Annotated in this window: 231 protein-coding genes, 1 pseudogene and 1 riboswitch (2 of these 233 only partly in view); of the genes and pseudogenes, 126 read left to right on the top strand and 106 right to left on the bottom strand. The window is 62.0% G+C overall.

Annotation, left to right across the window (positions count from 1 at the left end):
* The 3 genes from ASE36_RS04845 to ASE36_RS04835 all read right to left on the bottom strand — a co-directional run.
* A protein-coding gene (locus tag ASE36_RS04845; RefSeq protein ID WP_062276075.1) for an outer membrane protein crosses the window boundary here: on the bottom strand, nt 1-209 show its start. It extends 451 nt beyond the left edge of the window; only the first 209 of its 660 coding nucleotides appear in the window; the start codon lies at nt 207-209; its stop codon lies beyond the left edge, outside the window.
* 147 nt (nt 210-356) lie between these two features.
* Nucleotides 357-1,040, bottom strand: a complete 684-nt coding sequence (locus ASE36_RS04840) for a L,D-transpeptidase (protein ID WP_062276073.1) — start codon at nt 1,038-1,040, stop codon at nt 357-359.
* A gap of 91 nt (nt 1,041-1,131) precedes the next feature.
* On the bottom strand, nt 1,132-1,926 hold the full coding sequence (locus ASE36_RS04835) for a L,D-transpeptidase (RefSeq protein ID WP_062276071.1): 795 nt from the start codon (nt 1,924-1,926) through the stop codon (nt 1,132-1,134).
* Between the two features lie 208 nt (nt 1,927-2,134).
* On the opposite strand from ASE36_RS04835, the gene ASE36_RS04830 reads away from it, so the two are divergent.
* A complete protein-coding gene (locus ASE36_RS04830; RefSeq protein ID WP_156378563.1) occupies nt 2,135-2,770 on the top strand; it encodes a DNA-3-methyladenine glycosylase I in 636 nt (211 codons plus the stop codon).
* Between the two features lie 6 nt (nt 2,771-2,776).
* Here the strand turns inward: ASE36_RS04830 and ASE36_RS04825 are convergent, their stop codons facing one another.
* The 7 genes from ASE36_RS04825 to ASE36_RS04795 all read right to left on the bottom strand — a co-directional run bounded on the left by ASE36_RS04825 (nt 2,777) and on the right by ASE36_RS04795 (nt 6,568).
* Nucleotides 2,777-3,442 carry a DNA-3-methyladenine glycosylase I gene (locus ASE36_RS04825; protein WP_062276069.1) on the bottom strand — a complete coding sequence of 222 codons (666 nt, stop codon included), beginning with the start codon at nt 3,440-3,442 and terminating at the stop codon, nt 2,777-2,779.
* Nucleotides 3,443-3,449: 7 nt separating this feature from the next.
* Nucleotides 3,450-4,157, bottom strand: a complete 708-nt coding sequence (locus ASE36_RS04820) for an HAD family hydrolase (RefSeq protein ID WP_062276066.1) — start codon at nt 4,155-4,157, stop codon at nt 3,450-3,452.
* A 279-nt stretch (nt 4,158-4,436) separates the two neighbouring features.
* Complete coding sequence (locus tag ASE36_RS04815) at nt 4,437-4,826, bottom strand: DUF305 domain-containing protein (RefSeq protein WP_274533376.1); 390 nt, start codon at nt 4,824-4,826, stop codon at nt 4,437-4,439.
* A gap of 57 nt (nt 4,827-4,883) precedes the next feature.
* Nucleotides 4,884-5,276, bottom strand: coding sequence for a hypothetical protein (locus ASE36_RS04810; RefSeq protein WP_062276062.1), 393 nt, complete (start codon nt 5,274-5,276; stop codon nt 4,884-4,886).
* Between the two features lie 52 nt (nt 5,277-5,328).
* Complete coding sequence (locus ASE36_RS04805) at nt 5,329-6,084, bottom strand: hypothetical protein (protein WP_062276060.1); 756 nt, start codon at nt 6,082-6,084, stop codon at nt 5,329-5,331.
* Nucleotides 6,085-6,087: 3 nt separating this feature from the next.
* Entirely contained in the window at nt 6,088-6,357 is a 270-nt protein-coding gene (locus ASE36_RS04800) for a type II toxin-antitoxin system RelE family toxin (protein ID WP_062276058.1), read from the bottom strand.
* Nucleotides 6,341-6,568 carry a DUF6290 family protein gene (locus tag ASE36_RS04795; protein WP_062276056.1) on the bottom strand — a complete coding sequence of 76 codons (228 nt, stop codon included), beginning with the start codon at nt 6,566-6,568 and terminating at the stop codon, nt 6,341-6,343. The genes ASE36_RS04800 and ASE36_RS04795 overlap by 17 nt, the downstream gene beginning before the upstream one ends.
* A 153-nt stretch (nt 6,569-6,721) precedes the next feature.
* On the opposite strand from ASE36_RS04795, the gene hisS reads away from it, so the two are divergent.
* From hisS to hisG, 4 genes are all read left to right on the top strand, one after another.
* Nucleotides 6,722-8,239 (top strand): histidine--tRNA ligase, encoded by a 1,518-nt coding sequence (hisS, locus tag ASE36_RS04790; protein WP_062276055.1) that lies wholly within the window; start codon nt 6,722-6,724, stop codon nt 8,237-8,239.
* A 4-nt stretch (nt 8,240-8,243) separates the two neighbouring features.
* Nucleotides 8,244-8,609 (top strand): VOC family protein, encoded by a 366-nt coding sequence (locus ASE36_RS04785; RefSeq protein ID WP_062276053.1) that lies wholly within the window; start codon nt 8,244-8,246, stop codon nt 8,607-8,609.
* A 176-nt stretch (nt 8,610-8,785) separates the two neighbouring features.
* Nucleotides 8,786-9,907 (top strand): ATP phosphoribosyltransferase regulatory subunit, encoded by a 1,122-nt coding sequence (locus tag ASE36_RS04780; protein WP_062276051.1) that lies wholly within the window; start codon nt 8,786-8,788, stop codon nt 9,905-9,907.
* Nucleotides 9,904-10,599: an ATP phosphoribosyltransferase gene (gene hisG, locus ASE36_RS04775; RefSeq protein ID WP_062276049.1), complete on the top strand. Its 696-nt coding sequence runs from the start codon at nt 9,904-9,906 to the stop codon at nt 10,597-10,599. Before ASE36_RS04780 ends, hisG begins: the two co-directional genes overlap by 4 nt.
* 199 nt (nt 10,600-10,798) lie before the next feature.
* Here the strand turns inward: hisG and ASE36_RS04770 are convergent, their stop codons facing one another.
* The 4 genes from ASE36_RS04770 to groES all read right to left on the bottom strand — a co-directional run bounded on the left by ASE36_RS04770 (nt 10,799) and on the right by groES (nt 14,851).
* Nucleotides 10,799-11,248, bottom strand: coding sequence for a DoxX family protein (locus ASE36_RS04770; RefSeq protein WP_062276047.1), 450 nt, complete (start codon nt 11,246-11,248; stop codon nt 10,799-10,801).
* Nucleotides 11,249-11,490: 242 nt separating this feature from the next.
* Entirely contained in the window at nt 11,491-11,931 is a 441-nt protein-coding gene (locus ASE36_RS04765; RefSeq protein ID WP_082510938.1) for a hypothetical protein, read from the bottom strand.
* Nucleotides 11,932-12,845: 914 nt separating this feature from the next.
* The gene (gene groL / locus ASE36_RS04760; protein ID WP_062276045.1) at nt 12,846-14,486 is read right to left on the bottom strand and encodes a chaperonin GroEL; all 1,641 of its coding nucleotides are present in this window, start codon (nt 14,484-14,486) and stop codon (nt 12,846-12,848) included.
* Nucleotides 14,487-14,554: 68 nt separating this feature from the next.
* On the bottom strand, nt 14,555-14,851 hold the full coding sequence (groES, locus tag ASE36_RS04755) for a co-chaperone GroES (protein ID WP_062276043.1): 297 nt from the start codon (nt 14,849-14,851) through the stop codon (nt 14,555-14,557).
* 151 nt (nt 14,852-15,002) lie between these two features.
* Between groES and chrA the strand changes: the two genes are divergently transcribed.
* The 10 genes from chrA (at nt 15,003) to ASE36_RS04705 (ending at nt 25,513) form a co-directional block, all read left to right on the top strand.
* Nucleotides 15,003-16,358: a chromate efflux transporter gene (gene chrA, locus ASE36_RS04750; RefSeq protein ID WP_062276041.1), complete on the top strand. Its 1,356-nt coding sequence runs from the start codon at nt 15,003-15,005 to the stop codon at nt 16,356-16,358.
* Nucleotides 16,359-16,455: 97 nt separating this feature from the next.
* On the top strand, nt 16,456-17,304 hold the full coding sequence (locus tag ASE36_RS04745; RefSeq protein WP_062276039.1) for a TIGR01459 family HAD-type hydrolase: 849 nt from the start codon (nt 16,456-16,458) through the stop codon (nt 17,302-17,304).
* A 13-nt stretch (nt 17,305-17,317) separates the two neighbouring features.
* A complete protein-coding gene (locus ASE36_RS04740; protein ID WP_062278073.1) occupies nt 17,318-18,298 on the top strand; it encodes a bifunctional riboflavin kinase/FAD synthetase in 981 nt (326 codons plus the stop codon).
* Between the two features lie 117 nt (nt 18,299-18,415).
* Nucleotides 18,416-18,844: a YeeE/YedE family protein gene (locus ASE36_RS04735; RefSeq protein ID WP_062276037.1), complete on the top strand. Its 429-nt coding sequence runs from the start codon at nt 18,416-18,418 to the stop codon at nt 18,842-18,844.
* Nucleotides 18,844-19,287 (top strand): YeeE/YedE family protein, encoded by a 444-nt coding sequence (locus ASE36_RS04730; RefSeq protein WP_062276035.1) that lies wholly within the window; start codon nt 18,844-18,846, stop codon nt 19,285-19,287. The genes ASE36_RS04735 and ASE36_RS04730 overlap by 1 nt, the downstream gene beginning before the upstream one ends.
* A gap of 152 nt (nt 19,288-19,439) precedes the next feature.
* Nucleotides 19,440-20,666, top strand: coding sequence for a GGDEF domain-containing protein (locus ASE36_RS04725; protein WP_062276034.1), 1,227 nt, complete (start codon nt 19,440-19,442; stop codon nt 20,664-20,666).
* A 118-nt stretch (nt 20,667-20,784) separates the two neighbouring features.
* Nucleotides 20,785-21,018, top strand: coding sequence for a BrnA antitoxin family protein (locus ASE36_RS04720; RefSeq protein ID WP_062276032.1), 234 nt, complete (start codon nt 20,785-20,787; stop codon nt 21,016-21,018).
* Nucleotides 21,019-21,271: 253 nt separating this feature from the next.
* Nucleotides 21,272-24,193, top strand: a complete 2,922-nt coding sequence (gene ileS / locus ASE36_RS04715) for an isoleucine--tRNA ligase (RefSeq protein ID WP_062276030.1) — start codon at nt 21,272-21,274, stop codon at nt 24,191-24,193.
* A 136-nt stretch (nt 24,194-24,329) separates the two neighbouring features.
* Nucleotides 24,330-24,962 carry a hypothetical protein gene (locus ASE36_RS04710; protein WP_062276028.1) on the top strand — a complete coding sequence of 211 codons (633 nt, stop codon included), beginning with the start codon at nt 24,330-24,332 and terminating at the stop codon, nt 24,960-24,962.
* Between the two features lie 68 nt (nt 24,963-25,030).
* Nucleotides 25,031-25,513, top strand: a complete 483-nt coding sequence (locus ASE36_RS04705; RefSeq protein ID WP_062276026.1) for a GNAT family N-acetyltransferase — start codon at nt 25,031-25,033, stop codon at nt 25,511-25,513.
* Nucleotides 25,514-25,530: 17 nt separating this feature from the next.
* Here ASE36_RS04705 and ASE36_RS04700 read toward each other — a convergent pair whose 3' ends face one another.
* Nucleotides 25,531-25,851: a hypothetical protein gene (locus ASE36_RS04700; protein WP_062276023.1), complete on the bottom strand. Its 321-nt coding sequence runs from the start codon at nt 25,849-25,851 to the stop codon at nt 25,531-25,533.
* Complete coding sequence (locus ASE36_RS04695) at nt 25,848-26,303, bottom strand: nucleoside deaminase (protein ID WP_062276021.1); 456 nt, start codon at nt 26,301-26,303, stop codon at nt 25,848-25,850. Before ASE36_RS04695 ends, ASE36_RS04700 begins: the two co-directional genes overlap by 4 nt.
* A 69-nt stretch (nt 26,304-26,372) precedes the next feature.
* Between ASE36_RS04695 and ASE36_RS04690 the strand changes: the two genes are divergently transcribed.
* The 3 genes from ASE36_RS04690 to ASE36_RS04680 are packed head-to-tail and all read left to right on the top strand — an operon-like array spanning nt 26,373 to nt 29,878.
* A complete protein-coding gene (locus ASE36_RS04690; RefSeq protein WP_062276019.1) occupies nt 26,373-28,409 on the top strand; it encodes a pseudouridine synthase in 2,037 nt (678 codons plus the stop codon).
* A gap of 6 nt (nt 28,410-28,415) precedes the next feature.
* Entirely contained in the window at nt 28,416-28,976 is a 561-nt protein-coding gene (rsmD, locus tag ASE36_RS04685; RefSeq protein WP_062276018.1) for a 16S rRNA (guanine(966)-N(2))-methyltransferase RsmD, read from the top strand.
* 26 nt (nt 28,977-29,002) lie between these two features.
* Nucleotides 29,003-29,878 (top strand): patatin-like phospholipase family protein, encoded by an 876-nt coding sequence (locus ASE36_RS04680; protein WP_062276016.1) that lies wholly within the window; start codon nt 29,003-29,005, stop codon nt 29,876-29,878.
* Nucleotides 29,879-29,882: 4 nt separating this feature from the next.
* Here ASE36_RS04680 and ASE36_RS04675 read toward each other — a convergent pair whose 3' ends face one another.
* Nucleotides 29,883-31,706, bottom strand: coding sequence for a monovalent cation:proton antiporter-2 (CPA2) family protein (locus ASE36_RS04675; RefSeq protein ID WP_062276014.1), 1,824 nt, complete (start codon nt 31,704-31,706; stop codon nt 29,883-29,885).
* A gap of 122 nt (nt 31,707-31,828) precedes the next feature.
* On the opposite strand from ASE36_RS04675, the gene ASE36_RS04670 reads away from it, so the two are divergent.
* The 6 genes from ASE36_RS04670 to lpxK all read left to right on the top strand — a co-directional run bounded on the left by ASE36_RS04670 (nt 31,829) and on the right by lpxK (nt 37,627).
* Nucleotides 31,829-33,175 carry a TldD/PmbA family protein gene (locus tag ASE36_RS04670; protein WP_062276012.1) on the top strand — a complete coding sequence of 449 codons (1,347 nt, stop codon included), beginning with the start codon at nt 31,829-31,831 and terminating at the stop codon, nt 33,173-33,175.
* Between the two features lie 16 nt (nt 33,176-33,191).
* On the top strand, nt 33,192-33,983 hold the full coding sequence (locus tag ASE36_RS04665) for a 3'(2'),5'-bisphosphate nucleotidase CysQ (RefSeq protein ID WP_062276010.1): 792 nt from the start codon (nt 33,192-33,194) through the stop codon (nt 33,981-33,983).
* Between the two features lie 61 nt (nt 33,984-34,044).
* Entirely contained in the window at nt 34,045-34,281 is a 237-nt protein-coding gene (locus tag ASE36_RS04660; RefSeq protein WP_062276008.1) for a DUF4170 domain-containing protein, read from the top strand.
* A 148-nt stretch (nt 34,282-34,429) separates the two neighbouring features.
* Nucleotides 34,430-35,749, top strand: a complete 1,320-nt coding sequence (waaA, locus tag ASE36_RS04655) for a lipid IV(A) 3-deoxy-D-manno-octulosonic acid transferase (protein ID WP_062278070.1) — start codon at nt 34,430-34,432, stop codon at nt 35,747-35,749.
* A gap of 19 nt (nt 35,750-35,768) precedes the next feature.
* A complete protein-coding gene (locus tag ASE36_RS04650; RefSeq protein WP_062278068.1) occupies nt 35,769-36,476 on the top strand; it encodes an HAD family hydrolase in 708 nt (235 codons plus the stop codon).
* 110 nt (nt 36,477-36,586) lie between these two features.
* Nucleotides 36,587-37,627: a tetraacyldisaccharide 4'-kinase gene (gene lpxK, locus ASE36_RS04645; RefSeq protein WP_062276006.1), complete on the top strand. Its 1,041-nt coding sequence runs from the start codon at nt 36,587-36,589 to the stop codon at nt 37,625-37,627.
* On the opposite strand, the gene ASE36_RS04640 is transcribed toward lpxK, so the two are convergent.
* A complete protein-coding gene (locus tag ASE36_RS04640; protein WP_062276004.1) occupies nt 37,624-37,854 on the bottom strand; it encodes a DUF2093 domain-containing protein in 231 nt (76 codons plus the stop codon). The two genes, lpxK and ASE36_RS04640, sit on opposite strands and share 4 nt — an antisense overlap.
* 87 nt (nt 37,855-37,941) lie before the next feature.
* Complete coding sequence (gene mutL, locus ASE36_RS04635) at nt 37,942-39,810, bottom strand: DNA mismatch repair endonuclease MutL (protein ID WP_062276003.1); 1,869 nt, start codon at nt 39,808-39,810, stop codon at nt 37,942-37,944.
* Nucleotides 39,811-40,089: 279 nt separating this feature from the next.
* Between mutL and ASE36_RS04630 the strand changes: the two genes are divergently transcribed.
* Together ASE36_RS04630 and ASE36_RS04625 are read left to right on the top strand one after the other, a co-directional pair.
* Nucleotides 40,090-41,793: a response regulator gene (locus tag ASE36_RS04630; protein ID WP_062276001.1), complete on the top strand. Its 1,704-nt coding sequence runs from the start codon at nt 40,090-40,092 to the stop codon at nt 41,791-41,793.
* Nucleotides 41,794-41,933: 140 nt separating this feature from the next.
* Nucleotides 41,934-43,295, top strand: a complete 1,362-nt coding sequence (locus ASE36_RS04625) for a putative bifunctional diguanylate cyclase/phosphodiesterase (protein ID WP_062275999.1) — start codon at nt 41,934-41,936, stop codon at nt 43,293-43,295.
* Nucleotides 43,296-43,310: 15 nt separating this feature from the next.
* On the opposite strand, the gene ASE36_RS04620 is transcribed toward ASE36_RS04625, so the two are convergent.
* Complete coding sequence (locus ASE36_RS04620; RefSeq protein WP_062275997.1) at nt 43,311-44,213, bottom strand: LysR substrate-binding domain-containing protein; 903 nt, start codon at nt 44,211-44,213, stop codon at nt 43,311-43,313.
* Nucleotides 44,214-44,301: 88 nt separating this feature from the next.
* Here ASE36_RS04620 and ASE36_RS04615 point away from each other — a divergent pair, with 88 nt between their 5' ends.
* Both ASE36_RS04615 and ASE36_RS04610 read left to right on the top strand, forming a co-directional pair.
* On the top strand, nt 44,302-45,843 hold the full coding sequence (locus ASE36_RS04615; RefSeq protein ID WP_062275995.1) for a trimethylamine methyltransferase family protein: 1,542 nt from the start codon (nt 44,302-44,304) through the stop codon (nt 45,841-45,843).
* A 17-nt stretch (nt 45,844-45,860) separates the two neighbouring features.
* On the top strand, nt 45,861-47,903 hold the full coding sequence (locus ASE36_RS04610) for an NADH:flavin oxidoreductase (protein ID WP_062275993.1): 2,043 nt from the start codon (nt 45,861-45,863) through the stop codon (nt 47,901-47,903).
* A 63-nt stretch (nt 47,904-47,966) separates the two neighbouring features.
* Here the strand turns inward: ASE36_RS04610 and ASE36_RS04605 are convergent, their stop codons facing one another.
* Complete coding sequence (locus ASE36_RS04605) at nt 47,967-48,662, bottom strand: PRC-barrel domain-containing protein (protein ID WP_062275992.1); 696 nt, start codon at nt 48,660-48,662, stop codon at nt 47,967-47,969.
* 260 nt (nt 48,663-48,922) lie between these two features.
* The gene (locus ASE36_RS04600) at nt 48,923-49,810 is read right to left on the bottom strand and encodes an SMP-30/gluconolactonase/LRE family protein (protein WP_062275990.1); all 888 of its coding nucleotides are present in this window, start codon (nt 49,808-49,810) and stop codon (nt 48,923-48,925) included.
* Between the two features lie 342 nt (nt 49,811-50,152).
* On the opposite strand from ASE36_RS04600, the gene ASE36_RS04595 reads away from it, so the two are divergent.
* From ASE36_RS04595 to ASE36_RS04575, 5 genes are all read left to right on the top strand, one after another.
* Entirely contained in the window at nt 50,153-50,890 is a 738-nt protein-coding gene (locus tag ASE36_RS04595) for a LuxR family transcriptional regulator (RefSeq protein WP_062275987.1), read from the top strand.
* Nucleotides 50,891-51,249: 359 nt separating this feature from the next.
* Entirely contained in the window at nt 51,250-52,416 is a 1,167-nt protein-coding gene (gene apbC / locus ASE36_RS04590) for an iron-sulfur cluster carrier protein ApbC (RefSeq protein WP_062278065.1), read from the top strand.
* Nucleotides 52,417-52,566: 150 nt separating this feature from the next.
* Entirely contained in the window at nt 52,567-53,544 is a 978-nt protein-coding gene (locus ASE36_RS04585) for a magnesium transporter CorA family protein (RefSeq protein WP_062275985.1), read from the top strand.
* A gap of 15 nt (nt 53,545-53,559) precedes the next feature.
* Entirely contained in the window at nt 53,560-55,461 is a 1,902-nt protein-coding gene (locus ASE36_RS04580; RefSeq protein ID WP_062275983.1) for a potassium transporter Kup, read from the top strand.
* A 216-nt stretch (nt 55,462-55,677) separates the two neighbouring features.
* Complete coding sequence (locus ASE36_RS04575; RefSeq protein WP_062275981.1) at nt 55,678-56,808, top strand: cell wall hydrolase; 1,131 nt, start codon at nt 55,678-55,680, stop codon at nt 56,806-56,808.
* A 2-nt stretch (nt 56,809-56,810) separates the two neighbouring features.
* Here the strand turns inward: ASE36_RS04575 and ASE36_RS04570 are convergent, their stop codons facing one another.
* Nucleotides 56,811-57,005 carry a hypothetical protein gene (locus ASE36_RS04570; protein WP_062275979.1) on the bottom strand — a complete coding sequence of 65 codons (195 nt, stop codon included), beginning with the start codon at nt 57,003-57,005 and terminating at the stop codon, nt 56,811-56,813.
* Between the two features lie 377 nt (nt 57,006-57,382).
* Between ASE36_RS04570 and ASE36_RS04565 the strand changes: the two genes are divergently transcribed.
* From ASE36_RS04565 to ASE36_RS04540, 6 genes are all read left to right on the top strand, one after another.
* A complete protein-coding gene (locus ASE36_RS04565; RefSeq protein WP_062275971.1) occupies nt 57,383-57,745 on the top strand; it encodes an AtpZ/AtpI family protein in 363 nt (120 codons plus the stop codon).
* Nucleotides 57,746-57,801: 56 nt separating this feature from the next.
* Nucleotides 57,802-58,554 carry a F0F1 ATP synthase subunit A gene (locus ASE36_RS04560; RefSeq protein WP_062275969.1) on the top strand — a complete coding sequence of 251 codons (753 nt, stop codon included), beginning with the start codon at nt 57,802-57,804 and terminating at the stop codon, nt 58,552-58,554.
* A gap of 68 nt (nt 58,555-58,622) precedes the next feature.
* Nucleotides 58,623-58,850, top strand: coding sequence for a F0F1 ATP synthase subunit C (locus ASE36_RS04555; RefSeq protein ID WP_006466154.1), 228 nt, complete (start codon nt 58,623-58,625; stop codon nt 58,848-58,850).
* Between the two features lie 79 nt (nt 58,851-58,929).
* Complete coding sequence (locus ASE36_RS04550) at nt 58,930-59,517, top strand: F0F1 ATP synthase subunit B (RefSeq protein ID WP_062275967.1); 588 nt, start codon at nt 58,930-58,932, stop codon at nt 59,515-59,517.
* 5 nt (nt 59,518-59,522) lie between these two features.
* Nucleotides 59,523-60,008 carry a F0F1 ATP synthase subunit B gene (locus ASE36_RS04545; RefSeq protein WP_062275965.1) on the top strand — a complete coding sequence of 162 codons (486 nt, stop codon included), beginning with the start codon at nt 59,523-59,525 and terminating at the stop codon, nt 60,006-60,008.
* An 83-nt stretch (nt 60,009-60,091) separates the two neighbouring features.
* On the top strand, nt 60,092-60,574 hold the full coding sequence (locus tag ASE36_RS04540; RefSeq protein ID WP_062275963.1) for a hypothetical protein: 483 nt from the start codon (nt 60,092-60,094) through the stop codon (nt 60,572-60,574).
* A gap of 22 nt (nt 60,575-60,596) precedes the next feature.
* Here ASE36_RS04540 and ASE36_RS04535 read toward each other — a convergent pair whose 3' ends face one another.
* Both ASE36_RS04535 and ASE36_RS04530 read right to left on the bottom strand, forming a co-directional pair.
* Entirely contained in the window at nt 60,597-61,271 is a 675-nt protein-coding gene (locus tag ASE36_RS04535) for a ribonuclease HII (RefSeq protein ID WP_062275961.1), read from the bottom strand.
* 143 nt (nt 61,272-61,414) lie between these two features.
* Entirely contained in the window at nt 61,415-62,572 is a 1,158-nt protein-coding gene (locus ASE36_RS04530) for a PA0069 family radical SAM protein (protein ID WP_062275959.1), read from the bottom strand.
* Between the two features lie 130 nt (nt 62,573-62,702).
* Here ASE36_RS04530 and ASE36_RS04525 point away from each other — a divergent pair, with 130 nt between their 5' ends.
* The gene (locus tag ASE36_RS04525; RefSeq protein ID WP_062275957.1) at nt 62,703-63,224 is read left to right on the top strand and encodes a hypothetical protein; all 522 of its coding nucleotides are present in this window, start codon (nt 62,703-62,705) and stop codon (nt 63,222-63,224) included.
* A 10-nt stretch (nt 63,225-63,234) separates the two neighbouring features.
* Here ASE36_RS04525 and moaB read toward each other — a convergent pair whose 3' ends face one another.
* The 4 genes from moaB to ASE36_RS04505 all read right to left on the bottom strand — a co-directional run bounded on the left by moaB (nt 63,235) and on the right by ASE36_RS04505 (nt 67,643).
* A complete protein-coding gene (moaB, locus tag ASE36_RS04520) occupies nt 63,235-63,780 on the bottom strand; it encodes a molybdenum cofactor biosynthesis protein B (RefSeq protein ID WP_062275955.1) in 546 nt (181 codons plus the stop codon).
* Nucleotides 63,777-64,691 (bottom strand): 4-(cytidine 5'-diphospho)-2-C-methyl-D-erythritol kinase, encoded by a 915-nt coding sequence (locus ASE36_RS04515; protein ID WP_062278062.1) that lies wholly within the window; start codon nt 64,689-64,691, stop codon nt 63,777-63,779. The genes moaB and ASE36_RS04515 overlap by 4 nt, the downstream gene beginning before the upstream one ends.
* Nucleotides 64,692-64,696: 5 nt before the next feature.
* A complete protein-coding gene (locus ASE36_RS04510; protein WP_062275953.1) occupies nt 64,697-66,508 on the bottom strand; it encodes a tetratricopeptide repeat protein in 1,812 nt (603 codons plus the stop codon).
* Between the two features lie 118 nt (nt 66,509-66,626).
* A complete protein-coding gene (locus tag ASE36_RS04505; protein ID WP_062275951.1) occupies nt 66,627-67,643 on the bottom strand; it encodes a polyprenyl synthetase family protein in 1,017 nt (338 codons plus the stop codon).
* A gap of 107 nt (nt 67,644-67,750) precedes the next feature.
* On the opposite strand from ASE36_RS04505, the gene ASE36_RS04500 reads away from it, so the two are divergent.
* The 8 genes from ASE36_RS04500 to ASE36_RS04465 all read left to right on the top strand — a co-directional run bounded on the left by ASE36_RS04500 (nt 67,751) and on the right by ASE36_RS04465 (nt 73,884).
* Nucleotides 67,751-67,981 carry a DUF2007 domain-containing protein gene (locus ASE36_RS04500; RefSeq protein ID WP_062275949.1) on the top strand — a complete coding sequence of 77 codons (231 nt, stop codon included), beginning with the start codon at nt 67,751-67,753 and terminating at the stop codon, nt 67,979-67,981.
* A gap of 29 nt (nt 67,982-68,010) precedes the next feature.
* A complete protein-coding gene (locus tag ASE36_RS04495; protein WP_062278059.1) occupies nt 68,011-68,784 on the top strand; it encodes a tRNA1(Val) (adenine(37)-N6)-methyltransferase in 774 nt (257 codons plus the stop codon).
* A gap of 91 nt (nt 68,785-68,875) precedes the next feature.
* Complete coding sequence (locus tag ASE36_RS04490) at nt 68,876-69,739, top strand: S49 family peptidase (RefSeq protein WP_062275947.1); 864 nt, start codon at nt 68,876-68,878, stop codon at nt 69,737-69,739.
* 36 nt (nt 69,740-69,775) lie between these two features.
* Complete coding sequence (locus ASE36_RS04485) at nt 69,776-69,970, top strand: hypothetical protein (RefSeq protein ID WP_062275945.1); 195 nt, start codon at nt 69,776-69,778, stop codon at nt 69,968-69,970.
* Between the two features lie 241 nt (nt 69,971-70,211).
* The gene (locus ASE36_RS04480; RefSeq protein WP_274533375.1) at nt 70,212-71,216 is read left to right on the top strand and encodes a PAS domain-containing sensor histidine kinase; all 1,005 of its coding nucleotides are present in this window, start codon (nt 70,212-70,214) and stop codon (nt 71,214-71,216) included.
* A gap of 164 nt (nt 71,217-71,380) precedes the next feature.
* Nucleotides 71,381-72,313 (top strand): glycine--tRNA ligase subunit alpha, encoded by a 933-nt coding sequence (locus tag ASE36_RS04475; RefSeq protein WP_062278053.1) that lies wholly within the window; start codon nt 71,381-71,383, stop codon nt 72,311-72,313.
* Nucleotides 72,314-72,408: 95 nt separating this feature from the next.
* Nucleotides 72,409-72,795 (top strand): hypothetical protein, encoded by a 387-nt coding sequence (locus tag ASE36_RS04470; protein WP_082510830.1) that lies wholly within the window; start codon nt 72,409-72,411, stop codon nt 72,793-72,795.
* Between the two features lie 12 nt (nt 72,796-72,807).
* Entirely contained in the window at nt 72,808-73,884 is a 1,077-nt protein-coding gene (locus ASE36_RS04465; protein ID WP_156378559.1) for a hypothetical protein, read from the top strand.
* 70 nt (nt 73,885-73,954) lie between these two features.
* On the opposite strand, the gene ASE36_RS04460 is transcribed toward ASE36_RS04465, so the two are convergent.
* Both ASE36_RS04460 and ASE36_RS04455 read right to left on the bottom strand, forming a co-directional pair.
* A complete protein-coding gene (locus ASE36_RS04460; RefSeq protein ID WP_062275939.1) occupies nt 73,955-74,356 on the bottom strand; it encodes a response regulator in 402 nt (133 codons plus the stop codon).
* 28 nt (nt 74,357-74,384) lie between these two features.
* The gene (locus ASE36_RS04455; RefSeq protein WP_062275937.1) at nt 74,385-76,397 is read right to left on the bottom strand and encodes a sensor histidine kinase; all 2,013 of its coding nucleotides are present in this window, start codon (nt 76,395-76,397) and stop codon (nt 74,385-74,387) included.
* 204 nt (nt 76,398-76,601) lie between these two features.
* Here ASE36_RS04455 and ASE36_RS04450 point away from each other — a divergent pair, with 204 nt between their 5' ends.
* From ASE36_RS04450 to ASE36_RS04410, 9 genes are all read left to right on the top strand, one after another.
* The gene (locus ASE36_RS04450) at nt 76,602-77,153 is read left to right on the top strand and encodes a LemA family protein (RefSeq protein WP_062275935.1); all 552 of its coding nucleotides are present in this window, start codon (nt 76,602-76,604) and stop codon (nt 77,151-77,153) included.
* Nucleotides 77,154-77,189: 36 nt separating this feature from the next.
* Nucleotides 77,190-78,455, top strand: a complete 1,266-nt coding sequence (locus ASE36_RS04445; protein WP_062275933.1) for a 3-phosphoshikimate 1-carboxyvinyltransferase — start codon at nt 77,190-77,192, stop codon at nt 78,453-78,455.
* Nucleotides 78,452-80,392, top strand: coding sequence for a DUF2207 domain-containing protein (locus tag ASE36_RS04440; RefSeq protein WP_062275931.1), 1,941 nt, complete (start codon nt 78,452-78,454; stop codon nt 80,390-80,392). The genes ASE36_RS04445 and ASE36_RS04440 overlap by 4 nt, the downstream gene beginning before the upstream one ends.
* A gap of 151 nt (nt 80,393-80,543) precedes the next feature.
* Complete coding sequence (locus ASE36_RS04435) at nt 80,544-81,065, top strand: endonuclease domain-containing protein (protein ID WP_200945152.1); 522 nt, start codon at nt 80,544-80,546, stop codon at nt 81,063-81,065.
* Nucleotides 81,066-81,209: 144 nt separating this feature from the next.
* Nucleotides 81,210-81,548: a HigA family addiction module antitoxin gene (locus ASE36_RS04430; RefSeq protein ID WP_062275929.1), complete on the top strand. Its 339-nt coding sequence runs from the start codon at nt 81,210-81,212 to the stop codon at nt 81,546-81,548.
* 64 nt (nt 81,549-81,612) lie between these two features.
* Entirely contained in the window at nt 81,613-83,766 is a 2,154-nt protein-coding gene (gene glyS / locus ASE36_RS04425; RefSeq protein WP_062275927.1) for a glycine--tRNA ligase subunit beta, read from the top strand.
* A gap of 105 nt (nt 83,767-83,871) precedes the next feature.
* Nucleotides 83,872-84,123 (top strand): type II toxin-antitoxin system ParD family antitoxin, encoded by a 252-nt coding sequence (locus tag ASE36_RS04420; protein WP_062275925.1) that lies wholly within the window; start codon nt 83,872-83,874, stop codon nt 84,121-84,123.
* A complete protein-coding gene (locus tag ASE36_RS04415) occupies nt 84,116-84,409 on the top strand; it encodes a type II toxin-antitoxin system RelE/ParE family toxin (protein WP_062275923.1) in 294 nt (97 codons plus the stop codon). The genes ASE36_RS04420 and ASE36_RS04415 overlap by 8 nt, the downstream gene beginning before the upstream one ends.
* 4 nt (nt 84,410-84,413) lie before the next feature.
* Nucleotides 84,414-84,950: a DUF523 domain-containing protein gene (locus ASE36_RS04410; protein WP_156378558.1), complete on the top strand. Its 537-nt coding sequence runs from the start codon at nt 84,414-84,416 to the stop codon at nt 84,948-84,950.
* Nucleotides 84,951-85,006: 56 nt separating this feature from the next.
* Here ASE36_RS04410 and ASE36_RS04405 read toward each other — a convergent pair whose 3' ends face one another.
* From ASE36_RS04405 to purD, 4 genes are all read right to left on the bottom strand, one after another.
* Complete coding sequence (locus ASE36_RS04405) at nt 85,007-86,824, bottom strand: methyl-accepting chemotaxis protein (protein WP_062275919.1); 1,818 nt, start codon at nt 86,822-86,824, stop codon at nt 85,007-85,009.
* 313 nt (nt 86,825-87,137) lie between these two features.
* Complete coding sequence (locus ASE36_RS04400; RefSeq protein WP_062275917.1) at nt 87,138-88,967, bottom strand: methyl-accepting chemotaxis protein; 1,830 nt, start codon at nt 88,965-88,967, stop codon at nt 87,138-87,140.
* Nucleotides 88,968-89,237: 270 nt separating this feature from the next.
* Nucleotides 89,238-89,690: a plant virulence effector HPE1-like domain-containing protein gene (locus ASE36_RS04395; RefSeq protein ID WP_062275915.1), complete on the bottom strand. Its 453-nt coding sequence runs from the start codon at nt 89,688-89,690 to the stop codon at nt 89,238-89,240.
* 113 nt (nt 89,691-89,803) lie between these two features.
* Complete coding sequence (gene purD, locus ASE36_RS04390; RefSeq protein ID WP_062275912.1) at nt 89,804-91,075, bottom strand: phosphoribosylamine--glycine ligase; 1,272 nt, start codon at nt 91,073-91,075, stop codon at nt 89,804-89,806.
* A 171-nt stretch (nt 91,076-91,246) separates the two neighbouring features.
* Between purD and ASE36_RS04385 the strand changes: the two genes are divergently transcribed.
* A complete protein-coding gene (locus tag ASE36_RS04385) occupies nt 91,247-93,565 on the top strand; it encodes a Tex family protein (protein ID WP_062275910.1) in 2,319 nt (772 codons plus the stop codon).
* An 84-nt stretch (nt 93,566-93,649) separates the two neighbouring features.
* Here the strand turns inward: ASE36_RS04385 and ASE36_RS04380 are convergent, their stop codons facing one another.
* Together ASE36_RS04380 and ASE36_RS04375 are read right to left on the bottom strand one after the other, a co-directional pair.
* Complete coding sequence (locus tag ASE36_RS04380) at nt 93,650-93,970, bottom strand: TraR/DksA family transcriptional regulator (RefSeq protein ID WP_062278047.1); 321 nt, start codon at nt 93,968-93,970, stop codon at nt 93,650-93,652.
* A 31-nt stretch (nt 93,971-94,001) separates the two neighbouring features.
* Nucleotides 94,002-94,412: a universal stress protein gene (locus ASE36_RS04375; protein WP_062278044.1), complete on the bottom strand. Its 411-nt coding sequence runs from the start codon at nt 94,410-94,412 to the stop codon at nt 94,002-94,004.
* Between the two features lie 216 nt (nt 94,413-94,628).
* Between ASE36_RS04375 and ASE36_RS04370 the strand changes: the two genes are divergently transcribed.
* The 6 genes from ASE36_RS04370 (at nt 94,629) to ASE36_RS04345 (ending at nt 99,600) form a co-directional block, all read left to right on the top strand.
* Nucleotides 94,629-95,513, top strand: coding sequence for a VOC family protein (locus ASE36_RS04370; RefSeq protein WP_062275908.1), 885 nt, complete (start codon nt 94,629-94,631; stop codon nt 95,511-95,513).
* A 135-nt stretch (nt 95,514-95,648) separates the two neighbouring features.
* Nucleotides 95,649-96,725, top strand: coding sequence for an AI-2E family transporter (locus ASE36_RS04365; protein ID WP_062275906.1), 1,077 nt, complete (start codon nt 95,649-95,651; stop codon nt 96,723-96,725).
* Nucleotides 96,726-96,824: 99 nt separating this feature from the next.
* Nucleotides 96,825-97,682, top strand: coding sequence for a metallophosphoesterase (locus ASE36_RS04360; protein ID WP_062275904.1), 858 nt, complete (start codon nt 96,825-96,827; stop codon nt 97,680-97,682).
* 171 nt (nt 97,683-97,853) lie between these two features.
* Nucleotides 97,854-98,300 (top strand): c-type cytochrome, encoded by a 447-nt coding sequence (locus tag ASE36_RS04355; RefSeq protein ID WP_062275902.1) that lies wholly within the window; start codon nt 97,854-97,856, stop codon nt 98,298-98,300.
* A 79-nt stretch (nt 98,301-98,379) separates the two neighbouring features.
* Entirely contained in the window at nt 98,380-99,297 is a 918-nt protein-coding gene (locus tag ASE36_RS04350) for a cytochrome c (protein ID WP_062275900.1), read from the top strand.
* 78 nt (nt 99,298-99,375) lie between these two features.
* Entirely contained in the window at nt 99,376-99,600 is a 225-nt protein-coding gene (locus tag ASE36_RS04345; protein WP_062275898.1) for a hypothetical protein, read from the top strand.
* Between the two features lie 25 nt (nt 99,601-99,625).
* Here the strand turns inward: ASE36_RS04345 and ASE36_RS04340 are convergent, their stop codons facing one another.
* Complete coding sequence (locus ASE36_RS04340; protein WP_062275896.1) at nt 99,626-100,195, bottom strand: DJ-1/PfpI family protein; 570 nt, start codon at nt 100,193-100,195, stop codon at nt 99,626-99,628.
* A 32-nt stretch (nt 100,196-100,227) separates the two neighbouring features.
* Nucleotides 100,228-100,716 (bottom strand): GNAT family N-acetyltransferase, encoded by a 489-nt coding sequence (locus tag ASE36_RS04335; protein WP_062275895.1) that lies wholly within the window; start codon nt 100,714-100,716, stop codon nt 100,228-100,230.
* 258 nt (nt 100,717-100,974) lie between these two features.
* Here ASE36_RS04335 and ASE36_RS22760 point away from each other — a divergent pair, with 258 nt between their 5' ends.
* Together ASE36_RS22760 and ASE36_RS04330 are read left to right on the top strand one after the other, a co-directional pair.
* The gene (locus ASE36_RS22760) at nt 100,975-101,313 is read left to right on the top strand and encodes a DUF6516 family protein (protein WP_082510825.1); all 339 of its coding nucleotides are present in this window, start codon (nt 100,975-100,977) and stop codon (nt 101,311-101,313) included.
* On the top strand, nt 101,255-101,617 hold the full coding sequence (locus ASE36_RS04330; RefSeq protein WP_062275893.1) for a hypothetical protein: 363 nt from the start codon (nt 101,255-101,257) through the stop codon (nt 101,615-101,617). Before ASE36_RS22760 ends, ASE36_RS04330 begins: the two co-directional genes overlap by 59 nt.
* Nucleotides 101,618-101,626: 9 nt before the next feature.
* Here the strand turns inward: ASE36_RS04330 and ASE36_RS04325 are convergent, their stop codons facing one another.
* Complete coding sequence (locus ASE36_RS04325) at nt 101,627-102,085, bottom strand: cupin domain-containing protein (protein WP_062275891.1); 459 nt, start codon at nt 102,083-102,085, stop codon at nt 101,627-101,629.
* Between the two features lie 12 nt (nt 102,086-102,097).
* Entirely contained in the window at nt 102,098-102,511 is a 414-nt protein-coding gene (locus tag ASE36_RS04320) for a MerR family transcriptional regulator (RefSeq protein ID WP_062275889.1), read from the bottom strand.
* An 84-nt stretch (nt 102,512-102,595) separates the two neighbouring features.
* Between ASE36_RS04320 and ASE36_RS04315 the strand changes: the two genes are divergently transcribed.
* A complete protein-coding gene (locus tag ASE36_RS04315; protein ID WP_062275887.1) occupies nt 102,596-103,315 on the top strand; it encodes a cation transporter in 720 nt (239 codons plus the stop codon).
* Between the two features lie 73 nt (nt 103,316-103,388).
* On the opposite strand, the gene ASE36_RS04310 is transcribed toward ASE36_RS04315, so the two are convergent.
* Together ASE36_RS04310 and ASE36_RS04305 are read right to left on the bottom strand one after the other, a co-directional pair.
* Nucleotides 103,389-103,703 carry a hypothetical protein gene (locus ASE36_RS04310; protein WP_062275885.1) on the bottom strand — a complete coding sequence of 105 codons (315 nt, stop codon included), beginning with the start codon at nt 103,701-103,703 and terminating at the stop codon, nt 103,389-103,391.
* Nucleotides 103,704-103,915: 212 nt separating this feature from the next.
* On the bottom strand, nt 103,916-106,024 hold the full coding sequence (locus ASE36_RS04305; protein ID WP_062275883.1) for a S9 family peptidase: 2,109 nt from the start codon (nt 106,022-106,024) through the stop codon (nt 103,916-103,918).
* Between the two features lie 147 nt (nt 106,025-106,171).
* Between ASE36_RS04305 and ASE36_RS04300 the strand changes: the two genes are divergently transcribed.
* Nucleotides 106,172-106,939 carry a polysaccharide deacetylase family protein gene (locus tag ASE36_RS04300; protein ID WP_062278041.1) on the top strand — a complete coding sequence of 256 codons (768 nt, stop codon included), beginning with the start codon at nt 106,172-106,174 and terminating at the stop codon, nt 106,937-106,939.
* 5 nt (nt 106,940-106,944) lie between these two features.
* Here ASE36_RS04300 and ASE36_RS04295 read toward each other — a convergent pair whose 3' ends face one another.
* Nucleotides 106,945-107,832 (bottom strand): branched-chain amino acid aminotransferase, encoded by an 888-nt coding sequence (locus ASE36_RS04295; protein ID WP_062275881.1) that lies wholly within the window; start codon nt 107,830-107,832, stop codon nt 106,945-106,947.
* 297 nt (nt 107,833-108,129) lie between these two features.
* Between ASE36_RS04295 and ASE36_RS04290 the strand changes: the two genes are divergently transcribed.
* The 4 genes from ASE36_RS04290 to dmeF all read left to right on the top strand — a co-directional run bounded on the left by ASE36_RS04290 (nt 108,130) and on the right by dmeF (nt 111,357).
* Nucleotides 108,130-108,927, top strand: coding sequence for a MipA/OmpV family protein (locus ASE36_RS04290; protein WP_082510823.1), 798 nt, complete (start codon nt 108,130-108,132; stop codon nt 108,925-108,927).
* Nucleotides 108,928-109,007: 80 nt separating this feature from the next.
* Nucleotides 109,008-109,961 carry a 4-hydroxybenzoate octaprenyltransferase gene (gene ubiA, locus ASE36_RS04285; protein ID WP_062275877.1) on the top strand — a complete coding sequence of 318 codons (954 nt, stop codon included), beginning with the start codon at nt 109,008-109,010 and terminating at the stop codon, nt 109,959-109,961.
* Between the two features lie 65 nt (nt 109,962-110,026).
* Nucleotides 110,027-110,305, top strand: coding sequence for a metal/formaldehyde-sensitive transcriptional repressor (locus ASE36_RS04280; RefSeq protein WP_062275874.1), 279 nt, complete (start codon nt 110,027-110,029; stop codon nt 110,303-110,305).
* The gene (dmeF, locus tag ASE36_RS04275) at nt 110,302-111,357 is read left to right on the top strand and encodes a CDF family Co(II)/Ni(II) efflux transporter DmeF (protein ID WP_082510821.1); all 1,056 of its coding nucleotides are present in this window, start codon (nt 110,302-110,304) and stop codon (nt 111,355-111,357) included. The genes ASE36_RS04280 and dmeF overlap by 4 nt, the downstream gene beginning before the upstream one ends.
* A gap of 68 nt (nt 111,358-111,425) precedes the next feature.
* Here dmeF and ASE36_RS04270 read toward each other — a convergent pair whose 3' ends face one another.
* Nucleotides 111,426-111,992: a DUF6101 family protein gene (locus ASE36_RS04270; protein WP_062278037.1), complete on the bottom strand. Its 567-nt coding sequence runs from the start codon at nt 111,990-111,992 to the stop codon at nt 111,426-111,428.
* Nucleotides 111,993-112,356: 364 nt separating this feature from the next.
* On the opposite strand from ASE36_RS04270, the gene ASE36_RS04260 reads away from it, so the two are divergent.
* From ASE36_RS04260 to modC, 4 genes are all read left to right on the top strand, one after another.
* Entirely contained in the window at nt 112,357-114,540 is a 2,184-nt protein-coding gene (locus ASE36_RS04260; protein ID WP_062275872.1) for a DUF1217 domain-containing protein, read from the top strand.
* Between the two features lie 86 nt (nt 114,541-114,626).
* Complete coding sequence (gene modA, locus ASE36_RS04255; RefSeq protein ID WP_062275871.1) at nt 114,627-115,427, top strand: molybdate ABC transporter substrate-binding protein; 801 nt, start codon at nt 114,627-114,629, stop codon at nt 115,425-115,427.
* Between the two features lie 65 nt (nt 115,428-115,492).
* Nucleotides 115,493-116,155: a molybdate ABC transporter permease subunit gene (gene modB, locus ASE36_RS04250; protein ID WP_062278033.1), complete on the top strand. Its 663-nt coding sequence runs from the start codon at nt 115,493-115,495 to the stop codon at nt 116,153-116,155.
* Complete coding sequence (gene modC / locus ASE36_RS04245; protein WP_062275869.1) at nt 116,155-117,240, top strand: molybdenum ABC transporter ATP-binding protein; 1,086 nt, start codon at nt 116,155-116,157, stop codon at nt 117,238-117,240. Before modB ends, modC begins: the two co-directional genes overlap by 1 nt.
* A gap of 17 nt (nt 117,241-117,257) precedes the next feature.
* Here the strand turns inward: modC and ASE36_RS04240 are convergent, their stop codons facing one another.
* From ASE36_RS04240 to ASE36_RS04230, 3 genes are read right to left on the bottom strand one after another with little or no spacing between them, the layout of a single operon-like run.
* On the bottom strand, nt 117,258-117,650 hold the full coding sequence (locus tag ASE36_RS04240) for a winged helix-turn-helix domain-containing protein (RefSeq protein ID WP_062275867.1): 393 nt from the start codon (nt 117,648-117,650) through the stop codon (nt 117,258-117,260).
* Nucleotides 117,651-117,654: 4 nt separating this feature from the next.
* Nucleotides 117,655-119,097 (bottom strand): FAD-binding oxidoreductase, encoded by a 1,443-nt coding sequence (locus tag ASE36_RS04235; RefSeq protein WP_062275865.1) that lies wholly within the window; start codon nt 119,095-119,097, stop codon nt 117,655-117,657.
* Nucleotides 119,094-120,095 carry an L-threonylcarbamoyladenylate synthase gene (locus ASE36_RS04230; RefSeq protein ID WP_062275864.1) on the bottom strand — a complete coding sequence of 334 codons (1,002 nt, stop codon included), beginning with the start codon at nt 120,093-120,095 and terminating at the stop codon, nt 119,094-119,096. Before ASE36_RS04230 ends, ASE36_RS04235 begins: the two co-directional genes overlap by 4 nt.
* Nucleotides 120,096-120,315: 220 nt before the next feature.
* On the opposite strand from ASE36_RS04230, the gene ASE36_RS04225 reads away from it, so the two are divergent.
* A complete protein-coding gene (locus ASE36_RS04225; RefSeq protein WP_062275862.1) occupies nt 120,316-121,395 on the top strand; it encodes a GGDEF domain-containing protein in 1,080 nt (359 codons plus the stop codon).
* A gap of 15 nt (nt 121,396-121,410) precedes the next feature.
* Here ASE36_RS04225 and ASE36_RS04220 read toward each other — a convergent pair whose 3' ends face one another.
* Nucleotides 121,411-122,013 (bottom strand): DUF6656 family protein, encoded by a 603-nt coding sequence (locus tag ASE36_RS04220; protein ID WP_062275860.1) that lies wholly within the window; start codon nt 122,011-122,013, stop codon nt 121,411-121,413.
* A 303-nt stretch (nt 122,014-122,316) separates the two neighbouring features.
* A riboswitch (cobalamin riboswitch) is annotated at nt 122,317-122,519 on the top strand.
* A gap of 99 nt (nt 122,520-122,618) precedes the next feature.
* On the opposite strand from ASE36_RS04220, the gene ASE36_RS04215 reads away from it, so the two are divergent.
* From ASE36_RS04215 to minE, 7 genes are all read left to right on the top strand, one after another.
* Entirely contained in the window at nt 122,619-123,863 is a 1,245-nt protein-coding gene (locus ASE36_RS04215; RefSeq protein WP_062275858.1) for an aromatic ring-hydroxylating oxygenase subunit alpha, read from the top strand.
* Nucleotides 123,864-123,865: 2 nt separating this feature from the next.
* Nucleotides 123,866-124,951, top strand: a complete 1,086-nt coding sequence (locus ASE36_RS04210; protein ID WP_062275856.1) for a hybrid-cluster NAD(P)-dependent oxidoreductase — start codon at nt 123,866-123,868, stop codon at nt 124,949-124,951.
* Nucleotides 124,952-125,153: 202 nt separating this feature from the next.
* A complete protein-coding gene (locus tag ASE36_RS04205) occupies nt 125,154-125,543 on the top strand; it encodes a BA14K family protein (RefSeq protein WP_062275855.1) in 390 nt (129 codons plus the stop codon).
* 244 nt (nt 125,544-125,787) lie between these two features.
* Complete coding sequence (locus ASE36_RS04200) at nt 125,788-126,231, top strand: BA14K family protein (RefSeq protein WP_062275853.1); 444 nt, start codon at nt 125,788-125,790, stop codon at nt 126,229-126,231.
* A gap of 165 nt (nt 126,232-126,396) precedes the next feature.
* A complete protein-coding gene (gene minC, locus ASE36_RS04195) occupies nt 126,397-127,167 on the top strand; it encodes a septum site-determining protein MinC (RefSeq protein ID WP_062275852.1) in 771 nt (256 codons plus the stop codon).
* A gap of 29 nt (nt 127,168-127,196) precedes the next feature.
* A complete protein-coding gene (gene minD, locus ASE36_RS04190) occupies nt 127,197-128,012 on the top strand; it encodes a septum site-determining protein MinD (RefSeq protein ID WP_062275850.1) in 816 nt (271 codons plus the stop codon).
* Complete coding sequence (gene minE, locus ASE36_RS04185; RefSeq protein ID WP_062275848.1) at nt 128,009-128,269, top strand: cell division topological specificity factor MinE; 261 nt, start codon at nt 128,009-128,011, stop codon at nt 128,267-128,269. The genes minD and minE overlap by 4 nt, the downstream gene beginning before the upstream one ends.
* 128 nt (nt 128,270-128,397) lie before the next feature.
* Here the strand turns inward: minE and ASE36_RS04180 are convergent, their stop codons facing one another.
* Entirely contained in the window at nt 128,398-130,311 is a 1,914-nt protein-coding gene (locus tag ASE36_RS04180; RefSeq protein WP_062275846.1) for a PhoX family protein, read from the bottom strand.
* A 401-nt stretch (nt 130,312-130,712) separates the two neighbouring features.
* On the opposite strand from ASE36_RS04180, the gene ASE36_RS04175 reads away from it, so the two are divergent.
* Nucleotides 130,713-132,491: an acyl-CoA dehydrogenase gene (locus ASE36_RS04175; protein WP_062275844.1), complete on the top strand. Its 1,779-nt coding sequence runs from the start codon at nt 130,713-130,715 to the stop codon at nt 132,489-132,491.
* 155 nt (nt 132,492-132,646) lie between these two features.
* Complete coding sequence (locus ASE36_RS04170; protein WP_062275843.1) at nt 132,647-133,405, top strand: crotonase/enoyl-CoA hydratase family protein; 759 nt, start codon at nt 132,647-132,649, stop codon at nt 133,403-133,405.
* Nucleotides 133,406-133,440: 35 nt separating this feature from the next.
* On the opposite strand, the gene ASE36_RS04165 is transcribed toward ASE36_RS04170, so the two are convergent.
* Nucleotides 133,441-134,358 carry an aminoglycoside phosphotransferase family protein gene (locus tag ASE36_RS04165; protein WP_062275842.1) on the bottom strand — a complete coding sequence of 306 codons (918 nt, stop codon included), beginning with the start codon at nt 134,356-134,358 and terminating at the stop codon, nt 133,441-133,443.
* Between the two features lie 291 nt (nt 134,359-134,649).
* Here ASE36_RS04165 and ASE36_RS04160 point away from each other — a divergent pair, with 291 nt between their 5' ends.
* Together ASE36_RS04160 and ASE36_RS04155 are read left to right on the top strand one after the other, a co-directional pair.
* Nucleotides 134,650-136,713 carry a methyl-accepting chemotaxis protein gene (locus ASE36_RS04160; protein WP_413813645.1) on the top strand — a complete coding sequence of 688 codons (2,064 nt, stop codon included), beginning with the start codon at nt 134,650-134,652 and terminating at the stop codon, nt 136,711-136,713.
* Between the two features lie 163 nt (nt 136,714-136,876).
* On the top strand, nt 136,877-137,200 hold the full coding sequence (locus tag ASE36_RS04155; RefSeq protein WP_062275840.1) for a hypothetical protein: 324 nt from the start codon (nt 136,877-136,879) through the stop codon (nt 137,198-137,200).
* A 21-nt stretch (nt 137,201-137,221) separates the two neighbouring features.
* On the opposite strand, the gene ASE36_RS04150 is transcribed toward ASE36_RS04155, so the two are convergent.
* Nucleotides 137,222-138,472, bottom strand: a complete 1,251-nt coding sequence (locus ASE36_RS04150; RefSeq protein WP_062275839.1) for a class I SAM-dependent RNA methyltransferase — start codon at nt 138,470-138,472, stop codon at nt 137,222-137,224.
* Nucleotides 138,469-139,317 carry a TlyA family RNA methyltransferase gene (locus ASE36_RS04145; protein WP_062275837.1) on the bottom strand — a complete coding sequence of 283 codons (849 nt, stop codon included), beginning with the start codon at nt 139,315-139,317 and terminating at the stop codon, nt 138,469-138,471. The genes ASE36_RS04150 and ASE36_RS04145 overlap by 4 nt, the downstream gene beginning before the upstream one ends.
* A 622-nt stretch (nt 139,318-139,939) precedes the next feature.
* Here ASE36_RS04145 and ASE36_RS04140 point away from each other — a divergent pair.
* The 4 genes from ASE36_RS04140 to ASE36_RS04125 all read left to right on the top strand — a co-directional run bounded on the left by ASE36_RS04140 (nt 139,940) and on the right by ASE36_RS04125 (nt 147,366).
* A complete protein-coding gene (locus ASE36_RS04140; protein WP_082510817.1) occupies nt 139,940-141,859 on the top strand; it encodes a methyl-accepting chemotaxis protein in 1,920 nt (639 codons plus the stop codon).
* Between the two features lie 230 nt (nt 141,860-142,089).
* The gene (locus ASE36_RS04135) at nt 142,090-143,100 is read left to right on the top strand and encodes a DUF4424 domain-containing protein (protein ID WP_244474659.1); all 1,011 of its coding nucleotides are present in this window, start codon (nt 142,090-142,092) and stop codon (nt 143,098-143,100) included.
* Nucleotides 143,101-143,306: 206 nt separating this feature from the next.
* On the top strand, nt 143,307-145,331 hold the full coding sequence (locus ASE36_RS04130) for a methyl-accepting chemotaxis protein (RefSeq protein ID WP_062275831.1): 2,025 nt from the start codon (nt 143,307-143,309) through the stop codon (nt 145,329-145,331).
* Between the two features lie 190 nt (nt 145,332-145,521).
* Nucleotides 145,522-147,366, top strand: a complete 1,845-nt coding sequence (locus tag ASE36_RS04125; RefSeq protein WP_062611258.1) for a methyl-accepting chemotaxis protein — start codon at nt 145,522-145,524, stop codon at nt 147,364-147,366.
* Nucleotides 147,367-147,442: 76 nt separating this feature from the next.
* On the opposite strand, the gene ASE36_RS04120 is transcribed toward ASE36_RS04125, so the two are convergent.
* The 3 genes from ASE36_RS04120 to ASE36_RS04110 form a co-directional block, all read right to left on the bottom strand.
* On the bottom strand, nt 147,443-147,700 hold the full coding sequence (locus ASE36_RS04120; RefSeq protein ID WP_062275827.1) for a DUF2188 domain-containing protein: 258 nt from the start codon (nt 147,698-147,700) through the stop codon (nt 147,443-147,445).
* An 8-nt stretch (nt 147,701-147,708) separates the two neighbouring features.
* Nucleotides 147,709-148,035 carry a hypothetical protein gene (locus ASE36_RS04115; RefSeq protein ID WP_062275825.1) on the bottom strand — a complete coding sequence of 109 codons (327 nt, stop codon included), beginning with the start codon at nt 148,033-148,035 and terminating at the stop codon, nt 147,709-147,711.
* Nucleotides 148,036-148,193: 158 nt separating this feature from the next.
* Entirely contained in the window at nt 148,194-148,796 is a 603-nt protein-coding gene (locus ASE36_RS04110; protein WP_062275824.1) for a superoxide dismutase, read from the bottom strand.
* A 194-nt stretch (nt 148,797-148,990) separates the two neighbouring features.
* Between ASE36_RS04110 and ASE36_RS04105 the strand changes: the two genes are divergently transcribed.
* On the top strand, nt 148,991-149,320 hold the full coding sequence (locus ASE36_RS04105; RefSeq protein WP_062275822.1) for a hypothetical protein: 330 nt from the start codon (nt 148,991-148,993) through the stop codon (nt 149,318-149,320).
* A 3-nt stretch (nt 149,321-149,323) separates the two neighbouring features.
* Here ASE36_RS04105 and ASE36_RS04100 read toward each other — a convergent pair whose 3' ends face one another.
* The 10 genes from ASE36_RS04100 to ASE36_RS04055 form a co-directional block, all read right to left on the bottom strand.
* Nucleotides 149,324-149,665 (bottom strand): YkgJ family cysteine cluster protein, encoded by a 342-nt coding sequence (locus tag ASE36_RS04100; protein WP_062278027.1) that lies wholly within the window; start codon nt 149,663-149,665, stop codon nt 149,324-149,326.
* Nucleotides 149,666-149,670: 5 nt separating this feature from the next.
* Complete coding sequence (locus ASE36_RS04095) at nt 149,671-150,855, bottom strand: MFS transporter (protein WP_062278029.1); 1,185 nt, start codon at nt 150,853-150,855, stop codon at nt 149,671-149,673.
* Between the two features lie 84 nt (nt 150,856-150,939).
* Nucleotides 150,940-151,485 carry a GNAT family N-acetyltransferase gene (locus tag ASE36_RS04090; protein WP_062275820.1) on the bottom strand — a complete coding sequence of 182 codons (546 nt, stop codon included), beginning with the start codon at nt 151,483-151,485 and terminating at the stop codon, nt 150,940-150,942.
* A complete protein-coding gene (locus ASE36_RS04085; RefSeq protein WP_062275818.1) occupies nt 151,482-151,790 on the bottom strand; it encodes a DUF1778 domain-containing protein in 309 nt (102 codons plus the stop codon). The genes ASE36_RS04090 and ASE36_RS04085 overlap by 4 nt, the downstream gene beginning before the upstream one ends.
* Nucleotides 151,791-151,865: 75 nt before the next feature.
* Nucleotides 151,866-153,785: a 1-deoxy-D-xylulose-5-phosphate synthase gene (dxs, locus tag ASE36_RS04080; protein ID WP_062275816.1), complete on the bottom strand. Its 1,920-nt coding sequence runs from the start codon at nt 153,783-153,785 to the stop codon at nt 151,866-151,868.
* A 92-nt stretch (nt 153,786-153,877) separates the two neighbouring features.
* On the bottom strand, nt 153,878-154,804 hold the full coding sequence (locus ASE36_RS04075; protein ID WP_062275814.1) for a pirin family protein: 927 nt from the start codon (nt 154,802-154,804) through the stop codon (nt 153,878-153,880).
* 174 nt (nt 154,805-154,978) lie between these two features.
* Nucleotides 154,979-155,302, bottom strand: a complete 324-nt coding sequence (locus ASE36_RS04070; protein WP_244474658.1) for a DUF86 domain-containing protein — start codon at nt 155,300-155,302, stop codon at nt 154,979-154,981.
* Between the two features lie 28 nt (nt 155,303-155,330).
* Complete coding sequence (locus ASE36_RS04065) at nt 155,331-155,642, bottom strand: nucleotidyltransferase family protein (RefSeq protein WP_062275809.1); 312 nt, start codon at nt 155,640-155,642, stop codon at nt 155,331-155,333.
* Between the two features lie 46 nt (nt 155,643-155,688).
* A complete protein-coding gene (locus tag ASE36_RS04060; RefSeq protein WP_062275807.1) occupies nt 155,689-155,943 on the bottom strand; it encodes an exodeoxyribonuclease VII small subunit in 255 nt (84 codons plus the stop codon).
* A gap of 2 nt (nt 155,944-155,945) precedes the next feature.
* A complete protein-coding gene (locus tag ASE36_RS04055) occupies nt 155,946-156,881 on the bottom strand; it encodes a histone deacetylase family protein (protein WP_062275805.1) in 936 nt (311 codons plus the stop codon).
* A gap of 188 nt (nt 156,882-157,069) precedes the next feature.
* Between ASE36_RS04055 and ASE36_RS04050 the strand changes: the two genes are divergently transcribed.
* Nucleotides 157,070-157,471 (top strand): acyl-CoA thioesterase, encoded by a 402-nt coding sequence (locus ASE36_RS04050; RefSeq protein ID WP_062275803.1) that lies wholly within the window; start codon nt 157,070-157,072, stop codon nt 157,469-157,471.
* Between the two features lie 30 nt (nt 157,472-157,501).
* Here ASE36_RS04050 and ASE36_RS04045 read toward each other — a convergent pair whose 3' ends face one another.
* From ASE36_RS04045 to ASE36_RS04035, 3 genes are read right to left on the bottom strand one after another with little or no spacing between them, the layout of a single operon-like run.
* The gene (locus ASE36_RS04045; RefSeq protein ID WP_062275801.1) at nt 157,502-158,065 is read right to left on the bottom strand and encodes a biotin transporter BioY; all 564 of its coding nucleotides are present in this window, start codon (nt 158,063-158,065) and stop codon (nt 157,502-157,504) included.
* Between the two features lie 29 nt (nt 158,066-158,094).
* Nucleotides 158,095-158,700 (bottom strand): energy-coupling factor transporter transmembrane component T family protein, encoded by a 606-nt coding sequence (locus tag ASE36_RS04040; RefSeq protein ID WP_082510815.1) that lies wholly within the window; start codon nt 158,698-158,700, stop codon nt 158,095-158,097.
* Nucleotides 158,694-159,374, bottom strand: coding sequence for an energy-coupling factor ABC transporter ATP-binding protein (locus tag ASE36_RS04035; protein ID WP_062275799.1), 681 nt, complete (start codon nt 159,372-159,374; stop codon nt 158,694-158,696). The genes ASE36_RS04040 and ASE36_RS04035 overlap by 7 nt, the downstream gene beginning before the upstream one ends.
* Before the next feature lie 148 nt (nt 159,375-159,522).
* Here ASE36_RS04035 and ASE36_RS04030 point away from each other — a divergent pair, with 148 nt between their 5' ends.
* The gene (locus ASE36_RS04030; protein WP_062275798.1) at nt 159,523-160,710 is read left to right on the top strand and encodes a winged helix-turn-helix domain-containing protein; all 1,188 of its coding nucleotides are present in this window, start codon (nt 159,523-159,525) and stop codon (nt 160,708-160,710) included.
* A gap of 87 nt (nt 160,711-160,797) precedes the next feature.
* Nucleotides 160,798-161,157, top strand: a complete 360-nt coding sequence (locus ASE36_RS04025) for a GNAT family N-acetyltransferase (protein WP_082510934.1) — start codon at nt 160,798-160,800, stop codon at nt 161,155-161,157.
* 25 nt (nt 161,158-161,182) lie between these two features.
* Here the strand turns inward: ASE36_RS04025 and ASE36_RS04020 are convergent, their stop codons facing one another.
* Nucleotides 161,183-162,130 carry a hypothetical protein gene (locus tag ASE36_RS04020; RefSeq protein WP_062275794.1) on the bottom strand — a complete coding sequence of 316 codons (948 nt, stop codon included), beginning with the start codon at nt 162,128-162,130 and terminating at the stop codon, nt 161,183-161,185.
* Between the two features lie 327 nt (nt 162,131-162,457).
* Here ASE36_RS04020 and ASE36_RS04015 point away from each other — a divergent pair, with 327 nt between their 5' ends.
* Nucleotides 162,458-164,443 (top strand): autotransporter domain-containing protein, encoded by a 1,986-nt coding sequence (locus tag ASE36_RS04015; RefSeq protein WP_062275793.1) that lies wholly within the window; start codon nt 162,458-162,460, stop codon nt 164,441-164,443.
* A 321-nt stretch (nt 164,444-164,764) separates the two neighbouring features.
* Here ASE36_RS04015 and ribB read toward each other — a convergent pair whose 3' ends face one another.
* The 3 genes from ribB to ASE36_RS04000 form a co-directional block, all read right to left on the bottom strand.
* Nucleotides 164,765-165,865: a 3,4-dihydroxy-2-butanone-4-phosphate synthase gene (ribB, locus tag ASE36_RS04010; RefSeq protein ID WP_062275791.1), complete on the bottom strand. Its 1,101-nt coding sequence runs from the start codon at nt 165,863-165,865 to the stop codon at nt 164,765-164,767.
* Between the two features lie 9 nt (nt 165,866-165,874).
* Nucleotides 165,875-166,969, bottom strand: coding sequence for a chorismate synthase (aroC, locus tag ASE36_RS04005; RefSeq protein WP_062275789.1), 1,095 nt, complete (start codon nt 166,967-166,969; stop codon nt 165,875-165,877).
* 175 nt (nt 166,970-167,144) lie between these two features.
* Nucleotides 167,145-170,207, bottom strand: coding sequence for a putative bifunctional diguanylate cyclase/phosphodiesterase (locus ASE36_RS04000; RefSeq protein ID WP_244474657.1), 3,063 nt, complete (start codon nt 170,205-170,207; stop codon nt 167,145-167,147).
* A gap of 300 nt (nt 170,208-170,507) precedes the next feature.
* Between ASE36_RS04000 and ASE36_RS03995 the strand changes: the two genes are divergently transcribed.
* Complete coding sequence (locus ASE36_RS03995; protein ID WP_062275785.1) at nt 170,508-170,768, top strand: DUF1344 domain-containing protein; 261 nt, start codon at nt 170,508-170,510, stop codon at nt 170,766-170,768.
* 23 nt (nt 170,769-170,791) lie between these two features.
* Here ASE36_RS03995 and ASE36_RS03990 read toward each other — a convergent pair whose 3' ends face one another.
* The 4 genes from ASE36_RS03990 to ASE36_RS03975 form a co-directional block, all read right to left on the bottom strand.
* Entirely contained in the window at nt 170,792-171,394 is a 603-nt protein-coding gene (locus tag ASE36_RS03990) for a histidine phosphatase family protein (RefSeq protein WP_062275783.1), read from the bottom strand.
* Nucleotides 171,395-171,411: 17 nt separating this feature from the next.
* Nucleotides 171,412-172,230 carry an enoyl-ACP reductase FabI gene (gene fabI, locus ASE36_RS03985; RefSeq protein WP_062275781.1) on the bottom strand — a complete coding sequence of 273 codons (819 nt, stop codon included), beginning with the start codon at nt 172,228-172,230 and terminating at the stop codon, nt 171,412-171,414.
* A gap of 176 nt (nt 172,231-172,406) precedes the next feature.
* Entirely contained in the window at nt 172,407-173,678 is a 1,272-nt protein-coding gene (locus tag ASE36_RS03980; protein ID WP_062275780.1) for a DnaJ domain-containing protein, read from the bottom strand.
* Between the two features lie 222 nt (nt 173,679-173,900).
* Nucleotides 173,901-174,311, bottom strand: a complete 411-nt coding sequence (locus ASE36_RS03975) for an RT0821/Lpp0805 family surface protein (RefSeq protein ID WP_156378557.1) — start codon at nt 174,309-174,311, stop codon at nt 173,901-173,903.
* 109 nt (nt 174,312-174,420) lie between these two features.
* Between ASE36_RS03975 and pdxH the strand changes: the two genes are divergently transcribed.
* A complete protein-coding gene (gene pdxH, locus ASE36_RS03970; RefSeq protein ID WP_062275777.1) occupies nt 174,421-175,035 on the top strand; it encodes a pyridoxamine 5'-phosphate oxidase in 615 nt (204 codons plus the stop codon).
* Between the two features lie 23 nt (nt 175,036-175,058).
* Here the strand turns inward: pdxH and ASE36_RS03965 are convergent, their stop codons facing one another.
* Together ASE36_RS03965 and ASE36_RS03960 are read right to left on the bottom strand one after the other, a co-directional pair.
* The gene (locus ASE36_RS03965; RefSeq protein ID WP_062278009.1) at nt 175,059-176,105 is read right to left on the bottom strand and encodes a polysaccharide deacetylase family protein; all 1,047 of its coding nucleotides are present in this window, start codon (nt 176,103-176,105) and stop codon (nt 175,059-175,061) included.
* A 76-nt stretch (nt 176,106-176,181) separates the two neighbouring features.
* Complete coding sequence (locus tag ASE36_RS03960) at nt 176,182-177,678, bottom strand: MFS transporter (RefSeq protein ID WP_062275775.1); 1,497 nt, start codon at nt 177,676-177,678, stop codon at nt 176,182-176,184.
* 78 nt (nt 177,679-177,756) lie between these two features.
* On the opposite strand from ASE36_RS03960, the gene soxR reads away from it, so the two are divergent.
* The gene (gene soxR / locus ASE36_RS03955; RefSeq protein WP_062275773.1) at nt 177,757-178,200 is read left to right on the top strand and encodes a redox-sensitive transcriptional activator SoxR; all 444 of its coding nucleotides are present in this window, start codon (nt 177,757-177,759) and stop codon (nt 178,198-178,200) included.
* A 241-nt stretch (nt 178,201-178,441) separates the two neighbouring features.
* Entirely contained in the window at nt 178,442-179,791 is a 1,350-nt protein-coding gene (locus ASE36_RS03950) for a D-alanyl-D-alanine carboxypeptidase (RefSeq protein WP_062275771.1), read from the top strand.
* On the opposite strand, the gene ASE36_RS03945 is transcribed toward ASE36_RS03950, so the two are convergent.
* The 5 genes from ASE36_RS03945 to ASE36_RS03925 all read right to left on the bottom strand — a co-directional run bounded on the left by ASE36_RS03945 (nt 179,792) and on the right by ASE36_RS03925 (nt 182,960).
* Nucleotides 179,792-180,016, bottom strand: coding sequence for a hypothetical protein (locus ASE36_RS03945; RefSeq protein WP_156378556.1), 225 nt, complete (start codon nt 180,014-180,016; stop codon nt 179,792-179,794).
* A 129-nt stretch (nt 180,017-180,145) separates the two neighbouring features.
* Nucleotides 180,146-180,397, bottom strand: coding sequence for a hypothetical protein (locus tag ASE36_RS03940; RefSeq protein WP_062275767.1), 252 nt, complete (start codon nt 180,395-180,397; stop codon nt 180,146-180,148).
* Between the two features lie 78 nt (nt 180,398-180,475).
* On the bottom strand, nt 180,476-180,907 hold the full coding sequence (locus ASE36_RS03935) for a bleomycin resistance protein (RefSeq protein ID WP_062278005.1): 432 nt from the start codon (nt 180,905-180,907) through the stop codon (nt 180,476-180,478).
* Nucleotides 180,907-182,322 carry a metalloprotease TldD gene (gene tldD, locus ASE36_RS03930; RefSeq protein WP_062275765.1) on the bottom strand — a complete coding sequence of 472 codons (1,416 nt, stop codon included), beginning with the start codon at nt 182,320-182,322 and terminating at the stop codon, nt 180,907-180,909. Before tldD ends, ASE36_RS03935 begins: the two co-directional genes overlap by 1 nt.
* A gap of 104 nt (nt 182,323-182,426) precedes the next feature.
* A complete protein-coding gene (locus ASE36_RS03925) occupies nt 182,427-182,960 on the bottom strand; it encodes an invasion associated locus B family protein (protein ID WP_062275763.1) in 534 nt (177 codons plus the stop codon).
* Between the two features lie 327 nt (nt 182,961-183,287).
* On the opposite strand from ASE36_RS03925, the gene coxB reads away from it, so the two are divergent.
* The 11 genes from coxB (at nt 183,288) to ASE36_RS03870 (ending at nt 191,669) form a co-directional block, all read left to right on the top strand.
* Complete coding sequence (gene coxB, locus ASE36_RS03920; RefSeq protein WP_062275761.1) at nt 183,288-184,172, top strand: cytochrome c oxidase subunit II; 885 nt, start codon at nt 183,288-183,290, stop codon at nt 184,170-184,172.
* Nucleotides 184,173-184,186: 14 nt separating this feature from the next.
* Nucleotides 184,187-185,854, top strand: coding sequence for a cytochrome c oxidase subunit I (gene ctaD / locus ASE36_RS03915; protein ID WP_062275759.1), 1,668 nt, complete (start codon nt 184,187-184,189; stop codon nt 185,852-185,854).
* Between the two features lie 90 nt (nt 185,855-185,944).
* Entirely contained in the window at nt 185,945-186,901 is a 957-nt protein-coding gene (locus ASE36_RS03910) for a heme o synthase (RefSeq protein WP_062275758.1), read from the top strand.
* Nucleotides 186,901-187,044 (top strand): hypothetical protein, encoded by a 144-nt coding sequence (locus tag ASE36_RS22840; protein ID WP_062275756.1) that lies wholly within the window; start codon nt 186,901-186,903, stop codon nt 187,042-187,044. The genes ASE36_RS03910 and ASE36_RS22840 overlap by 1 nt, the downstream gene beginning before the upstream one ends.
* 5 nt (nt 187,045-187,049) lie before the next feature.
* A complete protein-coding gene (locus ASE36_RS03900; RefSeq protein ID WP_082510813.1) occupies nt 187,050-187,676 on the top strand; it encodes a cytochrome c oxidase assembly protein in 627 nt (208 codons plus the stop codon).
* 55 nt (nt 187,677-187,731) lie between these two features.
* Nucleotides 187,732-188,610 (top strand): cytochrome c oxidase subunit 3, encoded by an 879-nt coding sequence (locus ASE36_RS03895; RefSeq protein WP_062275755.1) that lies wholly within the window; start codon nt 187,732-187,734, stop codon nt 188,608-188,610.
* 157 nt (nt 188,611-188,767) lie between these two features.
* Nucleotides 188,768-189,151 carry a DUF983 domain-containing protein gene (locus ASE36_RS03890; protein WP_062275752.1) on the top strand — a complete coding sequence of 128 codons (384 nt, stop codon included), beginning with the start codon at nt 188,768-188,770 and terminating at the stop codon, nt 189,149-189,151.
* Nucleotides 189,144-189,896, top strand: a complete 753-nt coding sequence (locus tag ASE36_RS03885; RefSeq protein WP_244474656.1) for an SURF1 family protein — start codon at nt 189,144-189,146, stop codon at nt 189,894-189,896. Before ASE36_RS03890 ends, ASE36_RS03885 begins: the two co-directional genes overlap by 8 nt.
* Before the next feature lie 72 nt (nt 189,897-189,968).
* Complete coding sequence (locus ASE36_RS03880; RefSeq protein WP_062275748.1) at nt 189,969-190,334, top strand: DUF1304 domain-containing protein; 366 nt, start codon at nt 189,969-189,971, stop codon at nt 190,332-190,334.
* 11 nt (nt 190,335-190,345) lie between these two features.
* Nucleotides 190,346-191,344: a 4-hydroxy-3-methylbut-2-enyl diphosphate reductase gene (gene ispH, locus ASE36_RS03875; RefSeq protein WP_413813644.1), complete on the top strand. Its 999-nt coding sequence runs from the start codon at nt 190,346-190,348 to the stop codon at nt 191,342-191,344.
* 37 nt (nt 191,345-191,381) lie between these two features.
* Nucleotides 191,382-191,669, top strand: a complete 288-nt coding sequence (locus ASE36_RS03870) for a hypothetical protein (RefSeq protein WP_062275744.1) — start codon at nt 191,382-191,384, stop codon at nt 191,667-191,669.
* A 75-nt stretch (nt 191,670-191,744) separates the two neighbouring features.
* Here ASE36_RS03870 and ASE36_RS03865 read toward each other — a convergent pair whose 3' ends face one another.
* The gene (locus ASE36_RS03865; RefSeq protein ID WP_244474655.1) at nt 191,745-193,478 is read right to left on the bottom strand and encodes a putative bifunctional diguanylate cyclase/phosphodiesterase; all 1,734 of its coding nucleotides are present in this window, start codon (nt 193,476-193,478) and stop codon (nt 191,745-191,747) included.
* A 123-nt stretch (nt 193,479-193,601) separates the two neighbouring features.
* Between ASE36_RS03865 and ASE36_RS03860 the strand changes: the two genes are divergently transcribed.
* The 4 genes from ASE36_RS03860 (at nt 193,602) to rnhA (ending at nt 195,775) form a co-directional block, all read left to right on the top strand.
* A complete protein-coding gene (locus tag ASE36_RS03860; RefSeq protein ID WP_062275742.1) occupies nt 193,602-193,790 on the top strand; it encodes a type II toxin-antitoxin system HicA family toxin in 189 nt (62 codons plus the stop codon).
* Nucleotides 193,791-193,794: 4 nt separating this feature from the next.
* The gene (locus ASE36_RS03855; RefSeq protein WP_062275739.1) at nt 193,795-194,229 is read left to right on the top strand and encodes a type II toxin-antitoxin system HicB family antitoxin; all 435 of its coding nucleotides are present in this window, start codon (nt 193,795-193,797) and stop codon (nt 194,227-194,229) included.
* Nucleotides 194,230-194,345: 116 nt separating this feature from the next.
* Nucleotides 194,346-195,311, top strand: coding sequence for a homoserine kinase (locus ASE36_RS03850; protein ID WP_062275737.1), 966 nt, complete (start codon nt 194,346-194,348; stop codon nt 195,309-195,311).
* Nucleotides 195,308-195,775 carry a ribonuclease HI gene (gene rnhA, locus ASE36_RS03845; protein ID WP_062275735.1) on the top strand — a complete coding sequence of 156 codons (468 nt, stop codon included), beginning with the start codon at nt 195,308-195,310 and terminating at the stop codon, nt 195,773-195,775. Before ASE36_RS03850 ends, rnhA begins: the two co-directional genes overlap by 4 nt.
* 8 nt (nt 195,776-195,783) lie before the next feature.
* On the opposite strand, the gene ASE36_RS03840 is transcribed toward rnhA, so the two are convergent.
* Nucleotides 195,784-196,287, bottom strand: a complete 504-nt coding sequence (locus tag ASE36_RS03840) for a hypothetical protein (RefSeq protein WP_062275733.1) — start codon at nt 196,285-196,287, stop codon at nt 195,784-195,786.
* Between the two features lie 11 nt (nt 196,288-196,298).
* Entirely contained in the window at nt 196,299-196,601 is a 303-nt protein-coding gene (locus tag ASE36_RS03835; protein ID WP_244474654.1) for a hypothetical protein, read from the bottom strand.
* Between the two features lie 140 nt (nt 196,602-196,741).
* Between ASE36_RS03835 and ASE36_RS03830 the strand changes: the two genes are divergently transcribed.
* The gene (locus tag ASE36_RS03830; RefSeq protein ID WP_062275731.1) at nt 196,742-197,050 is read left to right on the top strand and encodes a Dabb family protein; all 309 of its coding nucleotides are present in this window, start codon (nt 196,742-196,744) and stop codon (nt 197,048-197,050) included.
* A 58-nt stretch (nt 197,051-197,108) separates the two neighbouring features.
* Here the strand turns inward: ASE36_RS03830 and ASE36_RS03825 are convergent, their stop codons facing one another.
* From ASE36_RS03825 to ASE36_RS03805, 6 genes are all read right to left on the bottom strand, one after another.
* Nucleotides 197,109-198,008: a metal ABC transporter substrate-binding protein gene (locus ASE36_RS03825; RefSeq protein ID WP_062275729.1), complete on the bottom strand. Its 900-nt coding sequence runs from the start codon at nt 198,006-198,008 to the stop codon at nt 197,109-197,111.
* A 40-nt stretch (nt 198,009-198,048) separates the two neighbouring features.
* A complete protein-coding gene (locus ASE36_RS03820) occupies nt 198,049-198,921 on the bottom strand; it encodes a metal ABC transporter permease (RefSeq protein ID WP_062275727.1) in 873 nt (290 codons plus the stop codon).
* Nucleotides 198,918-199,673, bottom strand: coding sequence for a metal ABC transporter ATP-binding protein (locus ASE36_RS03815; RefSeq protein WP_062275725.1), 756 nt, complete (start codon nt 199,671-199,673; stop codon nt 198,918-198,920). Before ASE36_RS03815 ends, ASE36_RS03820 begins: the two co-directional genes overlap by 4 nt.
* The gene (locus ASE36_RS23145; RefSeq protein WP_274533374.1) at nt 199,670-199,792 is read right to left on the bottom strand and encodes a hypothetical protein; all 123 of its coding nucleotides are present in this window, start codon (nt 199,790-199,792) and stop codon (nt 199,670-199,672) included. The genes ASE36_RS03815 and ASE36_RS23145 overlap by 4 nt, the downstream gene beginning before the upstream one ends.
* Before the next feature lie 438 nt (nt 199,793-200,230).
* Nucleotides 200,231-200,716, bottom strand: a complete 486-nt coding sequence (locus tag ASE36_RS03810; RefSeq protein WP_062277997.1) for a peroxiredoxin — start codon at nt 200,714-200,716, stop codon at nt 200,231-200,233.
* Between the two features lie 70 nt (nt 200,717-200,786).
* Complete coding sequence (locus ASE36_RS03805; protein ID WP_062277994.1) at nt 200,787-201,662, bottom strand: protein-disulfide reductase DsbD domain-containing protein; 876 nt, start codon at nt 201,660-201,662, stop codon at nt 200,787-200,789.
* 161 nt (nt 201,663-201,823) lie between these two features.
* Between ASE36_RS03805 and ASE36_RS03800 the strand changes: the two genes are divergently transcribed.
* A complete protein-coding gene (locus ASE36_RS03800; protein WP_062275721.1) occupies nt 201,824-202,429 on the top strand; it encodes a YqgE/AlgH family protein in 606 nt (201 codons plus the stop codon).
* A gap of 36 nt (nt 202,430-202,465) precedes the next feature.
* Here the strand turns inward: ASE36_RS03800 and ASE36_RS03795 are convergent, their stop codons facing one another.
* Both ASE36_RS03795 and ASE36_RS03790 read right to left on the bottom strand, forming a co-directional pair.
* Nucleotides 202,466-202,849, bottom strand: a complete 384-nt coding sequence (locus ASE36_RS03795; protein ID WP_062275719.1) for a type II toxin-antitoxin system PemK/MazF family toxin — start codon at nt 202,847-202,849, stop codon at nt 202,466-202,468.
* Complete coding sequence (locus ASE36_RS03790) at nt 202,843-203,187, bottom strand: AbrB/MazE/SpoVT family DNA-binding domain-containing protein (RefSeq protein WP_062275717.1); 345 nt, start codon at nt 203,185-203,187, stop codon at nt 202,843-202,845. Before ASE36_RS03790 ends, ASE36_RS03795 begins: the two co-directional genes overlap by 7 nt.
* 184 nt (nt 203,188-203,371) lie before the next feature.
* On the opposite strand from ASE36_RS03790, the pseudogene ASE36_RS03785 reads away from it, so the two are divergent.
* Nucleotides 203,372-204,006 (top strand): annotated as a pseudogene (locus ASE36_RS03785) (LysE family translocator).
* A 27-nt stretch (nt 204,007-204,033) separates the two neighbouring features.
* Here ASE36_RS03785 and ASE36_RS03780 read toward each other — a convergent pair.
* The 4 genes from ASE36_RS03780 to thrC form a co-directional block, all read right to left on the bottom strand.
* A complete protein-coding gene (locus ASE36_RS03780) occupies nt 204,034-206,943 on the bottom strand; it encodes an EAL domain-containing protein (RefSeq protein WP_062275715.1) in 2,910 nt (969 codons plus the stop codon).
* The gene (locus ASE36_RS03775; protein WP_062275713.1) at nt 206,940-207,551 is read right to left on the bottom strand and encodes a GNAT family N-acetyltransferase; all 612 of its coding nucleotides are present in this window, start codon (nt 207,549-207,551) and stop codon (nt 206,940-206,942) included. The genes ASE36_RS03780 and ASE36_RS03775 overlap by 4 nt, the downstream gene beginning before the upstream one ends.
* Nucleotides 207,552-207,612: 61 nt before the next feature.
* A complete protein-coding gene (locus ASE36_RS03770) occupies nt 207,613-208,911 on the bottom strand; it encodes a M16 family metallopeptidase (protein WP_062275711.1) in 1,299 nt (432 codons plus the stop codon).
* Between the two features lie 20 nt (nt 208,912-208,931).
* Entirely contained in the window at nt 208,932-210,338 is a 1,407-nt protein-coding gene (thrC, locus tag ASE36_RS03765) for a threonine synthase (protein ID WP_156378600.1), read from the bottom strand.
* A 302-nt stretch (nt 210,339-210,640) separates the two neighbouring features.
* Between thrC and ASE36_RS03760 the strand changes: the two genes are divergently transcribed.
* Together ASE36_RS03760 and ASE36_RS03755 are read left to right on the top strand one after the other, a co-directional pair.
* Nucleotides 210,641-211,225: a hypothetical protein gene (locus ASE36_RS03760; RefSeq protein WP_062277991.1), complete on the top strand. Its 585-nt coding sequence runs from the start codon at nt 210,641-210,643 to the stop codon at nt 211,223-211,225.
* Between the two features lie 98 nt (nt 211,226-211,323).
* Nucleotides 211,324-212,244 carry a diacylglycerol/lipid kinase family protein gene (locus tag ASE36_RS03755; protein ID WP_062275707.1) on the top strand — a complete coding sequence of 307 codons (921 nt, stop codon included), beginning with the start codon at nt 211,324-211,326 and terminating at the stop codon, nt 212,242-212,244.
* 15 nt (nt 212,245-212,259) lie between these two features.
* Here the strand turns inward: ASE36_RS03755 and ASE36_RS03750 are convergent, their stop codons facing one another.
* The 4 genes from ASE36_RS03750 to ASE36_RS03735 all read right to left on the bottom strand — a co-directional run bounded on the left by ASE36_RS03750 (nt 212,260) and on the right by ASE36_RS03735 (nt 214,795).
* The gene (locus ASE36_RS03750) at nt 212,260-212,949 is read right to left on the bottom strand and encodes an HAD family hydrolase (protein ID WP_062275705.1); all 690 of its coding nucleotides are present in this window, start codon (nt 212,947-212,949) and stop codon (nt 212,260-212,262) included.
* A 142-nt stretch (nt 212,950-213,091) separates the two neighbouring features.
* Nucleotides 213,092-213,682, bottom strand: a complete 591-nt coding sequence (locus tag ASE36_RS03745; protein ID WP_062275703.1) for a TetR/AcrR family transcriptional regulator — start codon at nt 213,680-213,682, stop codon at nt 213,092-213,094.
* Complete coding sequence (locus ASE36_RS03740; protein ID WP_062275701.1) at nt 213,682-214,026, bottom strand: DMT family transporter; 345 nt, start codon at nt 214,024-214,026, stop codon at nt 213,682-213,684. The genes ASE36_RS03745 and ASE36_RS03740 overlap by 1 nt, the downstream gene beginning before the upstream one ends.
* An 82-nt stretch (nt 214,027-214,108) precedes the next feature.
* A complete protein-coding gene (locus ASE36_RS03735) occupies nt 214,109-214,795 on the bottom strand; it encodes an ArsR family transcriptional regulator (protein WP_062275699.1) in 687 nt (228 codons plus the stop codon).
* A gap of 168 nt (nt 214,796-214,963) precedes the next feature.
* On the opposite strand from ASE36_RS03735, the gene ASE36_RS03730 reads away from it, so the two are divergent.
* From ASE36_RS03730 to ASE36_RS03715, 4 genes are all read left to right on the top strand, one after another.
* Complete coding sequence (locus ASE36_RS03730; RefSeq protein ID WP_062275698.1) at nt 214,964-215,293, top strand: NIPSNAP family protein; 330 nt, start codon at nt 214,964-214,966, stop codon at nt 215,291-215,293.
* Nucleotides 215,290-215,634: an antibiotic biosynthesis monooxygenase family protein gene (locus ASE36_RS03725; RefSeq protein WP_062275696.1), complete on the top strand. Its 345-nt coding sequence runs from the start codon at nt 215,290-215,292 to the stop codon at nt 215,632-215,634. Before ASE36_RS03730 ends, ASE36_RS03725 begins: the two co-directional genes overlap by 4 nt.
* Before the next feature lie 185 nt (nt 215,635-215,819).
* Nucleotides 215,820-216,242: a DUF1284 domain-containing protein gene (locus tag ASE36_RS03720; RefSeq protein ID WP_062275695.1), complete on the top strand. Its 423-nt coding sequence runs from the start codon at nt 215,820-215,822 to the stop codon at nt 216,240-216,242.
* A 151-nt stretch (nt 216,243-216,393) separates the two neighbouring features.
* A complete protein-coding gene (locus ASE36_RS03715) occupies nt 216,394-216,735 on the top strand; it encodes an MmcQ/YjbR family DNA-binding protein (protein WP_062275692.1) in 342 nt (113 codons plus the stop codon).
* Between the two features lie 158 nt (nt 216,736-216,893).
* Here the strand turns inward: ASE36_RS03715 and ASE36_RS22130 are convergent, their stop codons facing one another.
* On the bottom strand, nt 216,894-217,112 hold the full coding sequence (locus ASE36_RS22130) for a type II toxin-antitoxin system ParD family antitoxin (RefSeq protein ID WP_082510811.1): 219 nt from the start codon (nt 217,110-217,112) through the stop codon (nt 216,894-216,896).
* 551 nt (nt 217,113-217,663) lie between these two features.
* Here ASE36_RS22130 and ASE36_RS03700 point away from each other — a divergent pair.
* On the top strand, nt 217,664-218,794 hold the full coding sequence (locus ASE36_RS03700) for a site-specific DNA-methyltransferase (protein ID WP_062275688.1): 1,131 nt from the start codon (nt 217,664-217,666) through the stop codon (nt 218,792-218,794).
* 181 nt (nt 218,795-218,975) lie between these two features.
* Here the strand turns inward: ASE36_RS03700 and ASE36_RS03695 are convergent, their stop codons facing one another.
* Nucleotides 218,976-219,338, bottom strand: coding sequence for a nuclear transport factor 2 family protein (locus ASE36_RS03695; protein ID WP_062275686.1), 363 nt, complete (start codon nt 219,336-219,338; stop codon nt 218,976-218,978).
* Nucleotides 219,339-219,611: 273 nt separating this feature from the next.
* Nucleotides 219,612-219,984, bottom strand: the 3' portion of a protein-coding gene (locus ASE36_RS03690) for an HAD family hydrolase (protein ID WP_062275684.1). Its footprint extends 239 nt past the window's final position; 373 of the gene's 612 nt are visible here — the last part of the coding sequence; its start codon lies off the right edge, out of view; the stop codon is at nt 219,612-219,614.

Genomic DNA, 219,984 nt, shown 5'->3' with positions numbered 1-219,984 from the left:
GTGCCACGCAGGCCGTAATAGGGTGGGCTCTCGAAGGATTTTCCTTCCCAGCCGGCTCGAAAATCCGTTCCGTCGGAAAGGTCGATGTCACTGTGCGGCGCCGTCTGAAAGCCGCTATAGACGGAGATCGCCATCTCCGCATGGGCAGGGGAAGTCAAGGCAGAGATCAGGACGCCGGCCAGAGCCAGCGGAAATGCGCGTGATGTCATCAAGAAGCCCCCGGACAGTCTGGCAGACGGGCTGATCCGCCTGCCGTTTACTGAAGACTGCCCCGGCGAGGCAACAGGAAGATGACAGCAAAACGGCCGCGCTGGGTGGCGCGGCCGCGAATGTGGTCTCGGCAAATGGCTCTTGGTTCAGCCGCCGAAGATCGTGCGCAGGATGTCGATGCCCTTGTCGTCGAAGGAAACGTCACCCTGCTTGTTGCCGGGGCCCACGACGATGACCTTGGCGCCGACCTCGGCGCGATCATAGAGATGCTCGACATCCTTGTTCATCATGCGGATGCAGCCGGACGACATGTTGAGGCCGATCGTCCAGGGCTGGTTGGTGCCGTGAATGCGGAAAATCGTGTCGCGGCCACCCTTGTAGAGATACATGGCGCGCGCGCCGAGCGGATTGTCCGGGCCGCCTTCCTGCACGACCGGCAGCATATGGCCTTTGGCGGCTTCGCGCCGGCGCATTTCTTCCGGCGGGCGCCATTCCGGCCATTCCGACTTGCGACCGATTTTCACCACGCCCGACCAGCCGAAGCCGTCACGACCGACGCCGACGCCGTAACGGGTCGCGCGGTTGTTGCCTTCGACGAAGTAGAGGAACTTGTTGTTGGTATCGATGATGATCGTGCCGGGCTTCTCGTCGGTAGTCAGACGGACGACCTTGCGCTTGAACTTCTCGGCAACCTGCTTCTGCTGCACGACAAGCGTGACATCGCTCGACGTCTGGACGCGGTTGAGGGTGAGGGCGCTTGCCGGCATGGGAAGCAGGAAAGTCGCCGCGATCATGGTCGCGGCAACCCGGGTCGTGATGGAATCGAGCATGGTTGGTCCCCTGAATTTACTGGGGTGAGAGCCTAGCCGCTTCCTTTGCTAATGCAAGAGCCGAGCCGGCGATTGTGACATGGAGAGTGCTTCAGATCACAATTACCTTGGTCCCGACCTTCACCCGATCATAAAGATCGGTCACGTCCTCGTTGCGCATGCGAATGCAACCGGAGGAGACGCCGCTGCCGATCGACCAGGGCGCGTTGGTGCCGTGGATGCGGTAGAGGGTGGAGCCAAGATACATGGCGCGCGCCCCGAGCGGATTTTCCGGTCCGCCTTCCATGCTGGCCGGCAGATAGTGACCCTTGGCCGCTTCCCGGGCGATCATTTCCTGCGGCGGGTTCCACGACGGCCATTCGCGCTTGGCTGTCACCTTATGCGTTCCGGCCCATTCGAAGCCAGGCTTGCCGACCCCGACGCCATAGCGCTTGGCCATGCCGTTCTCCATCACGAGATAGAGGAAACGTTCGCGCGTATCGATGACGATCGTGCCCGGCTTCTCCGTCGTTTGGTATTCCACCATCTGCGGCAGGAATTGCGGCTCGATCTGCGTGCGCACCGGCTTGTTCGGGCGCATGGCGACCTGCTGCACGGCAGGCTGCTGTCCAAACAGAACGCGGCGCTGCTGCACGACTTGCGGCTGCGGCTGGCGAACGATCTGCTGGCGATAGACGGGCACCATCTGGCGACCGGCATTGGCGACCGGCCGCGTCGCGTAACCCGGTCTCTGCGGCGGCAGACCGCCGAGTTGCAGCAGCCAGGCCGCCTGCAGGTCCGGGCTCACCATGACAGGGGGGCGGCTCTGGTAACGGTCGTTTGCAGTGGCGGAAAAGGCAAATGGCAGGCTGGCAATGAGGGCCAGCAGGATTGATTTCTTCAACATCGGACAACTCGCAACATGGGACCGAAGGCGGCGGCAGGCAAAAAGCCGACCGGGTTCACGGTGATCGTGCCAGAGCGAGGGCCGCCATTTGGTAAAGAGCCATTCATAAAAATGCGATCGATGCCGTAAACCTTTCAGAAGGGTTAGCAGTCGGTTTGGAAAACTCGTGAACAAATGGTAAACGCCGGAAAACGACTGGGAGAATCGCATGGACGGCGTGGCCGAAGGTTTGATTGGGGGAGAGGACGGCCTCGACCGCTGTTTCTGGCACGGCGGTCTGGAAGACTATCGCCGCTATCACGACGCGGAATGGGGCACGCCCGTTACCGATGATGTGAGGCTCTTCGAAAAGATCTGCCTCGAAGGTTTTCAGTCCGGCCTCTCCTGGTTGACCATCCTGAGAAAGCGCGAGAACTTCCGCGCCGCCTTTGCCGGCTTCGACTTCCATCAGGTCGCCCGCTTCGGCGATGATGACATCGCCCGTTGCCTGGCCGATGCCGGCATCATCCGCCATCGCGGCAAGATCGTTTCGACGATCAACAATGCCCGCCGCGCCGTGGACCTGAAAACCGAATTCGGCTCGCTCGCTCGCTATTTCTGGAGCTTCGAGCCTGACGCGGCAGAACGCCCCGCCCGCATGGACTATGCGACGCTCAGGGCCAATCCGACCTCGCCCACATCAATCCGGCTTTCCAAGGACCTGAAGAAGCGCGGCTGGACCTTTGTCGGCCCGACCACCGTCTATGCCTTCATGCAGGCCATGGGCCTGGTCAACGACCACATCGAGGGATGCTGCTGCCGCGCGCGCATCGAGGACTTGAGGGCGAGGTTCGTCAGGCCCTAGCCCTTTTCAGTCGATGCTGAGCGCCAGCACCCGGCTGATCTCGGTCAGAGACCGTCCGGACTGATCCCGCCAGGTGTTGAAGGCAGCCTGAACCGCGGCCTTGTCGCGCGCCGAGCTGGGCGCCTTCGTCACGATACCCTCTGCGATGAGCCGATTGACCACACTTCTCGACAGGATGAAGCTGTCGATCCCGGCAAAGCGCAGGAAATACTGTCCCGTATTGCCGCCGAGCCGCGACCCCTTCTTCTGCAACAGATCGAGCAGGCCTACATAATCCTCGGTCGGCCAACCAGCAAAAAAGGCACCAGCCGACCCATGCGCGCGCGCGATGTCCGACAGGAAGACAGCATTTTCCTGCACGGCCCGGATCTTCGGCCCATGGCGCACGATCCTGACATCCGACACCAGTCGCCCGAAATCCTCGTCATGCAGCATGGCACATCGGCCAATGTCGAAGCCGTCGAAAGCCGCTTCGAAACCCGGCCACATCGCCTCCACGACCTTCCAATTGAAGCCGGACTGGAAAATGCATCTCGTCATCAGGGCCAGGAAGCGATCATCAGGTGTTGTCCGGATGGTGTCGGACGGCTTCGGATATTGAAGGTTTTCGAGCACTGCCGGCTCCCCCTTTCGGGAGATCGCCAGTTCGTAAATGTCGTCGAAGTGGAGCATGCGGCGTTCAATCCTGCAGGCGGGCGACGAGATCCGGAACATGACCGAGGTCCGAAACCTCGCGGAACCGGGGGGCCTCCACCGGTTTTTCCACATGCTCCAGCACCCAGGTCAGTTCATGCGGCACGAACACGCCCCAGGCGCCGGCCGCAATCGCCGGCACGACGTCCGATTTCAGAGAATTGCCGATCATCATCGCCCGCTCTGGCCCATTGCCATGTTTGCCGAAAATCCGCCGATAGGTGGTGGCGGTCTTGTCGGAGACAATCTCGACCGCATCGAAGAAATCACCCAGCCCCGATTGGGCCAGCTTGCGCTCCTGATCGAACAGATCCCCCTTGGTAATCAGCACCAGGAAATACTGCCCGGTCAGCGCCTCCAGCGTCTCACGCGCATGCGGCAGGCATTCGACGGGATGGCCGAGCAGATTGCGCCCGATCGACAGGATCTCGGAGATCACACTGGTCGGCACGCGCCCCTCGGTGATCTCAAGCGCCGTCTCGATCATCGACAGTGTGAAGCCTTTGATGCCGAAGCCGTAATGCGCCAGATTGCGCTTCTCGGCATCGAGCAGCCGCTCGGAAATATGATCTCCCTCGGCAAAGTCCTTGAGCAGGCCGCGGAAATGCGCCTCCGTCAGCTTGTAATACTGCTCGTTCTGCCAAAGCGTGTCGTCGGCATCGAAGCCGATGACGGTGACGGGTCTCATCGAAATGCCGCCTCCTTTCCGAACTCAGAGGACGCAAGACTAGAGCCGTTCATTTATCCCGGCGGAAAGATGCCCGGCCCTTCGGGTTGGCTGAAACGGGCCGCCTGATCGACCGGCCGGCTTGGCCGTAGGCTGTGGCTACGACACGCGCCGCCCGGTCGACCATCCTACTCCGTTTGAGCCAACAGAACTAATTCCATTTAAAAATGAACGGCTCTAGCGTCCTCATCGGACAAAGCAATGGCGCCAAGCAGCGCCATTGCCGGTTTCAGGCCTGGTTGCGAATTACTGGCCGTTCTTGGCCAGCCATGCCTTCATCATGGCAATTTCGCCCTCCTGGGCCTTGATCACATCCTCCGCCAGCTTGCGGATCTCCGGATCCTTGCCGTGTTCGAGCACGATCTTCGCCATGTCGATCGCGCCTTGATGGTGCGGGATCATGCCCTGGACGAAGTCGACATCGGCATTGCCGGCGAGCGGCACGGCCATGTCCTTATGCATCTTTTCATTCGCGGCGGCAAAGGCCTTGGAGGACGGACTGTCATCCATCATGCCATGGTCCATCGAGGACATGTCGTGGCCCTGATGCATGGTGTCATCCTGTGCAAGGACGGCGGAGGTGGAAAGGGCGGTCGCAAGCGACGCCGAAAGAAGAATGGTTTTCAGCATTGTTATCTCCTGTGCTGATCGATGATGGAAGGGGCGCAGCGAAACGCCACGCCGGTCATCGTCTCAGGCGCGGGGAGGGGGGGTGACCGGTGCTGCCATCTGCGATACGAGTTGCGGCATCGGCAAGCCGGCTTCCGCTGCCCGCGCGGCTTGCCCGCCATCGGCGAAGGCGGGGTTGGCGGGCAGGGTCAGGCAGGCGGCGCAATGTCCGTTGATCTTCATCGGCTTGGAACTGTCGCCGGCACCCTCGCCAGCATCGGCCACTGTCTTGCTGACGCCCGAATGTGGACAGTCGACATCCACCATGGCTTTCGCCACAGAGGCCGGGCGATCCAGGCCGCCGCTATGATCCGTCATCTGGACCACAGGCATCGCCATGGCCGACATGCCAGTTACGGGCATGGCACCATAGGCAAGCGCTGCGACGAACAGCAGGAGGCGGGCGAGCGAGATCATGGCGTGAAGATGATGCGCGATCTCGACGAAAGCAAGGCGGGTGACATCGAAGTCACCGTACGACGACGCGGTGGACGATCTGGTAATCGCGACTTTCCTCGCCGAACGGGATCACAGGCCAATCCCACTGGGAGGAAGGGCTGCCGAGATCGACGCCATGCATGAGGTCTTCAGTCTCATGTGCAGCCCCCGACCCGTCCAGAACCGTATAGGAAATGTCGGTCACAAGAACCGTCTGCGCCGCTACCTGCGCCATTCCCTCGAGATGCGCTCTGACAAGTGCGGTGAGCAGATCGTTCGGCACAGCCTGGCGCTCCATCCCCGAAATCCGCCTGCTGGCCCCGATGCTGATCTGCGACAGCAGATTGGCCGAGGTCACGAAATCGAGATAGGGTACCTGTCTCAGGAACGCGAGCGGCTCCAACGGCTCGCCGGCCAACATCGCGTCGAGCCCGGAGACATCGCGCTCGATAAGCCGAACATTCTTCAGCCCCCTCAGAGCGATCCAGCCGCGCACGCTGGCGAGATGCACGAGATCGACCAGGACGACGGTATCGAACAGCCGCGACAGCTCGATCACCGGCACGTCCCGCAGCAGCCCCGACCCCAGCACCACGGCCGTCCGCCGCTGCCGACAACCCTCAGCGGCCTTCAGAATGGCCGCCTTCGTCTGCCGCTCATGTTCGGCCCAGGCGGCACGACAGCGATTGGCCCGCGCCCACAGATTGACGGAGGAACGTATGAACCGACGATGACCAGCCGAGGTGAGCGGCCATGTCGCGGCATAATTCAGGGCTTCGAGGATCATGTCTTACCGATAGACGGAGCTTCGATGGCCGATCTCGACCACGAGCACGATGAGTTTGCCGTCCTGGATATCGCAGATGATGCGGTAGTCGCCAACTGTGTAGCGCCAATAGGCGCCAAGTTTGCTCCCATGAAGGGGATCGCCAAGGCTTCGGGGATTGTCGTGTTTGGCAAGCCGCTCTTCGAGAAATTGTTTTATACGGCGGCGAATGACGGGATCGAGTTTATCGATCGTTTTCCGAACAGGCTGGCGATATTCAATCGTCCAGGCCACGCCAAAACTCCTCGGAACTGACGACCTTGTCCTCGCCGCTCTTGATACGCTTCATGGCCTCGTCCGCGGCAGCAAGATCCTGCAGGTTCTCAAGTTCGCGCTGGATCATCTGGCGCAGATAATCATCCGGCTCGGCACCCGCCTCCGAGGCGTATTCGACGATCAGCTGATGCATTTCTTCCGGCATATCGAGCGTGACGCGCTTGTTCATCGGTCCAACCTCTGGTTTCGCGTTGGAATATACCACCGCGCCCACCCATTTTCCAGCATCCGACCTCGACCCCACCCGCCTTCGCCCTTGCCGCCAAATCCTTGATCCTCTAAGACACCGGCACCTTTTTAAAACGGAATTCCGGTTGTCATCATGAGCGAAAAGAACAAGAAGCCGCAAAAGCTGAAGGCCCGCCTGCCGCGCGGCTTCGTCGATCGCGAGGCAGCCGATATCCGCGCCGCCAATCAGATGATGGAGACCATCCGCGAGGTCTATGAGCGCTACGGCTTCGACCCGATCGAGACCCCGCTCTTCGAATACACCGATGCGCTCGGAAAATTCCTACCCGACAGCGACCGCCCGAACGAAGGCGTCTTCTCGCTGCAGGACGACGACGACCAGTGGATGTCGCTGCGCTACGACCTGACGGCGCCGATGGCCCGCCATGTCGCGGAGAATTTCCAGGAAATCCAGCTGCCGTTCCGCACCTACCGCGCCGGCTACGTCTTCCGCAACGAGAAGCCGGGTCCTGGCCGTTTCCGCCAGTTCATGCAGTTCGACGCCGATACGGTTGGTGCCCCCGGCGTCCAGGCCGATGCCGAAATGTGCATGATGATGGCCGACACGCTGGAAGCGCTGGGCATCAAGCGCGGCGACTATGTGATCCGGGTCAACAACCGTAAGGTTCTGGATGGTGTTATGGAGGCCATCGGCCTCGGCGGCGAGGAGAATGCAGGTCGTAGGCTCAACGTGCTGCGGGCGATCGACAAGCTCGATAAGTTTGGGCCTGAAGGCGTGAAGCTTCTGCTCGGTGAAGGCCGCAAGGATGAGTCCGGCGACTTCACCAAGGGTGCGGGGCTGAATGAGGAGCAGATTGCTAAGGTCCTTTTCTTCGTCGGCATCAAGTCCTATGCCGAAAGCGCTGCCGAATTGGCCGCACTCGTCGCAGGAACCTCCAAGGGTGAAGAGGGCGTCGAGGAACTGAACATGATCGGCGCGCTTGTTGCAGGCGCCGGCTACGGGCCGGACCGCATCAAGATCGACCCCTCCGTCGTCCGTGGCCTCGAATACTATACCGGCCCTGTCTACGAAGCCGAACTCACCTTCGACGTTACCAATGAAAAGGGCGAAAAGGTCGTCTTCGGCTCGGTCGGCGGCGGCGGGCGATACGATGGCCTCGTCTCCCGCTTCATGGGCCAGCCGGTCCCGGCCACGGGTTTCTCCATCGGCGTCTCGCGTCTGATGACGGCGCTGAAGAACCTCGGCAAGCTCGGCGAGGACCACGCGCTCGGCCCGGTCCTCGTCACCGTCATGGACGGCGATGTCGAGAGCATGGGCCGTTACCAGCGCTTCACGCAGCATCTGCGCGCAGAAGGCATCCGCGCCGAAATGTACCAGGGCAACTGGAAAAAATTCGGCAACCAGCTGAAATATGCCGACCGCCGCGGCGCGCCCATTGCCATCATCCAGGGCGGCGACGAGCGCGCTCAAGGTGTCGTGCAGATCAAGGACCTGATCGAGGGCAAGCGCCTCTCGGGCGAGATCACCGACAATGCCGAATGGCGCGAGGCGCGTGTGGCGCAGGAAGTGGTGCCCGAGGCCGAGCTCGTGGCGAAGGTCAAGGAGATCCTGGCTGCCCAGGCGGAAGATCGCTGCCGGGCGAAAGGTTGAGTAAATGGCCCTTCTGGCGCTTCACCATGTTCAACTGGCCATGCCGTCAGGTGGTGAAGACCGGGCGCGTGCCTTTTATCGTGATGTGCTGGGGCTCATCGAAGTGCAGAAGCCGGAAAATCTGGCCCGGCGCTGTGGGTGCTGGTTTGAGCAGGGTGATCTTCGCATCCATCTCGGTGTCGAAGAAGATTTTCGCCCGGCTCGCAAGGCGCATCCCGCAATTCTCGTCGAAGGTCTGGCAGGGCTCGCGGCAAGGATTGAAGCCGCAGGATACAAAGTCGTTTCGGACGAGCCGTTGCAGGGGTTTGACAGGCTGTATGTCTACGACCCCTTCGGCAATCGGATCGAGCTGATGCAGGCAGTTGGTTGAATACTCATGGTTGATGTAGTGCCGAGCCTTTACCCCTCTCTGCCCTGCCGGGCATCTTCCCCTCAAGCGGGGAGATCGATCACGGTTGAGCACCCCGAACTCCCTCTGATTTCCCCCCTTGAGGGGGAGATGTCACGAAGTGTCAGAGGGGGGTACTCTCTAAGCCGTGGTGTAACATGCCCCTGACCGACATGCCCGATTTCGCCGGCACCATCCTGCAGGAATTCACCTCACGCGGCACGACCCGCGTCGACACGCCCGTGATCCAGCCGGCCGCCCCCTTCCTCGACATGGCGGGCGAGGATCTGCGTCGGCGCATCTTCCTCACCGAGAATGAGCGCGGCGAAAGCCTGTGCCTGCGGCCCGAATTCACCATTCCCGTCTGTCTGCGCCACATCGAGACCGCGACCGGCACGCCGAAGCGTTATGCCTATCTCGGCGAAGTCTTCCGCCAGCGCCGCGAAGGCCCGCAGGAATTTTACCAGGCCGGCATCGAAGATCTCGGTGACATCGCCATCGCCGCCTCGGATGCCCGCGCGATTGCCGACAGCGTGGCGATCCTCACCCGCCTCCTGCCGACGAAGCCGCTCACCGTCACCCTCGGCGACCAGTCCGTGTTCGAAGCCGTCGTCAAGGCGCTCGGCCTGCCGGCCGGCTGGCAGAAGCGCCTGATTCAGGCTTTCGGCAACCCGGCCCAGATTGACCAGCTGCTGCGTACCCTCGCTACCCCGACGCCGGTCCCCGGTCTCGATTCGCAAGTCTCAAGCCTGCTCGCAAGCGGCGACCAGGACGCGTTGATTGCCCATATCGACGCGACCATGCAGGCGACCGGCTATCTGACCAATGCGAGCCGCACGCCCACCGAGATCGCCCGTCGCCTGAAGGAGAAGCTGGAGCTTTCGGAAACCCGGCTGGATGGCGCAGCTCTGCTTCTGCTGCGCGAATTCCTCTCGCTGGAGCTGCCGCTTGCCGATGCGTCGGCAGCGCTCGCCGGTTTTGCCGATGCCGCCGGCCTGAAGCTCGGATCGGCTCTGTCCCGTTTCGACGAACGCGTCGCAGCGCTGGCCAATATTGGTACTGACCTCTCCCGCATCACCTACCGCGCCGCCTTCGGCCGCCCGCTCGATTATTACACCGGCCTCGTTTTCGAAGTGGCCGTCGAGGGCAAGCCAGCCGTGCTCGCCGGTGGTGGACGCTTTGATCGCCTGCTGACCCTGCTCGGCGCCGAGACCCATATCCCGGCCGTCGGCTTCTCGCTCTGGCTGGATCGTATCGAAAACGAACGGAGCGCAAAATGACCATCACCATCAGTCTGCCCTCCAAGGGCCGAATGAAGGACGATGCCTCCGCCATCTTCGAAAAGGCCGGCATGAAGATCGTCGCCGTCGGCAATGACCGCTCCTATCGCGGCCGCGTCGAAGGCTTCGAAGATGTCGAGATCGCCTATCTATCGGCCTCGGAAATCTCGCGCGAGATCGGCAACGGCACCGTCGATTTCGGCGTGACCGGCGAGGATCTGATCCGCGAGGGTCTGGCGGAAGCAGACGCCCGCGTCGAGATCGCCGCCCGCCTCGGCTTCGGCCATGCCGATGTCGTCGTGGCCGTTCCCGAAATCTGGTACGATGTCGACACCATGGCCGACCTCGGCGACGTCGCCGCCGAATTCCGCACACGCCATGGCCGACGGCTCGCGATCGCGACCAAATACTGGCGCCTGACGCAGCAGCATTTTTCGCGCCAGCACGGCATCCAGCTCTACCGCATCGTTGAAAGTCTGGGCGCCACCGAAGGTGCGCCAGCCGCCGGCCAGGCCGATATCATCGTCGACATCACCTCGACCGGCTCGACCTTGAAGGCCAATCATTTGAAGGTCCTGTCGGACGGTGTCATCCTGCGCTCCGAGGCTTGCCTGGTGCGAGCGAGAAAGCCGGAGCATGAGGGCAACTCCATGATCGGCCGCATCGTTGAGGCCGTGCGCGGCGTGCTGTGAGGCTGCTTAAGATTTGCCCCTGACCCTGACCCTCTCCCCGCGAGCGGGGAGAGGGGACTGACACGGCGCTGCTTGCTGCCTTCTCCCCGCCTGCCGGGGGAAGGTGCCGGCAGGCGGATGAGGGGCAGCGCGCAACACAACACAAAAAAACCCGCCGGATCGCTCCAGCGGGTTTGTTTTGAACCTTATAGGGCAGGGATCAGGCGGAGACGGCAGAAGCCGAGCCGCGACGGGCGTCGATCGAGTAGGCGCCGGCACCGACGATGGCGAGAGCGATGTAGCCGCCAGCCAGGGTGATGTTCTTCATCAGCATGATCTGGTTCAGCGTGTTGATCCAGCCAAGCGCGCCTTCCGGCCAGCCTTCGATGGCAACCGTGCCGGAATGGAAGACGAGACCGGTGAACACGCAGAAGATGGCCAGGGCCCAGGCGGTCAGTTTGGTCTGGAAGCCGACGAGGACGAAGAGACCGGCAACGAGTTCGAAGAGGCCGGCGGCGTAGGCGAGCAGGCCAGCGGCGGGCAGACCGGCGCCGGTGATCATGCCAGCGGTGGCCGTCGGGTCAGACAGCTTGCCGAAGCCGGACAAAATGAAAATGAACGAAAGCAGAATGCGGACAAGGACGAGAAGGCCATTATTGGTGCTGGACATCTTAGGCTCCATGAGTTTGTCGCTGAAACCACACCCCTTGTGGGCTTCAGAATGTGGATCCTAGATGCCTGGATTTTTGCTTAAGCGATAGATTAACGACGCTTGACTGTTCGTTCACAAAAACAGAACAGTTGGCAGTTTGATCGGCCTCAGTTGTAAACACTGACGCACACAATCCTGCTGCCTATCTTCAGCCGGTCGTCGGCACGGAGGGGCGTTGGTCAGCTCTTCCGTGGTGACAATCAGACAGGGGTTACGGTTGCTGTCGTGGGCAACTGGAAGCGCGGGAAATTGAACAGTCCCACCATCGTCCCCCGCGTGCCGTCGAAGCCGGTGGATTCGCCGATGCAAAAGACCGGCTGCCTTTGGTTGGCTGCAGAGAGGATGGTTGTCGAATAGCAGAAGCGCGAAGGCTCCGTGGCCGCCTGTTCGAACAGCCTCAGAATATGCCCACGATCGGCCGGTTCGTAGCAGCGCATCATGGTCAATAGACCGCACTCGTGGCTATCAAGCCCATGCAACTGCCGCGCTCGGCTGCCGAGCGTCAGAATGCCGTTCGTCAGGTCGCCCGTCCAATCCTCGGATATTCCGAATCGGCAGGCGTTCTGACCGAGGAAACGGTCGGATTCCGGATCGCCCACCGCAAAACTGGTCGCGAGATCTGCATTTGCAATTTTGAACAAGGTTGTCCCCAAGCCGAGGCCGAAACGGCCCTCACCATGCTGGAGGTCTTGCCCCGCCAGGCAAAACGTCCGAAGTCCCCAACCGGCCCAGACCGGCATTTCGTTGAATGAAAGTGTGCCGGTTACCGCCTGCACGCCTTCGTCTCACCTCCGCAGGAGCCCCCACCTGCGGTACTGGAGCAAGCCAGAATCGCGTTTCAAACCTTTATATATGAATAGTCTAACTCACATCTAAAGGTTTCCATCGGCCAACTCCGCTTCCTCGCGGAAGCTTCCGGCAAAGTTTGACCCAATCCCCGAACCTGGCTCCTGGCGGCTAAACCGATCCCCAAGTATAGGTTGCAAGTCCGAAGCGTCTCGCCCCCTAAAATTAACCCGCTAGATACCATGAAAGTATATAGATGAAAACGCCTCACATTCCAGGATACGACTAACTATCGACGATTTGTCCCCAAGCATCGCAATAAAATATTAGAATGATCTAATCAGCAATGATCTGCTGAAATAGCTTTCGCGCCGGAAGTGTCAGGGCAATTACGAAGCACTTGGTTAACATGTATTCATATTCGAATTCTACGTGTCAACATGCACGACGAATGGTTGTGTGTTGATTTGAGCATCGGGCTTCAAGACGCGTTCCCAAACGCAGAAAGGGCGGCCCGAGAGCCGCCCTTCCAAACTGAACCATATGGCTCGATGCTTGGACCCTAAGGTCTTACATCATGTCCATGCCGCCAGTTCAGCGCGCTTGACGCGCTGAACCACTTTGAGTGATGGGCGGCTTAAATGGACCTGATGGTAAGACCCTAAGGTCTTACATCATGTCCATGCCGCCAGTTCAGCGCGCTTGACGCGCTGAACCACTTTGAATGATGGGCGGCTTGAATGGACCTGATGGTAAGACCCGATGGGTCTTACATCATGTCCATGCCGCCCATGCCGCCCATGCCGCCCGGCATGCCGCCAGCAGCTTCCTTCTTCGGAAGTTCGGCGATCATTGCTTCGGTGGTGATCAGCAGCGAAGCAACCGAAGCTGCGTTCTGCAGGGCGGTGCGAACAACCTTGACCGGGTCGACGATACCCATGGCGATCATGTCGCCGAATTCGCCGGTCTGGGCGTTGTAGCCGTAGTTTTCTTCGTTCTTGTCGAGGATCTTGCCGACGATGATCGACGCTTCGTCACCGGCATTGGTGGCGATCTGGCGAACCAGCGACTGGAGGGCGCGGCGAACGATGTTGATGCCGGCTTCCTGGTCGTCGTTTGCACCCTTGACGGTGATCTTCGTGGAAGAACGCAGGAGAGCGGTACCGCCGCCGGGGACGATGCCTTCCTGGACAGCAGCGCGCGTTGCGTTGAGCGCGTCGTCGATGCGATCCTTGCGTTCCTTGACTTCGATTTCCGTCGAGCCGCCAACGCGGATCACGGCAACGCCGCCAGCGAGCTTGGCAAGACGTTCCTGCAGCTTTTCGCGGTCGTAGTCAGAGGTGGTTTCTTCAATCTGCGCCTTGATCTGGGCAACGCGACCTTCGATGTCCGACTTCTGGCCGGCACCGTCGACGATCGTGGTGTTTTCCTTGGTGATCGAGATCTTCTTGGCGCGGCCGAGCATGTCGAGCGTGACCGACTCGAGCTTGATGCCGAGGTCTTCCGAGATGACAGTGCCGCCCGAGAGGATGGCGATGTCTTCCAGCATGGCCTTGCGGCGATCGCCGAAGCCCGGAGCCTTGACGGCAGCGATCTTCAGACCGCCACGCAGCTTGTTGACGACGAGCGTAGCAAGAGCTTCGCCTTCGACGTCTTCAGCGATGATGACGAGCGGCTTGCCGGTCTGAACGACAGCTTCGAGAACCGGCAGCATGGCCTGGAGGTTCGAGAGCTTCTTTTCGTGCAGGAGGATGTAGGCGTCGTCGAGATCGGCGACCATCTTTTCCGGGTTGGTCACGAAGTAGGGCGAGAGGTAGCCGCGGTCGAACTGCATGCCTTCGACGACTTCGAGTTCGGTTTCAGCGGTCTTGGCTTCTTCAACGGTGATAACACCTTCGTTGCCAACCTTCTGCATGGCTTCGGCAATGTCCTTGCCGACCTGCGTGTCGCCGTTTGCCGAGATCGTGCCGACCTGGGCAACTTCTTCCGAAGTCGAGATCTTCTTGGCCTTGGCCTGCAGGTCCTTGACGACTTCTGCAACGGCCAGATCGATGCCGCGCTTCAGGTCCATCGGGTTCATGCCGGCAGCAACGGCCTTGTTGCCTTCGCGAACGATGGCCTGGGCAAGAACGGTTGCAGTCGTGGTGCCGTCGCCGGCGATGTCGTTGGTCTTCGAAGCAACTTCGCGGACCATCTGGGCGCCCATGTTTTCGAACTTGTCTTCCAGTTCGATTTCCTTGGCAACCGATACACCGTCCTTGGTGATGCGCGGAGCGCCGAAGGACTTGTCGATGATGACGTTACGACCCTTGGGGCCGAGGGTAACCTTCACGGCATCAGCGAGGATGTCGACGCCATGCAGCATCTTTTCGCGTGCGGTGCGGCCAAACTTGATTTCTTTAGCAGCCATGTTCAAACTCCCGGGCGTCTAGCCCATTGTTGACTTGGTTAAAAAGGAAGGTGGGGATCAGGCTGAAATCAGCCGATGATGCCCATGATGTCGGCTTCCTTCATGATCAGCAGGTCGACGCCATCGAGCTTGACCTCGGTGCCGGACCACTTGCCGAACAGAACGCGGTCGCCGACCTTCACGTCGAGGGCAACCTGCTTGCCGCTTTCGTCGCGGGCGCCAGGACCGACAGCGATGACTTCGCCTTCAGCCGGCTTTTCCTTGGCGGTGTCAGGAATGATGATGCCGCCCTTGGTCTTTTCTTCGGACTCGACGCGCTTGACTACAACGCGGTCGTGCAGCGGACGGAAATTGGTGCTTGCCATTGTCTAATCCCTCGATCAAATGACACTCGCGACCCCTTGAGGGTATCGCATCGGAATTTGTTAGCACTCGCCCTGGGGGAGTGCCAGCGAGGCTGAGATAAGAACAGGCTCGCGACGAGTCAAGCGCGCTCGTGAAAAAAGGGAAGGGTGCATGCCGGCGAAACCCACCGACATCCACGGCAGCAAAGTCTCCAGCGTCCCTCCGTCCTCTCTCTCTCTCGCCGAACTCGTTTCAGCCTTCGCCCGCATCGGCCTCATGTCCTTCGGAGGGCCGGCCGCGCAGATCGCGCTGATGCATCGCATCTGCGTCGAGGACAAACGCTGGATCGATGAGGATCGATATCTCCATGCGCTCAACTATTGCATGCTGTTGCCGGGTCCAGAGGCCCAGCAGCTTGCGACCTATATCGGCTGGCTCCTGCATGGCGTACGCGGCGGCATAATTGCCGGTCTGCTTTTCGTGCTGCCAGGCTTGGCCGTCATCCTTGGCCTGTCGGCGACCTATGCCGTTTACCAGGAAGCGACACTGGTGGCGGGCCTGTTCTTCGGCCTCAAGGCGGCAGTGCTGGCCATTGTCGTCGAGGCGGTCATCCGCATCGGCAAAAGGGCCTTGAAGACACCCTTTCACCGAAGCCTTGCCGCCGCAGCCTTTTTCGCGCTGTTCTTCCTGTCTCTGCCGTTCCCGCTGGTCGTGCTGGCGGCGGCTCTTGCAGGCTTGATCCACGCCCGCGGTGCCAAACCGGCGGCGACCGAGATAATGGGCGAGAGGACAGCGCGTCCGCCCTTCCTGCGCCAGATTGCGGCCTTCGTGTTCTGGATCGTCCTGTGGCTGGCGCCGCTCCCCATGCTTTGGCTAATCCTTCCAGAGACCGCTTTGCCGGAGATACAGGTCTTCTTCTCCAAGATGGCGCTGGTCACCTTCGGCGGCGCCTATGCTGTGCTCGCCTATGTCGCCCAGGTCGCGGTTGATCATTATGCCTGGCTGAAGCCCGGCGAGATGCTCGACGGCCTGGCGCTTGCCGAAACGACGCCCGGGCCTTTGGTCCTCGTGCTCTCCTATGTCGGCTTCCTCGCCGGCTTTCGTCAGAGCGGCGCGCTGGATCCGCTCATTGGCGGGTTCCTCGGCGGCCTCATTGCCGCCTGGGCCACCTTCATCCCGAGCTTCATCTGGATTTTTGCAGGCGCCCCCTACATCGAGCGCCTGCGCGGCAATCGCCTCTTGAGTGCAGCTCTGTCAGCGATCACCGCTGCCGTCGTCGGCGTCATCCTCAATCTTGCCGTCTGGTTCGCCCTGCATGTCGTCTTCCACACCGTGGAGCCGGTCAGCCTGCTGAGTCTTGGTTGGCTAAAGCTGTCGTTGCCGCAACCGGCCTTGGCCTCGCTTGATGTCCCGGCCTTGGCCATTGCCGTCCTCTCAGCCGTGATGATCTTTCGCTTCCATATGGGCGTCGGCAAGACGCTGATCGCAGCCGGTCTGCTCGGTCTCGCCGTCCGCTTTCTGCTCTAGCCGGCGCAGCAATTTGCCCCTCGCTCGGCCAAGCCCCTTGCCTTGCCGCCTATCCTTTGCCATGTCACCGGGCACGAACTTCAAGTCAGGAACGCAAATGGCCCGCAGCATTTCCACCCTCGGCGACGTCACGGACAGCTATGACGTCATCCTTTGCGACGTCTGGGGCGTGCTGCACAACGGCATCGATGCCTTTCCGCTCGCCGGTGAAGCGCTGACGGCGGCACGGGCGAAGGGGCTGACGGTCGTCCTCATCACCAATTCGCCACGCCCGGCCATCGGGGTTATCCCGCAGCTGCGTGCGATTGGCGTTCCCGATACCGCCTATGACCGCATCGTAACCTCGGGCGACGTCACCCGCACACTCATCGCCGCCGGTCCGAAAAAGGTTTTCCTCCTCGGCCCCGAGCGCGACCTGCCGCTGTTCGATGGCCTCGATGTTGAGGTCGTATCGGCGGAAGAGGCAAACTGCGTCGTCTGCACCGGCTTCTTCGATGATGAAACCGAGCAGCCGGAAGATTATCGCGAGATGCTCACCGACTTTGTCGCCCGCAAGGTGCCGTTGATCTGCGCCAATCCCGATCTCGTGGTCGAGCGCGGTCATCGCATCATTCCCTGCGCCGGTGCCGTTGCCGCTTTCTATACGGCGCTCGGCGGCGAAACCCGCATTGCCGGAAAGCCGCACACGCCGATCTACGAGGCGACATTGGCTGCGGCCCGCGAGGCGCGTGGCGATTTCGACAAGACCCGTGTTCTCGCGATCGGCGACGGCATGCCGACGGACGTCAAGGGCGCCGTCGATGCCGGCCTCGACCTCCTCTATATCTCCGGCGGCATCCACGCGGCGGATTATGCGGCAAACGGCGTGACGGATGAGGGCGCGCTTCACGTTTTCCTCGATCGGGAAAATGTGGCGCCGCAATACTGGATGCATCGGCTGGCATGAGGCACAGGCAGACATGACGGTTTTCCATCGCAACGAAAAGAGGGAGCCGCTGCCATCAGCTCTGCGCGGCGGCGTGGTCGCCATCGGCAATTTTGATGGCGTTCATCGCGGCCATCAGGCGGTGTTGCGCCGCGCTCTGGAGCGGGCCGAAGCGCTCGGCGTTCCCGCCATGGTGCTGACCTTTGAGCCGCATCCGCGCTCTGTCTTCAACCCTGACAAACCGGTCTTCCGCCTGACGCCACCATCGCTGCGCGCCCGTATCCTGGAAGCCATGGGTTTCCAGTCCGTGATCGAATATCCCTTCGACCGTGAATTTTCGCAGCGCTCGGCCGAGGATTTCGTCCAGTCGATCCTGGTCGATTGGCTCGGCGCCCGTGAGGTCGTCACCGGCTTCGATTTCCACTTCGGCAAAGGCCGCGAGGGTGGTCCCGCCTTTCTGATGGAAGCTGGCGGCCGCCATGGCTTCGGCGTGACACTGGTCGACGCCTTCCGTGATGAAGGCGGCGAGGTCATCTCCTCCAGCCGCATTCGTGGCCTCCTCGCAGAAGGCGACGTCACCCAGGCGGCAGGTCTGCTCGGCTATCGTTTCACCGTCGAGGCAGAGGTGATGAAGGGCAAGCAGCTCGGTCGCACGCTGGGCTTTCCCACCGCCAACATGCATCTGCAGCCGGAAGCAACGCTGCGTCCCGGCATCTATGCCGTCCGCTTCCGCCGCCCCGACAGCATCATCCGCGATGGCGTTGCAAGCTTCGGCTACCGCCCCACGGTCACCGAAAACGGCGATCCCTGGCTTGAAACCTTCGTCTTCGATTTCACCGGCGATCTCTACGGCGAGATCTGCTCTGTCTCCTTCTTCAGTCACCTGCGCGACGAATGGAAATTCGACGGTCTTGACCGGCTGGTCGTCCAGATTCGCAAGGACGAAGAAGAGGCAAGGGCATTGCTCACCGGTGTGAGTGCGATTGGTGAGCTGGATCGCAAGATTGCCTTCTGATCAGGCGGACGATCGTGCGCGCAGGAGCTCTGCCCCTCGCGCAGCTTCCATGATGAAGCAGCTCGCATTGCGCCTGCTGCCACACCGGCACATGGCCTTATCAGACTGGAGTTTGTCTTGACGGAATTCACCCCCTTGATGTCTTTCGCTGGAGGGCTGCTGATCGGTCTGTCGGCCGTGCTTCTGATGCTGACCTGGGGGCGGATTGCCGGTATGACCGCGATCATCGGCGGTATTCTCCCGCCACTCGGGTCCGATTGGTCCTGGAAGGCTGCCTTCCTCGCCGGCGCAATTCTCGCGCCCTTCCTGCTCTCGATGTCGGGATACACGGTCGATTACGCCGTTCCCGTCTCGACGGCTGCGCTGGTCTTCGGCGGCCTGATTGCCGGCATCGGTGTCACCTTCGGCTCCGGCTGCACCTCTGGCCATGGCATTTGCGGCATGGCGCGCCTGTCGCGCCGCTCGATCGCGGCGACAGTCACCTTCATGGCTTTCGCCATTCTCACCTTTTTCATTATCCGCCACGTCGCGGGAGGAATGATCTGATGCGTTTCCTCCTCGTCTTCCTGATCGGCGCCCTGTTCGGAACCGGCATCGTCCTCTCCGGCATGGCAAACCCGGCCAAGGTACTCAATTTCTTCGATCTCGCTGGCAGCTTCGATCCAAGCCTCGCTTTCGTCATGGCCGGGGCGCTTGTGGTTGCCGCTCCGGGCTATGCGCTGCTTTTCCGCGCCCGGCAAAAGCCGCTCTTCGACCAGGCCTTCCACCTGCCCAAGGCGAGCGCCATCGACATCAGGCTGATCGGCGGCTCGGCCGTCTTCGGCATAGGCTGGGGCATCGCCGGTTTCTGCCCCGGCGCCTCGATCCCCGCTCTCGGCCTCGGCCATACCTCGGCGGCGATCTTCGTCATGGCGCTTCTGATCGAAATCCTGATTGCGCGCAAACTGGCCAAGACGGATTTCTTTGCGGATGTTGCGCGGTCGCGGTGACTGCAGCTGCGCATAAGAGCAGCGCGGACCACCGCTTTACCTGCACTTAACCGTATCGCGCATGTTTCTCAGCCCATATCGCGCAATTTAATCTGAATATCGGGATATGGTGGTTCGATGGTCTGATTGCTGACCGAAAGAGTGCCGATCCGATGTTAGATGTGGTGACCGTCCTCACCTACAATGTAGTGATCAACTTCGCCTTGATGATCGTCGCGACGATTGCCTGGGCGCGCAACCCGCGCCAGAAGGAAATCATCTTCTGGGCTCTGGCCGCATGGTCGATGGTGATCGGCACCATCTGCTCAAGCCTGACGGAACACTTACCCTATAACATCCTGGGTTATGTCGGCGGCGTGGTCTATGTCGCGCGCACCGGCCTCATCCGTCTTGGTTTCAAGGAATTCTATGGTCAGCCTTATCGGCTGTGGCAGGCCTTCAACATATCTTTTGTCGTTTGCATGCTCATGGTCCTGGCCGAACTGCTGGAGGATCCGGGACCCGTTCGCATTTCTCTCATTTATCTCGGATCAGCCTTTAACCTCGCACTCGGCACAAGGGATCTGTGGCGCGGCAATCCCGGCGAGCGCCTGCCATCCGGCCGTTTCGCCGCCATTGTTTACGTCGCCTATGCCCTGTCCAGCCTGCTGATCGCCCCGCTGCCGATCCTCTATCCGATCGAGTTTATCGGCCGAACTCCGGTCTCGGAATGGCTGACCTATACCAGCATGCTGCTGCTGGTCTTCAACCTGCTCGCTTTCCTGATGGCCATGGTTCTGAAGCTTGAGCGTGGCGGTGAAATTCAGCGGCGGCTCGCCGAGCGCGACAGCCTGACCGGGCTCACCAATCGCCGCATGTTCCTGCAGCAGGCGGCGCGGCTGAGCGAAGGGCAGGGCACCGCGATCGCCGTGCTCGACCTCGATCATTTCAAGCGCATTAACGACACCTACGGTCACAAGGGGGGTGACGATGCGCTGGTGCAATTTGCCGAACGCGTCTTGCGCCTCCTGCCGGCCGATGCGGTCTTCGGCCGCCTTGGCGGCGAGGAATTCGGTATATGCCTGCCCAACCAGGATCGCGCTTCTGCCTGGAGCACGATCAACGCCATTCGCCTCGCTGTCGCATCGGAAGACATCCGTTCCGGCGATCACCGCTTTCGAATGACCGTCTCCTGCGGTCTCGTGCTGACGCAGATGCCGCAGCGAAGCCTGGATGCCTGGATGGCAGAGGCGGATGTCGGCCTTTATGCCGCCAAGGACCAGGGCCGAAACCGGGTTGTCCTTCATGAACCGGGAGCCTCTCACGCCGACGGTTCTGCGACGCATCTGGAAACACTTGTGCTGAGCGATTGGGACGGGATCACGCGCCTCTCGGCCTGACGGGTCCGGCTGAGGTGAGGCAGAGACCTTTGCGAAACCGGATGACAGCTTGACGCTGCGGTCGCATTGGCGCCTAGTGCAAACCAGCAAATCACCCGCAGATCCGGAAAGATGTCAGATGGCCATGACGCCGCGCAGACCCGTGAACCCCAAGGATGCCGCTGAAGCCCTATTCCGCCCGGCGCCGAAGCCCGTCGCCCCCGCCGTCGAACGCCGCGCGCCGCCTGAGGTCAAGGAAATGGTCTCGATCAAGCTCGACAGCGCGGTTCTCGAACATTTCCAGAAGGATGGCCCCGGCTGGCAGGACCGCATCAACGATGCGTTGCGCAAGGTGGTCGGGGCGGAAGCCTGAGAGTAGAAAGGGGCATATAGGTGCCCATCTTGCCCCTTCCTTTCGGCGCGAAAAACCCCTAAAGAACGCGGCCATGACGTATCTTTCGGCGGCCCGGATCATTCGAATTATTGGCCCGGCCCTCCCGGCGGCTTGAAGAGCTGCGGGAAGGTCCGGGTTTTTGGCGCTGGGTTTCAAGCCCATCGCCCGCTTGCCGCCAATCCAAGACACTATTCCGCGACCACTTGAGGTCGCCCCATCCGATGGCTGATCCATGACCGATACCCCTGAAAAGATCGATTACTCCAAGACCCTCTATCTGCCCGAGACAGAATTCCCGATGCGCGCCGGCCTTCCTCAGAAGGAACCGGAAATGGCGGCGAAGTGGAAACAGATGGGTCTCTACAAGCGCCTGCGCGCCTCGGCCGCCGGCCGCGAAAAATTCGTCCTGCATGACGGCCCTCCTTATGCCAACGGCAACATCCATATCGGCCATGCGCTGAACAAGGTGCTGAAGGACGTCATCACCCGCTCCTTCCAGATGCGCGGTTTCGATTCGAACTACGTGCCCGGCTGGGATTGCCACGGCCTGCCGATCGAGTGGAAGATCGAGGAGAAATATCGCGAGAAGGGCAAGGACAAAAACGAGGTCCCGGTCAACGAATTCCGCCAGGAATGCCGTGAATTCGCCCAGGGCTGGATCGACAAGCAGTCCGACGAATTCCGCCGTCTCGGCATCGAGGGCGATTTCGACAATCCCTACACCACCATGGCCTTCCATTCGGAAGCCCGCATCGCCGGCGAACTCCTGAAGATCGCCATGAGCGGCCAGCTCTATCGCGGATCGAAGCCGATCATGTGGTCGGTCGTCGAGCGCACGGCGCTGGCGGAAGCTGAGGTGGAGTATGCCGAAGTCGAGAGCGACACGATCTGGGTGAAGTTCCCGGTCTTTTTTGTGGCGCGCGATGACGCCAAGATGACCGATCTTCTTGATGCCTCCGTCGTCATCTGGACCACCACCCCCTGGACCATCCCCGGCAACCGCGCGATCTCCTACTCCTCGAAGATCGAATACGGCCTCTACGAGATCACCGAAGCCACCAATGACTTCGGCCCGCAGCCGGGCGAGAAGCTGATCTTCGCCAAGCGCCTTGCCGAAGACGCAGCAAACAAGGCCAAGGTAACCTTGAAGCTGGTCCGCGACGTTACCGGCGCGGAACTCCGCGCGATCACCTGCACCCATCCGCTGAAGGATCTGGGCTACACTTTCGCCGTCCCGATGCTCGACGGCGACCATGTCACTGACGACGCCGGCACCGGTTTCGTCCACACCGCCCCGTCGCATGGTCGCGAAGACTTTGAAGCCTGGATGGCCAATGTCCGCCAGCTCGAAGCCCGTGGCATCGACACCAAGATCCCGTTCCCGGTCGATGATGCCGGCTTCTACACCGAAGACGCCCCCGGTTTCGGCCCCTCCGCCGAAGGTGGTGCCGCCCGCGTACTCGATGACAACGGCAAGAAGGGCGACGCCAACAAGCGCGTCATGGAAGCCCTGATCGCGGCCAACAATCTCTTTGCCCGTGGCCGCATCAAGCACGACTATCCGCATTCCTGGCGCTCCAAGAAGCCGGTCATCTTCCGCAACACGCCGCAGTGGTTCGTCTATATGGACAAGGACCTCGGCGACGACACGACGCTGCGCACCCGAGCCCTCTCCGCTATCGACCAGACCCGCTTTGTGCCGGCAGGCGGCCAGAACCGTCTGCGCGCCATGATCGAGCAGCGCCCGGACTGGGTGCTCTCCCGTCAGCGCGCCTGGGGCGTGCCGATCTGCGTCTTCGCCGATGCCGAAGGCAATGTTCTGAAGGACGAGGCGGTCAACGCCCGCATCCTCGAAGCCTTCGAGAAGGAAGGTGCCGATGCCTGGTTCGCCGAAGGTGCCAAGGAACGGTTCCTCGGTGAGGAGCATGATGGCGACAAGTGGCAGATGGTGTCGGACATCCTGGACGTCTGGTTCGATTCAGGCTCGACACACACCTTCACGCTGGAAGATCGCCCGGACCTGAAATGGCCGGCCGACGTCTATCTCGAAGGCTCCGACCAGCATCGCGGCTGGTTCCATTCGTCGCTGCTCGAAAGCTGTGCGACGCGGGGCCGCGCGCCCTACAACGCCGTCGTCACCCACGGGTTCACGATGGCCGAGGATGGCCGCAAGATGTCGAAGTCGCTCGGCAACACGGTGACGCCGCAGGATGTGATGAAGGAATCCGGCGCAGACATCCTGCGCCTCTGGGTGATGAACACCGACTACTGGGAAGACCAGCGCCTCGGCAAGACGATCATCCAGACGAACATCGACAGTTACCGCAAGATCCGCAACACCATCCGCTGGATGCTCGGCACGCTCGCCCATGACCATGGCGACGAGATCGCCTATGCCGATCTGCCGGAACTTGAAAAGCTGATGCTGCACCGTCTGGCCGAACTCGACCAGATCGTCCGCAAGGGCTACGACGAATTCGACTTCAAGCGCATCGTCCGCGCATTGTCGGACTTCGCCAATGTCGAGCTCTCGGCCTTCTATTTCGACATCCGCAAGGACACGCTCTATTGCGACGCCCCGTCGAGCCTGAAGCGCCGCTCGGCCCTTTTCGTCATCCGCAAGCTCTTCGATTGCCTGGTCCTGTGGTTTGCCCCGATGATGCCGTTCACGACGGAAGAGGCCTGGCTCTCGCGGGATCCGAAGGCTGAGTCGGTCCATCTCGAGCAGTTCCCGACGGTTCCCGCCGACTGGTCGAACGAGGCCGTTGCCGAAAAGTGGAAAAGCGTTCGCGCCGTCCGTCGTGCCGTCACCGGTGCCTTGGAAATCGAGCGCAAGGAAAAGCGCATCGGCTCCTCGCTGGAAGCAGCCCCGGTCGTTCATGTCGCCGACGCCGATCTCCTGAAGGCGCTCGAAGGCCTGGATTTCGCCGAGATCTGCATCACCTCCGACATCTCTGTTGTCGCAGGCGAAGGCCCCTCGGACGCCTTCCGTCTGGATGATGGCACCAAGGTCTCCGTCGAGCCGAAGCTGGCTGAGGGCACGAAGTGCGCCCGCTCCTGGAAGATCACCAAGGACGTCGGCTCCGACCCTGAATATCCCGAGGTCTCGGCCCGCGACGCGCAGGCGCTGCGCGAGCTTGCGGCGCTCAACTGAGGAAATATTACCGGATGATTTGCGCTTTCGTGGGTCATCCGGTAAAACTGCCTGAAATTGGCCGAATTCCACCGGCAGCGGTGGGGAGGAAATATTCGGCGGCACAGATGAACTGCGGCGAGGCTGGTAGGCATTCATGAAATCGGCATATCTGTTCAGAGTTGGCCTTGGCATGGCTGGACTGCTTGGCGTGACTGTTGGCCTCTCCGGCTGCGTCGGTGGCCCGACCTATGGCACCGACAAGACGGCCATGGAGCAGCTGGCGGATGACGTCGGCACCGCCGTATCGATCGCCCCTCGCGAGGCGGCCAACAAGGGCACTAAGTACAATCCGCGTCCGTCGCTCGTCTTGCCGCCCGGCGGAACGCAGACGGCAGCGCTCGTTGCCCCACAGGCCTCCGTCGCCAACCGCGAGAACAATCCGGAATGGGCAGAGTCCCCGGAAGAGGCGCGCGAACGTCTGGTCGCCGAGGCCGACGCCAATGCCGATAACCCGCGCTATCGTTCGCCGCTGCTTGCCGGCTACGGCACCTCGGGCACGATGACCGAGACGCAGAAGTGGCAGGCTTTCCGCGAAGCCCGCAAGCTGCAGAAGGGCGCCTATCTCGACCAGCGCCGCCTTCTGTCGGATCCGCCGACGGAATATCGTCAGGCCGAAGAGGCGACCCTCACCGATCTCGGCGAACCGGAAGCGAAGAAGGAAAAGCGTCGCAAGAAGGCTGCCAAGGCCGCCCAGCAGACCAGCTCGTGGTGGATGCCCTTTCAATAAGCGGCTTTTCCAGTGCAATCGATCAGGGCAGGGCGCAAACGCCCTGCCTTTTTCTTTGAGGTGTCCTGATGCCCTTCACCATTCGCCCCGCAACGCCTGACGATGCCACCATTATTCTTGGCTTCATCACCGAACTTGCCGTTTATGAGAAGGCCGGCCACGAGGTCGAGGCAACCGAAGAGACAATCCGTGCATCCATTTTCGGTGAAGGCTCGGTCACCGAAGCGGTGATCCTCGAAAGCGACGGCAAGCCGGCCGGCTTTGCCGTCTGGTTCTACAATTATTCCACCTGGCAAGCGAAGAACGGGCTTTATCTCGAAGATCTCTATGTCTCGCCCGATTATCGCGGCTCAGGTGCCGGCAAACTCCTGCTCAAGCATCTGGCGAAAGTGGCGGTGGAGAAAGGCTGCGGCCGCTTTGAATGGAGCGTGCTCGACTGGAACGAGCCGGCCATCCGCGTCTATGACGCGATCGGCGCGGAACCGCAGACCGAATGGATCCGCTACCGGCTAAGCGGAGAAAAACTCAAGGCCTTTGCCGGGATCGACTAAGCCGCGACCCTGAGGTGTCATTCTTCCGTGTCGAGCATCCGTGCCAGAAAGGCGAGATAAAAGGCCTCGATCCCCGGGCCGATGATCGAGATCCAGATGAGCGCCATGTTGCGATCGGCCGGATCATGGCGCGAGAGATAGGCGACAAGGATCATGGCGGCGGCGATCGCCACCGGGATGGCTGCCACCGCCACGAGCCTCGGCACCTCGCGGTTTACCGCGCCGCTCACGGACCATTGAATGGGCAGCGACCGCCGCTCCGGCGCGATGTTGCGATGGCCCCATGCAGCGATCAGGCCCATTGCGATCAGCGAGAGCAGGGGTGCAATCAGGATCATGTCTCTCTCTTCGTCTGGAAAAAGCTCTTGAGCATCTCGGCGGCCTCGGTCTCGCGGATGCCGGAATAGACCTCTGGCGCATGATGGCACGTCGGCTGGGCATAAAAGCGCACGCCGCTTTCCACCGCACCACCTTTTGCGTCATGCGCAGCATAATAAAGCCGGCGGATGCGGGCAAAGGAAATGGCGGCCGCACACATCGTGCAGGGCTCAAGCGTCACATAGAGATCGGCATCCACGAGCCGCTCGTCACCCACCGTTTGCGCCGCCCGCCGGATGGCCATGATTTCGGCATGCGCCGTCACGTCACTCAAAGCCCGCGTCTCGTTGCCGGCTCGCCCGATGATCTCGCCCTCGCGCACCACCACCGCGCCGATCGGCACTTCGCCGCGTTCGCCGGCGGCAAGCGCCTCTGCGAAGGCGGCATCCATGAAGCCGTTTGTCTGCGCCATGCCTGAACTTTCCGCTTAACCCGAGCCGCGCGACCTGATACGACAGCCCAAACCACAGGCAAACAACAAATGACATTCAAAGACAAGTCCAAGCGCCCGGCGGGCAAGCCCGCTGAGCGCGGCGGCAAGCCGCTCACCCGCAAGCCGGCCGCAAAAACCGAAACCAAGCCCGCACGTGCCGCCCGCCCTGAGGCGCCGGCCAGCGACGACACGATGAAGCCCGAGCGCATCTCCAAGCTGCTCGCGCGCGCGGGCGTCGCCTCGCGTCGTGACATCGAGCGCATGATCATGGAAGGCCGCGTCGCGGTGAACGGCAAGGTGCTGGAAAGCCCGGTGCTGAACGCAACACTCGCCGACACGATCGAGGTCGATGGCCAGCCGATCCGTGGCATCGAGCGCACGCGGCTCTGGCTCTACCACAAGCCAGCCGGTCTGGTGACGACCAATTCCGATCCGGAAGGCCGTCCGACCGTGTTCGAGAACCTGCCGGAAGATTTGCCGCGCGTCATGTCGATCGGCCGCCTCGACATCAACACCGAAGGCCTGCTGCTCGTCACCAATGACGGCGGCCTTGCCCGCGTGCTCGAACTGCCGACCACGGGTTGGCTGCGCCGCTACCGCGTGCGCGCCTATGGCGATGTCGACCAGCCGGCACTCGATGCGCTGAAGGAAGGCATTGCCGTCGACGGCGTGCTCTACGGTGCCATCGATGCGACGCTGGACCGCAAGCAGGGCCACAATGTCTGGATCACCATGGGCCTGCGCGAAGGCAAGAACCGCGAGATCAAGAACGTGCTTGGCGCGCTTGGTCTCGAGGTCAACCGCCTGATCCGCGTCTCCTACGGCCCGTTCCAGCTCGGCGACCTGCCGGAAGGCCAGGTCCAGGAAGTCCGTGGCCGCATGCTGCGCGACCAGCTCGGGCCCCGCCTGATCGAGGAAGCCAAGGCCAATTTCGATGCGCCTGTCTATAGCCATGGCGGCGTCGAGGTCGAGGACGACGAAGAAGCGTCGAAGAAGCCGGCCCGCCCGGCCAAGGCCGAATGGGCCCGCGACGAGCGCTCCACCGGAGGCAAGCGCCCCGACAAACTCGACAAGAACGACCGCCGTGAACGTGCGCTCGAACGACTCGACACCAGCCGCAGCGACAGCTCGAAAAAGTTTGGTGACAAGAAGTTCGGCGATAAGAAGTTTGGCGACAAGAAATTCGCCGACAACAAGTTCGACGACAAGCCGAAGCGTGCGCCGGCTGCCGCTAAGAACCGTACGGCCAATGTCTGGATGGCGCCTGGCGCGCGTCCGCTCGGCGAAAAGGCAGCCGCTGCCGCTGCCCGCCGCAAGCCTGACAACCGCCCGGAACGCCCCGTGGATCGCTTCGACGACCGCGAAGGACCGCGCGTCATCGTCAGCCGCGCCCATGACGACGAGGGCGAATGGATCCGCGCCGACGGTCCCGACAAGAAGCCCGGTGGCCGCGATGGTGGCCGTGGTGACAAGCGTGGTGGCTTTGGCGACCGTCCCGCCCGCCGTGACGGCGACGACCGTGCGCCGCGTCGCGAAGGTGCTGACCGTGGCCCGCGCCGCGAGGCCGAAAGCCGGGGCCCGCGCAGTGACGCCCCCGCCCGTGGACCGCGTCGCGACAATGCAGATCGTCCGCCGCGTCGCGACGGAGACGAGCGTGGACCGCGTCGTGATTTCTCCGACCGTCCGGCCCGCTCGGGTGACGACCGCCCACGTGACGAACGACCGCGCGGCGAGCGCCCGTTCGGTGACAAGCCTCGCGGTGCAAAGCCCTTTGGTGACAAGCCGCGCGGGCCCAAGACCTACGGCGACAAGCCTGCCGGTCGCGCCTATGGCGACAAGCCTGCCGCGCGGGCCTATGGCGACAAGCCTGCCGCGCGGGCCTATGGCGACAAGCCTGCTGGAAAGTCCTTCGGTGACAAACCGGCCGGCAAGTCGTTCGGCAAACCCGGTGGCAAACCGGCGGGCAAGAGCTTTGGCGGCAAGCCGGGTGGTCGCCCGGCCGGCGGCCCGCGCTCCGGTGGTCCCGGCGGCTTTGGCGGCAAGCCTGGGGGTGCCGGTCGCGGCGCGCCCAAGGGCAAGAGGTAAGGCCCCATGCGCATTGTTGGTGGTGAGTTTCGTGGCCGCAATCTGGCCACGCCCAAATCCAATGACATCCGGCCGACCGTCGACCGGACGCGCGAAAGCCTCTTCAACATCCTGTCGCACGCCCATCCGGGCGTGCTCGATGGCACCCGCATCCTCGATCTCTTTGCTGGCACCGGCGCCGTCGGGATTGAAGCCCTGTCGCGCGGCTGCAAATCGGCGCTCTTCGTTGAAAACAGCGTCGAGGGTCGCGGACTGCTCTGGGAAAACATTGAGGCGCTCGGCCTGCATGGCCGCGCCCGCATCCTGAGACGCGACGCGACCGATCTCGGGCCGTCGAGCAATATCGAGCCCTTCGATATCGTCTTCGCCGATCCACCCTATGGCAAGGGTCTTGGCGAAAAGGCGCTTCTCGCAGCCCATCAGGGCGGCTGGCTCGCGCCGGGCGCGCTTGCCATTCTCGAAGAGCGGGGCGATGTGCAGGTCTCGGTCGATCCGGTCTTCGCATTCATCGAGCAACGGACCTTCGGTGACACGAAAATGTACTTCTTTTCCTATAGGCCGGGCTGACACCGACGATAAGACAGGCCCGCCGCATGGATCAGATCGCCGAAACGCCCATTCCCTCCACAGGCCGCAAGGCGGAACCGACCATCGGTCTTGCGCTTGGCGCCGGCGGTGCCCGTGGTTTCGCCCATATCTCGGTGCTCGAAGTCTTCGATGAACTCGGCATCCGGCCAAGCCTGATTGCCGGCTCTTCGATGGGGGCGATCCTCGGCGCTGGCTATGCGAGCGGTATGAGCGGACGCGATATCCGGGACTACGCCCTCGATCTCGCCGACAACCGCGCCCGTGTCCTCAACATGTTCTGGGGCTTGAGACCCGCCAGCATCCGTGCCCTCGGCGGCTTTCGCATCGGCCAGTTTAATCTGGGGCGTATCCTGCGCACCTTCCTGCCGCCGCAGATCCCCGAGACCTTCGCTGGCCTCAACATGCCCTTGAAGGTGGTGGCGACAGACTATTATGGTCAGTGCGAATTGATCCGCAGCGAGGGCGACCTTTACGAGGCCCTCTCGGCCTCAGCCGCCATCCCCGCTCTGTTCGCCCCGGTCACAATCGATGGCCGCCTCATGATCGACGGCGGCATCTTCAATCCCGTGCCTTACGATCATCTGGTCGGCGAGACGGAACTGCTGGTCGCTATCGACGTCATCGGTGCCCCGGAGGGAGACGGCACCCATGTGCCGAACCGTATCGACAGCCTCTTCGGCGCCTCGCAACTGATGATGCAGTCGCATGTCGCGCTGAAGATGAAGCTCTGCCAGCCGGACATCTATCTCAGGCCAGACGTCAACGGCTTCCGCGTGCTCGATTTCTTCAAGGCCCGCCAGATCCTCGAAGCCGCCGACCGGCTCAAGGAGCCGCTCAAGCGGGATCTCTCCGAGCGGATCGAGGACTTTATCCGCCGCTAACCGGTTATTCGCCGGCCACCGTTTCTTCCTCTCGCACGGACTGCACCGGCCGCTTCGGCTTGACCAGCGGTTCCGGCTTGACCGGCCGGTTGTGCATCAGATCGCGGCCTGCCTGGATGCCCTCCTGTGCCTGCAGCTTCAGCCGTTCCTCGTCGCGGCGGCGAATGTCCTCGCCGATCTCATAGGCCTCGTCCTCCGAAACCCCGAGCCCCTCCAGCGTGCGGCGACCGAACAGCAGACCGGATTCCAGCGTTTCACGCAGCTCGTATTCAACGTCGCGGCTGCGCAGTTCGATGCTGTGAACGCGGTCATAGGAACGCGCGTAAATCCGCATGTCGGGGCATTCCGACTGGATGAGCTCAACGATCTTGTTGGTGATCTCTTTTCTGTGGGTGCAGACCGCCACGATCTTCGCCTTTTCGATGCCCGCCGCCCTCAGCACGTCCAGCCGCGTGCCGTCACCGAAATAGATGCGGAAGCCGAAGGTCGCAGCCTGACGAACACGATCGGCGCTGTCATCGATAATGGTGACGTCCCGACCGCTCGCAAGCAGGATCTGCGCCGCGATCTGGCCGAAGCGCGAGAAGCCGATCATCAAGACGTCCGATCCGGCCCCCTCGAAGTCCTCCTCCAACTCCTCCCGCTCGGTCGTCTCGCGCGCCAGAAGCCGCTGTCCGATCAGGGCGGAGAGCGGCGTCAGCGCCATGGAGAGGGTAACGATCGAGATCAGCAGCGAGGATTGTCCGCTGCTCAGCACACCGGCCGAAGCGGCGGTGGTGAAGAGCACGAAGCCGAATTCGCCGCCCTGCGGCAACAGAAGGCTGATCCGCAAGGCGTCCCTGTGTGGCGATCCGGCCAGGCGGCAGATGGCGTAGAGGGCGGCTGCCTTGACCACCATCAGCACGGGGACCGCGATGGCGATGAGCAGCAGGTTGTCGACGATCACATGCAGTTCCATCGACAGCCCGACCGCGATGAAGAACAGCGCGAGAAGCAGGCCGCGGAACGGCTCGATATCGGCCTCCAGCTCATGACGATACGACGATTCCGCCAGCATGACGCCGGCGAGGAAGGCGCCCATGGCCATTGACAGGCCGGCAAGCTGCATAACGAAGGCCGCGCCGAGTACCACGAAAAGGGCTGCCGCAATCATCACCTCGCGCGCACCCGTCCGGGCGATCACCTGGAACAGCGGCGTCAGCAGATAGCGCCCGGCCATGATCATGGCGAAGACGGCGCCGATGGCGACGGCAACGCCGATCAGAGGCGACGGCTGCGCCTCGCCCCCGGACGTGCCAAGCACGCTGACCATGGCAAGCAGCGGCACGATGGCGAGGTCCTGGAAGAGCAGGATCGAGAATGAGCGCTGGCCGTAGCGGCTGTTGATATCGCCATAGTCTTCGAGAAGCTGAAGCGCAAAGGCGGTCGACGACAGGGCGAGGCCGAAGCCGGCAACCAGCGCACCGCGCCAGTCGAGAATGCCGGACGCCATGACGATCCCGGTCAGCGCGAGGCCGGTCAGCACCACTTGGCTTGCCCCGAGCCCGAAGATGTCCCGCCGCATGTGCCAAAGCCGCGTCGGCTTCAATTCCAGTCCGATGATAAAGAGCAGCAACACGACGCCGAGCTCTGCGACAGCGAGAATTTCACCCGATCCCCCGATCAGGTGCAGCACCGGACCGATGATGACACCGGCTGCGAGATAGCCGAGAACGGTCCCCAGGCCGAGCTTGCGGAAGATGGGTGCTGCAATGACTGCGCCGCCGAGGAGCAGGAGGGGTTGGGCAAACAGTGCTTCGCTGGCGCCGGCCAAGTTGATTCTCCTCATTCTTTCGTTCGGGAGCAGGGTGTGCTGCAAACTATGTCGGGCTCGTGAACGGGAAAAGCCCGAACCGCACTTGATGCCCCTTCACAGGCACAATAAATGGAGCGTGAAGGAAAGGCCAAGCCATGCCCCATGAAATTGATTCCGCCAATCTCCTCGAACGCGCCGAACAACTGGTCCAGCTGGCACTGAAGGCAGGCGCAGAGAAGGCGGACGCGGTGGTCGTTCGTTCACGGTCCAAAGGCGTCAGTGTCCGTCTCGGCAAGGTCGAGTCGACCGAAGCATCTGAAAGCGATGACTTCTCTCTGCGCGTCTTCATCGGCCGGCAGGTGGCAAGTGTTTCGGCCAATCCAGGCTTCGACCTGACCGCACTCGCCGAACGCGCCGTGGCCATGGCCAAGGTCTCGCCGGAGGACCCCTATGCCGGTCTCGCCGACGAAAGCGATCTGGCCCGCGATATTGCCGATCTCGAACTTTACGACCCGAGGGAAGTCTCCAGCGACAGCCTGCGCGAAAGCGCCCTTGCCATGGAAGAGGCGGCCCGCTCGGTCGCCGGCGTCAGCAACTCGCTCGGCGCCGGTGCCTCTGCTGGCATGGGCGGCTTGGTTCTGGTCACCTCGCACGGCTTTTCCGGAAGTTATGCCGGTTCGCGCTTCTCCCGCTCCGTCGGCGTCATCGCCGGCGAGGGCACCAAGATGGAGCGCGACCACGATTTCGACAGCCGCCTCTATTTCGCCGAGCTCGACAGCCCGGAAGAGATCGGCCGTCGCGCCGCCGAGCGCGCCATCCGCAGGCTCAACCCGCGCCAGGTCCCGACCGCATCGAACCTGACCGTCGTCTTCGACCCGCGCGTGGCGCGCGGCTTCGTCGGAACGATCGCGGGCGCGATCAACGGTGCATCGGTTGCCCGCAAGACCTCTTTCCTGCGCGACAAGATGGGCCAGCAGGTGTTGAAGCCAGGCCTCAACATTACCGACGATCCCTTGAAGGTGCGCGGCTCCTCCTCGCGGCCCTTCGATGGCGAGGGCATTGCCGGAAAGCCGCTGACCATGATCGACGACGGTGTGCTCAAGCACTGGTTCCTGTCCTCCTCCGCCGCCCGCGAACTGGGCTTGAAGACCAATGGCCGTGGCGTGCGCGGCGGCACGTCGGTTTCGCCGTCGTCCACCAATCTTGCGCTGGAGCCCGGTGACATCTCGCCGGAGGATCTGATCCGCAGTGTCGGCACGGGCCTCTACATCACCGACATGATCGGCCAGGGCGTCGACATGATTACCGGCGAATACAGCCGCGGTGCGAGCGGCTTCTGGATCGAGAATGGCGAACTGACCTATCCGGTCTCCGAGATCACCGTCGCGTCCAATCTCAAGGACATGTTCATGCGGATCACGGTCGCCAACGACATCGACCGCAAGTTCGGCGTCGCCGCTCCCACCCTTGCCATCGAAGGCATGACCCTTGCCGGGCTCTGACGACAGAGCAGAGTCGATGGACTGGAGCGCCGACCTCACCCTGATCATCGAGGCTGCCCGCGAGGCGGGCAAGGTGGCCTTTGCCCATTTCGGCCAGTCGCCGGAAGTCTGGTGGAAGAATGAGGGCATGTCACCCGTCAGCGCCGCCGACTATGCCGCCAATCGCGTACTGGAAGAGATCCTGCGCAAGGCGCGTCCAGACTACGGCTGGTTGTCGGAAGAAACCGACGATGACCCGGATCGGCTGACCCGCGACACGCTCTTTGTCGTCGATCCGATCGATGGCACCCGAGCCTTCCTTGCGGGCAAGAAGACTTGGTGCGTCAGCGTTGCGGTTGTTCACAAGGGGGCGCCCGTCGCGGGCATTCTCGTCGCCCCGGCGCTCGACGAGGAATTCACGGCGACCGCCGGTGGCAAGGCCCTGCGCAATGGCCGCGAGATCACGGTCTCCGCACCGGAGCCGGAGGGACGCCTCAAGATCGCCTCTGCGCAGGACATGGTGGCCGGTATCGAGAAGGGCCTTCGTCCGCGTATCGATCGTGTGGAGCATATCCCCTCGCTCGCCTACCGGTTGGCCCTGGTGGCCGATGGCCGCATCGACGGCACGCTGGTCAAGCAGAACTCGCACGATTGGGACTTGGCGGCCGCCGATCTGATCCTGTCACGCGCCGGCGGAGCCCTGACGGATCTGGAGGGCAGGGCGCTGGTTTATAACCGTGCCGAGGTGATCCATCCTGTCCTTTGTGCCGCCTCGGCGAGCATCCTTCCGTTGCTGCTGAAGAACGTTACCCGAATTCCCCGGAGTTGACCTTTTGGGCGAAATCGCGCAGATGAAGGACCGACAGCATACCAACGGGAAAAGACGAAAAATGACGGCTTCCAGCGAAAACAAGCAGCTTCTCCATCTGGTTTTTGGCGGTGAACTGTCCAACCTGGAAGAGGTGCAGTTCCGCGATCTTGACGCCCTCGACATCGTCGGCATTTTCCCGGACTACGCCAGCGCGCTGGCCGCCTGGAAAGGTAAGGCTCAGGCGACCGTCGACAACGCCCACATGCGTTACTTCATCGTGCACATGCATCGGCTGCTCAACCCGAACGACAAGTAAGCGCCTTACGAAGGGCGGCATCTTGGTCGATCCGCAAGGGTCACGTTTTGAACTCAGTCTTCTTGCATCTCTCTGATATTGCGTTGCCCGCCTCCGGAAAGGGCCAAATGGTATTGTCGATCAAGATGAGCAGGTTGATCCGATGGCGCTGAGCGAGGCGCTGGCATCGTTCGCGGTGAAATCCTACAGCTGGTTCGGCGCCGCCGTTTACCCGCTGACCGCGCCGCTGCTTGCCTATCGTGCGGCCAAAGGCAAGGAAGATCGCAGCCGTCGCTCCGAACGTCTGGGCCATGCAAGCCTGGAGCGTCCCTTCGGCCCACTGGTCTGGATCCATGCCGCAAGCGTTGGCGAAACCACCGCCGTCATTCCCCTGATGCGCGAGTTGCGCCGCCGCGACATTCACGTACTCTTGACCACCGGCACTGTCACCTCGGCTGCCGTTGCGGAGAGCCGGCTGGGTGACACTGTCATCCACCAATATGTGCCGCTCGACTTCCTGCCCGCCGTCCGCCGCTTCCTCGACTACTGGCAACCGGATGCAGCGATTGGCGTCGAATCCGAGATCTGGCCGACGACGATGTCGGAACTGCGCCGCCGCCACATTCCGCAAATCCTTGTCAATGCCCGCATGTCCGATCGCTCCTTCGATCGCTGGCAGCGTTACAAGTCGGTGGCCGAGGCCCTGTTCGGCAAGCTCGCCCTCGTGATTGCCCAGTCCGATGTCGATGCCGAGCGCTTCCGCGATCTCGGCGCCTGGCCGGTGATCGTCTCGGGCAATATCAAGGTCGACAGCGACGCGCCGCCGTGTGACGAAGGCGTGCTCAACCACTACCGGCACCAGATTGCCGGCCGCAAGACATGGGCGGCCATCTCCACCTTCGAAGGCGAGGAGAAGATCGCCGCCATGGTCCAGCGGGCGCTCAAAGCCCATACCGGCATGCTGACCATTCTCGTGCCGCGCCATCCGGAACGCAGCCACGACATCGAGGCCATGCTGATCGAAAAAGGCCTGACCGTTGCCCGCCGCACCCGGGGTGACGCCATCACGCCCGAGACAGACGTTTTCCTCGGCGATACGATCGGCGAGATGGGCCTCTATCTGCGTCTGACCGAAGTGGCCTTTGTCGGCCGCTCGCTTGCGGCCGAAGGCGGGCAGAACCCGCTGGAGCCGGCCCTGCTCGGCTGCGCCATCCTGTCCGGCCCGCAGGTCAGCAATTTCCGCGAAAGTTATCAGCGCCTCGTGCGCAAAGGCTCCGCCCGTATCGTGCGCGATGCCGAAATGCTGGCCAAGGCCGTGCATTTCCTGCTCAACAACGACGTCGCGCGTCTGAAGATGATCGATGCCGGCCATGAGAGTGTGCAGGAAATGCGTGGCGCTCTGACCGCGACGCTGAAGGGGCTGGAGCCCTATATCAGCCCGCTTTCAGTCAAGGCGAAGCTTGAGCCGCGCGGCGCAGTTCAGAGCTGACACAATGCCGGGGGGCACCATGACCGATAGAGCCGAGATCGCCGGTATCCTGTTCGACAAGGACGGCACACTTCTCGATTTCGACGCCAGCTGGGGACCGGTCAACCGGATGGTGGCCCTGATTGCCGCCGATGGCGATCAGGGGCTCGCCGACCGCCTGCTGACCGCCTGTGGCATGGATCCGGACACCGGATCGATTGTGCCGGACAGCCTGTTCGCCTCGGCCAACACCCAGGAAATCGCCGAGGGCATGATCGCGGCCGGTGCCGTCTTGCCGCTCGAAACGCTCGTGCCGCGCATTGACGACTGCTTTGCTGAAGCCGCGCGCCTCTCCGTGCCGATCACCGAACTTGAGCCGCTCTTTGCTCGCCTGCACAAGCGCGGCCTGCGCCTCGGCATCGCATCGAGCGACAATGAACGCTCGATCCGCATCGCGGCCGAACGCTTCGGCATCCTGCCCTATCTCGATTTCATCGCCGGCTATGACAGCGGCCATGGCAGCAAGCCCCATGCCGGCATGGTGCTCGGTTTCTGTGCTGCTACCGGTCTCACGCCCGCCCAGGTCGCTGTCGTCGGCGACAACAATCACGACCTGCACATGGGCATCAATGCGGGTGCTGGCCTGAAGGTCGGTGTGCTCTCGGGAACCGGTTCGCGTGAGACGTTGACGCAGCATGCCGATGCGGTGCTGGCAGACATCACGGCGCTCGAAGGCGTCCTTGGCTAATCCTCGAATGCGCTTTTGAATTGCAGGCGCTTGACCATTTCCTGCCGCAATGGTTCTTGTTGCGCGCATGAGGTCTTGGAAGAGAGGCCCCGCCCAAGGCAGGGATGAGGATGGTTTCTGAGGCACCGCCCTTCTGGTGGACGTCGATCGGCTGGCAGGCGCGATGCCTCGCCCCGGTCTCCTTCGTCTATGGCCGCATTGCCGCGGCCCTGATGCGTCATCGCCGCCGCCATGCGCTCCCTGTCCCTGTGATATGCGTCGGCAACTTTACCGTCGGCGGGGCGGGCAAGACCCCGACCGCCATCGCCATTGCCCGTGCCGCCAGGGCCAAGGGGCTGAAACCGGGCTTCCTCAGCCGCGGCTACGGTGGTTCGCTGGATGTCACCACCGTTGTCGATCCCCATCATCACCGCTCGACCGCCGTTGGCGATGAGCCGCTGCTGCTTGCACGCGAAGCGCTCACCGTGATATCCCGCCGCCGCATCGCCGGTGCCGATCGGCTCGTCGCCGAGGGTGTCGATCTCGTCATCATGGACGATGGCTTCCAGAGTGCGCGGCTGAAGGTCGATTATGCGCTGATCGTCATCGACAGCACGCGAGGCATCGGCAATGGCCGCGTTGTGCCCTCGGGGCCCGTCCGAGCCCCCATCGGCGTCCAGATGCGCCATCTGGATGCCATCCTCAAGGTCGGGAAAGGCAACGCTGCAGATCGTCTCGTCCGTCAGGCCGCTCGGTCCGGCAAGCCCGTGATGGTTGCCGAAGTTTTGCCCGCAGAGCCGGATGCCTTGAAAGGTAGGTCCGTGCTGGCCTATGCCGGCATTGCTGATCCCAACAAGTTTTACCGGACGCTGGAACAGATGGGGGCCGTTATCGCCGACCGGCAGGGCTTCCCGGATCACCATCATCTGGCCGAAGACGAAATCGCTGACCTCATCGAGCGCGCCGCCCGTCAGAGCCTGCAGCTTGTCACGACCGCCAAGGATCACGTGCGCCTGACCGGCGGCCACGGCCGCAGCGCTGAGTTGGCGGAGCTTTCACATGTCGTGGATGTCGACATGGCCTTCGACGACCCGAAGGCGCCGGATTTGATCATCGAGGCCGCCATCGCCAATTGCCGTCGTCGCAGGCTGGTCGCCGCGATCGAGAATTAACGTTTCTGGTTGGGCAGTGCGCCGGCGCGCTTCTCGGCCTCGAGCGAGGCAGCCGCATCGGCATAGGCCTCCTGGCGCGCGACGCTCCAGTAGCGCAGCTCGTCGACCAGCACCGGGCGCCCGCTGATCGCACAGGTGACGAACGAGCCCGGCGTCAGGATCTGGAAATCCGCATCGAGATAACGGATCTTGGCTTCGCGGTTGCCGCTGCCTTCGAAACGGTTCATCATTCTTCTCCTGCGCCGCCTGTCACGGAACTGCAATACAGCGGCCTCCCCGCCTTTTAAAGGGTCCGTTCGTCGCTTTCCAGTGGGTCAGCTGCGCCCGAACAGCCGCTCGATATCAGACAACTTCAGCTCGACATAGGTCGGCCGGCCGTGATTGCACTGGCCCGACCCCGGCGTCTGCTCCATCTGCCTGAGCAGCGCATTCATTTCCTCGACCCGCAACTGCCGCCCCGAACGCACCGAGCCATGGCAGGCCATGGTCGCCGCCACATGCTCCAGCTTGGCGTTCAGCCGGTCGGCCGTGTCCCATTCGGCAATCTCGTCGGCAAGGTCGCGCACCAGGCCGGCAGTATCCATCTCGCCCAGCATCGCCGGCGTCTCGCGCACGGCAATTGCGCCCGGGCCGAAGCGTTCGATGGCAAGCCCCAATTGCTCCAGCCCCTCCGCATGGCTCATCAGCCGGTCGCAATCCTCTTCCGGCAGGTCGACAATCTCGGGGATCAGCAGCCCCTGCGAGGGAAGCCGCCGACCGGTCAGCGCCTTGCGCATCTGTTCGAACACCAGGCGCTCATGCGCGGCATGCTGGTCGACGATGACGAGACCATCCGAGGTCTGGGCAACGATATAATTGGCATGCACCTGCGCGCGGGCAGCACCCAGGGGATAAGTGGCGATCGCCTCGACCTGACCGGCTGGTTGCGCGGCGACAGGCTCGCTGCGGGCCGTCGGCACCGACAGACTGTCGAAAGCAGCCTGGGCCACTTCACCGAAGCCAGTCCGTCCGGGTGCGTAAGCCGCAGCGGACGCGGCAGAACCGTAGCCACCGCCAAACCCGCCACTAAAGCCCGAAGCCCCGCCGTTAAGAGGGCGGCTGGGTGAGGCGTCTGCCGACCAGGCCTGGGCAGGTTGCGGACTGAACCCCGGCCGAAACGCTCTGAGCATTCCTCCAGCGCCGGTTGTCGATGCCCGGTCGCCCTCCCGCTGCAAGGATTGTCGAATGGCGCCGACGATCAGCCCGCGGACCAGGCCCGGATCGCGGAACCGCACGTCCGACTTTGCCGGATGCACATTGACATCGACCAGCGCCGGATCAAGCGCAAGCGATAGGACGGCCACGGGATAACGCCCCTGCGGGATGGTCTCGGCATAGGCGCCGCGAATGGCAGACAGGATCTGCTTGTCCTGCACCGGGCGTCCGTTGACGAAAGCATATTGATGGGCCGAATTGCCCCGATTGAAGGTCGGCACGCCGGCAAAGCCGGTCAACCGAACATCCTCGCGCTCGGCGTCGAGCTCGATCGCATTGTCTCGGAAATCGGCGCCCAGCACCTGGGCAATGCGCGCTAAGTGATCGTCACCCGTTGCCGGGAATTCCACGAGCGACCGGTCTGTGCCCGAAAGCACGAAGCGGATCGCCGGAAAGGCGATTGCCATGCGCTTGACGATTTCGGTAATCGCGCCGGCTTCTGCCTTTTCCGTCTTCATGAATTTCAGCCGCGCCGGCGTGGCGAAGAACAGGTCGCGCACTTCGACCGTCGTGCCGGGATTGGCTGCCGCAGGCCTGACAGCACCGACCTTGCCGCCGGTGACGGTGATTTCGGCCCCGCTGCCGGCCCCCTGCGGCCGGCTTGTGATGGTGAGTTTCGCCACCGATCCGATCGACGGCAGCGCCTCTCCGCGAAAGCCGAGCGAGCGAATGTCAAACAGCGTGTCGCTGAGTTTGGACGTGCAGTGTCGGCGGATCGCGAGCGACAGGTCGTCCGGCCCCATGCCGCAACCATTGTCGATCACGCGCAGCAGCGTCTTGCCGCCACCGGCGGTCGCGACCTCGATGCGGGTTGCACCGGCGTCGATGGCGTTTTCGATCAATTCCTTCGCAGCACTTGCGGGTCGTTCGATGACCTCGCCGGCGGCGATCTGGTTGATCAGGGTCTCTGACAGCTGCTTGATGATCATCGCGTCATTTTCCGGGATTCGAGGCCTGCAGGAAAGGCCTAATCGCAACCGTCCCCACCACGCTCACCATTAATCCGGCCTTAACGGAATGATTCTAGTTTGACCAATGACTTGAGATGTCTCTCGGCAGGTCTTTCAGACCAGAGGAAGAAGGGCACCGCCGGTGTGCCTTTTGCCAACTTCCCTCGCCACTTCAAGCGCGACCGGCATGTTCACCGCCTATCATCAGCAGGAATCCAGGCTTGTCGCGTCAGCGGCAATGGTCTCAGAGGCAGCAGTGTGAGCGAGTTTCCACCGGCCCCCGGCGACAGAAAGGGACACCAGGGTCCGGATGCGCCGTCGCCCGAGGCGTCGCTCGACCTTGCCCTGATGGATGCGGTGTCCGATGCCTTCCAGGCCGCCTTCCTGATCTATGATCGCAATGACGAGCTGATTTTCGCCAGCCGCTCCGTCAGCAATTTCCTGCCGCTACCGCCAGAACAATTCCAGCGCGGCAATCGCCTGCGCCGCCTGTTGGGGGCAGCCTACGATCTCGGTCTGCGCGCCGGTGAACCCGAATCCGCAGCTCTCAGCCGGGACGAATGGCTGACCCGGCAGATCGCGGCGCACTGGAAGGAGCGCTACGAGATCCAGGCCAGCGAGGACGGCAAGCGGTGGACCCGCTATTCCAAACGGCGCCTGCCATCGGGGCACGGCTTCTGCATCATGACCGACATCAGCGAGCAGAAGCGTCGCGAGGAGCAGTGGCGTGCCGATGTCGAGCGGGTGCAGCTGACCGAGGAAATCCTCGACAATCTGGCGCATCCTGTCTTCGTCCAGGACCGCAATCTGCAGCTCGTTGCCGTCAACAAGGTCTTCTGCTCAGCGCTGTCGATTGGCGCCGACAACGCCCTAGGTGCCGATCTGCGCCGCCTCTTCGATGCCGATCTCGCAGAGAGCCTGCAATCCGTGTCGCGGCATGTGCTCGACAGCGGGATGACCGCCTCCATCACCCAGTCCATGCGGCTTTACGGCGACCCGCCGCGTCCGATCCTTGTCCATGTCCAGCGCGTCGGCAAACCGGGCCGATACTTTGTCGTGGCAAGCCTCGGGGAAGTGGGGGCCACCGGCCTGGTTCCGGTCGAAACACGGTCCTCAGCCGCAGCACCGGCGCCCGTTTCATCCGAGCTCTCCATTCGTGCCGATCAAAGCCTTGCCGGCCGCAAGGCCCTCATCGTCTCGGCGGACCCGAAGTTCGAAGCGACGGCTCTCGATATTCTCGAACTTCTCGGACTCGATAGCTGCTGCGTGCGGGGCGAAGAGGAACTCGATGCCTTTCTCGATGCCGCCCGCTCCGTCGGCGTTGTCATTGATCTGGCCGTCTTCGACGTAAATGCCGATCCGCGATGCCTCGAAATTCTGCAGGCGGCAGAGGTTGATTATACCAGCCTGGCGCAGGATGACGTTGCGTCCGACCTTGCCTTCATCGTGCTGGAACGTCTCTCCGCGCTGCGAGCAAGGCCCGCGCCCGCCGATGACTGGGAAATCAACACGGAACATCAGGCGGCACCCGAAACGCCGCCACCGGCCTCGCCCGCGCCGCCTCTAATATCCTCTCTGGTCCTGGTGGCCGAGGACAACGAGATCAACCAGATCGTCTTTTCTCAGATCCTGGAGGGGTTGGGATACTCCTATCAGATCTGCGCTGATGGCGAGGAAGTCGTCAGGCTCTGGGCCGAACTCAATCCGGCGATCATCCTGATGGATGTGACGCTGCCGGGGCTGAATGGTTTCGAAGCCGCCCGGCGGATTCGCGAGACCGGGCGCACCCGTGCGGATGCCACACCGATCATCGGTGTTCTCGCTCAGGCCTTCGACCGTGACCGCGAAGCCTGCTACGCCTGCGGCATGGACGACGTCATCCTGAAGCCGCTGAGCCCGGATGTCGTGGAGCAGGCACTCATGCGCCTCGTGCCGCAGGTGGCGCGCGCGACGAACGGTTGATGCGGATCGGTCTCTCCGTCGCCCTCTGATTTCGTGTATTAGAAGCTCCAACAGCACCCGCAAATGCTTGTCGCTATTATTATATTAATGCTTTAGATCCATTATGCCAGCTGTGGAAGGAACCGTAGCAGGAAGAATGAATGGGTCCCGCTGGCACTGCCGTTGAGCAGCACAACCAGAAAGAACTGCAGCGCATGGCCTACACCGATCATCTGACCGGATTGGGCAACCGCAACCGCCTCGCAGACAAGATCCGCCAGCTGGCCGCCGATCGCGCCTCCGATCCTGCACCCTTCACCGTCGGCATCGTCAATCTCGACGGCTTCAAACCCATCAACGATCTCTTCGGCCAGGCCTCCGGCGACGAGATCCTGTGCCAGGTCGCCCATCGCCTGAAAGCTTGTGTGCCGGATGGCGCGACCGTCACCCGCCACGACGGAGACGAATTCGCCATCGTCCTGCCGCTCGTCTTCGAGCGCACCGGGGCTGAACGTGCCGGCCAGCTGATCAAGGACGTGCTGTCCGCCCCTTACGATCTTGGCGACCGCAATGTCCGCCTCTCGGCGTCGTTAGGCTTTGCCGTCTATCCCTTTGCCGGCGAAGAATTCGAAGAGCTGATGAAGAGCGCCGAAACCGCGCTTTACCGCTCCAAGCGGCGCGGCCGTGGCCAGATCACTGTCTACTCGCGCGAAATCGCCCAGGAAATGAAGCGCGCAACGCAGCTTGAGCAGGCGCTGCGCAATGCCATCATAAACGACACCGTCGATGTGCATTTCCAGCCGATCGTGCGCCTGCGTGACAACCGCGTCGTCGGTTTCGAGGCGCTCGCCCGCTGGATCGATCCCGATCTCGGCTTCGTATCCCCCGCCGTCTTCGTTCCGCTTGCCGAAGAGCGCGGCTTCATTGACACGCTGTCTGAAACCCTGCTGCGCAAGGCCGCCGAAGCGACACTTGCCTGGCCGCGCGATCTCTTCCTCTCGTTTAACCTGTCCTCCGTCCAGCTGATGGATCTGCGCACCTCCTACAACACGCTGTCGATCCTCAACAGCGTCGGCTTCGATCCGCGCCGACTGGAGATGGAGATCACCGAAACGGCCGTGATGACCTCGGCCGACACCGCGCGTCGCATCATCAAGGACCTGAAGGACGCCGGCATCCGCATCTCGCTCGACGATTTCGGCACCGGTCAGTCGAGCCTTGGGCGCCTGCGCGATTTCACCTTCGACAAAGTCAAGATCGACCGGGCCTTTGTCTCCGCCATCACGACAGACCGCACCTCCGAGCACATCATCAAAGCGATCATCACCATGTGTGAGGGCCTCGATCTCGAAGTGGTTGCCGAAGGCATCGAGACGGAAGCGGAAGCCCAGAAGCTGCGTGAACTCGGCTGCGGCATGGGGCAGGGCTATCATTTTGGCCGCCCCGCCGATGCCGCCGCCACTTTGCGTTACCTGGCCGAGAACCACCACGAATTCGCTCTGGTCGACCGCGTGTCGGCCTGACCGCGAAGTCCCAGCTCACGCCTGCTCCAGCAACCAGTTGCGCACCCGCGTCGCCGCCCCGCTGAGCTCGCGCGAGCGGGGCCAGACCACGTGAAAGGCAAGCTCCGTGCGCAGCGCATGGCCGCCCACCTCAATGAGCTGCCCCTGTGCCACGAGCTGCCGCACGAGATGACTCCAGCCTAGCGCAATACCCTGGCCGGCAAGCACCGCCTGGATCACCAGAACATAGTCGTTGATCGCAAGCCTGCGGCTTGCCGGCTTGTAGTCGATGCCGGCGGACGCGAACCAGTCCGGCCAGCTACAGGCTTGGCGCACCGGCTCTTCCAGCCAGATCAGCGGATGTCGGGTGAGGGCTTCAGGTGTTTCGGGCATGCCATGCGCCTCGACAAAGGCGGGGCTTGCGACCGCCGTAATTACCTCGGGTGCCAAGAGCGCCGAGTGATAATGCGGCCAGTCTTCCGCCCTGCCGCCGCGCACGCCAAGCGGGATTGCTTCTTCCTCGAGGTCGAGATCCCGCACGCTGGTCTGGATGCGCAAGTCGATATCCGGCAGGTCTTCCCGCAGCGCCGTGAGCCGCGGCAGCATCCACATCGAGGCGAAAGCCGTGGAGGCGGCGAGTGTCACATTCACCTCGCGACCTTTGCTGCGAATATCCTCTGCCGCCCGCCCGATGCGGGATAATCCCGCCGACACATCGGCATGAAACCGCTCGCCCACCTCCGTCAGCCGCGCCGCCCGGTGCTGGCGCTCGAAGAGCGCGACGCCGAGCTGCTGCTCCAGCCCGCGAATGGCATAGGAGACCGCAACCTGCGACATGCCGAGTTCGGCCGCAGCCCGGGTGAAATTCTCATGCCGCCCCGCCGCCTCGAAAACGATGAGTGCATTAGCCGACGGGATCAGGTTACGATAGGGTGTCATAAGGTGAGCTTATTGCATCGCGAGGAATTTTCCAGCGTCACAGGCCACTTGTGCTGCACTAGCCTCAAATAAACGCGAGGGCAGGGTGATGGACAGTGTGACTGTAGAAGCAACAGGCGGCAGAAAAAACAGACCGGTGCGGCGCAGCGCCGGCTCGCAGTCGGGGCTGAAGGTCCCCTTCATTCGCCGCAACATCCCGACCTATGATATTCTCTCGGAAGAGAACCTCCAGCGTATCGAGGCCGTGGCCGACAAGATCCTCGCCGAGATCGGCATCGAATTCCGCGACGATCCTGCGGCCCTCGAACTCTGGCGCAAGGCCGGAGCCGAAATCGACGGCCTGCGTGTCCGTTTTCCCAAGGGCATGCTGCGCGAGATCCTGGCGTCAGCCCCACCGGTCTTCACCCAGCACGCCCGCAATCCGGCCAACAATGTCGAGATCGGCGGCAGTGCCGTGGTCTTTTCGCCCGCCTATGGTTCGCCCTTTGTCATGGATCTCGACAAGGGTCGCCGCTACGGCACGATCGAGGACTTCCGCAACCTCATCAAGCTCGGCCAGTCCTCGCCCTATCTGCATCATTCCGGCGGCACGATCTGCGAGCCGGTGGATGTGCCGGTCAACAAGCGCCACCTCGATATGGTCTACAGCCATATCAAATATTCCGACCGCGCCTTCATGGGTTCGGTCACGGCGGAAGAGCGCGCCGAAGAATCGATCGAGATGGCGCGCATCCTGTTCGGGGCCGATTTCGTCGACCGGAACTGCGTCATCCTCGGCAATGTCAACGTCAATTCGCCGCTGGTCTGGGATGGCACCATGACCAAGGCGCTCCGCGCCTATGCCCGCGCCAACCAGGCCGCCGTCATCGTGCCTTTCATTCTGGGCGGCGCCATGGGGCCGGTCACGTCTGCGGGTGCTATCGCCCAGTCGCTGGCCGAAACCATGGCCGGCTGTGCGCTGACCCAGCTGGAGCGCAAGGGCGCGCCCGTCATCTTCGGTAACTTCCTCTCGTCGATGTCGCTCCGCTCCGGCTCCCCGACCTTTGGCACACCGGAACCCGCGATCGGCTCCATGGTCATCGGCCAGCTTGCGCGGCGCCTGAAGCTGCCGCTCCGCTGCGCTGGCAATTTCTCCAATTCCAAGCTGCCGGACGCCCAGGCCATGCAGGAAGGCGTCATGTCGATGCTGTCTGCCGTCCATTGCGGCGCCAATTTCATTCTCCACTCCGCCGGCTTCGTCGATGGCCTGCTCGCCATGTCCTACGAAAAGTTCGTAATGGACACGGATTTCTGCGGCGCGCTCCACTCCTACCTCGCCGGTGTTGTCGTCGACGACAATACGCTGGCTATGGATGCCTTCGAGGAAGTCGGCCCCGGCAGCCATTTCCTCGGCTGTGCCCACACCATGCGCAACTACCAGACCGCCTTCTGGGACTCGGCCCTTTCCGACAACGAACCCTTCGAGAAATGGTCGGAAGCCGGCTCGACCGACATGGCCATGCGCGCCAATGCCCGGTGGAAAAAGACGCTCGCCGAATACGAAGCGCCGCCTTTGGACATCGCTACCGACGAAGCGCTCCTTGATTATGTGGAACGAACGAAGCGCGCCAAGCCGGACGCCTGGTACTGAATAGGACGCAAAGACGCATGACTGAGAGCCGGGATCCGCTCCTCCAGCCCTTCCAGCTGAAACACCTCACCTTAAAGAACCGCATCATGTCGACGGCGCATGAACCGGCCTACTCGGAAGCCGGCATGCCAACGGAGCGCTACCGGCTCTACCATGTCGAGAAGGCGAAGGGCGGCATGGCGCTGACCATGACGGCAGGCTCCGCCAGCGTCAGCCGCGACAGCCCGCCCGCCTTCGGCAATCTGCTCGCCTGGAAGGACGAGATCGTCCCGCATCTGAAGCGCCTGACCGACGACTGTCACGAGCATGGCTGCGCCGTGATGATCCAGCTCACCCATCTCGGCCGCCGCACCAATTGGAACAAGGGCGATTGGCTGCCGGTGCTCAGCCCCTCACCGATCCGCGAGCCGGCGCACCGCCATTTCCCGAAGGAAATCGAGGATTGGGACATCGAGCGCATCGTCGCCGATTATGCGACTGCCGCCGCCCGCATGCAGGAGGCCGGGCTCGACGGCATCGAGTTCGAGGCTTACGGCCACCTGATGGACAGCTTCTGGTCGCCGGCCACCAATCGCCGCGAGGACGAGTTCGGCGGCTCGCTCGACAACCGCATGCGTTTTTCAAATCTAGTGATCGATGCCGTCCGCAAGGCCGTCGGCCCCGACTTCATCGTCGGTATCCGTATGGTCGCCGATGAGGACTGGGACAAGGGCCTCTCCCGCGACGAGGGCGTCGAGATCGCCCGCCGCTTTGCGAGCGGCGGCAAGATCGATTTCCTCAACATTATCAGGGGCCATATCGAGCACGATGCGTCGCTCAACGACGTCATCCCGATCCAGGGCATGGCGGCCTCGCCGCATCTCGATTTCGCCGGCGACGTGCGCGCGGCGACGAAGTTTCCGGTCTTCCATGCCGCCCGCATCGCCGATGTGGCGACCGCCCGTCATGCCATCGCCGAAGGCAAGCTCGACATGGTGGGTATGACCCGCGCCCACATCGCCGATCCTCATATCGTCAGAAAAATCATCGAGGGCCGCGAGGATCAGATTCGCCCGTGCGTTGGCGCAACCTACTGTCTTGACCGCATTTATGAAGGTGGCGAGGCGCTCTGCATCCACAATGCCGCGACCAGTCGCGAAGCACTGATCCCGCATAATCTTCCCAAGGCAGCAACGTCCCGCAAGGCCGTGGTCGTGGGGGCAGGCCCCGCCGGCCTCGAGGCCGCTCGGGTGCTCGCCGAGCGCGGCCATAGGGTCGAGGTGCTGGAAGCCTCGGCTAAGGCCGGTGGCCAGGTCAATCTGATGACCCGCAACCCGCGCCGAAAGGAAATGGTTGGTATTATTGATTGGCGCCTGGCAGAACTTGAGCGTCTCGGCGTCACCATCCACTACGACACCTATGCCGGTGCCGACGACGTGCTGGCCTTCGAACCCGATCTGGTGGTGATTGCAACCGGCGGCATTGCCCAATCGCCGGAACTGGAAGCGGGCGAAGATCTGGTCGTGTCGAGTTGGGATATCCTGGCCGGTGCCGTGAAACCGGAAGGTCCCGTGCTGCTCTTCGACGACAATGGCGGCCATCAGGGCATGAGTGCTGCCGAAGTCATCGCCAATGCAGGTGTCGAGCTGGAAGTCGTCTCGCCAGAACGCTTCTTTGCGCCTGAGATGGGCGGCATGAACCATGTGCCTTACGCCAAGACCTTCGCGGAAAAGAATGTCCGTGTCACGATCAACACGAGGCTGACCGGCGTCCGCCGCGACGGCAATGCCTTGCTCGCAACACTCGGCTCGGATTTCTCGGATGTCCGGGTTGAAAGGCGCGTGGCGCAGGTGGTCGTCGAACATGGCACCCTGGCCAATGCCGATCTTTATCTGGAGCTGAAGCCCCTGTCGCGCAATCGCGGATCGGTGGATTATGCGGCACTGATTGCCCGTCGCGCGCCGCTGCCGGTGAAAGATGAGAACGCCAGCTTCGACCTTCTGCGCATCGGAGATGCCATCGAAAGCCGCAACATCCACGCCGCGATCTACGACGCGCTGCGGTATGGCAGCCTGCTCTGAGCACAAACGCGAACAGGCGGCGCCGAAGCGCCGCCTGTCACGATTTTGAGCTGGTGGCTCAAATTAGTTGTTGGTCGACGACGTGGTCGTGCCGTCTGCAGGCATGCCCGTGCCGGTCGTGCCGGTGGTCGTTGCCGCGCTGTCGGCATCATCGGCCTGATCGTCCAGAGTGCGGAACTCGGGAGCATTCTTCAGGCTCTCGGCCGTCTCTGTGGTCGTCAGGCGGATTTCCGCTTCGGCAACGACTTCAGCCTTGGTGTCGCCATCAGCTGCGGCGTCGGCTGCATCGCCAGAGGCGGTTTCGCGTGTAATCGTGATCTTGTCGAACGGAATGGCGACATTCTTTTCGCCGATACCGAGGAAGCCACCGACGCCGACGATTGCGGCGACGACACCGCCGTCGTTCTGGACCAGCAGGTCGTTGATATCACCGATCGACTGGTTGTCGGCCGTGTAGATGGCCTGGCCCATGAAGTCGTTGACGCTGATCTGGTTTTCAGCCTGTTCGGTCAGATATGTGCCAGAGCCGGCCGCAGCATCAGCAGTGGTGTTCGGAGCAACGGTGCTGTTCGAACCCATGGTGCCGGTTGCGCCGGTCGCATCCGTGGTGCCGCCCGAAGCGTCAGGCGAGACAGGAGCGGTGGTAGCCGGAGGCGTCGTGGTGGTCGTGCCCGTGGCGTCCTGGGCGAAAGCGACCGGTGCCATGGCGGTGGAACCAAGCAGCATGGCTGCGGCGATCGTCGTAAGGGTCTTTTTCATGGTGGACCTACCTTTCCTCTGAGATGGTCTTGCGACTGACACGGCCCTGGGCGGCTGCCCTGGGCTGCGTCGGTTCGAGAGGAAAATGCCTGGCCGTCGTCTTCGTTCCCTGGATTATTTTGCCGATTTCGTGGAACAATTCAGACGCTTGGCGGTTTGGCGGCCCCTGTGGCGCCAGCCGGAAACATGCGGAGTCACCACCATTCCCAGCCACAGAGATGGGCCGGTTCGCCTGTCAGGCGCACCGGCCTCTGAGGTCGTTAGAGTTTGAAGAAGGGTTCCGGCTTGCCCTTCACCGGAATGCCGAGTTCGAAGATCTTGCCCGCATCGACGTCCTCTGCCCGTTCGCTGTCACTCATGCCTTCCCAGCATGAGGTGACGGCAAGACGGTCGAAGCCCGGACCGAAAAAGGCGGGGCAGGTGGGCCGGCGCGTGGGCATCTCGTAGCGACCGATATGGCGACCATCCGGGCCGTAGCGGTCGACAGCACCACCGTCCCAGTTCGAATTCCAGATCGTGCCGTCGAGATCAACCACGGATCCGTCGATCACGCCATTGCGTCCCGACTGGTCGATGAAGACGGAGGGGGCACCTCGTGGCAGGCCGGTTTCCGGGTTCAGGTCGACACGCATCATGTGATTGACCTTGGAATCGTTGAAATAGCCGACGGCCCCATCCGGGGAAAAACAGATGCCGTTAGGAATGCTGACCGCTTCGAACAGCTTGGTCACCTGGGTTCCCGCAACGTGATAGATCGCACCGGCGCCGGTATCGGCTGTCTTGCTCATGGTCCCGATCCACAGGGCGCCGCTCGGATGCATGCGACCGTCGTTCGACCGGTTCTGCGGCTTGTCGGCCTCAAGGCTGGCATAAGGCTTGAGCACGCCCGATGCGCGCTCGCGCAGGAAAAGTCCCTGATCTGACGCAATCAACTGCCGGTCCTTGTCGATCACGGCAAGGACGCTGCCGAGAAAGGGGAGCGCGTGTTTGGTGAAGGCGCCTGTCTCCACGGCCAGCTCGCACAGTGTCTTGCCGAGGATGTCGAACCAGAACAGCGAACCGGACAGCGGATCGAATGTCGGCCCTTCGCCCAGCTCCTGACTCTCGTCCACCAGCACCTTACCCTTGAAGCTTTCTGTCGAAATCACGTGCGTCTCCTCGTCGATCTATTGGACCCTGTCGGCAATAACTGTCTTGTGACAGGGGTTTACGGTAAAATACAGGGGGTCTCTGGACCCTCCGGCGTCTAAAAGTCTATGCTTTGAAACCTTAAGGGGTAGAGATTCGCGTGTATGCTCTCTTTTTTCTCCCGGGGGTTCACTCCTGTCGCGCGCTGCTACCCAGGAATGGGCAGGGCATGTGGATCAAATCGTGGATGATGCGTTCCACAAGCTCTCGAACAACCGAAGGTTTGGAAAACTGTTGACCTGTTCTTCGTGCTATTTGGGATTCCTCGTGACGGCAGGCTTGGCCGTGAAGAAAACGCACTCATGATCGATCTGGATCCGTCCGTGACTGAACGCATCGGAGACCTCGTGGTCGAGGTCAAAAGCTTTAAAACCCAGTTCGACGTCTTCCGCTTCATGAAGCGTGCGACGGAACTGTTTGGCGCGCGTTGCTTCATGGTCCTCAACATGCCGGGTCCGACGGCGCGGGATCTCGGCAGCAGTTCGATCATCACCAACTGGCCCTCCGACCTTCTGACGGAATTCGACCAGGTCTCGCTTCTGTCCGACAGCCCGGTCCTGGCCCATCTGCGCCGCGCCTCCATCCCGTTCCGCTATGATGTCGATGACAATGCGCTGCTGCGCGATCCACGCTCGGCGGAAGTGTCGAAGTCGCTCTTCAAGCGCTTCCGCATGAACCGGGGCGCCTATTTTCCCGTGCATGATGCAAGTGGTGCCCGTGGGGCGGTCTCTTTCAATGGCGATCGCGAGCCATTCACCAACAACGAGATGATGGAACTGACCTATCTCTCGATCCACGTCTTCAACCGGCTGGCGGAGATCCGCGAGCTCGATAGCCGCAACAGCGACATGCTGACGGAGCGTGAACTGGATTGCCTGAACTGGACGGCTGCCGGCAAGACCAGCGTCGAGATCGCCGAAATCCTGACCCTGTCGGAGCACACCATCAACCACTACCTCAATCGGGCGACCAAAAAGCTCGATGCCGTCAACCGCACGCAGGCCGTGGCAAAGGCGTTGAGGCTCGGCCTGATCAAGTAATCTGTCCATCTGTCGCTTTTTTAAGCGCGATCTGGGTCGTCGCCTAGATTACCGGCAGTTTCGCCCACCGTTGATACCTTCTTTTCTGTCTTTGCCCCGCCAGACGCCGCATATGCGCCATTCGACGAGTTGGCACGCTTCCTGCTTCATCCTGTTCAGTCCAGAGGGGACGCTGCATGGCGCCCATATAAGGGTGCTGCAAGGACAAGCCGCCGCGGGGAACTCATACCCGACGGCGGCTTTCCTGATTTATCAATCTCAGAAAACGTGTCGCAGAGCGCCATCCGCATTTGCGGTTGGCGAAGGCGCAGCACTCCATTATCTAGTCCGCAGCAGAATGCAGCGGAAAGAGGAAGATGATGGCCGAGTTGACGCGCGACGTGGTTCTGGAAGCGCTGGGGCGTGTTCGGGGGCCAGACCTCGACCGCAGCATCGTCGAACTGAAGATGGTCTCCGACATCTTCATTTCCGATGGCAAGGTCTACTTCTCCATCAATGTGCCGGCAGAACGCGCCCAGGAACTGGAGCCGCTGCGCCAGGCGGCCGAGCGCACCGTGAAGGCGCTTCCCGGCGTCAAGGGTGCCGTCGTCAGCCTCACCGCCGAGCGTAAGCAGGGCTCCGCACCGCCCCCGCCGCGCCCGCAGGTCGGCGCGCCCGCCCATTCGCATTCCCCTGCGCAGGGCCACAGCCATGCACCGGCCCCCTCCGGCACCCAGCGCTCGAAGGCAGGTGTGCCCGGCATCGGCGCGATCATCGCCGTCGCGTCGGGCAAGGGCGGCGTCGGCAAGTCGACGACGGCGGTCAATCTGGCACTGGCGCTCAAGGCGAATGGCCTGCGCGTCGGCATCCTCGACGCCGATGTCTATGGTCCATCGATGCCGCGCCTGCTCGGCATCACCGGACGCCCGCAGCAGATCGAAAACCGCATCATCGTTCCGATGGAGAACTTCGGCATCAAGGTAATGTCGATGGGCTTTCTGGTCGACGAGGGCACCGCCATGATCTGGCGCGGCCCCATGGTCCAGTCCGCCCTCATGCAGATGCTGCGGGAAGTCGCCTGGGGTGATCTCGATGTCCTCGTTGTCGACATGCCGCCCGGCACAGGCGACGCTCAGCTGACCATGGCCCAGCAGGTACCGCTGTCCGGTGCCGTAATCGTCTCCACCCCGCAGGATCTTGCTCTCATCGATGCCCGCAAGGGCCTCAACATGTTCAACAAGGTCGAAGTGCCCGTGCTCGGCATCATCGAGAACATGAGCTATTTCATCGCCCCGGATACCGGCAATCGCTACGATATCTTCGGCCATGGGGGTGCCCGCGCCGAAGCCGAGGCGATCGGCGTGCCTTTCCTCGGCGAGGTGCCGCTCACCATCTCCATCCGCGAGCATTCCGATGCCGGCACCCCCGTCGTGGTCGCCGAGCCGGACAGCCCGCAAACGGCGGTCTACCTGTCGATTGCCGAGAAGGTTTGGGCCGAGGTTAAGGCACGTTCGGGTCGCGCAGCGCCCGCCATCGTCTTCGAATGAGGCCAGAAAACAGGTTTTGATGCGTCGTTTTTGCGGAGCAGCTGTGCAAACGACGCATCTCCCGCCGCGTGATTCGTCTTGGCTTTATCAACGGACTGTGATTGTGTCCCCGCCCACAGTCACCGAGGCGACCATGAGAGCGACCTGTCCTTGATCAGGGCCTATAGAACAGACGGCAGCGCCGAGATTCTCGGCCCCCAGTCCGCCAAAGACCACATTTCTCCGGACATCATCTGGATCGACCTCATCAGCCCGAGTGTCGAGGAAGAGGAATATGTCGAGCGCTCGATCGGCATTCCGTTGCCGACCCGGGAGGAGTTGAAGGACATCGAGCCTTCCAGCCGCCTTTATGTAGAGAATGACGCGGTCTACATGACGGCCTCGCTGATCTACAAGGCCGATACACCTCTGCCGCAGCTGACCGATATCGCCTTCATCCTGCATGACAACCGGCTGATCACCATCCGCTATGCGGAGCCAAAATCCTTCGCCCTGTTCGCCGCCAGCCTCCTCAGGCTGAACGGACAGTGCAAGTCGGGCGCCGCGCTGCTCGGCAGCCTGCTTGAAACGGTTGCCGACCGCACGGCGGAAATTCTCGAAACGCTGGCGGCCCGGCTCGATGCGCTGTCGGTTGCCGTCTTTGTCGATCGCAAGGCTGCCAAGCGGCGCCCACCGCGCTTTCTCGAAGACAAGCTGCTCGACATTGCCGCGCACCATCAGCTGGTCAGCAAGGTGCGTGACAGTCTCGTCTCCCTTTCCCGTCTGGTCACCTTCCTCAGCTCCCAGTCGGTCATTCGGTCTGATACGCTGGCAACTGAACTCTGCACCATTGTTGCCCGCGACATCCAGTCGCTGGCGGAGCATGCTGCATTCGTCGGCAATAATATTACATTCATGCTCGACGCCTCGCTCGGCCTGATCAGTGTCGAGCAAAATGCCATCATCAAGATCTTCTCGATTGCGTCCGTGGTGTTCCTGCCGCCCACGCTCGTCGCGTCGATCTACGGCATGAACTTCCGACTGATGCCGGAGCTCGACTGGAGCTTCGGATACCCGTTGGCGCTGGTCGCCATGCTGGTCTCGGCAGTAATACCCTTCTTGTTTTTCCGTTGGAAAGGCTGGCTCTGACGAGCCTGTAGTCCCATGCAACACAGCGAAACCCAGTCGGTGACTGGTCCCAAGGACTTGCGCAGCCTGTTTGTGCTGGCGCTCGGCTCCGTCGGCGTCGTCTATGGCGATATCGGCACGAGCCCGCTTTATGCGTTCCGCGAGGCACTGAAGCCGATCGGCGCCGACGGCATCACCCGCGTCGAGATCATCGGCCTTATCTCGCTGATGATCTGGGCGCTCACCATCATCGTGACGCTCAAATACGTCCTCTTCCTGCTGCGCGCCGACAATGACGGCGAAGGCGGCACGCTCTCGCTGTTGGCGCTTCTGTCGAAAACCGCCAACGGACACGGCAAGATCTTGATGGTGCTTGGCCTGATCGGTGCCGCTCTGTTTCTCGGCGATTCCATGATCACGCCGGCGTTGTCGGTCCTGTCGGCGGTCGAGGGCCTGAAGCTTGTCGCCCCCAGCATGTCGGAGTTCATTCTGCCGATCTCGATCGTCATCCTGATCGGTCTATTTACCGTTCAATCGCGTGGCACCGGCGCCGTGGCGCGTTATTTCGGGCCGATTACCGCCGTCTGGTTCATCGTGATGGCCGCGGGCGGCATTGCCCATATCTCGGACGATCCGGGCATCTTTGCCGCCTTCAATCCGTGGTATGCGATAAGCTTCATGCTGCGAGAGGGTTTTCTCGGTATCGTCGTGTTGGGTGCCGTCTTCCTGACTGTGACCGGCGCCGAAGCGCTCTATGCCGACCTTGGCCATTTCGGCCGCCGTCCCATCCAGTGGGCCTGGTTCCTGCTGGTCTTCCCGGCGCTCGTGCTGAATTATCTCGGTCAGGGCGCTCTCGTCCTGCACAACCCGGCCGCCGCCTCTGATCCGTTCTTCCTGATGTTCCCGTCTTGGGCGCTGTTGCCGATCGTTATCCTCGCCACCTTTGCGACGATCATTGCCAGCCAGGCCGTCATCACTGGCGCCTTCTCGTTGGTGCGTCAGGCAATCCATCTCGGCTTCCTGCCGCGCATGCAGATCCTGTTCACCTCCGAGACACAGACCGGCCAGATCTACCTGCCATCGGTCAATACGCTGCTGCTCTTCGGTGTGATCGCGTTGGTCCTTCTCTTCAAGAGTTCGGAAGGCCTTGCCACCGCCTACGGTATCTCCGTCACCGGCGCCATGGTGGTCACGACCATCATGGCCTTCGAATTCGTGCGCAAGAAGTGGCAATGGAGTTTGGCGCTGGCCGTCACCGTGCTGACGCCGCTTCTCGTGCTTGAACTCGTCTTCCTCGGGGCAAACCTCCTGAAGATCCATGACGGCGGCTATGTGCCGGTGCTTTTCGCGGCAGCCTTCACCATCGTCATGTGGACCTGGCGGCGTGGCACCGCAATCATCTTCCAGAAGACCCGCCGCGACGATATTCCGCTCGAATCCTTCATCGGCATGATCGAGAAGAAGGGTGACCATGGCCCCGCCTGTGTGACGGGTACCGCCATCTTCCTGACCAGCGACCCCACCCGGGCGCCGGCGGCGCTGATGCACAATCTCAAGCACAACCACGTCATCCACGAGCGCAACATCATCCTGACGATCCGCACTCTTGGCCGTCCGCGCGTCACGGATGAACAGCGATTCGAGGTCGAGGAACTGTCGGAACGGTTCTCACGTGTCGAAATCCGCTTCGGCTTCATGGAGACCCAGAACGTGTCGAAGACCCTGGCCAGCCTGCGCCGCGGCGGACTGAAGTTCGACATCATGTCGACCTCCTTCTACCTCGGACGCCGCAAGCTTGTGCCCGGCAAATCTATGGGCATGCCCCATTGGCAGGACCGCCTCTACATTGCCCTTGCCGACCTCGCCGCCGACCCGTCCGACTATTTCCGCCTCCCGGCCAACCGTGTGGTGGAACTGGGCTCGCACGTGATCATCTGATCGGTCTTCGTTCAGCAAAAGATAGTAAGCCGTCGGGGCGACCCGCCGGCTTTTTGCGTCTGGAGGATGCTCTTCCGCCCCGCCCGCGCCCCGCGTTAACCATCCATCAAGGTTAACGAGAGATAGTTTGCTAATGTAGTCCCCGTCGCTTCCGCGTAGTGTTGGAGTTTGGCCTTGCGTCTCTCGTTGCGTCCTTCGAAGAAGGCCCTGTCTCGCATGGAGACCTGGGCCTCTCCCCTGGTGTTCGGCCTCGCATCCTGGCTGATCTTCCCAACCGTTGCCGCTCAGGCCGATATGGCCGGTATGCTGGCCGGTCTCGACCGTGGTGCCAGCAACTGGCGCATGGTCCTGACGGCGTCGCCCGCCGGTTCGATCCACGCCGCGAGCCTGTCCTTCCCCGGCGAACAGTCCGAAAGCCTGCAGGCGGGAACCGGCCTGGTGCTTCCCGACGGTCGCCGCATTGCCTTCGATGGCGGCAAGGCCGATCCCGATGCTCTGCCGGACGAGATGCGCGTGACGCGTGATCTGAAGAAGGGCAGGGTGGTCGCGGTCGAGCCCATGTTGCCGCCGCGTGCCTTCTCGGCCGGATCGATCCTTCAGCGGACAAGCTTTCTTCTCGATCCCAGGGTTAACGGACCTGCCGCCTTTTCGCGTGAGGATCGCAAGGCAAAGCCGGTGGAGCTTGCAAGCTTCTATTTCAAGCGCGAAGCCCGGCCCGCCGATGCGGCCATGCCCGCCATGATCGCAGATCTCGTCACGAACACGACACCGGATGTGCTGGCGACCGCCTACGCGCCGCCGGCCCCCGACTATGCCAGCGTCTCACCCTTCGATTCGATCCTCGCCGACAAGGATGAGGGTGCCGGCCGCTTCATTCCCGATATCGGTCCGCAGGACCATGCCTGGGCGGCGACCCCGCTCCCGGCGACCGTCTTCTCCACCAAGGAACAGAAGTGCCTGGCCGAAGGGATCTATTTCGAGGCGCGCGGAGAATCGGTGAAAGGCCAGGCAGCGGTCGCCCAGGTCATTCTCAACCGGGTCCGCAATCCCTACTACCCCAATTCGATCTGCGGCGTCGTGTACCAGAATGAAGACCTCCGCAATCGCTGCCAGTTCTCCTTCGCCTGCGACCGCATCCCGGATCTGGTGACGTCGCCGCGCCACTGGAAGATCGCCAAGGAGATCGCCATGGCCGTGACCGCCGGCAAGATTTGGTTCAAGGACGTCGGCTCGGCCACCCACTATCACGCCACCTATGTCCGGCCGAACTGGGCGCCCACGATGAAGCGGGTGGAAAAAATCGGCAAGCACATCTTCTATCGCACCTATGGCGGCGGCTGGAGCTGAGGCTATCGCAGTCGGGATAGCCAGCCGGTGAACACCGGCACGATCAGGAATGATAGGAGATAGGTGACAGGAACGGCGAATAGGATCGGGATCAAGGGGCCGAGATTGCTCTCCGGCCAGAAAGTCAAGCCGATCTCCACGCCGATCCACCAGCCCAGCACAAGGCTGATCACGATACGCATGAAGAACCGTGCCATGCTTCACCTCGCCACCGCTGAGAGCCTCAGCTTCCTTGTTCCTCACAGGAAATGCAAGCGACGTTGAGCCGGCCTTAGGGGCCGCTCGCTAAGCGACTCCGTCTCTTGCCTCTCCACGGATTCCCGCCAGCTGCCGCGACCAAGTGGCTCGATTTGTCTCTTGTCATCCGGCAGGAAACGCGACCTTACACTTAAGTCTATGATTTTTTTCGGTTAATTTGTGGTGTAACTTGCCCCTTCTATGCCTTGACTATGCGGGGTCTCAAAATTATGGTGCGCCCGACTTCAAAGCGGGCCACAAGGGTTTGTCTCCGGCCGTTTCTGCATTCAATTCGGGCGCAAACGGCCCATCGAAGACGGAGCGGGCGTAGAGGATCATGACGGATAACCGGGAAGAAAGTCTGGACGAACGTCGTCGACGATTGGCTGCGGAACTCGCACAGCGGGGTGTCGCGGACAAGACCGAAGAACGCGACGAGATCCGCGCCGAGGAAACCCGCAAGGGCTACGGTATGGCGATGAAGATCTCGAGTGAATTCATCTCGGCCGTCATCGTTGGTGCGATCCTGGGCTATCTTTTTGACCACTTTGTGGGCACGGGTCCCTGGGGCATGATCGTGATGCTGCTCCTCGGTTTCTGTGCCGGCGTGTTGAACGTCATGCGGACTGTCGGAATGGTGGCCTCGCCACATCCCGCCGACCGCAGAATGGATTTGAAAGATAAGGGCGAAGACCTTTAACGGTCATTGCAGGACGGAAGTGCCCGCCTCTGGCGGCAAAAGCGAAAGAGCAGAACGTGTCGAACGATCCTACTCATCAGTTCCTGGTTCAGAAGATTGTGCCGATCGAAATTGGCGGAATTGATTTTTCGTTCACCAACGCATCGCTCTTCATGGTCGCAACGGTCGCCGTTGCCGCCGGTTTCCTCTATTTCTCCACGGCCAATCGCGGCCTGATCCCGACGCGCATGCAGTCGGTCGCCGAGATGTCCTACGAGTTCATCGCCTCGATGCTCCGAGAAGGGGCAGGAAGTCACGGGATGAAGTTCTTCCCCATGGTCTTCTCGCTGTTCATGTTCATCCTGACGGCGAACCTGCTCGGCATGATGCCCTACTTCTTCACGATCACCAGTCAGATCGTCGTGACTTTTGCGCTTGCGCTCTTCGTCATTGGCACCGTGGTGGTCTACGGCTTCTATAAGCATGGCTTCCACTTCCTGCAGATCTTCGTGCCGAGCGGTGTTCCCGGGGCGCTTCTGCCGCTGGTCATCATGATCGAAGTCATTTCGTTCCTGTCGCGTCCGATCTCGCTCTCCGTGCGTCTCTTCGCCAACATGCTGGCCGGACACATCACGCTCAAGGTTTTCGCAGGCTTCGTCACCTCGCTCAGCGCACTTGGCGCTCTCGGCATCGGTGGTGCGATCCTGCCCCTTCTCATGACCGTCGCCCTGACGGGTCTCGAGTTCCTCGTCGCCTTCCTCCAGGCTTACGTTTTTGCGGTGCTGACTTGCATGTACCTCAACGACGCAATACACCCCGGCGGGCACTAAGGATCACCGACATCGGCGCTGTCGCGCCAGTCAACAGCCGCAAACAACCATCTCGAAGGAGTTCATTCATGGAAGCGGAAGCAGCAAAGTACATCGGCGCAGGTCTGGCTTGCTTTGGCATGGCCGGCACGGCTCTCGGCCTCGGCAACATCTTCGGCAACTACCTGTCGGGCGCTCTGCGCAACCCGTCTGCCGCTGACAGCCAGTTCGGCCGTCTGGTATTCGGCTTCGCCGTCACGGAAGCTCTGGGCATCTTCTCGCTGCTCATCGCTCTCCTGCTCCTCTTCGCCGTCTAATACCGGCTTTGAGTCTGGGATCACGGCGCGCCGCAGGGCAGCCGTGATCCTGTGCATTTGAATACACCTGGAGGTGAGCATGTTCGTGACCCCCGCCTATGCCGAAGAAGCGCCGGCAGAGGGCCAGATTAACACCGAGACCGGCGTTGCCCATGAGGAGCATGCCACCGGTGTGTTCCCGCCGTTCGATACCACCACCTTTGCCTCGCAGCTGCTGTGGCTGGTCATCACCTTCGGCCTCTTCTACATGCTCATGCAGAAGGTCATCGTACCGCGTGTCGGCAGCATTCTCGAGAATCGCCACGACCGCATCGCGCAGGACCTCGACGAGGCAGCTCGCCTTAAGTCTGAGGCCGATGCCGCCATTGAAACATACGAGCGCGAACTGAGCGCAGCCAAGGCGAAAGCCGGCCAGATCGCTTCCGTCGCCCGCGACGAAGCCAAGGCAAAGGCTGACGCCGAACGCGCCAAGGTCGAAGCCGACCTGAACGCCAAGATCGCCGCTGCCGAAACGCGCATCGCCGAAATCAAGGCAAAGGCATTCGCTGAAGTCGACACGATCGCCATCGACACCGTTGGTTCGATCGTCGAGGAACTGATCGGTTCCAAGGCGACCGCTGCTGACATCAAGGCCGCCGTGTCCGGCGTCGCCAAGCAGGGAGCGTAAGCAACATGCATTTCGACGCAACATTCTACGCCTTTGTCGGCCTCGTTCTTTTCCTGGCCCTGATCGTCTACCTCAAGGTGCCTGGCATCATCGCCAAGTCGCTGGACGAACGCGCCGACAAGATAACCGCTGAACTGGCCGAGGCCAAGCGGCTGCGCGAAGAGGCCCAGCACCTGCTGGCCGAATATCAGCGCAAGCGCAAGGAAGCCGAGGCCGAAGCAGCAGGCATTGTCGCAGCAGCCGAGCGCGAAGCGACCGCACTGGCTGCTGAAGCCAAGCAGAAGACCGAAGAGTTCATCGCGCGCCGCAACGCGCTCTCCGAGCAGAAGATCAAGCAGGCCGAGACGGAAGCCGTCAACGCCGTGCGTTCTGCAGCCGTTGATCTCGCCATCGCTGCTGCCGAGAAGGTTCTGGCAAAGAAGGCCGACGAAAGCGTCCAGCAGGCGCTGTTCAAGGCTTCTGTCGGTGAGGTAAAGTCGCGCCTGAACTGAGTTCGGGCGGCGTCGATTGCGCCGTAGCTTTCAAACGCCCCGATCCTCAGCGATTGGGGCGTTTTTCGTTTGGAGTGATCGGCATGACATTACGCACACTCTTTCTGTCCTTTTCCGTAGCAGCACTCGGGAGCCTGATATCGACCTGGCCGGCCTCGGGTGAGGAGAAACTGGCCTGGCATGGTTGGAGTGGCGATGGCGCAGCACAGCTCGTCTATGGCGTCGCTGAAAGCGACCACGTCCTTTTGTCTTTCGCCTGCGAGCAGAGTGGCAGCCCCATCCACCTCGTCTACCCCTATGAGCCGAAGCAGCCGAAAGATGGCGCACTTTATGACGTGACGCTGAAAGCCGGAAAACAGACCATATCTGTCAAATCGACCGGTACGCGGCTGGAGATGGACGACCTTTTCATTCTCGAGGCAGACCTTCCCGCAGGGGCAAACCTCCTTGGCTTGCTGACGGCGAGTAAGAGGCTGACTGTCGCTGTGGGCAAGGATGTGACTGAACTACCCCTGGAGGGGGCAGCGATCGCCGGCTCGGCCCTTTTCGAAATCTGCGGGCGCTAGGCGGACCGAGGGCACGTTTCCATCACAGCGCGAGATTTGACTCCAGCGCCGGCCTGAGCGGGCGGAAACTCATCCGGTGCAGTGGGCAGGGACCATGCGCCACGATCGCGCTGCGATGCCGATCGGTGCCATAGCCTGCATGCAGATCGAAACCGTAGTCGGGATAAACAAGGCCGGCCCGCACCATCATTCTGTCGCGCATGACCTTTGCAAGGATAGAGGCAGCGGCAATGGAAACCGAGCGGGCATCACCCTTAACCACGGCTTCGCCCGAGCAGTCGAGTCCCGGCGGCACGTCGCGACCGTCTGTCAGCACGTGTCTTGCCTCGAGACAGAGCCCAGCGACCGCGCGGCGCATGGCGTCAAGGCTCGCCTTGCGGATGTCGATCACATCGATCCGGCGCGGCGAAGATGAAGCAATCGAGACTGTCGCCGTCGCGATGATTTCCTCGTAAAGTGCCTCGCGCTGCCGGGCGGACAGTTTCTTGGAATCGTTGAGGCCATCAGGGATGCGCTTGGGATCGAGAATGACGGCGGCGGCAACGACAGGGCCTGCGAGAGGGCCACGGCCCGCCTCGTCGGTGCCGGCAACCGGCCAGCTCCCCCGCCGCTTCGCACGGCTCTCCAACGAGAAATCCGGGACGAGCGGCAGGTCAGGAAAAAGGCCAGGAGAATCGGGTGGCGTGCGCGTTTTCATGCGGCAGAAATCGCACGCGCACCCGACCTCCTGCAAGTCCCCGGTCCCCTCGGCGTTTGACGACCTTGGGGGCGGCTTACCAGGGACTACATCCGGTGCGAGGCGGCGGACAACAGCACCGGAATTCAAAAACACATCCGCTGTCAGAGCAGCGAAAGCTGGACCCCATCGCTGTTGGGCGACAGGAAAAGATCCTCGCGAAGATGGAGGCTGCGGCGCATCAGACCAAGCCGCTTCGTTGCCATTTCGAAGCGCCGGCTGATCTGCCAGGCATAGGGACCGGCCCCCTTCATCCGCTTGCCGAACTCCGCGTCATAATCCTTGCCGTCGCGCATGGAGCGCACCAGCGACATCACGTGGCGATAGCGGTCCGGATAATGCTGCAGCAGCCAGTCGCGAAACAGCGGGCTCACCTCGAGCGGCAGCCGCAAAAGCACATAGCTCGCCTCTGAGGCACCAGCAGCCTTGCCGCTGTCGAGGATGCGTTCGATCTCATGATCGTTCAGCGCCGGAATGACAGGGGCCATCATGATCGCCACGGGAATACCGGCTTCCGACAGCGTCTTGATCGCTTCCAGCCGCTTGGGCGGCGTCGATGCGCGCGGCTCCATGGTCCGGGCAAGCTTCCGGTCGAGCGTGGTCACGGAAATCCCGACCTTCACCAGGCCCCGTTCGGCCATCGACTTCAGGATATCGATGTCGCGCAGGATGAGCGCCGACTTGGTGACGATCACCACCGGGTGGTTGGCCTTGTCGAGGATCTCGAGGATCTGGCGCATGATCCGCCATTCCCGCTCGATCGGCTGGTAGGGGTCGGTATTGGTGCCGATCGCGATCGGTTTCACCTTGTAGCCTGGCTTCGACAGTTCGCGCTCCAGGAGACGCGGCGCATCTGGCTTGGCAAACAGCTTCGCCTCGAAATCGAGGCCGGCAGACAGGCCCATATAGCTGTGGGTGGGCCTGGCAAAACAATAGATGCAGCCATGCTCGCAGCCGCGATAGGGATTAATCGAGCGGTCGAAGGGAATATCAGGCGAATCGTTGCGGGTGATGACAGTGCGCGGCTTTTCGACCTGCACTTCCGTCTTGAACGGCGGCATCTCCTCCAGCATCTGCCAGCCGTCATCGAAGGCCACCCGTTCGAGCTTTTCGAACCTGCCGGACGGGTTCATACCCGCTGCCCGTCCGCGCCGGCGGTCGATCTCGATCCGCAGGCCGGAGGCGCCCATGACTGCATCGGCAATATCTGCCGTATTGCCGGGCTGAAAGGCAGCCTGGCTCACAAGAGACAGCTCGTTCATGTTTGCTCCTCGCAGGCTTCGGTGGCCCGCTCAATGACTTTATTCCTAAGCCACAAATGAGAACAATGCAAGAACAAACTTCATGAATCTCTCAGTGGCAAAACTTTGTGCAATGCGATAGATGTAGGCAATGCTGACAGTCGTCATGGAATGCCACGATCAGGAACCGGAACTCGCACAGACGCTGTCCGTGCTGGTGGCTGGTGCGGTCGAGGGTCTGGTGAGCGATGTGATCGTCCTCGACCATGGTTCGCAGGACGGCTCTTCGACCGTCGCAGATGCCGCCGGCTGCCGCTTTTATCAGCAATGGGACATGAAGGACGTGCTGGCGAAGGCTCGCGGCGAATGGCTGCTTCTGGTCGAGCCGGGTGCCCGCCTGGGCGCCGGCTGGATCGACGAGGTGGCTGAGTATATGGCCCTCCACGGCGTCCCGGCGCGCTTTTCCGAAGCCCGGCTCTATCGCCTGCCGTTCTACCGCCGCATTACGCGTCGCAGCGCGCCACTCGAAACGGGGCTGCTGATCCCCAAGCGCCAGGCATTGGCTATCGTCGATTCGCAGACGGATCTGTTGCAGCTCGCGCGGGGTCACAAGGCGCGGCGTCTGGCGAGCGAAATCATCCCATCCCGGGTCGCGCGCGAAGCCCGCCGCTAATAGCCAGGCCTCAGCCTCCCCGCTTCAGATGCTCGTCGAGCCGCGGCATGATCTCTACGAAATTGCAGGGTAGGTGACGATAGTCGAGCTGCAGCTTGATGATCCCGTCCCAGGCATCCTTGCAGGCGCCGGGTGAGCCGGGCAACACGAAGATGAAGGTGGCATTCGCCACCCCGCCGGTCGCGCGCGACTGGATCGTCGACGTGCCGATCTTGTCATAGGAGATGCGGTGGAAGACTTCCGAAAAACCGTCCATCTTCTTCTCGAACAGCGGCTCCAGCGCCTCTGGCGTTACGTCGCGGCCGGTAAATCCCGTGCCCCCGGTGGTGATGACAACATCGATCTCGGGGTCTGTCGTCCAACCCTGCACCTGTTCGAAGATCGCTGCCTTGTCGTCTTTCACGATTGCCCGTGCCGCGAGCCGGTGACCGGCCTCCGCGATCCGCGCCACGAGCGTATCGCCGGAGCGGTCATCAGCGGTTGTGCGCGTGTCGGACACGGTCAGCACGGCGATGCCGACCGGGATGAAGGGGCGGCTTTCGTCGATCCGGCTCATGACGGTTCTCCGGCGATCGTGTGGGTGAGCAAGACATACCAGTCCGGCCGATAGTTGGACAGGGCAAGGGCTGCCCTCAGCGCAAAGGCCTCGCTTTCATAAAGACCGAAACAGGTGGCGCCGGAACCTGACATGCGCACGAAGCCGGCAAGGCTCTGGCGAAGATAGTCACAGGCCTCGGCAATCTCCGGCACCAGCGCCTCCGCCGGTGGCTGCAGATCGTTTCGCAGGCCGGCAAGGCCCACCAGCCAGCCGGTAGCGTCGCCCTCGCGCGGCAGCATGCCAATCGCAGCATTGTCACGACGCGCCAGCCGCCGAAAAATCTCCGGCGTGGAGACGGCTTTCATCGGATTGACCAGCACGATCGGAAAGGAGGGAAGGGTGATCGGCTCCAGCTCTTCACCGATGCCTCGGGCCCGAAGCGGCCTCGACATCAGGCACATCGGCAAATCCGCACCGAGTTTGAGCGCGATGGCCTGAAGTCTGTCCTCGGAAAGCTTGGCCTGCCACAGCCGCATCAAGCCGCGCAGCGTGGCCGCCGCATCCGCCGAGCCGCCGCCGATCCCCGAGGCGATCGGCAGGTTCTTGTCGAGAGTGATCGCAACGGGTCCATGGGGCTGCCCGGTCTCGTCGAGGGCTGCCCTGAGCAGGTCGCGGGCGCGCAGCACCAAATTGCCGTCCTGTCCGGCCGGATCGAAGGCCAGCACCGAGCCGAAGCGCCCGGCAAGCGTCAGGCTGTCGGTCTCGGCCGACACGAAGCTCAGCTCGTCCCCATCCTCGGCGAAGGTCACAAGACTGTCGATCAAGTGATAGCCATCGGCACGCTGACCGGTCACATGCAGAGCGAGATTAATCTTGGCCGGAGCCGTCTCCTCGACGCGCCCCGGCGCTATGACCTCGGCAGCCGTCATCGGCATCAGGTCTTCTTGTCGTCTTTCTTCGGCTCGGCGGCCGGTTCGGCATTCACCTTCGCCGCATCCGATTCGATCGGCGGCAGACCCTTTTCGATCTTCGCCTGGATCTTCGGGATTTCAGCTTCTTCCGGCTCTGAAGCCAGCGCCCGCTTCCACTGGAAAGTGGCTTCGAGCTTGCGGCCCACGCGCCAGTAGGCGTCGCCAAGATGATCGTTGATCGTCGCGTCACCGGCCTTCAGCTCGATCGCCCGTTCCAGCTCAGTCACAGCCTCGTCGAAGCGGCCGAGGCGGTAATAGGCCCAGCCAAGAGAATCGACGATGTAGCCGTCGTCGGGGCGCAGCTCTACGGCCTTCTTGATCATGTCCAGACCCTTGTCCAGGTTCCGGTTCATGTCGACCCACGAATAGCCGAGATAGTTCAACACCTGCGGCTGGTCCGGATTGAGCTCTAATGCCTTGTTGAAGTCCGGCTCCGCCTTGTCCCACTTCTTCAGCCGCTCATAGGCGATGCCGCGTTGGAAGAAGACCGACCAGTGATTGCGGTTCGGGGCGGGCCCGATCATCTCCACGGCCTTGTCGTAATTCTCCGCCATCGCCGCATAATCCTTGGCGTCGGAGAGCACGCTGCCATAGGCGAGGTAGCTGCGGATGTCCTTCGGATCCGAGGCAATCAGCGTCTGCAGATGTTTGCGCGCCTCTTCAACCTTGCCCGTCTCAGCCAGCGTCAGGCCGAGCTGCAGCTCGGAGACCCGCCGCATCGGCGAGGTTTCCGGCACCTGGCGGTAGAATTCGATGGCCTTGTCGGCCTGTTCTGCCTTTTCGGCAATGCCGCCGAGCAGGATCAGCGTATCCGCAGCCTTCGCGTCCAGAGCGCGGGAGAACTGCAGATAAAGCATCACGGTATCTTCCGCACCGTCGCGGTTGAGCGCGCCACCGATGGAGAAGAGAACACCGGCCGCACCTTGCGCCGCCGTCTCAACAGTCGGCTTCGGCTTGCGGCCGGCCTCGATTTCATCACGAAGTGCCTTGAACGGGGCGAAATTGGTGATCAGCTCGTCGCCGGCCGACAGCGCATCAAGCGCCTTCTGCTTGTTGCCGGCATTGGCCTCGAGCGTGGCAAGTGCCATGACCGCGCGGGCGAACGTGTCAGGCGCTGTCGCCCCGCCATTGCGGTCCGTGACCGTTTCGCTCAGCGCCTTGCGCGCCGTGTCCACGTCGCCGGTGACACTGGCGATTGCGCCGATATTGTAGCTCTTGAAGATGCCGTACCAGCTCGGACCTTTCAGATCCTGCAACTGCTTCAGGGCTTCCTTGCCCTTGCCCTGACCCACCTTGGTCCAGGCGATCAGCAATTCGTTCATCAACCGGTCGAGGTCGTTCGGCCCCTCGTATTTCAGTGTCTTCAGCGCTCTTTCGTAATGGCCGTCGCGGATGGCCTGGAAGCTCAAGGCAACCGACGTCACCCGTTCGACTGCCGGATCCTTTTCCAGGAGCTTGGCGAGCTTGGCGCCTTCATCGAAATCACCGTCCATGAACAGCGCAATCATCAGGCGCTGCTGCAGCTCGAGCTCGTTCGGCGAAAAATCCAGAGCCTTCTTGTAGAACTGGATGGCGTTCTTGTAGTCGCGATCGGCCTCGGCGGTGCGCGCGGCAAGGAAGGCGCCGGCAAAGGAGTCCACGGTACCGTAGTCGAAGCTTTCGGTCGCATCCGGCGCAGCGGGCTTGGAAGATGAGGCCGATTGCGCGAAGGAGACGCCGAGGAGCAGCGCCAGCGCAGTGCCGGCGAGGATGCGAAGGGCGGGACTTTGCCGCATGAACGAGCCTTTCAGGAACCGATGACAAGCATTCTCGCCCACACGGACGACACGCGATGATTCACGCACAGAATGGCTTTTTTGAAGCAGCCTCGCAAGGCGATCCACAGCTCTCGCGTCAATTGACGCGCGAGATGCAGAAATCGATCACGTCGTTCAGCGCGTCTTTCCACGGCGAGTTCGGCAGCGGCGCCAGCGCATCGCGCGCAATGGTGCCGTAATGCTGAGCCCGCTGGATTGTGTCGGTGAGGGCTCCGTATTTCCCGATGAGGCCGAGCGCCTTCTCCAGCCTGGTATCGTCGTTTTCGCCCCCTTCGATGGAGGCTTTCCAAAAGTCGCGTTCGGCAGCGGTCCCCCGGCGATAGGAGAGGATGACCGGCAGCGTGATCTTGCCCTCGCGGAAATCGTCGCCGACATTCTTGCCGGTTTCGGCAGCCTTGCCACCGTAATCCAGCACGTCGTCGACCAGCTGGAAGGCAAGGCCGAGATTCATGCCATAGGACTTGAGCGCACTGCGGGTCGCCCGGTCGGTCCCAGCGACGATCGGGCCGACTTCGGCAGCGGCCGCAAAGAGCGCAGCAGTCTTGGCGCGAATGACCGCAAGATAATCGTCTTCCGTCGTCTCCATGTTCTTGGCGACGGAGAGCTGCAGGACTTCACCCTCGGCAATCACGCAGGCCGCCGTGGAGAGAACGTCGAGTGCTTCCAGCGACCCGACTTCCACCATCATGCGAAAGGCCTGGCCGAGCAGGAAGTCACCGACAAGCACGCTCGCCTGATTGCCCCAGATGGTACGGGCCGTCGATTTCCCGCGACGAAGATCGCTTTCGTCCACCACGTCGTCGTGCAGAAGCGTCGCCGTGTGCATGAACTCGACGGAGGTCGCGAGCTTGATGTGATGGTCGCCCTCATAGCCGAACATGGCGGCCGTCGCGAGCGTCAGCATGGGGCGCAAACGCTTTCCGCCGGATGAAATCAGGTGGTTCGCCACCTCCGGAATCATCTGCACATCGGAGCCGGCCTTCGACAGGATCAGCTGGTTGACGCGCTCCATTCCACTTTTGGTCAGGTCCACCAGAGGCTTGACGGATGCCTGTTTGTTTTTGTTTTCCTCAAGCGGTATGACTACGCCCAACGCACCGGACTCCTGTTCATTTTGGTGCCCGACCATAAAAAGCCGAGGCCTGCACGGCAAGGGGCGAATTGTCCCGCCGGGCCAAACCCAGGAGTTTTCGCAATAAAATGCATGAAATCATCCGAAGCAACGACGTCGTTCTCCTGTCCTTTGCCGAAAGCCTGATGCGCGATGCCGGCATTGGCGTGATGATCGCCGACCAGTCGATGAGCATCCTCGAAGGTTCGCTCGGCATGCTGCAGCGGCGTCTGCTCGTCGATGGCGACTATGTCGATCAGGCCCGACGCATCCTCACCGATGCCGGTCTCGGGGCCGAGCTGCGTGACCGCGACGCCTGAGGCCCGCCATGGAGCCGGTGCATTCTTCGATGACTGACGAAACGATCGACGCCTTTCACCGCGGCGCCTTTCATCTGGTGCAGCCTGTGGGACGCGGCCACCGGGCCGGCATGGATGCCATGTTGCTCGCAGCCCTTGTGGTCGATGACAGGCCCGTCCGCATCGCCGACCTTGGCGCCGGTGCAGGCGCAGCTGGCCTCGCGGTCGCCGCCCGGCTGCCGAAGGCGTCCGTCGTTCTGGTGGAACGCTCACCCGACATGGCTGCCTTCGCGCGAAAGAGCCTGGCCTTGCCGCAGAACGCGGAGATTGCAGAAAGGGCCGAGGTCATAGAAGCCGATGTCACGCTGACTGGCCGCCCCCGTGTCGCCACAGGCCTCGCCGACGACAGCTTCCACCACGTCATCATGAACCCGCCCTTCAACGACCCCGGCGATCGAAAGACCCCGGATGTCCTGAAAGCGGAGGCCCATGCCATGACGAACGACCTCTTCGAAAGCTGGATACGCACGGCCGGTGCCATCACGATCCCCGGCGGCCAGCTGTCCCTGATCGCACGCCCGCAATCGATCGCCGACATCATCGCCGCCTGTGGCCGGCGGTTTGGCGGGATTGAGATCACCGCAATCCATCCCCGGGCCGGCGAAAATGCAACCCGCATCCTCGTAACCGCCATCAAGGGCTCGCGCGCCCGCCTGCAGCTGAGGGCGCCGCTTCTGATGCACGACCGACCGGACGCGCATGCGTTCGCGCCCTTCGTCGACGACCTCAACAACGGACGCATCGGCTATCGCCGCTTGCGTTGAAAACACTGATTTTTAGCCAAACCATTGTGTTCGGCCTGCGGCTCCTTACATCTCCGGTCAGAGTAAGATCGTGAGGAGTTAAGACGCGACCATGGCAGACTTTCTGAAACGGCTGGTTCCCAAGCGCTTCCGCAAGAAGGGTATCGTCATTCCGGTCGTCAGGCTGCACGGGCCGATCATGAGCGGTGGCTCGCGCTTTCGCCCGGCGCTGAACCTCGCGTCGATCGCCGGCCAGCTGGAAAAAGCCTTCGCCATGAAGGACAGCCCGGCCGTGGCGCTTTCCATTAACTCGCCGGGTGGCTCGCCCGTTCAGTCGCGCATGATCTATGACCGCGTCCGCGCGCTGGCCGAAGAGAAGAACAAGCGCGTGCTTGTCTTTGTCGAGGATGTTGCAGCCTCCGGTGGCTACATGATCGCCATTGCCGGTGACGAGATCATCGCGGATGCCACCTCCATCGTCGGCTCGATTGGTGTTGTCTCTGGCGGTTTTGGCTTCCCGGAACTCCTGAAGAAGATCGGCGTCGAACGCCGCGTCTATACGGCCGGCGAAAACAAGGTGATCCTCGATCCCTTCCAGCCGGAAAAGCAGAGCGACATCGAATATCTGAAGACCCTGCAGCTGGAGATCCACGACATCTTCATCGGCATGGTCAAGGCGCGTCGCGGCACTTTGCTTGCCGATGACCCGACCGTGTTCTCCGGCCTGTTCTGGACGGGCCGCAAGGGGCTCGAACTCGGCCTCGTCGACCGGCTCGGCGGCCTGCGCGAAGAGATCAAGTCGCGTTACGGCAAGGATGCAAGGCTCGAACTCGTCGGCGCCCCGAAGGGTCTCTTCGGTCGTCGGGCCCCGGGGATCGGCACCTTTGGTTCGGTCGATCAAATCGCTGCACAGGCCGTCGCCGGTCTTGCCGAGACGCTCGAAGAAAAGGCACTATGGGGCCGCTACGGTCTTTGATCGTGCTAACGTGCAGGGGCTGACGGGCGAGGGGACATGGCGCAGCTGATATTTCTTGTGATCCTGGTGGGCGGCAGCTGGCTGCTCTACCGGAAGTTCGTCAGCGACGCGGAAAAGCTTGCGGCCCGCTCTCGCGCTCGGGAAAAGGAGCGCGAAACCGATGCCATCGGCACTCTGGTGCAGGACCCGGAAACCGGGGAATACCGTCCACGCCGCGAAGAGGATGACTGACTTCGTTCTGCCGCAAATTGAGCTTCCGGTTTTTTGGTGGAGCGACGGAACAATTTTCGGACAGGCGCTTTCTTGTCGTTGTCATACAGCGTGACGCGGGAGTTTGATGAAAAACCAAGATGAATTCCTGGGCATTCGGTGCGACGTCGCGCGGCAGTTGAACACCACTGATTGGGCTGCCACGTCCCTTGGTCCCGTCGAGGGGTGGACCTTCTCGCTGAAATCCATTGTGCGAACCGTGATGTCCACTCGGCAGCCCATGTCGTTCTGGTGGGGCCCTGACCTCCTGCAGTTTCATAACGATGCCTACCTTCCCATGTTGGGCAAACGCGTAGAGCGCGCGATGGGTACTCCCTTCCGCGAGCTGTGGGCCGACGTCTGGAACGACGTCCTGCCCTTCGTCGAGAGCGCTTTGTCGGGCAAGGGTACGTGGCAGGAAAACCTGCCGCTCGTGCTGACCCGCAATGGCTACGAAGAGCAGACCTATTTCACCTTTTCCTACAGCCCGCTTTATGATGACGATGGAACGATCGCCGGCCTGCTGAACACGGTTACCGAGACCACGCAGGCTGTGACCGATCGCAACGCGCTCGAAGCTGCCTATCGGGAAGCGCAGAAGCACCTCGCCGAGCGCGGGCAGTATGAAGACGAGCTGAAGCTGCTCAACCGCGAACTCGCGCATCGTATGAAGAACACGCTGGCCATGGTCCAGGCCATCATCAGCCAGAGCCTGCGCGGTGCCTCCTCTCTCGCAGAAGCCAGCACCACCATCAGCGCGCGCATCCAGACACTCGCCAAGGCTCAGGATCTGCTGACAGGCATGAGCGTGACAGCCGCTGAGATCACCGCCATCACGGATGCAGCACTTGCCCCGCACAGGGACGGCCGCGATCGTATCCAGATGCGCGGCCCGCGGGTTTATCTTTCGGCCCAACAGGCGCTCGGGCTGTCACTCGCCGTCCATGAGCTGGCAACCAACGCCACCAAATACGGTGCCCTGTCCGTGCCGCATGGTCGCGTCGAAATATCCTGGTCGCATCAACTCGGCGACGACTTCACCTTCGACTGGCGCGAAAGCCATGGCCCGGCCGTGTCGGAACCCAGCCGGCGAGGTTTTGGGTCTCGGCTGACCGAACGCATCGTCTCCGATCTGTTCAAGGGCCAGGCTAAGATCGACTTTGCTGTTGACGGCGTTGCCTTCTCGCTGGTCGGCAAGCTGCATCAGGTGTCGGATCTCGACCACTGAGCCGTGAGCCTGCGGCGAAAGCTTTGCCTGTGTCACCCAGGCCCGGCGAAGGACAGACGGGATCGCGGGTGCTTGACCCTTCCCTCGGCTCGTGGCACCAGACGGGCAACAAATGTCAGCCCCTGCCGATGGATAGCCCGATGAACACGCCCCTTGCCCCGCACATGGACCCCAAGCGCTCCTTTCAGGCGCTGATCCTGACGCTGCATGCCTATTGGGCGGACAAGGGCTGTGCGGTGTTGCAGCCCTACGATATGGAAGTCGGCGCCGGCACCTTCCATCCGGCGACGACGCTCCGCGCGCTCGGCCCCAAGCCCTGGCGCGCTGCTTACGTCCAGCCCTCACGCCGTCCCTCCGACGGCCGCTACGGCGAAAACCCGAACCGCCTGCAGCACTACTACCAGTATCAGGTCATCCTGAAGCCCAACCCGTCCAACCTGCAGGAACTCTATCTCGGCTCGCTGAAGGCGATCGGGCTGGACCCGCTGTTGCATGATATCCGCTTCGTAGAAGACGACTGGGAAAGCCCAACGCTCGGCGCCTGGGGCCTCGGCTGGGAATGCTGGTGCGACGGCATGGAAGTCTCGCAGTTCACCTACTTTCAGGCCGTCTGCGGCATCGACTGCTCGCCGGTTGCGGGCGAACTGACCTACGGCCTTGAGCGTCTCGCCATGTATGTCCAGGGCGTCGACAACGTCTACGACCTGAACTTCAACGGCCGCGAAGGCGAAGAGAAGATTTCTTACGGCGACGTCTTCCTGCAGGCCGAGCAGGAATATTCCCGCCACAACTTCGAATTCGCCAACACCGAGATGCTGCATCGCCATTTCATCGATGCCGAAAAGGAATGCCAGGCGCTTCTCGCCGCCGGCGCCCCCTCAGATAGTGAAAACCAGCGCCTGCACAAATGCGTCTTCCCGGCCTATGACCAGTGCATCAAGTCCTCTCACATCTTCAACCTGCTCGACGCCCGCGGCGTCATCTCGGTCACCGAACGCCAGGCCTATATCGGTCGCGTCCGCGCGCTGGCCAAGAGCTGCGGCGAGGCGTTTCTGCTGACCGATGCGGGTGGCGCGAACTTCGGTCGGGCGGCTTAAGTCGCCTCGAAAACTTTCAGAGATATGGTGGTTCAACCTTGAATTGAGTTTAGGTTTCGGTAACATTCCCTCAGCTTATTGAATTGGGGGAATTCATGAATATCGCTCGGTCCGTTGCTTCTTGCGTCATGGTTACACTCTTGCTGGGGGCAGCGGGCGCCGCGCAAGCGGAGACGTCTGACTGGATGTCGGGCAGCGTCGTGTTCAAATACGCAGACAAGCTTGGTAGCAGCGGCATGATTGTCACCAAGATGGATTGCAAGGACAGCGGCAAGAAAGGTCTAGGCGTCGAGAGCGCTCTGGTCCGGCTGCACTACACCGTCAACAGCAAAAACATCGGCTGGGTGATCGACGGCTGGAACAACCTTGAGGAAAATAAGAAATACTGGTCGGGCAAGGGCTTCGCGATCGCCTCCTACACGGTTTTCACCCGGGCGAAATCCGGTTTGCGGTTGTTCTGCACGGTCTACAACGAGAAGTGATTGTGGGCTCGCATGTCATCCGGGCTCTGGTTGCTGACGTCTGCCATGCTCAATGGCGCAATGATCGTCGTCATGATTTTCGTCAGTCTCTACACGTGGTGGCGACTGACCCGATTTAAGGACATGGACCTTGATCGGCCCCACATGTTCCTGATCACCCGTTTGTCTCCCGGGCTAGTGGGTTATCTCGCGCACCAGAACTCCCAAAGTCCCTATCTGTCTGGGATCAAGGCCTCGGCCTATTCGCTGGCGATAGCTGGATTGGCCCGCGTCGCGGAGCGGGAGGGCGAGGTTTCTTTCATTGGCACGAGGCTGAAGCTGTCGAGAAGGCGAATGGCTGCAATTCCGCAGGCGACCAAAGCCGTCTTGGGAAGCTTGCGAGGACAACGGGGCACGCTCAAATTCCTTTCTCTAGACGAGTTGCAGCGCAAGGGGTCTGGCTGTTTTGCAAGCGATGTTCAGCTTGAATACCAGCAACGGGGACGCATTCGGTTGTTCGGATCACCGGCTGTTAGGATCGTCGTTGCTGTGCCGTTATGCCTTTCGATTGCGGCAGCCTACTGTGGAGGCTACTGGCTGATGGAACTGCTGAGCCTCTTCGGAGCAGCGGCAATTACAGGCAACTGGATCAAAACTCTGCATCCCAACCTCTCGGAACAGCATCTCTCGCATCGGCAGGCTGGAATGCTTTTGATCGTCATCTGCACAAGCTTCGTGCTCTTTGGGGCCTTGGCGGCTTTGCTGGCCACACAGGCTGGCTTGCTCCTGGGGCGCACACAGGTGGTGAGCTGGGCCATCGGCTGCACCGGCATCGCATTCGCTGTATGTTGGCCTTTGCTTTTGCGAATACAGTCCCGTGAACAAGATCATATTCGTCGGCACGTGCTCCTCTTGCAGCAACTCATGCAGGAAGGAGAGGATCTCCCGCAGCCTCTCTCTAGCCCGATGTCGGTTGCGCACTTAGAGAGGTACCTGCCTCTCGCGATCGCGCTTGATGCAGAAGGCCCATGGCGGCAAAGGTTTGAGGACTGGCGTATCAAGTCCGGCGGCGCTGTCTACGCGCCCAAATGGCAAGAGGAGATGCCGTGAAGTGTGCGGCCACGCCTTCTTCAAATCAGCGCTGTCGTCCCCGCGATCTGATTGGACTTCGTCCTATCCCTTAAAACTCCAACCCCGCCGCCACCCGGTTCTCGATCCGGACGACCAGCCCGTGGATCTTGGCCATCAGCACGTCGAAGTCGATCGGTTTGGTGAGGTAGCTTTCAGCACCCGCGCCCAGGCCTTCGATCATTTTCTCCCGGTCCGCCAGCGCCGTCAGGAAGACGAAGGGCATGTTGGAGAATTGTGGATGGTTGATCTGCAACTCGCCGAGCATCGAGATCCCGTCCATTTCCGGCATGGTGATGTCTGAAATCACGATGTCTGGCCGGTCTCTCAGGATCTTGTCCAGACCTTCCTTGCCGTTTTCCGCCTGCAGAACGCGGATGCCCGCATCTTCCAGCTCTTCGACGATCAGTTCACGGACGTCTCTTTCGTCCTCGACGCACAGTACCGTGATCATGCTGTCCTCCTTTTCTCCCCGTCAGGGATCACGCGGCATGAACCTCCGCTGCCGCCTCGGTCTCGCTGGCTTGTGCCGGTCCCTTGACCGGCAGCACCAAGGTGAATGTTGTGCCCTTGCCGCGCTCGCTCTCGACGAAGATGTCGCCGTCATGCAGCGTGACGATCTGCTTGACGAGCGACAGTCCGATGCCGGTGCCGGCAATGCCGGTCGAGGTGCGGGCGCGGAAATAGGGCTGGAAGAGTTTGCCGATGTCTTCGGCATCGATGCCGACGCCTTCGTCCTTGACGGAGAGGAAGACAAAGCCTTCCTCTTCCCAGCCTCGGATCAGGATGTCGGGGGCGCGAGGCGCATATTTGATCGCGTTCGACAACAGGTTGGTGATCACCTGCGAGATGCCAAGCGCGTCGCAGCGGATCATCGGCGGCAAGGCGTCGATATCCGTTTCGAAACGGTGGTGATGCGAGGAAAGCTTCTGTCGCTTGATCGCCTGTTCGACCAGCTTGTGCAGCGCGCAGTCGACCAGCGAAAGCTCCGCCTTGCCGGTTTCCATCCGGCCTGCCGAAAGAAAGCTCTCCATCAGTTCGACCATGCGTGCGACGGCGGAGCGGATCTGCTGCGTCTTTTCACCCAGGAAGGCGGTGTCGATGCCGCCCTTCTTTCGCAAAAGCCGTTGGGCGGCGCCGTCGATGATCGCAAGCGGCGTACGGAATTCATGGCTGGTCATGGCGACGAACTGCCGCTGCATGGCGTTGATGTTCTTTTCCTGCTGCAGCGCCTCTTCGAGCGCCGCCGCCTGTGCGGCAATCTCCGCCGTGCGCTGCCGCACCGTTCTTTCCAGCTCATCGCGATTGCGGATCAGGTCCTTCTCCGCCCGCTTGCGCACGGTGATGTCGGAGTAACTGAGGACGTAACCGCCATTCGACAGCGGCTCGGAGCGGACTGCGAGCACCTTGCCGCTCGTCCGCTCGCGCTCGAAGCTATAGGGCAGCCCGAGTTCCGCCTGTTCGACGCGCTCGCGCACCATCGCCTCGTGGTCGCCATCGCCCCATTCGCCCCGGCAGGCATTGTAGCGCAGGATGTCCTCGAAGGAGGATCCCGGCGGAAAAAGCTCCGGCGGGATGTTCATCAGGTCATAGAGCCTGCGGTTCGCCATCAACAGCCGCGACCGGTTGTCGAAAACCCCGATGCCGCCGGGGATTGCGTCGAACACTTGTTCCAAAAGGCCGAAGGCCTTGCGCTGATCGGCGGTGGCGATCGCCACTTCGGCGAAGATATCCGTCTCCTCGCCTTTGATCCGCCAGACCTGCACCTTGACGGGATAAACGGTGCCGTTCCGCCGCCTTTGGATCGTGTCGAAGCAGATCTTCTGGGTGCGCCCCAGCAGCAAGGGCACGAGCCGCGCCCGGTAATCCGCCTCGGAAATCCCGGCCTTCAACTCCGCCGGGGTCATCGTGGAGAGCGCCTGGGCGGAATAGCCGGTGCGGACGCTGGCCGTGGCATTGGCCCGGGTGATCTGCAGGCTTTGTGGATCGAAGACATAGATTTCGTCGGTCGAGAGTTCGACCATGTCGATGAGCGTCCCGGTGCCGCCATTCCGGTGCGTGATGATCGTCGCGATCTCTTCCGTCAGCAGACGCAGGATGGCGAGTTTCTCCTGGCTCATCCGCTTGGCCGTGCGGCCGAAGAAAAACACGGATCCCATGCGCTGGCCCGAAGGATGGTGGATCGCCAGGCAGTAAATCGCGGATTTCGATCGCCCGGTTACGGAGGGCGGCATGCCGTCTTCCGGACAGATGTCGATCGGCAGAGCGAACTCGTCGGCGGCGCATTGGTGAAACAGGCGATGCCGGTCATGCTGACTGTCGACCAGATAGATGGCCGAGGCAGGCGCAAGGTCCAAAGGAGCGATCGTGGTGATCACACCGCTCACTTCGTTGAGCACGTCCGCCAGTCGACGTTCAGGGGTTGCTGCGCGAAGTATGTCGCGATCGGCCAGCAAGGCCCAGACAGGCAGGTCGTTCCACGTCATCGGCTGCATATGCAGGTCCCGCTTGAAAGCTGCTCGGATATCTACATTAGATTATCCGAATTAAATGAGGCGGAAGAACTTCGCTGCAATTTGAGCGACCTGCTGGCATTCGGTGGAAACGGCGGCCAAGTGCGCTCACCTGCGTCTTCCATCATGACTTTGCAAAAACAAAAGGCTAACGTGCCGCCAATTCAGCTGGGGAGCCTCCGCATCATGTTCACGACACTTGCCATCATCGCCGCCATCGCCGCCTATCTCGTCTTCGTCTACAACGGCCTCGTCAAGGCCCGGCAGATGGCCGAGGAAGCCTGGTCCGGCATCGATGTTCAGTTGAAGCGCCGCGCCGATCTCATCCCCAATCTGATCGAGACAGTGAAGGGGTATGCCGGTCACGAAAAAGGCACGCTCGAAAGCGTTGTCGAACTGCGCAACAAGGCGCAGGCCGTGCCGGCAGGCGATGTCGCAGGCCGCGCTCAGGCCGAAGGATTGCTGGGAGCAGCCCTTGGCAAGGTGATCGCGCTCTCCGAAGCCTATCCGGACCTGAAGGCAAACCAGAATTTTCTCGAACTGCAGAAGTCGCTCGAAACAGTCGAGGGTGAAATCCAGATGTCGCGCCGCTACTACAATGGCGCTGCCCGCGATTTGAACGTGAAGGTCGAGAGCTTCCCCTCGAACCTCGTCGCCGGTCAGTTCGGCTTCTCGAAGAAACCTTATTTCGAGATTGCCAACGAGGCCGACCGTGCGGTACCGACGGTCAAGTTCTGACGCCCTTCGCCGGACGATGCATTGAGACTGGGATCCATGACGACTGACAGTGTGACCATCCTTCCGCCCACCCATGCCCTGACCGGCAAGGTGAGCCCTCCGGGTTCGAAGTCCATCACCAATCGCGCGCTGCTGCTCGCCGGCCTTGCCAAGGGCACGAGCCGGCTCACCGGCGCGCTGAAAAGTGACGACACGCGCTACATGGCCGAAGCGCTGCGCCAGATGGGGGTCACCGTCGAGGAGCCGGATGCCACCACCTTCGTCGTCACCAGCTCAGGCGAGCTGAAGGCGCCGGAAGCCCCGCTCTTCCTTGGCAATGCCGGCACAGCGACCCGCTTCCTCACCGCTGCACTGGCTTTGGGCAAGGGTCGGTATGTCGTCGATGGCGACGAGCACATGCGCAAGCGCCCGATCAAGCCGCTGGTCGAGGCTCTTCAGTCCCTCGGTGTTGCCATCGCCGCACCCTCGGGCTGTCCGCCGGTTGCGATCGACGCCAATGGCGCCTTCAAGAAGAACCACGTCGTCATCGATGCCGGCCTATCGAGCCAATACGTTTCGGCTCTTCAGATGGCAGCCGCCTGCGGTTCCGAGCCGTTCACCATCGAGCTTGCCGGTGCCGATATCGGCGCCCGTGGTTACATCGACCTGACGATGTCGGCCATGCGCGCCTTCGGTGCCAAGGTCGAGCAGACGACACCCTCGTCCTGGGTCATCCAGCCCACCGGTTACACCGCGACCGATTTCCAGATCGAACCGGATGCTTCTGCCGCCACCTATCTCTGGGGGGCGGAAGTCCTGACCAAGGGCCGGATCGATATCGGCACGCCGTCGGACGCTTTCACCCAGCCGGATGCCAAGGCCTATGACGTGATCGCCCAGTTCCCGCATATGCCCGACGTGATCGACGGCAGTCAGATGCAGGACGCGATCCCGACGATCGCGGTGCTTGCCGCCTTCAACGAGACGCCGGTGCGTTTCGTCGGCATCGAGAACCTGCGTGTCAAGGAATGCGATCGCATCCGCGCCGTCTCGACCGGCCTCAACAACATTCGCGAAGGCCTGGCGAAAGAAGAGGGCGACGACCTGCTCGTCTTCTCCGATCCATCGCTTGTCGGCCAGTCGCTGCCAGCTTCAATCGACACCTATGCCGATCACCGCATCGCCATGAGCTTTGCGCTTGCCGGCCTGAAGATCCGCGACATCACCATTCTCGACCCCGGCTGCGTGGCCAAGACCTATCCCGGCTACTGGGATGCGCTCGCCTCCCTCGGCGTCGACCTCGTCAGGAACGACAAGAAATGACGACACTCCTTCGTCTGTGCTCCGCTTTCCTTCTCCTCATCTGGATGGCGTGCGGTGCGCAGGCCGAGGAGGTGATCCGCGACTATCACGCCGACATCACGGTCGCCGCCGACGCTTCGATCGAAGTGACGGAAACGATCATCGTCAATGCCGAAGGCGATGACATCAAGCGCGGCATCTTCCGCGACTTCCCGCTCTACGCCGTCGACGAGAAGGGCTTCCGCCATCAGGTCGATTTCGAGCTGCTGTCTGTCGAGCGGGACGGCGAGCCGGAAGACTACCACACCGAAAGCGTTGCGGGCGGCGTCCGCATCTATACCGGGTCCGCCGACGTCTTCCTGGAGCCCGGCGAATACACCTATGCGATCACCTATCGCACCGGGCGCCAGATCCGCTATTTCGACGACCACGACGAACTCTACTGGAACGTGACCGGCAATGGCTGGATGTTCCCGATCGAACAGGCGAGTGCCACCGTGAGCCTGCCAGGTGATGCCGTGCCGACAAAGACCACCGTCTATACCGGGCCCATGGGGTCGACGGACAAAAACGCACGTGCGATCCCGGGCTCCAACGGGCTGGAATTCGAAACGACCGCGCCGCTCGGATCACAGGAAGGCTTGACCATTGTCCTTGCTTTCGCCAAAGGCCTTGTCTCTGCACCCTCCGCTAAAGAAGGTTTCTGGTGGTTCCTGCGCGACAACCTGAACTTTATCATCGCCTTCGGCGGCTTCATCGTCGTCTCGCTCTACTATCTGCGCTCCTGGTTGGCCGTCGGTCGTGATCCGGCAAAGGGCGTGATCGTGCCGCGCTGGGATGCGCCTGACGGCATTTCCCCGGCGCTGGTTAACTACATCGACAACAAGGGCTTTTCCGGTGGCGGCTGGACCGCTTTGTCGGCCTCGGCTCTCGATCTCGCCGTCAAAGGCTATGTCGAACTCGACGATCTCGACAGCGGCATCACCATTCGCCGCACGAAGAAGCCGGTCGAAGGCACGCTCGAATCCGGCCAGGCCTTGCTCCTCAAGGAAATCCCGTCGGCGGGCAACGAACTCGTCATCGACAAGGAAAACGGCAAGAGGGTCCAGACGGTCGGCTCCGCCTTCCGCTCGGCCATCGAGAAGGAACACCGCGACAAGTATTACAAGGGCAATGCCGGCTATATCAGCTTCGGCATCGGCATGTCCGTCGTCTTCATCATCGCCTTGTTCATCTTCGGCACGCTGGACGACGATGTCTATGCATTGATGCTGGTGCCCACCTTCTTCTCCATCTTCTTCGGCAGCTTCACCGTCGGCCTCGTCAAGATGTTCCAGCGTGGCCGCTCGCTCTTCACCAAGATCTTTTCGATTCTCGCACTCGCCGTCATCGGCTTCGTCGCCTTCTCCACCATGGCGCTGATGCTGCTCTCCATGTGGATGGATCTGGAGCAGACCCACCAGATCCCGCTGCTCCTTGCCTTCGGCGGCATCCTGCTTGTCAACTTCCTCTTCTTCTTCCTCATGGGGGCGCCCACCCCGCTCGGCCGCAAGCTGATGGACGGTATCGAGGGCTTGAAGATCTATCTGACGCTCGCCGAAAAGGACCGGATGAACATGGCCGGTGCGCCAAAGATGTCGCCCAGCCACTTCGAAAAGCTCCTGCCTTATGCCGTGGCCCTCGGTCTCGAAAAGCCCTGGTCGCAAACCTTCGAAACCTGGCTCGCTTCTGCCGCAGCTGGCGCCGCAGCGAGCGCGTACAACCCCGCCTGGTACCACGGCAACAACCCCGGCGGCTTCGGTGGCCGCATCGGCGGCTTCTCCTCTTCCATGGCTTCGACCATCGCCTCCACCATCCCGACACCTCCGCCTTCCAGCTCATCGTCTTCCTCGTCCTCGGGCTTTTCCGGAGGTTCCTCCGGCGGCGGCGGTGGCGGCGGCGGCGGGGGAGGGTGGTAACACCCACCTCCCCCTTGAGGGGGGAGGTCGCCGTGAAGCGGCGGGTGGGGGTGAACCCGGCCAAACTCTCCAATTTCCCCTCAATGCCGAGAGTTGCAACGCGCTGAGATTTGACGTTCCATGGGTAGGTTATGGTTGGGGAGCCAGAAACATGCCCAGACCTACCACCTCTATGGATGGCTTTCGCCGCGCCAATGCCAGACGTCTGCGATCGACGAGCACGGATGCCGAACGAAAACTCTGGCGGCATCTCTGGCGCATTCCGATTGATGGCAGCCACTTTCGCCGTCAGGTCCCGATCGGTCAGTACTTCGCGGACTTTGCCTGCCACCAGATTGGGTTGGTCATTGAACTCGACGGTTCCCAGCATGCCACGGACGAGGGGCTTAAACGAGATGCGGCGCGAACGGCCTTCTTGGAGAAACAGGGATACAAGGTGATCCGCTTCTGGAATGCCGAAATTCTGACAGAACTCGAAGCTGTCCTGGATGCGATCTATGCTGCGGTCCGTGAGCGTGAGATATTCCTTGAACTGTACCCTGAAGATGGCCCCATCCGGAGGGCTCAGTACCAGGCAACGGCACTCGTCCAAGAGAAACCTCCTCAGTCAACACCGGATCACCCCACCCCGGAGCTTCGCTCCGACCCTCCCCCTCAAGGGGAGGGTGGCTGAAACGCCAGCGCCGCGCCACCCACCTCCCCCTTGAGGGGGAGGTCGCGCGGAACGCGCGGGTGGGGGTGACCTACGCTTCATCTGGTCCGACAATGGCGCAGATCATGTCGAGATCGTCGACTATTACTGAGAAGGAGACATGTCGTGACCATTGTGCTGCCGCCCGTCCATCCCGGCGAAATTCTGCGGGACGAGTTTCTGGAGCCCATGGGCTTGAGTGCTGGCGCGCTTGCACGGCATTTGAACGTGCCGCGCACCCGCATAGAACGCCTGGTCAGCGAGCAAACATCGTTGACATCAGATACCGCGCTGCGTCTTGCTCGTTATTTCGACATGTCGCCACAATTCTGGATGAACCTGCAGACGAGCTACGACCTCAAGACCGAAGCGGCGGCGAAGGCTGATGAACTCGCGGCCATTCCCGTCCGCACAGATATGTCCGCGGCCGGATCCACCCGCCAATTTACACCGAAGCATGGATGACTTTTGCCGCGCGGCTTGCTAAGCCCCCCGCAGCCCTTTGCAACAGCTCAAAAAGTCAGACCCGATGCCCGATCTCCTGCTCGAACTCCGCTCCGAAGAAATCCCCGCGCGCATGCAGCGCAAGGCGGCTGGCGATCTGAAGAAGATGGTCACCGATGCGCTCGTCGATGCCGGTCTGACCTATGAGGGCGCGCGCGAATATTGGACGCCGCGGCGCCTGACGCTCGATATCCGCGGCCTCACCGCCCGCTCGGCCGATATCAAGGAAGAGAAGAAGGGTCCGAGCGTCTCCGCACCGCAAGGTGCGATTGACGGCTTCCTGCGTGGGGCGGGTCTCACTTCGATCGATCAGGCCATCGTCAAGACCGATCCGAAAAAGGGCGACTTCTACGTTGCCTATCTGGAAAAGCCCGGCCGTGCGGCGGAAGAGATCATCGCCGATGTCATGCCCGGCATCATCAGGGCCTTCCCTTGGCCCAAATCGATGCGCTCCGGCTTTGCCTCCATGCCCAAGGGCTCGGGCTATGGCGGCATCGAGGGCAAGGGCATGGAAAGCCTGCGTTGGGTGCGCCCGCTGCAGTCCATCGTCTGCACCTTCGGCCCTGAGCATGACGAAGTTCAGGTCATCCCCTTCGAGATCGACGGAATCGTGGCTTCCAACGTCACCTATGGCCATCGCTTCCACGCGCCTGATGCCATCACGGTCAAGCGCTTCGATGACTACGTCACCAACCTGGAACGCGCCAAGGTCATCCTCGATGCCGAGCGCCGCAAGGACATGATCCTGCACGACGCCCGCGACATCGCCTTTGCCAACGGCCTGGAACTGGTCGAGGACGAGGGCCTGCTGGAAGAAGTCTCCGGCCTCGTCGAATGGCCGCAGGTCCTGCTCGGCACGTTTGAAGAGGACTACCTCTCGATCCCGGCCGAGATCATCCGCCTCACCATCAAGACCAATCAGAAGTGCTTTGTCGTGCGCCCGCAGGGTGAGACCGACAAGCTCTCCAACCATTTCATCCTGATCTCCAACATCCAGGCCACCGATGGCGGCCGCGAGATCATGCATGGCAATGGCAAGGTCGTGCGCGCCCGCCTGTCGGATGCGCTGCATTTCTGGAAGCGCGACCAGGGCGACCTGCCGGACCTCGACACGCTGCAGGCCTCCGCCGCCAAATTCGACCTGGACCTGAAGAAGCCGCTCGACCAGCGCATGGCCAAGCTCGATGCGCTCAACGTCACCTTCCACGCCAAGCTCGGAACACAGGGTGAGCGCGTGACGCGCATCCGCGAACTGGCCAAGGTGCTGGCTCCGATGGTCGGCGCGGATGCCGCTGTCGTCGACCGCGCCGTGGTGCTCGCGAAAGCCGATCTGCGCACCGAAGCCGTCGGCGAATTCCCCGAACTCCAGGGCGCCATGGGCCGCAAATACGCGCTTCTGCAGGGTGAAAACACCTCCGTCGCTGCCGCGATCGAAGACCACTGGAAGCCGAACGGCCCGTCCGACCGGCTGCCGGAAGACAAGGTCGGCCTGACCATCGCGCTCGCCGACAAGCTCGACACACTTGTGGGCTTTTGGGCGATCGACGAAAAGCCTACCGGTTCGAAGGACCCCTACGCGCTGCGCCGTGCGGCGCTGGGCGTGGTTCGGATGATTTTGGAGAAGGGCATCCGCCTGCCGATCGCCACGATTGCCAAGGATGCGGACCTCCTCTCCTTCTTCCACGACCGCCTAAAAGTCTACCTGCGCGACCAGGGCGCTCGCCACGACATCATCGATGCCGTGCTGACGCCTGAGGCCGACGACCTGCTGATGGTCGCCCGCAAGGCCGAAGCCTTGACCGCCTTCATCACCTCGGAAGACGGCCTGAACCTCTTGGCCGGCACCAAGCGCGCCACCCAGCTGCTGGCCGCCGAAGAGAAGAAGGGCACCGTCGTCGCCGATGGCGTCTCGGAAGCCCTGCTGAAGCTCGACGCCGAAAAGGCACTCTTCGCCGCCATCCAGTCGGCGTCGAAGTCGGCTGCCGAAGCCGTCGCATCCGAAGACTTCCGCTCCGCCATGCAGGCGCTCTCGACGCTGCGCGGCCCGGTCGACACATTCTTCGAGGATGTCCTGGTCAACGACGAGGACGCCGCGATCCGCGCCAACCGCCTGGCGCTCTTGAAGGCCATCCGCGAGGCGACCGCAACCGTCGCGGACTTCTCCAAGATCACGGGTTGATGATGTGAGACCCCGCTTTGGCGGGGTCTTTTGTTTTCAGTCACCGATTTTCTGACCTTGGTTTCTTGTGTTATCCTAGACCTGAAGAGACCCGGACCCATCCCCATGAACAAACCCGTTCAGGTCACCATTGCTGAACCCTATGACCGCTTCATTGATGCCCAGGTCGAAAGCGGTCAATTCAACTCGGCGCAAGAGGTGGTCGAGGCCGGCCTGCAGCTTCTGAAGGAAGAGCAGGCCCGGGTCGAATGGCTGCGCAATGCGCTGATCGAGGGCGAGAACAGTGGGCCGTCCGTGCCCTTCGATCCGGAAGACCTCATGGCGGTTGTTCGCGAAAGATGGAATAGCCGTGGCTGAGATCCGGCTCAGCCCTGCTGCACGCCGGGACTTTCTTGAGATCGGTGACTACCCGCGGGATCGTTGGTCCGAGGTTCAGGCGGAGCGGTACCTCAAGCAGATCTTGGCCATGATTGCCGGAACCCATCCGTTTGCGGGCAAAGAAGAGGCATCGGTGCGGTCGGGCTACCGTCGTCGCCGGTCAGGCTCGCATCTGATTTTCTATGTCGTGTTGGAGGATGGCATGGTCGAAATCATTAGTATTCTCCACGAGCGAGCCGGCGTCTCGCGCCTGTTGGATGACTGATCCTATGCCCCCCAAAATCCTCATCAGCGCCTGTCTGCTCGGTCGCCCGGTCCGCTATGATGGCAAAGGCAAGCCGCTGAATGATCCCATGATCGAGCGCTGGAAAAGCGAGGGCCGGCTCGTCGGCTTCTGTCCGGAACAGGCCGGTGGTCTGCCGACGCCGCGTCCACCCGCCGAAATCGAGGGCGGCATGAATGGCGAGGACGTGCTCGCCGGTCGCGCCCGCGTTCTGGAGCTCACCGGATGCGATGTGACGGCGGAGTTCATCGATGGTGGGAAGAGGGCCGTGGCCTTTGCCGGGGAGCAAGGCTGTCGCTTCGCACTCTTGATCGATGGCAGCCCCTCCTGCGGCTCCGGCTTCATCTATGATGGCTCCTTTTCCGGCACCCGCCAGCCCGGCTTCATCTATGATGGCTCCTTTTCCGGCACCCGCCAGCCCGGCTTCGGCGTGACCGCAGCCTTGATGCGGCAGGCCGGCATCGAGGTCTTCTCCAACCACGAGCTGCACCTTCTCGCCGAACGGGTCCAATACCTGAGCTGAAACGAAAGAGGCCGCCGGATCGCTCCGACGGCCTTGATCATCGATGCGGCAAGGCGTCAGCCCGCCTTGCGCATCGGTGTGGCATAGGTCTGCTCTGCCCGGGTGCGGAAGCTGCGCATCAGGTTCAACAGTTCCTCGGTGTCGCCGGCCAGAACCTCGGCCGAAGCGGTGGTCTCTTCTGCCATCGCCGCATTCTGCTGGGTCGCGGCGTCCAGCTGGTTCATCGAAGACGAGATCGAGCGCAGAGTCGTGTCCTGCTCCGTCGCCGAATGGGCGATCTTGGTCACGATGTTGCTCGCCGACTGGATCTGGTCGGAGATCCGCTTGAGTGCGGCGCCGGCCTCGCCGACGAGCTGCACGCCGTTGCGCACCTGACCGGACGAGCGGGAGATCTGGTCCTTGATTTCCTTTGCGGCGGCAGCCGAACGCTGGGCGAGTTCACGCACTTCCTGGGCGACGACGGCAAAGCCCTTGCCGCTTTCGCCCGCGCGGGCAGCCTCGACGCCTGCATTCAGCGCCAAAAGGTTGGTTTGGAAGGCGATCTCATCGATCACGCCGATGATCTTGGTAATCTCGGCAGACGATTGTTCGATGCAGCCCATGGCGCCGATCGCTTCGGCAACGACCGCGTCGGAGCGCGCTGCTTCCGACGAGATCGTCTGCACGCGCTGGGCTGCCTCCTGCGCGCCTTCAGCGGTTTGGCGCACGGCGACAGTCAGCTCGTCGAGGGCTGCCGAAGTCTCTTCCAGATTGGCCGCTTGATGCTCGGTGCGCTGCGACAACGTGTGCGAGGCGCGACGGATCTCTTCCTTTGAACCGGCGATCTCGACGCCCTTGGCGCTCACCCGCGCCAGAGCCGTTTCCAGATGATCGAGCGCCTCGTTGAAGTTGTCGCGCAAGACACTGTAGCGAGGGCCAAGGTCTCCACAGCGTGTGGTCAGGTCCCCTTGCGCCATGGCTTCCAGCGCTTTGCCGATCTGCGATACCACGCGGGCCTGTTCGGCGACATCGCTCTGCTGCGTGTCGAGATTGTGCTGGCGCTCCTGGTCGATCTGCTGCTGCTGCTCGGCCTGGCGGCGCGCCAGAGCCTGGCGTTCACGGACCTTCTCCTGAAGGGCAAGGGTCGCTTTCGCCATCATGCCCACCTCGTTGCCCATTTCCGTATGGGGAATGGCGATCGCAACATTCTCTTCCGCCACGGCGGTCAGCGCGCCGTGGATGGCCGTCAGGGGACGGCTGATGCCACGGATGATGATAAAGGCGGCCAGCAGTCCGAAGACGACGACGCTGCCGCCGATCACCACGGCCTTCCAGATCATCGCGTTGATCTTCTCCTGAAGATCGTCGATGTAGACACCGGTTCCGACCACCACCTGCCAGGGCTCGAAGGCTTTGCTATAGGCCGCCTTCAGAAACACTGCACCGCTCTGGTCGTTTGGCTTGGTCCACGAATATTCGGTGATGCCGCCGCCATTGCGCGCCTTCTCGATCATCTCCTCGCGGAACATCTTGCCGTTCTTGTCCGGCTGTCCCTTCTGGTTGAGGCCGACCTGCGCGGCAACCGGATGAAACAGCATGGTGACATCGTAGTCGAAACCGAACATGTAGCCGTTCGGCTCATAGGCCACCGTCGACATGGTCTTGAACGCCTGGGCTCTAGCATCTTCCATGCTCATTTCGCCCGCCTTCACCCGTGCGTCGTATCCCTTGAGGATCGAGATCGCGGAGTCCACCTGGCTGCGCAGCAGGTCGTAGCGTTCGGCAAAAATTGCATTGGACGTGCTCTTGATCTGGAAATAGGTCGCCATGCCGAAGGCGAGCATCAATCCACAGATCAGGAGAAAGAGTTGTCTGGAAATCTTTAGGTTCTTCAATGGAGCCTCCTCCGAAAGGAATTGTCCGGTCGGTATCCTTCCGAAGTGGCGACCGTTCCCCTGTCGCCCGGGCGCGCTTCATGCAGCCACCGGTGTGGAGGACACACTGGTCCTTCTCTCGTAAAATTTTACTTAAATAAAAATAATATAAGGTATTTTGATATTAGGAAACAATGATTTAGCAACGATCAATTGCCTTCACGTCAAGCCTTTCCGCCGCCCACGTCACAAAAAGCTGCAAGCGGTGCGGCGGATAACAAAAAACCGCCGGCGATGGCCGGCGGTTTCGATACGACCTGGAAAGATGTTAGCCTCAGCCAGCCTTGCGCATCGGCTGGTGCGTGGCAGCATGCGCCGTCTGCTGACCGGTCTTGAAGCTGCGGATCAGGTTCAGAAGATCACCCGTGTCATTGGCAAGAACTTCGGCAGATGCCGTGGTCTCTTCGGCCATTGCAGCATTCTGCTGGGTCGCCTGATCGAGCTGGTTCATCGAGGACGAGATCGAGCGCAGGGTGGTGTCCTGTTCCTGGGCGCTGTGCGAAATCTTCGACACGATGTCGTTGGCGCTGGCGATCTGGTCGGAGATGCGCTTCAGCGCCTCGCCGGTCTGGCCAACCAGCTGCACGCCCTGTTCAACCTGGGCGGACGAGCGGGCGATCTGGTCCTTGATCTCCTTGGCGGCAGCTGCCGAGCGCTGTGCAAGCTCGCGCACTTCCTGGGCAACGACTGCAAAGCCCTTGCCGCTTTCGCCGGCGCGTGCCGCCTCGACGCCGGCATTCAATGCCAGAAGGTTGGTCTGGAAGGCGATTTCGTCGATCACGCCGATGATCTTGGTGATCTCGGCCGACGACTGCTCGATACCGCTCATTGCATTGATGGCGCGTGTCACGATCTCGTCGCTCTGCTTCGCCTCGCCGCTGACAGCTCCAACACGGCTCGCTGCTTCGCGGGCACCCTCTGCCGTGTGACGAACTGCAACGGTCAGTTCGTCGAGCGCCGCCGAGGTTTCCTCAAGGTTCGCGGCCTGGCGCTCTGTGCGGGTGGCAAGCTCGCCGGAGGCGCGGCGGATCTCTTCCTTCGACACGGCAATGTCGTTGCCCTTGAGGTTGACCCTGGCCATGGCCTCTTCGAGACGCGCCAGCGCCTCGTTGAAGTTGTCGCGCAGGCCGGCATATTTCGGGCCGAGATCGGCGCAACGCACGGTCAGGTCACCGTCAGCCAGATTGGCAAGCGATGCACCGATCGTGGCCACGACATGGGCCTGCTGGCGCGCTTCTGCGAGCTGCATGTCCGAATTCTGCTGGCGCTCGCCATCCAGTTCGCGCTGCTGTTCTTCCTGGCGGGCAGCAAGCGCGTGGCGTTCGCGGATCTTCTCCTGCAGGCTCTGCGTCGCCTTGGCCATCATGCCGACTTCATTGCTCATATCCGTGTGCGGGATGGCGATCGAGACGTTTTCGTCCGCCACCGCTTCCAGCGCATCATGAATGGCGTTGAGTGGGCGGGTGATGCCGCGCACCACGAAATAGGCAGCAAACAGAGCCGCAACGAAAATGCCAAGCGAGACGCTGACGGTTTTGATGATGCTGGCCCGGATTTCCGCCTTCAGGTCGTCGGTGTAAAGGCCGGTGGCGACCACGATCTTCCAGGGCTCGAAGGCCTTGGCATAGGCAGCCTTGGGATAGGTGCGATCTTCCGGATCCTTGCCCGGCTTCGGACCAATGAATTCGACGAATCCGCCGCCGGTCTGACCGAGGCGCACCATTTCGTCGCGATAGGCGAATCCGTTTCCGTCCGCCTTGCCCTTGTTGCTCTTGCCGACATCCTTGGACGTGGGATGGAAGACCATCACGACATCATAGTCGTAGCCGAAGAAATAGCCGTCCGGCTCGAACTTCATCTTGTTGAGCAGCGTATAGGCGCGGGTCTTCGCTTCATCGACGGAAAACTCGCCGGCGACGGCCCGGTCGTTGAAATCCTGGAGGATGGAAAGCGCCGACTCCACCTGGGTCCGCAGCAATTCGTAGCGTTGCTGGTAAATCGTGGCGGTCGCCGATCGCACTTCAAAATAGGTGGCCGTGGCGAAAGCCGCCATCATGCCGCCGATGAGCACGAACAGTTGGAGGGAAATACGGAGATTTTTCATGGTCAGCCAAGCTTTCGTCGAACCGAACGGGTCGGTTGAGATCCGGGAACAAGGGGGGAGCAGCGGCCCTCATGGCCGGTCATATTCAGGCCCAGAGTCATCGCGAAAGATTGATATGACTTTAAGCGGTTAAGAATATTCGCCCGTGAAAAATTACCCGCAATAAATAGGGGAAAACGACATAGCGCCGGGACTGGACCGGGCGCTATATCCGTGTGTCACCACGATGTGCCGCAGAACCCGGATCGTAAGGCGCTGCGGGAGATGTCGTTACTTCAGCCGAAGCTCGAAGCCTGCCTGGTTGATCTGCACCGGGCCGTCGGGAAGCGAAACATTGGCAACCGCTGCCGTGGTGGCGCTGGGGTCCACCCCGTCCGGGGCCGGGGCACTGGCAACGATGACAGAGCCTTTGGTCGCCCAGCCCTCGGCGGATGTCATGAACACAACAGGCGAGCCGCCGAGCCAGCTTTCCACGCGCTTCAGCTTCTTCTGGCCGTTCACGTCCACCACCTCGGCAGACTGATCGCCCGACGCCACGCTCGGAACCTGATACTGGTTTCGGGAGATCTTCGGCTGGAGGGCCGGGCAATGCGCACAGGTAACCTGGACCACGCTTGAGCCGTTCGTCGCGAGGCCGCTGACGAGGTCGATGGAGGAGGCGAGGGCCGGCGTTGCACCAGCCACTGCAGCCAGGATCATGGATGTACGAAGGATGCGGCGCATGATGTCTTTTCCCCGATTGTTGGGAAAAGCCTAGCGCAGCTTTCTTTCGATCCGGTCAGGAGCTTTGGTAAAATTTGAACGAATGCGCGGATTTCCGCCTTAAGCCCCGGCTTTCAAGGCTTTTCGCGCGCAATTGCCCGCCAGCCGATGTCCCGGCGGCAAAAGCCGTTCGGCCAATCGACGGCATCGACCAGCCGGTAAGCCGAAGCCTGGGCTTCGGCGACCGTTTCGCCACGCGCCGTGGCGTTCAGCACACGACCGCCGGTCGCGACCAGTTGCCCGTTCTTGAGGGCCGTACCCGCGTGAAACACCTTGGCCCCGTCCCCCGCTTGCGGAAGAGCTGCGATCGGCGTCGCTTTCTCGTAAGCACCGGGATAGCCCTTGGACGCCAGAACCACGGTCAGCGCCGGATCCTCGCTCCATTCGGCCGTCACCTGGTCCAGCGTGCCGGTCGCGGAAGCATAGAGGATCGGCAATAGATCGCTCTTCAGCCGCATCATCAGCACCTGGCATTCCGGATCGCCGAAGCGCACATTGTATTCGATCAGTTCGGGGCCCTTGGCGGTGATCATCAGGCCGGCAAAAAACACGCCCTGGAAGGGATGGCCCATCTCGGCCATGCCGCGCATGGTCGGCTCAATGATCTCCTTCATCGTCCGCTCGACCATTTCTGCCGTCATGACCGGTGCCGGCGAATAGGCGCCCATGCCGCCGGTGTTCGGGCCGGTATCGCCATCGCCAACGCGCTTGTGGTCCTGAGCCGTCGCAAGCGGCAGAAGGGACTTGCCGTCGGAGAGGCAGAAGAAGCTCGCTTCTTCGCCATCAAGAAAGGCTTCGACCACGACTTCCGCACCGGCAGCCCCAAACGCACCCTCAAAACAGTCGTCAATCGCTGCCAGCGCCTCGTCAAGCGTCATCGCAACCGTCACACCCTTGCCGGCTGCAAGGCCATCGGCCTTGATGACGATCGGAGCACCCTGTTCGCGCACATAGGCCTTGGCCTTTGGCGCATTGTTGAAGCGCTGGTACGCCCCGGTCGGAATGTCGAAGCGGGCGCAGACATCCTTGGTGAAACCCTTGGAGCCTTCGAGCTGGGCAGCGGCGGCAGACGGACCAAAGACGGCGATACCGGCTTCGCGAAGACGATCGGCAATGCCGGCGACCAGCGGCGCTTCCGGGCCGACGACGACGAAGTCGATACCCTTGTCCTTGCAGAAGGCAACAACCGCGCCGTGATCATCCGTGTCGAGGGTAGCAAGCTCGGCCTCTTCGGCGATTCCGGGATTGCCGGGGGCGGCATAGAGCTTGGTCAGCAGCGGTGACTGGGCAATCTTCCAGGCCAGCGCATGTTCGCGTCCACCCGACCCGATCAACAGAACCTTCATCACCAGCCTCCAGTGCCACAAGGGAATGCCCGGCGGTTAAGGGGGAAGGGGAGAAAGGTCAAGCCGAATTGACCATGAGATGCCCTGCTTTCCTGTGAAGTGGGCAGCATGCCCGTTGCCTTGCCGCATTCGCCCGCTATGGTCCGCGTCCAAACGACAGACGGAAGACCCATGGCCGACGACATCAAGAGCATTGCCGCCCTCATTGCCACCGAGATCAACGCCCGGCCCGACCAGGTCATATCGGCCGTTGGCCTGCTCGATGAAGGCGCAACGGTCCCCTTCATCGCCCGCTACCGCAAGGAAGTGACCGGCGGCCTCGATGATACGCAGCTGCGCAATCTCGCCGAACGGCTGATTTATCTGCGCGAGCTTGCCGCCCGCCGCAAGTCGATCTTCGAAAGCATCGACGGCCAGGGCAAGATGACCGACGAGCTTGCCCGCAAGATCGCGTCTGTCACCACCAAGGCCGAACTCGAAGACCTCTATCTGCCCTACAAGCCCAAGCGCCGCACCCGCGCAGAGATCGCCCGCGAAAAGGGCCTCCAGCCACTGGCCGACGCCATCCTCGCCGACCGCACCAGCGATCCGCAGACGCTCGCCGCAGCCTATATCACCGAGGAAGTCCTCGACGTGAAGGCCGCCCTCGAAGGTGCCCGCGACATCATCGCCGAGCAGATCTCGGAAAACGCCGATCTCATCGGCCGCCTGCGCAACGACATGAAGGATCGCGCGATCCTTTATTCCAAGCTCGTTGACGGCAAGGCCGAGGCGGGCGCAAAATTCTCCGATTACTTCGACCATTTCGAGCGCTGGGCAACGGTGCCCGGTCACCGCGCGCTTGCCATGCTGCGCGGCTGGAACGAGGAGTTCCTGTCGCTCTCGATCGAAGTCGATCGCGACGACACGTCCCCGGTCAAGACCAGCCAGCGCATGATCGCCAACGCATATCAGATCGCCGGCAAAGGCCCTGCAGACCAATGGCTCCTCGATGTCGCCGGCTGGACCTGGCGCGTCAAACTCTCGGTCTCCCTCTCGCTCGACCTCATGCGTGAATTGCGCGAGCGGGCCGAGGAAGAGGCCATCCATGTCTTCGCCCGCAACCTCAAGGACCTGCTGCTCGCCGCTCCCGCAGGCTCCCGCCCGACCATGGGCCTCGATCCCGGCATCCGCACCGGCGTCAAGGTTGCCGTCGTCGATGGCACGGGCAAGGTGGTGGAAACGACGACCGTTTATCCCTTCCCGCCGAAGAACGACATCCGGGGCACCCAGGCCGAACTCGCCTCGCTCATCCGCAAGCACAAGGTCGAACTGATCTCGATCGGCAATGGTACCGGCAGCCGCGAGACGGAAAAGCTGGTGGCCGATATGCTCGCCCAGTTCCCGTCCACCGCGCCGAAGCCCACCAAGGTCATCGTCTCCGAAGCCGGGGCCTCCGTCTATTCCGCCTCGGAAACGGCGGCCAAGGAATTCCCCAATCTCGACGTCTCGCTGCGTGGCGCTGTCTCGATTGCCCGCCGCCTGCAGGATCCGCTCGCCGAACTCGTTAAGATCGAGCCGAAGTCGATCGGTGTCGGCCAGTATCAGCATGACGTTGACCAGGGCCGCCTCGGCCGCTCGCTGGACGCTGTCGTTGAAGACGCGGTGAATGCCGTCGGCGTCGATGTGAACACGGCCTCTGCCCCGCTGCTCGCCCGCGTCTCCGGCCTCGGCAAGACGACGGCGGAAGCGATCGTCGCCCATCGCGACGAGACCGGCCCCTTCGGCAGCCGCAAGGACCTCCTGAAAGTCCCGCGCCTCGGCGCCCGCACCTTCGAACAATGCGCCGGCTTCCTGCGCATCCCGAACGGCAAGGAGCCGCTCGACGCCTCCTCGGTCCACCCGGAAGCTTATGGCGTGGCGAAGAAGATCGTCGCCGCCTGTGGTCGCGACCTGCGCTCGCTGATGGGCGATAGCGCGACCTTGAAGAGCCTCGATCCCAAGCGCTTCATCGACGAACAGTTCGGCCTGCCGACGGTGAAGGACATTCTCGCTGAACTGGAAAAGCCCGGCCGCGACCCGCGCCCGTCCTTCAAGACGGCGACCTTTGCCGAAGGCGTCGACGAGATCACCGATCTCAAGATCGGCATGACGCTGGAAGGGACCGTGACCAATGTTGCCGCCTTCGGCGCCTTTGTCGATATCGGCGTGCATCAGGATGGCCTCGTCCACGTCTCCCAGCTTGCCGATCGTTTCGTCAAGGATCCGCATGAGGTGGTGAAGGCCGGCGATGTCGTGAAGGTTCGCGTCGTCGAGGTCGACGTCAAGCGCAAGCGCATCGCGCTCACCATGCGGAAAGACGGCGGCGAGGCGCAACAGCCTTCGATGCGCGGCGATGCCAAGGGCAATGCGAATGCCATGAGGCACTCGAACGCCCGTCCGCCGAAACCGGAACAGCCGGCCATGGGCGGCCTGGGTGCGGCCCTTGCCGAGGCCATGCGCAAGAAGTAACGCCTCTCTGCGCCCCGACGAAAAAGACAGGCCGGAGCTTATCACTCCGACCTGTCCCGTTGCCCCTCGTAGGCAAACTCTTCTTCAATGCGCCGCTGCACAATCCTTGCAAAAGGGCGTATGCGGCACGGCATGCAGGCGTTCGACCGAGATCGGCTCGCCGCAACTGACGCAGGTCCCGAAGGTCCCGGCATGGATGCGGTCCAAGGCGGCGTCGATGCCGCGCAACTCGCCTTCGCCCACCTGGCCGAATTCCTCCAGCACTTCGTCGTTTTCGGATTCGACCGCCCGTTCAGCGCTGTCGGCGCTTTTGAGCTGGCTAAGATCGGTGTCGATCTTCGTCAGGCGGCTTTCGATCTCCGCCTTGCGGGCTTTGAGCATGCGCTCGAAATGGGCAGTGTCCATGGCCTGTGCGGGCTGTTGCATCACATTCTCCTCAACGATCGACCAGAACGGAGATCTTCGAGTGACGCACCAGCCGGTCGGCCGTGGCCCCAATGAAGTAGTTGGAGATGTCAGGAACATGCGAGCCGACGATGATGAGGTCGGCATCATGCTCCTGGGCCGAAGCAAGGATCTCACGGGCCGGTGCACCGGAGCGGATCTCGACGCGGGCGCTGACGGTTGCCTTGTCCTTCAGTCCCACCAGCTTGGTCTTGGCGTCCTGAATGGCGCCTTCGATGAGATCGACGGGCATGTCGATCGCCAGATAGCCGGGAATGTCCTCGACTACGCTCAAGAGCACGATCTCGCCGCCATCGTCGAGCAGCGAGCTCGCCTTGGACAGGATCTTCTCTGCCTTGTCGAGCGCGGCCGGATCGACTGGAACGACGATCTTCTTGTACATCTTGCTCTCCATCCTTGTGCCCTTGCCGGGCGTTTCCTTTGATGGTGAGATCATGCGGCGCGCGCCACTCTCGCGCATTGATCAGGATCAAGCTGAGGAACAGCGTAGTTTCGTCAACATTTGTCGAACGAGCTATCGACCATCTGGCGCCTTTTGTGAACGATCCTCCCGCGCCATATTGGATGCAAGGCATCACATGCCACCAGGAGAACCGAGATGACCGCTGCCCTTGCATCCACCGCCGAAAGCTTTGCCCTCAGCCGCCCCGTCCATGTTGGCCAGGCGCATCTCGTCGTCGCCGATCTCGACCTACTCAGCCCCTATTATCAGCAGGTCCTCGGCCTGCAGCCTCTCGAGGAAAGTGCGAGCGGCGTCGTGCTCGGCGCTGGGGGCAAGCCCTTGCTGACGCTCACCACCCGAGGTGATGCGGCCCACGCGCCGCGTAATGCGGCTGGCCTCTTCCACAATGCGTTCCTCATGCCCAGCCGCGAAGAACTGGCGCATTGGCTCTTCCATTCTGCCCAACTCGGCGTCCGCTTCGATGGCGCCAGTGACCATCTGGTCAGCGAAGCGATCTACCTCACCGACCCGGAAGGCAACGGCATCGAAGTCTATCGGGACCGCAGCCCGGCCGAATGGACCTACCATCCCGACGGAACCGTCGAGATGGCAACCGACCGGCTCGACCTGCAGGCGCTCTACGACAGCGCGCCAAAGACCCCATGGTCCGGAATGCCCCCCGATGCCGCCATCGGCCATATCCATCTGCAGGTCGGCAATGTGCCAGAAGCGGACCGTTTCTACGAAGGCGTGCTCGGCCTGAAGAAGATGGCCAGTTATCCGGGCGCCAGCTTCTTCGCCTCCGGCGCCTATCACCACCACGTCGCGGCCAATGTCTGGAACAGCCGAAATGCCGCCGCCCGCACCGGCGCCATGACCGGGCTCAACGACTATGCGCTGATCGTCAACGACCAGCAGATGCTGGCTGGCATTCTTGCCTCGCTGGATGCTCAGGAGGTCAAGGCGGATCGCACTGCGGATGGCTATCGCCTGCTTGATCCCTGGGGGATCGGCATTACGCTCGTTCCGCCTCAGAACTGAGGCCGTTCGAGGGGTAGAGGATCACGACGCCGACGGAACGGAAGATGTTCCATCGGCGTTGTTCCTGTCTCGACAGGAAACGATCGCCATGCCAAGAACCGACATCCAAGCCGCACCAGCCTCAAGGAGCGGCCCGTGAACCTGCAGGTCGAGCCGAAGCAGAGTCGCCACCGGCCGCCCCGTCATGCCAAGACTGGCCTCGACTACACCGTCTCCTGGTCGGTGATCGGGCTCTTCGTCATCTTCGCGCTGATCGCCCTGCATCTCGCCTCGTTCGTGCTGATCCCTCTGACCATGGCCATCGTCGTTGGTCTGATCCTGGGCCTGGCCGCGGATCGCATGGGCAGGCTGGGCGTGCCGCCAACGCTCACGGCCATCATTCTCTCCAGTGTCTTCATCGGCATCCTCGGTCTCTTGGCCATCACGATTGCCGGGCCGATCAACATGCTGATTGAGAACGGGCCGAAAATGCTGGAGCAGGTCATTGATTACCTGCACGGGGTCTCCTGGCTTCGTCGTCCGATCGACGCTTTGTCCAGGGGGCCTGTGTCGCCAGAGGCGATGCTGGAAAACTCCGGCACAATCCTGTCCACACTGGCGACAGGTGTGACCCCAGCACTCCTGCAGATCTTCATCTTCATGGCCTCCCTCGTTCTCTTCCTCTCGTCGCGTCTGGCCCTGAGGCGCGGGCTGATCCGCGCCTTTTCCAGCCGGGGGCGCAGGCTGAAAGCCATTCGCCTGTTCAACGAGGTGGAAGCAGCGCTTGGTCACTATTTTGCGACGGCCCTGGTGGTCTATGCCCTCTTCGGCGTGGTCGCCGGCATGATCGCCTGGGTCGGTGGCCTCGGCAGTCCCGTGCTCTGGGCCGTCGCCGCCTTCCTCCTCAGCTTCATTCCCTTCCTCGGCATTGCCTCCGTGACGCTCGCCATGGCCATAGCGGGTGTGCTGGCGCATGATTCCCTGCTGATCGGTCTTCTGCCTTCCGTGGTCTTCTTCATTGTCGATGGCCTTCTGGAAAACCTGCTCATCCCCGCCGCCATGGGGCGACGCCTGGAAATGAATGCCTTCATGCTCTTCGTTGCCATTGTCTTCTGGACCTGGCTGTGGGGACCCGTCGGCGCCATGCTCGCCGTTCCGCTCACCCTGATCGGCATGACCTTGTTCGGCGGCATCGTCCCGCAATCGAAGATGCAGCCGAATTTGCCGGAGTGACATCCGGGCGGCGCCATCCGTCATGTCCCTGTCACAGCAAGGGTTTACCCGGCGCGCAATCGCCGACTTTTCGCTGTCGGCGCTGCAAGGGACCCCATCATGACACAAGAGCGGCTTCGCCTCAGCCTCGGCATCATCGCCGACCCGCAATATGCCGACCGCGAGCCGGATCTTGATCTCGATCGGCATTTTCGCGAAGTGCCGGCAAGGTTGAAACAGGCGATCGAACATTTTGACACGCTGCCGCTCGACGCCATCGTCGTGCTGGGAGATCTCATCGACCGGGACTTCGAAAGCTTCGAACCCGTCCTCGAGATCCTTGGTCAAAGCCGCCATCCGCGCATTCTCCTGCCCGGCAACCACGATTTCTCCGTCTCGGCGGATCGTCTGGCGGATATCCATGCAACGCTCGGCATGCCGGCACCCTATTACGAGTATCGCCTCAAGGGCCTGCGCATCCTGATCATCGAAGGGAACGAGATTTCCCTGTTCTCCAGCGCGCCGGAAGATCCTCGCCACATCGAAGCGGAAGCACGCGTCACCCGATTGAGGGCAGCCGGCGCCCCCAACGCCCAAGACTGGAATGCCGGCATCAGTGCCACCCAGGAAGGCTGGATCCGGGATCGTTTGGCCGATGCGGCCGCCGCAGGCGAGCCCGTTATCCTCCTCGGCCACTATCCCATCCACCCGCCATCCGACCACAATCTTTGGGACAGCGAGCGGCTGGCCGAGCTCGTCGCCTCTTCACCGGCGGCCCTTGCCTATCTCTGCGGCCATCAGCACAAGGGCAACTACGCGACCCTCGATGCGGCGCATTTCGTCAATTTCTGCGGCATGGTCGATACGGCTGACAGCAACGCCTTTGCCGTCCTCGAAATCTATGACGACCGCATCGAGATTACGGGTCTCGGTCGCGAACCGAGCCGTAGGCTGGCTCTCGGTGTAAGTTCTCAATGACAAGAGACTGGCGCCGATCGATCAGTGATTTGTCAGCCTTCCCAGAATGTTGCCCCTTCGGCCCCGCTTCACTCCATTGTGACTTTTGTCCCTGCCTCGCAGGCGGCAAACATCAGGCGTTACGGAAAACGATCGCCGGTGCGCCGGTCGACCCCAAGGGAGAACAGCCTCATGAATCTGAAAGTCGTCCTGTCCGCCACCGTGGCGATCTGTCTTGGCGTCTCCGCTGCAATCGCAGCCGGAGAACCGCAGACCGTCCGTCAGGAACTGATGAAGAAGGCAGGAGCTTCGGCCGGCGCGCTGGGTGCGATCGCCAAGGGCGAGAAGCCCTATGACGCCGAAGCCGTCAAGACCGCCCTGACCAACTTGGTCGAAGTCGGAAAGACCTTCCCGGAGCATTTCCCCGCCGGCAGCGAAACCGGTCTCGATACGGAAGCAAGCCCGAAGATCTGGGAAAACATGGATGACTTCAAGGCGAAGTCGGCCAAGCTCACATCGGTCGCCGAAGCCCAGCTCGCCGCGATGCCGGCCGACCAGGCAGCCGTCGGCGCCGCTCTCCAGGCCATCGGCGCCACCTGTGGTGACTGTCACCAGACCTATCGCCTGAAGAAGAACTGATCCCTCCAGTCGGGCGCTCTTGGGGCGCCCGACATCGATTTGGGCTCGTTGAAGCCTATCCACTTTCAAGGAGGGCCTGATGGCATCGATTTGGCTGAAGGGTCTCGGCGGCTTGGCCGTTTTGGGTGTTGCCGGTTTCGGCGCATTTCTCTGGGTGACGGCGCCCGAGAGGCAGGATGCGTCCGTCTGGGCCAATCTCGGCGATCCCGATCTCGCCCATGGCCGGGAAGTCTTCTTTGCCGGCGGCTGCGCCAGCTGCCATGCGCCGGCGGGAGCAGAAGGGGATGCCCGACTGGTCCTCCCCGGCGGCGCGCCGATCAAAAGCGATTTCGGCACCTTCCACCCCCCGAACATCTCAAGCGATCCGGACGTGGGCATCGGCGCCTGGACGCTCGCCGAATTCGGCGATGCCATGACGCGGGGCGTTGGACGGAGTGGCGAGCACCTTTATCCATCCTTCCCCTATGGCTCCTATGCCCGAATGACGCCTCAGGACGTCAATGATCTCTACGGTTTCCTCAAGACCCTGCCGGCAAGCGACAAGGTGGCTCCTGCCCACGAGCTTGGCTTCCCCTTCAATCAGCGCCTCGCGCTCGGCGGCTGGAAATTCCTCTATTTCAGCGCGGCACCCCGTGTCGAACTGACAGACGCCTCGGACCTGGTGAAGCGCGGCCAGTATCTCGTCGAAGGCCCAGGACATTGTGGAGAGTGCCATACGCCGCGCGATGCGCTCGGCGGCTTCAAGTCCGGCCAATGGCTGGCCGGCGGTCCCAATCCGGAAGGAAAGGGCACGATCCCGAACATCACCCCGGGCTCGAAGAGCATCGGCTCTTGGAGCGCAGGCGACATCGCCGCCTATCTGGAGACCGGCTTTACCCCGGACTTCGACAGTGTCGGCGGGACAATGGTGGAGGTGCAGAAGAACATGGCGCAGCTTCCGGCTTCCGATCGGGAAGCGATCGCTGCCTATCTGAAGGCCGTGCCGGCGGTGCAATAAGCACCGCCTTCGCCTTGGCCAGCATCGCGCAAGGCTCATCCGGCATCCTGCCCACCTCGAAATGCCTTCGGAGGGGCCATGAGCATTGAACGCCGGCGGATGGAGAGTGCGCTACGCTCGCTGCTCGATAACTACCCCGATCCCGCGCTGCACCAATGGGTGGACCAGACGGTGCGCGCCTTCGAGAAGCGGCTCTCGGCGATCGTTGATCCGCGCGAGCGCGACCACGCCCAGCAGGCAGCGCTCATCCTGATCAAGACGACCCTGCAGAAATGGTCGGAAAATCCGCCGGTCCGTCACTGACGAACGACCGGTAAGCCCGGCATCGTCACCCGCGATGCTCGGCCGCAAAGGTGGAAAGCTCGGCTTCGGCCTCCGGTCCGTAGAGGTCAAGCGCCTTCAACACCTCGATCGCAAATGTATCGGGCGACGATCCCGCAGCCGTGACAATACCGCCGTCGCGCACGGCAGGCGCCTGGTCGCGATAATGCGCAGCCCCTTGATAGCCAGGGTATCGCTGATGCGAGGCGAGCGCGTTGCCGGTATGGGCGACGGTGTTCAGCACCCCGGTTGCGGCAAGCGCACTGGCCGCCGCACAGATCCCGCCGAGAACCTTGCCCTTGTCGTGGAATGCCGTCGCAAGCGCCGTGAAGTCGTAAGCGATACCCTTTTCCCAGGCAGAACCTCCCGGAATGACCAGTGCGTCGAACGTCTCGGCGTCGATTGCATCATAGCCGATATCGGGCGTCACCTTCAGCCCGCCCATCGAGACGACGGACGCGCCATCCGGCGAGGCGGTCACGACGTCGCAGTTCAGATAATAGCGGGCCGCCGCCATCAAAAGTGCGGGCTCCCAATCGGCGAAGTCGTTCTGCAGGGCAATGGCAATGCGTGTCATGTCCAGTCTCCGTCCCGAGCGCAAAAGAGTGCTTAGTTCAACGCATGCAGGTAGCGCATCCCGGTGACCGGGCGCGGCACGAAATCCATGTTCTCGTAGAAGCGGTGCGCGGCGACATTGCCGGTGGCAGCCGAAACCGACAGGAAGTCACAACCGGCTTGACGGGCGATCTCGCGGGCCCGATCGACCAGATGTTGGCCGATGCCATTGCCGCGCTGGCCGTCGCGCACGAAGAGGTGGTGTAGATCCATGCCGCGCTTGCCTTCCTGCGCTCTGTAGAGCGGCACCAGAATGGCGTATCCGATCAGGCCCTGGCCGTCATCGGCGACCAGCGCCTGGATCCACGGCATCGGGCCGAACAGATCGCGTTCCAGCTTCTCCGGCGTCATCGCTGAGGCATCGCCATGATGCTGGGCCAGCGCCGCGATCATCGCGTTCAGGTCCGGCAGGTCGCGCGGCTTTGCGTGACGAATGGCGATCACGGGCGGGCGGGGCAGGGTGATGTCGGTGTCTTCGGTCATGTTACTTTCCCTTTTGCTTGCTCTGCGCCGTCAGGGGGAAAGTCGTCTGGAAAACAACAAGGCCGCCTGACGGCGGCCTGTTGACAATATGATCTTGTCGGGCCGCCGGTTACCGGTAGGCCCAAAAATACGTGCAGGTGATGTTTGCGCGGATGTCGATCATGGCGCGTTTGATGCGCCTGTTTTAATCGATTGTCAACGGGGGCTTTCCCTAGTGTTGTTGATGGAGTAAACTCCATCAACCGCTGTGAGAATGTGATGGCAAAGGCGACACTGGTCCGCAGGTTGCGCAGCTTTGTTAGATCCGACGTTTTCGTTGAGATCGTGATTTGGCGGGTGCCAACATCTGTTCGCGGAAGCATCCACGCCTTCAAATACAGCCTCGCATTGATCGCCAACGGGGTATGCGTTCTGCGCTACGAGAACGAAGCCGGTAAGGGAGACCGCAGACACTTCGGGTCAACAGAGGCGGCCTATGCTTTTACTGGCACAGACGCTCTGACCGCAGATTTTCTGAGTGATGTGAAAGGATGGTTGTATGACAACCCTGAAGGTGAAGATCGAGAGTCTCGACCAGACAATGGCGACCGTCGCTGACCTTCTGAAGGCAGCGGAAGCGGGGGATAACACGGTTGGCGAGTTTAGCCTCAGCTTTCCGTCCTGGGAGATGATGCACAAGGTGCTGACCCCCAAGCGGTTGGAGATTGTGACGGCGATGACAGGGCAGGGGGCGATGCCGATGCGTGAGGTTGCGCGCCGGATAGGCCGGGATTTCAAAGCCGTTCATGCCGATCTTGAGACGCTGTTGAAAAGCGGCGTCATCGACAAGGCTGACGGTGGTGGGGTGATATTTCCGTATGACCGAATTCACTTCGAATTCGAGATCAAGTCGGCAGCCTGATCACACCGCTCACCGCTCGACCCTCACCCCCGCCTTCGTCGTCAGCCGTTTCTCGAACCCCACCTTGGTCAAAAGCAGATCCTTGTCCGTATAGTGCACCACATCATCCGGCGAGCGCGTACCCACCACCAGATAGATCACCGGCTGATCCGATCTGTTCTCCAGCCGATGCCCCACCGCGACGCCCGCCTTGAAGGTCGCCGCATCCCCCGGCAACATCTCGGTCAGCGCCTCCCCTTCGTTCAGCGTCACGCGGCCTGAGAGCACATAGACGAACTCGTCCTCCTGCTCGTGCCAGTGTTTGTGCGAGGACATGGCGCCTGGCATCAAAGTCTCGACGAAGGCGCCAAACTGCGTTAGGCCGCCGGCATCGGAGAGCAGACGAGCCTCGTAAGGGCCGAGCCCGGCATTCACACCCGTGCCGCTCCACGTCTCCAGCGGTGCCTCATTCTGTCGGATCACCGGCATGACGCTTATCCTTCAGTGCTCGTGTTCGCAAAGCCCGTGGTCGGCCAGCGCCTGAATCACATAGCAGTCGCCGATCGTATGGTTTCCGCAATGGGAGACGATGCGCGACAACTCCTCCTCAAGCTTCTTCAGCTTGGCGATCTTCTCCCGCACCTCGTCCAGCTGCTCCCGGGCGATCCGGTCGGCAGCCCCGCAGGGCTCTTCCGGATGCCGGCTGAGCGTCAACAACTCGCGGATCGCCTCGATCGGAAAGCCGAGGTCACGCGCATGGCGGATGAAGGCAAGCCGCTCGAGATCGGCCTTCTCGTAACGCCGCTGGTTGCCCTCGGTGCGGTCGGGCGCGGAAATCAGGCCCATCTGCTCGTAATAGCGGATGGTCGGCACCTTAACCCCGGTCCGCCGCGAAAGGTCTCCAATCGCATACATCGCGAAATTTCCTCTTGAACCTCTAGTCACTAGAGATCGTAAGACTGCTTCGTGACCAGATCAAGACGTGAAGGATCAAGACGAATGAGTGCTTCCTGCGGCCATGACCATGCCCCCTTCGACGGCATGTCCGACACCTACAAGCGGCGTCTGTGGACGGTAATCGCTATCAATGCTGCCATGTTCATAGTCGAAATGACGGCCGGTCAGCTCGCCCGCTCCCAGGCGCTGCAGGCAGACGCGCTGGATTTCTTCGCCGATGCCGTCACCTATGGCATCTCGCTCGCCGTCATCGGCGCGTCCTTAAAGACCCGTAGCATCGCCGCCGCCGCCAAGGGCGGAAGCCTCTTCCTGATGGGGCTCTGGGTCTTCGGCTCGACGCTCTACCGCGTCTTTTACCAAGGCGTGCCGGAAGCGCCGATCATGGGAGTCATCGGTTTCCTGGCGCTCGCGGCAAACCTCGCCAGTGTCCTGCTGCTGATGAGTTACAAGGACGGTGATGCCAATGTCCGCTCCGTCTGGCTCTGCTCGCGCAATGATGCGATCGGCAATGTCATCGTCATGATCGCAGCTCTCGGCGTCTGGGGAACGGCGACCGCCTGGCCGGACCTGATCGTGGCGGCCATCATGGCGGGGCTGTTTCTCTATTCGTCGGTCCAGATTCTCTCGCAGAGTTATGCAGAGTGGAAAGAGGGCGAGCCCCTGACCCTGAGTGCGAGCTGCTGCGGCTCTGCCGCAGATCAGGGGCACAGCCACGCCCATAACCACGATGCCGATGACCATCCGGGTCACACCCATCGCTGATACGCCTCTGAGCAAGACAGAAAAAGGCCGGCGCGGCATCATGCCGGCCGGCCTTTATCTCCGCATCGCAACCTTAGAATTCGTCGTAGACCGTCGGGTCTTCATATTCGCGGTAGGCTGCTTCGACCATTTGCAGCCGCGTGGCCTCACCCACTTCGTAGGCGCTCTGGGCGCTGTTCAGCGACACGACGGACTTCCGGCCACCTTCCACCGTCCACAGCGCCGAAGCCAGCTGGTTCGACAGCAATGTGCTCGAAAAGGTGCTGGCGCCAGTCGCCCGTGCCGAAGACGTCGCCGCAGTTTCCGACGAAGCGTCGTCAACAGTCGCCGTGCCCGGCACATGACGGCTTTGGTAGGAATAGCTGCTGAGACCGCTTTCGATCCTCATGGCGGAGACCTCGGTTAAAGAATTAACCTTTTGTTAACTTTTCAACCTTGCGCGAGGCTTGCGTCCCGCGCTGCGTCACGAGGATTGGGCCTTGCGGAAATGCGGGGCAAAAAGTAGTGCGGCGAATCACAGCGAAAAACGGGATTGCCCAGTGCCGCCGATGCGGTTGTGACAAGCCCGTATGAAACTATGGCCGAGAAAGCTGGAAGGCGCTACATCTTCCCCGCCACCTTAATCGCATAGGCATATTCAAACGCGATCTCTTCCAGCCGCTGGAAACGTCCCGATTTACCGCCATGGCCGGCGGCCATGTTGGTTTTCAAGAGGAAGGGCCCAGCCTCGGGCGCCGCGTCCCGCAGCTTCGCGATCCACTTGGTCGGTTCCCAATAGGTCACGCGCGGGTCGGTGAGGCCCGAAAGCGCGATGATCGGCGGATAGGCCTTGGCCTCGACATTGTCGTAGGGGCTATAGGCCGCGATCCAGCGATATTCCTCTTCTGACTCGATCGGATTGCCCCATTCCGGCCATTCCGGCGGGGTGAGGGGCAGGGTGTCGTCGAGCATAGTGTTCAGCACGTCGACAAACGGCACGGCGGCGATGATGCCGGCGAATTTTTCCGGTGCCATATTGGCAACCGCGCCCATCAGCATGCCGCCGGCAGACCCGCCTTCGGCGATGATCCGGTCGTAGGAGGTGAACTGCTCTTTCACCAGGTGGTCGGCAGCCGAGATGAAATCCTTGAAGGTATTGACCTTCTTTTCCATCTTGCCGTCTTCATACCAGGAGAAGCCCTTATCCTTGCCACCGCGGATATGGGCGATCGCATAGACGAAGCCGCGATCGGCGAGCGACAGGCAATTGGTGTTGAAGCCGGCGGGGATGGTAATGCCATAGGCGCCGTAGCCATAGAGCAGGCAGGGGGCGGAGCCGTCGAGCTTCGTATCGCGGCGGTAGAGCAGCGTGACCGGCACCTTCTCGCCGTCATACGCTTCGGCAAAGACCCGGCGGGTAATGTAGTCCTCAGGGTTATGTCCCGACGGCACTTCCTGGGTCTTGAGCAGCGTGCGCTCGCGCGTCGCCATGTTGTAGTCGAAGAGCTGCGAGGGTGTGGTCATCGACGAATAGGAGAAGCGGATGACATCGGTGTCGTATTCGGCAGCCCCCTGCAGCCCCAGCGAATAGGCTTCCTCGGCAAAGGCGATCGAATGCTCCTCGCCTGATCTGCGGTCGCGGATCATGATCACGGGCAGGCCTTCGCGGCGCTCCAGCCAGACGAGATGGCGGGCAAAGGCCATGTGGTTGAGGATCAGCCGGCCCGGCTCATGCGGCACCAGCTCTTTCCAGTTGGCCTTGCCCGGTGCCGAAACCGGTGCCTCGACGATCTTGAAGTCCTTGGCGCCATCGGCATTGGTCAGGATGTAGAAGACGTCACCGCCCTCGGTCATCGAATATTCCACACCCTCTTCGCGCTCGGCGACTAGGACGGGTTCTGCCATCAGGTCCTTGGTCGAGAGCAGACGATATTCCGAGGTCTCATGGTCATGGATGTCGATATAGATGACATCGTCCAGCAGCGAGCCGCCGACGCCCATGAAAAAGCCAGGATCCGTCTCCTCGTAGACAAGGCGATCCGACGACTGCGGCTGACCGATGATGTGGTGAAACACCTTGGACGGCCGGTGGTTCTCGTCCTGCAGGGTATAGAAGAAGCTCTTGCCGTCGGGCGCCCACACGCCGCCACCGGCGGTGTTTTCAAGCACGTCGTCGAGATCCTGCTTGGTCGAGAGATCGCGCACCCGAAGCGTGAAATATTCCGAGCCCTTGTCGTCATAACCCCAGATGCCGAAGGCATGGTCGGTCGTGTGGTCGATGCCGGCGAGGCGGAAATAGTCTTTGCCCTCAGCTTCCTTGTCGCCGTCGAGCAGCAGCTCGCGCAGGCCCTCGTTCTTCGGGTCGCCGTCACGCGGGATGCGGAAATAACGCGGCTGCTCGCCGCCGGTGACGAAGGCCGAGCCATAGGCGAAAGGACCGTCCTTCATCGGGATCGACGAATCGTCTTCCTTGATGCGACCTTTCATTTCGGCAAAGAGCGTCGTCTGCAGCTTGGCCGTATCGGCCATCGCCGCGTCCATATAGGTGTTTTCCGCCTCCAGATAGGCGCGGATCTCGGGGTCGAGGATCGAGGTATCCTTGAACATCTGCTGCCAGTTGTCGGCGCGCAGCCAGGCATAGTCGTCTGTTCTGGTGATCCCATGGCGGGTATCGGAGACGGGCTTCTTGGCGACAGTGGGGGCTGCGGGCAGATTTCTAAAAACGGACAAGGTTTTCTCGCTTTATCAATTCAAGGCAGATTGCCTGCCTGTGTGGTTTCAGAGATAAAGCCGCCCCGGCGGGACTTCAAGCCAAGTGTTCCGTGCAGCTTGCTGCAGACGGCAGGACAGGACGATAGGCAGACGAGAATGACGATGATGACCCCCTTGAGGTTTTTAAGCCTCGCTCTCTTCTGCGCGGCCTCGATTGGTGCGGCAGCTCCGACCCCGGCCAAGCCCTCGACAGCGTCTCCCAAGCCGCGCCTCACCGAGCCCAAGCTCACCATCGCGCAGGTGAAGGGCGAAGGGCCGGCGGTGGCGCTCACCTTTGATGCCTGCATGGGCAAGGTCGATGATCGCATCCTCGACACGCTGGTCGAAAACCGCATCCCCTCCACCGTCTTCGTCACGGCTCGCTGGCTGAAGCACAATGCCGCCGCCTTCGCCGTCATGCGCGCCAATCCCGATCTCTTCGAAATCGAGGACCACGGCGAAAACCATGTGCCTGCCATCGACGTTCCGATGACCGTCTTCGGCATCAAGACAGCCGGCTCCTCCGAAGCAGTTGCCGCAGAGGTGGAGGGCGGGGCAGAGGCTATCGTTGCTGCCGGCGGCGAACACCCCGTCTGGTTTCGTGGCGCAACGGCCAAATACACCCCGAGCGCGATCGCAGAGATCCAGTCGCTCGGGTACCGCGTCGCGGGTTACTCGATCAATGGCGACAGCGGCTCGCTTTTAGGCGCTGCGGGAGTCGCGCGGCAATATCACCGCGCGAAAGATGGCGACGTGATCATTTCGCACATCAACCAGCCGACCCATGAGGCCGGCGAAGGCGTGGTCAAGGGCATCCTCGACTTGAAGGCCCGCGGCTTCCGCTTCGTCCGGCTGAAGGACCGCACGGAACCGCCCTCGACCAAGAGCTTCTGACCCGATCAGCCATCCGTCCCATGGCTGGATTTCGCCCAGTCCATATAAAGGTCGAGCGCCTTGCGCGTCACCGGCCCCTCCTGGAACTGCGCATCATCGAGCCGCGTCACCGGCACCACCTTGGAATAATTGCCGGTCTGGAAGATTTCGTCGGCATTCATGAAGTCCTCGACCGACAGCGTCGCCTCGCGCACGTCGAAACCGGCGCCGCGCAGCAGGCCGATGATCCGGGCACGGGTGATGCCGGCAAGGAAGGTGCGGTTGGCGGCGGGCGTGAAAACCACACCGTCCTTCACCATGAAGACGTTGGAAGAAGCCGTTTCCACCACATTGCCGTTCAGGTCGCGCACCAGAGCATTGTCGAAGCCGCGTGACCGGGCCTCTATGATCATGCGCCCGGAATTCGGATAGAGGCTGCCGGTCTTCGCCTCGGTCATCGCCGTTTCCGGCGATGGTCGGCGGAAGGGCGAAACCGTCAGCGACGAGGGCTTGGCAGTGTGCATTGGCGCTTCGAACAGGCAAAGCGCGAACCGCGTCGACTCCGGATCAGCCGCGACCACCGATCCCATCTGGCCATGTTCGGCCCAATACATCGGCTTGATATAGATCGCCGTCCGGCCGTCGAACTTGCCAATCCCTTCCCAGGCCAGCCGTTCGATTTCCTTCGCCTCCACCACCGGCTTCAGCCCCATATTGACCGCCGAGCGGTTGACGCGCTCGCAATGCAGGTCGAGATCAGGCGCGATGCCATCGAACCAGCGCGCCCCGTCGAACACCGTCGAGCCCAGCCACATCGCATGCGAGACGGGTCCGATCAGCGGCGGATTGCCGGCAAACCAGTCGCCATCGACATAGGTGAATGTGGGGGTGCGGGCGGATGTATCGACGGCCATGACTGGTCTCCTGTTCTCATTGCTATGCAGCAAAGGCGCGGGCGCCGGAGAGGTCAAGGACAAACTGGTATGAGGCACGGAAAATCCCGCAATCGTACCCGCGGAGCTGCAAAAGTTATGATTTTCTTCGCGCGATCAGCAGCTTGCGAGATCGATCCATCACCGTTCGCGATGTGTCGACCACGCTCGCGGCGGGCATCGTGGTTAAAGGTGTTGTAACAGATTTACGCGATATTGAACGAAAGCAAGGCCCGCGCCCTGCCAGTCTGTGGTTTCGCGTAACTTCTGAGGGTCATCATGCACAAGGCGCGTTTCGCTTCACTTCTCTTAGCGTCCGTAGCGCTCACCGCCTCGCCGGCTTTGGCCGATGGCTTCTTTTCCGGCAACTGGTACGTGACGCTCGGCGGCGCCGGCATTTCCGCCCCCACGTTCGAAGGCTCCAAGAACCGCAAGCTCTTCTTCCAGCCCATCATCTCCGTTGGCCGGGGTGGCACGCCGCGTTTTTCCTCGCGCAACGATAATCCGAGCTTTGCGATCTATGACGCGGACGTCCTGCGCGCCGGTGTCGTCGGCAAATTCGTGCCCGGGCGCGACGCCGGCACGGACGATGCGCTGAAAGGCCTGTCTGAAGTCAAATGGGGCGGTGAACTCGGCGGCTTTGCCGACCTCTATGTCACCGATTACCTGCGCGCCCGCGCTGAGCTGCGCCAGGGCATCCGCGCCCATGACGGACTGGTCGCCGATATCGCCGTCGATGCCTTCACCGATATCGCCCCCGGCCTGCGCGTGTCGGCCGGCCCGCGCATGACCTATGCGACGAGCGGCTACACCCAGGCCTATTACGGCGTCAACGCCGCCGAATCCGCCGCTTCAGGCCTCAGCCAGTATGATCCCGATGGCGGCATCACCTCTTATGGGGCGGGCGGTGCGGTTACCTGGGACGCGACCGATAAGCTCTCGATGAGCGCCTTCACCGAATACAAGCACCTTGCCGGCCCCGCCGCCGATTCGAGCCTGGTCCGGGAAGAGGGCACCCGCAACCAGCTGATGTTCGGCGTCTCGGCCAGCTACAAGTTCGGCGTCAGCTTCGACTGACACAGGGCCGCATCGGATTTCCGCGCGGCACGGCCAGGGGGCGGTTTTCTTGACCGCGCCCATGCTCTATCAGTTGGGATATGAGCACAGCCGATCCCATCACCGACCGCGTCATCGACGCGCCCTCCGACAATTTCGTTTATCGCGTTCTGCCGCGATGGCTCTGGCCGCATGCCCAGCTCGCCCGCTGGGATCGGCCGATCGGCTGGCAATTGTTGATGTGGCCCTGCTTCTGGTCCTCGGCACTCGCCGCCAATGCGCTTGCCGCAGAAGGCCGGCTGAACCTCGGCCTCTTCGCGTTTCACCTTGTGCTGTTCTTCATCGGCTCGGTCGCCATGCGCGGCGCCGGCTGCACCTATAACGACCTCGTCGACCACGAGATTGACGACAAGGTGGCGCGCACCCGCTCGCGGCCGCTGCCCTCCGGTCGCATCACGCGGAAAAATGCCAAGATCTTCATGGTCCTGCAGGCCCTGGTCGGTCTCGCCGTTCTGCTCTGCTTCAACACGTTTTCGATCGTGCTCGGCATCCTCTCGCTCGCAATCGTCGCGATTTACCCTTTCGCCAAGCGCTTCACCGACTGGCCGCAATTCTTCCTCGGCCTGGCCTTCTCCTGGGGCGGGCTGATGGGCTGGGCGGGGCTGCATGGCAATCTCTCGCTCGCCGCCGTCCTCGTCTATGCCGGCGCCGTTGCCTGGACCATCGGTTACGACACCATCTATGCCCATCAGGACAAGGAGGACGACGCGCTGGTGGGTGTGCGGTCCACCGCCCGCCTGTTCGGCGATGACACGAAGATCTGGTTGGTCGGCCTTTATGGACTGACGCTCATCCTGCTGCTCGTGGCTTTTGTTGTTGCCGGTGCCGCCTGGCCGTCGATTCTCGGGCTGCTGGTCGCCGGAGGTCTGCTGGCCTGGCAGATCAAGGTGCTCGATATCGACGACGGCGCCCAGTGCCTGGCTCTGTTCAAGTCGAACAACTGCGTGGGCCTGATTATTTTTGCCGGTCTCATCCTGGCGCTGCCCTTCGCCTGACTCCGTGGCGCAACAGCCGCAAGGGCGATTGTATTCGCGTATAAAATAGGGTACCCCCCTATGCTATGAGTCACACGCAAAAGCATCAGGCCAAGCTGATTGCCCGTATCCGTCGGATGAAGGGCCAGCTCGAAGCCGTCGAAACCGCGCTTCTAGCGCAGGCGCCGTGCGCCCAGATCCTCAACCAACTCGCCTCGATTCGCGGGGCCATGTCGGGACTGACGGCAGAATTGATCGAAGATCATATTCGCGAGCATCTCGTTGATCCCGACCGTGAGCCGGATCCCGAGCGGGCCGGAAATGCGCAAGACCTCATCGACGTCGTCAGGAGTTACCTCAAATGACTGGACACGATCATCACCATCCCCATTCGCACGATCACGATCACGATCACGATCGCGATCACGATCACGATTACGGGCATGGTCATGGGCACGCTCATCCCCACTCGCATCCGCCGCCGGCGGGCGAACGTCTGCCCAATCGCCATTCCCACATCTTTCTCGGCGCAGACCATGACCGCAACGCCCGGCGCACTTGGATCGTCATTGCGATCACGGCGACGATGATGGTCATCGAAATCGCCGCCGGTATCCTGTTCGGCTCAATGGCGCTTCTCGCCGACGGCTGGCATATGGCAACCCATGCCGGCGCAATCCTCATTGCAGCCCTCGCCTATCGTTTCGCACGGCGCAATGTCGATAACGGCCGCTTTACCTTCGGAACAGGCAAGGTGGGGGATCTCGCGGCCTTCGCCAGCGCCATCGTTCTGGCCGTCGTCGCCCTTCTGATCGGCTGGGAAAGCCTGATGCGGCTGACAGCGCCCGTGCCGATCAACTTCAGCGAGGCGATCCTGGTCGCGTCTATTGGACTCGGGGTGAACCTGGTCTGCGCCGTCCTGCTCAATGGCGGCGGCCATCATCACGACCACCTAGGCAATCATCACGCCCATCATGGCCATGACACCAATCTGCGCGCGGCCTATATCCACGTCGTGGCCGATGCGGTCACCTCGGTGTTGGCGATCGTCGCGCTCATCTTCGGCAGTTTGTATCAATGGCTCTGGCTTGATCCCGCAATCGGCCTCGTCGGCATGGTGATCATCGGTCGTTGGTCCTTCGGGCTTTTGCGCCAGTCCGGTGCCATCTTGCTCGACTACGTGCCACGGGAGGAACACCTGCCGGACGAGATCCGCGATATTATCGAGGGCGAGGGCGCCGCCATTGTCGATCTGCATGTCTGGCAGCTGGGCCCTGGCCATCATGGCGCGATTGTTTCCTTGACGGCCGATGAGCCGAAGTCGCCCGCCCATTACCGTCATAAGCTCGCACGTCTGCGCGAACTGTCGCATGTAACGATCGAGGTCGATTGGCCAGTATCGGCACGCTCGGCCTGAACCTTCCTCAAAATCAAAAGGCCCGAAAGTCACCTTCCGGGCCTTTTTCGTCTCAAAGAGAGACACAATCAGTTGCGGGCGATGATTTCCTTTCCGGAAATCTTCATGGTTACACCCAGCTTGCCAGTCGTGCGGCGCACCAGGAAGCGTGGGCGGCGCTCGGCGAAATAGGAGTGACGGCGGCGCGGCTGCGTCTCCTTGGTGCGAACCTCGCCGATATGCTCTTCGAGCGGCCGGGCAACGCCATCGGCCTCGACCATCAGCATCGGAATGCGGAAGGCATCCGACCAGCCACGCCAGTCGGCGGCGATGTCGCAAAGGTCGTGGGCGACCAGAAGCGGGATGCACAGTTCCGGATCATCGTGATGCAGTTCCAGCGTCACCGTGACTTCGCCGTCACCATGATCGATGGCACGAGCCGCCACGCCTTTGAAGGCGCGGGCAGGAAGAGCGAAGGAAAGCGGAAGGCCGCTGCCGGCCAGGATCTTGCGCAGCACGGCGCCGCGTTCGTCGATGGTGATCGTCACGTCTCCAGAGGCTCCGCGCAAAGCGTAGGTGACCTGCTGAGGGAACCGTGCAGGGTCCAGTCGCAAGGTGGCGCCGGCCCATGCAGGCTTCAAAACGGTGTTCGTCATCTTCATGCTACCCTTGTTTTACCCGAGAGCACGTCATGTGCTCGTCTGTTCGGGACTTTGCGTCCTCTATGACGCCAAGATAGCCACGCCCCCTTCGAGACAGCTTAAAAATCGCGGTAAAAAAAACCTTGCGGTCTCAAATGGTTAGTTTTGTCATATCGGGCAGGGTTTCGAAAAAGTGAATTTTGGGCCGCCTTGTTTCAGGGAGAAACAGACGGAGCGCGATAGGCCCGAAACCAGGGCCGCTCCGCGGAGCGGAAATCGCCACTTCGATCCGCTTCTTCAGGATTTCATAAAGCTCCAGGCAAGGATTGAGGCGCATAATGCGATTCGCGCTGTCTGTATCTTTGCCAAGGAATGCCCAATGGTTTCCACCTTTCTGAGCTACAATCTGGTCACCCGTGACCTGAAGGGAAGCCTCGATCGCGTGGCCTCGGACAGCACCGTCGCGCGCCAGACCCAGTACTTCAAGGACAACATCGACAAGGTCACCTCGGTCGACGAGTTCCTCGATGACTATCAGCTCTATTCCTATGCGATGAAGGCCCATGGTCTCGAAGAGATGACCTACGCCAAGGCTTTCATGAAGAAGGTGCTGGAAAGCGATCTGAACGACGAGAAGAGCTTCGCCAATCAGCTGAGCGACGACCGCTACCGCAATTTCGCCGCCGCCTTCCAGTTTACCGAAGAGACCGCTGACGGCCAGACGGATGCGCAGCAGACGAAGATGCTGGAGCAATACGAATCGGCACTCGCTGCCGAAAGCGATTCGCTTGAGGCGGAAAGCAACTACTACGATCAACGGATCGATACGATTACCAGCGCCCAGAGCCTGGTCGGGACATCACGACTGCTGAATTACGCCTTGAACGCTTATGGCATCGACGGCACCTATTACAGCAAGGATCACATCCTGAAGGTTCTTACGAGCGATGTGAGCGACAGCAACAGCTATGTGAACCAGCTGGTGAAGAACAAGAGCCAGGACGCTGCCGGCTTCCTGAAACTGGCCAAGGCCTTCAATTTCAACAGCGATGGCAGCCTTTCCGACACCAAGGCACAGACGGATACACAGAAGGAGGCGACGATCTCCCTCTATGTCGACGAGGAGCAGACCTATGTCAGCAATTATTATCTGGAGCGCGAGAAGGCATACTACGCCTCCAAGATCGGCAGCGTCGACTCCGTCACCGACATCACCTCCGACAGCCGCCTGTTCAACTATGTAAAGACGGCTTTCCAGCTCGACAGCACGGTCACGTCATCGGTGTTCAAGAGCATCGTCACCAGCGATCTCACCGCGTCGGACAATTACGCCCTCACCAATGGCGGCGATGCCTGGGTCGCGCTGGCGCAAAAGTTCAACTTCGACACCACAGGTGCGGTCAAGGCCGATTCGACAGCTCAGTCCAGCACGCAGCTCGCCACGACCAACAGCAATTTCGCGACCTATTACGATGACGCCGACCAAGAGAAGAAGACGGCCCTCATCGAGACATACAAGGCCGGCATGGCCAAGGTCAGCAAGGTCGATGACATTCTGAACAACGCTTCGTTGAAGCTGATATTGCAGCGGACCTTTGGATTCGAATCCAGCGAGTTCAGCAACACGGAACTGCGCAAGGCGCTGACCAGCGACTTCACCGATCCGGAGAGCTACGCCAACAAATCCAGGGATGAACGCCTGATCGAAATGTCGAAACTCTTCAACTTCGACAGCAACGGCGACATCGACGCCCCGCTTCAGGCCCAGAGCACATTTGTCGCGACGATGGTCGCCAAAGACTACATCATCAACAAGTCCCGTTTTCTGGAGGGGACCGAACTGAAGACAACCAAGGAAACCGCCACCAAGGCGGCGACCTATTACCAGGAAAACATCCAGGGCGTGGAGACGGTCGATGACCTGTTGTCCGACCGCGGCATCATCGACGTAGTGATCGGCGCCTACGGCCTGGATGAGACGGTGAGCGACGATTTCCTCAAGCAGATATTCGCTTCCGACCTGTCCGATCCGAAGAGCTTCGTCAATCAGCAGTCCAGCAACAAATGGGCCGAACTGGTTGCATCCTTCAACTTTGACAGCGAGGGCAAGCTGACCCGCGAGACCTTGGGCACAGTCCAGCAGCGCGGCGAGACGCTTGAGACAGTCAATCTCTATATGCGCCAGACACTGGAAGAGAACGAAGGCGAGAGCAGTGAAGCTGTGCGTCTCGCTCTTTATTTCGAACGCACAGCACCCACGATCACCGACGCTTATGAGATCATTGCCGATGACGCTTTGACGGAAGTCTTCCGGACCATCTTCGGTTATACCGATGATTTTTCCAACATGGATGTCGACGCGCAGGCCAAGGTCATCAATTCGCAGCTTGAGTTGTCCGACCTTCAGGACCCGAAGAAGCTGCAGCGCCTAATTGAGCGCTATACTGCCATGTATGACACAGAAAACGGCAATTACGACACCACGGCGGTCTCGATCCTGTCCGGCGGCAGCGCCAGCATCTCGGCCGACCTGCTTCTCAGCATCGCTCAGCTCAAATACTGATGAATCCGAAAGCCGCCGGCACCTTGCAGACGGCTTTCCTTTTGGCTATCGATATATCCGAAGAAATATATCGATAGGGATTTCTGATGCGTAGATTCACAACGCTTGCCGTCCTCGCTCTTGGCGCGGTGGTGGCCCAACTCCTGCCTGGCGCCATCGCGGCAGGCCGTGCAGAAGCCGCTGATCCCGTTACAGTCTTCGCCGCCGCAAGTCTCAAGGAAAGCGTCGAGCAGATCGCCTCCGACTGGAAGGCCGAAACCGGCAACGAGATCCGCCTGTCCTTTGCCGGCAGTTCGGCGCTTGCCAAGCAGATCGAGGAGGGCGCGCCCGCAGACGTCTTCATCTCCGCTGATCTCAAATGGATGGATCATCTCGGCAAGGCCGGCCGCATCAAGCCCGACACCCGCATCAACCTGCTCGGCAACCGTATCGTGCTCGTCGCGCCGAAGGATGCGACCGTAACGGCAACCATCGCCGACGACTTTCCGCTGGCGAGCCTTCTCGGCGATGGCCGCCTCGCCATGGCCAATGTCGATGCCGTGCCCGCCGGCACCTATGGCAAGGCGGCGCTCGAAACGCTCGGCGTCTGGGAGAGCGTCAAGGACAAGGTCGCCCAGGCGGAAAATGTCCGCGCCGCTTTGCTGCTCGTCTCGCGCGGAGAAGCCCCTCTCGGCATCGTCTACGAGACGGATGCGAGGGTCGATCCGGGGGTGAAGATCATCGATCGCTTTCCGGAAGCAAGCCACCCGGCCATCGTCTATCCGGCAGCGCTGACGACCGATGGTAAGAACGCGCAAGCCGCAGCCTTCCTCGCTTACTTGCAGGGGCCAAAGGCCCATGCCATTTTCACCGAAGCCGGCTTCTCCGTGCTCGCCAAGACCAATTGAAGCTCGATCGAGCCAAAGCATCCGGGATGTCCTGATTGAACCTGACGGCTGAAGAATGGACCGCCATGTGGCTCAGCCTGAAGGTCGCGGCGGTCGCCGTCACCTTTTCGCTGCCGCTCGGGCTTGGCATTGCCTGGCTGCTGTCGCGCAGGGATTTCTGGGGCAAGACGCTGCTGAACGGCCTGGTCCACCTGCCGTTGATCCTGCCGCCGGTGGTGACGGGTTACCTGCTGCTGATCACCTTCGGCCGTCGTGGGACTGTCGGCGCATTTCTCGAATCGACGTTCGGCCTGGTCTTCTCCTTCCGCTGGACAGGGGCGGCCCTTGCCGCCGCCGTGATGGGCTTCCCGCTACTCGTCCGCTCCATTCGCCTGTCACTGGATGCCGTGGACCGGAAACTGGAAGCGGCCGCCTCGACGCTGGGTGCGAGCCCCGCCCATGTCTTTCTCACCGTGACACTCCCGCTGATCCTGCCCGGTGTCGCCGCCGGCGCCATCCTGGCCTTCGCCAAATCCATGGGCGAATTCGGTGCGACCATCACCTTCGTCTCCAACATCCCCGGCGAAACCCAGACGCTCGCTTCGGCGATCTACACCTATACCCAGGTGCCCGGCGGCGAGGTTGCGGCCATGCGCCTCACGCTGATCTCCATCGCCCTTTCGCTCGGGGCCCTCATCGCCTCCGAATTCCTCTCCCGGCGCATCGCCGCCCGCGTCGGAGCGGCCTGATGCTGGAACTCGCGATCCGCCACCAGCAGGGTGCCTTCACCCTCGACGCGAACCTCGCCATCGGCCGCGGCCTCACCGCGCTCTTCGGTCCCTCCGGCTCCGGCAAGACGACTCTCGTCAACATCGTCGCCGGCCTGATCCGCCCCACAGAGGGCCGCGTGATCTTCGACGGAGAGCCCTGGAGCGATACCGGGCTCGGCGTCTTCTTGCCCCCGCATGAACGCCGGATCGGTTATGTCTTCCAGGAAGGTCGCCTCTTTCCGCATATGAGCGTATCGCAGAACCTGCGCTACGGCGAAAGGCGTTTGCCCAAGGGCGAGCGTCGCGAAGATCTCGTCCGCGTGACCGATCTGCTCGGCATCTCCTCTTTGCTAGACCGCCGCCCCGCCCATCTTTCCGGCGGAGAGAAGCAACGCGTGGCGCTCGGCCGCGCCTTGATGGCAAGCCCCAAACTGCTCTTGATGGACGAGCCGCTCTCGGCCCTCGACCAGGATTTGAAAACCCAGATCCTGCCCTATATCGAGCGCATCCGCGACGATGTCGGCGTGCCGATCCTCTATGTCAGCCATTCGCTTGACGAGGTGGCGCGGCTGGCGACCGGCGTCGTCACCTTCGAACGCGGCAAGGCAACCGCCATCGGCCGACCCGATGCCATGTTGGCAACGATCGCGCGTGGCACAGGCGACCTGCCGGCCGGTAATTTTATCGAGGCGACCGTTACCGGACACGATGACCGGGATGGCCTGACCGAAGCCTTGGCCACGGCCGGCCCGATCGTGCTGAGGCGTGCTCAAGTCGAGATTGGCGCCCGCATCCGCGTCTTCGTGCCGGTGTCGGATATCGTCGTTACGAAGGGTGCTGCCGAAGGATTGTCGGCGCTCAACAGGCTGTCAGGAGTGGTCGCTGATATCTCGGACAGCGGGCAGGGCGCTGTGACCCTGAGCGTCGACTGCAACGGCGAGCGTCTGGTGGCCGAACTCACCCGCCGTTCTGTGTCTCAGCTGGCCCTGACACAGGGCATGCCGGTCAGCCTGCTGTTCAAGACGGTGTCGATCGCATCAGAGGGACTGTTCCGCCGGCGGTAAAGTCGCGCAGTGAAGGCTCACGCCTCTTCGTCTTGCGCAGCCTTTCCGGACGTCTCGGTAAAATCGGGTGCCTGTACGCCTTCCAGCCAATCCAGATCCGCCTGAAGCGCGCGGCGGCTCTCCTCCTCCATCCTCCGGCAGGTTTCAAGCAGTCGCTCCCCGAAGGCCGTCAGCCCGGCCCCGCCGCCACTCTTCCCGCCGTGGCGGGTCACGATCGACGGCTCCAGAAACATGCGGTTGATTTCGTCGGCGAGCAGCCAGGCCCGCCGATAGGACATGCCCATGGCCGCCCCCGCCGCCCGGATCGAACCGTGTTCGACGATCAGCGCCAGCAGTTGCGCCTTGCCGGGCCCGAGCCGCGCACCATTGGCAAGATCGATCCTGAGCGAAAGGCGAGGGGAGCCGCCCATGGCCTTACCCGATCACCTTGCCGGGGTTCATGATCCCCGCCGGGTCGAAAGCCTGTTTGATCCGTCGCATCAGCTCGGTCTCGATGGCCGGCCGGCTGGCGGCCAGTTCGTCCCGCTTCAGCTGCCCGACACCATGTTCCGCCGAGATCGAGCCGTTGTGGCGGTGCACGACGGCATGCACCACGCCATTCACCTCGCGCCAGCGGGCGATGAAAGCGGCTTTGTCGGCGCCAACGGGCTGGCTGATGTTGTAATGGATATTGCCGTCGCCCAGATGTCCGAAGGCGCAGATGCGGGCATCCGGGATCAGCGCATGCACGGCGGCATCGGCCTCCGCAAGAAACGCGGGGATGCGCGAGATCGGCACGGAGACGTCGTGCTTGATCGACCCACCCTCCGGCTTCTGCGCGTCCGACATGCTTTCGCGCAGGTGCCAGAACGCATCCTGCTGTGCAAGCGAACTGGCAATCGCCGCGTCCGAGACGAGACCGTGTTCGAATGCTTCGGTCAGCAGCGCCTGTATCATCAGATCGGCAGCCTCGGCCGTATCGGAGGTGGAAATGTCGATAAGCGCATACCAGGCATGGACGGAGGCCAGCGGATCGCGCACGCCCGGAATATGTTTCGTCGTGAACTCGATGCCGATCCGCGGCATCAGCTCGAAGCCGGTCAGCGCCGAGCCGCAACGCTGCGACGCCAATTCGAAGAGCGCGAGAGCAGCGTCGGGCGAGGAAAGGCCGGCATAGGCTACCTGCCGCCCGCGCGGCCGCGGATACATCTTCAGGACCGCCCCGGTGATCACGCCGAGCGTTCCCTCCGCCCCGATGAACAGGTCCCGCAGGTCATAGCCGCTATTATCCTTCTTGAGGCGCCTGAGGCCGTCCCAGATCTCGCCCGTCGGCAGAACCACTTCGAGGCCGAGGCAGAGCTGGCGCATGTTGCCATAGGCGAGCACGGCCGTCCCGCCGGCATTCGTCGCCAGATTGCCGCCGATCCGGCAGGAACCCTCGGAGCCGAGCGACAGCGGAAACAGCCGGCCATGCGCCTCCGCCGCCTTTTGTACATCCGCAAGGATCGCGCCACCGTCGGCGATGATCACGTCGGCAACCGGGTCTACCTCCCGGATCTTGTTCATCCGTTCGAGCGAGAGCAGCACATCCTGCCCGCCCTCGCGCGGAACTTGGCCGCCGACGAGGCCGGTGCCGCCGCTCACCGGAACGATCGCCGTACCGGTCTCGGATGCCAGTTTCAGGATCGCTGAGACTTCTGCTGTCGATGCCGGTTTCAGCACCAGCGGCGAAGACCCGTGGTAGAGCCCACGGTTTTCCGTGAGATAGGGCTTGATGTCGGCCTCAAGCACCAGGGCATGGGCCTCGCCAACGATATCGATGAAGGCTCGAAGCAGGCCTTCCTGGCTCCCGCCGAAAGAGGTGGTCGAAACGTTCATGCCTCTTCTCCTTCCGCGCCGCGTGGCGCCGCCGCCCGCACCAGCCGGTCATTGATCGCCTCGCCAAGACCCTGCTCGGGGATCGGCATGACCGCAATGCCGGATGCTCCTGTCGCGTCGGCCTGTTTCAGATAGGCGAAAAGATTGCTCGCCGCTTCCGCAAGGTCACCCGATTGGCTGAGGTTCAGCACCGCCCTGGCTTTCTCTGCTCCTGCGACCGGCTCATGCCCGAAAGCAACCAGCGCTTCGTCGGCATGAACTTCGCTCGCGTTGAGCCGCACGGGCGCCCGCGGCGCATAATGGGACGCCATCATCCCCGGCGCCTCGATCGCAGCTGTCCCTGACGCCTTGAGCCGCTCGACCGAAAGTCCGGTTGCAGCCTCGATCGCTTCGACGGGAACGCCCCCCGGCCTCAGCAGCCGGATGCGGCCGTCCTCCACCTTCAGGATCGTCGATTCCACCCCGACGGGGCATGGGCCGCCATCGACGATGACGTCGATCTTCGCGCCGAGATCGGCGTCGACATGGGCCGCCGTCGTCGGGCTCACCAGTCCGGACGAGTTGGCGCTCGGCGCGGCCAGCGGCCTGCCAAAAGCGCCGATCAGCTTTGCCGGGAAACCGAGCGGCACCCGAATGCCGACGCTGTCCAGCCCGGCGGTCGCCAGCGCATGAATGTTGGAGGTTTCCGAGAGCGGCAGCACCAGCGTCAGCGGCCCGGGCCAGAACACTTCCGCCAGCTTCCGCGAGATCGGGTCGAACACGGCATGACGCTCTGCCATCGCCAGATCCGCCATATGGCAGATCAGCGGATTGAAGCGCGGTCGCCCTTTGGTCTCATAGATCGAGGTGATGGCCGCAGGGTCGGTTGCGTCAGCGGCAAGGCCATAAACGGTCTCGGTCGGAATGGCGACGGGGCGACGGGCGTCGAGCACCGCGATTGCAGCGTCAATCGCTACGTTCGCTCCGCCTTCATCGTCGATGGAAATCACGCGTGCCATGCGCCCGCCTTGCTAGTTGGAAAGTCCGTCCATAGCCCGGACGGGGGGACGGGATCAAACCTCAATTTTCGAAACCAGACTTGGCAGAGGTCGCACCCTATATTTTCAGGGGGGAACGTGATCGTTCAAATTTTACCTACCGGTGTAACCGAAAGAAAGAAGTCTTCTGCTTATTCTGTTTTCAACGAACACAGACTGCCTCAAGACCGGGACGTATCAGATGCAGCAGATGAAGAACCCAGCGGCCAGCATCGCGCTTCGTGTGGCGACCGCAATGCACCAGATGGGCATCGACGGCCTGCCACGCAATTACGAACTGGTCTACGAGGCTTATTCGGGCAGCAATCCGGAACTCGTTCGCGACTTCATCGCCCTCGGCAAGGTCAAGACCCAGGAAGCGCTGGACGAACTCGGCCGCAAATATCTGCCGCATCAGCACGAAGATGGGCTGCTGAGCCGCCAGAACGGTCAGGTCCGCGCCGAGATGAGCAATTTCATCTCGCTGCTCAACGAAGAGAAGATCTCGCTCACTGACTACGGCCGTGTCATCGGCCACGCCTCGCGCACCATTCTCACCGAAGCCGATCTCGAAGGCACGCCGCTTGGCCAGTCCATCAAGATGCTGAAGGCCGCGACCGAAAAGCGTGCCCACCAGAACAGCAATGTCGTGCGCGCCGTCGTCGACAAGACCGCATCGCTCGCAGACATGCAGCGTGAGGCAGAGGAAGCGGAAGCTGCAAAATTTGTCGATCCGCTGACGCGCCTCGCCAGCCGCCGCGCCTTCAACAAGGCCGTGGCCAAGATCTATGCCAATCCGGAAATGCCGGCTCTCTGCGGTGTCGCCATTGGCGAAATCGACGATTACGCCCGCATCCAGGAACAGATGGGCCCGACTGTCGCCGAGCGCCTGTTGATGCAGGTTGGCAAGGTGCTTGAAGCCGTCTCCGGTGGCGGCGATCTCGCCTGCCGCTTTGACGGCGGCCGGTTCGGCCTCCTGCTCTACACCTCGGATCAGGACGAAATCAGCCGCGTCGTCGACCTCGTGCGTGGCAAGCTGAAGGCCAGCGCCTTTGTCGGCTCGAATGGCGGCCGCAGCATGGGGCAGCTGTCGATGTCCTTCGGCATCTGCTTCTCCGAGCAGGCACCCAACGCCTTCGACTTCACCAACTTCGCGGAAAAGGCCCTTGCCACCTCCAAGGCAGCCGGCGGCGACACCGTCACCGTCTACGGTGCCTCCGATTACGTTTCCAAGGACTGGCTGCTCTACAAGAAAAAGCCGGTTGGCGGCTTCGGGGCCTGATCAGGCAGGGCTCGGTCAGAGCTTTGCGATGATCTTTCGAAGCTCCGCATCCCGCGCACCGAGCATCAGCACGTTGCGCAGCGCTTCCTTCGGATCATGCGTGCGAAAGAGCAGCCCGTTGTCGCGGATCGAGCGGTCGATGGTCATGGCCTTCGCTTCTGCTTCGGGCTTCAGAGCCACGGCAAAATACATCCGCGAATAGTTCTGCCGGATCCGCTCGAAGAACGCTTCCTTCTCACCGATTTCGGCAAAGAAATTGGCGATGTAGAAGGCCCAGCGCACATCGGCATATTGAGCAAAATTCGTCCGCGCCGCCGTCACGTGACAGTAGCCCAGATGCGGGCTGTCGGTCAGTGTGCGGTGGAAGATGATCTTGGGAAACTGAATTGACCGGTGAAAGGAGTTGATGCGCGTATGCGTCGTATCGGCTGCCGCTTCCAGCCGCTTGCCTGTCCGCTCCGCCACTTCCTCATAGGTGAGGTAACGCCGCTGCTCCGGCACCCAGTCGTCACGGTGCCGCGAGATGCGCCCGGTCCGCAGAAACTCGGTATGGGCCGCCTTGACGGGGGATACCGTCTTGTCGGTCTTTGATGCCGCGAAATATCTCAGTTTCTGCATTTTGACGCTCTGACGGTGCCCGGCTTCAAGTCTTGAGCTTACCGCAGCATGGTTAATCATCATTTGATGGTATTCTGCGGTACAGAGGTTTCGCGAGGCTTGCCGCACCGCAAATCTCGAAATCTTCCTCCACTCGCTCATTTGCGCCATCGCCCTTGGCGGCACATCTTATCCGTTGCTCCAGTTTGCCGGAATATAACGACAATTTCCGATTTTACCCGGCGGGGAGCGATCGCTGGATATGTCGCAAACGATTTCTGCCGTGTCGTTCCGCAGTGCAGCGCCATCTCAGGCCTTGTGATTAGATGAAGCCAAGCTCGAGGTGCCGCCCAGCTAGGGAGGGCGGGAAATCGGGAAGCCGGTCAAAATCCGGCGCTGCCCCCGCAACGGTGGTGGAGAATGCGCTTCGGCACAAAGCCACTGGGGGAGACCCTGGGAAGGCGCCGGCGCGGTCCAAAATGGACCACTCCAGAGCCCGGAAACCAGCCTCGGGAAACTGATATCAAGGTCGCGGCGGGCGGCCGGGGATAGCCGTGTCCTGCCCATCCCAAGGGGCGGTACCCTGCTGCGCTCCTCATCCGCCGATCAAGCAAAACGAGGACGACATGGACCTGCAGACCACGGCATTGCGCCAGCTGAAGAACCGCCGCGAAGGCTTCAGCCTTGAACAGCCATTCTACATCGATCAGGACTACTTCAAGCTCGACATGGAGACGATCTGGTATCGCGACTGGCTCTTCATGGGCCATGATTGCGAGATCCCGCGCGCCGGCAACTATTTCACCGTCCAGGTCGGCGATTATCCGGTCGTGATCGTGCGCGGCAAGGATCAGGTCATCCGCGCCTTCCACAACACCTGCCGCCATCGCGGCCACCGCGTCTGCACCCAGGACAAGGGCGCATCTGCCAAGCTCGTCTGTCCCTATCACCAGTGGACATACGATCTTGACGGCTCGCTGGTCTTCGCCCGGCAGATGGGCGAGAATTTCGATAAGGCCGATTTCGGCCTGAAGACCGTTCATTGCCAGAGCGTCGCCGGCTACATCTTCATCTGCCTCGCCAACGAAGCCCCGGATTTCGCCCCGGTCCGCGCCTCCATCGAGCCCTACATGGCGCCGCACCGCCTGTCGGAAACCAAGGTCGCCCACAAGACGACGATCATCGAAAAGGGCAACTGGAAGCTCGTCTGGGAAAACAACCGCGAATGCTACCACTGCGCCGGCAACCACCCGGAGCTCTGCCGCACCTATCCGGAAGCCCCCACGGCAACCGGCGTCCAGGGTGCCAAGGATGATCCGTTCATCGCCGAACACTGGGCGCGCTGCGAGGCCGCCGGCCTGCCGTCCGAGTTCAAGATGGACCCGTCAGGCCAGTTCCGCGTCGCCCGCATGCCGCTGATCCAGGATGCCGAAAGCTACACCATGTCCGGCAGGCGCGCGGTGAAGAAGCCGCTCTCCGGCGACGTGCAGATCAGCCATATCGGCACTATGCTGCTCTTCCATTATCCAACCACCTGGAACCACATCCTCGGCGACCATGCGATCTCCTTCCGGGTGCTTCCGATCTCGGCCGAAGAAACGGCCGTCACCACCACCTGGCTGGTTCACAAGGATGCCGTCGAAGGCGTCGACTACGACCTCGACGAACTCACCCATGTCTGGACGATGACCAATGACCAGGACCGCTCGATCGTCGAGGAAAATGCCTTCGGCATCCGCTCGCCGGCCTACGAGCCCGGTCCCTATTCGGTCGATCACGAAGGCGGCGTCATGCAGTTCGTCGAATGGTATTCGAACTTCATGATCGAGCGGTTGCAGGGCGACAAGGCCCGTCTGTCGGCGGTGGCATAAAGATGAACATCGCGGTCAACCCATACCGTCACGTCGATGAGATGCATCCCTGGTCCGACCGGGAGCATCTGCTCGAATGCGTTGCCGTCACGCCGGAAGCGCCGGACGTGATGACCTTCACCTTCAAGCCGAACAAGCCGGGTCTCTGGTTCCGTTACCAGCCCGGCCAGTTCGTCACGCTCGAAATTCCGGCCGCGCCCGAACCGGTGATGCGCACCTACACGCTCTCCTCCAGCCCCTCGCGCCCCTATACGGTCGCAGTCACCGTGAAGGCGCAGGCCGAAAGCATCGGCACCCGCTGGATGTTCGACAACCTGAAGCCCGGCATGGCGCTGAAGGCCTTTGGGCCGCTCGGCGATTTCTCCTATGCCCGCCATCCGGGCAAGAAATACCTCTTCGTCTCGGCGGGATCCGGCATCACGCCGATGATGTCGATGACCCGCGACCTGAGCGACCGGGCACCTGACAGCGACATTACCTTTTTGAACTGCGCCCGTTCGCCCGACGACATCATCTTCCGTTGGGAGCTGGAGGCCAAAGCCCGTGACATGCCGAACTTCCAGCTCGGCTTCATCATCGAGCAGTTGGGCCGCGGCCAACTCTGGTCGGGCCTCAAGGGCCGCATCGACAAGGCGAAAATCGCGCTTCTGGCGCCCGACTTCCTCGAGCGCACCGTCTTCTGCTGCGGCCCGGCGCCCTTCATGGCGACCGTGCGTGAGGCGCTCGAAGGCGCCGGCTTCGACATGAAGAACTATCATGAAGAGGCCTTCCAGCCGATCAAGGCGGAGCCCCTGGTGGTGGTCGCCGATCATGCGGATGGCGAACAGCCGACCAAGGTTAAGTTCGCCATGTCCGGCAAGGACGGCCTCTGCGCCCCCGGTCACACTGTTCTCCAGGCCGCCCGCGCGGCCGGTGTGCGCATTGGCGCTGCCTGCGAATCCGGCCTCTGCGGCACCTGCAAGGTAATGAAATTGTCCGGCGAGGTCGAGATGGACCACAATGGCGGCATTCTCGACGACGAGATCGATGAAGGCTACATCCTCGCCTGCTGTTCGCGGCCGAAGGGCGACATCGAGATCGAGGCTTGAGCGATCCTTAAGCGGGCGTCCTCTCTTCGCCCGCTCACGCCACCGTTTGCCCCGTGTTTCAGGGGCTTGTTCCATGGCCCCTGACGCATTAGCCTTCCATCATTGACGCTTCCCGCGCCCGGCGATCAGCCGGGGCCGGCATCGAACCAGACCATGAGGGTCCGGCGGTGCGGCGGAGGCTCGACAAGGGGAGGGGAATTGCATGAGCAAGATCTGGACCTTCATGGCCGCTGTTTGCGTGACGCTGACCGGCCTTGTCGCCGAAAGCGCACCGGCGAGGGCAGGCGTCGATGTCGTCGTCTACGAACGCTATGAGCGCTACCAGCGCATCACCGTCACGACGCATCACGGCTATCGGCCCTATCGACCGGGCTACGTCTATCACCGAGGCCACTGGTTCTCCGCAGCGTCGATGCGTGCCGGCGTCATCGTCGATCGGCCCATCCTGCCGCATCGGATCATCCGCCCCGTCGGTTTCCATCCGCGCCACTACAGCTGGTGCGCCGACCGCTATCGGTCCTACAACTGGCGCAGCAACACCTTCCAGCCGTATCACGGCCCGCGTCAGCAGTGCTACTCACCCTATTTCTGAGGGCTGAACCAAGATCTCGAAATTTCGCCGGTCACGATCAAGTGTCCGGTGGAACATTGCCCTGTCTTGCCCGTTGACGGGCACTTGCGTCCCGAAGCCGCCCACGGCCCGGTACACGCGGTGCGCGAAGCCAGAATTTTCCATTAATCCTGGGTTCAGGCTGGCGCCGTTAACCTATGTTCAAGATCGGCGCTGGTCGTCACACGGCCAGGCTTGTCTCAAACGCAGACAGGGAGAAAACACCATGAAGACTGTCTTCAAAAACGCCGCCGCTGCAGTCCTGGCCTCGGTGATTGCGCTAACCGGCGTTATCCCGGCCCAGGCTCAGGTGATCCGTCCGGATGCGCCTGTCGCTGCAAGCTCGGATGTCACCTCGGTTCAGTTCCGTCGTGACCGTGACCGTTACGAGGCCCGCCGCTACTGGCGCGGTCATCGCGGCTATCGTGAACGCCGCGCCGGCTACCGTTATCACAATGGCTACTGGTATCCGCTCGCAGCCTTTGCGGCCGGTGCCATCATCGGTGGCGCCATCGCCAATCAGCCGCGCGCCGTCCCGCGCGTCTCGGGCAACCTGAGTGCGAACCACTACCAGTGGTGCCAGAACCGCTATCGTTCCTACGACAGCTATTCGAATACCTTCCAGCCGTATAACGGCCCGCGCCAGCAGTGCGTCTCGCCTTACTACTGATCCCTTGTCAGGGAATGTGATCGCCATCTCAAGCCGCTCGCAGCGCGTCGCTGCGGGCGGTTTTTTCGTGTTCTTTCCGAGACTTTCCTAACGCCGCAATGGCCGCATTAACCATTTGTTAACCAAATCAGCGCTACCTGTTACGTCAACGATTTGTTTACGTAGATGACCAAAGTGCTAACCGAACCACGCTCCATCCGCATCAAGGGCAGATCCTTCCTGGCCGTCGTTCTGACGCCGGATCTGCCGTTCGACGATTGGCTCGTCCGGCTCGATGATCTCGCGGCACGCTCCGCTGGCTTCTTCCTCGGCCGTCCCGTCGTGCTCGACGTGTCGGACCTGGAAATCGACCGGCCACAGATGAAGGCGCTGATCGCCGAACTTGGCAGCCGCAATGTCTCGATCATGGGCATTGAAGGCGGACGTCCCTCGCTGGTCGAGCCGGGCATGCCGCCGATGCTGAAGGGTGGCAAACCGGCGGCCGATTACGAGGTGCCGCGCTCCGAGACGCCGGAATCGGTGAGCGGAAAAAGGACGGAAGCAACGGCGAACCCGCCGGTGGAGAAGACCCCGCCGCAGGTGGTAGTGCAGCAAGCCCAGGTCTCGGCGCCGTCGTTGATCGTGCGGGAAACGGTGCGGTCGGGCCAGTCGGTGATCTACACCCAGGGCGACGTGACGGTCATCGGTTCGGTGCAATCCGGAGCCGAAGTGATCGCGGGCGGCTCTGTTCATATTTACGGCGCGTTGCGCGGCAGGGCGCTCGCCGGTTGCGTTGGCAATGCCGACGCAAGGATCTTCTGTCGTAAGTTCGAATCCGAACTGGTGGCAATCGACGGCGTCTACGCGATGACCGACGATATGGATCCGGAACTGAAAGGGCATCCAGTTCAGCTTTGGCTGGAGGGGGATGCGATCATGACAGAAAGAATGACGTGAACGTGAGCGGGGATAGACAGGAGAACCACATGGGCAAGGTTATAGTCGTGACATCCGGCAAGGGCGGGGTCGGCAAGACCACGTCGACGGCCGCTCTGGGTGCAGCGCTCGCGCAGCGCAATGAAAAGGTCGTCGTTGTCGATTTCGACGTCGGCCTTCGCAATCTCGATCTGGTGATGGGCGCCGAGCGCCGCGTCGTTTACGATCTGGTCAACGTGATCCAGGGCGATGCCAAGCTGCCGCAGGCGCTGATCCGCGACAAGCGGCTCGATACGCTCTTCCTGCTGCCCGCCTCGCAGACCCGCGACAAGGACAACCTGACCGCCGAAGGCGTCGAGCAGGTGATCAACGAGCTGAAGAAGTATTTCGACTGGATCATCTGCGACAGCCCGGCCGGCATCGAACGCGGTGCAACACTCGCCATGCGTCATGCCGACATGGCCGTCGTCGTCACCAACCCGGAAGTCTCTTCGGTCCGCGATTCGGACCGGATCATCGGACTGCTCGATTCCAAGACGCTCAAGGCCGAGCGCGGCGAGCGCATGGAAAAGCATCTGCTGCTGACCCGCTACGACGCCGCCCGCGCCCAGCGTGGTGACATGCTGAAGGTCGACGACGTGCTGGAGATCCTTTCCATCCCGCTGCTCGGCATCATCCCGGAAAGCATGGACGTGCTGCGCGCCTCCAACATTGGCGCTCCGGTGACGCTGGCTGATGCCCGCAGCGCGCCGGCTCTCGCCTATTTCGACGCCGCCCGTCGTCTCGCCGGCGAGACCGTTCCGATCACCATTCCTGGCGAGAAGCGTGGCCTCCTCGACAAGATCTTCGCGCGGAGGGCCGCATGAGCATTTTCTCCCTGTTCCGCAAGCAGCGTTCCGCCCCGATGGCGCGCGAGCGACTGCAGGTCCTGCTCGCCCATGAACGGGCGTCGCTGGAAAGCGATCTGGTGGCCGTCCTGCGTGAGGAAATCCTCGCCGTGATCGCCAAGCATGTCGAGTTCGACCGCGACAAGGTCGAGATCAAGATGGACCGCGACGGCGACGTCTCGATCCTTGAGATCGACGTTGAGATCCCGCTCAACGCCCAGCGCCTCGCCGCCTGAGCAGAGATCGAAACGCCCAGCCATAAAAAAGGCCGCCACCGGAAACCGGTTGGCGGCCTTTTCGTTTGCTGTGCTTGTCGTTCAAGCATGGGGTAGGGCGGTCAGACCACCCCGCCACCATTCCGACGTCAGCCAATCCGGGCGTTGTCGTCCTTCTTGATCGCAACGATCGTCGAACGCGGCAGCTTGCCTTCACCATCCGGAAACGGCGCGTCGGGATGCTGGATACCGACGAAATGGGTCCGCTTGTCGGCCGACCAGGTCTGGCCGGTGACTTCGGCACCCTTCGGTGCCGTGAGGAAGCGTTCGATGCGGCCCGTGACCGGGTCGCCCGCCAGCATCTGGTTGTTGCCCTGGCCGGCAAAATCGCCTTCGTTCGAATCTTCGCCGTCCGTCTGGATCCACAGAAGACCGGTCGAATCAAACATCATGCCGTCAGGCGAGTTGAACATGTTGCCTTCGTTGATGTTCGACGAGCCGGCATAGGGGGTGTCCTTGTGCACGACCGGGTTGCCGGCCATCAGGAACAGGTCCCACTTGAACTTGCCATCGGCATGATCGTCGTTCTCAGGATACCAGCGGACGATCTGACCGTATTCATTGGCCTCGCGCGGGTTGACGGCGTTGAGCTCCAGCACGTCGCCGCCGGCATTGGTCTTCATCTTGCCGTCTTTGAGAACAGCGCGATTGCTGTTGTTGGTCAGGCAGCAATAGGCCTCGATGGCAACCGGATTGGTGGCGACCCATTCCGGGCGGTCCATGGTCGTGGCGCCGACCTTGGAAGCCGCCTGGCGGGTGAAGACGCAGATCTCGTCCATCTTCATGCCAGTTGTCTCTTCCGTCAGTGCCAGCCATTCGCCGGTGCCTTCGTCGGAGAACTTGGCGACATAAAGCGTGCCTTCATCCAGCAGCTTGGAGGTGTCGCCACCCGGCACATAGATGCCGTTGGAGACATATTTGTAGAGGAACTCGCCACGCTCGTCGTCACCCATATAGACAACCACGCGACCGTCACGGGCCACGACCACCGCAGCGTTTTCATGCTTGATGCGACCGAGTGCCGTGCGCTTGATCGGCGTGGAGGAGGCGTCCGACGGATCAATCTCGACGACGTAACCGGCGCGCCGCGGCTCGTTCGGATTCTTCGCGACGTCGAAGCGCTCGTCGAACTTCTCGTAGCCATAGCGGGTTTCGGCCACGATGCCGTAGCGCTTGTAGTCGTCGGGCATCTTGAACTCGGCATTGGTGGTGCCGAAGTAGCCGTTGAAGTTTTCTTCGCAGGTGAGGTAGGTGCCCCACGGCGTCTTGCCGGCGCCGCAATTATTGAAGGTCCCGAGACAGTCGACACCATTGGGATCGGCAGCCGTCTTGACGAGGTCAGAGCCGGCAGCCGGGCCGGACAGCTTCATTGGCGTGTTGTGGTGGATGCGGCGGTTGTACTTGCTGTCGACGACGATCTGCCAGCCGCTCTCACCCTCGGCCACTTCCATGACGGTCACACCCTGCATGTGCTGCAGGACCTTCACGTCATCAAGGCTCTTCGGCATGCCCTTTTCATTGTGGGGCAGGTTGGTCTCGTTGTTCACATATTCATGGTTGACGGCAATCACCTGGGCGCTGCCGATCACGAACAGCTCCATGCCGTCGGTGTTTTCGCCGAACACCTTGTCGGAATTCTCCAGCGACACACCATTCACCGGGTCGATGTCGGAGGCGGTGGAAAACAGCGGCTGGCCCCACTTGGCAAGCGGCTCCCAGCGATAGCCTTCCGGCACATGCACGGTGTTGTCGGTGGAAACAGGCACCGGCTTGAACGGGAAGCGCGAGCCGGCCTCCTGCGCCTGGGCAGAGGTCGAGCTCATCAGATTGCCGAGCGTGCCCATGGCAGCCGCAGCCGACCCAAGAGCCAGAACGCCACCGAGGAAACCACGGCGGGACACGGCGCGTTCGACGACGCGATCGAAATCGGTCACGGCCGGCGGTGGATTGTGCAGCTCGTCCCATTCGTCCCAGGAGAGATGATTGGTGTTGGTCTCGGTCATGGCAGAGCCTCCTTTGGGTTGAAGTCCACCCCCGACTAGCCAGCCTGGGTAACAGTCATGTGACGATTCTCGGTTCGAAACCACCCTGTGCGACGTATGCGTGGACGGGCGGTCGGCCCGTTCTGAGAGAATTGTCTCGACACATGCTTGGACTGCTTTGCCTTTGCCCTTTACTCCAGAGCCATCAAGAACAGTGCGGCGGTGCTCACTCACGCAAGTGTGTCTATGCCCTCATCCACCTTCGCCCGGAGGCGCAGGCCAGGAGTGGATGGGGCACACTGACGTCTCCAAACGAATTGACGTTTACGTAAAAATCAATTAGCCATTTGAGAGAATGAGCCGCGCCTCCTGGGTGGAGATTAGGCGTGGCCACGAGCATACGCCAGTTGGAGGAGCACGTCATGTACAAGGCGCCCGTAGAAGAGATCGCGTTCACCCTCAAGCACGTCGCAGGCCTCTCGAAGGCCATCGATGACGGCAGGCTGGGTGACCTCAGCGACGACCTCGTCGACGCAATCCTGACGGAAGCCGGCCGCTTTGCCTCCGACGAGGTCGCACCGCTCGCCGAGATCGGCGACACGCAGGGCGCCCGCATGGTCGACGGCAAGGTTATCGTTCCCGATGGCTGGGACACGCTTTACCGTGCCTGGGCCGAGGGGGGCTGGAATTCGCTGACGGCATCCGAAGATTTCGGCGGGCAGGGGCTTCCCCATATGCTGAATGTCGCCGCACTCGAAATGTGGAATTCCGGCTCCATGGGCTTCGCCCTCGGCCCGACGCTCACCATGGGTGCGGTCGACGCCGTCACCGCCCACGGCTCCGACGAGTTGAAGGCGAAGTACCTGCCGAAGATGGTCTCGGGCAAATGGACCGGCACCATGAACCTGACGGAGCCCCATGCCGGTTCCGACCTCGGCGTCATGAAGTCGCGTGCCGAGCGCCGCGACGATGGCACCTACCGCATTTTCGGCCAGAAGATCTACATCACCTGGGGCGAACACGAGGTGACCGAGAACATCATCCATCTCGTCCTCGCGCGTCTGCCCGATGCCCCCGCCGGCACGCGCGGCATCTCGCTCTTCCTCGTGCCGAAATACATCGTCAACGACGATGGATCGATCGGCGCCCGCAACGACCTCCATTGCCATTCACTGGAGCACAAGCTCGGCATCCACGGCTCGCCGACCTGCACCATGATCTATGGCGACGGCAAGTATGGTGATGAGGCCGGTGCCATCGGCTGGTTGATCGGCGAGGAGAACAAGGGCCTCGCCTGCATGTTCACCATGATGAACAATGCCCGCCTCGCGGTCGGCATGCAGGGCGTCGCCATCTGCGAAGCCGCCACCCAGAAGGCCGTGCAATACGCCAAGGACCGCACGCAGGGCAAAGCCCCCGGCTGGACCGGGCAGGGCATGTCGCCGATCATCGAGCATCCCGATGTCGCCCGCATGCTGGTGACGATGAAGGCGCTGACGCAAGGCTCTCGCGCCATCTGCTATGTCTGCGCCCACGCCACCGACATGAGCCATCACGCAGACGGTGACGAAGCCCGCCATTGGGCCGAGCGCGCAGCCTTGCTCACCCCGATCGCCAAGTCCTTCGCCACCGACGCCGGCGTCGACGTCGCCTCGCTCGGCATCCAGACCCATGGCGGCATGGGCTTCATCGAGGAAACCGGTGCTGCCCGCTACTGGCGCGACAGCCGCATCGCCCCGATCTACGAGGGCACCAACGGCATCCAGGCCGCCGACCTCGTCACCCGCAAGCTGCCGCTGTCGAACGGCAATCATGTGCGCGGCTACATCACCGAGCTGAAGCAGGTCGTGAACGCGGTGCGCAGCTCCAATCTCGACGGTTTCGGCGAAACCGCCGCCCGCCTCGATGCGAGCCTTTCGGATCTCGAAGACACCACCGAATGGCTGCTCTCGCAACTGGCCGCCGGCAACGCGTCGGCAGCATTAGCCGGTGCAACGCCCTACCAGCGCCTCTTCGGTCTCGCTCTGACCGGCGTCTACCTCGCCAAGGGTGCGCTCGCCGACGAGGACCATGGCCGCGACAACCGCCTCGCGCTCTGCCGCTTCGCCGCCGAGAACCTGATCGCCGAGACGGCGGCGCTGAAGGATTGTGTGGTCAATGGTGCGGCGAGCCTGGAAGCGGCGCGCGCGCTGTTTGCTTAAGCTCCCACCTCCCCCTTGAGGGGGGAGGTCGCCGTAAAGCGGCGGGKGGGGGTGACCCTGCCAAAGCCAACATATGTTGTTATTCACCCCACCCCGGAGCTGCGCTCCGACCCTCCCCCTCAAGGGGAGGGTGGGGACCACCCGAGGAAGCCGAGATGACCGACCACATCCAGATCACCCGCCCGGACGCCCATCCCGGCGTCCTCGTCCTGCGCTTCAACCGCCCGGACAAGAAGAACGCCATCACCCAAGCCATGTATCAGAAGCTGACAGCCGGTCTGCTGGAGGGCGAGGCTGACGAGACCATCCGCGCCATGGTCTTCCTCGGCACCGAAGGTTGCTTCTCCGCCGGCAATGACATGGCCGATTTCCTCGGCTTCGCCATGGCCGGCGCCGTCGGCGAACCCGCCGCCTTCGGTCTCTTGAAGACCCTGACCGAAGTCACAAAGCCCCTGGTCTCGGGCGTCGATGGCCTCGCGATCGGCATTGGCACGACGCTGCACATGCATTGCGACCTGACGGTTGCCTCCGACCGCAGCCTGTTCAAGACGCCCTTCGTCGATCTGGCGCTCGTCCCGGAAGCCGCCTCCAGCTTGATTGCCCCACGCATCATCGGCCACCAGCGCGCCTTTGCCATGCTCGCCGCCAGCGAGGGTTTTTCCGCCGAACAGGCCCGCGAGGCCGGTCTCATCTGGAAGGTGGTGACCCCGGATCAGGTCGAAGCCGAAACTCTGAAACTCGCCGCGTCGCTCGCGTCCAAGCCCCCGGCGGCGATGAAGATCGCCCGTGCGCTCGTCAAGGGCAGCGCCGATGAGGTGCGCACCCGCATGCAGGAAGAACTCGTCCACTTCGTCGCCCAGCTGAAGAGCGCCGAAGCGCGGGCCGCTTTCGAGGCTTTTATGAAGGGGCGTTGAAGGACGCGGCTCAATCTCGAAAGCGCGTCTTTGGCTCAGTCGACACTCGCCCGGTGATCGTCGAGAACTACGGCGATAACCTCAACCGGTGAAAACTCCTCCGGATGCGTAGGCGCACCGGAGGCGAGAACTAGGGCCGCCTTCCACAGGGCCCAGGCGCGGGCGCGGGCCCAGGTGCCGGGGTCGGCCGCAACGGCCTTGCGAAACACCGCACGGCTCTCTCCCTCGAAGAACAGCCACGTGATGACGAGGTCGCAGGCCGGATCGCCGACGCCGCAGGAGCCGAAATCGATGACGCCGGAAAGCTTGCCACCCGTCACCAGCAGATTGCCGACAGCGATGTCGCCGTGCAGCCAGCAGGGCGGCCCGGCAAACGGGGCGGCCTCAGCCGCATCAAGCACGGCAAGCGCCGTTGCCGTGTCGATCCTGTCGCCCAGCTGATCGAACGCCTGCCGCGCTTCGGCTCCGTAAAAGCCGACCACATCGTCGCCCCGGAAGAAGTTGTGGGCGCCCGCAATTGGGCCGCCTTCGACATCGATCCGATGCAACACCTTGAGAAAGCTGGCCATGTCGAGGGCAAGGGTGGTGAGGTCCAAGACATTGTCCCGCCGCACCGGCTCGCCCGTCATCCACTCGTAGATCGTCCAGTGCCAGGGATAGTCCGCCTCGGGCTCCCCGAGCGCCACCGGCATGGGCACGGCAACCGGCAGCAAGGGGGCCAGAACCGGCAGCCAGCGAAACTCCTTCATCGCCTGTCCGGCATAACCCTCGGCCGTCGGCAGGCGAACCTTCAGCCTGTCACCCAGCCGAAAGGTCCAGTTGTCCCAGCCGTCGCTGGCGACCTCTCGGACCGCGAGGTTCCGATACTGCGGAAACTGCCGGCCCACGAACGCCTGAACAAGATCGACATCCACTGGAAACTTGCCGGCCTTCAGTTTGTCTACGCGTCGCATACGAGGTCTCCTGGTGTGGGAGTAACCCCCCCGCCGTTTCCCGCGCCCCAAACTTCACGACCGACGAAGAGGTATCTTTCGCAACCGTTTGATCCGCATACATCTTTTAAAGCCATCGCTTAAATACCCGTTAATCACTGGGGGCTAATGCTCAAAGGATAGCGCTGGTTCAGTGCCTGACCGCCATGATGGGGTTGGCCCCAGAATGAGATGCCTCCGCCGGCCGGTTTTGCCCCGGTTCGTGCCCCCAAGTTTTGCAGGATGACGCTCGTGAAGAACAGCCCCAATCTGATGACCAAGATCCTCGTCGTCGCCTCCCTCGTGGTGGTGGCTGCTCTGTCTGGTTTCTCCGTCTACATCGATAGCCTTCAGCGCAATGCGACGAGTGCTGCCGTCAAGAGCGAAATCGAAAGCTCCGGTCTGCAGGCCTCGCAGAGCATCGCCAACTGGCTCGGCGCCCGTGTAATGCTGACCGAACTCGCCGGCAACGCGGCCGCCAAGGCCCCCGATGCCAACGCCATCAAGGCAGCGTTCGATAACCCGGTCCTCCTGCGCGAATTCATGTCCACTTATGTCGGAGACGAGCAGGGTGTCTTCACCACAGTTCCCGACCAGCCGCTGCCGGAAGGTTATGACCCACGCAAGCGCCCGTGGTACCAGGATGCCGTCAAGGCCGACAAGATGGTGCTAACCGATCCCTATGCCGATGCCTCTACCGGCAACCTGATCATCAGCGCCGCCATCCCCGTCAAGAAGGACGGCAAGCTCTACGGTGTCGCCGCCTCGGACTTCTCGCTGAAGTCCCTCGTCGATATGGTCAACTCTGTCGACATGGGTGGCAAGGGCTCGGCCTTTCTCGTCAAGCAGGACGGCACGATCCTCGTCCATCACGACGGCAATCTCGTCACCAAGACGCTGAAGGACGCCTTCCCGACAAACACGCCCTCCGTCGGATCCGGCATCACGGAGACGGCCTTTGCCGATACGCCGGTTCTGGTCAGCTTCCTGCCGATAAAAGGCCTTCCGCGTGATGACTGGTATCTCGGTGTCCAGATTGACCGCGACATGGCCTTTGCCGCCATTGGCAAGTTCCGCATGGCCGCCGCCGTCGCGACGCTGGTCGGCGTCATTGCCATGATCGGCATTCTCGCCATGCTGCTCTCGCGCCTCGTTGTTCGCCCGGTGGTCGATATGACCGGCGTCATGGGCAAGCTTGCCGGTGGCGACGTGTCGGCGGAAATCCCCGGCACAGCCCGCAAGGATGAGATCGGCGAGATGGCCGCCGCCGTTGCCGTCTTCCGCGACAACATCATCGAGCGTGGGCGCCTTGCCCGCGAGGCGGATGAAACCCGCACCATGACCGAACAGGAGCGCCGCGAACGCGAAGCCGCAAAGGCCCGCGAGGCCGAGCAGCTCTCCTTTGCCGTTCACTCGCTGGCCGACGGCCTCGGTCGCCTCGCCAATGGCGATCTTGTCATGCGCATCGAAACACCGTTTGCCGGCGACCTCGACCGTCTGCGGGTCGACTTCAACGCCTCCGTCGAAAAGCTGCATGATGCGCTCGCAACCGTTGGCCGCAATGCCCGCGCGATCGACAGCGGCGCCTCCGAAATTCGGTCCTCGGCCGACAATCTCGCCCGGCGCACGGAGCAGCAGGCAGCATCGGTCGAAGAAACGGCGGCAGCCCTCGAAGAAATCACCACCACCGTCAAGGACAGCGCCCGTCGTGCCGAAGAGGTTGGCCAGCTGGTAACTCGCGCCCGTGCTGGCGCGGAACGCTCCGGCGACATCGTCGAAAAGGCCGTCGATGCCATGCAGGGCATCGAGAAGTCATCGGGTGAAATCTCCAACATCATCGGCGTCATCGACGAGATCGCCTTCCAGACCAACCTCCTCGCGCTCAATGCCGGCGTTGAAGCCGCGCGTGCCGGCGAAGCCGGCAAGGGTTTTGCGGTCGTCGCTCAGGAAGTCCGTGAACTGGCCCAGCGTTCTGCCACGGCCGCCAAGGAGATCAAGGCGTTGATCAGCGCCTCCGGCGATCAGGTCAAGCATGGCGTGGATCTGGTCAACGAGACCGGCAAGGCGCTCGAAGTGATTGTGCGAGAGGTTCAGGAGATCAATGGCCACGTCAACGCCATCGTCACCGCCTCGCGCGAACAGTCAACCGGCCTTCAGGAGATTAATACCGCCGTCAATACCATGGACCAGGGCACGCAGCAGAACGCCGCCATGGTCGAGGAACAGACGGCTGCAAGCCACGGCCTCGCCCAGGAAGCGGCCGCGCTGACCGCGCTCCTTGCCCAGTTCCGCATTGACGAGCGCGCAGCGTCGGGGTCGACCCGTCGCGCAGCCTGATCCCATAGAACCGAACCTGGCAACGGCGCCTATGTGGCGCCGTTTTCGTCTCTTCCGGTAGATGATAAAATTCAGCCTCTGTTCAGGCTTTTCGTCTTAGGGTCGGCAACCAACGTCCGCATTGGACGTTTCCCACGGTCCTGTCCGGTTTTTCGAGGTTTTCATGTTGCGTGTGTTCTGTGTCGCAATCGGCCTGATAATGGCCGCCGTCTCCGCTCATGCCGGCGCTCTGCCGGCTTTCAACGGGCAATCTCCTAGGGCCAGCATCGTCTTCGTCGACAGCAACGACGACAATGACGTTCTCCAGAGCGGGTCCAAACGTCCCAATCAGTCTTATGTCCGGCCGCAGCGCTATGTCTGCGTCATCGATCAGTCCGGCAGCATTGGCGGCACGGGACAGGCACAGTGCCCGTCCAAGCCTGGCCGGGTCGGCGGCAAATGCCGCTGCGCCAACGTTACCGGCTCGGGCACGCTCTACACCTACTGAGCTGCCTCAGCCTGAGCCGCCTCAGCCCTTGGTGAGCGTCGCCACCGCTTCGACATGCGGTGACCAGAGGAACTGGTCGATCGGCGTGACGGTATTGATCCGGTAGCCGCCGGCAATGAGGATCGAAAGATCGCGCGCCAGCGTCAGCGGATTGCAGCTGATGGCAACGATCTTCTTGACCTGCGACTTCGCAAGTTCCGCACACTGCACCTCCGCCCCAGCCCGGGGCGGGTCGAAGACCACGGCGTCGAAAGCCTTGAACTCCGACGTCATCAGCGGTCGGCGAAACAGGTCACGGCGCTCGACGGAGACAGGCTTCAGCCCTTGCGTATTGCGCGCGGCGAAATCGAGCGACTTGACCGCCTTCTCGTCGGATTCGACCGCGAGCACGGAGGACGTCCGCGCCAGCCGCAGCGCAAAAGTCCCGACGCCGGAAAAAAGGTCCGCAACCTTCTTCGCCTTGCCGATATGGGCAATCGCAAGCGCCGCCATGTGCTCCTCCGCCTCATGCGTCGCCTGCGTGAAGCCTCCGGGCGGCAGCACGACACGCGCGCCGCCGAAATCGAGCAGCGGCTTGTGCGGCTCGATGACGATCTCGCCATTGGCCGAAACGCGCGCAATGCCCTTCAGCTTGATCACCGCATTCGTCACCGCGCGCCGCTCCTGATCACCGAGGCCGCCCCGCAACCCGTCGAGCGAAATGTCGAGACCGGTGGTCGTCTCGGTGACGGTGATGCGGAAGTGCTCGGCGCCACAGGCATTGGCGATGATCTTGATCGCGTCGAGCCGGGAGATCAGCCCGTCCGACGCGATGGGACATTCCTCGACGGGAACGACATGATGTGTCTCCGCCTGCATGAAGCCCATGACGAGACCCTGTTCGCGGCGGCGGGCAGTAAAGACGAGGCGGCGCCGCTGGTGCGGATGCGCCTCGAAGATCTCGCCGACCGGCGCCTCGATTCCTTTCGACTTCAAGGCATCGATCAGAACCTGCCGCTTGAAGGCGTTATAGGCGGGCTTGGCCAGATGCTGCAGCGAACAGCCGCCACAGACGCCACCGACCCCATCCGGACCGAAATGCTTGCAGGGCGGCTCAACGCGTTCGGGGGAGGGGCTGGCAATCGACATGATCGTGCCCTCGTTCTTCACCCGCGCGATGGCGACCGTTTCACCCGGCAGCGCAAAAGGGACGAAGACCGGGCCGTCGGCGCCGTGGGCGATCCCGTCACCCTTGGCGCCAAGGCTGGAGATCGTGACGCTTTCGGCGCTCATGCGTCGTCCCCTTCATCATCGAGGTCATCGCCGAGGTCTTCGTCGAGCTCCTCGCCAAGATCATCGTCATCATCCGCGCCTCTGTCTGCATCTTCAGGCTTCACCCCGGCGAGCAGAAACTCCTCGTTGCCGTCACCGCCGGAAATGGGGGAGGGGATGAGCCCGAGGCTCGTCCAGCCCATGTCTTCGGTAAGCCAGCGCTCCAGCTCGGCCGCCACCAGCGGTGCCGTCTCCGGCTCCTTCAGCAAGCCTGCCTTGCTGATCGCCTCGCGCCCCGCCTCGAATTGCGGCTTGACCAGCAGCAGGCAATGCGCACCCGGCTCGGCAAGGTCCAGTGCCGGCACCAGCGCCAGCTTCAGCGAGATGAAGGAGACGTCGGAGACGACGAAGTCGATCGGTCGGTCGTCAATGTCCTCGGCCTCCATATAGCGCGCATTCAGCCCTTCGATATTGGTGACGCGGGGATCGGCGGCGAGGCGGGGATGGAACTGGCCATGGCCGACATCGACCGAGGTCACATGTGCTGCCCCACGCTTCAGCAGCACTTCGGTAAAGCCGCCGGTCGAGGCGCCGACATCAAGGCACTCGCAGCCTTCCGGCGACAGGCCAAAATGATCAAGCCCCGCAACGAGCTTCAGCGCCGCGCGCGAGACGTAATCCTGCGCCGGATCGTCAATGGTGAATTGGTGGGTCGCGGCAAAGACAAGGCTGGGCTTGGTCACGACTTTGCCATCCACCTTCACCGTGCCGCGCTGGATCGCATCACGCGCGCGTGAGCGGCTGGCAAAAAGGTCGAGGGCGACCAGAAGCTGGTCGAGGCGCTGGGGTTCGGGTAAATCTGTCATTCCCCGTCAATGATCGGTGCGGGGCTGCGGCGCAAGTGTTTTTCTAACGCACGGACCGACCGGAACGCTTGATTGCGACCAACGCTGTCTGCGCGAGCTGCATTTCGGCGACCATTCCAGGTTTCATTAGGAATCCTTTAATCCATAGAAGCTAATATTCAAATGTCGGCCGATGCAATCTCCTCCTCCCAAGCGATCGTCGACCGACCCAAGCCCTGCGCGTCCTCGTCCCCTCCAGGCCGCAGACAGACTGAAGCCCTCCGGATTCGGGCCCGGAGGGCTTCGCTTTTTTCCCCTTGAGCGCAAACAAGTGGTGCCCTCGACCTTTCAATTGTCAATTATAGTATCCAATAAGTTGCACCGACCTACCTAAATTTAGCGATATTTTTACGACTACCCTGCAAGGTAGCGCTAACAGGCTCCTCGATTATGAGGAGACTCACTCGCCACAGCACTCATGATGACAGTCCGTGGCCATACATCCCGGCGTCTTGAGCCGGCAATTTTTCATCCGTGTACAACATAGGGCAGCGCTGTCGCTGCCCACTGAACAGGTCCGCAGTCATCGAGGCATTCGACGGCTGGGTCTTGGTGCATATTCAAACTGCCCGGAGGAGAGGCTATGCAATTACTCAACAATATGCGCACCATCGCAAAGATGATCTGCGCCTTCGCCTTGGTCATCGTGATCAGCGTCGTCGTCAACACCCTGAGTTGGTCGTCTTTGTCTTTCCAGCAAACGGCCAATGGCTGGACGGTTCACACCTATGAAGTCCTGCAGGGCGTCGACGATATGGTGGCAGCGATGGTCGACCGGGAGACCGGCATCCGCGGCTACCTCCTCGCCGGCGACGAAGGCTTCCTGGCGCCCTACGAGGCGGGAACAGAAAACTATAAGAAGGCTTTCGACCAGGTCGTTCGCTTGACCTCCGATAACGCGACCCAGCAGAAGCGGCTCAATGAGCTGGACGCTCTGGTGACGGGTTGGGCGGAAGAAGTCGCCGTGAAGGAAATCGCGCTGATGAAGGATCCGACCACCGTCGAACAGGCACGCGCCATGGAAATCGGCGGTGCCGGTAAGAAGTGGATGGATGGTATCCGCGCCAAGGCGGCTGAAATCGCCGGTGACGAGGCGGCCCTCCTGTCGCAGCGATCCGACGCTGCCGTCGAGGCTGCCAATGGCGCACGCACGACCATTCTCATGGGCGCGGCATCCATGATCGCCGCCGTCGTCCTTCTGCTCGTCCTGCTGCAAAAGAGCCTCGTTGCTCCGCTCGTCCGCATTGCTGGCTCCATGCGGGTGTTGGCAGACGGCGACACCAGCATTGGCGTCCCGGGCGTCGGCCGCGGGGATGAAGTCGGTCAAATGGCCGCTGCCGTCGAGGTCTTCCGCCAGAACGCGATCGCCAACAAAAAGCTCGAAGAAGAAGCTGCCGCCGCCCGCGGCCAGACCGAAGAAACGCGCCTCGCAAACCAGCGCCGCGTTCAGGAAGAAGCCGAGAAGCTGCGTTTCGCCACCGAGACGCTGGGCAATGGCCTGCAACGCCTGGCCGAAGGCGACATCTCCTTCCAACTGACGGAAACCTTCGCGGAAGATTACGAGCCCTTGCGCCGGAACTTCAACGCTTCGCTGAAGCAGCTCGCAATGACTATTGGCTCTGTTCTGGACAGCGTGTCCAGCATGGACAGCGGCACTCGCGAGATCTCTGCCGGAGCCACGGATCTTTCGAAGCGCACGGAGCAGCAAGCCGCAGCGCTCGAGGAAACTGCCGCCGCCCTCGACGAGATCACCGTCAATGTGCGCAACTCGTCCCAGCGCACCGAAGAGGCCCGCAGCGTCGCTGTCCTCGCCAATCAGAACGCCGCCCGCTCGGTTGAAGTCGTCTCGCAGGCCGTCGAAGCCATGCGCCGCATCGAGGACAGCTCGCAGCAGATCTCCAACATCATTGGTGTGATCGACGAGATCGCTTTCCAGACGAACCTGCTGGCGCTGAACGCCGGGGTCGAAGCGGCCCGCGCCGGTGAAGCGGGCAAGGGCTTTGCCGTCGTTGCTCAGGAAGTCCGGGAACTTGCCCAGCGCTCGGCCCAGGCTGCCAAAGAGATCAAGTCGTTGATCACGGCCTCCGGTGCCCAGGTGAGCTCCGGTGTGGCTCTTGTTGGCGAAACCGGAACGGCCTTGAAGGCAATTGGCGACTATGTCGTCCAGATCAATACGCTGATGGAGGCGATCGCCGGTTCGGCACGCGAACAGTCGACTGGCCTTGCCGAAGTCAATTCCGCCGTCAACCAGATGGACCAGACGACGCAGCAAAACGCCGCAATGGTCGAGCAGTCGACGGCAGCCTCCGCCGCTCTCGCCCAGGAAGCAACCCGTCTGCGTTCGCTCGTCGGCCAGTTCAAGATTTCGGGACAGCCGACGTCCGCCCCGTCCAACCAGACCCGCCAGCCCACCGCTGCGCGTCCCGTTGCAGAACCGGCCCGTCGTGCATCGGGCATGGTCCAAGGCAATCTGGCACTCAAGCAGGAATGGAGCGAATTCTGAGCTGAGACAGCGATTGCTACGCTCCTCGTCTACGCGCCCCCGGCTGAGAGGTCGGGGGCGTTTTGCTGCTGCAGGTCAGCGGATTAGCCGCACTGAAGCGGACAGCCTGGCGATCCTTTTACCCAGCCTTGGTCGCAAACCGGCATTGACCGCGGCCAAAGGCGCTCTCTAGTTTGGCGATGTTCCAAGGGGCGGATTGAATAAGGAAGACGCGCATGAAGAGAAGGATCATGACCGCAGGACTGGCTTTGGCGCTGCAGAGCCTTGCATCGGCAGGCGCATTTGCCAATGACACCATGGCCGTGCTCAGCGCCGGTGGTCTAAGCTTCACCCATACGGAACAGATCACCATGGCGCGGGAGGATCTGTATATCTCGCCCGAACGTGTCGACGTGAAATACACCTATCGAAACACCGGTGATACGCCGGTCACCACGATAGTTGCCTTCCCCATGCCGAAGATCGGCGGCCCGGTCGAAACCATGGCGGCGGTGCCGGACGAGCAGAGCGACAATTTCATGGGCTTCTCCGTCGTGCAGGACGGCGAGACCATCAAGCCGAACCTGCAGCAACGGGTCCTCGTGCAGGGCATCGATTTCACCGAGGAAGTGAAGTCGAAGGGCATACCGCTGCAGCCGCTTTCGACGAAAACCCGGGAGGCGGTCGCAGCACTCGATGAGACGGTTGCCAACGACTGGCTGGTCAAGGGGCTGATCGTCAACATGGATTACGGTGCCGAAAAACCGGAATATGTGCCCGTGTGGGAACTGGACACGGTCTACTGGTGGGAAACCACCTTCCCGGCCGGGAAGGAAGTCGAGGTCGAACATTCCTACCGGCCGAGTGTCGGTGGGACGACGGGTCTGGTGTTTCTTTACGACGGCAAGCCGTCGGACCAGATCGACGATTATCGCAAACGCTACTGCCTCGATGACGACTTTCTCAAAGCGGCGATCAAGCTGGAAAAGTCGCAGAACTTCGACACCGGTCTCTACTATTTCGAGCAGTGGCTCTCCTACATTCTGACAACCGGCAACAACTGGTTCGGGCCGATTGAGGACTTCCACCTGACCGTGGACAAAGGCAATCCCAACAACATCATCAGCTTCTGCGGCGAAGGCATCAAGAAGACCGGTCCTGCGACATTCGAAATGCGCGCTAAGGACTTCGTGCCCGAGCGGGATCTCGATATCCTCATGCTTGTCTCCAGCAAAGACTGGACCATGGGCAATCAGCCATGATTTGGTAACGGGTTGTAAAACCGTTTTCGACAGGATTGCCGCGATCGGATGGATTCGGCTTCCCCCTGAACGCGCCATGACGGCTGCGCAAAACCCGGATTGGATCATGCAACCGCTCCAGCGGCGATGGCTTGAAGGCCTCGCCCGCCGCATTGCAACGCCTGCGCGTTCGCAAGGCCTAAAGCCATGCCCGAAAGTCGAAGTTCATGTCGCTCAACAACCTGTCTCTCAGCAAGAAGCTGATCCTCACCTTCTGCACCATCATGGCCGGCTGCTTTCTGGCTTCGGTCGTCGTCTTTCTGCAGGCTTATACCGCCAAGATGGCGCTCATCGATCAGGACCGCGCCCAGCGTATCGTGAACCTCATCGATAGCGCAAAGACTGCCATGGCCGAACAGGCCGCAAACGAGCGCGGCTATCTGCTGCTCGGCAGCGATACAACGCTTGCCGCAGTGACGACCGAGCGTAACGCGCTGGAGACCTCCCTTACCGAGGCTGCCACATTGGCCACCGGCGACACGGCCGTCAGCGGCAAGATCGAGGCGATGCGCAGCGCTGCCGGCGCCTATGCCACCAATGTCGCCGATCCGCAGATTGCCGCCCGCAAGGCCGGCACGCTGGCAGCCGCCGAGATTGCAGCGATCGACAAGACGGTGGGCACGGGCGAACTGGATGAGTTCCGTGCAGCCGGTGGTGAGATCAAGGCGCTTCTCGCCGATCGAACGGCGGAGATCCGCGCCAAGCTCGACAATGCCCATTATGCGCTTGAACTGGCGCTCATTCTCGGTGCGGCCGTTGCCGGCGTCTTCGCCGTTGGCCTCATCTGGCTGCTCGCCCGCTCGATCGTCACCCCGATCACCGGAATGACCGATGCCATGGGCCGTCTTGCGGCCGGCGATCACAAGGTCGAGGTTCCGGCCGTTGACCGCGGCGATGAAGTCGGCCGAATGGCCAAGGCCGTGCTCGTCTTCAAGGACGCTGCGATCGAAAGCGCCCGCATGGCGGATGAGCGCCGTGCAATGCGCGAGCAGGCTGAGGCCGAACGCCAAAAGACGGAAGCGGAAAAAGCAAGCGAAGCGGAAGAGATCCGTTTCGCCATGGGTGAACTGGAACAGGGCCTGACGGCCCTTGCCAATGGCGACCTTGCCTTCCGGCTTGAGCGTGCCTTCGCGCCGAGGCTCGACAGCCTGCGCGGCAATTTCAACGACTCCGTCGACAAGCTCCAGGCGGCACTCCGGACCGTCGGCGACAATGCCAAGGCGATCAATGCGGGTGCTGCCGAGATTCGCGCCTCGGCAGACGATCTCGCCAAGCGCACCGAACAGCAGGCGGCCTCTGTCGAGCAGACTGCCGCGGCCGTCGAAGAAGTCACCACCACCGTCAAGGACACCGCCCAGCGCGCCGAGGATGTCGGCCAGTTGGTCGAGCGCACACGCGCCGGCGCCGAGCGTTCCGGCGAAGTCGTCCGCTCCGCCGTTGCCGCCATGTCGGGCATCGAGCAGTCTTCCCAGTCGATCTCCAACATCATCGGCGTGATCGAGGACATTGCCTTCCAGACCAACCTGCTGGCGCTCAATGCCGGTGTCGAGGCCGCCCGTGCCGGTGAAGCCGGAAAAGGCTTTGCCGTCGTGGCCCAGGAAGTGCGCGAGCTTGCCCAGCGTTCCGCCAATGCCGCCCGCGAGATCAAGTCGCTGATTGCCAATTCCACCGCCCAGGTCGGCAATGGCGTGGCCCTGGTCGGCGAGACCGGCACGGAGCTTGAGAAGATCGTCTCGGCCGTGCAGGAAATCAGCCACCATGTCCAGGCGATCGTCACGGCCGCCCGCGAACAGTCGACGGGTCTTCAGGAAATCAATCTTGCCGTCACGGCCATGGATCAGGGCACCCAGCAGAATGCTGCCATGGTCGAACAGCAGACGGCCGCCTCCCACACGCTGGCGGCAGAAGCGGATTCGCTCAACACGCTCCTGGCGCAGTTCAGGCTTGGCCAGTCCGGCCCCTCGGCAACTGCTGCCCCGGCCAGAAACGCCGTCCACGCAGGCGGCAGCCGCACCACCCCGCAGTCCGCCGCAATGCCGGCGCGCTCGGCGCCCAAGCCGGCATCCGCCACCCATGCCGCTGCACCATCACCGGCCCGGGCACTTGCCGGCAAGCTCGGCCGTGCCTTCGGCGGCGGCAAGGCAGCCCAGGCGGCACCGGCACCCGTTCAGCAGGACTGGACGGAGTTCTGATCAATGCAACCGGACGTGGGGCGTCCGAAGGCGCCCCACGTCTTTAGCGGCAAAAGTAAATCTAGATTAACGATCCTCTAAGATTTGCATGGCTAGATTTTGCCATCCGGAACCAAATATTAACGCCTGTCGAGGAAGGTGTTACCGTTAACATCGCCCACCGAATGCGGGGGCATCCAACGGACGTTCCATGTTCAGATCATATACGAAACTGCCGCTCTCGCTCCAGATGGTGTTGGGAATTGGCATCGCAGTGGCCGCCATCCAGGCCGGCACTGGCGCTTACGAAATCTCCGCGGAAAGCCTGACCCTCACCGATAAGGCCGCAAAACGCGGCGATGCGGCACTGGACATGTTGGAATCCGTCCACACCCAAGCGATGCTCAACCGTAAGGAAGTGGCTGAAGACGATCCGGCCATCGCAACGCTCGACGGCACCATGGAGCAGTTTTCCAACTCCGGTGGCAGCGTGAAGCTGTGGCTGGTCATGGGCCCCAAGGTCATCGATTTCCAGAAGGCTCAGGGCGAGACGGAATTTGAAGGACCGCGCGACCGCATCGATGAACAGGCGATCGCAACGCTCGAGCGGCTGAACAGCCTCGAAGGCGAGCGCTTCCGTATGACCCGCCCGGTCATTCTCGGCCAGGGCAGTGCGAGCAACGAGAAATGCGCCGCCTGTCATACCGCCAAGATGAACATCCAGCCGGGAGAAGTCGTCGGTGTCTATAGCGCCGAAGTCGACCTCGCTCCGGAACTCGCTGCCTGGCGTGCCAATGCCTGGAAGCGGGTCGCCATTGGGGCCGGCGCGCTTGCCGTGATGATCGCGCTCGTGGTCCTGATGCTGCGCGTGACCGCAGTCAATCCGCTGCGCAAGCTTGCCCGTGCGACCCAGAGCCTGTCCGAAGGCAATCTCGACATCGATGTCGGTACGAATGACCGGCGCGACGAACTGGGAACGCTGGGCCGTGCGCTGGAAGTCTTCCGTGACAATCTGCGTCGTACACGGTCTCTGGAAACGGAGACTGAACACAACCGTCAGCGTGCAGAGCAACACCGTCGCGACGTCGAGCGTCGTGCCGAGGAAGAGGCAGCAGAGAAGTTGCAGGTCGCCACGGCTGGATTGGCATCAGGCCTGCGCCGCCTTGCCTCCGGCGATCTCGCTTTCCAGATCGAGGAACCCTTCGACGCCAGCTTCGAGGCATTGCGGCACGACTTCAACGCATCCGTTCGTGAACTGGCCGGCACCATGTCCGCCATCCAGGGGGCGGCTGGCGTGATCGACAACGGCAGCGGCACGATCGCAGCGGGGGCAAATGAACTCGCACGGCGGACTGAAAGCCAGGCTGCATCCCTGGAACAGACCTCTGCGTCGCTGAAGGAGATCAACGCGACCGTGCACGCAGCGAACAAGCGGGTCACCGACGCCCGCGAGGTAGCGAAAAAGGCAAACCAGAGCGCGCTGAATTCCGGCAAGGTTGTGACGGAAGCCGAACAGGCGATGCACCGCATCGAGGAGAGCGCGCAGCAGATCTCCAACATCATCGGCGTGATCGATGAGATTGCCTTCCAGACCAATCTTCTGGCGCTCAATGCCGGTGTCGAGGCCGCTCGTGCAGGCGAGGCCGGCAAGGGATTTGCCGTTGTCGCCCAGGAAGTCCGGGAACTGGCACAGCGCTCGGCAAATGCCGCCAAGGAGATCAAGACCTTGATCCAGAATTCGACCGCCCAGGTCGAAAACGGAGTGAAGCTGGTGCATGGAACCGGCGAAACGCTGGTTGAAATCGGCAGCCTCATCCAGACGATCAACGACCACATGGATGCCATCGCCGACTTCTCGCAGGATCAGTCCAATGGCTTGCGCGACATTGCGGGTGCTGTCGACACGCTCGATACGGCAACCCAGCAAAATGCGCGGGTCTCAGACGACCAGAGCAACGAGGCAAGCCGATTGGCACAGGAAGCTGCAGCGTTGCGGGTGATGATCGAGCGCTTCAGGATTGAGGCAGATCGCACGCAGATGCGTCGCGCCGCCTGAGCCATTCCAGAGGGGCGAAAACGAAGAAAGCCCGTGGCGGTGCCACGGGCTTTCCCCTTAGCCTGCTAGGCAGGCTTTACCGGGCGTCGTCAACATCGTCGACCACGTCCGTCATGGGCCGGTCCGCACCGTCCGCATGTTCGTTGTGCCAATTGCCGTCCGCGTCCTGCCAGCTGATCTCGGTATCGCCATCAGCGAGCTGCTGGGCGCCAGCTGCCTGCCGGGCTGCCGAAAGCGCCTCGGCATGGGTCGGGTACGGCTCGGAATAGACGTCGCCAAGCCTGTAGGCATAACCTTCGTCATGCTCGACGACGTGATAGGTCACCTTGACCATAGCGGGCCTCAGTTCCAGCGCCAGCGATTGTCGCGCGCGGCCGGAGCGGAATTGGCCACGAGATAACCGATCAGACCGCCGAGGATGCCGAGAGTGATCAGGCCAGCAGACGTCGCGCCCGGATGGCGGCGAACGACGCCGGCAACGGCATCGGCGCCATCACGCGCATAGCCTGCCATAGCGCTTGCGGTGTCTGCAGCACCGTCGAATGCATCAACGGCACGATGGCGGATGCGGCTGGTGCCCCGGCTCGTCTCGCGGCTGATCACCGTCTTCAGGTCATTCATCTGTTCGCGCAGCTCGCGCAGTTCTGCCTGCAGGTTCGAAGTCGCCATGGGACGTTCCTTTCATTTTTGACTGGGTCTTGGCGAACAAACGTGGTGGCACGGCGATGGTTCCATCGGCCGGACCCACCATTCTGCCGCAGCCGCAAACGAAAAACGCCCGGCACCTTGCGGCACCGGGCGTACGACGAGACGGGTCTGTCAGACGCTTACTTGGTCGCGCCTTCGTAAAGTTCCAGCACGTAGTCCCAGTTGATCAGGTTGTCGACGAAGGCTTCGAGATACTTCGGACGGGCATTGCGATAGTCGATGTAGTAGGAGTGCTCCCACACGTCGACGCCGAGGATCGGCGATGCGCCATGGATCAGCGGGCTTTCGCCATTCGGCGTCTTGGAGATTTCCAGCTTACCGTCCTTGACGGAGAGCCAGGCCCAGCCGGAGCCGAACTGGGTCGTGCCCGCGGCGATGAAATCGGCCTTGAACTTGTCATAGCCACCCAGATCGCTGTCGACGGCTGCCTGCAGCTTGCCGGGCAGCTTGTTGCCGCCGCCGTCCTTCTTTAGCCAGTTCCAGAAATGCAGGTGGTTGTAGTGCTGGCCGGCATTGTTGAACAGGCCGGCATTCTTGCCATAGGACTGCTTGACGATCTCTTCGAGCGATAGGCCTTCGAGACCCGAATCCTTCAGGAGGTTGTTGCCGTTGGTCACATAGGCCTGGTGATGCTTGTCATGGTGAAACTCGAGGGTTTCTGCCGACATGTAAGGTGCCAGCGAGTCGTAAGCATAGGGCAGGGCGGGCAATTCGAAGGCCATGGTGATATCTCCTTTGGGCAATGGATTGCGTTTTGGCAGGTGACGGGAACATAGGTGCGCTTGAAGGGCGAGGCAACCTTTGCCCTTCCAAAAATCGGAGTGGGGAGGAAAGAAATGTCTTCCGTTTTTGGACTTGCAGGCAGGCCGTTTCCAACCGATCTTCGAAACCCCGCCAATCGACGCCAAGGTGTTCCATGACCTCATTTGCCCGCCTCGTTTCCGCTGCAGCGCTGTTCGTTCTCCCCCTGTCTTCAACGGCCTCCGCTTCGTCTGACGATGCCTGGGACGAGTTCGCCAAGGATGTAGCAGCCAAATGCACGGCGCTTGCGGAGGGCCGCATTGAAGAGCCGAAGGTCGTTGTCGATCCCTTCGGCACCGAGAGCTACGGCATGGCCATTCTCACCGGGAAGGCAGTTGGGGCCGATGCCACGGTGAGCTCGATCTGCGTCTACGACAAGAAGAGCCAGACGGCGGAAATCGGCGGCGAATTGCCGGCGGATCAGGTGACCATCACCGTCCCCTGAGGCTTACGCCTCGTAGATCTCGGGCTCCGGAAGACCTTCCAGGCTGAAGCCGAATTCGGCCCGCGCGATCTTGCACTCCTCGTCACCAGGCATGCAGGTGCGGCAGACATGCGGCCGCACCAGATAGACCGCACAGCCGACATGTTTACCGACCTCGCCGGTGAGCGCCGCACAGCGCCCGTCTTCGAACCTCATGCCGCTCTCGTCCTTGGCGATCATCGCCTCGGGTATGGCAGCGATCTCCTCGTCGCTTTCGAGGGAAAAGCGCGGCCAATCGGCAGAATAGGCACAGCAGGCCCCACAGGCCTGACAGTCGAATATCTCGGGCGGCGAGGTTTCGAGCATGGAGGTCAAGCACCCCTCCCACGTCCGCGCATCAGGTTGACGGCGAAGAAGCCGGTTACACCCAGCATCAGCACACCAACGAAAACCGGCCCCGCATCGACCGAGATCATATCCATGGTGAGCCCCGTGGAGCCGGAGCCGGCCGCACTGCCAATCGCGTAAGCCAGCGCAAAGACGGCGCTGCCGGAGACCAGAAGACCACCGCGAAAGCGTTCGCCGAGCAAGGTCAAGGCTGCCGTATAAAGCGAGAAGCTGGCGGCCCCCAGAATGGAGATGGTGACCAGGAGCGCAAGCTGAGACGTCATGAGCGGCAGGATCAGGAAAGCCACAGCGGCAATCAGCGAGCCCGAGACCGCGATGACCGGCCGCGAGAGCCGGTCCAGCAGAAAGCCCACGAACGGCTGGGAAAGCGCCGTCGGCAGCGCCACCATGGTGACGACGAAAGCCGCGAAACTCTGGCTATAGCCGCGCTCGACAAAATAGAGCGGGATCATCGAGATTGCCGCGATATCAGAAAAACCGAAGGCAACGACCATCAGCGTGAGGACCGGCGCGAGTTTGACGAAGGTGATGAGACCGCCGGTCTCGGACGCTTCCGGCTTGGTTTTCGCATACCGCCCGAGCATGACGGAGGCGAAGGCGACGAGCGTCACATAGGCCGCCGTCATGGCAAAGGCAAAGCCATCCTCGATGCCGACAAGCGGTATGGCGAGCGGCCCGGCGGCGAACCCTGCACACATGCCCGCACTATAGGCGCCGGACACGCGACCGCGCAGGCGGTCGGGACAGGCGGTGTTCAGCCAGGCTTCCGAGACCGTGTAGATAATGCTGGTGCAGAAACCGAGCAGGAAGCGGGCGACGAACCAGACCGCGATACTGTCGAAGGCGGAGAAGGTGGCAAGGCAGATCGAAACGCCCAGCAGCGAGGCGACGATCAGTCGATCGCCGCGCACGACTTGAGTGAGTGTGCCAATCAGCAGCGTCGACGAGGCGAGGCCCAGCGCAAAGACCGAGGCGTTCAAGCCCGCCATGCTGGACGAGACGCCGCGGCTTTCAAGGATCAGCGAAATCAACGGATAGGTCAGTCCCTGGCCGACGGCAAAGGCGGTGACCCCAAGGATGACAACCGCGATCGCCGCCCAGTCGGGCGCGAAGTCGGGCGCGATATCCGTGGTGTGTGCCGTCTGCATGAAGCCTCCGAGGCGCATGTCAGCGCCCGCTGATAGGGCTCCGGTCTAGCGAGGTGGGGAGGGGAAGTCCAGAGAGGGCAGCTGTCACAGGGTCGTCAGCATCTCGCGTATGACTGCAACCGACATGAACAGCCTGAGCGGATTGGACGGCAGCGCCTCGAAACCGTAGCGCTGGTACAGCGTCTTTCGACGCGCGACGAGGTCCGGGTCGCCGTCGTCCAGCACATCGAGCATAACAACGGCGATACCGATCCGCTCCGCTGCCTGCACGATCCGCAGCAGTGCGTCGGCGAGCAGATCGCCGCCATATCCTTGTCCACCATATCGCTTGTCTACGCCGATCATGGAAATGAAAGCGGCCGGGATCGCGCCATGGGATGGGCGGGTCCGGGCAAAGCGGGACGGCAGTTCCGTGAAGTCGACAGAATGCGCATTGAGAGCATAGAAACCAACCACATCGCCGGTCTCAGAGGTCATGACGTAGATGCGTGCATTGCCGGCCTTGGCGAGTTTGTTCGCGGTCTTGCGAAAATAGTTATCGACCGTTTCGACGCCGCAGGAGAACTGATCCCGATCATGGCGCTCGGGATCGAGCAACTCGATGATGACCGAGTGCCCCTCGTGGCTCATCTGCTGATGACGCGCGACTTGTGGCTGGCGAAGGCTTTTCGCAAAGCGTCGGTCGGGGAGCGCGGGCTGTCGAGTGCATCGAAGAAAGCTTCGTGATCGATCGGTTGCAGAAGTGTCCGTTCATGGGCTTCGATCGTCGCGAGCGCCGAGGCATAGGCCGCATTCATCGCAAAAGCCGTTTCATCGACCCCGCTGATCGCAGCGGCCCGCTGGATCGCCTGCTTGACATGCGGTTTCGTGCGAAAGTGCATTCGTTCCGTCGCACGGTCTTCCCTCGTCTGGCTGATGTCCTTGGCTGTGCTCATATCGGCGACCTCTCGGTGTCGCCACAAGTGTACGCCGTTTCGGCGTACACTTCAATCTCGCCGCGCGAGGTAGCCTCACCCCGCCGCAATCACATCCGGCACGTCCTGCCCGAGCGCTGCAAACACTGTCTTCAGGATCCCTGCCGCATCGAGCCCGGCCTTGGCATACATGACCTCGGGCTTAGCCTGATCCATCCAGACGTCGGGCAGCACCAGCGAGCGGACCTTCAGCCCGTTGTCGAGCAGACCTTCGTTGACGAGGAAATGCACGACTTGGCTGCCGAAGCCGCCGACGGCGCCTTCTTCCACCGTCACCACCACCTTGTGGTGGCGGGCGAGCTGGCGGATCAGGTCGTGGTCGAGCGGTTTGGCGAAACGGGCGTCGGCAACCGTGGTCGAGAGGCCCGCGGCATCAAGGTCTTCGGCCGCAAGCAGACAGTCGGCAAGCCGAGTGCCGAAGGAGAGGAGCGCCACCTTCGAGCCCTGCTTGACAACACGTCCCCGACCAATTTCGAGGATATCGCCCCGCTCCGGCATGGGAACACCGACTCCTTCGCCACGCGGATAGCGGAACGAAATCGGGCCTTCGTCATAGGCAGCCGCCGTGCGCACCATGTGCTTCAGCTCCGCCTCGTCGGCCGCCGCCATGACGACGAAGCCGGGAAGCGATGCGAGGAAGCCGGTGTCGAAGGAGCCGGCATGCGTCGCGCCATCGGCGCCGACGAAACCGGCGCGGTCGATCGGAAAGCGCACGGGCAAGCCCTGGATGCCGACATCATGCACCACCTGGTCATAGCCGCGCTGCAGGAAGGTCGAATAGAGCGCGCAGAATGGCTTGAACCCTTCGGCCGCAAGGCCGGCCGCAAAGGTCACCGCATGCTGTTCAGCAATCCCGACATCGAAGGTGCGTTCGGGAAAGAGCGTCTGCAGCTTGTCGAGCCCGGTGCCGTTCGGCATCGCGGCGGTAATGCCGACGATCTTCTCGTCGTGACGCGCTTCCTCGACCAGCGCATCGGCAAAGACGGCTGTATAGGCCGGTGCATTCGGCTTGGCTTTTGCCTGGGTGCCGGTGATCACGTCGAACTTGTTGACGCCGTGATATTTGTCGGCCGCAGCCTCCGCCGGAGGATAGCCCTTGCCCTTCTGCGTCACCACATGGATCAGCACAGGCCCCTTCGCATTGTCGCGAACATTGCGCAGCACAGGCAGCAGGTGCTCAAAGGAATGCCCGTCGATCGGCCCGATATGATAGAAGCCGAGCTCCTCGAACATCGTGCCGCCGGTGACATAACCGCGCGCGTGCTCGACCGCCCGCGTGATCGCGCGGTCGACGGTCTTGCCGAGATAGGCGGTCAGTTTCTTGCCGAAGTCGCGGAAACCCATATAGGTCCGGCCAGAAGCAAGACGGGCAAGATAGGCGCTCATGGCGCCGGTCGGCGGCGCAATCGACATGTCGTTGTCGTTGAGGATGACGATGAGGCGGGCGTCTAGCGCACCGGCATTGTTCAGCGCCTCGTAGGCCATGCCAGCCGACATCGCACCGTCACCGATCACGGCGATCACGTTCCGATCAGTCTTGGAAAGCTCGGCCGCCACCGCCATGCCGAGGCCGGCCGAAATCGAGGTCGAGGAATGGGCCGCACCGAAGGGATCGTATTCGCTCTCGGCGCGCTTGGTGAAGCCGGAAAGACCGTCCTCCTGGCGGAGCGTCCGAATACGGTCGCGCCGGCCGGTCAGGATCTTGTGCGGATAACACTGGTGGCCGACGTCGAAGATCAGCCGGTCATGCGGCGTGTTGAACACCTTGTGAATGGCAATCGTCAGCTCGACCACCCCAAGGCCGGCACCCAGATGTCCGCCGGTCTTCGACACGGCATCGATCATCTCGTCGCGCACTTCGCGCGCCAGTTGCGGCAGCTCTTTGTCTTCGATCGCCTTCAGGTCGGCGGGAAACTTGACCTGATCGAGGAGCGGCGTATCGGGCAGGGATGTCACGGGGCGTAAGCCTTCTCAAACTCGTTCTGGGTGCGCGATAGCATCCCAAACCGGTCGGGGCAAATAGTCGGCACTGAACACCTATATAGACATCATCTCCCCTCGGGCAAAGGTACGAATTCCTCTTCGTCCCCCGGAACGATGTCGAAACGCCCGGTGCGCCACTCTTCCTTGGCCTGTTCGATACGTTCCTTGGACGACGAAACGAAGTTCCACCAGATGTGTTTCTGCGATCCCATCGCCGCTCCCCCGAACAGCATCACGTGGCAACCGGCCGCACCGCCGATCAGCGTGATCGCGTCGCCTGGCCGGAAAACGAGCAATTGATCCGGCCCGAAACGGTCGCCTGCAATCTCGATCTCCCCGGAGAGAATGTAGAGCGCGCGCTCTTCCTGCGTCGCGTCGAAGGGGAACTTCGCACCCGCTTCCAGACGGAGATCGACATAAAGCGTCTCCGAAAACGTCTTCACCGGCGAGCGCAGCCCATCGAGCGCGCCGATCACCACGCGGCCGGAGGCGCCACCGCTCTGGAAGGTCGGCAGCTCCGCCTTGGCGGTATGGGCAAAGGCCGGATCGATCTCCTCCATCTGGTCGGGAAGCGCGATCCAGGTCTGTAAGCCCGACATGGCGAGCGGATGCCCGCGCAGGTTTTCCGGCGTGCGCTCCGAATGCACGATGCCTCGCCCTGCCGTCATCAGGTTGATGTCGCCAGGCGCAATCACCAGTTCGGTACCCAGGCTGTCGCGATGCTTGATCTCGCCGTCGAACAGATAGGTGACGGTGGAAAGCCCGATATGCGGATGCGGCCGCACATCCATCGCCTCATCGGCTTTCAGCACCGCCGGCCCCATCCGGTCGAAGAAGATGAACGGCCCGACCAGCCGGCGCTTCACCGACGGCAGCGCGCGGCGCACGGAAAACCCGCCGATATCACTGGAGCGCGGAATGATCAGATGCTCGATCGCATCACAGGCAAAACCGTCGCCAGGGACGGGGTCGTTTCCGGGGAAGAAGGACATGGGCGGTCTCCGCATGTTGGATGCGTTGAATGTAGGATGGCCTGGAGCAGGAGGCCAGTCGTCAGGCCTGTGCGGAGGCGTGACGCTGCGTTCAGATTTTGAATGCGGTAGCAGAATGAGCGTTCGCAGCCGGCGGAAGCAAAAATGTGTTACCGTGTGCGGACTGACCAGCGCTCAAAGCACTTCTTGGTCATGAGGGTATTGCGACAAGAAGGCGTTGAGGTCCGCGAGCAAAGGCGGCAGCCGGAGCGTCACAGTGGTCCAGATAACAGAATCGAGCACGCCGGGGTAATTGTGCCGGAGCACATTTCCGAGATTTCTGATCGCCAGCCAGTCGTGGTTGGGAAATAGTTCTTCAGCCAGTTGACCAAGTTTGACACCTGCTTCCGAGATTCTGGAAAGGCACCTCTCGGTGGCATCACGTGTAATCTTGCTTTTCCGATAGCCATCAAAATCAAGCCCTCCGGTATATTCCAGAGTGGCAACACCGTTTTCCACGATGTCTCTCATCCGTGTCAAAGGACGCTTAGAAGGCAATGCGCCGATCTCGCTCTATGGATCGCCGAACGCTGTCTCTTTCGATTGGCTCGGCAATCACGTCCACACATTCGTAACCGGTAATCGCTGTGATTTTCTCTTGTAGGATCGCCAAGGCACTGAAGTATCCCAAGCCAGACTCGATTACCGGCTCAGAAAGCTTTACCAGGATATCGAGATCTGACTGAGGCGTTGACTCTCCGCGGGCAACGGATCCGAAAAGCGAGACGTGTTCAGCCCCTACCGCGACCAGCTCGTCGCGATGCTCCCGCAGCTTGGCAATGACCAGGTCCTTATCCATGGCCAAACCCTAGCAAATTTTCCCGCTATGGTCGAGAGACGGCGCCTCACGCCCCGTCGAGCGGCTCGGTGCCGGTGGGCTTGCCGGCACGATCAAGCCTGATCTTCTCGATCCGGTTTTCGGCAGCCGAGAGCAAGGTCTCGCAATGCTTCTTCAGCATCTCGCCGCGTTCGTAGATCGCGATGGATTCGTCGAGCGCCACATCGCCGCGTTCCAGCCGTGCGACGATGCTTTCGAGTTCGGCCACGGCCTTTTCGAAGGAAATGCCGGTAAGATCGGCGGAAACGGCAGCGTCGGACATACTCAACCCTTCATCAGTCTGGCGATGTGCAGGCCGGCCGATTCGGCGAGCCCTTCGAGATCATAGCCGCCTTCGAGCAGGCTGACGACCCGGTTCTTGGAGAAGCGATCGGCAACTTCGAGAAGCCGCCCCGTCGCCCAGTCGAAATCCTCGCCGACCAGATTGATCTGAGCGAGCGGATCGCGGTGATGCGCGTCGAAGCCGGCCGAGATCAGGATCAGGTCGGGCGAGAAGTCATGAAGTGCTGGCAGTACCCGGCTCTTGAACGCCTCGCGGAAATGATCGGAGCCGACATTGGGCGAGAGCGGCGCATTGACGATGTTGCGATGTTTGCCCGTCTCGTCCTTGGCGCCGGTGCCGGGGTAGAGCGGCATCTGATGCGTCGAGCAGAACAGCACAGACGGATCGTCCCAGAAGATGTCTTGCGTGCCATTGCCGTGATGCACGTCCCAGTCGACGATCGCGACCCTCTCGACGCCATAGGTTTTCTGCGCATGACGGGCCGCAATGGCCACCGTATTGAACAGGCAGAACCCCATCGCTTTTGACTTCTCGGCATGGTGCCCCGGCGGACGGCCCGCGACGAAGGCATTGTCAGCCTTGCCGCTCATCACGTCGTCAACCGCTGCCATCGCGCCACCGATCGCCGTCAGTGCCACCTGCAGGCTCTTCGGCGAGGCATAGGTATCGGCCTCGATCTGGTTGATCTCGCCCTCTTCTTCGGGGATCTCACGCATCACGGCGAACAGGTGCGCCTCCGGATGCGCCAGCGTCACCGCATCTTCATTCGCCTGAACCGCCTGGATCCGCTCCAACTTGGCGAAATTCGGATGTTCGAGCGCAATGTTGAGTGAACGCAGCCGGTCGGCCCGTTCGGGATGCCCCGGCGGCGTGTTGTGCTCCAGAAAGAGTGGGTTCTCGTAGAGACGTGTTGTCATCGGGGCCATCCTTGGTCGCGGTGAACATAAGGCGGCATGCCGTCATCTTCCACCTCGCAATGCGGTTTTACCCAGCCGTGTCGCTGTCCTATTCGCGTCTGGCTTAAGCACCTTTTTGGGACACGTCTTGTGGAGCAGGCCACGATGCCGTTAGATGCTGCTAACGCACGGAAAAGACGGGACCTTGCATGGATGAGATTGACCGGGTCGAGGTGATGGAGATCACCATCCCCTACCGCGACATCGCCGATACGGGCGAAATGCAGGCGGCGGCCTATGTCACCCATGCCGAGGCCGCAATCCGCCATTTCTGGCGCTACCGTCCGCCACTGGAAGACGAGCCTCGCTACAGCCCGACCAAGCTGGAACTGCGCCTGCATTTGCCGTTGCGCCTGGAGGATCAGGTCCGCATGGTTGTGCGTGTCGACAAGATCGGCGGAAAATCGGTCGGCTTCGAGGTGGAGATGGAGCGCGACGAGCACACCGTTGCCGAAATTGACGTTACGTGGACAGCCCGCGACCGGGAGACCGGCGAACCCGCCGCTTTACCGGAGGATGTGCGGGACTGGCTCTATCGCTATCTGCGGTGAAGGTCGCGCCGAAGCGCGACCCTGAACGCATCAGGTCCGCGCCGGCAGCAGCGGATAGCCGACGATGACCGCGCGAGCGGCGAGCGTGGCAATCGCGGCCTTCACCAGGTCGCCCGGGATGAAGGCGAGCGAGCCGAGCACGACCTTGTCGAAGGGCGTGCCGGCAACGACGGACAGCCACGGCATGCCGCAGAGATAGACGACGCCGATGCCGCCGATAACAGAGGCGATGAAGAACCCGGTCATCTGCTTGGCTGCCGATTGTCCCTCGCGAACCAGCTTTTCAGCCAGCATGCCGGTCACGAAAGCGCCGATGATCCAGCCGAAGATATAGCCGCCGGTCGGTCCCATCAGCACGTTGAGGCCACCACGGCCCCCCGACAGAACCGGAAGTCCGACCGCGACGAGCACGACCAACAGCGCATAGGCGGCGGCACCCCGCTTGGCGCCAATGATGCAGCCTGCGAGCATCACGCCCATGGACTGTGCCGTGATCGGCACTGGAATGAGCGGGATCGGCACGGGCGGAATGAAGCCGAGCACGATGATGATGGCAGTGAAGAGGGCGGAAAGGACGATGTCTCTGGTGGTCATGAAAGGGTCCCCTGTCGATTTCGAAGGGTTTAGTGGCCTCTAATGCCCCGCGCGTCAATTGCCTCGGCAATGCGATCGGCATCCTTCAACGTCGAAATGATCAGCGGCCCGAGCATGCGCGACAGCCTGACCGGAATGCCGCGCGCCGCATGCGCCTCCTTGAGCGCCTCGTATCGGGCGGCAATTTCGGGCACGAAACGCAAGACGAGACCGAAAGCGAGACCGAGATCGGCCGCCTTCAAAAGCCCCATCCGCTCCAGCGGACGGGCGAGATCGGTGACGGCGCTCATGAAGTCGGCAATAGTCGTGGAGGCCGTCACAGCGGCTGCGAGAAAGAGGATCGCAAGCAGCCGGAGCGTCGTGACAAGCGCTTCGAGCGGCGAAAGCAGGAGAAGGTTGACGGCTGCAAGAAACGCGATGGTGAGCAGCACAGGCCTCAGCCGCTTGAAGCCCTCCGATAGCCCGATGCCGGTGGAGACATAGAGGAAGGCGGTGAGGGCCGCGGCCGCTGCGAGCACGAGTGGCGCAGTCACGAAATAGAGCCCCAGCCCGAAGATCATCAGCCCGAAAAGCTTCGGCTTCACGGGAATGCGATGTAAGAGGCTCGTGCCCTCCACATGCAGGCTTGTCAGCATCCGGCGATCTCCCGGTAGCGGGCAATGGCCGCGTCTCCGCTCGCATCGAAGACAAGCGCCCCCTCATGGAAGACCAGCACCCTTGAAAAGTCCGCGACCAGATCGAGATCGTGGCTGATGACAACGGCCTGCTCGGCAAGCCCCTCGATCGCCGCCTTCACCCGGGCGCGGTTCCTGAGGTCGAGCTGGTTGGTCGGCTCGTCAAAGATCACGACATCGGGCCGATTGATGCAGACGGCGGCGAGTGCCGCCAGCTGCAACTCACCGCCGGAGAGTTCATGCGGCCGCCGCTCCGCCAGATCGCGAATGCCGAACCGGGCGAGTGTCTCCTCGACCAGCCGGTCGACCTCCGGACCCTCAAGCCCCCGCGATTTCGGCCCGAGCGCCACATCCTCGCGGATAAGAGGCAGGATGACCTGGTTGCCCGGGTTCTGAAAGATGAACCCTGTCTTGGCGCGCGCCGCCTTCTCGTCGTTGACGGTATCCAGGCCATCGAGCGTGACGCTTCCGCAGGACGGCTTGGCCAGTCCCGCAATTAGCCGGGCGAAACTCGTCTTGCCCGAGCCGTTGAGCCCGATCACGCCGATGCGAGCCTCGTGAAGCTCCAGCGACAACGGCTTCAGGGCTAAACGGTCGCCGTAACGCAGTTCGGTCTGATCGAAATTTATGTGCAAGGCGAGGGGTCTCCGACTGATCCGGTCTCTATAGACCGTCCTAGGCGGAGGAGCCAGCTTCAGAGAGGGGGTGGGTTAGCGCAAGCCGGTAAGACCCATATTGCAAGCACCCATTGAACAAACCACGAACATGCCCTAGCCTCCTGGCATGACGATTCCGATCCCCAATCCGCTTGCCCGAAAGATCTTCCTCGAACGGCAGGGCCTGTCGCGCTCGCCGACGAAGGCGCTGTCCCGTCAAGGGCTTTACCAGCTGATCCACGACCTTGGCTTTGTCCAGGTCGACAGCATCCAGTGGGTCGAGCGGGCCCATCACCAGATCCTCTTTTCGCGCAACCAGACGTACAGACAGGCTGATCTGGCGCATCTGGCGGAGAAGGACCGGTCTCTGTTTGAGCATTGGACTCATGATGCATCGGTGATCCCGTCCGAGTTCTTTCCCTATTGGAAGCATCGCTTTGTCCGCCGCGAGGCGAAGATCATGGAGAACTGGGCAAAATGGCAAGGCGAAGGCTTCGACAAGGCCTTTGAGGAAACCTATGCTCGCATTCGCGACCATGGCCCCGTCATGGCTCGTGATGTGAAGGGCGAAGACCATAAATCCGGCGGCTGGTGGAACTGGCATCCCTCGAAGACGGCGCTCGAATTCCTCTGGCACACCGGCAAGCTGTCGATTGCCCGCCGCGAAGGGTTCCAGAAGGTTTATGATCTGGCCGAGCGGGTCATCCCGCAGGAGCATCAGACTCGAGAGGTCGATCACGACACCTTCGTCGACTGGGCCTGCCGGGCCGCACTCATCCGCCTCGGCTTTGCCACGTCAGGCGAGATTGCCGCCTTTTTCGACATCATCACGCCCGACGAAGCCAAGGCCTGGGTGACCTCCCATCGCGACGAACTGGAGGAAGTGCTGATCGGCACTGTAGACGGCAAACAACGATCCTCCTTCGCCTTCGCCGGACAGATCGCTGGCCTGATGGACGCGCCTGAACCACCCGGCCGTGTCCGCGTCCTCTCGCCCTTCGATCCCTTGATCCGCGACCGGAACAGGACCGAGCGCCTGTTCGGCTTCTTCTATCGCATCGAGGTTTTCGTGCCCGAGCCGAAGCGGCAATATGGCTACTATGTCTTCCCGCTGCTGGAGGGCGACCGCCTGATCGGCCGCATCGACATGAAGGCGGAGCGCAAGACTGGCGAACTCGCCGTCCGCCGCCTCTGGCTGGAGCCGGGCGTGAAGCCGAGCGCCGGGCGGCTGGAGAAGCTGGAAGCCGAATTGCAGCGCATCGCCCGTTTCGCCGGAATGGACAGCGTCCGCCTCCAGGACGGCTGGCTGGGCTGACAAACCACACCATGGACAGAAAGCTTCGACGTGATCGACAACAGCGCCTACCGCATCGAACTCCGCGTGCCCGCCGTCGACGACTATATGCGTCTGCGGCGCGAAGCCGGCCTCAGCCCCTTTTCCCGGGAAGCCGCAGAAAAGGGCCTGCCGAACTCGATCTTCGGCGTCAGCCTGATGCTCGATAACGAGACGGTCGGCATGGGCCGCATCATCGGCGATGGCGGCTGCTTCTTTCAGGTCACCGACATCGCCATCCTGCCGGAGCACCAGGGCAGGGGGCTTGCGAAATGGATCATGGCGGCACTTTCCGAGTTTATTGCCACCCTGCCCAAGACAGCCTATGTCAGCCTGATCGCCGACGTGCCGGCCAACAAACTCTACGCCCAGTTTGGTTTCGACGAAACGGCGCCACGCTCCGTGGGCATGGCACGCAAGGTGGTGTGAGCGACCGCTGAGGATACGCCCTGGCCTAGGCCGCCCGGCTGGCACCCGTCAGCGCCCTGTCCTTCAGATCCTGGAACTTGCGTGACATGGAAGCGAGCTTGGCATCCCAGGTGGGATCCGGTTGCTGGCCTTCGATCGTCTGGAAATAGACCTGCATCAGTGCCGCGATGGCGAAGGGTTCGAGGACGGCGGCCTTGAGTGCCAGCGCCCCGACCACGGCAATCGCGATCCCGAAGCCGCTGGCGGCACCCGGAAACACATAGACCAGCCCCAGAGCCGGCCCGATCAAAAGCACGAAGATCACGGCGGTGAGAAGCCACAGGAAGATCGCCAGCCAAACGGCGTTCTTCACCATCCTTCCGCCATTCTGCGCATAAAGAACCAGTCCCTGTCGGCCGGTTTCCCAGGGATTGTCGCTGCTGCTGCGAATGTTGTGGGCAAGGATGATTTCATCGACATAGGTGAGCGACAGCCGGATCACCGTATTGATAAACCGTGCAACGCCGTCGAGCCCGGGGATCACCATGCCGATGCCGCCGACGATCCCGGTGATAGCCCGGATCACGCCTTTGATCAGCTGGTCGAGCACGAAGAGCAGGTTCGCCTCCGCGAAACGGGCTTCGACGACCGCTCGACCATGGGCGATCTGCCCCTTGCCGTCGGCCATCAGGCTGCGCCCCTCGTAAAGTTCGACCATCACCGCAATGTGGGCGGCTTTCACCATGTAGAGCAGCCATTCACGGATCCAGTAGACCGCAAAGGAGACGAGGCCGAAGCCAATGATCCCGCCCCAGACGGCATAGTCTTCGCCGCTGCCGAACACCGTACCGACACCATAACCGATGCCGGCCGAACCGCCGGTTCCAAGCACATAGGCAAGCGTGATGGTGAAATAGATGACGATGCGCAGCGCAATGAAGGGCAGCGTGCCGGCCAGAATGCCGATCGCCCGCCCGATGGAAAAGTCCCACATGGTGAAGTTCCCCAGACCCGAAAACCAGGTCGGATTTTAGGAATGCACCCTGGCCCAGGCAAGGTCATCGCGCACATCCCGTGCATCATGGAAACAAGGTGACCTGACGTTCACCAGGCGCGCATCCTCCGCTGCCGTCAAAAAATTGCATGCAACCTTTGGAGTTGTGCATTAGTCCCAACTCACACAGTTCTTTCGCATAACCACCGCCAGAAGCCCGAAGGCCGGCGGTCTCATGGATTTGCGATAGACGGTTTCATGCGCTTTTTGACCCACCCCGGCCCGCTGCCATGTCTTCTGCTTCTTGTCGGAAGCTCTGCTTTTTGGATGAGCCATGCCGACGCGGCAGATTATGGTTATGAGTGGATCGCCAGCGTCCCTGGCTCGACGGTTCAGCCGTCGGCCATGAGCGCGGACGGCAGCATCGTGGTTGGCAATTTCCTGACCTACTTCACGCCGCCGAGCGGTCCCGGCGGATACGTGTCCAATGGTTTGATCTGGACCGACGGCCTCGGCAACGAGGATATCCAGCCGGAAACGGGCTGGTACTCGCTCTCCATCGGCGATGTGAGTTCCGATGGAAGCATCTATGTCGGCATTCTATCCGGCGGCAATCCAACCCAAGCCTACCGGGCGAATGCCACCTCGGGCCAGTTTGATCTCTTGGGCTTCCTGCCGGGCGGCACGGTCTCGCGTGCCACCGGCGTCAGCGGAGACGGCAATGTGGTGGCCGGATGGGGCAATACCAGCAGTGGTTATCGCGCCTTTCGCTGGACCTATGATGCTCAAGCGCTTTCCGGAAGCATGCAGGAACTCGGCACGCTCGGCGGGAGCAATTCCTTCGCCAACGGGATCAGCCGCGACGGGCACGTTATCGTCGGCAATGCTCAGGATGCCGGTGGTTTTGCGATTGCCGCGTATTGGGTGGACGATAGTGCGGCCAACGCCATCGGTGTTCTCGCCGGCGGCGACGAGTCCAACGCAGTCGCAGCCAATGCAGACGGTTCGGTGATCGTGGGCCAATCGGATGCCGCGACCGGGACCCACGCCTTCCGCTACGTGGTCGGTACGGCGACGATTCAGGATCTCGGAACCCTCGGCGGTACCTATTCCGAGGCCCTTGCGGTCAATGATGATGGATCGGTTGTCGTCGGCCGCTCGGGCCGCAGCGACGCCACATCCTCCGGCTTTCGCTGGTCGGACGCGACCGGGTTGATCTCGGTCGACGACTGGCTGCGCGGGAGCGGTGTCACGCTCGCAACGGACGTGACGAACGATGCCTCAGCCGTCTCCGCCGATGGCACGATCATCGCCGGCACGCTTCGCGACGGCAAGGCCTATATCGCGCGTGGCGCCTCCACCGATCCGTCCACCCCCTCCGCGGGTATTGTGGCTGTCGAAGACTATATGCAGAGCTTTGATGGCCTGCCACGCCACTTCTTCGTGCCGCAGCAGGTCGCCGATCTCGCCATGAACGGTGCAAATTCCTCACCCATGTTTCATCGGCTGTCGGCCGGGCAGCGATCCCTCTGGGCGACGGGGGATCTGGGTGCGGTGCGCAATGAATTCGGAACTGGGTCGACGGCAACCGGCGAAATCGGCTTTGCCTATGCGTCGACCGACGACCTCACCCTGCGCCTCGCGCTCGGCACATCCTATTCCAAAGCAGATCTCGATCTCGACGGCTATAGCCGTGTCCAGGGCAGCTATGTCCTGCCCGAGGTCAGCATGGCGGTCGCGCCCAGCGTCTATGCGACACTGACCGGCTTTGCCAGCATCGGCGAGCTCTCGATGCGCCGCGCCTATCTGAACGGGACCGGCGCCGATGCCTCCAGTGGCGAAACCGACACCCGAACGCTCGGCTTTCGCGCCCGTCTCGACTGGCTCGATTCCTTCAGCCTTCGGGAGCTTGCCTTCACGCCCTATGCCAGCTTCACCCACCTGTCGACGAAGACCGATGGCTATACGGAGACCGGCGGCAGCTTTCCCGCCCGTTTCGACGCCGTGGATGGTTCGTCCAACACCATTCGCCTTGGGCTGGACGGGCGTCATGACCTCACGGCGACCGTAAGCCTCATCGGCCGCGGCGAGATCGCCCACCGCTTCGAGGATCAGGCACCCGATACCACGGGCGAAATCATCGGCTTCTCCAGCTTCGATCTGCCCGGTGCACCGGTAGAGCAGAACTGGCTGCGCGGTGGCATCGGTCTTGAAACGAAGTCGGGGCCGCTTGAAGGTCAGCTGATGTTCAATGCCTCCAGCCAGGAAGGGGGCAGCTACTGGCTGAGCGCCAGCACCCGCATCATCTTCTGACAAGGCACAGGCGACATGATTGCCTCGTAAGCGCTGAAGCTGTGCCGGACAGCCCCCTCATCGCCTCGCATGCGCGCGGCACTTCTCCCCGAGGGGAGAAGAAGGAGTCCGGAACAGCCACCGATACCCAATATGCGATAGCCCTGCCTCGAGGAGGAACTGGGTGGCTTCCGCCGGCGGGGACGTTTGCTGTGACGGAAAAGCGCCACACGCCAGCCTGCCCTTGAGGGGGTGGGTCGGACCGCAGGTGCGGGGTAGGGTGATCAGGCAACTGCAAGCCGCCGCATGCGCATCAACGGATCAAGAAGGAACCGAAGGCCCTCAGACGATCTCCGTCCCCGAGATCTGAATGCCAAACCCCTCAAGTCCGACATAATGCCGCTCGCGCGAAGCCATCAGCCGGATCGAGTTGACGCCGAGATCTTTGAGGATCTGCGCACCGAGCCCGACTTCCAGCCATTCGCTCTCACGCGCCTGCGCTTCGCTATGCGCCTCGCGATCATGTTTGCCGCTGCGGGCCGTGGTCGAAGCGCCGACGCCGACCGAACCTTCGCGCAGGTAGACCACAACGCCGCGGCCCTTTTCAGCGATCCGCTTCATGACGCCATCGATCTGCCGCTCCGCCCCGAACACGTCGCGGCCGACATCTTCGAGATGCAGGCGCACCGGAATGTCCTCGCCATCGCGAATATCGCCGAAGACGACGGCCAGATGCTGCATCGGATCCCAGGGCAGGGAATAGGCATAGGCCTTGGCAGGACCATAGGGCGTCTGGATTTCGAACTTCGACCTGAGTTCGATCAGCGTTTCCTTGCGCTGGCGATAGGCGATGAGATCGGCGACGGAAACCTGCTTCAGTCTGTGCTGCTCGGCAAAGGCCGCCACCTGCGGCCCGCGCATCACGGTACCATCGTCATTGACCAGTTCCGAGATCACGCCGATTGGCGGAAGCCCGGCCATAGTGCAGAGGTCGACGGCCGCTTCCGTGTGGCCGGACCGCATCAACACACCACCCTCGCGCGACACCAGCGGAAAGATGTGGCCGGGACGGACAAAGTCGGAAGCCCCGACATTGGGGTTGGCGAGATTGCGGACCGTGAGCGTCCGGTCATCGGCCGAAATGCCCGTCGACGTGCCGTGCTTGAAGTCGACGGAGACGGTAAACGCTGTCGTGTGTGCGCTGTCGTTTTCCGCGACCATGGCTGAAAGGTTCAGCCGCTTGGCCTCTTCCTTCGGCATGGGAGCACAGACGATGCCCGAAGTATGACGCACGATGAAGGCCATCTTTTCGGCGGTGCAATGAACGGCGGCGACGATCAGATCGCCTTCGTTCTCGCGTCCGTCATCATCCATGACCACCACGATTTCGCCCGCCTCGAAGGCGCGAAGGGCTTCGACGACACGTTTCTGGTCATAGCTCATGCGGGGTCCTCACCTTGTGCGGTTGTTCTGGCCGCGGTCTCTTAGGATATGGTCGAGAATGATGCAGGCGAGCATCGCCTCGCCGACAGGAACGGCGCGAATACCGACACAGGGGTCGTGACGGCCTTTGGTGCGCACATCGACCTCATTGCCATCGGCATCGATGGAGCGCTTTTCGGTGAGGATCGAGGACGTCGGCTTGATCGCAAACCGCGCCACGATCGGCTCTCCCGTCGAAATGCCACCCAGAATGCCGCCGGCGTGGTTCGACAGGAAAACGGGCTTGCCGTCGGCCCCAATTCGCATCTCGTCGGCATTCTCCTCGCCGGTAATCTCGGCCGCCTCGAAGCCGTTGCCGATCTCGACGCCCTTGACCGCGTTGATCGACATCAGACCGGACGCAATGTCCTGGTCCAGCTTGCCATAGACCGGCGCGCCGATTCCCGCTGGCACGCCTTCCGCGACCACCTCGATGACAGCGCCGACGGAAGAGCCGGCTTTGCGAATGCCGTCAAGATAGTCCTCAAAGACCGGAACCATCGCAGCGTCGGGGCAGAAGAACGGGTTCTGGTCGACCTGGGCCCAGTCCCAGTTGTCGCGGTTGATCTTGTGCGTGCCGATCTGCACGAGGGCGCCGCGAATGGTGACGCCGGGCATGGCAAGCCTGGCAAGCGCACCGGCCGCAACACGGGCAGCCGTCTCGCGGGCAGACGAACGCCCGCCACCGCGATAGTCGCGGATCCCGTATTTGAGATCATAGGTATAGTCGGCATGGCCGGGGCGGTAGCGCTTGGCGATATCACCGTAATCCTTGGAGCGCTGGTCGGTGTTCTCGATGAACAGCGACACAGGCGTGCCGGTCGTGATCATCGTGCCGTCTTCCTGCGGCATGACCCCCGACAGCACCTTGACGATGTCGTCCTCGCGCCGCTGCGTCACGAAACGCGACTGACCGGGTTTGCGCTTGTCCATGAAGACCTGCAGGTCCTCCTGCGCGAAACGGACGCCCGGAGGGCAGCCATCGACGACCGCGCCGAGCGCCGGCCCATGGCTTTCGCCCCAGGTGGTGACGCGGAAGAGGTGACCGAAGGTATTGTGCGACATGGGCTGACGAACCACTCATTTCCCCCCGCCGGAACGTCTCCAAGCGGGGCTTGCCTTGGATGGCAACTCTCATAGAGCAAATGGTCGAAGTCTGTGAAGCGCTTTCACGCGGCACGGAGCCGAAAACGCCAAGACGCAGTGTCTAAGCGGAGAAGACGGGCACCGATGCCAGCAGTTACGAGGCCTTCTGCTGCGGCAGGCGGTTTACAAAGCGGGTGAAGTCGTCAAACGACAACGGCTTTGCAAAGGCATAACCCTGCAGATAGTCGCAGCCGAGTTGCCTGAGCATGCCGGCATGCTCATGCGTCTCGACGCCTTCGGCCACCGTCTCGATGCCGAGCGAGCGGGCGATTTCCACGATGTTGCGCACCAGGCTGCGTTCCTGCGGCTGCACCGTGATCGGCATGACCAACTGGCGGTCGATCTTCAGCCGCTTGGGTTTGAGCTTCAAAAGCGAGACGATCGAGGTGTGACCGGTGCCGAAGTCGTCGATTTCGATGTCGATGCCGAGCGTCTTGATCTTCTCGATATTTTCCGACGCCTTGGTGTCGCTTTCATCCAGGAAAATCGACTCCACCAGCTCGAAACAGATCGAACCCGGCGTGATCGCAAGCCCCTGCAACTGCTCGATCAGGTTCTCGTCATGCAGTCGCTTCGACGAGACGTTGACCGAGATTCTCGGCACGGCCATGCCCATCGCCGTCCAACGCATCTGGTCCTTGAGCGCCGTCTGCAGGACCAGCTGGTCGATGCGGGCCATGACGTTCAGATCTTCGGCGACCTTGAGGAAGTTGCCTGAGGCCAGAACACCGCGATCGGGATGGCGCCAGCGAACCAGCGCCTCGGCCCCGCAGAGCTGCATGCTGCCGGCCTCGAACTGCGGCTGGTACCAGACGATGAATTCGTCGCGCTCCAGCCCGGCCAGCATGTCGTCGGCCATGCGCTTCTTGGCAACGATGTTGGCCTGCAGATCAGGCGTGAAGAATTCGTAGCAATTCCGGCCCTTTTCCTTGGCCTGGTAGAGCGCGATGTCGGCATTGATCAGAACCTTGCGCGCATCTGGCATCAGGCCGGAAGCCTGGGCAATGCCGATCGACACACCGCAGCGGCAGTCGAAGCCTTCGAAATCGATCGGATGACGCATCGCCTCGATGATCTGGCTGGAGAGATTGGCAAGCTCCTCCATGGTCGTCGAACGGCGTGCCAGAACAACAAATTCGTCACCACCGATGCGCGCCACCAGATCGCCGCGCGGCACATGGCGGCGCAGGATTTCGGCGGCATGCACCAGCATGGCATCGCCGGCGGCGTGGCCCAGCGTGTCGTTGATCTCCTTGAAACGGTCGAGGTCGAGATGCAGGATCGCGAACTTGGCGCGCTGAGTGGCATGGCCCCGGCTCAAGCCATCGAGCTCCAGATCGAGCTTGCGGCGATTGGCAAGCGACGTCAGCGGGTCGTGCAGCGCATTGAACTCGATGCGGTTCTTGGCCAGTTCCAGCTCGATGTTGCGCATGTCGGCTTCCGCCTTGGCGGCCCGCATCTGCTCGGCGAGCAGGGCGTCGGCCGTTACGTCGAAGGCAATGCCGATCATTTTCTTGCGCCCGTCGCGCCCGATATGCGGCTGGCCGACGGAGCGGATGTATCGGATCTCGTTGTTCGGCAGAACGACCTTCTGCGTCGTGTTGAGCACGTGATCGAGGGTCGAGGCGCGCTTGGCGGCCAGCTGGATCTCGCCGCGCTCATCCGGATGGAGGCGCGACAGCCAGACATGCTCCGGCACCGGCTTGTCGCTGTAGGGCAGGCCGTAAAGCTGGTGCATGCGTTCGTCCCAGACGGCAGTCTTGGTAACCGGGTCACCTTCCCAGGTGCCGCAATTGTAAGATCCGAGCGCCAGGTCCAGTCGGCGCGACGCCTCGGCCAGCTGGTGTTCGCGGCTCGACAATTCCTCAAGCGCCAGTTCAAGCTCGGCATTCTTGATGTCGCTGTTTTCCTTGGCCCGGCTCAGCGACTGCGTCAGCAGGGTATCGGTGGTGATGTCACAGACGATCCCGGTAATGCGACCGTCGAGCGCGCGCGCACCCACCGAGCGCAGGTAGCGGAAGCTGTCGTCGGCAAGCGGCAGGCGGTAGACGATGTCCCAGCTGTCGGTGGTGCGGGCAATGACGCTGTCGAAATAGAGCTGTTCGGCCCGGCAGAGATCCTCCGGCTGAATGGCACCATACCAGTCGGCCAGCCGGTCTTCTTCCTCGTCCAGACTTTCCGGCAGGCCATGCAGACCGGCGGTGCGCTTGTCCCAGAGAAGCGAATGGGTAGTTTCGTCAATCTCCCATATCCCAATATTCGAGGTCTCCAGCGCCAGCTGGAAACGCTGCGACAGTTCCAGCAAGCGCTCCTCGCGGGCGCGCAGCCGCTGGATGTTGAGATTGCGTTCCCGCAACAGCACGATGGCGAGTAGGATCGAGATCATCATGGCTGAAATGCCGGACGTCAGAAGCAGGCGGCTCGGCAGGAGCCGGTTCATCGCCCCATCCCAGCCTTCCTCCGGCATCGCGAAGACGACGAGCGACAGGTCGTCGATATCGATCCGCATGGTCAGAGGTGTGTCGTTCAAAAGGTCCGGATCGCCCGAAATGACATCGACGGAGCCGGTGGGGGCCACCTGTGCCACGGCAATCTTCAATCCACTGCCCTCGGCGTGACCGATCTCGGTGTCCTCGTTGCGGATCTGTACGGCCTGCAGGAAATCTACGGAATCGATTTCGATTCGCAGCGACTGCCACTGGCGAGACTTCTGCCAAGACATCGGGGGCACGGGAATGTCGATCGACAGGGAGCGGCCGTCGCTGTCGATCTTCGGATCGAAGGCCATGCGGTCGGGTTCATTGAGCGGTTGCAGCCGGATCGCACGATAGTGAGGGTTTTCCGCCATCTGCTTGGCGACAGTGCGATTGAATTCCATCGGGGACAGCATCGGATCGTCCCCGATGTCATCAGCCATTTCCATGGCGAGCCGAATGTCGCTGTCGAGCCGATGGCGGATGGCCGCGCCCGCATGCTCCAGCCCGTCCTGTACCATGTGCTCGACGCGTTTGCGCTCATGGGCGGCGGTGTCGCGGTCGATCATGAAGCCCGCGGCGATTATGAGTGCGCCAATGAAGGCTCCGCCTGCCAGCAAATAGATGCCGTTGCCCCATTTGCCGTCGGATTTTGTCCCCGCCTTCAAGTTACGCAACGCCACCAACCCTTAAACCCTACCTCGGGTAACCCTATGCGACGGCGGTTAATTTAGAATTTCGAAGGTGCCTCACGTTTTGCGCGCAGTAGTATTGGGGCGCACGAAGAAGTTAGGTCTTGGCCTTGCGATTGCTGCAGTGCAGCTTGACCAAAGGAGCGGGATAAACTTGTGCCATGGCTTGATCACAGCTGCGTTCCTCTCCACAATCCCACCGAAAGAACACGTCGTGGGGCAAATTTTGCCATATTCCGGAGGCCTATCTTGTACTCGTTTTCAGCATTGATTTGGTCGAAGGTGGTTCGTATGCGTATCCTGATCTCCCTGCTTCTTGGTACAGCCAGCCTCCTGTCCCCGATTGCCGCCTATGCCGGCAGTCACGACGTCGAGGCAACGATCGCAGCCGTCAACGTCGACGCCATGAGCCTGATGCTCGATGACGGCAAGACCTATACGGTTCCCGATGAGTTCAATTTCGAGGGGCTGGAAAAAGGCCAGAAGGTTATCGTCTTCTACACGGAAGTGGACGGCAAACGCGTCATCGACGATCTTGAGGTCGTGCAGTAATCAAGCGCGAGCCTGACGACCCGTCAGATCCAGCCGATTGTGGCGGCGGATGACGCCGTGGCGCCTTCGATCTTCAAGATCCTATTCTGCGGGATGTTCATCTCGCAGGCCTCGTCCTCATCGACATTTCCGATCAGCCGGAAGCAGCTGCGGATCACACCGCCGTGGCTGACGCAGACCGTTGGTCGTTCCACGGATGTCAGCCAGGCGCCGATCCGCCAGGACAGGATTTCGTAGCTCTCCGCATCGTCGCCGGGCGGGATGAAGCTCCATTTCTGCCGCGCCCGCTCCGCCACCCGCTCGGGCCAGACTTGAGCGAGTTCGGCCAAGGTCGACCCTTCCCAGTCTCCGAAGGAGAGTTCCTTCAAGCGGTCGTCGATGCGGTAGCCCTCTGCCGGCAGGCCCATGGCGCTGCGCACCCGTTCCATGGTGTCGCGCGTACGCAAGAGGGGAGAGGAGACGAAATCGTAGCCGCGGGCGGTATCACCGAGGATCTGCCCGAGCCTGCGCCCGTTTTCCCTCGCCTGGGCGCGGCCGATATCGTTGAGGCCGATATCCTTCTGCCCCTGCATCCGCCCTTCGGCGTTCCAGTCGGTCTGGCCGTGACGGATCATGTAGATGAGCACGGCTTCAGACCCCGGTTTCAGTCCTTGGCGACGGAGATGTCGGGCGCGTCCACGGCCTTCATGCCAACCGTGTGATAGCCACAGTCAACGTGATGCACTTCGCCGGAGACGCCGCTCGACAGGTCGGAAAGCAGATACATGCCCGAAGAGCCGACCTCGTCCGTCGTGACATTGCGCTTCAGCGGCGAGTTCAGCTCGTTCCATTTCAGGATATAGCGGAAATCGCCGATGCCGGAGGCGGCAAGCGTCTTGATCGGGCCGGCAGAAATCGCGTTGACCCGAATGCCGCGACCGCCCATGTCGACGGCGAGGTAACGCACGGACGCTTCCAGGGCAGCCTTCGCAACGCCCATCACGTTGTAATGCGGCATGACCTTTTCGGCGCCGTAATAGGTGAGCGTCAGAAGCGAGCCGCCATCATTCATGATCTTCTCGGCGCGCGCCGCAACCGCCGTGAAGGAATAGACCGAGATATCCATCGTCCGGGCGAAGTTGTCGCGCGTCGTGTCGATATAGCGGCCGGTCAGCTCGTCCTTGTCGGAAAAGGCGATCGCGTGGACGACGAAGTCGATCTTGCCCCACTTCGCCTCAAGATTGGCAAACACCGCATCGATGCTGTCGAGATTGGTCACGTCGCAATCGCCGGCGAGGAAGGCATCGAGTTCCACAGCCAGCGGCTCGACGCGCTTCTTCAGCGCATCGCCCTGCCAGGTCAGCGCAATCTCTGCGCCCTGTTCACGGCAGGCCTTGGCAATGCCCCAGGCGATGGAGCGATTGTTGGCAACGCCCATGATGACGCCGCGCTTGCCGGCCATGAGGCCTGAACCTTGAACCATGATGGATCCCCTAAACTGTCAAGTGGAGTTGCCTATGGCATAGGCCGTTCCGTCGTTCAAGTTTGAAGCGGAACACCGGCCGTGATCGGGGCGACAACGGCTGTATCTTTGAAACTTCGAATGAATTCGGCGAGAGTGGCTGCAGGCGCCCTTATCGGCGCCCACAGGGATTATGCTCAGAGGTAAAGCCCTTCGCGCATCAGGCGCATCAGATCCGTCACCTTCTCGTCGGGCTTTTCCCAGAGCATGACGCGCAGCTCCACCACGAGCTCGCCGCGTCCGCCATCGCCATCCGGCAGTCCCAGCGCATCCACGCGGATCACCTGGTCGGAATTCGACCATGGCGGCACGGTCACCTTGACCATGCCCTCTGGACCCTCGACCTCGGTCTCGCAACCGAGCACGGCATTTTCAAGCGTGATCGGCAGGACCGTCTTGATGTCATGGCCGTCGACGACAAAGCGTTCGCTGCGCAGGATCCGGATCGTGACGGCAAGGTCGCCTCTGAGGAGGCCCTGGAACTTGAGACCCTGGCCTTTCAGCTTGACCACATGGCCTTCGGTGGCGCCGCTGAGCGGCACACGTACCTCCCGTCCGTCGGTGAGGGTGACGGGCACAGCCTTCTGTTCGAGCAGGTCGGAGATCGCAACGATCGCCTCGGCAAAGACATCGGGTGCCTTTTCCGGTGGTGGCGGAGGAGGGGTGCCGCGCAGGCGCCGCACGAGAGAGCTGAACAATTCGATCGGGGCAAGGAGCGGCGAACTTGATGTGCGCAACGGGATGCCGTCATTGAGGTCGGCCGCCTCCTGGTCGCGCTTCAGCTGTTCGGCAGCCACCGCAGCCTCCGGGCTGTCGCCGAAGATGCGGGAAACGATGTCCTCCGGCCCTTCGGATTTCGCACTCGCCCCGCCGGCCCCAGCCGTCTGGGACTTGCCGGCTTCGACAGACGGGCCTTCCGCTGCTGGCTTTGCGCCATTGTCGGCAGTGCTGCCCTCGGCCTTGGTCTTTGCGGCCTCGGCCTTCGGATCTGGCTTTGCGGATTTGGCCTGCTTGGCAGCCTTTGCCGCCTCGGCCTTGGCGGCGGCAGCGGCTTCGGCCTTCGCCTTTTCCGCCTCGGCCTGAGCCAGTTCAGCCAGAATGCGCTCGGCATTTGCCTTGGCGATCTTCGCCTTTTCGGCGGCCTCGCGGGCGGCGTTGCGCTGCTGCATGATGGTCTGCTCGCGCTCGAGTGCCTCGACCTTTGAACGCTGCTGGTCATAGCGGCTGCGCTTGGCCGGGTCCTTCAGCACCTCATAGGCGCGGCCCATTTCGGCAAAGCGGTTATGCGCAGTGGGATCATCCCGGTTCTGGTCCGGATGCACGGATTTCGCCTTCGTGCGCCACGCGGCCTTGATCTCGTCCGCACCCGCATCGCGCTTCACGCCCAGGATCGAATAGAAGTCACGCATTGATGACACCAATTATCGAATGCGGAGAGGCCCGTTCATGGCGCCTTGGTCCGCGAAAATTCGGTAACCACCCCGCAGACATGGCGGTAGCGGCAAACAATAGGCCGAAACCGTCGCACGAAATTCTCTAATCGAAAGTTACAGGAGGCAGGTGCGTGCGGGGCTATTCTTTCGGCTTGCTTAAGCAAACCTTTCAAATGCGACCCTACAGAGGATCGCCGTTTACGAACGACGATCGAAGCTCATAAGTTCCCAGTTGCCGCTACCCGATGTGCAGGTCTTGCCGGAGAAATAGGCGATGCCTTCATAGGAGTGTCGCGTGGTGGAGAAGTTGCGGCAGATGAAGCCCTGGCCCTTCTCTTCCTGGATGGCCGTGACGACACCGGCACTGCCTGTCGTGGCATTGGCCCAGGGGAGCGGCTTGCCATCGGTCTTTTCGAGGTCGACGGAGGAGACCGCGCTCTGCACGGTAAGTTCGTCCGAATGGCTGGAGGGATTACCCTTTTTGGAGACGGTCGATGTCGAGATCGAGCTGTCGACGCTGTCTGCACCAAACAGGTCCATGCTGCTGCCGAAGCAGCCGCCGAGCGGAAGTGTCGCAGCGATGACGAAGATCATCGAGGTTTTGCGCATGCAGCTACCCTTTGTACGCTCAACCGACTTTGCTATGTCTTCCAAGGGCCCTTCCATGCGGTGCTTCGCGCCGACGGCCAGTATGCAGATCAGGAGCAATTGAGACAATATGTCAGAAGTCGGGTTAACAACTGGTGACTTTACCGAAGAGAGCGAGCCCTTTGCCTTGTTCGCCACCTGGCTGAAGGACGCAGAAGCTTCGGAGATCAATGATCCCAATGCGGTAGCGCTGGCCACCGTGGATGCGGATGGTCTTCCGAATGTGCGTATGGTGCTTCTCAAAGGGTATGATTCTCGCGGCTTCGTTTTCTACACGAATTTTGAGAGCCAAAAGGGACAGGAAATTCTCGGCCAGAAAAAGGCGGCAATGTGTTTTCATTGGAAATCGCTGCGCCGCCAGATCCGCCTGCGCGGGGACGTCGAGGTGGTATCGGACGCCGAGGCCGACGAATATTACCAGTCGCGCCCGCTCGGCAGCCGCATTGGCGCCTGGGCCTCGAAACAGTCGCGCCCGCTCGAAGGCCGCTTCGCGCTGGAGAAGGCGGTGGCCGAATATACGGCGAAATATGCGCTCGGAAACGTGCCGCGCCCGTCCCATTGGTCCGGCTTCCGCATCATCCCGAAGTCGATTGAATTCTGGCACGACGGCAAATTCCGCCTGCACGACCGCATCGAATTCCGCCGCGAGGGCGACGGCTGGTCGAAGGTGCGGATGTACCCGTAAGTTGGGCTCGGGAAGCGGCGCCTTCAGCCCTTCTTGAGACGCGAGGGAATGCCGGAGGCCAGCGCCTGCACATAGCGCGGCTTCTGGTAGAGCCCGTTGAGCGAGATGCGCGGCAGAAGCTGCGGCGCATCGAGCAAGGCTTCGGTGAGGGTGCCCGGCCGGGTTGTGACGGCGAGCTTGAAGCCCGCCCATTGCGCATAACCCGCCGTGCGTGGCGAAGCACTGCGCGCATCGCCATAGGGATAAGCGAAGGTCACCGGGCGCATCCCGGTGATCGAGGCGACATAATCGGCGCTGTCATTCAGTTCGGCCAGGATCTCCGTATCGCTCAGGGCGCCGAGCCCGCGATGGCTGACCGTATGGGCGCCGTAGGAGACGAGGGGATGGCGGACGAGTGCCTCCAATTCCCCGTGGTCCATCACCGTTTCCGCCACCAGCGCATGCGGATTGATGCCGGCGGCCTGGGCGGCAGCGTCGAGATGGGCGACCGCCTTGGCTTCGTCGCCGGCAAACACCGCGCCAACCACGGCATCGAAGGCCGCCTGCTTGGCTCCAACCGTACCGCAATCCATATCAATCCTGCAGGCAGGCAAGCAGAGTGTCAGCCGCTTCTGCTTGGCAATCAGCGCGGCGGCCGTCTCCCACCACATGCTATGGCTGCGCTCCGACAGTCCCTTGCAGACGAAGATGGTGAACGGCACCCCATGTCGCTCAAAAACGGGAAGGGCATGGACGGCGTTGTCGCGAAACCCGTCGTCCAGCGTAAAGACGGCAAAGGGTTGGGCGGGCTCCGGCTCCGCAAGTGCCGCCGGCATATCGTCAAGCCGGATGAAGCGGTAACCGTCCCGCTTGAGCGCCGTGATCGCCGAATCGAGAAACTCCGGCGTCACATCGAGATGCCGGTTCGGCTGGAATTCGGCTGTTTCTGCTGGCCGGACATGATGCAGCGTAAAGACGACCCCGCGTCCGCGTGCCGCCTTGGAGATCCCGAGACGCGACAGGCCGAAGGAAACCTCCAGGCCTGCGGAAATCACCGCCCGCTTGATCCTCTGCTTCAGCTGTCCCGCCATCATCCCCGCCTGCACCCATTCCAAATCGAGGTCAACCTAACGGCGAAGTCCTTAAGCTTCGTTCAATGGGCCTGTCTCAAATCGGAGCAGGGGAGGGACCCCAAGGATCGACCGCCTTTCGGACCGCGCGGCGCGCCAGGATGATGGCCGGAACGGTCCAGAAAATTGGCACCATGAACGTCGCCGAAAGCACCGAGCCCAGACGGTCTGGGTCCGCACTTCCGGCAAAGCCGAGACTGTTGGCCGTAAGGCCCGCCAGTGCCGCGCCGATGGCATAACCGGCCGATTGCAGGGTGGGCAGCAGGCCGGAGGTCTTGTCCCGTTCTGTGGTCGGGCTGGATGCCATTAGCATTTGGTTGAGATAGGACCAGCTCGAGCCGAAGGCGGCCCCGACAAAGATCTGGCCGAGCACCAGCACGGGTAGCAAGTGTTTCGTCATCCCAAGAGCGACAAGGATCATGCCGGCACATTGCAGCACCGGGCCACCCTGGATAGCCCGCCGTCGCGCCGAGGGGGAGGAAAGGTTGGCGATCAGCACGGCGACCACGCTCCAACTCATCGCCATCACCGCGCCGAATCCGCCCGCAGCCGTCGGGCCGTAGCCGAACACATGCTGCAGTCCGAAAACGATGTAGACGGCGCTGGTCGCCTGCGCCACGGGCATCAAGAGCACGACCCAGAGGCCGGCACCGACGGTCGACCCGAACCCGAACGCGCCCTGCGGCATCAGCCGGTGCGGCGCCTTGCGGTCCCGGATCACGCTAGTCCCTATAAGCAGCAGTCCCACGATCACAGTCAGTGCCGAACCTCCGAGATCAGCCACCGAACCCGCGGACAGCAGCACCAACAGTCCGGCGGCGAGCAGAAGGAGCGGCGCGAGCGGAATCCGGCCGCCGGTGTCGGATTTTTCTCTGGGCGTGGCCGTTTTCACCGCCAGCAGGAGGAAGATCAGCCCGAGCGGAATATTGACCAGAAAGGCAGCGCGCCAGGACAGGGTCTCTGTGATCCAGCCGGCGGCGAAGGGACCGCCGAACGAGGCGACCGCCCAGACCATGGCTTCGGCACCGAAAACCTTGGGAACCAGCCGCACCGGGTAAAGTGCGGGAATGAGCGCGTAGCAGAGAGCAGCAACAATGCCTTCGCCAAGCCCTTGTGCCATTCTGCCCAGCAGCACCTGCGGCATTGAGGTCGCAAGGGCGGCCGCGAGCGTGCCGCCGAGAAACAGGAGGGTCGCTGCCAGCATCACAAGTCTTGCGCCGAAACGGCTCTTCAGCCCTGCGGCGCTTGCGCCCGAGACGATCGAGCCGATCAGATAGAGCGACACCGACCAAGCGATCAGATTGCCACCGCCGATCTCGGCAATGGCACTCGGCATCACGGTGGTGACGAGAAAGCCGTTGAAGGCAAAGAGTGCCACCCCCATGCACAGCATCACGGTGGTGGCCGCATGACGGGGAGCCAAGAGGTCGAGCCAGCGGCCGTCGGGCAGGGCCTCTGCCAACGTCGGGTTCGAAGGCGAAGAACCGGTGCCGGATCGAGCGGCATCGACAGGAATAACTGCAGTCTCGGGCATGAAACATCCTTGCAATGAGGGACTTGGTCAGTTCGGATTCCGATGCTACAACCTCAACCTAAGTTGAGGTAAAGAGCCATGGCGAAAGAAAATTCACTGCTGAGTGTCGGCAACGTCGCGCGCCGCAGCGGCCTTGCCGTTTCGGCCATTCATTTCTACGAGCGCAAGGGTCTCATTACCGCCGACCGCACCGGCGGGAACCAGCGGCGTTACGGTCGCGATGTGCTGCGGCGCCTCGCTCTCATCCGGGCGGCGCAAGAGGTTGGGCTTCCCCTGTCGGACGTGGCGGAGGCCCTCGATCGGCTCCCGGATGGTCGAACCCCGACGCCGGCCGACTGGCGCCGCATCGCGACCGGTTGGGCGGAGCGGCTGGACGCACGCATCCGCGTGCTCCAGCGTCTGCGCCACGATCTCGATGGCTGCATTGGTTGCGGCTGCCTGTCGATGAAACGCTGCCAGCTGGTCAATCCGGCGGATGCCCTGTCAGAGGAGGGCACGGGCGGCGTTGCCCTTCGCAGGTAAGCTTCGGGGAGGCTCGGGCAGATAGAGCATGGGGCAGGGCGCCTGTGGCAGAACTCGCCCACAAAATTAACCTCCTGCTAACCACGATCGAGGCACCTTCTGTGGATCATTGGTTGCATTTGATCCTGACCGGCTGATTGTCGCCCCATTCTTGCCCTAAGCGCAGCACCCGGGACGGCGCGTCGAGAGAATCATGCAAGCCTGATCCATCATCGAAATCCAGGCGGCATTTGGAGTTTTCATGAAGAAGTTATTGATCGCGTTTTCGTTTTGCGTGGCGATCCTGTCTCTCTCGACCTCGGCCAATGCCGGCAGTGCCCAGCTTCTGCTCGATGCGCGCACCGGTGAGGTTCTTGCTTCCGAAAACCCCGATGAGCTGAACCATCCGGCCTCGCTCACCAAGATGATGACCATCTACATGGTCCTCGACGCGATCCATGCCGGCAAGCTCTCTTGGGACAGCCCCGTTCCCTTCTCGAAATATGCCTCCGCCCGCCCGCCGACGAAGCTGCGCGTCAAGGCGGGTGACTCGATCACCGTCAAGGAAGCGGTCCTTGCGATGATAGTGCTCTCGGCCAATGACGTAGCAACCGCCGTCGGCGAAAAGCTCGGCGGATCGGAAGAAGGCTTTGCCGCGCTGATGACGCGCAAAGCGCGTTCACTGGGAATGCTCAACACCACTTTCTTCAACGCGTCCGGCCTGCCCAACGACCAGCAATTTACGACCGCCCGCGACATGTCGACCCTCGGCGTCGCCCTGATCCGCGACTTTCCCAAGGATTACGAACTCTTCTCCACCAAGAGCTTCGCCTTCCGTGGCCGCACCATCAATGGTCACAACAACCTGATGTATCGCTACAAGGGCATGGACGGCATCAAGACCGGCTATACGAATGCTTCGGGCTTCAACCTCGTCAGCGCAGTCGAAAGCAATGGCCGTCGCGTCATCGGCGTTGTCATGGGCGGCCGCACCGCCGCCAGCCGCGACCGCCTGATGGGAAAGCTGATCGACGCCAATATCAAGAAGGCCTCGACGGGAACCCAACTCGTTGCCAGCCGCACGACCGGCGTGCAGATAGATCTCGCGCGCTTGGGCGACGCCATCCCGGTTCCCGCCTCGCGCCAGTCGGCCATGGCCGCCGTCCAGGGCATGGCGGGTGCGACCGGTGTCGGCACCGGCGAAATCGCAGCAGCCTATGCCGAAGGCGATCTCGCTCCGGCCGAACAGCCGCTGACCGCCGCCATCCCGCGCGCAACGCCGCGCGCCAATGTTGGCGCCGGTGCTTCCGTGGTCGGGCAGGGGGCCCAGCAGGCGACCGCTTCCTCGATCACCGGCGAGCGCAAGTGGCAGATCCAGATCGCAGCCGCCACCTCGGCCCAGGCCGCCATGGAACTCCTTTCCGACGCCCGCGATAAGGTCGGCGGCCCTTTGAAGACGCTCGACACCTATACCGAGATGGTGACCCGCAACGGCACCACCTTCTACCGCGCCCGCTTCACCGGTTTCGACACCAAGGACGAAGCCCGCACCGTCTGCGACAAGTTGGTGCGCCAGCGCTACGACTGCGTGCTGATGCCAGCGCGGGGATGATCATTCGATCGCTTCACCCGCGATCCGCGCGAGGTCGGCGCGCAGCTTTTTCGGCATGTCGCGTCGCACGTCGATGAGCCTCAAGATGCCTATGGCGTCGCTCGTCAGTTCTCGAAAGAAGATGTAGTGTCGCTGGTAACGCGAAACGTAGATCACGACCTCGCTGCGGATCAGGATGCCCAAGCGGTTGGGCAGCGCTCTCCAGAGACCTTGAGAACCCGCCATGAGTTCGAGATGTGCATGCAGTTCGTAGATTAGGTTTCCGCTTGCCTTTGGCCCCACCATTTGCGGGTGGAGCGAAAGATCTCGTCCTGCTCCGCATCTGCGATTGGGTGGAACAGGTACCGGCTCATGTTAGCCTAGGGAATTGCGCCGGATGACATCGCTTGGTTCGACCGCCCTGTAGCTGTCCTCGCCGTCCTTGACCGCATCGGACAGTAAGTCGCGAACGAACTCGGCGGTGGCATCATCGGCCTCCATATCCTGGCGGATCAGATCCCCGACATAGGCCTCTGCCGTCTCATAGCCCGTTTCGGCCTGAACCTTCCGGTCGACATGGGCGGCGAGGTCTTCATTGAGCGTAATGTGGAGGCGTCTGCTTGCCATGGATGCTCCCACCAATTTCAATGAAGCTAGTCTCGCACAGGCGCAAAGCCTTGCCAATCGGTCGTGCAATAGATGTGGTCACCCCCCAGTCGCAACATCCCGCCGACCAAGATCCTCGAAAAGCCTCAGCAGATACCCATCCGGATCCGCCACGACGAATTGCCGATTGCCGACCTCATGCTCATCCCGGCGATACCACTTCTCTTCGAGCGGCAGATAAACCGGCACCCCTGCCGCAGCGAGGCGGGTGAGGATGTCATTGACGCTCGGCACCCGGATCTGCAGGTTTAGCCCACGCCCGAAGGGCCGCTCGATCGGTGCATCTTCGATTCTGAACGTGCGCCCAAGCCCGATCTGGTCGATCATCAATTGCGCCTGCCCGAGCACCAGATAGCTGAAGCCTTCGTCCGGCCGCTCATAGGAGACGTCGAAGCCGATCAGCTCGAGATAGAAGGCGCGGCTCGCCCGCCAGTCGCTGACGCCGAGTTCAGGAACCAGCGCGTTTCCGATCAAGCCTTGGTCCCGCCCACCGTGATCTGGTCCATCCGGAGGTGCGGCTGGCCGACGCCGACCGGCACCCACTGGCCCGCCTTGCCGCAATTGCCGATCCCGGTGTCGAGCTTGGTATCGTTGCCGATCATGGTGATGCGCTTCATGGCGTCCGGCCCGTTGCCGATCAGCATGGCACCCTTCACCGGCGCGCCGATCTTGCCGTTCTCGATCAGATAGGCTTCGGTGCAGCCGAAGACGAATTTGCCCGAGGTGATGTCCACCTGACCGCCGCCGAAGGAGACGGCGTAAATGCCCTTCTTGACGGAGGAGATGATCTCTTCCGGCGTCTTGTCGCCCGAGAGCATGTAGGTATTGGTCATGCGCGGCATCGGCTGGTGCGCATAACCCTGGCGACGCCCATTGCCGGTCGCCTTCATGCCCATCAGGCGGGCATTCTGCCGGTCCTGCATATAGCCGACAAGTTTTCCGTTCTCGATCAGAACGTTATAGGCCGATGGCGTGCCCTCGTCATCGATGGTGATCGAGCCGCGCCGGTCATTGATCGTCCCGTCGTCGACGACGGTGACGCCGGGGGCGGCGACCATTTCGCCCATCAGGCCGGCAAAGGCCGAGGTTTTCTTGCGGTTGAAGTCGCCTTCCAGCCCGTGGCCCACGGCCTCATGCAGCATCACGCCCGGCCAGCCATTGTCGAGGACCACGTCCATGGTGCCGGCCGGCGCTTCCTGCGCCTCGAGATTGACCAGCGCCTGGCGCAGCGCCTCGTCGGCGCCCCGCTGCCAGCTCTCTTGCGTCAGGAAGTCGTTGAAACCCATGCGCCCGCCGGTGCCGAAGGAGCCGCTTTCCTGGCGGTCGCCTTCGCCTGTGATGACGGAGATGTTGATCCGGGTCATCGGCCTGATGTCACGCACCCGGTGACCATCCGCGCGCAGGATCTCGACCACCTGCCAGCTCGCGCCAACCGTTGCCGTCACCTGCCGCACCTTCGGGTCCTTGTCACGCAGATAGGCGTCGATCTCGGAGAGCAGCTTCACCTTTTCTTCGAAGGTCGGCGAGCCGATCGGGTTGCCGTCGCCGTAAAGCTTGGAATTCGTCCGCTGCGGGGCGGCGGCATAGGAGCCGGAATGGCCGTGCATCACGGCACCGACGGCATCTGCTGCGCGGGAGAGCGCCGAAAGCGACAGTTCGCCCGCATGGGCATAACCGACCGCTTCACCGGCGACTGCGCGAAGACCAAAACCCTGGTCTGTATTAAATGAGCCGCCTTTCAAGCGTCCATTGTCGAAGGTCAGCGATTCCGCCTGCGCATGCTCGACAAACAGCTCTCCGTCGTCAGCGCCTCTGAGCGCATCGGCAACGCGCTGGGTCAGCGTGGTCTCGTCGCAGTCGAAGAGGGAGAGAAGGTCCTGGGTCATGCGGGTCTCCTTGGAACGTGCCTCTGCATGTAGGGGGACAATAAGAAAGGGGCAAGCCCGTTGGACTTGCCCCGAAGGATCAGTGGGTCACGATCAGGCGAGGATCACGGCAGCGTGTCATAGCCCTCGCCGAAGCCGGCGAGTTCGATCGGGATGCCGACGCGGTCCTGATCGGCCGACTCACGCAGCGCGAACACTGCGGCCTTGCCGGCGCGCAGGATCTTCATCAGCTCCTCGTCGATCTCGACCTCGACATAGCAGCCCTCGGAGAAGCAGCGGGTGAAATAGGCGCGGCCGATATTATTGCCGTCGACGAACAGCTCCATGCCGTCTTTCAGGAGAACGCCGAGCGGCGCCAGAATGCGCAGGATGCGCGCCTTGCGGTCGGCGGTCTTCAGAACGACGACGGAGAGGCCCACTTCAGGCCGGTCTTCGGCAATCACGTTCTGCATCAACGCGCATTGTTCGGCCGTGGCGCCTGCCGGCTTGTCGCAGATCACCGACCACGCCCCGTGATTGGACCGGACGGAACCCGGCTGCTGCTGCTGGGTTTGCTGGCTCTGCGCCGGACCGGCCAGCGCGCCGATCAATACGGCGGATGCGGCAAGGCCGGACCAGACACGTCTAGGAAGACCCATGAATACCTCTGGAAAACGAATCATCCCGGACATTCTTGTCGTCCGGGTGGGGAAATGCAAAGCCCCGACGCCTGTTTTACGGCCGACTACGGCATAATTGGGACTTGGCATGTGCCTCTGGCGGGGATTTGGCGCTGCTTTCACCACCCGTTGGGGAAAAGCCTGTGGTTCCAGCGCTCTCGCAATTGATGAAGAGCAAAATGCCGCACCGGCTTTCGCCGCAGCGTATTGCGAATGCGGCTGATCTGTGATTTTAAACGGCGACACTAGCATGATTTTTGCGCTATGGTTTGATGTGGATCAAGCGCTTGTGGGAGACCAACCGTGATGAAGAGAACCTATGCAGCCTTGACCGCTCTGGTCTGTCTGCTTTTCGCTTCTGCCAGCTTCGCCGATCAGCCGAGGCCGTGGCAGATGGGTCTGCAGGATGCAGCGACCCCGGTCATGGAAATGAACCGTTGGTTTGAGCAATACACGCTCTGGTTCATCGTGCCGATCACCATCTTCGTCCTTGTTCTTCTGATCCTGGTCGTGGTGAAGTTCCGCGCAGCCGCGAACCCTGTTCCGTCCAAGACCAGCCACAACACGGCGATCGAAATCGTCTGGACCGTGGCGCCGGTTCTCATACTCTTCGCAATCGCGATCCCGTCTTTCAACCTCTTGACCTATCAGCTGAAGATGCCGGAAAACCCTGACCTGACGGTCAAGGCGACCGCCACCCAGTGGCTCTGGTCCTATGAATACCAGGGCGAACAGGCCGTATCCTTCGACAGCTACATGCTGAAGGATGCCGACCGCGCTGCAGCCGGCAAGGAAGATGTCGCCCGTTACCCGCGTCTCCTCGCCGTCGACAACGAAGTCGTTGTTCCCGTCGGCAAGACGGTCCGCATGCTGGTCACGGCTGCCCCGACCGACGTTATCCACGCTTTCGCCATGCCCGCCTTCGGTATCAAGATCGACGCCATTCCTGGCCGTCTGAACGAGACCTGGTTCAAGGCCGAGCGCGAAGGCCTCTATTACGGTCAGTGTTCGGAGTTGTGCGGCAAGGATCACTCCTTCATGCCGATCGCCATTCGTGTCGTGTCCGAGGAGCAGTATTCGACCTGGCTCTCGGCTGCGGCATCTGACCTTGCTGGCGCCAACAAGGCGCTGATGGCTGCTGTCGACGGGGCTCCGGCCACCGTCCAGAGCGCCGAAAACATCACGAACTGAGAGGAGTGAGGACAATGGCCGGCTCTGTTGCCCACGACGACCACGCGCACGATGCGCATCAAGACCATAAGCCGGGCTTTGCTGCTCGCTGGTTGTTTTCGACCAACCACAAGGACATCGGCACGCTCTACCTGATCTTCGCGATCATTGCGGGTATCATCGGTGGTGCTTTGTCGGTTGCCATGCGCATGGAGCTCCAGGAGCCCGGCATCCAGATCTTCCACGGTCTGGCCTCCATGGTCTACGGCGCCCAAGGCGATTCCGCCATCGATGCCGGCAAGCACATGTATAATGTCTTCACGACGGCGCACGCGCTCATCATGATCTTCTTCATGGTCATGCCGGCGCTGATTGGCGGTTTCGCCAACTGGATGATCCCGATCATGATCGGCGCTCCGGACATGGCCTTCCCGCGCCTCAACAACATCTCCTTCTGGCTGATCGTCCCGGCCTTCCTCCTGCTCGTGCTGTCGATGTTCGTCGAAGGCCCGGCAGGCGCCCACGGCGTCGGTGGCGGCTGGACCATGTATCCGCCGCTCTCAACATCCGGCCAGCCGGGACCTGCGGTCGACCTGGCGATCTTCGCGCTCCACGTCTCGGGTGCGTCCTCGATCCTCGGTGCGATCAACTTCATCACCACCATCCTCAACATGCGCGCTCCGGGCATGACGATCCACAAGATGCCGCTGTTCGCCTGGGCCGTTCTGGTCACGGCCTTCCTGCTGCTCCTGTCGCTCCCCGTTCTCGCCGGCGGCATCACCATGTTGCTGACCGACCGCAACTTCGGCACGACCTTCTTCGCGCCGGAAGGCGGCGGTGACCCGATCCTATACCAGCACCTGTTCTGGTTCTTCGGTCACCCGGAAGTGTACATCCTGATCCTGCCTGGCTTCGGCATCGTCAGCCACATCATCTCGACCTTCTCGAAGAAGCCGGTCTTCGGCTACCTCGGCATGGCCTACGCCATGGTCGGCATCGGCGCCGTCGGCTTCGTCGTGTGGGCACACCACATGTACACGGTCGGCCTGTCGCTCGCCGCCCAGCGTTACTTCCTCTTCGCAACCATGGTCATCGCGGTGCCGACCGGCATCAAGATCTTCTCCTGGATCGCGACGATGTGGGGTGGCTCGCTGACCTTCAAGACCCCGATGGTCTGGGCGATCGGCTTCATCTTTCTCTTCACCGTCGGCGGCGTCACGGGCGTTCAGCTCGCCAATGCCGGCCTCGACCGCTCGCTGCATGACACCTATTACGTCGTGGCTCACTTCCACTACGTTCTGTCGCTCGGCGCCGTCTTCGCCATCTTTGCCGGCTGGTACTACTGGTTCCCGAAGATGACCGGCTACATGTACAACGAGTTCGTCGGCAAGCTGCACTTCTGGATCATGTTCGTCGGCGTCAACATGGTCTTCTTCCCGCAGCACTTCCTCGGCCTCGCCGGCATGCCGCGCCGCTACATCGACTATCCGGACGCATTCGCCGGCTGGAACTATGTCTCGTCGATCGGCTCCTACATCTCGGCCTTCGCAGTGCTCGTCTTCCTCTACGGAGTCTTCGAAGCCTTCGCCAAGAAGCGCGTCGCAGGTGACAATCCGTGGGGCGAGGGTGCAACCACCCTGGAATGGCAGCTGTCTTCGCCGCCGCCGTACCACCAGTGGGAACAGCTCCCGAAGATCAAGTAAGCAGATCTTCGAGGCCACCAGACAGTCGGGCGCCGCAGTCAAAGGGATTGCGGCGCCCGAAAGATCAGTCGGAAGACGGAAAGCAACAGAATGACAGTCATCGACAATCGCGACGTATTCGGCATCGAGGGCGAAATCCGCCTATCCGAAGCCGGCCCGCGCGATTTCTTCGCGCTTCTGAAGCCGCGCGTCATGTCGCTCGTCGTCTTTACGGCGCTTGCCGGCCTCGTGCTGGCGCCGGGCTCCATCAATCCGGTCATCGGCTTTATCGCCATCCTCTGCATCGCGGTCGGGGCAGGGGCTTCGGGCGCACTCAACATGTGGTACGATGCCGATATCGACGCCATCATGTCGCGCACGGCAACCCGTCCGGTTCCGGCTGGCCGTGTCACCCCGCATGAAGCCTTGGCCTTCGGCCTCGTGCTCTCGGTCTTTTCGGTCAGCATCCTCGGCCTTGCCGTCAACTGGTTTGCCGCTGGCCTGCTCGCCTTCACCATCTTCTTCTACGCCGTCGTCTACACGATGTGGCTCAAGCGCTCGACCCCGCAGAACATCGTCATCGGCGGTGCGGCCGGCGCCTTCCCGCCCATGGTCGGCTGGGCCTGCGTCACCGGCGGCGTGTCGCTCGACAGCTTCATCCTCTTCATGATCATCTTCCTCTGGACGCCTGCCCATTTCTGGGCGCTGGCGCTGTTCAAGATGAAGGAATACGGCGCCGTCGGCGTGCCGATGATGCCGAATGTCGCCGGCGTCGGTTCGACCAAGCGCCAGATCACCGTCTATGCCGTTCTGACCGCAATCACCGGCGTGCTGCCGACCTTTACCGGTCTCTCCTCGATCGGCTACGGCCTGGTCGCCGCCCTGCTCGGCGCCGTCTTCATCCACTGTTCCATCGCCGTCTGGCGTATGCCCGACGGCGATGAGAAGATGGTGCCGGCGAAGAAGCTTTTCGGCTATTCGATCTTCTATCTTTTTGCGATCTTCTCGGCCCTTATGGTCGATCTCTATGTCGCGCCCGTAATCCTGTCCCTCGGAGGTGCCGCCTGATGGAAACCATCGAGCTCAATGACGTCCAGAAGAAGTCCCGCCGCGGCCGCAACATCGCGCTCGGCGTTGTCCTCGCCCTTCTCGTGGTGATCTTCTACGTCGTGACGATCATCAAGATCATCAAGATCAGCAAGATGGGCTGACACACATGACCATCGCACCGCTGAACCAGACCCCGAAGACCACCGAACGCCGCGCCAGCCGCCGCGATTTCGGCGTGGCAACGGCCTGTGTGGTGTTTGTCGGCGCCATGGTCGGCATGAGCTATGCCGCCGTCCCGCTCTACCAGATGTTCTGCAAGGTCACTGGTTACGGTGGTACCACGCAGCGCGTCGAACAAATGTCCGACGTGGTGCTGGACAAGACGATCAACGTCACCTTCGACGCCAATGTCTCGAACGGCCTGAACTGGGATTTCAAGCCGATCGACAAGAAGGTCACGCCGAAGATTGGCGAGACCGTCGAGATCCGTTACGTCGCGACCAATCATTCAGCCGAACCGGTTACCGGCGAGGCCGTGTTCAACGTCTCTCCGGGCGAAGCCGGCGCCTATTTCAACAAGGTCCAGTGCTTCTGCTTCACCAAGACCACGTTGCAGCCGGGCGAAACACTGGAAATGCCTGTTGTCTTCTTCGTTGACCCCGCCATCGTTGATGCGGAAGAGACCAAGGACATCGGAACGATAACCCTTTCCTACACCTTCTATCCGCGCGAGGACGACAAGCCCGTGGCAGCGCTGGAAGCGGGAGAGGGCAAGGAACAGCCGAAACTGTGAGAGGGGTCCGGTAAGCCGGGTCTCGTAATGAAATTGACATTCGGGGATTGCTGAAATGGCCGAAGCGCACCAGAAGAACCACGACTACCACATCATCGATCCGAGCCCCTGGCCGATCCTGGCCTCGATCGGTGCCTTCCTCCTGACCTTCGGCGGCGTCGGCTACATGCGCTATCTGCATGGCGGCTCGTTCAAGCTGTTCGGTCTCGAACTCGCGCATCCGTGGCTGTTCTTCATTGGTCTCGCGATCACGCTCTTCACCATGTTCGCCTGGTGGGCAGACACGATCAAGGAAGCCCATGCCGGCGCCCATACCCGCGTCGTTTCGCTTCACCTGCGCTATGGCATGATCATGTTCATCGCCTCGGAAGTGATGTTCTTCGTCGCCTGGTTCTGGGCCTTCTTCGACGCCAGCCTCTTCGCCAATGAAGCGATCCAGGCGAGCCGCGTCGAGTTCACCGGTGGCACCTGGCCGCCGAAGGGCATCGAGGTTGTCGATCCCTGGCACCTGCCGCTCTACAACACCGTGATCCTGCTGCTCTCCGGCACCTGCGTCACCTGGGCCCACCATGCGCTGCTGCACAACGACCGCAAGGGCGTCGTCTCCGGCCTCGTTCTGACGGTCCTGCTCGGCATCCTGTTCTCGTCGGTCCAGGCCTACGAGTACATGCACTCGCCGTTCGACTTCAAGAATTCGATCTATGGCGCGACCTTCTTCATGGCGACCGGCTTCCATGGTTTCCACGTTCTGATCGGCACGATCTTCCTGATCGTCTGCCTGTTCCGGGCGCTGGCCGGTCACTTCACGCCGCAGCAGCATTTCGGCTTCGAGGCTGCTGCCTGGTACTGGCACTTCGTCGACGTCGTCTGGCTCTTCCTCTTCTTCGCCATCTACATCTGGGGCGATTGGGGTGCACCGCTGCACGCCGGCTGATAACGGGCAAAAGCTTTAAAGGGCGGCGCAAGCCGCCCTTTTTCGTTCCTCTCCCTTCGCCTGCGGCGCGCCCTGCGACCTCACGGGCACTGGGATGGAACACCGGCCTGCACTAAGGGTTGGCCTAAGGCTGAAATATCCCGAAGGAGGGACTGAAATGACCGACGACAAGGCACAATATGCACCTGTCGACCCGATGAAGGCGGCACTCTCCGCGTCCTGCCCGCGCTGCGGCAATGGCAAGCTCTTCGACGGCCTGACCAAGCCGAAGCAGCGCTGCGCCTCCTGCGGGCTCGACTATTCCTTCATCGATGCTGGCGATGGCCCGGCGATCTTCGTCATCCTGCTGGCTGACCTTCTGGTGGTCGGTTTCGCTGTCTGGGTCGAGCTCACCTACCAGCCCTCTGTCTGGCTGCACATCCTGGTTTTCGCACCTCTTGGCGTCGGCCTGACGCTCTGGCTGATGCGCACGCTCAAGGCCTTGCTGATCGCCCTGCAATACCGCCACAACGCCGCCCCCGGGGTCATCGACCGTGGTTGACGAGACAAGCGCAGTGGTCAAGACGAGACGGGGCTGGCGCTTCTGGGCGGGGCTCGTGCTGGTGCCGGTTGCCATGGCGATCCTGCTGTCGCTCGGCACTTGGCAGGTCAATCGCCTGCACTGGAAGGAAAGCCTGCTTGCATCGATCGATGAGCGCAGCCACGCTACCGCCGTCGGTGTCTCCGAGATCGAGGCGCGCCTTGCTGCCGGCGAAGAGATCGACTACCGCCACGCCACGGCCACCGGCCACTTCCTGCACGACAAGGAGCGTCACTTCCTGGCCACCTTCGACGGTGAAGCTGGCTTCTATCTCTATACCCCGCTAGAACTGGCTGATGGCCGCTACCTTTTCGTCAACAGGGGCTTCGTCCCCTATGACCGCAAGGATGCCAAGACTCGGTCGGAGAGCCTGATCGAGGGCGAGCAGACAGTGACCGGCCTTGCCCGGGCACGCCTCAACGAGAAACCATCGTCGCTCGTGCCTGATAACAACGAAGGTACCAATATCTTCTATTGGAAGGATCTGACCCGCATGGCAGCCTCCACCGGCCTGCCGGAAGACCGTGTCCTGCCCTTCTTCCTCGATGCCGATGCAACGCCTGTTCCCGGTGGCCTACCGAAAGGGGGCGTCACTCAGGTGGATCTGCCCAACAGTCACCTGCAATATGCTATCACCTGGTATGGCCTGGCATTTGCGCTTGCCGCCGTCACCATTGCCGGGTTCTTCCGGCGCAAAACGGCGTAGAGGCACCGGGCAATTTCGGTTAAACACGCTCCACATGCAGCCGGAATCGCGGCTGTCTTTGGGGGAAACTGAATGTCATATCTGGCTTCGACACTGGTGGCGCTTGTTGCGCTCGAGCACATTTATATTCTCGTCCTGGAAATGTTCCTCTGGACCACGCCGACCGGTCGTCGCGCCTTCGGCCTGAAGCCGGAGCAGGCGGAATCGACCAAGGTGATGGCGGCGAACCAGGGCCTCTATAACGGCTTCCTCGCCGCAGGCCTGGTCTGGGGCCTGCTGCATCCCGATCTCGCCGTCGGCTATCAAATCCAGGTGTTTTTCCTTGGCTGCGTGCTGGTTGCCGGCCTATATGGTGGAGCGACGGCCTCGCGGAAGATCTTTGTCATTCAGGCTCTGCCCGCGGCGCTCGCTCTTGTTGCTGTCCTGATTGCTGGCTGAACCCGATGAATATGCACATAAACCGTCCTCCTCTGACGATCAGGCTTTGCGGCCCGCGCGGCTTCTGCGCCGGCGTCGACCGCGCGATCCAGATCGTCGTTCTGGCGCTCAAGCGCTACGGGGCTCCGGTTTATGTGCGCCACGAGATCGTTCACAACAGATATGTCGTGGAAGGGTTGGAGGCCAAGGGCGCGATTTTCGTCGAGGAACTGGACGAAATCCCGGTCGAGCACCGCCAGCAGCCGGTGGTCTTTTCCGCCCATGGCGTGCCGAAATCGGTGCCCGAGGATGCGACGAGCCGCAATCTCTTCTATCTCGACGCCACCTGTCCGCTTGTCTCCAAGGTCCACAAGCAGGCCATGCGCCACCAGCGCCTCGGCCGCCACGTCATCCTGATCGGCCACAACGGCCATCCGGAAGTGATCGGCACCATGGGCCAGTTGCCGGAAGGCTCGGTCTCGCTGGTCGAAACCGTCGAAGACGCCGCGGCCTACACCCCCGCAGACCCCGACAATCTCGGCTTCGTGACCCAGACGACGCTGTCGGTCGATGACACGGCCGGTGTGATCGCCAAGCTGATAGAGCGCTTCCCCAATCTGACCGCCCCCTCGGCTGACAGCATCTGCTACGCCACCACCAACCGTCAGGAAGCCGTCAAGCAGGCAGCGCCCGGCTGCGACCTGTTCATCGTCGTCGGCGCTCCCAACTCCTCCAACTCCAAGCGTCTTGTCGAAGTGGCGCTGAGGGCCGGGGCCACCCGCTCCATGCTCGTCCAGCGCGCCTCTGAAATCGATTGGGACGATGTCGGCGTCATCGGCACACTCGGCATCTCCGCCGGCGCCTCGGCCCCGGAAGTCATCGTCGACGAAATCATCGAAGCCTTCCGCCAGCGTTTTGACGCCAAGGTGGAACTGGCGATCACGGCCGAAGAAAACGAGCACTTCCTCGTCAACCGCGAACTGCGCGAGGTCGAACTGACGAGAGAGGATATGGCTTGGGTCAACGGCTGATCTGCGGCGAGCTATCGGCCTTCGGGAGTTGAACGTCATGGGTCAATGGTCGCGACTGTTCGCCATGTCTTATCTGCTCGTGATGATGGCGGGATTCGTTGCTGCCTGGCTGGCAGGCATCCTGTTTTTCGTAAAGGTGAGCCGGAACACAGTTCCCTTCGAAAAGCCTGGAGAGACCCTTGGTGAGGCAGATTCGCGGATTAGAAAAGCGAGTTTAGCGGTATGGAAGTCCAGCCCGTGGCTTCGCCGCGTGATGATTACTGGTCCTTGGGTAGTGATATTGATGCTGGTGGGTTTGGGCCTCCATTCTGCATTCTTCCGATAGGAATGCTGGCCTCTGCCATCCCCTTGCTGCCTTTCGCTATCGCTCCTCGACAGCCAGTTCTGTAAAAGTCAGTGGTTACCGGCTGCGGCTTGAAGCCTGCGCGACCAAGAGTGTTGGTGACAGTGCGGAGTTCGAACGCACCTGCACCTGTCGGAAGAATTCAAGCGCATCTTGCGCCGGCATGGGCCGACCGAAGAGATAGCCCTGGCCCTGATCGCATCCCATGGCGAGCAACACCGCCGCCTGGGCCTCGGTTTCGATACCCTCTGCCACAGTGTCGAGCCCCATCTCGCGGCTCATCGCCACGAGTGCGCGCGTGATGGCGGCATCGGAAGCCGAGGTCTGGATGTCCCGGATAAAGGCCTTGTCGATTTTCAGCGTCTTCAAGGGAAAGCGCTGCAGCGACGATAGCGATGCATAGCCGGTCCCGAAGTCATCGAAGGCCACGCCGACGCCGATATCGCGGATTCCGTTTAACGTTTGCAAACTTGCTTCGTTGTCGTTGAGCGTGATCTCTTCGGTCACCTCAAGTTCCAGGCAAGCCGGAGCAAGACCATGCCGGGTCACCGCTTCCACCACACGATCGCGCAGATTGGGCGCGCGAAATTGCTGGGCGAAGAGATTGACGGCGACCTTGCAGACCTCGCCGCCCTCGTTGAGGAGAGCGGCCATGCGGCAGGCTTCGTCCAGGGTCCACCAGCCGATTTCGGTCGCGACGGAACTCTGCTCCAGCGACGGCAGGAAGCGGCCGGGCAGGAGTAGCCCGTGGGTCGGATGGTTCCAGCGGATCAGCGCCTCGAAGCCGACGATACGGCGTGTAGAGAGTTCCACTTGCGGCTGGTAGTAGAGCTCCAGTTCACCTGACCGCAGGGCGCGCCGCAAGTCGTCGCGCGTGGCGCGTCTGGCCTGGCTCTCTGAGCGCATGGACGGCTCGAAGAAGCGATAGGCCCGCCCTCCGGCGGCCTTGGCGCAATAAAGTGCGAAATCGGCCGATGCCAGAAGTTCGTCGGCATCGTTGCCATGCCGCGGCGCAATCGCGATCCCGATACTGGCACCCAGTTCCAGATCCAGACCGCCGAGGCTGAACGGCTTGCGAAAGGCATCGAGAATGGCGGCGGCTTCTTTCTGGGCCAGCATCGGATCGCCGTTATTGGCATAGCAGATGGCGAACTCGTCGCCGCCAAGCCGGCCGACAGACGCCCTGTCTCCGACCAAATAGGGAATGCGCACGGCGACCGCCTGCAGAAGACTGTCGCCGACAACATGGCCATGGGTATCATTGACTTCCTTGAAGCCGTCGAGATCCATTAGAAAGAGACTGCAGGCCATGCCCGACGAGAGCTTCTGTGCCAGCGTGCTCATGAATTCGTGCCGGTTCTGCAGTCCCGTCAGCGTGTCGTGAGAGGCAAGGCGCATCAGCTTTGCATCCCGCTCCCGTCGCTCGGAAATGTCCTTGATCGCGGCTCCCGCCCAAAAGCCCTTTTCGGTCTTCCAGGTGGAGAGTGTGATCTCGATGGGAAACTCCGTGCCATCGCTCTTGATCGCCGAGACCTCGACAGGCTTGCCGCCAAGACCCGGCTTGGCCCCCGCCGCAACATTGGACATGCCGACCGTATGGGCACCGCGCATACGCTCAGGAATGATGATCGTGACCGGCCGCCCCCGTATCTCATCGGCTTCATAGCCGAACAGGGAGCAGAAGGCGGGATTGGCGAACTGAATGTCGCCACGGCCATCCACGATGATGAGGGCGACACTCATCGCAGCGGTGAAGGCATGCGCCATGGAGGCGCTTTCCGGCAGGTCCATGCTTCCGTCCCATCATCGTTTCAGATGAAGCTACCGCAACTCAATTAGGGAAGCGTAAAGTTCAGGGCAGAGACGGGAGGGGAATTTCTTGAGTTATGCGCATAGGGTGTGTATAACTGACGCATGAGGAGCTCGGACGTCATTGCCGCTTTGAGGGCTGATGGGTGGTACGAGGTTTCCACCAAGGGCAGCCATGTTCAGTTCAAACATGACAAGAAGCCTGGCCGCGTCACTGTTCCGCATCCCAAAAGAGACTTGCCGATCGGCACACTGAAGAACGTCGAAAAACAGTCCGCTCTGAAGCTGAGATGATCACATGCACAATTTCATTGGCCTAATCCATAAGGACCCGGATAGCGATTATGGCGTGTCCTTTCCCGATTTCCCGGGTGTGGCAACGGCCGGCACGGATCTGGATGACGCCCGGCGCATGGCCGAAGAAGCGCTGGCATTTCATGTTGAAGGCATGATTGAGGATGGCGAGGCCATTCCGGAACCGTCTTCACTAGAGGCGATCATGTCTGATCCTGAAAACAGCGATGCCGTGGCCGTTCTTATCCCGCTCCGAAGCCCGGCAAAGAAGGCAGTCCGCGTTAACATTACCATCGCGGAAGACCTTCTGCGCGCCATCGACTCGCACGCTGAGGCGCATGGATTGACACGCTCTGGATTCCTTGCCCAGGCGGCGGAGCGGCAGATGAAGGACGACCAGAACCCGAACAATATCCGGGGCTATGCGCTCTCCGCGTGATCGCGACATCTCGCCTATCCCCATTTCCTGTGCCCCGTGTCGCTGCGGGGCTGGCATGCGCGTTCCACCCGTTATAGGACTTGGTTCATCCTCAAAGCGGCACGGAACCTGAAGCTGTGGCAGTCTATACAGATATCAACGAGCATGACCTGAAGGCCTTCCTCGCCCAATATGATGCCGGCGAGCTTCTGTCCTACAAGGGCATCGCCGAAGGCGTCGAGAACACCAATTTCCTGCTGCACACGACGAAGCAGCCGCTGATCCTGACGCTCTACGAAAAGCGTGTCGACCGGGGCGATCTGCCCTTCTTCCTCGGCCTGATGCATCATCTGTCGGAACGCGGTCTGTCCTGCCCGCTGCCTTTGCCGCGCAAGGATGGCGCTCTACTCGGCGAACTCTCCGGCAGGCCGGCTGCCCTCATCTCCTTTCTGGAAGGCATGTGGCTGCGCAAGCCCGAGGCTCAGCACTGCCGTGAAGTCGGCAAGGCTCTCGCCGGCATGCATGTCGCCGGTGAAGGCTTTGAACTCACTCGCCCCAACGCGCTGTCACTTGAAGGCTGGCAGACGCTCTGGGCAAAGTCCGAGGCGCGTGCCGATGAGGTCGAGATCGGGCTGGAAGACGAAATCGGTGCCGAGCTCGATTTCCTCGCCGCCCACTGGCCGAAGGAATTGCCCTCAGGCGTCATCCATGCCGACCTCTTCCCCGACAACGTCTTCTTCCTCGGGGACGACCTTTCAGGCCTGATCGACTTCTATTTCGCCTGCAACGACTTCCTCGTCTACGATCTCTCGATCTGCCTCAATGCCTGGTGCTTCGAAAAGGACGGCTCCTACAACATCACCAAGGGCAAGGCGATGATCGAGGGCTATCTCTCGGTGCGTCCGCTCTCGGCGAACGAGATCGCAAGCCTGCCCGTACTCTGCCGCGGCTCGGCCCTGCGCTTCTTCCTCACCCGCCTCTATGACTGGCTGACAACGCCGGAAGGCGCGCTGGTGGTGAAGAAGGACCCGCTCGAATATCTGAAGAAACTGCGCTTCCACCGCGCCGTCACCAATGCCTCCGAATACGGACTGATTTCATGAAACATGTCGACATCTTCACCGACGGCGCCTGCTCGGGCAATCCCGGCCCCGGCGGCTGGGGGGCGGTGCTGCGCTATGGCGACGTCGAAAAGGAACTCTGCGGCGGCGAAGCCAACACCACCAACAACCGCATGGAACTGCTCGCCGCCATCAGCGCGCTTAATGCCTTGAAGGATGCCTGCGAAGTCGATCTCTACACCGACAGCAAATATGTGATGGACGGCATCTCGAAGTGGATCTTCGGCTGGAAGAAAAACGGTTGGAAGACCGCCGACAAGAAGCCGGTCAAGAACGGCGAAATCTGGCAGGCGCTCGATGCCGCCAACCAGCGCCACAAGGTCAAGTGGCACTGGGTCAAGGGCCATGCCGGCCACCCGGAAAACGAACGCGCCGACGAACTCGCCCGCAAGGGCATGGAGCCGTTCAAGACCTCAAATTTCGGTAAGTCGCTGCTGGTGAAGTGACGATGGGCTCAGGCGGTGACAAGAGTGCTGGCGTGGCGGAAAATCAGTCGGTCCAGATTGATGCTCCGCGCCGCACGTGCAGTCTCGCGCAGTTCTGGGTCGATCCGGTAGCCTTTGACGGCGACCAGCCAGTCAAGCACATCCGCGAGATGCCACAGGGTCGTGCTACTGTCATGCGCGGGTAAAGGCGAGCCGGGAGCGCCGACCATCAGCTTGCGCATGTTCTGCCGGCTGACATCAAGCAGTTCAGCAATTTCGGTGAGTCCGACCAGATCGGGCCCGATTTCGATGAGCTCCGCTTGGGGCAGGGCGCGTGCGGTATCGTCGATGGCGCTAGCGATCGCACTCGGCGCGTCCTCCGCTTCACGATCGAACTCAAGCGCGAGCCGCCCGGCAATGCCGATGCCCACAAGCGCATCGGTGCAGCCAGCCGCCCCCAGAGCCTCAACAGCGGCCTCACCGGTCGTCCCATGAGAGAGCCGGTACTTCAGGACAAAGGCGTATTCGGTCATCTCGGAAAACCTCAGTCGTTTCGTTCGTCCCGGCGCCGGCTGCAACGATCCACCACGCGGCGGAGCGCCCGTGCATGGTTGGTGGGATTAGCCGGCGTGCTCCAGACGCTCGTGATACAGAACTCGCCACAACGGCAGGTCTTGTCGTCGTAGGGGCAGTAGATCCGTCCCCAGGCGTGGCTGCCGCCGATCTCGATCCTCCAGCCCTGTGATTCCGCGTACCGCAGGGCGTCTTCGATCTCCTTGTTCGGATGCCTGCGCCTCAACAACGCCTCCTCAAAATAAAGGTGAACGAACCGGTTGTCAAATGACAACTAATTATCACTGAAGTCGGTGACGAAGTATGATGGGCAGCAACTGCTGGTTTTGCAACGGAGCCTTGCCCGGATGCACCCTTGCCAATCCCCCCATTCCCCCTATGCTCGCCTCAAAACGAAACACACGGGAGACATCCATGATCCAGCACTGCGTGTTCCTGCGCTTCAAGGCCGCTGTCCAGGAGGCCGAGAAGCAGGCGATCTATGCCGCGATTGCGGAGCTGAAGGATGTCGTGCCCGGCATGCTCGAGGTGAAGTTCGGGCCGAATGTCTCGCCCGAGGGCCTGAGCGGCGGCTACAATGACGGCTTCATCGTCACCTTCGAGGATGAACTGGTCCGCGACTACTATCTGAAGCACCCGCAGCATGTCGCCGTCGGCGAGCGCATCGTGCATGCGACCGATGGAGGCCTGGCAGGCATCCTGGTCTTCGACCTCGCCCATTGACGAAAAAGCCCTCCCGCGAAGGGGAGGGCTTACTGACAATGTGTCGCAGGGCTTGCGATCAGCTCGACTTTGCCATGGCGGCCGAAAGCTGGTCGACATTGTAGCGGAACATCTGCTCATAGGTCGACGCCGGGCCGTCCTTCTCCGACAGCGACTCGACATAAAGCTCACCGCCCGACTGCGCCCCGGTCGCACCGGCGATCTGCTCGACTAGGCGCGGATCGTTGGAGTTCTCCAGGAAGTAGGTCTTCACATGCTCTGTTTTGATCTGCTCGATCAGCTGGGCGATCTCGGCGGCGGAGGCTTCGGTTTCGGTCGAAAGTCCGAGCGGTGACAGGAATGTCACGCCATAGTCCCTTCCGAGATAGCCGAAGGCGTCATGGCTGGTCAGGATCTTGCGGCTGGCTTGCGGGATCGCGTCGAATTTCTCATGCGCATAGGCGTCCATGGCATCAAGCTTCGCCTTGTAGGTCTTGGCATTGGCCGCGAAATCCGAAGCATCATCAGGGTCGGCCTTTGCTAATGCTGCCTCGATATTGTCGACCCAGACCTTCACGTTGACGGGGCTGTTCCACACATGCGGATCGGTCACGGTCTTGCCGTCCTCATCCATGCTGCGCAGCGCAATCCCCTCGGAAGCGACCACCGGTTTGCCCTCATAGCCCGAAGCCGAAATCAGCCGTTCCATCCAGCCTTCCAGCCCTTCGCCACTGATGAAGGTCACCTTGGCGGCCTTCAGCGCCTTGGCGTCTGATGGAGATGGCTCGAATTCATGCGGGTCGCCATTGGGCCCGACCAGGCTGGAGACGGCGACATGATCGCCACCCACCTGCGCCACCACATCGGCAAGCACGGTGAAGGAGGCGACCACCTTGACCGGTTCGCCGGCGAGCGCCGTGGAACCGTAAAGTGACGCGATCAAGGGAAGGGCGGAGAGGAGGGTGAGCTTGCGGATCATGAGACACTCCTTGGAGTTCAGGCGGTGTGGTGCCGCGCTCTCAAGCCTTGAGATGCGGCCGGGGGAAGAAGCGGCGGGCAATGCCCATCGGGGCAATGAGGATCGAGATCCCGTAAAGACAGGCTGCCGTCAGGATGATCGTCGGACCGGAGGCGAGTTCGAAATGGAAGGAGGCAATCAGGCCGATATAGCTGGAGACGATCGCCGTCACGGCCGAGACTGCCATCATACCCGGCAGCGTACGCGCCCAGAGCTGTGCAATCGCCGCCGGCAGCATCATCAGTCCGACTGCCATCAGCGTGCCCAATGCCTGGAAGCTGGCGACGAGGTTGATCACGACGAGCAGCAGGAAGGCGAAGTGGTAGAGCGAGCCACGGCCGCCGACCGCGCGCAGAAAGCCGGGGTCGAGGCATTCCAGCACCAGCGGCCGGTAGATCAGCGCCAAGGCAATCAGCGTCAGCGTGCTGATCGCACCGATCAGCGTCAGCGCCGGGGCGTCGATGGCAAGGATGGTGCCGAACAGCACATGCAGCAGGTCGATATTCGAGCCGCGCAGCGACACGATCAGCACGCCGAGTGCGAGCGACGCCAGATAGAAGCTGGCAAAACTCGCATCCTCCTGCAGCACGGTCGAGCGGCTGACGAGGCCGGAGAGCACCGCGACCGACAGACCCGCAACCAGCCCGCCAATGCCCATGGCGGTGAGCGACAGCGAACCGGCGACGAGATAGCCGATGGCAGCCCCCGGCAGCACTGCATGGCTCATCGCGTCCCCCATCAGGCTCATCCGGCGAAGCAGCAGGAACACGCCGATTGGCCCGGCACTGAAGCCGAGGCAGATGGCGGCCATCAGGGCGCGGCGCATGAAGCCGTAATCGGCAAAGGGCGCAATCAAGAGATCGAACACGCTCATGCCGCCGTCCTCCCGGTCGTGTCGGCAGGTTCGCAGACCTCGGCATCCTCGTCCCAGCGTTCGGCCATGCGCCGCATTGACAGCAGATTGGCTGGCGTCAGCACCTCTTCCGTTGCCCCCCAGTCGATCAACTCGCGGGCCAAGAGCAAGGTCTCGGGAAAATGGTTGCGCACCTGATCGAGATCATGCAGCACCGCAATCACAGTGCGGCCCGCCCCATGCCAGCCGGCGACGAGATCGATCAGGTCGCGGGTGGTGCGCGCGTCGATCGCGGTAAACGGTTCGTCGAGCAGGATCACCTGCGCATCCTGCAGCAGAAGCCGTGCAAACAGCACCCGCTGGAACTGTCCAGCCGAGAGCGAGCCGATCTCGCGCCGCTCGAAGCCTTCGAGACCGACGGTTAAAAGCGCCTCACGCGCCTTGTCCATTTCCGCTTTCCCGATGCGTCCGAAGGCGCCCACGCGCCGCCAGGCACCGAGCATCACCGTATCGAGCACGCTGATCGGAAAGCGCCGGTTGATCTCGGCCGCCTGCGGCAGATAGCCGAAATCCCGCGGGGTGAGGGCATGCTGGATGCGGCCCTCGGCAGGGCGGATTTCGCCCATGATTGCCTTTAATAACGTGGACTTGCCAGCCCCGTTCGGTCCGGCGATCGCCGTGAGGCTTCCTTGTTTGATCACGCCGGAGAGATGATGAACGGCCGGGTGTCGCTGATAGGTCAGCGTCAGATTGTCGATGCGGATCAGGCTCATGGGAGGGCGACTGCCCATTGGATGCCGGCCCAGATCAGCGCGATCAGCAGGAGGACGAAACACAGGCGGGCCAGTGCCGAGCGGGCGAGCAGGCTGGGAAGAATGGCAGGTTCGTCCATCGGCTTTCCGTGATTATGTAATAACATTACAGAAGATCAAGGACGCCCAGATTGTGGCGAAATCAAGGTGGCGGCTTGGCTGTGCACGAGAGGAGCGCCGGAGAGCTTGAGAGGATGTCGGAAAGGGTGATGCCCTTGCAGTGCGGGCCCGGGCAGCGAAGCCATTTTTCGCTTCTGCCCATGAGACGGCAAAGCCAGCAAGTAGCATCTCTCGGGGCTCACGATACCCCCCTCTGCCTTGCCAGGCATCTCCCCCTCAATGGGGGAGATCGCATACGGGGTACCGGTCGGTTTCCACGTCAGCTCTTCGGGTCAGAACTTACCCGCCCGGCAACCGGTTCGCGAGGTCCAATCTCCCCCCTTGAGGGGGAGATGGCCGGCAGGCCAGAGGGGGATAACAGGTACCAAACCCCCGAACCTCCCGGCAATCCAAACGAATTAAAGCTGCTCGATCATCGTGGCCGCAGACGAAACGGTCGCCTGGCCGGGGCTTTCCTCGATGTTGAGGCTCTTCACCACGCCGTCCTCGACCAGCATCGAATAACGCTTCGAGCGTACGCCGAGCGCGCCGGCCGACAGGTCCATGTCGAGACCCATGGCCTTGGTGAAGGAGGCATCCCAGTCGGCGAGGAAGTGGATCTTGCCCATGCCGCCCGAATGCTGCGCCCAGGCGCCCATCACATGCCAGTCATTGACGGAAACGACGGCGATGTCGTCGACGCCACGTTCCTTCAGCGCATCGCGGTTTTCGAGATAGCCGGGCAGGTGGTTGAGTGTGCAGGTGGGCGTAAAGGCGCCCGGCACGGCGAAGAGAACGACCTTCTTGCCGGCAAACAGCTCGTCGGTGCTGATCTCGACGGCACCCTCCGCCGTCTTTTCCTTGAAGGTCGCCTTGGGCAGCGTGTCGCCAATTGCAATGGTCATCGAATTCATCCCCGTTGTTCACCGCGCCGGCCGCGTGCCGGTCGTCGTCGCGGCCGAATATAGAAGCGGGTCAATCAAAGGCAAGCGTGGTTTCCATGGCGCGGTCACCGGCCATCACGAGAATGCCCCAGCGCTTGCCGGCCATCGTATATCCCTTCGGCAGCTTGCCGATCGGCACCGTGACGAGCGTCTCGCCCTTGGCCCCTGCAGAGGCTGTGCCCTCAAGATAAACATGCCCAACCGGCCCGCTGACGATGACCTGCGGGGCAGGGGCGCCGGAAGGCAGCCGCAGCGACACCGAAAGGCTCTTCAGATCTGGTTGCATGAAATGGCCCGTCACCTGAAAGTCCGCGCTCGGCCCGGGCGGCAATTGCCGTTTGGCGTCTTCGACCAGCGCCACCTCCTGCGGATCGCTCCCCACTTGAGAAGCGGGATCGACCGTCAGATCTGCCTGAAAGGGAATGCAGATGTTCTGGCACACGCCGACAAAGGCAGAGATCTTGAACGGCGTGTCGCCGCCTGCATTGGCAAGCGACAGCGGCAGCGCCACCGGGTGGTCATAGCCGACATCCTGCATGTCGCCTGTGGACAAAAGCGTCGGCACGGGGAAGTCGACACGCGCGACGGTGAAGCTGGATCCGGGCGCAGGCGTGATCGACGGCGGAATGCCGACATCACCCGGCTCTTTCCAATAGGTGATCCAGCCCGTCTTCGGCTCGACCAGCAAAACCCCCTCGCGGCTCCCGTCGTCCTTCGCCGGTAAAAGCACAAGGCGCATGCGCCCGCCTTCATTCACCGCCCAGTCGCTGCTGGCGGCCTGTGCGACGCCGGTAAAAGCAGCGAGACAGAGCGGCGCCAGGACAACAAGACCCGTCACCAGGGCGAGCAAGGCCCGCTGAAAGGCGTGTCGGGGGGGAAGGGGAGAGGTGCGCAGACGGTGGATCATGCCCATTTCTCTAGGCGATCGGAGGGGGCGATGCCAGTCACGCTTCAGCGACCGCAATCATTTTGGGTTGATCACAACCGCCTTCTGCCCCATCTTGGGTGAGGGACCAACCTGAACCACGCATCACATCGATGGCCGCAAGGCAGACCGAGGAGGCAGGCATGGCATTGTCGTCGAAGACATCCTTGAGAGAGCGCGGCTTTCTGGACGGTCAGTTGCTGATCGCCATGCCGGGCATGGCAGACGGCAATTTTGCCCGCGCGGTCGTCTATATCTGCGCCCATTCCGATGCCGGCGCCATGGGTTTCATCATCAACCGCTCGCAATCGGTGACCTTCGCCGACCTCCTGCTGCATCTCGAATTGATCGATCGCAACGACGCGATCATGCTGCCCGATCACGCCCGCCATTTCCCCATCCAATGCGGCGGCCCGGTCGAACAGAACCGCGGCTTCGTGCTGCATTCCGACGATTATCTCTCCGATAGCTCCATTCCAGTCAGCGACGACATTTCGCTCACCGCCACGCTCGATATCGTCCGCGCCATTTCCGACGGGCGCGGCCCGCGCCATGCCACCATGCTGCTCGGCTATGCCGGCTGGGGTCCGGGCCAGCTCGAAGAGGAAATCGCCCAGAACGGCTGGCTCAACTGCGCCGCCACCGAAGACCTGATCTTCGACCGCAGCCTCGACAACAAATATGAACGCGCGCTGGCGCTGATGGGCATCAACCCGGCCATGCTGTCGATGGATGCGGGGCACGCGTGAGAGGCGCGGCCCTCCTCACGAGCGACAGACGCTCGGCTATTCGCCTTCGTTTTGCCCGATGAAGAAAAGACCGAAGATTGGTGCAAAGCGTTCGAGAACTTCAGCCATGAGGTCGTCGGGGATCCGATCTTTAGACTTCTCGGCATTTCTGTTGCGCCAGTCCATCGACTTGACCTGATCCACCTGGATGACACCTGTCACACTGGTTCCGGTGCCGATCAGTGGTACCGCAAACCCGTTGAACCGCGAGGCTGTCCCAACTGTGGTGATCGGTGCAATGAACGCGAAGCCCGTCATCATGTTAAATCTGAAAGCGGATATGATCAGGCCGGCATGCCGGCCACGCTGCTCTTTTCCTGCCGACGGATGCATGTCGAGCCACCAAATTTCGCCGGCAGTGGGAACGTTCGGCCTTACCAAGTCTCATTTCCTACGGGAGGCGCATCCATCCACTCTCGCTCCTCTAACGACAGTGGCACTTCTGCTTCATAACCTTCCAGCAACTCATCCAGCGTATATCTCGGTTTACGAACCGTGATGGTTTTTGAAGCCACCACGACCGGCTCCGCAATAACTTGCTGCCCAACGACCGAAACGATCATCTCTTGACCTTCGCTCAATCCCAGCATGCTGCGTGCAGCGGCTGGAACAGTTAGGACTAAAGATCCCCCCGCCTTCTTCAGCTTGGATCGAGTGGAAAAGCCACCTGCGGACTGCGTTTTACGTGACGTCATATAATTGGCCCCGATGTAGAACATTTATATAACATTTGCGGGGTTCGTGGACAAGGCTGCTGGTGACGCAAAGCCGTCTCACGCGTTGCGCCATTTATGGACAGTGTTTCGTAAGATAGGTTAGACGTCCCTGCTTGCGCTCGTTACCGTGAACCGTCAGTGTTTCCCTTGTTCGGCCATTGTGGCAGACCTCCGTGAGAACCATCCCGTGCCATCCACCGACATCCTCCTTGCCTTCTTCGTCACCACCGCCGTCTTCGCCTTCATCCCCGGCCCCGCAATGCTCTATGTCGCGGCCCGCACTTTGGCGGCGGATCGTCGGGCCGGCCTGATGGCAACGCTCGGAATTCATGTCGGCTGCTACGTCCATGTGCTGGTAGCAGCCGCTGGCCTGTCGATCCTCTTTCACCTCGTGCCGACGCTTTATCTGGTCGTGAAGCTGGCAGGGGCTGCCTATCTGATCTATCTCGGTTTCAAGATGTTTCGCGCCGCCCGGTCGGCGGGTACGGTCAGCGAGACTCTGCCCGCGCCAAAAGCGGGGGGCCGTGCCTTCGTCGAAAGCATGCTGGTCGAAGTGCTCAATCCAAAGACCGCAATCTTCTTCCTCGCTTTCCTGCCGCAATTCATCGACGCGGCCGCAAGCTTCCCCGTCTGGCTGCAATTGTCATCCTGGGAACACTGGTCAACATGATGTTCACGGTCGCCGATATCGCCTTCGTGATGGCGGCCAGCACCATCACCCGGCGCCTGGCGCGCGTCTCGTCCCTGCAGCGCAATCTGCAAAGGGCAGGGGGCGCAGTTCTCGTCGGGCTTGGCCTTCACGTCGCGTTTCAGCGGACCTGATGATAGAACAGCGTGAAGTCCTGACCCTTACGCCCGTTTCATAAGCGGGAACCGCTCCTTGAGCAGCCTCAGCACCGATTCCGATCCGAGCGGCGGGCCGAAGAGATAGCTCTGGCCGAATTCGCAGCCCATCATCGCGAGATCGGCAGCGTCCTGGTCGGTCTGGATGCCCTCGGCCACCACCTGCATGTCCAGCCCGCGCGCCATGGCAACGACGGAGCGCAACAGCACGGCGCGCTTGTCGGACTGGTCGCAGACCAGCGCCTTGTCGAGCTTGATCGTGTCGAAGGGGAAACGGGTGAGATAGGCAAGCGAGGAATAGCCGGTGCCGAAATCATCGAGCGCCAGACTGATGCCCGTATCCTTCAGCTTTTGCAGCATCAGGCGCGCCTGTTCCGGGTTCTCCATCACGACGCTTTCGGTCAGCTCCAGCTTGATCCGCTTCGGATCGCACTGGGTCTTGGTCAGCATCGCGCGCACGTCGTTGTAGATCTCGCTGGAGATGAGCTGCGCGGAAGACAGGTTGACCGAGACGAACAGCGGCAGTTCTCCCGTCTGGCGCTCCCAGTCCATCAGGTCGGTCGAGGCGCGTTCCAGCGCGAACATGCCGAGCGGCTCGATGAGATCGGACATTTCGGCGATCGGTATGAACTCCGTCGGCGGAATATTGCCGCGCTTCGGATGGTCCCAGCGCATCAGCGCCTCGAAACCGGCAATCTCGCCGTTCGAAAGCCGGACGATCGGCTGGTAGGCCATCGACAGCTCCTTGCGCTCGATGGCGCGGCGCAGGTCCGTCTCGAGCTGCAGCCGGTCGGTGCTGACGGTGCGGAAGGCGGGACGGAAAGGCTCGACCCGGTTGCCGCCGGTGCGTTTCGCCCGGTACATGGCAAGCTCCGCATCGGCAAGCAGGCTCGTCGCGCTTTCCTGCTGGTCCACCCAGGACACAAGCCCGATCGAAGCCGTCAGGCTGATCTCGCGATTGGCGAAGTTGAGCGGCACCATGATCGCCTTGGAAACGGCGTCGGCGAAATCGGCAATCTTGCCCGGGTCCTTTTCCGAGACCAGGATCAGCCCGAACTCGTCGCCGGAGAGGCGCGCCAGCGTGTCCTGTGGCTTCAAGAGCCGGCGCAGACGTCGGGTGATGGCAATCAGGATGTTGTCGCCGGCGGCAATGCCGAGCGCATCGTTGACCTGCTTATAGCGGTCGATATCGATCGCAAGCACGGTCGGGCGCACGCTGTCGGAGGTCGAGGCGAGCGACAGGATCGCCTGTAGACGGTCGAGGAAGACCTCGCGGTTCGGCAGGCCCGTCAGGTTGTCATGCATGGCATCGACCAGAAGCCGGTCGATGGAGTTCTTCTGCTCGGTCACATCGATGATCGTGCCGACGCAGCGGATGACTTCGCCATTGGAGCCGAGCACCGGCCGGGCGCGGATCTTCAGCCAGTGGAAATGCCCGTCCTCGGCGCGGATGCGGAATTCGTGGGAAAGTCGCCCTTTGCGATGTTCCAGCAGCACGTCGAGCGTGGCGCGAAACCGGTCGCGATCATCGGGATGCAGACGCGGCAGCCAGTTGCGCGCCGGCCCATGCATGGTGCCGGGCGACAGGCCGAGACGCACCGAAACATCGGGGCTGGTGACAACACGGTCGCGTGCCACGTCCCAGTCCCAGACGGTATCGCCCGATCCCGTCAGCGCCAGCGACTGGCGCTCGAGGTCGGAAAACAGCCCCTGCTGATAGGCGCCGCCGGCAAAGGCATGCTGCATGACGGTGAAGCCGATCAGAAGCACGATCAGAACGAGCCCGCCGCCGAGTGCCGGCTGGATGATATCGTTCGACAACTGCCCGGTAACCGTCATCCAGCCGCCGAAAAGCCAGACCAGGATCAGCACCCAGGTCGGCACCAGCAGCACTGCGCGGTCATAGCGGTTGAAGCCGAGATAGATGATGAGGCCAATGCCAACGACGCCGGTCAGCGCAAAGGACATGCGCGCGATCCCGGCGGCAATCGAGGGGTCGACGATGGCAACACCGAACAGGGCGGCGAGACCGAGCACCCAGGCAAGCGTCGCATAGCCAAGATGCACATGCCAGCGATTGAGATTGAGATAGGTGAAGAGGAAGATGACGAGCGAGGAGGCAAGCGCGACTTCCGCCCCGGCGCGCCATATTCGCACGTCGGACGAGGTGATCGAGATCAGCTTTTCGAGAAAGCCGAAATCGACGCAGATATAGGCAAGCACCGCCCAGGCTAGTGCCGCAGCCGCCGGCAGCATGGATGTGCCCTTGACGACGAAAAGGATGGTGAGGAACACCGCGAGCAGGCCGGCAATGCCGAGCACGATGCCGCGATAGAGCGTGAACGCATTGACCGTGTCTTTGTAGACATCCGGTTCCCACAGATAGATCTGCGGTAGGTTGGGCGAGGCGAGTTCCGCCACGAACGTGATGACGGTGCCGGGGTTCAATGTAATGCGGAAAACGTCGGCATCGGCGCTCGGCACGCGGTCGAGCGCAAAGCCTTCCGACGGCGTGATCGCCATGATGCGCTGCGAGCCGAGGTCGGGCCAGAACATCTTCGACCCCGAAAGGCGGAAATGCGGGGCGACGATCACGCGTTCCAGCTGCTCTTCCGAGACATTGGCGAGCGCGAACACGGCCCAGTCGCCCTGGTGGTCGTCCGAGTCCGAACGCACCTCGATGCGCCGGCGGATACCGTCGGCGCCGGCGGCAGTGGAAACCTGGAAGGCCGGACCTTGGTTGGTRTAGATCTCGGTGGTCGCGGTCAGATCGAGCGCCGTGTCGTCACGGGCGATCTTGACCGGCTCGACGGCGACGGCCGGTGATGCGAGCCCCAGAAACAGTGCCGACAAGACGACATGCACGAGGAGCAGCAGGCGTCGGGCTGTGCGTGGAGCGATATGGGTCTCAGTCATGAACCTGCTTTGCCGTTCCGTCCCCGTGCCGGGGCGATCTTCGAAAACAGCACGTGATCGCGCCACTCTCCGTTGATTTTCAGATATTCGCGCAAAAGACCTTCTCGCTCAAATCCCGCCTTTTCCAGCAGGTTTACGCTGTTGACGTTGTCGGGAATACAGGCTGCTTCAATGCGGTGCAACTCGAGCGGCCCGAAGATGTAGGGAATAGCCAGTTGAAGTGCGGCAAACATATGGCCCTTGCCCGCATGTTTTTGCCCCATCCAGTATCCGATCATGCAGGCCTGAGATGCGCCGCGCCGGATCAGGCCGATGGTCAGTCCGCCGAGCAGCTCTCCGCTCTCCCGTTCGAACAGGAAAAGCGGCACGGCCATGCCCGAATGATATTCCTGCTCGTTGCGCAGCACGCGTTGCCGAAAGGCGCGTTCGGTCAGTTCGTCCGGCCGCCAGGTCGGCTCCCAGGGCTGCAGGAAGGCGCGGCTGTCGCGTCTGAGCGCATGCCAGGGCTCGAAGTCTCGGTAGCGGGCGAGGCGCAGGAGATGTCGCTCGCTCACGAGTTCCGGTAGCTCCGCCTGCCGCGACAGAAACCGAAAGACAGAGCGCGTCATCCTGGAACCCCCAGAGAGATCCGGCGGCGTCCCCGCCGGATGGTTTCATGTGTGGTCGCGTTCAGCCGGCAGCCTTGCGGGCGCCCTTCGGCTGGATGCTGAGCGCACCGGCAATCTCGTCGAGCGAGACCAGCTTTTCCACGGGTCCGATGGCAGAAAGCGTGGGCGCCGTGTCGAAGAACAGCCGTCCGGCAAGATCGGTCAGGCGCTGCGTGGTGATGCCGGCCAGCCGCTCCATCATCTCCTGGTTTGGAATGGTGCGGCCATAGAGCATCATCTGCCGGGCGATCTGGCCGGCGCGGGCGGCAGGGCTTTCCTGGCCCATCAAAAGCTGCGCCCGGATCTGTGCCCGCGACCGCTCGATTTCCTGTTCGTCGATATGCTGCGACGCCTTGCGCAATTCGTCGATGATGACGGGCACCAGTTCCGGCAGGTTGTCACCGCCGGTTGCGGCATGAATGCCGAAGATGCCGGTATCGGAAAAGCCCCAATGGAAGGCATAGACGGAGTAGCACAGGCCGCGAATCTCGCGCACTTCCTGGAAGAGGCGCGATGACATGCCGCCGCCGAGGATATTGGCAAGGATCTGCGAACAGTAGAAGTCGCGCATGTGATAGGCCTTGCCCTCGAAGCCCAGCAGGACTTGCGTGTCCATCAGGTCACGCTCTTCGCGGGCTTCGCCGCCGGTATAGCGGGCGACATCCATAACGGGTGCGGCAGAAGGCTGGGTCGGAAGCGAGGCAAAGCGCTCCTCGACCTGTTTGACGAAGGCGTCGTGATCGACGGCACCGGCCGCCACGACGAACATCCGGTCGGTCGTGTAATTGCGCGAGAGATAGGCGCGGATCTGGTCGCTGGAGAAGGACTGCACCGTTTCGGGCGTGCCGAGAATGCTGCGGCCGATCGTCTGGTCCTGGAAGGCGCGCTCGGAGAAGCGGTCGAAGACGACGTCATCCGGCGTGTCGTCGGCGGCACCAATTTCCTGCAGGATAACGTGTTTTTCGCGCTCCAGCTCTTCTTCATCGAACACCGAGTCCGTCAGGATGTCGGCGAGAATGTCGACGGCCAGCGGCACATTGTCCTTCAGCACGCGGGCATAATAAGAGGTCGTTTCGGTCGAGGTGGCGGCATTGAGTTCGCCCCCCACATTCTCGATCTCCTCGGCGATCTGACGGGCGCTGCGTCTCTGCGTCCCCTTGAAAGCCATGTGTTCCAGGAGATGGGCAATCCCATGCTCCGCTTCCGTCTCGTTGCGCGACCCGGACTTGATCCAGGTGCCAAGCGCCACGCTTTCCAGATGCGGCATGTTCTCGGTGACTACAGTCAAACCCGAGGCAAGCCGGGTGCACTCAACATTCATGGTCCGTCTTTCTGCGTTTCTCAACTGTCCGCACGGGCATGTGTGCCGACAAAGCTTTCGACGGCCTTAAGTTCCGCGGGCAGGATTTCGAAGCGCTCCTCCCTGTCCATCAGATCAGCAAGCCATGTCGGAAGCGCGGGGTCAATACCGCAGGCGGATTTTACTGCCGCTGGGAATTTTGCCGGATGGGCAGTGGCGAGCACCACCATCGGGCTTTGCGGCTTCTCGAATTTCTTTGCCACATGCACCCCGACGGCCGTATGCGGATCGAGCAGATAGCCGGTATCGGCGAGCACGGCCTGGATCGTCTTGGCCACCTCCTTCTGCGTCGCGCGGCCGGCGCGGAACTCGCGGCGGATGGCTTTGAGCGCCTCCGGCTGGATCTCGAACGAGCCCGACTGCTTCAAGCCTTCCATCGCGGAACGGATGGAGGCGGCATCGCGGCCGTAGGATTCAAACAGCAGCCGTTCGAAGTTGGAGGATATCTGGATGTCCATGGACGGCGATGTCGTCGCCATGACGCCCTTCATCTCGTAGCGCCCGGTCTTCATCGTGCGCGAAAGAATGTCGTTGTCATTGGTGGCGATCACGAGCTTGTCGATCGGTAGGCCCATCTTCTTCGCCACGTATCCGGCGAAGATGTCGCCGAAATTGCCGGTGGGTACGGTGAACGAGATATTCCGATCGGGCGCACCGAGTGCGACGGCAGACGTGAAGTAATAGACCACCTGCGCCATGATGCGGGCCCAGTTGATCGAGTTGACACCCGAAAGCTTCACCCGATCGCGGAAGGCGACGTCGTTGAACATCGCCTTCACCAGGTTCTGGCAATCGTCGAAATTGCCCTCGACAGCGATGGCGTGAACATTTTCCTCTTTGCAGGAGGTCATCTGGCGCTGCTGCACCGGCGAGACCTTGCCATGCGGGAAGAGGATGAAGATGTCGGTGCGCGCACGGCCGGCAAAGGCGTCGATCGCCGCCCCCCCGGTATCGCCCGAGGTCGCGCCAACGATGGTGGCGCGCTCGCCGCGCTTTTCCAGCACATGGTCCATCAGGCGGGCGAGCAACTGCATCGCCACGTCCTTGAAGGCGAGCGTCGTGCCGTGGAAGAGCTCAAGCACGAAGGAATTCGGCCCGGTCTGGACGAGCGGCGCGACCGCCGGATGCTTGAAGGTCGCATAGGCCTCGTCGATCATCGCGCGGAAGGTGGTGGGCTCGATCTCGCCATTGGTAAACGGCAGAAGTACCTCGTAGGCCACATCCTCATAGCTCTTGCCGCGCAAGCCACGGATCGCCTTTTTCGACATCTGCGGCCATTCGCGCGGCACGTAGAGGCCGCCGTCGCGGGCGAGCCCTGCGAGAAGCGCGTCACAAAAGCCGAGGCTCGGGGCCTCTCCGCGGGTCGAGATATATTCCACGATGCTTATCCTTGGATGTGAGTTGTCCGGATCTTTGACGACCGCAAATTTATGGCGTTTTCGATAAAGAGGTTTGCCATTTTGCGCCAGACCGGAGGTATGAATTTCGCAAGCCCGGCAGTGTCGGCCACGACCGGTGTCGAGAGCGTGGGGGAGGGGCTGTGCAGGCGGATTGAAAATTGAATCAAATTGCCGGCTACCCAATCGATTTTTGTCGTGGCCGCTGGTATAGACCATCCGCAAGGGTCCTGAAAAGCCTCAAGTTTGACTGTTTTCCGGCTTTTCGGCCGAGCATGCGGAAGGTGAATCTCGTGTCTGTAAACGTGTCGCGTGGTGTCGTAGTCGTTTCACTGATGATGGTGCTGGGTGGCTGTAATGCCGGCAGCATGGGATCCGGCCTCGGTCTTTCTTCTCCAGAAACCGCAGCTCAGCCTGCCGCCCAGCCTGCGATGCAGGTCAGCGAGAACGGGTCCGTTCAGCCCGTCGTCCAGGGCTTCTGCCCGCAGATCGCAATGCGTGACGGCACGGCCTTTTACCGCACCTATGCCAAGGCTAAGAGCGAGGATCCGAAGGACGTCGCCCTCCAGGTTTCTCTTGCCGACACGACGCGCTCTTGCGCCCGCACGGACACCACGCTCACCATCAACGCATTGGTTCAGGGCCGGACGATTGCCGGGCCGCAGGGCAAGGCCGGCTCGTTCAACGTGCCGATCCGCGTCACGGTCGTCGACGGCGATGAGGAAGTCTATTCCGAAGTCGAGCAGTATTCCGTCTCGCTTGCCGACGTGAACCAGCCGAACCAGTTCGTCTACAGCCGTCAGGTCACGGTCCCGGGCAATGTCTCCAACCTGACCCGAGTCTATATCGGCTTCGATACGGCCAAAAAGAAAAAGTAACTTCCCCGATCTATACTGTGCTGACGCGCGGCGGCGAGTAAGCTGTCGCGTACAGGGCATGGCCGCCGGTGAGCACCGGCGGTGGGGGAGCAGAGGCGTTGAAGGTTATCATCATCAGGAACCCGGTCGCCGGCGGCCGCAAGCATGGCAAGGCCTGGCATGCCGCGCATGGGGCCTTCGCAGCCCAATTTCCTGGCCTTGAAGTGCATGAAAGCCGCTCCAGCGGCGACGCAATCCGTCTGGCGCGGGTAGAGGCCGAGCGCGGATGCGACCTGATCATCGTCGCCGGCGGCGACGGCACCATCAGCGACGTCGTCCATGGCGTTCTGACCTCCGCCCGACCGAACACGCCGCTCGCCTTCTTACCGATCGGCACCGGCTGCGATTTCGTCCGCAATTTCGACCTGCCAAAGGATCCGGCTGAAATTGCCCTCCGCATCGCCGAAGCGGTCCCCCGCAAGATCGATGCCGGATTGCTTCTGGCGCGCGATGCCGAGGGACGCGAGCAGCGCCGCTACTTCGCCAATATCGCAAGCGTTGGCATATCCGGGGAGATCGTCGATGCGGTCAATGCCCCAGGACGGGCCAAGATCCTGGGCGGGCCCCTGCGTTTCCTCGTCTTCTCGGTCCTCGCCATCCTGAAATACCGCCCTTATGCCTTCGACATTTTGGTCGACGGTATGCGGGTGCATGAAGGACGGCTGGCGATCGCGGCAATTGCCAATGGCGCCTGGTTTGGAGGCGGCATGCATGTCACCCCGCAGGCCGACCTCGCAGACGGTCTGTTCAACATCGCTGTCATGCGCGAGGAAACGGTGATTGGCCTGCTCGGTTTACTGAAGAGCCTCTATTCCGCCGGCCATGTCGGCCATCCGCTGCTCAGCTTCCACCGCGGGCGGCGCATCGAGCTCCGCCCACAGGATCCGAACCGCTTTCCGGTCGAAGTCGATGGCGAAAGCCCCATTCGCGGCGGTTTCGTCGCAGAAATCGTGCCCGGCGCCCTCACGATCCGGACCTGAGCTTCGAAGCTTGCCTCAGAAAGCGCCTTCCCACTCTTCCATGGCGGCAATCACGCCCGGTAGATCGCTCATCCGAGCAATTACTGTTTCTGCGCCTGCATCCGTCAGCTTGTCGGCATGCGACGGATAGGTATGCGAGGCGCCGGTAAAGCCGATCACCCGCATGCCGGCCTCGCGTGCTGCATGCACGCCATGCACGGAATCCTCGACGACGACGCAACGCGACGGGCTGACGTTGAACTGCTTGGCGCCATGCAGGAAGATGTCAGGCTTCGGCTTGACGCGATCGGCGCCGAGATCCTTGGCCGAATAGATATGCGGGGCAAAATGCTCCTTCAGCCCCACCTTGGTGAGCATCATGTCCAGCCGATGCGAGGACGAATTCGAACAGATGCAGCGCGGCCCCTTGATGCGTGAAAGCGCAAAGGCCACGCCGTCAATCGCCTTCACCTCACGCGCGAGCCGCTGGTCGAGCAACTGCTCCGACTTGTCGATCAGGCTTGCCGACAGCGGAATCTCGACTTCCTTCTCGATCGACAGAAGAATGTTCTTCCAGGTCATCCCGGCAAAGCGCTCGCCCATCTCCTCGACCGAAATCGGATAGCCTGCCTCCGTCAGAAGCTTCGATTCCACCTTGGCGGCAATGATCTCGGAATCGACGAGAACGCCGTCGCAATCGAAAAGGGTAAGCTCGAAACTGCTCATGGGATGATCCGTGGTGGCGGTGAGGGATGGCCGCTCCCTACACGATCGGGAAGCGGAGAACAATCACGCTCGCTGCAGGGCTGGTGTGCTGTGGGACATCAGAGCCTGCAATTGCGCACTGACCGGGATCTGAAGTGCGGATCTAGCCGCCCGCCAGTGCCAGAAGCCTTGCCTCGAGCGCCTGCGGATAACGCCTCAACCCGTCCGCCTTCTCCAGCACATCCGCCAGCCACACACCGTCGGCCGCCAGCCGCACGATGGTATAGATCGGGTCTCCATCGGTATCGTGATGCCGAGCCTGACGTGCGTCGAGCCAGCCGGACCAGAGGGCTCTCAGGCCCGGCTCGGAGACGATCGACACCGCAAGTGCCGCCCAGAGGCTCCGCGCCCCGAGCGGTCGGTCGGCAAAGCAGGCCCGCACATAGGCGCGGGTGAAGCGTCCTTCGGCCTTTGCATCCGCTGCCATCGAGCGATCGATTTCCTGGTCGAGCTGGTCGAGCAGATCGGCAAAGACGGCCGCCAGCAGCGCCTGCTTGCTGTCGAAATGATGCAGCAGTCCGCCCTTGGTCACCCCCGCCCGATCCGCCACCGCCTGGATGGTAATGGCGGCGGCCCCTTCTTCGGCGGCGATCCGGGCAGCGCAGTCGAGCAGCGCCCGGCGCACCTGTTCCGGCTGCTTCTTGCGGTGATGAGCGGAGAGGGGCGCCTCTTCGGGGGAACTGGCCCGGACCATCAATGCGACACCGTGCCCGATAGCGTGTTCATGACAATCACGCCGGCAATGATCAGCCCCATGCCGGCAAAGGCTGCAAGATCGAGGCTTTGCTTGAAGACGAAGACGCTGACCAGCGCCGTCAGCACGATGCCGAGACCGCTCCACATGGCATAGGCAATGCCGAGCGGCAGCTGCTTGAGCGCCTGCGACAGGAGATAGAAGGACGCCACATAGAAGACCACCATCCCGACGGTCGGCAGAAGCTTGGTGAACTGGGCCGATTTCTGCAGCAGCGTCGTGCCGATGACTTCGAACACGATCGCGACAGCAAGCGCGCCATAGGAGACAAGAACAGGATTCATGAGGGCGCTCCGGATTGGGATCCTCCAATACATACCGTACGGTCGGTTTCTTTTCAAGTTCCGACACTTGCCTATGGAGCTTTCAGCCGGGCAGGGGGAACTGCGCCAGAAACTGCCGCTCGCCCTCGGGTGAAAAGCGGATGATGCGGCTGTCGTCGACGCGGCGCGCCTGACCTTTGTCGAGAAAATGCGAAAGAAGCGCCGCGCCAAGCGTGCCCGCGAGATGTGTCCGCCGCTCGCTCCAGTCGAGGCAGGCCCGGCAGAGCGGACGTCGCCTGGCCCGGAGGCTGCCGATATCCAAGCCCTGTGCTCCCAGCAGGCGCTCGCCCTCCGCGGTCAGGGTCAGCGCTTCGTCCTCGGCCTTGATCGCGCCTCGGGCAATCAGGCTGTCCAGCATGCGCACGCCATAATCACCGGCGAGATGATCGTAGCAGATCCGCGCCTTGCGCAGTTCCGGCTCCTTCGGCCCGGTTCGGTGGCGAAGATGACCGCGCGTCGCCGAAAAGCTCATCAGGCTCTCGATCATCGCCCCGACATGCAGATCGGCGAGCGCGAAATAGCGGTGCCGCCCCTGCTTGCGCTGGGTGAGAAGGCCGCCGTCTTCGAGCTTCGACAGATGCGAACTCGCCGTCTGCAGCGTCACCCCCGCCGCCCCTGCAAGCTCCGTCGCCGTCAGGGCCCGGCCGCCAATCAGCGCCAGCAGCATGTTCGAGCGCGCCGGGTCGCCGATCAGTGCGGCGATGCGCGCGATATCAGGTCCTTCCGCCATGGCGTCTTCTCCTTCGCATCTAACTATTCTGCACCGCCAGTGTAGCGGATGCTTCGATCCCGGTCGAACTGTTACCGGCATCGATAATCGATGAGACTTCGATCCTCATCGAAGCATCAGACCTCTCGATCATGGCAAACCCACCTCGCCATCAACGAGGAGGCTTTCATGATCACCTGCATCATCCGCTATCGCATCGATCCCTTCGGCCGCGAGGATTTCGCCGCCTATGCCCGCAATTGGGGCGAGGCGATCCCCCGCTGCGGCGCCGATCTCGTGGGCTATTTCGCCCCGCATGAGGGGTCTGCGACGACCGCTTACGGCATTTACAACATCGAAAATCTGGCAGCCTATGAGGCCTATCGGGCAAGGCTTGCCGCCGATCCGCTCGGGCGAGCCAATTACGATTTTGCGAAGAATGCCCGGTTCATCCTGGAGGAGGACCGTCTCTTCCTGAAGAACGTGTCCGACCTGCCGTCATCAAGGGTCCAGCCATGATCGCCGTCATCTTCGAGGTCGTCCCCTTCATCGGCGAGCGTCACCGCTATCTCGATCTCGCCGGCGAACTGCGTGCCCGGCTGGAAGAGATCGACGGTTTCGTCTCCGTCGAGCGGTTCGAAAGCCTGACGACGCGCGGCAAACTGCTCTCGCTTTCCTTCTGGCGCGATGAGGAAGCGGTGCGCCGCTGGCGCGAAACCCCTGACCACTGCGCCGCCCAAGGCGCCGGCCGCGGCGGCATTTTCGCCGATTACCGCCTGCGCGTTGCCCACGTCCTGCGTGACTACGGCCTGACTGAGCGGGAGGAGGCGCCGGAGGATAGCCGGACCAGGCATGGATGAGGTGGGGATTTGGTGGAAGGGGGCGGTCAGCGGAGGCGCTCCGTCCAAAAAAGACTTGGCTCCGCACGACGGAGCCGTCATCTTCCGCGCCGTATGCAATTGGTGCCTGCCGCGTCTCTGCTGAACGTGCTCGCCCGTAAGATCAAGCTGCGCAAATCCTGCGCGTCTGGACCAAAGAAGATCCCATGACCGTCCGGCTGCGCGCCCACCATCTCCTCTGTATGCTGACCTATGTGGGCAAGGGCTATTCTCCCGCTTTCGTCACGAATTACGAGGTCATTGCCGCCCGCCTTTCGGCCGGCGAGGACATCGAACTGGTGGCAGGGCCGGACGACATCTGCGCACCGCTGACTTCAGACCCCGAGGCCCATTGCCATGGACAAAGCGTGGTGGAGCGCGACCAGGCAGCGGCTGACGCCGTCGCCGGCCTCATCGGCCACCCGCTGCCGCCCGGCGCCCGCATCACACCGTCACCCGCCCTGCTGCAGCATTTGCGAACCACCTTCGCCACGGGCGAGATCCGCGCGGCCTGTTCCGGCTGCGAATGGTCGGGGCTCTGCGACAGCGTCGCCGATGGTGGTTATCTGGGTGTCCGGGTCGCGCCTTGAGGGTGGCGGGATCTCCTTCTCCCCGCTTGGCGGGGAGACGGTGCCCGAAGGGTCAGGCGCAACTCGTTGCGCCGGGGATGAGGGGCCTCCACAGCAGATGAGATGACACGTCCCCCAACCTCTGGCAGACTTACCCCCCGGAGGCAGCCCCATGATCACACTCGACACCCTGCGCCAGATCATCCTCGCTTTGCCGACGACGGAGGAAACCACCTCCTGGGGGCAGCCCTCCTTCAAGGTCAACGGCAAGGCCGTGCTGTTCTGGAACCCGACCCATGACTGCCCGGTCTTCAAGGTGCCCTTCGAGGAACGCGATCACCTGATCGAGATGGACCCCGACACCTTCTTCACCACCGATCACCATCGCCCGCATCCTCTGGTGCTGGCCCGTCCCGACAGGGTCGACCTCGAATGGGTTCGCGCGAACCTGACGCGTGTGTGGCGGGATCAGGCGAAAAAGGCGGTGGTCAAGGCCTGGGATGCGGGGCGCTGAGGCTCCTCTTCTCCCCCACGGGGAGAAGGTGGCCCGCAGGGCCGGATGAAGGGGCGCGAAGCGCTAAAGCTTTGCCGCGCAGCCCCCTCATCGCCTCGCATACGCTCGGCACTTCTCCCCGCCGGGGAGAAGAGAGCGCGCGCGGCGGCGCCTCGGTATCAATCTTTGCTTTCGAACTCGGCTCGTTTACGTGCTTTGAACGCACCGAAATCGAACGGCTGCGGTTCCCCGGACTGTTCGGCCTCGATCAAGGCATCCTGCAGCGCCTTCACCTTGGCAGGCTCTGTACGGCCCTCGGCAATAGCAAGCGCTTCTTCCGCGCTCTGGATCAGCTCTTTCCGAAACTCATGCTCTGGTCTTTCTCTGTCTGCAGGCATCAGTCAGTCTAGGGAGGATGCGCGCCAAGTTCGTTTCGCTCCGCCTTCGAGAGGTTTCTCCATATCCGGCCTATCTGGTGCTTATCTGAAACTAGACAAGCAGCCAGAGCAGGAGCAGGGCAATCATAAGCGACAACGTCAGCCACACTGCCCAAAAGCGACGGCCACTCGATCTCGGTCGCATTTCTTCCTCTAGGTCCAACATCTCTGGCTCGGTGCGCTCTCGGAAAGCCAAGGGCACTTCAGCTGGGTTTGCGTGTGCTCGGGGCGATCCAGCCTCCCGCGCGATAGCCTGCGCGGCGCCTTCAGTCATGGGTGGTCGAGAAGAGCTTTGGGGCAAGCGGTTCTGCTGTCTTCGGTTCTTGTGACCACACAAAGAGTGGTTCAAGCAAAGGTTGCTTGCAAGCGGCGCCACCACTTTCCCCGATGTTCAGCGGCCCCCCATCCCACCCCCGCACAAAATCTCTCCCCCTCTTCACGCTTCAGTAACCAACTTCGGTAACCATAAGCCTCGTGTTCCCGTGCTGCGTCAGCGTAAGAGTGAGTAACCAATGGCTTCTGTATTTCCGATTGCCGAACTCCGCCGTTCGTCCGACCCGCTCGCCTGGGTCGACAGCATCATCAAGGGCGATTGCGTTTCCGCTCTCGAGGCCCTTCCCGACAAATCCGTCGACGTCATCTTTGCCGATCCGCCGTATAACCTGCAGCTCGGCGGTGCCCTCCATCGCCCGGACCAGTCGCTTGTCGACGCCTGCGACGACGAATGGGACCAGTTCGCCTCGTTCGAAGCCTATGACGCCTTCACCCGCGCCTGGCTGCTCGCCTGCCGTCGCGTTCTGAAGCCGACGGGCACGATCTGGGTCATCGGCAGCTATCACAACATTTTCCGCGTTGGCGCGACGCTCCAGGACATGAATTTCTGGATCCTCAACGACATCGTCTGGCGCAAGACCAACCCGATGCCGAATTTCAAGGGCCGCCGTTTCCAGAACGCCCATGAGACGATGATCTGGGCCTCGCCCGATCCGAAGGCCAAGGGCTACACCTTCAATTACGATGCGATGAAGGCGTCGAACGACGACGTGCAGATGCGCTCTGACTGGCTCTTCCCGATCTGCTCGGGCGGCGAGCGGCTGAAGGGTGACGACGGCAAGAAGGTCCATCCGACCCAGAAGCCGGAAGCCCTGCTTGCCCGCGTCATCATGGCCTCCACCAAGCCGGGCGACATCGTGCTCGATCCCTTCTTCGGCTCCGGCACGACCGGTGCTGTGGCCAAGCGCCTGGGTCGTCACTTCGTCGGCATCGAGCGCGAACAGGAATACATCGATGCAGCCTCGGCCCGCATCGCTGCTGTTGAGCCTTTGGGTAAGGTCGAGCTGACCGTCTTGACCGGCAAGAAGGGCGAAGCCCGCGTCGCCTTCAACACGCTGGTCGAAAGCGGCCTGGTCAAGCCCGGCCAGGTGCTGACCGATGCCAAGCGCCGCCACTCCGCGATCATCCGCGCCGACGGCACGCTGGTCTCGGGCGGCGAGGCCGGCTCCATCCATCGCCTTGGCGCCAAGGTGCAAGGGCTCGATGCCTGCAACGGCTGGACCTTCTGGCACTTCGAGGAGAAGGGCGCGCTGAAGCCGATCGATGACCTCCGCGCCATCGTCCGCGCTGGCATGGGCAAGCTCGGCTGAGCGCCTGTCGCAACCGCAACGTCATCCTCGGCCTTGTGCCGAGGATCTGCTGAGGTTGAACGAATTCAATGCGTTGCGGATAGCCGGGACGAGCCCGAGCATAACGAAGTGAGGCCTCTGTGCTTTCTTTCAGTGGCCGGACGCCCGCAAATCAAGCGGGCGTTTTGCCGTCGCCAATCAATCACACCTTATAGTCGGTCACATCGACCGAAATGATCTGGCCCTGATCGTTGAAGGTAATCGTCTCCTCGCCAAAACGGATGAGCGGCTCGCCTGTCTCGGCATGCGTCGCCTTCAGCCGCCACACGGCCCGCGCCGCCATCGGCGAGACCGCTTCCGTCAGCTCATCCACGGCCACCTGGTCCGGATAGGTGTCGAAATAGCGCCGGAACGCTTCCATGATCTCGGCCTTGCCGGACAGTTGCCCCACTTTTACCGAGCCATAGACGGCGTCGTCGGCAAAGAAGCCGTCGATCGTCTCGAAGTCGAGCGCATTGATCGCCTCGTGGAACGTGCGGGCGGCAGAAACGGGATCGAAAACCATGGATTCTCCGAAAAGGAACAACGGAAGGGCAAGGGGAAAGATGGACGAGACGGCAGCTGCAATGGAAGACTGTCGCGGTTGTGACCAGTTTACCGTATCTAGTCACAGAGACCAGTTTCGGGCAAGGCGGTGGCCGTACGACCGGTTCACACAAACGCGGACGTAACGTCAGTCGATCGACACCGCCCGTAAAGTCTTCGGTCGCTCGCGACCGAACTGGCGCGGGTCGGGGTCCGCCAACTCCACCCGCGCCTATTTTTCTCAGCGCTGCCGTCAGGCTTCCACGCCCAGTTCCCGCAGATCCGCCTTCAGCTGTTCGGCGCCGGTGAAATGCACCGCCTGCCAGCCGGCGGCACGTGCACCTTCGACATTGGGAAAACTGTCATCGATGAACACGGTCTGTGCCGGCTCCAGTGCGAAATCCTTGGCATGCCGCTGATAGATGGCGACATCAGGCTTGATCAGGCCGATTTCGCCTGACACGGTGACCCCGCGCGGCGCGTTGAGGAACGGATACATCTTGCGCGCTTCGGAAAAGGTATCGGCGGCGAAGTTGGTCAGCATAGTCACGTCTTGGCCGGCCTCGATCAGCCCTGTCATCACAGCCACGCTGTCCTCATAAGCATGCGGCACCATTTCGGGCCAG

Source organism: Rhizobium sp. Root274 (genome assembly GCF_001429245.1).
Taxonomy (GTDB): domain Bacteria; phylum Pseudomonadota; class Alphaproteobacteria; order Rhizobiales; family Rhizobiaceae; genus Allorhizobium.
Note: the sequence above shows the minus strand (reverse complement) of the source record. Positions and strands in the feature narration are given on the sequence as shown.

What these genes read in the sequence shown, in the direction of transcription:
- ASE36_RS04120 (WP_062275827.1), bottom strand. Translation starts at nt 147,700, where the DNA reads ATGGTCAAGGTGACCTATCACGTCGTCGAGCATGACGAAGGTTATGCC.
- ribB (WP_062275791.1), bottom strand. Translation starts at nt 165,865, where the DNA reads ATGAGCTATGACCAGAAACGTGTCGTCGAAGCCCTTCGCGCCTTCGAG.
- ASE36_RS04780 (WP_062276051.1), top strand. Translation starts at nt 8,786, where the DNA reads ATGCCCCTGACCGACATGCCCGATTTCGCCGGCACCATCCTGCAGGAA.
- ASE36_RS04105 (WP_062275822.1), top strand. Translation starts at nt 148,991, where the DNA reads ATGACCTCATTTGCCCGCCTCGTTTCCGCTGCAGCGCTGTTCGTTCTC.
- ASE36_RS04020 (WP_062275794.1), bottom strand. Translation starts at nt 162,130, where the DNA reads ATGTGGGACTTTTCCATCGGGCGGGCGATCGGCATTCTGGCCGGCACG.
- ASE36_RS23145 (WP_274533374.1), bottom strand. Translation starts at nt 199,792, where the DNA reads ATGGACGAACCTGCCATTCTTCCCAGCCTGCTCGCCCGCTCGGCACTG.
- ASE36_RS04235 (WP_062275865.1), bottom strand. Translation starts at nt 119,097, where the DNA reads ATGAACGTTTCGACCACCTCTTTCGGCGGGAGCCAGGAAGGCCTGCTT.
- ASE36_RS04785 (WP_062276053.1), top strand. Translation starts at nt 8,244, where the DNA reads ATGGCCCTTCTGGCGCTTCACCATGTTCAACTGGCCATGCCGTCAGGT.
- ASE36_RS04720 (WP_062276032.1), top strand. Translation starts at nt 20,785, where the DNA reads ATGGCCATGACGCCGCGCAGACCCGTGAACCCCAAGGATGCCGCTGAA.
- pdxH (WP_062275777.1), top strand. Translation starts at nt 174,421, where the DNA reads ATGTCAGAAGTCGGGTTAACAACTGGTGACTTTACCGAAGAGAGCGAG.
- minE (WP_062275848.1), top strand. Translation starts at nt 128,009, where the DNA reads ATGAGCATTTTCTCCCTGTTCCGCAAGCAGCGTTCCGCCCCGATGGCG.
- ASE36_RS04075 (WP_062275814.1), bottom strand. Translation starts at nt 154,804, where the DNA reads ATGTCCTTCTTCCCCGGAAACGACCCCGTCCCTGGCGACGGTTTTGCC.
- ASE36_RS04085 (WP_062275818.1), bottom strand. Translation starts at nt 151,790, where the DNA reads ATGAGCACAGCCAAGGACATCAGCCAGACGAGGGAAGACCGTGCGACG.
- ASE36_RS03730 (WP_062275698.1), top strand. Translation starts at nt 214,964, where the DNA reads ATGATCACCTGCATCATCCGCTATCGCATCGATCCCTTCGGCCGCGAG.
- aroC (WP_062275789.1), bottom strand. Translation starts at nt 166,969, where the DNA reads ATGTCGCACAATACCTTCGGTCACCTCTTCCGCGTCACCACCTGGGGC.
- ASE36_RS04745 (WP_062276039.1), top strand. Translation starts at nt 16,456, where the DNA reads ATGGCCCGCAGCATTTCCACCCTCGGCGACGTCACGGACAGCTATGAC.
- ASE36_RS04620 (WP_062275997.1), bottom strand. Translation starts at nt 44,213, where the DNA reads ATGACACCCTATCGTAACCTGATCCCGTCGGCTAATGCACTCATCGTT.
- ASE36_RS04445 (WP_062275933.1), top strand. Translation starts at nt 77,190, where the DNA reads ATGACGACTGACAGTGTGACCATCCTTCCGCCCACCCATGCCCTGACC.
- ASE36_RS04040 (WP_082510815.1), bottom strand. Translation starts at nt 158,700, where the DNA reads ATGCTGACAAGCCTGCATGTGGAGGGCACGAGCCTCTTACATCGCATT.
- ctaD (WP_062275759.1), top strand. Translation starts at nt 184,187, where the DNA reads ATGGCCGGCTCTGTTGCCCACGACGACCACGCGCACGATGCGCATCAA.
- ASE36_RS04500 (WP_062275949.1), top strand. Translation starts at nt 67,751, where the DNA reads ATGCATGAAATCATCCGAAGCAACGACGTCGTTCTCCTGTCCTTTGCC.
- ASE36_RS04025 (WP_082510934.1), top strand. Translation starts at nt 160,798, where the DNA reads ATGCGTCTGCGGCGCGAAGCCGGCCTCAGCCCCTTTTCCCGGGAAGCC.
- ASE36_RS04495 (WP_062278059.1), top strand. Translation starts at nt 68,011, where the DNA reads ATGACTGACGAAACGATCGACGCCTTTCACCGCGGCGCCTTTCATCTG.
- rsmD (WP_062276018.1), top strand. Translation starts at nt 28,416, where the DNA reads ATGCGCATTGTTGGTGGTGAGTTTCGTGGCCGCAATCTGGCCACGCCC.
- ASE36_RS03860 (WP_062275742.1), top strand. Translation starts at nt 193,602, where the DNA reads ATGAGGAGCTCGGACGTCATTGCCGCTTTGAGGGCTGATGGGTGGTAC.
- ASE36_RS04145 (WP_062275837.1), bottom strand. Translation starts at nt 139,317, where the DNA reads ATGACAGATTTACCCGAACCCCAGCGCCTCGACCAGCTTCTGGTCGCC.
- ASE36_RS04740 (WP_062278073.1), top strand. Translation starts at nt 17,318, where the DNA reads ATGACGGTTTTCCATCGCAACGAAAAGAGGGAGCCGCTGCCATCAGCT.
- ASE36_RS04470 (WP_082510830.1), top strand. Translation starts at nt 72,409, where the DNA reads ATGAATATCGCTCGGTCCGTTGCTTCTTGCGTCATGGTTACACTCTTG.
- ASE36_RS04270 (WP_062278037.1), bottom strand. Translation starts at nt 111,992, where the DNA reads ATGACGAACACCGTTTTGAAGCCTGCATGGGCCGGCGCCACCTTGCGA.
- ASE36_RS04640 (WP_062276004.1), bottom strand. Translation starts at nt 37,854, where the DNA reads ATGAACCGTTTCGAAGGCAGCGGCAACCGCGAAGCCAAGATCCGTTAT.
- ASE36_RS04555 (WP_006466154.1), top strand. Translation starts at nt 58,623, where the DNA reads ATGGAAGCGGAAGCAGCAAAGTACATCGGCGCAGGTCTGGCTTGCTTT.
- ASE36_RS04345 (WP_062275898.1), top strand. Translation starts at nt 99,376, where the DNA reads ATGAGCATTGAACGCCGGCGGATGGAGAGTGCGCTACGCTCGCTGCTC.
- ASE36_RS04580 (WP_062275983.1), top strand. Translation starts at nt 53,560, where the DNA reads ATGCAACACAGCGAAACCCAGTCGGTGACTGGTCCCAAGGACTTGCGC.
- ASE36_RS04150 (WP_062275839.1), bottom strand. Translation starts at nt 138,472, where the DNA reads ATGAGCGCCGAAAGCGTCACGATCTCCAGCCTTGGCGCCAAGGGTGAC.
- ASE36_RS04440 (WP_062275931.1), top strand. Translation starts at nt 78,452, where the DNA reads ATGACGACACTCCTTCGTCTGTGCTCCGCTTTCCTTCTCCTCATCTGG.
- tldD (WP_062275765.1), bottom strand. Translation starts at nt 182,322, where the DNA reads ATGACCCAGGACCTTCTCTCCCTCTTCGACTGCGACGAGACCACGCTG.
- ASE36_RS22760 (WP_082510825.1), top strand. Translation starts at nt 100,975, where the DNA reads ATGGCAAAGGCGACACTGGTCCGCAGGTTGCGCAGCTTTGTTAGATCC.
- ASE36_RS03800 (WP_062275721.1), top strand. Translation starts at nt 201,824, where the DNA reads ATGGCATTGTCGTCGAAGACATCCTTGAGAGAGCGCGGCTTTCTGGAC.
- ASE36_RS04565 (WP_062275971.1), top strand. Translation starts at nt 57,383, where the DNA reads ATGACGGATAACCGGGAAGAAAGTCTGGACGAACGTCGTCGACGATTG.
- ASE36_RS03750 (WP_062275705.1), bottom strand. Translation starts at nt 212,949, where the DNA reads ATGAGCAGTTTCGAGCTTACCCTTTTCGATTGCGACGGCGTTCTCGTC.
- ASE36_RS04705 (WP_062276026.1), top strand. Translation starts at nt 25,031, where the DNA reads ATGCCCTTCACCATTCGCCCCGCAACGCCTGACGATGCCACCATTATT.
- ASE36_RS03980 (WP_062275780.1), bottom strand. Translation starts at nt 173,678, where the DNA reads ATGCGTGACTTCTATTCGATCCTGGGCGTGAAGCGCGATGCGGGTGCG.
- ASE36_RS03880 (WP_062275748.1), top strand. Translation starts at nt 189,969, where the DNA reads ATGTCATATCTGGCTTCGACACTGGTGGCGCTTGTTGCGCTCGAGCAC.
- ASE36_RS04395 (WP_062275915.1), bottom strand. Translation starts at nt 89,690, where the DNA reads ATGCGCCGCATCCTTCGTACATCCATGATCCTGGCTGCAGTGGCTGGT.
- ASE36_RS04370 (WP_062275908.1), top strand. Translation starts at nt 94,629, where the DNA reads ATGACCGCTGCCCTTGCATCCACCGCCGAAAGCTTTGCCCTCAGCCGC.
- minC (WP_062275852.1), top strand. Translation starts at nt 126,397, where the DNA reads ATGACCAAAGTGCTAACCGAACCACGCTCCATCCGCATCAAGGGCAGA.
- ASE36_RS04575 (WP_062275981.1), top strand. Translation starts at nt 55,678, where the DNA reads ATGGAGACCTGGGCCTCTCCCCTGGTGTTCGGCCTCGCATCCTGGCTG.
- modA (WP_062275871.1), top strand. Translation starts at nt 114,627, where the DNA reads ATGCGTAGATTCACAACGCTTGCCGTCCTCGCTCTTGGCGCGGTGGTG.
- ASE36_RS04420 (WP_062275925.1), top strand. Translation starts at nt 83,872, where the DNA reads ATGAACAAACCCGTTCAGGTCACCATTGCTGAACCCTATGACCGCTTC.
- ASE36_RS04615 (WP_062275995.1), top strand. Translation starts at nt 44,302, where the DNA reads ATGGACAGTGTGACTGTAGAAGCAACAGGCGGCAGAAAAAACAGACCG.
- ASE36_RS04260 (WP_062275872.1), top strand. Translation starts at nt 112,357, where the DNA reads ATGGTTTCCACCTTTCTGAGCTACAATCTGGTCACCCGTGACCTGAAG.
- minD (WP_062275850.1), top strand. Translation starts at nt 127,197, where the DNA reads ATGGGCAAGGTTATAGTCGTGACATCCGGCAAGGGCGGGGTCGGCAAG.
- ASE36_RS04610 (WP_062275993.1), top strand. Translation starts at nt 45,861, where the DNA reads ATGACTGAGAGCCGGGATCCGCTCCTCCAGCCCTTCCAGCTGAAACAC.
- ASE36_RS04160 (WP_413813645.1), top strand. Translation starts at nt 134,650, where the DNA reads ATGACCAAGATCCTCGTCGTCGCCTCCCTCGTGGTGGTGGCTGCTCTG.
- ASE36_RS03810 (WP_062277997.1), bottom strand. Translation starts at nt 200,716, where the DNA reads ATGACCATTGCAATTGGCGACACGCTGCCCAAGGCGACCTTCAAGGAA.
- ASE36_RS03815 (WP_062275725.1), bottom strand. Translation starts at nt 199,673, where the DNA reads ATGAGCCTGATCCGCATCGACAATCTGACGCTGACCTATCAGCGACAC.
- ASE36_RS03825 (WP_062275729.1), bottom strand. Translation starts at nt 198,008, where the DNA reads ATGATCCGCAAGCTCACCCTCCTCTCCGCCCTTCCCTTGATCGCGTCA.
- hisG (WP_062276049.1), top strand. Translation starts at nt 9,904, where the DNA reads ATGACCATCACCATCAGTCTGCCCTCCAAGGGCCGAATGAAGGACGAT.
- ASE36_RS04840 (WP_062276073.1), bottom strand. Translation starts at nt 1,040, where the DNA reads ATGCTCGATTCCATCACGACCCGGGTTGCCGCGACCATGATCGCGGCG.
- ASE36_RS03965 (WP_062278009.1), bottom strand. Translation starts at nt 176,105, where the DNA reads ATGGCGGGACAGCTGAAGCAGAGGATCAAGCGGGCGGTGATTTCCGCA.
- ASE36_RS04310 (WP_062275885.1), bottom strand. Translation starts at nt 103,703, where the DNA reads ATGAGGATCGAAAGCGGTCTCAGCAGCTATTCCTACCAAAGCCGTCAT.
- ASE36_RS04225 (WP_062275862.1), top strand. Translation starts at nt 120,316, where the DNA reads ATGCAGCAGATGAAGAACCCAGCGGCCAGCATCGCGCTTCGTGTGGCG.
- modC (WP_062275869.1), top strand. Translation starts at nt 116,155, where the DNA reads ATGCTGGAACTCGCGATCCGCCACCAGCAGGGTGCCTTCACCCTCGAC.
- ubiA (WP_062275877.1), top strand. Translation starts at nt 109,008, where the DNA reads ATGAGCACAGCCGATCCCATCACCGACCGCGTCATCGACGCGCCCTCC.
- ASE36_RS04135 (WP_244474659.1), top strand. Translation starts at nt 142,090, where the DNA reads ATGACCGCAGGACTGGCTTTGGCGCTGCAGAGCCTTGCATCGGCAGGC.
- ASE36_RS04805 (WP_062276060.1), bottom strand. Translation starts at nt 6,084, where the DNA reads ATGATCCTCGAAGCCCTGAATTATGCCGCGACATGGCCGCTCACCTCG.
- ASE36_RS04385 (WP_062275910.1), top strand. Translation starts at nt 91,247, where the DNA reads ATGGCCGACGACATCAAGAGCATTGCCGCCCTCATTGCCACCGAGATC.
- ASE36_RS04835 (WP_062276071.1), bottom strand. Translation starts at nt 1,926, where the DNA reads ATGTTGAAGAAATCAATCCTGCTGGCCCTCATTGCCAGCCTGCCATTT.
- glyS (WP_062275927.1), top strand. Translation starts at nt 81,613, where the DNA reads ATGCCCGATCTCCTGCTCGAACTCCGCTCCGAAGAAATCCCCGCGCGC.
- ASE36_RS04435 (WP_200945152.1), top strand. Translation starts at nt 80,544, where the DNA reads ATGCCCAGACCTACCACCTCTATGGATGGCTTTCGCCGCGCCAATGCC.
- ASE36_RS04530 (WP_062275959.1), bottom strand. Translation starts at nt 62,572, where the DNA reads ATGAACGAGCTGTCTCTTGTGAGCCAGGCTGCCTTTCAGCCCGGCAAT.
- ASE36_RS04535 (WP_062275961.1), bottom strand. Translation starts at nt 61,271, where the DNA reads ATGAAAACGCGCACGCCACCCGATTCTCCTGGCCTTTTTCCTGACCTG.
- ASE36_RS04480 (WP_274533375.1), top strand. Translation starts at nt 70,212, where the DNA reads ATGTCCACTCGGCAGCCCATGTCGTTCTGGTGGGGCCCTGACCTCCTG.
- ASE36_RS22840 (WP_062275756.1), top strand. Translation starts at nt 186,901, where the DNA reads ATGGAAACCATCGAGCTCAATGACGTCCAGAAGAAGTCCCGCCGCGGC.
- moaB (WP_062275955.1), bottom strand. Translation starts at nt 63,780, where the DNA reads ATGAGCCGGATCGACGAAAGCCGCCCCTTCATCCCGGTCGGCATCGCC.
- purD (WP_062275912.1), bottom strand. Translation starts at nt 91,075, where the DNA reads ATGAAGGTTCTGTTGATCGGGTCGGGTGGACGCGAACATGCGCTGGCC.
- ASE36_RS04130 (WP_062275831.1), top strand. Translation starts at nt 143,307, where the DNA reads ATGTCGCTCAACAACCTGTCTCTCAGCAAGAAGCTGATCCTCACCTTC.
- ASE36_RS03890 (WP_062275752.1), top strand. Translation starts at nt 188,768, where the DNA reads ATGACCGACGACAAGGCACAATATGCACCTGTCGACCCGATGAAGGCG.
- ASE36_RS04295 (WP_062275881.1), bottom strand. Translation starts at nt 107,832, where the DNA reads ATGGCCGTCGATACATCCGCCCGCACCCCCACATTCACCTATGTCGAT.
- ASE36_RS04170 (WP_062275843.1), top strand. Translation starts at nt 132,647, where the DNA reads ATGACCGACCACATCCAGATCACCCGCCCGGACGCCCATCCCGGCGTC.
- ASE36_RS04015 (WP_062275793.1), top strand. Translation starts at nt 162,458, where the DNA reads ATGAGCCATGCCGACGCGGCAGATTATGGTTATGAGTGGATCGCCAGC.
- ASE36_RS03995 (WP_062275785.1), top strand. Translation starts at nt 170,508, where the DNA reads ATGCGTATCCTGATCTCCCTGCTTCTTGGTACAGCCAGCCTCCTGTCC.
- ASE36_RS04200 (WP_062275853.1), top strand. Translation starts at nt 125,788, where the DNA reads ATGAAGACTGTCTTCAAAAACGCCGCCGCTGCAGTCCTGGCCTCGGTG.
- ASE36_RS04155 (WP_062275840.1), top strand. Translation starts at nt 136,877, where the DNA reads ATGTTGCGTGTGTTCTGTGTCGCAATCGGCCTGATAATGGCCGCCGTC.
- ASE36_RS03770 (WP_062275711.1), bottom strand. Translation starts at nt 208,911, where the DNA reads ATGAATGTTGAGTGCACCCGGCTTGCCTCGGGTTTGACTGTAGTCACC.
- ASE36_RS04340 (WP_062275896.1), bottom strand. Translation starts at nt 100,195, where the DNA reads ATGACACGCATTGCCATTGCCCTGCAGAACGACTTCGCCGATTGGGAG.
- ASE36_RS03735 (WP_062275699.1), bottom strand. Translation starts at nt 214,795, where the DNA reads ATGGCGGAAGGACCTGATATCGCGCGCATCGCCGCACTGATCGGCGAC.
- ASE36_RS04650 (WP_062278068.1), top strand. Translation starts at nt 35,769, where the DNA reads ATGACCGATAGAGCCGAGATCGCCGGTATCCTGTTCGACAAGGACGGC.
- ASE36_RS04455 (WP_062275937.1), bottom strand. Translation starts at nt 76,397, where the DNA reads ATGCAGCCGATGACGTGGAACGACCTGCCTGTCTGGGCCTTGCTGGCC.
- ASE36_RS03695 (WP_062275686.1), bottom strand. Translation starts at nt 219,338, where the DNA reads ATGGTTTTCGATCCCGTTTCTGCCGCCCGCACGTTCCACGAGGCGATC.
- ASE36_RS04115 (WP_062275825.1), bottom strand. Translation starts at nt 148,035, where the DNA reads ATGGCGACTTCGAACCTGCAGGCAGAACTGCGCGAGCTGCGCGAACAG.
- ASE36_RS03945 (WP_156378556.1), bottom strand. Translation starts at nt 180,016, where the DNA reads ATGGCGGGTTCTCAAGGTCTCTGGAGAGCGCTGCCCAACCGCTTGGGC.
- ASE36_RS04660 (WP_062276008.1), top strand. Translation starts at nt 34,045, where the DNA reads ATGACGGCTTCCAGCGAAAACAAGCAGCTTCTCCATCTGGTTTTTGGC.
- ASE36_RS04690 (WP_062276019.1), top strand. Translation starts at nt 26,373, where the DNA reads ATGACATTCAAAGACAAGTCCAAGCGCCCGGCGGGCAAGCCCGCTGAG.
- ASE36_RS04465 (WP_156378559.1), top strand. Translation starts at nt 72,808, where the DNA reads ATGTCATCCGGGCTCTGGTTGCTGACGTCTGCCATGCTCAATGGCGCA.
- ASE36_RS03775 (WP_062275713.1), bottom strand. Translation starts at nt 207,551, where the DNA reads ATGACGCGCTCTGTCTTTCGGTTTCTGTCGCGGCAGGCGGAGCTACCG.
- ASE36_RS03830 (WP_062275731.1), top strand. Translation starts at nt 196,742, where the DNA reads ATGATCCAGCACTGCGTGTTCCTGCGCTTCAAGGCCGCTGTCCAGGAG.
- ASE36_RS03870 (WP_062275744.1), top strand. Translation starts at nt 191,382, where the DNA reads ATGGGTCAATGGTCGCGACTGTTCGCCATGTCTTATCTGCTCGTGATG.
- rnhA (WP_062275735.1), top strand. Translation starts at nt 195,308, where the DNA reads ATGAAACATGTCGACATCTTCACCGACGGCGCCTGCTCGGGCAATCCC.
- ASE36_RS04045 (WP_062275801.1), bottom strand. Translation starts at nt 158,065, where the DNA reads ATGACCACCAGAGACATCGTCCTTTCCGCCCTCTTCACTGCCATCATC.
- lpxK (WP_062276006.1), top strand. Translation starts at nt 36,587, where the DNA reads ATGGTTTCTGAGGCACCGCCCTTCTGGTGGACGTCGATCGGCTGGCAG.
- ASE36_RS04210 (WP_062275856.1), top strand. Translation starts at nt 123,866, where the DNA reads ATGAACATCGCGGTCAACCCATACCGTCACGTCGATGAGATGCATCCC.
- ASE36_RS04605 (WP_062275992.1), bottom strand. Translation starts at nt 48,662, where the DNA reads ATGAAAAAGACCCTTACGACGATCGCCGCAGCCATGCTGCTTGGTTCC.
- ASE36_RS04795 (WP_062276056.1), bottom strand. Translation starts at nt 6,568, where the DNA reads ATGAACAAGCGCGTCACGCTCGATATGCCGGAAGAAATGCATCAGCTG.
- soxR (WP_062275773.1), top strand. Translation starts at nt 177,757, where the DNA reads ATGGCGAAAGAAAATTCACTGCTGAGTGTCGGCAACGTCGCGCGCCGC.
- ASE36_RS03840 (WP_062275733.1), bottom strand. Translation starts at nt 196,287, where the DNA reads ATGACCGAATACGCCTTTGTCCTGAAGTACCGGCTCTCTCATGGGACG.
- ASE36_RS03940 (WP_062275767.1), bottom strand. Translation starts at nt 180,397, where the DNA reads ATGGCAAGCAGACGCCTCCACATTACGCTCAATGAAGACCTCGCCGCC.
- ASE36_RS04665 (WP_062276010.1), top strand. Translation starts at nt 33,192, where the DNA reads ATGGACTGGAGCGCCGACCTCACCCTGATCATCGAGGCTGCCCGCGAG.
- ASE36_RS04410 (WP_156378558.1), top strand. Translation starts at nt 84,414, where the DNA reads ATGCCCCCCAAAATCCTCATCAGCGCCTGTCTGCTCGGTCGCCCGGTC.
- ASE36_RS04220 (WP_062275860.1), bottom strand. Translation starts at nt 122,013, where the DNA reads ATGCAGAAACTGAGATATTTCGCGGCATCAAAGACCGACAAGACGGTA.
- ASE36_RS03910 (WP_062275758.1), top strand. Translation starts at nt 185,945, where the DNA reads ATGACAGTCATCGACAATCGCGACGTATTCGGCATCGAGGGCGAAATC.
- coxB (WP_062275761.1), top strand. Translation starts at nt 183,288, where the DNA reads ATGAAGAGAACCTATGCAGCCTTGACCGCTCTGGTCTGTCTGCTTTTC.
- ASE36_RS04380 (WP_062278047.1), bottom strand. Translation starts at nt 93,970, where the DNA reads ATGGACACTGCCCATTTCGAGCGCATGCTCAAAGCCCGCAAGGCGGAG.
- ASE36_RS04050 (WP_062275803.1), top strand. Translation starts at nt 157,070, where the DNA reads ATGGATGAGATTGACCGGGTCGAGGTGATGGAGATCACCATCCCCTAC.
- ASE36_RS04710 (WP_062276028.1), top strand. Translation starts at nt 24,330, where the DNA reads ATGAAATCGGCATATCTGTTCAGAGTTGGCCTTGGCATGGCTGGACTG.
- ASE36_RS04545 (WP_062275965.1), top strand. Translation starts at nt 59,523, where the DNA reads ATGCATTTCGACGCAACATTCTACGCCTTTGTCGGCCTCGTTCTTTTC.
- modB (WP_062278033.1), top strand. Translation starts at nt 115,493, where the DNA reads ATGTGGCTCAGCCTGAAGGTCGCGGCGGTCGCCGTCACCTTTTCGCTG.
- dmeF (WP_082510821.1), top strand. Translation starts at nt 110,302, where the DNA reads ATGACTGGACACGATCATCACCATCCCCATTCGCACGATCACGATCAC.
- ASE36_RS04095 (WP_062278029.1), bottom strand. Translation starts at nt 150,855, where the DNA reads ATGCAGACGGCACACACCACGGATATCGCGCCCGACTTCGCGCCCGAC.
- ASE36_RS03805 (WP_062277994.1), bottom strand. Translation starts at nt 201,662, where the DNA reads ATGATCCACCGTCTGCGCACCTCTCCCCTTCCCCCCCGACACGCCTTT.
- ASE36_RS22130 (WP_082510811.1), bottom strand. Translation starts at nt 217,112, where the DNA reads ATGCCTGCAGACAGAGAAAGACCAGAGCATGAGTTTCGGAAAGAGCTG.
- ASE36_RS04175 (WP_062275844.1), top strand. Translation starts at nt 130,713, where the DNA reads ATGTACAAGGCGCCCGTAGAAGAGATCGCGTTCACCCTCAAGCACGTC.
- ASE36_RS04330 (WP_062275893.1), top strand. Translation starts at nt 101,255, where the DNA reads ATGACAACCCTGAAGGTGAAGATCGAGAGTCTCGACCAGACAATGGCG.
- ASE36_RS04830 (WP_156378563.1), top strand. Translation starts at nt 2,135, where the DNA reads ATGGACGGCGTGGCCGAAGGTTTGATTGGGGGAGAGGACGGCCTCGAC.
- ASE36_RS04215 (WP_062275858.1), top strand. Translation starts at nt 122,619, where the DNA reads ATGGACCTGCAGACCACGGCATTGCGCCAGCTGAAGAACCGCCGCGAA.
- ASE36_RS04515 (WP_062278062.1), bottom strand. Translation starts at nt 64,691, where the DNA reads ATGACGGCTGCCGAGGTCATAGCGCCGGGGCGCGTCGAGGAGACGGCT.
- ASE36_RS04460 (WP_062275939.1), bottom strand. Translation starts at nt 74,356, where the DNA reads ATGATCACGGTACTGTGCGTCGAGGACGAAAGAGACGTCCGTGAACTG.
- ASE36_RS04680 (WP_062276016.1), top strand. Translation starts at nt 29,003, where the DNA reads ATGGATCAGATCGCCGAAACGCCCATTCCCTCCACAGGCCGCAAGGCG.
- ASE36_RS04475 (WP_062278053.1), top strand. Translation starts at nt 71,381, where the DNA reads ATGGACCCCAAGCGCTCCTTTCAGGCGCTGATCCTGACGCTGCATGCC.
- ASE36_RS04300 (WP_062278041.1), top strand. Translation starts at nt 106,172, where the DNA reads ATGACCCCCTTGAGGTTTTTAAGCCTCGCTCTCTTCTGCGCGGCCTCG.
- mutL (WP_062276003.1), bottom strand. Translation starts at nt 39,810, where the DNA reads ATGATCATCAAGCAGCTGTCAGAGACCCTGATCAACCAGATCGCCGCC.
- ASE36_RS04485 (WP_062275945.1), top strand. Translation starts at nt 69,776, where the DNA reads ATGGCGCAGCTGATATTTCTTGTGATCCTGGTGGGCGGCAGCTGGCTG.
- ASE36_RS03925 (WP_062275763.1), bottom strand. Translation starts at nt 182,960, where the DNA reads ATGGGTCTTCCTAGACGTGTCTGGTCCGGCCTTGCCGCATCCGCCGTA.
- ASE36_RS04550 (WP_062275967.1), top strand. Translation starts at nt 58,930, where the DNA reads ATGTTCGTGACCCCCGCCTATGCCGAAGAAGCGCCGGCAGAGGGCCAG.
- ileS (WP_062276030.1), top strand. Translation starts at nt 21,272, where the DNA reads ATGACCGATACCCCTGAAAAGATCGATTACTCCAAGACCCTCTATCTG.
- ASE36_RS04450 (WP_062275935.1), top strand. Translation starts at nt 76,602, where the DNA reads ATGTTCACGACACTTGCCATCATCGCCGCCATCGCCGCCTATCTCGTC.
- ASE36_RS04825 (WP_062276069.1), bottom strand. Translation starts at nt 3,442, where the DNA reads ATGCTCCACTTCGACGACATTTACGAACTGGCGATCTCCCGAAAGGGG.
- ASE36_RS04140 (WP_082510817.1), top strand. Translation starts at nt 139,940, where the DNA reads ATGCAATTACTCAACAATATGCGCACCATCGCAAAGATGATCTGCGCC.
- ASE36_RS04110 (WP_062275824.1), bottom strand. Translation starts at nt 148,796, where the DNA reads ATGGCCTTCGAATTGCCCGCCCTGCCCTATGCTTACGACTCGCTGGCA.
- ASE36_RS04490 (WP_062275947.1), top strand. Translation starts at nt 68,876, where the DNA reads ATGGCAGACTTTCTGAAACGGCTGGTTCCCAAGCGCTTCCGCAAGAAG.
- ASE36_RS03720 (WP_062275695.1), top strand. Translation starts at nt 215,820, where the DNA reads ATGACCGTCCGGCTGCGCGCCCACCATCTCCTCTGTATGCTGACCTAT.
- ASE36_RS04695 (WP_062276021.1), bottom strand. Translation starts at nt 26,303, where the DNA reads ATGGCGCAGACAAACGGCTTCATGGATGCCGCCTTCGCAGAGGCGCTT.
- ASE36_RS04730 (WP_062276035.1), top strand. Translation starts at nt 18,844, where the DNA reads ATGCGTTTCCTCCTCGTCTTCCTGATCGGCGCCCTGTTCGGAACCGGC.
- ASE36_RS04090 (WP_062275820.1), bottom strand. Translation starts at nt 151,485, where the DNA reads ATGAGCCACGAGGGGCACTCGGTCATCATCGAGTTGCTCGATCCCGAG.
- ASE36_RS04180 (WP_062275846.1), bottom strand. Translation starts at nt 130,311, where the DNA reads ATGACCGAGACCAACACCAATCATCTCTCCTGGGACGAATGGGACGAG.
- ASE36_RS03740 (WP_062275701.1), bottom strand. Translation starts at nt 214,026, where the DNA reads ATGAATCCTGTTCTTGTCTCCTATGGCGCGCTTGCTGTCGCGATCGTG.
- ASE36_RS04570 (WP_062275979.1), bottom strand. Translation starts at nt 57,005, where the DNA reads ATGGCACGGTTCTTCATGCGTATCGTGATCAGCCTTGTGCTGGGCTGG.
- ASE36_RS04100 (WP_062278027.1), bottom strand. Translation starts at nt 149,665, where the DNA reads ATGCTCGAAACCTCGCCGCCCGAGATATTCGACTGTCAGGCCTGTGGG.
- ASE36_RS04055 (WP_062275805.1), bottom strand. Translation starts at nt 156,881, where the DNA reads ATGACAACACGTCTCTACGAGAACCCACTCTTTCTGGAGCACAACACG.
- ASE36_RS03855 (WP_062275739.1), top strand. Translation starts at nt 193,795, where the DNA reads ATGCACAATTTCATTGGCCTAATCCATAAGGACCCGGATAGCGATTAT.
- ispH (WP_413813644.1), top strand. Translation starts at nt 190,346, where the DNA reads ATGCACATAAACCGTCCTCCTCTGACGATCAGGCTTTGCGGCCCGCGC.
- ASE36_RS04360 (WP_062275904.1), top strand. Translation starts at nt 96,825, where the DNA reads ATGACACAAGAGCGGCTTCGCCTCAGCCTCGGCATCATCGCCGACCCG.
- fabI (WP_062275781.1), bottom strand. Translation starts at nt 172,230, where the DNA reads ATGGTTCAAGGTTCAGGCCTCATGGCCGGCAAGCGCGGCGTCATCATG.
- ASE36_RS03975 (WP_156378557.1), bottom strand. Translation starts at nt 174,311, where the DNA reads ATGCGCAAAACCTCGATGATCTTCGTCATCGCTGCGACACTTCCGCTC.
- ASE36_RS04810 (WP_062276062.1), bottom strand. Translation starts at nt 5,276, where the DNA reads ATGATCTCGCTCGCCCGCCTCCTGCTGTTCGTCGCAGCGCTTGCCTAT.
- ASE36_RS03700 (WP_062275688.1), top strand. Translation starts at nt 217,664, where the DNA reads ATGGCTTCTGTATTTCCGATTGCCGAACTCCGCCGTTCGTCCGACCCG.
- ASE36_RS04165 (WP_062275842.1), bottom strand. Translation starts at nt 134,358, where the DNA reads ATGCGACGCGTAGACAAACTGAAGGCCGGCAAGTTTCCAGTGGATGTC.
- ASE36_RS04290 (WP_082510823.1), top strand. Translation starts at nt 108,130, where the DNA reads ATGCACAAGGCGCGTTTCGCTTCACTTCTCTTAGCGTCCGTAGCGCTC.
- ASE36_RS04700 (WP_062276023.1), bottom strand. Translation starts at nt 25,851, where the DNA reads ATGATCCTGATTGCACCCCTGCTCTCGCTGATCGCAATGGGCCTGATC.
- ASE36_RS04125 (WP_062611258.1), top strand. Translation starts at nt 145,522, where the DNA reads ATGTTCAGATCATATACGAAACTGCCGCTCTCGCTCCAGATGGTGTTG.
- ASE36_RS03820 (WP_062275727.1), bottom strand. Translation starts at nt 198,921, where the DNA reads ATGAGCGTGTTCGATCTCTTGATTGCGCCCTTTGCCGATTACGGCTTC.
- ASE36_RS04350 (WP_062275900.1), top strand. Translation starts at nt 98,380, where the DNA reads ATGGCATCGATTTGGCTGAAGGGTCTCGGCGGCTTGGCCGTTTTGGGT.
- ASE36_RS04205 (WP_062275855.1), top strand. Translation starts at nt 125,154, where the DNA reads ATGAGCAAGATCTGGACCTTCATGGCCGCTGTTTGCGTGACGCTGACC.
- ASE36_RS04670 (WP_062276012.1), top strand. Translation starts at nt 31,829, where the DNA reads ATGCCCCATGAAATTGATTCCGCCAATCTCCTCGAACGCGCCGAACAA.
- ASE36_RS04355 (WP_062275902.1), top strand. Translation starts at nt 97,854, where the DNA reads ATGAATCTGAAAGTCGTCCTGTCCGCCACCGTGGCGATCTGTCTTGGC.
- ASE36_RS03725 (WP_062275696.1), top strand. Translation starts at nt 215,290, where the DNA reads ATGATCGCCGTCATCTTCGAGGTCGTCCCCTTCATCGGCGAGCGTCAC.
- ASE36_RS04725 (WP_062276034.1), top strand. Translation starts at nt 19,440, where the DNA reads ATGTTAGATGTGGTGACCGTCCTCACCTACAATGTAGTGATCAACTTC.
- ASE36_RS04770 (WP_062276047.1), bottom strand. Translation starts at nt 11,248, where the DNA reads ATGTCCAGCACCAATAATGGCCTTCTCGTCCTTGTCCGCATTCTGCTT.
- ASE36_RS04315 (WP_062275887.1), top strand. Translation starts at nt 102,596, where the DNA reads ATGAGTGCTTCCTGCGGCCATGACCATGCCCCCTTCGACGGCATGTCC.
- ASE36_RS04675 (WP_062276014.1), bottom strand. Translation starts at nt 31,706, where the DNA reads ATGAGGAGAATCAACTTGGCCGGCGCCAGCGAAGCACTGTTTGCCCAA.
- ASE36_RS04525 (WP_062275957.1), top strand. Translation starts at nt 62,703, where the DNA reads ATGCTGACAGTCGTCATGGAATGCCACGATCAGGAACCGGAACTCGCA.
- ASE36_RS04065 (WP_062275809.1), bottom strand. Translation starts at nt 155,642, where the DNA reads ATGGATAAGGACCTGGTCATTGCCAAGCTGCGGGAGCATCGCGACGAG.
- ASE36_RS04400 (WP_062275917.1), bottom strand. Translation starts at nt 88,967, where the DNA reads ATGAAAAATCTCCGTATTTCCCTCCAACTGTTCGTGCTCATCGGCGGC.
- ASE36_RS03715 (WP_062275692.1), top strand. Translation starts at nt 216,394, where the DNA reads ATGATCACACTCGACACCCTGCGCCAGATCATCCTCGCTTTGCCGACG.
- ASE36_RS03950 (WP_062275771.1), top strand. Translation starts at nt 178,442, where the DNA reads ATGAAGAAGTTATTGATCGCGTTTTCGTTTTGCGTGGCGATCCTGTCT.
- ASE36_RS04540 (WP_062275963.1), top strand. Translation starts at nt 60,092, where the DNA reads ATGACATTACGCACACTCTTTCTGTCCTTTTCCGTAGCAGCACTCGGG.
- groL (WP_062276045.1), bottom strand. Translation starts at nt 14,486, where the DNA reads ATGGCTGCTAAAGAAATCAAGTTTGGCCGCACCGCACGCGAAAAGATG.
- ASE36_RS04060 (WP_062275807.1), bottom strand. Translation starts at nt 155,943, where the DNA reads ATGTCCGACGCTGCCGTTTCCGCCGATCTTACCGGCATTTCCTTCGAA.
- groES (WP_062276043.1), bottom strand. Translation starts at nt 14,851, where the DNA reads ATGGCAAGCACCAATTTCCGTCCGCTGCACGACCGCGTTGTAGTCAAG.
- ASE36_RS03900 (WP_082510813.1), top strand. Translation starts at nt 187,050, where the DNA reads ATGACCATCGCACCGCTGAACCAGACCCCGAAGACCACCGAACGCCGC.
- ASE36_RS04510 (WP_062275953.1), bottom strand. Translation starts at nt 66,508, where the DNA reads ATGCGGCAAAGTCCCGCCCTTCGCATCCTCGCCGGCACTGCGCTGGCG.
- ASE36_RS03960 (WP_062275775.1), bottom strand. Translation starts at nt 177,678, where the DNA reads ATGCCCGAGACTGCAGTTATTCCTGTCGATGCCGCTCGATCCGGCACC.
- ASE36_RS03895 (WP_062275755.1), top strand. Translation starts at nt 187,732, where the DNA reads ATGGCCGAAGCGCACCAGAAGAACCACGACTACCACATCATCGATCCG.
- ASE36_RS04030 (WP_062275798.1), top strand. Translation starts at nt 159,523, where the DNA reads ATGACGATTCCGATCCCCAATCCGCTTGCCCGAAAGATCTTCCTCGAA.
- ASE36_RS04240 (WP_062275867.1), bottom strand. Translation starts at nt 117,650, where the DNA reads ATGGGCGGCTCCCCTCGCCTTTCGCTCAGGATCGATCTTGCCAATGGT.
- ASE36_RS04625 (WP_062275999.1), top strand. Translation starts at nt 41,934, where the DNA reads ATGGGTCCCGCTGGCACTGCCGTTGAGCAGCACAACCAGAAAGAACTG.
- apbC (WP_062278065.1), top strand. Translation starts at nt 51,250, where the DNA reads ATGGCCGAGTTGACGCGCGACGTGGTTCTGGAAGCGCTGGGGCGTGTT.
- ASE36_RS04595 (WP_062275987.1), top strand. Translation starts at nt 50,153, where the DNA reads ATGATCGATCTGGATCCGTCCGTGACTGAACGCATCGGAGACCTCGTG.
- ASE36_RS04280 (WP_062275874.1), top strand. Translation starts at nt 110,027, where the DNA reads ATGAGTCACACGCAAAAGCATCAGGCCAAGCTGATTGCCCGTATCCGT.
- ASE36_RS04335 (WP_062275895.1), bottom strand. Translation starts at nt 100,716, where the DNA reads ATGACCGAAGACACCGACATCACCCTGCCCCGCCCGCCCGTGATCGCC.
- ASE36_RS04320 (WP_062275889.1), bottom strand. Translation starts at nt 102,511, where the DNA reads ATGTATGCGATTGGAGACCTTTCGCGGCGGACCGGGGTTAAGGTGCCG.
- ASE36_RS04375 (WP_062278044.1), bottom strand. Translation starts at nt 94,412, where the DNA reads ATGTACAAGAAGATCGTCGTTCCAGTCGATCCGGCCGCGCTCGACAAG.
- hisS (WP_062276055.1), top strand. Translation starts at nt 6,722, where the DNA reads ATGAGCGAAAAGAACAAGAAGCCGCAAAAGCTGAAGGCCCGCCTGCCG.
- ASE36_RS03745 (WP_062275703.1), bottom strand. Translation starts at nt 213,682, where the DNA reads ATGGTCCGGGCCAGTTCCCCCGAAGAGGCGCCCCTCTCCGCTCATCAC.
- ASE36_RS03865 (WP_244474655.1), bottom strand. Translation starts at nt 193,478, where the DNA reads ATGGACCTGCCGGAAAGCGCCTCCATGGCGCATGCCTTCACCGCTGCG.
- ASE36_RS03790 (WP_062275717.1), bottom strand. Translation starts at nt 203,187, where the DNA reads ATGTTCTACATCGGGGCCAATTATATGACGTCACGTAAAACGCAGTCC.
- chrA (WP_062276041.1), top strand. Translation starts at nt 15,003, where the DNA reads ATGCCGGCGAAACCCACCGACATCCACGGCAGCAAAGTCTCCAGCGTC.
- ASE36_RS04230 (WP_062275864.1), bottom strand. Translation starts at nt 120,095, where the DNA reads ATGGCACGCGTGATTTCCATCGACGATGAAGGCGGAGCGAACGTAGCG.
- ASE36_RS04325 (WP_062275891.1), bottom strand. Translation starts at nt 102,085, where the DNA reads ATGCCGGTGATCCGACAGAATGAGGCACCGCTGGAGACGTGGAGCGGC.